Source organism: Bacillus sp. FSL K6-0073 (genome assembly GCF_038006085.1).
GTDB classification, from domain to species: domain Bacteria; phylum Bacillota; class Bacilli; order Bacillales; family Bacillaceae_G; genus Bacillus_A; species Bacillus_A cereus.
In genome coordinates this window covers 1491452-1722137 of the sequence record NZ_JBBOUN010000001.1, presented here as the reverse complement: position 1 = coordinate 1722137, position 230686 = coordinate 1491452, and the positions used below count along the sequence as shown (strand labels likewise).

Here is a 230686-nt window from a genome sequence, read left to right as displayed (position 1 = left end):
AACAATATTTATATTACATAAAAAAATCTGAGCAATTTGCCATTTTTACAGAAGATATTCTATCCATCGCAATTATTGATATTTTAAAAGCTTACTATTACAACACAATTACTAATGAATATACAATCGCATTAAAACATCTAGAACAATTTCGAGAAAAACTAAAAGATGAGCCAATTTTTCAAGACGATGGACTGTACTATCTTGAAAAAGGAAAGGCTTTGTACGGATTAAAACGTTACGAAGAAGCTTTACAAGCATTGCAACGTGGTATTATACCGGATTATATGAACCATCCACTGGATCAAGCGTGGCTTACAACAGCAGGTGCATATCGTGCACTTTGTTACGTCAAACTAAATGATAAAACAAGAGCTCTTGAAGAAGCAACAAAAGCAAATGAAATGATACAATCTTATCCAGATTCTATTTTCTCTGCATTTATTAAAGAAACATTACAAATAATACAAAAACTTTAAGAATGTCTCTAAATGGTATATTATTCCTCTTTTTTAGCAAAGATAATAATGATGGGAGGAATATAAATGAATATACAACGTGCAATAGAGCTTTCTATGTCAGCAGAACAAGCCAATGTCAATTTTCAAGGCATGCCTGTTATGATTCAACACGTCGATGAAAGCAATGAAACCGCCCGCATATATGAAGTAAAAAACCCAGGACGCGAATTAACTGTTCCAGTTAATAGCTTAGAGGAAATATAAGAAATGCCACTTCTCTTTTGAAGTGGCATTTTTCTTCTTTCAGATTACTTATTATAAATTTCTTCTATCCTTTATTTTACATGAGCTGAAAAAATAAGAATTTTCTACTTCTTTTCTTTTTGTGACCTGCTAAAATACAAACTATGGATTAATTATTCGTACTATACATTAAGGGGGAAAAATAATGGCATCTAATTTAGAAAAAAACAAGCCTTATTATGCAGTTATATTCACTTCTAATTTATCAAATGATACAACTGACTATAATACCGTTGCCGAAGAAATGGAAAAACTCGCAAAGCAACAACCTGGATTTTTAGGTGTAGAAAGTGCACGAGGTAATTCTGGGCTCGGAATAACAATTTCTTATTGGGAATCACTTGATGCAATTGAAAATTGGAAAAAGAACACCTTACATAAAGAAGCGAAAAAAAGAGGTCGTGAGCACTGGTATGAAAACTTCCACCTGCGTATTTGCCTTGTTGAGAAAGAATTTAAGTTTCATAGAGGCGATTTATAACTATGAAGAAAAAAGTAGCTCTCGTTATTGTTCATGAAATATATGGTGTGAACGACCATATGCATCACGTTACCCAGCACTTTACTTCATCTCATATAGACGTATTCTGTCCTAATCTTCTACAATTACAACATGCATTTCATTATAGTGATGAAGAAAAAGCATATGAACATTTTGTAAATCATATTGGATTTGATTATGGAAAAAAGCAAATTGAAGAATTCATTTCTCATCTTTCTAGTAGTTATACACATATTGGACTTATCGGCTTTAGTGTTGGAGCTACCATCTCCTGGCTATGTAGTAACAATCCGAAAATTGATTTTATTATCGGATGTTACGGTTCTCGTATACGTGACTATATTCATATAAAACCAACATGTGCTACCTTACTTATTTTCCCTGAAAAAGAATCTAGTTTTTCAGTATCCTCTTTAATTCACACATTGCAGCAACAAAAGAATCCTTTATTAGAAATAAAACAACTACACGGTGAACATGGATTTCTAAATCCGTACACTGAAAAATATAACGAGCACTCTACAAAACAAGCATACAATTTAATAGATTCATTTCTTGTAAAGTGAAACTTCAATCAGTGGGGTGGGTTAATACTCCACTGATTATTCCCCCTCACCAATCGGGCTGTTAATGCGTGATAAAAACAATCTTATAAAGGAGATTTTTCAACCGCCTCTACTTACAATCTATTATCGTTTGCATTTTATTTTTTACTAATTGGATCTTATATGTAACAACTTTTTATTCGCTACTCCCCGCAAAAGTTAGTGAGTTCCTATTCCTACCCATTTGGTTTTTCCTTTGTATTTTAGGTTTTATAACTTTCTGGCGCGAATGGGGAATAATCGTGTATTCTCAATATGTATCGGTTTTCTTTCCTTGACTAGTTTTTTATTTGGGTTATTGTTGTTAGTTCTTTCGGGGATGTAATAGAAGAAGGAAGAAAAGCCAACTTTCAACTTTTCTTCCTTCTATGTTTACCTTTAGTTTTCACTGTCACTGATTCACAAGGTGTATAATATATTTGAGGTGTCGCCTTATCAACAAACATCATAAACGTAATAAAGCCGATAATAAAGAAAATAAATAACGTTAACAAAATTGCTCCTATCGTTAAAAGTATCATAACACCACCCCGATATTTTTCATGTTATTACACTTTTCGCTATGATATGAGCGTAATCCTTTTTAGAAAAGGAAACGTAACAAAATAATCACAATCACTCCCGTTAATACTGTACCTAATAAACTACGAGTATATATCGCTACAAGAAATGTTGGAATTGCTGCAATAAGATAATCCCACTGCATCGTTTCATGCATAAATAAAACTTGTGCTAAAAGCGCTGCTAATATCGCAATTGGTATGTAATTTAACCATTTTAAACCCCAGTCAGGAATTTGTAGTTTGCTAAATACAAGTAGAGGTAAAATACGTGGCACGAGTGTAACAGCTCCTGCTGCTAGTAAAAGTAATAATACATCTAATCTCATTTCCATTTTTCAATCAACACTCCAATCGTCGCAGCTAGTAAGGTTGCGATAATAACCGCTATACTATTTGGCATAAATAGGTGTGAAACGTATGCGATAATAATCGCTACAATTGCAACACTTAAATGAATTGCTAGTTTCGGTTTACTACTTATGAGCTGAAGAACAAATAATCCGATAAACATCGCTGGTAATGCATAATCCATGCCGTATGTATGTGGATCTGGTATCCACTCACCAAATAGCCCGCCAATGATAGTAGCAAGAATCCAATTTAAATACGCTGTTACATTAAGCCCTATCATCCATCTTTCACCTAAATATCCTTTTTGCGCAGCATGCTGCACTGCAACGCCGAAAGTTTCATCTGTAATTTGCGAACCGATGATTAAGTTTTTAAATAGAGGAATTTTCGTAAAGTACGGTGCAAGTGCAGCACTCATAAGAAGGTGGCGCAAGTTAACAAAAAATACAGTAAAAATAATTGCGGAAGCAGGAGCACCCGCTGCATACATACCAGCTAATATAAATTGGGCAGAACCTGCATAAATTAAAGTGGACATAAACGCAATTTCAATGATGGAGAAACCAGCTGTTTTTGCAATTACACCAGCTGCTATACCGATGCTCAAGTAACCAAATACAGTTGGTAAACAATCTTTTACTCCTTGCTGAAATGTATCGTCACTCTGCAAAGCTACATGTGCCTGAGCTTTACTCATCTCTATCATCCTCCATTCCTTCTAAAGTTCGTTTTCCTGTTACGACATGAACTAAATCTATATTTTCACGCCATAACGTATCTAACTTATCAGCTCCAAATTCCTTTGTGATTTCTTCAACCATAATATCGTGCCGCACATACTCTGTAGCAACGAGAACTAGCGCTGGGTCATACGTTGTAACGGCCCATGAAGTGCTATCATTTGAGAAGTTCGCAATTAATACTTCCTCTCCATCACGAGCAATAACAGTTAAATGACCACCCATTCTCTTTTCAACAACGTGGGGCGTCATATAATTATGATGAAACGTCGCTCCTATTTTTGTTTCTGGAGCTCCAAATAAGATTGAAAATATATGTACGCCTTCCTCTTCCTTTTGATGAATGTATGGTTCAATTTCATGCACTTGTTCTTCCCATACAGAAACCCATAACTCTTCCTTAGCTCTACTAATTATATTGCATATTTCTTTCAAAACACGATCATTTGAACGAATATGCGAAATTACATCTATTTGTCGCTCTTGTTCTAAACAATTTAATTTCTCATCTAAAAATTCAAAGGACTTTTCAAAGTCTTTTCGCATTCGATTCATTAATTCGGTAGCTGGTACTGGTACATATTTAACTGGTTCAGAAGGTACAATATGCACTGCTCCTTTATCCATTAACTTACCGAGTACCTCGTAAATCATAGAACGAGGTACTCCTGTTTGTTTACTCACTTCATAGCCCGTTACTGGGGAATGTTTTAGTAGTCCAATATACGCTTTACATTCATACTGAGAAAATCCTAACTTTTTTAATTCCTTTATAATTTCATCCATCGGTAACCCCTCACAATCTAAATCGCCCTTACTTCAAAACGACGATTTTGCTTCCCTTTACTTTTTACTTTATCAATAACAAGTGTTCCTATTTCACTCGTATTTTTCACATGTGTGCCTCCACAAGCTTGTTCGTCTAAATTTTCAATTGTAACAATGCGGATTTCTTGGATAGTAGTTGGCAGGAGATTTATTGCTGTTTTAATCATTCCTACAGCATTTTCTGCTTCTTCGCGGCTCATATAACGAGTGGAAATTTCTTTATTTTGCTTAATAAGTTTATTCACTTCCTCAACAATTTCTTCTACTTCCACGCTCGATAACTCTTGTAACTCATTAAAATCGATACGTGCTTTATCAGGATAAATTTGATTTCCGGTGCATAGAGCTCCATACTTTTCATAAACAACAGCTCCGATAAGATGCAGTAAAGAGTGATGACGCATTAAATTATGACGTCTTTCCCAATTTATCTCTAATTTAACTGGACCTAACTTTACTTGTGCTTCGTCTTTTATATAGTGAACTATTTCTCCTTGCTCCTTCTTTACTTTTTCAACTTCAAATACAGACCCATCTTGTACAATGACACCCGTATCACATTCCTGTCCTCCACCAGTTGGATAAAAAATTGTTTCTTTTACAAATACTTTATTCCCTTCTACTCTTATCACTTCTGTTTCGCAACTCGTTTTGTATGCATCTTCTAAATATAATGCCGTTGTCATACTCTCACCTCTTTAGTAGTTATAGTTATACCTACTAATATAAAAAAGAAGCTCTACAAAGTCAATTGATAATTCTGAAATTTAAAATTAATAAAAGACTCCTTTATTAGGAGTCCACTATCTCAATATTTCATTCGCTTCTTTTTCATAAATTTTATCAAATGACGTCATAACGCGCTGTGATGCTTGAATCATCTTTTGATCTGTCATAAGATCTGCCATCTCTTTCGTCATATCAACATTTGAATTTTCTAGCATATGATTTTTTACTATTCCTGTTCCGTTCGGTAAATTAGCAATGTTTCCTTCTGCTAGTGTAAAGCTTTTGTTTTCACGTTGCACGAGACGTGCATTCGTTTCTGCATCTACTGTTTTTGTTTGTAACTGTGCAATTACTATTCTCTTAATATCTGGTTTTTGCAAAGTTCCATCGTTAACTTCTCTATAAATTTCTCCATTATTAGATACGAAGAATTCAACATTTTCTGGAATACGAATACGCTCATTATTAACATCCATCACATAAGCACCTGAAGATGTTTGTAAATAACGATCACTATTTAATGTGAAACTACCATCTCTCGTTAAAAACGTTTCATCATTTTTAGAAGTAACGAAAAATGATGTTGTGCCGGCCGCGCCGTCATCTAAAAAGAAATCTGTAGCGCTATTTGTTATTTGTATATTTCCTTGTACTAAATTCACATGCGTTGCAGCTGGTACTACAGCGTAATCGACCGAACCGATATTTGTTACCGCCCCATCTCCGCGGCGATATGTGTCTTGTACATCAAATACTTTAGACGTCATATTTTCTGCTTTAAATCCTGTCGTTTGAGCATTTGCAACGTTATTCGAATGAACATTAATGCGCTGCATGTAATTCATCATGCCCATAGAACCTATATAAAGACCGTTCATATTCGTTTGAATAAGGCAAGCGCCTTATTCTTCACCTCTTTTCTACGATGTTTGTAACATTTGTTTCGCTAAATGTTCAGCTGTAGCGATATGTATATTTTTCTTTATGTCTTGGCCATCTGTCATTAATACAATAGGAGCTGATGATACTGCTGGAATTTTCAACAATTCGCCACTACTTGCTGTTTCATCAAATTTCGTAAACACAATACCATCTATATGAATATCTTTAAAGTTTGTAATAATTTCAATCATATCTTTACTTTTCATTGAAGCTGATAACGTTAAACAAATATAATCTGGTTCTACTTGTCCCATCGTTTCAATCATTTCTTCCACTGTTTCTGACGTACGATAATTTTTCCCTGCTGTATCAATTAAAATATAATCGACGCGTGCTTCTTCTTTAAAATACGTAAGCGCTCTTGTCATTGCAGCTTCATCACGCACAGCAATTACTTCAGATCCAATTGTCTTTACGTTATCTTGCAATTGCTGCACTGTCCCTATGCGCGAATGATCGGTCGTTATAAAACCAACTGTTTTTTTCTTACCGTGAAATTGCCATGCCATTTTCGCAAGTGTCGTCGTTTTACCAACGCCAGTTGGACCTATTAATGCAATTGTTTGTACTTCTTTTTCAAAGACGTTTTCCGTATTAAAATGAGATTTCATATCTTCCAATATGTACCTGATAACTTCTTCTTCCGTAATCATCGTTGCATTTTCAAACTTTATTTTTAACTTTTCAGCATATGCATGAATGAAATATTGTTCCACATCGTTTTGTTCTAGCATCCGAATTACTTTTTGAATAATAAACGGTACAGATTCTTGATTTTCTTTCTTTGGAACTACTTCTTCTTTCTTTACCGGAACGACTTGTTTCACAACTTTTTTCTTTTTCGGTACTTCCGTTTCTTTCGTCTGTTTCACAACGACAATTCCTTTTTCAAACAGCTTTAATAGTTTTTCTTTTTTTCTTGCCCATTCTTCACTATTTCCTGTTTGCATTGCTGCGTATGACATAGGAGTCGTTACGCTTTCTAAATTGTGCAGTACTGATTGAATTCCATTTGCCTTCACAATTTGTTCTGAAGGATCATTCACAACATCCATTAATTGTTCATGAAATTGAGCTGTACCTTCATTCACTTCTTCCTGTTTTTCTTCTGGAAATGCAACTAACATTTCATAATCCTTTTTCCAAAAAAACGGTATATTTCGTTTTACACTTTCATCGACAACGTAATAATAATCTGTACCATATTGGTCAAATAACTTTCGATACAATTCATTTTTCGAAGCTGCTTTTATTCGCATTAACGCTTCTTTCTTTTCTGTACTTTCCATTACTTCACCCCCTACTATTCAATATAGGCAATTTGATCCACAACAATTTCTGGTGCTAATTCACTAATACAAAGTACTTGTGCTTCCACTTGATAACGTTCTAGCAGTCTTACAATCGCAAATCTAAAATCTTTTCTACGTGTTAATAACACTGGTTCTCTTCCCATTAAACGTGCTTGCTTAAAGACGCGCTGCACTTGCTCAACGACACGTGTTTCTAAATCTAAATCCCAGTTTAATAAGTAACCTTGATATGAATTATTCACAACATCCGCATCTAACTCGATTGAATCAGAGAAGAGCGCTGCATATATTTTTCCGTCCGGATTTTTCGCATTTTCACAAATAACTTTTGAAATACATTCACGAACAAATGATGTTACACCATCCACGTGGTTTTGATAAATTTCTTTGCCGTCAATAATACCTTCAATAATTGTTGGTAAATCACGAATAGAAATACCTTCTTTTAGAAGTTGTTTAATAACATTTTGAACGAGTGATAAATCAATTTCTTTTTTCTTAATCTCTTCTAATAGAACGCCATTATCATTTTCAAGCGAGTTAATTAAGTCTTTTACATGTTGGCGCTGAATTAATTCATGAAGATTACGTCTAACGACAACATCTAAATGTGTAATTAATATGCTAAGTGGCTCTAACACTTGATAGCCTTTCATTTGTGCATCTTGCACCATATGTTCTAAAATCCAATATCCATCTTCACCAAAAATTGGATCTTTCGCTGGCTCTGCATCTAAATCAGCCATTACGTTTGGTGTTTTCAGTGCTAATAAATAACCTGATTTTAAAACACCTTCAGCCGCCTTCGCACCTTTAATTCGAATAATGTAACGTCCGCGTGGCCTAAAGCTCGTATTATCTTTAAAGTTAATTCCAGGAACGTTAATACCAAGGTCAGTAATAATTGACTTCCTCATAAGAACAACTTTATCACGAGCTGTTTCCCCGTTAATTTTCTGCTTTACAAGTGCTGCTAAATCTAAACCGAGTTCTACTATAATTGGATATTTATCCGTAAATACTCCAAATGAATCTTCTACTTGTTGCAGTTGCTCATCTTCGCCTTGGATCATTTCTATTTCTTTTTGAAGCTCGTCTTCTTTTTCTTTCTTTATTCGATTTTTATTACGAATTCCTAAGAAGATAATTGTTCCGCCAACGAGTGCGAATGGTAGAAACGGTAGCGGAGTAAAAATACCCATTGCGATAAATAAACCACCGAGCGCATATACAACGACTTCATGCGCTAATAACTCTTTAAAGATACCTTCTGTTACTGTATCCGGTGAACCGTCAAATACACGAGTTACGATAATACCAGTTGAAATCGCAAGCATAAGCGATCCAATTTGGTTTACGATTCCGTCACCGACAGTTAACTGTGTATAATGAAGAGCCGCATCTGCAAAGCTCATCCCTTGCTGCATCATTCCGACAATTAAACCGAAAATAATGTTTACGAATAAAATGACAATCCCGAAAATAACGTCCCCTTTAATGAACTTTCCGGCACCATCCATCGCCCCGTAAAACTCTGTTTCCATATTTAATTTTTTTCGTTTTGCTTGTGCATCTTTTTCTGAAATAATACGCTGGTTTAAATCAGCATCGATAGACATTTGTTTCCCTGGTAAAGAATCAAGTGTAAAACGAGCTGCAACTTCAGCTGTACGAGACGCACCGTTTGCAACGATAAACTGGAATATGATTAATACTGTAAAAATAACGATACCAATTAATAAGTTTCCGCCAATTACGAACTGGCCGAACTCTTCAATAACATGACCTGCATTTCCATCTGTCAAAATCGCTCGCGTCGTCGAAACGTTAATCGATACGCGGAAAATCCCGATTAATAACAGCATCGTTGGAAATGACTTTAATTCATCCCACTCGTTAATACTTGTCGCTCGCATATAAATAAGCACTGACATACTTAGTAGAAAAACGATAATGATATCAAGTATAAATGGTGGAAGTGGAATTAAGAGCGCCACTACGAATGACGCTGCTAAAAAGATAGAAAAATAGGTTCTTGCAGACTCTATCTTAAACAAAGAGATCTCCTCCAAACGCGCTATTATACTTCAAGTTCGTTCGTCTGAATTAAATAGCGCATAACTTCAATTACAGCTACGTATAAATCTTCTGGAATCGTCTCATCTTCCTCGACTTGATAATATAAAGAACGAGCAAGCGGACGGTTTTCCACCATTGGTATTTCTTGTTCACGGGCAAGCGTTCGTATATATAATGCGAGCTCATCTTCCCCTTTTGCAACGACAATTGGTGCTGCATCAACGTGTTTATTGTAACGAAGTACGACCGAAATATGAGTCGGGTTGTTTACAATAAATGTTGCGCCATCCATCTTCTTCGCAATTGTTCCTTGCAAGATTGCATGCATAAAGTTTTTTCGTTTCCCTTTTACTTGCGGGTCCCCTTCATTATCTTTATGCTCTTGTTTCACTTCTTCTTTTTTCATCTTAATATCTTGCTCGTACTCCCATTTTTGATAAATGAAATCAATAATAGAAAGAACGATTAAAATAATTAAAATTGCTAAGAAAATAAATTTAATTTGCCTAATAATTTCAGTAAGTGACGCAGTCCAGTTAAATCCAATCATGCTCACGATTTTCTCTAAATTCTTTTTAAAAAGAACGTAAGCGACGTAACCGATTAATCCCATATAAAACAGTGATTTCAAAATATCTACTAAACTTTTACGACTAAACAGTCTCGTGAAATAGTTTTTCGGATTAATACGTGATGCTTTCGGTTTAATGACTTTAGAAGAAAATAGGAACCCGACTTGAATCATATAATTGAATAAATGAAAAGCGTATACGAGTATTAATATCGGAGCCGATACTTTCAGTAATAAAATCCCCATTAAATAAAAATACTCGGTTGAATCTGTATTTTTTCCAATTTGATCAAACAGCACCGCTACGGAATTCGCAATCTCATACCCGAGCCAATCTCCGAAGAAATAAACGACAACTGCTAATACGAGAATGGAAAATAAATTATTTAAATCTTTACTCCGGGCAATATTCCCTTCTTCACGCGATTTTTTACGCTTCTGCGGGGTGGCCTTTTCTGTTTTATTATCCTTTGCCATGCGCGTCCCCCTACTTCGTTAAGAAAAAGTTAAATAGTTTCGTATACTCTTCAAGTAATACATCCGTCATATTTTTAAACACATAACCGAGCATCGGTACACTCATCGCAATAAACAAAATACCGCACGTAATTTTAATTACGTATGCATTCATAAAAACGTTTAATTGCGGAGCGTTTTTTGCAATTAAAATAAGAACAAAGTTAATAATGAATAAACTTCCCATGAGCGGAAGAGCAATTTCAACCGCTGATGTGATCGCAAATAATAGCGTTGCGAGTAGACTATCTAAAAAACTAGTCGTCAGCAATTTTGAAATCGCCTCTGTATATTGAAACGACTTTAAAATCGTGGCAACGAAATAATTAATGCCGCCAAGTGAAATAAAAATAATGAGAAAAAATATATCAAAAATGGTTGATAGTAAAGTAGACTGTGAGCCCGCATTTACATCAAACAAACTTGCTTGTGATAAACCGATATCAAAGTCTAAAATATGCCCGGCCATTTTTGGAATGTTCCACAGCATTTCTACGATTTTTGAAAGTGATAATCCAATTACAATTTGCGTTCCTGCATAAGCTGCAACGTCCCAAACTGTCTTGATGTGAGAGACATCCACTTGATCAGCCACTGTAATTGAAAGAGCAAGTCCAACTGTAACCTTCGCCATTGCCGGAATAGATCGTCCTGAGAAAAACGGTAAAAAATATAAAAATGAAGTAATGCGGCAAAACGCAAAAAACGTTGCCGCCCATAATTCCATATTCATTTCAGTTCACCTATCTTAGTACGAACGCAATAGCGATGGGATTTTATCAAATAAATCTAAAATAAGCGTCGTTAACTCTTGAAACATCCACGGACCTAAAATGATAATAACGAGGACAATACTCGCCATTTTCGGTAAAAACGTCAGCGTTTGCTCTTGAATTTGCATCATCGCCATAATGACAGCGATGATAATAACGACAATCATACTTACGCCGGCAACCGGCATTAAAATCATAACCCCTTTATAAAAAAAGGTTTGAAAAATATCTATAATTGGTGACGTATTCATTTATATGACTCCTATCACATAGCATCAAGCGCTTCAGGCGACCGTCTTAAACATAATATCGACGATTTTTGTATATCCACCTAAATATACGAAAACGAGTATTTTAAACGGTAAACTTAAAATCATCGGCGGTACCATCATCATCCCGAGGTACATTAAAAGTGTACTAATAATCAAATCTATAAATACAAACGCTAAATAAATGAACATCCCTGTTAGTAAACCTTTTTGAATTTGCGTTAACGTAAAGGATGGTACGAGCGTAAATAGTGAAAGATCTTTCAAATCTTTCGGCAACTCTTCTCCGCGTACTTTCAGCATCATTTTTAAATCATGCTTATACGTATGCTTTGACATATATTCTTTCATAATAGGAGCTGTCGTTTCAGCAGCTTGACTTACTGTTATTTTCTCTTTCGTCATCGGATCCCACACATCGCTCTTCAGTTGCCCGAGTACAGGCTGCATCGTAAAGAGTGATAAAAATAATGCAAGTCCAACAAGCACTTGGTTTGGTGGTAAATTCATTACCCCAAGTCCTTGACGTGTAATCCCAAGAACGATCATAAAATAAGTAAAATGTGTAAATAATAGAACGATAGAAGAAGATAATGATAAAAGGGTAACGAGCGCAAATAGTTGTACACTTGAATTACTCGTAAACTCTTTTCCATTTTCGAAATTAATAAAACCGTTCGGGGCCGCATACGCTGGATTTACAAAAATAATTGAAAAAACGATAGAAAATACGAAAATAACGGCTAATAATGATAACTGTTTCTTTATTCTCATGATGGATCCTCTACTTTTTTCGTTTCAGTCTTTACCGCGTCTTCTAGTGCTTGTTGAAACTGATTTCCTGTTCCGGTTAATTGCACAGACTGCACACCGTTATTACTAATAACAGTGAACACTTGCTTTCCGTCCACTTCAAATAAAAAGGCACTCGTTTGATGATTTAAATACACGCCGTCTTTTACTTGAATATGTCCATTTTCACCCTGCTTAAAAAACTGCTGTTTGCGCGTCTTTTTCGTCATATAATATGCACCGTAACCGAGCGCACCAAACAGTAAAACGACTTGAAATAAGGTCGTCATATACGACATATGACTCCTCCTCTACTCTTTATCTTGCATTTGACTTTGCGCTTTCATAAGCGCCGCTTGTTTTTTATCAGCTTCAATTTCAGAAATGATAATACCGAATTTCTCGTCCATTACGATTGCTTCACCGATGCCGACTTTCATATTACTTAAATACACATCTACTTTATGTCCTAAGTTTTTCTCTACTTCAAGAACATCGCCAACTTTTAACTGCTTTACATCACCAAGTGTAATAGATGACTTTCCAAGCTTTACACCAAGTTCAATCGAAATATCTGAAACAGTATCAATATGTGCTTTACCTGCTTCATTTCGCTTTCCTGCAAAATCTTCTAATCCCATTAATGACACGGGAGATACTTCATGCTTCATATGGATCCTCCTACTCTACAAAACTTTTAAATAGGAGCGCCTTACGCGTTCCATCTTTTCCAATAAAACAATTAAATTTATGCTTTCCATCTACATAACCAAGTAATTCATCCGAAACTTTCGTATGAAGCGGAATAATATCGCCTTCTTCAATTTGTTCAATCTCACTCATTGTCATTTTCTGCTCACCAATTGCAACGTGAACAGGTTTGTACACTTGATTTACTTTCATTTCCACTTCAGACGTATACTTTTTACGCTTGTCTGAAGAATGTTCGACAATATTTTCAGACGTTAACTTATCCATAATTTCTTCAACAGATAAGAATGGAATCCCGATACGCACCGTCGTATTCCAAAAATCTGTTTTCATATTTACGTTAAGTAATGAAATGATATCGCTCGCTGTCGTAATCTTTAATGCATTCGGATCTGTTTCCGTCGTTACAAATTTCGGTTCAATCGCAACAACACTTTCAAATGATTGCTCTAAATTTTTACAAAGAAGCAAGAATATATTATCAAGCGTTAAAAACTCAAATGCTGTTAACGGTCTGCGCATCGTAAAGTTACGCTTACTATCTCCGCCAAGCCAACATTCATGAATATAAATAACGAATGCTAAATCAATCTCAATAACAATTTCTCCAAGCTCTGGTAAACCGAGATCAATTACGCAATATAAATAATAATCTTTCGGCATTTTCTCCACATATTCACTCGTAAATGGAACTTGCTCAACTGTTGAAGGTTCTAGTTCAATTGGAATACGCATACGCGCTGATAACGTCTGTGACGTCTGCTTTCCAAACGTAGAAGCAATCGCTTGCAAACTACGTAAATGCTCAACACCGAACTTCTCTGGTCTATTAAAATCATACTCTTGAAATTTCTCTTGCTTTCCTGCTTCTTGTGCGAAAGCTGGCATTTCCTCGCCTTCATTTACCGCCTTCAGCAGGGCATCAATTTGCTCTTGGCTTAATTTTTCGCCACTCATGACAATCCCCTTCCCTACCTTTTCAATTCAACGATTTCAACGTACATCTTTCCATTCTTCGTCAAAATCTTTCCGGTTCCAATCTCTTCATTCTCAAGCATAAGACGCACCGTATTTTTCGTTGAATTTTCAAGACGATACAATGTACCTTTCGTAATATGAAGCAGATCTTCAATTTTCTTTTTCGTATTTCCGATTTCAAAATAAATTGTTAACGGAATATCATCTTGTAATTTCAAATCTAGCCAACTCCCATATCATGTTCACGAAAATTTCATGTTCTCTCTATATATGAAACTTCTTATTTTGAAACGTCGATATTTAATATTTTTTTAATATATCCTTGCGTTTCTTTAAATGGCGGTACGCCTCCGTACTTTCTCACATTACCAGGACCAGCATTATAAGAAGCAAGCGCCAATACTAAGTCGCCGTTATTTTTCTTTAAATAACCGCTTAACTCTTTCACGCCACCTTCAATACTTTCAGCTGGTGAAAAGGGATTCTTCACACCCATCTCCTTCACATTCGCTGGCATAAGCTGCATAAGTCCCATCGCACCGGCATGTGACACCGTTTTTGGATTAAAATTAGACTCTACCTCAATCATTTTTTGAATTAACGTTTTCGGAATTCCATATGTACGACTTACACGATCAATAATATCCTCATACTTCCCTTCATTGGAAGAACGTATTTTTTGAATATTATACTTCTTCGTTAATCCCCACGTATCAGCAGCCTCATTTTTCGTTTCTGGGAAACGTCGTTCAAACTCTTTTTGTGCAACTTGCACTTCATCTGCTTTCTTCGTTTCAGCCTTTTCTTCAGGCTTATTCGCTTCCTCTACTTTATTAATAGTTTCTACCGGCTTATTAACAACCGCTTCTATTTTCGTAGATTGTACCGGCTGACTCATATCTTCTATGTTTGCCGGCTGCGTAGTAGCCTTCGTCTCCTTCGCAGGTTCACTCTGCAACTTCTCTTGAAAACGACTACTAACGAATGCTTGTGGACTACTTAGCTTTTGCTGAATTTGCCCTTTCTTATATGCAAGCACTTCTTTTACTATATTTCCAACTATCATAATATCACCTTTTCGGTAAACAAAGATAATCTAATATTAGAGTTTTTTTTTAAAGTTTGCAATAATCCTTTTAATAATTATGTAATAAAAAAATGAATATATTGTTAAAATGTTATTTTTTTATATTTATTAATTCGAATTTTTAGTTGACACCCGTTGTGGCAAGGATTACAATAAATCTCGAAATTGATTTTTTCGCATATTACCGTTTTTCAATTTGCAGAAAAGTCAATATAAAAAAATGGGGGTTTCTTAACATGAGAATTAATACAAACATTAACAGCATGCGTACTCAAGAGTACATGCGCCAAAACCAAGCTAAAATGAGCAACGCTATGGACCGTTTATCAAGCGGTAAACGTATCAACAACGCTTCTGACGATGCAGCAGGTCTTGCAATCGCAACTCGTATGCGTGCTCGTGAAAGCGGATTAAGTGTTGCTGCTAATAATACACAAGACGGTATGGCACTAATCCGTACTGCAGATTCAGCAATGAATTCAGTATCTAACATCTTACTTCGTATGCGTGATATTGCTAACCAATCTGCAAATGAAACAAACACAGATGCGAATAAAATTGCTTTAAACAAAGAGTTTTCTCAATTAAAAGAGCAAATCACTTATATCGCAGAAAACACACAATTTAATGATAAAGATTTACTAAAAGGCGATAACGTTATTAAAATTCAAACACTTGATTCTGATCAAGCCAGCAAACAAATTGATATTAACTTAAGTGCTGTTACCCTGAATAAACTAGGTCTTAATGACGTAAACATTGGTTCTGATAAACTAGAACAAAAAGATTTAGATATTGTTAAAGAAGCAATGTTACGAGTTAAAACTCCAAATGCAAATGCTACAGTTAGGGATAAAGACGTTCAAGATGCTAAAGAAGCATTTGATAAGGTCAAAGGATTTATCACAGACAAAACTCAGGTTACAGCAGTTGAAAATGCATTTGCAGCTTATGCTACGGCAGATACTACAAAAAAAGATGATGCTGCTAAACTTATTGAAACTGCATTTGCTGCTGCCACTTTACCTGCAGCAGGCGCAGCAACTAGTGCAGACGCACTAACTGCTGTTAAACAAATTGATGATGCGTTAACAATGGTTGCTTCTAACCGAGCAACTCTAGGTGCTACATTAAACCGTCTTGACTTTAATGTAAACAACCTTAAGAGCCAATCTTCTGCTATGGCTTCAGCTGCTTCTCAAATCGAAGACGCTGACATGGCGAAAGAAATGTCTGAAATGACTAAGTTCAAAATCTTGAACGAAGCTGGAATCAGCATGCTTTCTCAAGCAAACCAAACTCCACAAATGGTTTCTAAATTATTACAATAAGCCATTTGATTTAGTTTCTTGAATAAACCTCTCTGCTTGCGGAGAGGTTTATTTTTTCTATATAGATAGATTATTTATAAAAGCTTTCTTTTTTATGTGGAAGAGAGTATCCGCGGTGCGTAGAAGCGGTCAGCGCTTATCTTGATCCTCTCTTATGTTAAAACACAAACAGCAAATGAGCATAAGCCTTTTTATCTATCCATAGCCGTTTATTAGCTTTAGAACACTAACTATATCAATCTATAAGGAGTGTCTATTATGCGTATTGGTACGAATGTTTTAAGTATGAATGCTAGGCAGTCGTTGTATGAGAATGAGAAGCGTATGAATGTTGCAATAGAGCATTTGGTGACTGGTAAGAAGTTAAATACTGCTTCTGATAATCCAGCGAATGTTGCGATTGTGACTCGTATGTATGCGAGAGCAAGTGGTATGCGCGTGGCGATTCGTAATAATGAGGATGCGATATCAATGCTTCGCACGGCAGAAGCTGCCCTTCAAACTGTGACGAATATTTTGCAGCGTATGCGTGATTTAGCTGTTCAATCCTCAAACGGTACAAATTCAAATAAAAACCGTCATTCACTAAATAAAGAGTTTCAATCTTTAACAGAACAAATTGGCTATATTGGCGAAACGACCGAGTTTAATGATTTATCCGTATTTGACGGTCAAAACCGCCCTGTTACATTAGACGATATCGGTCATACGGTACATATGACGAAACATATTCCCCCTTCCCCTACACAACATGACATCAAGATTTCAACAGAACAAGAAGCAAGAGCAGCGATTCTTAAAATTGAAGATGCTTTACAAAGTGTGTCACTTCATCGTGCCGACCTTGGTGCTATGATAAATCGTTTACAATTTAATATTGAAAATTTAAATAGTCAAAGTATGGCGTTAACAGATGCTGCATCTCGAATTGAAGATGCAGACATGGCGCAGGAGATGAGTGATTTTTTAAAGTTCAAATTATTGACTGAAGTTGCACTTAGTATGGTTTCACAAGCGAACCAAATTCCGAAAATGGTCTCTAAACTACTACAATTATAAAAATGAATCTTCCTTCTTTGGAACGATTCCATACAAAACAAAAGGGAAATACATATAAACTATGTATCTCCCTTTTATTTTGTACCCAAATTTTATTACTGTGTTACCGTCATAACTTGTCCGCTACGGTCAACCATTATTTTCATTTTTCCGTCTTGTGCATTATATAGCCCGAGTTTATGTAATTCCATTTTACAATCTTGTACGAAAGTTGGTAATTTACGAATTTGATCGATATCAGAACTTGTAATGAAATGAATTAAAAGCTGCGTCATACCTTTAATATCTTGTACAAGCTCTTCTTTCTCTCGTTTTAGCCTTTCATTTTCTAGTTGTAACGACTGCAATTCGCCTTCTAGACTACGTGTATTCTTTGCTTCTCTAGAACGCCCTGCTGCCATGCTAGAAAGCTTATAAATACCTTCCATAAACTGATGTAGTTCGTCTTCTTTCCTTTTACTACATTGATTAATTGTTTCAAAGTTATCAACGATACCAGATATAACTGTTACAAGATTTTTTTCATCCTCTTTATGCTGGATTTCTTCTTTTAATTCGTACTCGTTTTCTTGTTTTCTTGCAACGATTGTCTCTTTTACTGGTATATATTTTCGCTTTCGTCCCGGTTTTTGTTTTTCAATATTTTCAAATGGTATTTCACGTTTTTTCAATTTATAATACGTATTTTGCAATTGACTTTCTGTTTTTTGAAAAAGATTTAGTTCATTTTTACTTACGTATTTTGAAATATTTAAAATGTTTAAACCGTGACGTTGACAAAATTGATACACTTCATACAGTAGCTCTAGTTCAGACTTCAGCCATGTAATTGCTGATTTTTCATATGCTCGCATCCCGCCATTTTTTTCTATATCTATTTGAAATAATACCATTCTATTATGTAAATCAACTAACTCTTCATACTTTATTTGGAATTCTTTTTCTATTTTTTTTAATTCCGCTTCTAGTTGCATATCGTTCATTTTATTATTTGACATGTTTTGTAAAAGACCTAATACATTAATTGCTGTGTGGTGATACATAATCTGTGCCACTCCCCCTCATCCTTTCACAATTCTCATCTGACTCCCATGTCTTTTAAGAAAATAGCAATTTTTACATATCCATATTATAACAGTTCGAAATTATCTGTCAAATAATAAACATACAAAAATGTATAGAAAGTATAAAAATTTGGAAAATGTTTTTTATTAATATGTAAAATTGCATATTAATTACATTTAATTATATTATATGGTATTTTGAATGTTTTTTCACCGAAAAAATTTGCGTTACCACGAAATGTTACTAAAGTAATCAAAAAATACGTTCACTTATATTTTTAAATTAAAAATCTCTAAATAAAGATTATTCACACATACAGCGACAAACACCCAAGAAACCTTTCATTTTTCTACCAGTTTAGAGTATAGAATACTAAAAAGGAATTAGCCATATGTAGCATTGGCTAATTCCTTCCTCTCTCTAACAGAATAGAGTTATAAACCCAGTCTTCAAATCCTCAATCAAAGTCTCACTTCTTCTTACCTAAAACTACTTCATACCTCTGAACTCACATCGCATGAGACTCTATTAAGCACTGAAAACTTCCTTACATAAGTAGTTCCTCTATTCCTACTAAATAGAAAAATGTTATACGCCAGCTCTTCTACTTACCTATAACCACTCCATATCTCTGGTCTCAACATCGCATAGGGCTCTATTAAGCACTGACCGCTCAACACTTAGCTAGAGCTTCTATTCCGGCTAAATAGAAGCTTTTAAAGCACTAACTTATCAACTAAACCAATTAGCTCTTGAATATCTGGCTTACTTACTTGAGCATTTGCTCCTACAGCTTCACCTTTATGGAATAATTCATTTGTAATTAATGAAGAGAAAATAATGACTGGTAAACGATTCATTACTTCACTATCCTTAACCACTTTCGTTAAATGATGTCCATCCATTTTTGGCATTTCAATATCCGTAATTAGCAAGTGAATATGCTCAAACATTTTTTCGCCTTGCTCTTTCGCTAATTTTTCAATTTGCGCTAACGCTTCTGCACCATTGCTAAAGAAGTTCATTTTTGTATATCCAGCTGATGATAATGTTTCTTCTAATATTTGGCGAAGCATCGCTGAATCTTCTGCAATGTAAATTACTTTTTCAGCTCGATCTGTTTTTTGTTCTAATCCTGCAATTGATTTATTGTCATAACCAGTGCCGCTAATTTCACATACAATTTTTTCATAATCTAATAGTAAGATGATTTTTCCATCTAGTTTTACAATACCAGATGTCGTTTCTTCTAGTCCCATAGATAATGAAGCTGGTTCATCAATTTGTTCCCATGAAATACGTTGAATACGATGCACTTCATCAACGCGGAAAATAACTTTCATTTGGTTTAATTCTGAGATGATAAATTTCGTTTGATCAAGTGGCTTTGTTGACTTTAAATTAAGAGCCATCGCTAAGTTAATAACAGGTAAAATTTCACCACGTACTTGAACAACACCTTCAACTGCATGATGAGATTCTGGCACAGTTGTAACAGGGAATGGATTAATGATTTCACGTACTTTCATTACATTAATACTAAATAGGTTTTCACCAACAGTGTACGTAACAATCTCTAATTCATTTGTTCCGCTTTCTAATAAAATACTTTGTGCTTGTGACATAAAGGTGTCGCTCCCCTTCCATTAATTCCGTATATTTAATTATTAAGCTTTATAAAAGAGAAAAAGTCAACTACCTATATAAAAAATATAGATAGTCGAACGATTCATTTTATAAAAAAACAATTAATCTTGTATAAACGAAGCAAGTGCCTCTAATAAAACTTCTTGTGCACCTACAATTTCCGTCGGCATTGCTTCCCATTTTTTCGAAAGCTCTGTCTCTACTCTTATTCTCAGTTCAGAATTCATTTCTGCTAACACATATTCTTTCGTTGCTATATCAACATCAAGTAGCGCGAGTGCATATAATTCCGGGTCATTTATTTTTTCGAATAATCGCTTTAATACTACCGGTGCTATATGTTTTAATTTTTCAATATGAATTTCCTTATCCGAAAATAGTAACTCATATTGAATAAACGTAACATTTTCTTTAATCACTTTAAAATAACAATTATTTTTTTTATCATTCACAAAATAACCGTTTGGATCTGCAATAATACTCTCTACTTTACGAATTAAATCTGGCAAACTATTCGCCGCCATTACAGTCCGCTGCTCAACCTCACTCGGCGAAATGAATGTAACGCGATACTTATTTTGCGCCATCCTCCTCACCTCTCCTTTTATAAAAATCTATCGTCACATTCTATCCAGAAGGCACTGTCCTACTATAAAATGATTATCTCATCTCCAACTATCTCAGTACGCCTTCATAGCTCTATTCTTACAACTAGGAGCTCTTCTGGACCATAACTGTTTATCCACACTAAACTTTGCTTACCTCTTTTTATACTACCCTAGTAACTCTCCATACCTTTGTCCTTACACACCAGTCGAGGCCCTATTAGGCACTAACCGCTCAAAAACAACGCTGGGTCCTCTCGTCAACCCTAAAAAGAGCTTTTTAGATCTTTTTAAGAACTTTTCAATAACTCTATGTTATTAAACCAAAACGCTATCTGCTGATCCGTAATATTTGGCAACATTACAAAAAACTCACGACACTTCATCTCATCCTTAAACAATTGATACTTCCAAACGCTATCGCTACTACCAACACTTATGAAATAAAACTCATGGATACGGCCAATGATTGCTTGTTTTTCGCCAAATGAATACGGTGGCACTTGCTTAATTTCAAATTGATCTGGTAAATATACATGCTCTTCTCGTTCTATTTTTAATACTTGCTCGGCAAGTTCACGTTTATTTTCGAAAAAAGGCAATTGTAAAATTCGCTCTTGTCTTGTCATACGAATAAAAAACCCTTTCTACTCCATTACATTTTTTCCATGCGATATATTATCGAATTAAGTTTACAACTTCATTTAATACTTCATCTGAAACTTTAATTACTTTCGCATTTCCTTGGAATCCGCGTTGGTATAACATTAAGTCAACGAATTCTACAGATAAATCTACGTTAGCACCTTCTTGTGCACCACCGCGTACTTTACCTGCACCGTTTTGACCAGATGTACCAAGAGCTAAAATACCTGTTGTATTCGTTGCTGTATAGTTACCATTACCTGTTTTCATTAGTCCGCCTTCGTTCGGGAACATCGCAACAGCTAATTGACCTGCAGATTTCATACTTCCATCAGAATATTTTACCATTACGTATCCACCGTCAGCAATGAAGCAATCTTTAACCGTCGCTGCTGCTCTACCATCTACGTCTGTTACTGATAATGTTTTATCTGTTGGATGATTTGTTAAATGGCTTAAGTCTAATTTTATAGAACCGCCATCAAATGGAATATTGGCTCCTTGCTCTTTCGGATTTGGATTTCCAACAGCATCAAATGTCATATTACCACCTGCACCTGGAACATCTTTAAACTCTGTTTCTTTTTTCGAGTCATTGCGCATTTGTACTTTATATGTATAGTTATGTTCACTCGTTTGTTTAAACTCTACACGCATTGTCCATGTATTCCCCGCATTATCATATACAGGTAAATCTTGTGTAATTTGTTTTTCACCAGTTGGAATATTCCCTTTAATTGTCCCTTTCGATGTTCGAATACCACCAATTGCTGTTCCCATTGGAATTTGCAACGGTCCTGGAATTCCAGATAAATCAACTTCACCAGTTGCCTCATTTGCAGGGTAGGCAAATACGTATTGACCTTCAGTATTCGTAATATAGTAATCTGAAGATATCCCAAACGTACCTTTACGAGTAAATTCCATATTTCCGCCTTTTGAATCACCTACAACGAAGAAACCATTCCCTTCCATTGCTGCTTGTGTTTTGCCACCTGTTAACGTAATTGTACCATCACTATAATCCGTAACCGTACCACTCATTTTCACACCGTTACCAATACTTTTCGGATTCGTTCCTGCGTATTTACCGTCACCTTTTGCACCAATCGAATTGTTATATAGTAAATCATCAAACATTGCTTTTTGTTTTTTATAACCTACTGTTTGTGCATTGGCAATATTATTTGAAGTTACACTTAATGCATTTTGTGTTGCATTCATCCCTGTAATACTTGTATATAACGCTTTAATCATAACGTATGGACACTCCTTATGAATTTGTAGTTTTTACTTCTTCAGTTACTTTTTGATCGTCTTTCTTTGCGTCTTCTGGATTCGTTTCCCCAATCGGTTTATCAGACACTCTCTCAACGAAACGAAGAGAGACAACTTTATTATTAATAACGAGCTGTACATCGTTATTTTCCGCAAGACGAACCGTTTCTACTTGACCGGTTACTTTGTTTCCGTCACCGTCAACACCTCTTACGTATTTCCCTAAAAACTTCATTCCACCATCAAGTGCTGTTGAATACATCGTTGATTGCAGCTTATCTACTGCTTTCGTCATATTCTGTACTTGTTCCATAAGAGATAACTGCGCTGTCTGATTCATCATTTGATTCATATCCATCGCATTAAATGGATCTTGATGTTGGAAACTTGATAAAAACAATTTTAAGAAATCATCTTTCCCCATTACCCCAGGAGTCTTTTGCGCTCCTGCTGAAACTCCATTACTTTGTTGCACTGGCGATTGTACACCATTAACAGGTACATTACTTTTTTGCGCTCCTGCTTGTAACGGAATATGATTTGTACTCGTTGTATTTAATCCAACTGTTGGCACGCTTTATTCCTCCAATAATCCCGCAAATTCTGTTGATTGTTGTTTTTCATGATTTGTATTTGCTAATTTCTGTTTTTGCCTTTGCTCTTGTTCTCGCTGTTCTTTGCGATTTTCATCTTTATCTGAATAGCTAATTTGAATATTGATTTCTTTTTCTTTTAACTTTAATCTCAATTCATCAAAAATGATTTCAACACGTTTTTTCGCATCGTGTTTTTCCATTTCTACGTGAACGTCAATTTGATCTCCGTGTTTTTTCATAAACACTGTTAATGTACCAAGTTTTTCTGGATTTAACTGGAATAAAACACGTTCTTGTTTCACTACAAATTTTTGCAGCGCTTCTACTTGCGCTTCCATTTTCTTTCCTAAGTCAGGTAATGAAACTTTCTCAGCACCACTATTTGATTTCCCTATTTGTTCGGTACTCGTCGTTTTATTTAATAATTCTGCACCTGCAGAGCTCGAATCGTTTAATGCATCAACTTCTGGCAACTCTACCTTTGCATCATCGCTCTCAAGTTTCGGAAGATCTACCTCTTTAAACTCTTCTTGTTCCTTTGCAATATTACAAGTTTCTGTTTCTACAACCTTCAATGCTTGCATCGTTTGCTCTGGCATCTTCATTTTGTCTAATACCATTTGCATTGTATCTTCTAAACATATAGCATTTTTGATATTCATATTTGAAAGAAGTTCTTGTAATTGTTGTAATTCAGCTGCAGGTAATTCATTAAGTTTAATATTGCCATATTCTTTATATAGCTCTTGTATTTTTTGTATGTATTGATATAACAATTCCGGCTGCACATGTAATTGCTCAATTGCAACCATTTGCTCAGATACAGCTAATAACAACTGTTCTGTCTCTTTTTTTTCTTCTTTCTTTACAATAGGTTCTTCTTCCGTTACCGATTTTTTAGAAAGAATATAATCTTTTCTCTCTTCTTTTGGTGCTTCTTCTCGTTTCGTTTTCTCCGTTTGCGGCTGTTTTTTATTTTCCATTCTCATCGTACGATCGAATGAAGAATCTTCATTTTTTGATTGTACTTCTAGCCCTTTTTCTTTTTGCGGAGGTAAACTTTGTTGCACCGGTAATACAGACTGTATCACTACATTCACCTCATCCATTCATACACATTTTCAAATCCAGAAGCATTTTTTCTTCCAGCTTTTCTTGTGCTTTCGCAAGCTTTTTGCAATCTTCTTGATACATCTCATCAATGACACGTTCTTTTTCTTTTACTTGCTCTAAAAGGCTTTCATTTTTTTGAATAAAACCTTCCGTTTTTTTAATTTTTCGATTCCATTCTTCTATTCTTTCAGGTGAAAACGTATGTGAAGAAAGCATGCCAGCCATAATACGTTGCCCAGTTTGTACGACTTTACTACGCGATTTCACAACATATAAATCATATTCTTTTTTTTGTTCTATTTTTCTTTTTTCAGCTGTTAATTCATACACTTCTTTTAAAATATGTTCTTTTTCTTGGTTTATTTGCAATTTTATTGTGTCGTACTGCTGTTTATCCACCTGTTTTCATAACTCCTTTCTATTATAACGTTCTCTTTTTCTATTATATAGTTTTTTCCCAAAAAAATCTGTGAAATATTAAAAAACAAGAAAATAAGACCTCTTGGGCAGAGGCCTTATACTATATGCTGTATCGCTTCAACGATATCATCAAATTGGAAACTATCCGATCGACCTTGCTTTAAAAATGTATTTATGCCTTCTACTTTATTTTTACATTCAAAAATATAAGCATTTTCTTCATTTTCTTGAATCGTTCCTAGCTTAAAATACAATTCATTTTCTTTATAAATTGATAAAATCTTTCTCATTTCATTTGCAAGTTGCCAATGATGTGGCGAAACAATTTCTTCCATAATCCTACTTACTGAATCTAATACTGAAATTGCAGGGTAATGACTAAGCGTTGCAAGCTCACGCTTTAATACGATATGTCCATCTAAAATACCACGTGCTAAATCTGGTACAGGACCATTTAAATCATCCCCATCAACAAGCACCGTATAAATACCTGTTATAGATCCCTTTTGTGTTTTTCCGGACCGCTCTAACAACTTCTTCATATAACTTTCCATTAACAGTGTTTTACCACCAATCGGTAACTCTTTAACAGCAATATCAACACTTCTTCGTGCATCGGCAAAACGAGTAACAGAGTCCATCATAAGTAATACGTTATTACCTTGATCACGGAAGTATTCAGCAATAGACGTTGCGAGTTTCGCTGCACGAAGTTGCATAAGATGACTTTCATCTGACGTCGCTACAACAACGACGCTTTTTCGCATACCTTCCTCGCCTAACTCTTTTCGAATAAAGTCTTTTACTTCCCGGCCACGTTCCCCTACTAAACTAATAACGTTTATATCAGCTTTTGCATTTTTTGCTATCATTCCAAGTAAAGTTGATTTACCAACACCTGACCCAGCAAAAATACCAATCTTTTGACCGATACCAATTGTTAGCATAGAATCAATTGATTTTATTCCTGTTTCAAATACATCGGTAATCTCTTCACGTTCAAATGCATGTATAGGTGGTGCATCTAGTTTTATTTTCTGTAATGGAATGTTTTCAGCTTCCTCATTTAACACTTCACCATTTGCACTTAACACTTTTCCGAGCAAGTGATTACCACGTGGTACAACAACATCTTCTGAAACTAGTGTCACTGAATCTCCATAACATACTTTTTCTGTCTGTTCAAATGGAAGTAGCATATTATTTTCTTTTTCAATGGCAATCACTTCACATAAGACGTTATGTTCTCCAACGAAGCAAACATCTCCAATCTTCGCTTTCGGCCCTTTTGCTACGAAAAACTGTTCTTGTACACTATGAACTTTGCCTACTTTCGTATACAGCGGTGTTTCAATGAACTTATTCCATTTTTCGTTCTCATTCATTAACAGGCGGCTCATACATTTTGCTCCTCAAATAACTTCTCTTCTTCCCATTTCTGACGAAGTTTCGCAAATATAGGTGCAAATTTAAATTCAAAGAACTCTTTCTCTTCTTCCAGAACAAATTCACCAAACTGCAGGGAGAAATCATATTTCCATTCTACTAATTGTAGTAACCAATATTCTTTCGTATTCTCCTTCTCTTCTTGAATACGTTCAAACGTTTCTGGATGTACTGTAATGATTAATTTTTCAAACGAAGTTGGCAATGTTTGCACGATGCCAGTTAAAATAGGTAACACATCAAGCAATCGTGAATCTACCGCTTGATTCACGATTTTTTCTGCTAAATGAAATGACTGATCCCATAATAACTCTGTCCATTCATATGCTATTTCTTGTTGTTCTTTTTGAAACTGCACACGCGCTGCTTCCATCTGTTCCATTTGCTTATGAATATGCATTTGAAATTGTTCTTTATCTTGTAATAACTGCTGACGCTCTCGTTCTAGCATTTGCTGCTCTTGCCTTAGCTGATGCATTTCCATATGTAATGATTCTTGCTGGGCGCGGAGTTCTGCATGATCAGCTTGTAATTCTTCCTCTTCTATTTGAACTGAAGCTGGTTTTGGAAATTGTAATTCATACGTTTCTTCAGAAAAAGAAACAGAATTCTTCGGAATTCTGTTTTTAAATAAGGACATCCTCTTCACCTCTTTGAACGATAATTCTTCCTTCTTTCTCTAGCTTTTTCACTGTACCAGTGATCGTTTGCTGCGCTTTTTCAGCATCCGTCATCTTAAGCGGTCCTAAGCCATCTAATTCTTCTAGAATCATCTCTTTACGGTTTGAAGACATACATGTAAATAATTTCTCTTTAATTTCTTCTTTTGCAATTTTAAGTGCTTTCGCAAGAACACCGTTATCTGTAATTTCTTCTAATACACGGCGAAGCGCAAGATCTTCAAGACCAAGTAAGTCTTCAAAGACAAACATATTTTCTTTAATTTTCTCAGATAACTCATAATCGACTTCATCCAGCTTTTGAAAGACTGTTTTTTCAACACCTCGTGAAACATTATTTAAAATATTTACGATTGTTTTCAAGCCATCAGTTTTATTAATTGCACTAAATGCCATATTATTTAATTTCGATTTTAACAACTCACCAATTTGATTAATTAATTCACCATCAACTTGTTCTAGTTTCGCTATACCCATTACCGTTTCAACGCGCTTATGATCTGGCAATCTCTCAATTAATTGAGACGCAAGTTGCGGTTTAATATAAGAAGCGATAATTGCAATTGTTTGTGGTGACTCATCATTAAGCACTGTAAGAAGTGGCTCTAAATCTGTAAGTGAATTTAAGAACTCAAACGGATTATCTTTGTTATACCAAAGATCTTCCAATAATTTTTCCAGTTCGTCTTCTGGCATGTTTTTAAATATGCGACGAATGTATTCTTTATCTGGAGTGACTAAGTTCAATTCTTTTACATTTAGTTCATATAAGAACTCTCCTAGTACATTTTCTAACGTTTCTGGTTTGTATACACGAAACTTTGCGATTTCACGAAGTAATACTTCTTTTTCCTCAGCTGTCATATATTCAATGACTTTTGCTGCCACCCCTTCTTCTAATGTACGAATAAGGATGGCAGCTTTTTCTTTGGAGGAGATTTCATCTAACATCGTTGTTCCTCCCTTACTGTCCGTTTAACCATTTTTTAATTACTTTTGCAGTTCCTTCTACATGTTCTTTCGTAGCATCCTGCACTTGTTCATCTAACGTTGGTTCTTTCGGTTCTTCTGGTTCAGGTTTTGGCTCTGGCACTATTTTTTCTTCAGGAATTTCCAAGATACTTTCATTACTTGCAGCAATTTCCTCTTCTGCTAAGTATTCTTCATATTCCTCTTCTTCTTTCTTTCTCTTACGTCTTGCTAATAAGAACCACACTAGGCCACCAATCGCTAATAAGCCAGCTGTAATTCCACCGAATAACCACCAGTTCATACCACTTTTTTCTGGCTCTTTCTCTTTTTCGGCTTTCGGCTGATCGAACTGAACAGTTACAACGTTAACTTGACCATTTATAAAGTTACCGTTCGGATCAGCTTGAAGTCCTGCCGCTGTTCCGATTGCTTCTTTAAAAGTTGTCATATCAATTCTACGTTTTACTAGCGTATCATTATCTACCCATACAACAACATTTGTTTTCGTTAATTCTGGGTGTTTCTTAATTGTTTCAACCGTTTTATCTATTTCATAGTTTTCAATTTTGTTACCATTTTTATTATCATAGACAACTTTACCATTTTGATTATTGTTCGTACCGTAGTTTGGCACTTCACCGTTTGCTGTAATACCAGCACCTTGCTTCGGATCTGCCCCTTCTTGCGCAGTAGAGCTTTCCTCTTGCTCTTGTTTACTACGAAGTACACCTTTATCACCATACTTTTCTGACTGACGTGTAACTTCATCGTAGTTTACAGACACTTTCGTATTCACTTTATATTCATTCGGCTTAAACATCGTCATTAACGTTGCATCAATGTCTTGCTTTAATTTACCTTCAAGTTGGTGCTGCATCTCTACTTCTTTCTCGTAAGAAGAGGAACTACTAGAATGTGCTTCATCTGTCCCTTTTGAGATAACACCTTTTTTACTATCAATAACACTTACTTCTTCTGCCTTCACACCAGGAACTGCTGCACTAATCATTTGCTGTATACCTGCAACTTGATCAGCTGTTAACAATTGGCCACGCTTTACTCCAACCGTAATCGCCGCTGTTCCTTTTGCTTTTTCTTCATCAAAAATTGTCTCTTTTTCAGGCAATGTAATTTGAACATTTGCCGTTTCAACTGTTGCAAAGTTTCTTACAATATCTTGCTCCAATTGCTTCTTCGTACCGACAATTTGCTTCATTTTTTTATCTTGCTCACTTGAACCGAGCGAGCTTTCTAATAAAATTTCCTCACCGCTTTTAGAATTAAACGGTAAGCCCATCCCATTCATTTCTTTTCGAACCCATGGAGCATCATTCTTTTGCACACGAATCGAACCATCGGCCGCTAATTGATAATCGACACCTAACTTCGATAATTCTGCTGTAATCTCTTGTTTATCTGCATCATTTAAATTTTGATATACAACAACATATTTATCTGGCAAGGTGAAGTATAAAAGTGCTCCTGTTACAATCGCTAAAAGCGCAGCACCAATTACTAACTTATGCCACGTTTTTAATGATTGGATAACATTTTTCATCTTTTCCATTTAAACACACCCGTCCACTTTCCTAAATTTGCATATTAATTAGTGACTTATAATTTTCAATAAGATTATCACGTACGAGAGCAGCCGTTTTCATTTGAGACTCAGCTTTCTTTTGCTGAATTAAAACGTCATGTGTTTCTCCTACCCCTTTAGTTAGTAAATCATATACTGCTGTTTGTGCATTGTTTTGCGTTTGATTCATATCTTCCAATAAATCAATAAACTTTTTCTCCGGAGCTACAGATGTTTGAGAAGTTTTCGGTGCACCAATTGACTGAATTGCTCCAAATGGTTGTGTATGTAACATTGGTTGGATTTTCATATTACTATCTTCCCCCTTATCCTCGGCCGATTTCTAAATCTTTATCAAGCATTTTTTTATTTGCATTTAATACACTCGTATTCGCTTCATACATTTTTTGAGCAACCATTACATTCGTCATTTCAGCAGTTACATCAATATTTGGATAACGTACATATCCTTCTTCATTTGCGTGCGGATGCGTCGGATCATACACTAAATTTTCCGTTTTGTCTGCTTCAATACTTTTTATTTTCACTCCGTTAGTAGGAGACCCATCTAACATACTTGCAAAACTATTGTTTGATTCTAGCACCACACTACGACGCTCATATAAATCTGTCCCCGGAGCCGCCGTTGTATTTGCATTTACAATATTGTTAGAAGTAACTTCCATCCACTTTCTCGCTGTCGTTAGCCCTGAGCCACTTGCATTAATTGCCTGAAACATTCGTTGTCTCTCCTTCTACTTTTAACGTCCGCGTGCCGCTTGGTTAATTGCATATTGTGTATTAATTGCGTTAATTGAAATACCGTATAACTGATTTGTTTTCATTAAATCTAGCATTTCTGTCGTTACATCCACACTATTTCCGTCTTTATTCGTTTGCATTGATTTTGTTTGAATCTTTGCATATGTATTTTTCGTATTTACTGTCGGCAAGTGCATTTCATTCGTTTGATATAAATCTGGATTGCTCTTTAAATCAGCCGCATTGTTTTTATATAATGCACTACTTTTTTTCATCTGCTCAGCAAATGTTACATCTTGTGCTTTATAGCCAGGTGTATTTGCATTTGCAATATTACTAGAAACAGTATTTCGTTTCGTCACTAAATAATTCATATAATGGCTTACATCACTCACTAAATCTGGCATATTCCACACCCTTCCTTTTCTAACGTAATGATCCACTGATAGAAGTTTCACTTCATTATTTATTTTCTTATATGCATTTATTAAAATATTTACTATTATGTACCCTTACATATTTTATTCCATTTTTTCATTGTTGTCTTTAGAAAAATACAAAAATATAAAAAAGAATACAAAAAAACTGTATACACATAGTAATCTATAGAACATTTCAATATATAAACTACAAACTAAAGTCCATTTTTCTATTATTTAGATTACTATGATTTTTTCATCACAGTCATAAAATGAAACCTCAATCAGCGGAGTTCTTTATGTAAACGAAGGAATAGACCCCCTTTTAAAAGGGGAATCTGTTTCCAAACGTTATTATTAATATTTACCGTAAAATGAATTAGCCTTCATTCGCCCATCATTTGTCATAATCATTTCTTCCAAAATCTTTTGCTTATCCCGAATATGCTGAGCGGCCTTAATAATGAACGGGCTTACTTCTGCCGCAACTTGCGCACGCGTTTCTTCATCCAATGTCATCATCCAGCGATTTAACATCTCACTCTTCTCAGCAAACTCTCTGTCTGACACTTGCAATTCACCGATTTCATTAAAACAGCTGACAAACGTCCGATAAATATCATTGTTCATTTTCAAGTGCTCCGCGGTAACCGTCTATTAAATCTTGTAACACTTTCACAATTGCATCAATCTCTTTCGCTTCACGCGTTACTTTCATCGTTTGAATTTGAATGCTAATCCAATCATATAAACCATAGAGACTATCATATAAATCTTTCGTAATTTCAGGATTTAATTGAAGCTTTAGTTCTTCAAAAATACGTTCTAATTTTTCAAGAAGTGCGTCCCCTTCTTGTAGTTTAAAAGTATGTAAAAGTTCTTCTAAATTACGAAACTCTACAATACATCTTTCATAAATATAAATTGTATTTTTAATCGGATTACTCGTCATAATATCATTTTGCATATAACGTTGCCATGCTTGCATACGATCACTTCCTCAACTTTCATTAATCATCACTTTTTTGTTTTGTCATTGCTTTAATTGTTTTTAGTTGGCTATCAAGCGCTGCTAATGTACTCTCTAGCTTTTGATACTTCTTCACAATTTCATCTTGCTTTTGCAAGTTTTGCGTTTCAATATCTTTAATCTTTTTATCTAAATCACTTACACGTGAATCAATATTTTTTACACGTTCTCCAACTACACCTTTATCACCGAATATTTTATCAAGTGGTTCTTCCATCATTTTTCCTAAACCGTTAGAACTAAAGAAAAATTGCTTCGCTGCATCAGGTTTTTCTTTTAATGCTTGTGTTAATTTTTCATCATTAACTTCCATCGTTCCATCTTGCTTTAATTGAATACCGAATGTGAATAAATAATTACCATCTTGAGAAAATGTTGCAACATTGTTCATCGCTTGACGTACGCTTTGCATAATTACCTGCCCTTGGAAAACTCCATCTTTCCCAGCAAAAAGGTCAACTGTAGAAACTGCTTTATTATACTCTGCTACCATCTTTTTAATAATATTGGCTGTGTCTGTTACATTAGAATCACTTACCGTAAATTTTAATTCTACACCTTTTGTTTTTGGATCTGTTGTTGTACCGGCATCTGGTGTCCCTTCTACTTTCGGCTCAGTTACTTTTAACAATTCAATTTTCACACCCGGAAGAGCCTCAATTGTATTAGTAAAACTTTCAGCTTCAATACCATTAATACTATATTTAGCATTTTGTGCTTCATTGATTGTATTAAGCGCTGTGCCATCCGCATTAGCTAAACCAATATCTTGAAATAGTGTAGATGTGTTCCCCTCAAACTTAATTACTCCATCTGTTCCTTCTTTTTTCGAGGTCATGAAAATTTTATTTCCAAGTGTATAAGCTGATACGCCATAATCTCCATCATTAATCTTATTAATTAAATCTTTATATGTCATATCAGTTGTTACTTTTAGTTCTTTACCGCCTAGTTTTAATGTTTCATCTTTAGGAAGCTTCGCATTTATATCTTTAATGTCATTTGAAGCTATTTGATGACGCTGCGCAAGCTGTGTAATAGTCATATTAAAAGTTCCTGCAATCGCCCCACCATCAGCTTTCACATTAATGTAGCCGTCTTGTGTTGTTGTTACTTTTTTCTCATTCCCTTTAAAAGCTGCTAAATCTTTAAACACTTGAGTAAAAGGAGTAAATTGTGTCTTTAAACTTGCATATACTTGTTTATCTTGCGTAAGTTTTTGCTTCTCAGTAGTATACGGTGTTTTTCTCATATCTAACGCTTGCATCTCTAATTCTACTAGGTTAGAAGTATCGATCATATTATTTCCGAGGTTCCAAATTTGTTGTCTACCACCAATACCTGTCATCGTTGTTCCTGCCATTTTTCTCACTCCTTATAGATTACATGTAGTCTAAAATACTCGTTTTACTCATCGTACTAACCGCTTTAAGCGTCGCTTCATACGTTGCATTTATATATGCCAAGTCAGAAATCGCGACCGCTAAATCGACATCCTCAATTTCTTTACGGTTTTCTTGAAGCGCTAAGTTTTGCTCGCTTAAAATTGTTTTAAACGTCTCCATCGTGTTCATTGTTGAACCAACTTCAGTTGTACGGTTAATGATGCCATCTAAGTTTTTCTTATTTTCTCCTAATAACGGTTGTAACGCTTTTTGGTCACCATTTTGCATCGCTTCGCTCATCTGTTTTAATGTTTTTATAACCGGTGATAATAACGCTTCTCCGTTACGGAACGCTTTGAATTCATAACCGTCATTTAGCTGCCAGTTCACATCATTTTTTCCGCCCTGGTATGTACCATCTTCTGTAAATGGTGGCTTCTCTGCACTATCACCACCGAAAATATAACGGCCTTGCTCTTTCGTATTCGCTAAATATACAACTTGTTTTAAAATTTGATCAATCTCTGCACCGATTGCTTTCAATTCTTTTTCACCATTTTGCTCACTTAATGCTTGTACTGTTAATTGATCTGCTCTCGTTAAAGATTTCAAAACACCTTGTAAAGTATTTTCAGTTTGTGTTAATACATTTTTCGAATCCGCTATATCTTTTTGCATTTGCTCCATATTTGCCAATGAATGTTGAATCGCAAATGATTTACTCGCTGCAAGTGGGTCTTCACTCATAAGAAGATTTTTCTTCCCTGAAGTTACTTGGTTTCTATGGTATTGTTGTTGCACATTCAAATCCATTAACTGATTCTTTGCCCAGTTTGCATTTTGAAATGTAGATACTCTCATTTCTATCTCCTCCTTATATATTTCCAATTAATTACTATCACTTATCGAATAATCGAAAATAGACTATCAAACACTTCATTCATCGTAGTAATAGCTTTAGAATTTGCGACGAAGTATTTTTGGAAGGCCATTAAATTTACCATTTCCTCTTCCATATTTACACCTTCAACGCTCATTTTTTCTTGCTGAATACCTTCTAATAAGTCGCCATGAATTTTTTGATAACCATTTACTGCACTTTTATCAGATGCAACACGAACTATAAATTGGTCTATTGCTTGTTTATAAGAAAGACCTTCCTTATAATCTCCATCTGTAACTGCTGCTAGTTTATTTGCTGTTTCAGCAGACATTTTCATTTTCGAAACATCTTTTTGGAATTCTGGATTTAACTTCATATCTTTTGCATAATCTCCAACGAAGAAATCTTTTCCCATCACTGTATTCACTTGATTTTTCACTGAACTCATTAAGTCTTCGAGATTTTTTTTATAATCAACAATCTTTGCTTTCGTATCAATCGCTGATTTTATCGCTCCGCTAGTTACAGAGATTTCTGAACCGTAAATCTCAACTGACATTGGGTCTTTTTCTTTATTTAATTGAAGTGGATATGTATCTTGTCCATTTACTGTTAAAATACCATTCATTCTAACACTCGCGATATTAGGATTCATAGATTCATAAGATACTTCGATGTTTGCATACTTAGACATCTCTGTAACGATGCGATCTCGTTCGTCTAAAAGTTGATTCGGCACTTGTGTACCCGCTTGTCCAATTTTATGATTCGCTTCTGCTAAACTAGCAGCAAGACGATTAAATTCATTAACATGCGCTTCAATATCTTCTGCTGTCTGTGCTTCCACTGTATCTAAGTTTTTCGCAAGACGATTCACTTGACTTGTGAACTTCCCAGTTTCAGAAATTAATGTATCGTAGTAGTTTGGTTGCTCTGGATTTTTTGCTACTTCACGAAAGGCATTAAAGAAACCGTCCATTAAACTAGATAATGAATTCTTCCCTGTCGTTCCAACCATAGACTCTACACGTGATAAAGTTGAATTCATGTAGTTATAGTAAGAGAGCTGAGATAATTGATCATTAAACTGCTTCGTCTTTACCTCATCAGTAATACGATCAACACCTAGCGTTTGTACACCGTAACCAATTCTCTGTTCTGGCGTATGACCATTGCTTGCTCCAACAGATCCGTAATTCACCATTTGACGAACATAACCCGGTGTATGAATGTTAGACAAGTTTTGTTTCGTTGTTTGTAACCCCATTTGAGCCGCTAACATGCCCGATAGCGGTGTATTATAATCAGATAATCTCATAAAGTTTCACTTCTCCTTTACAATAGTTCGTTCATAAAGATTTGCGAATTATTGTTTCGCTCTAAATTATATTCAGAAACAGAATCCACAATACTTTCTGTAGTTTTTAATAGTACGTTTAAGTAATATTGATTTTTCAAAAGAATCATTTTTACATTCTCTTCTAATTCAGTTACGTTTTTTTGTAATTCTTCCATTTTTTCAATTTCTTCTTGTGAAAAATACGAAAATAATGCACTTACACGAAATGATTCAACTCCTTGTTCTTTACAGAACTGAACAACCATTTCTTCAAATGAGATTGATAACCCTTTTAAACCATCAATGTACTGCAATTGCTCTACTTGCAATTTTTGAACTGCATTTACATTTTTATTTTTTAAATTCTCATATATTTGCTCTCCAAGCGCTTGAATATTTTCATACGCTTTTTGAATAATAACGAGTTTTTCATATAATTGTATGTACATATAGCTTCCTTCCTTTTACAAGACTAAATTCACAATTAAACCATGGATTTCTCCAATTTGATTTAACATTTCTAAATGTCCTGTTTTCGTATTAATTAAATTCATAACATCTTCTAATTCATTCAATCCCATTTCTGCCTGTTTCACAATCGTCATTTTCTGTGAATATCCGTAACGCGGGTGACGAGACATGACATCTTTATACTGCAATACATTATCCACGTAAAAATTCAAAAATGATTTTACTGTATTTTTGTATTCCATTACATTATCAAGCGTTAATTCCATTTCAATTTTCTCTTTAATTTCTCCAATATTATCGACAAACGCTTCCATTTGTTCTAGTAATTTATCTTTTTTCGGATCTGCATGCAAATTATCCGAAAATGCAAGTCCTGTCCTGACATTTGCTTCTTTCGGCATTTGAGTAGCAGGCGGTATATGCGATAAAATTGGATTATGCGAGATAGAACGTAGCATATATATCACCTATTTATTTTTTTATTTCTTCCTAAACTTAATCGTAAAATCCAGTTATTTATAATTATACTCTGAACAGTAATATTTTGCAGTTATTTTTTATAAAAGATATGTTACAATTTAGCATGAGGTGGCACAATTCTATGAATATTTTCCTTTGTGGTTCAAATCAATTAACAGCATTAGATCAAGAAGAAATTAAAAAATTTTTAACTGACTATGCTCACAAACATAAAATTTACATATTATGTTATAAATCTATTGAAAATGAGGTTCTTCGTTTTTTCGTTGAGAATGAAAGACTCGCTCAAAATTTATGCCTTTACACGCTGCAACCATTGCAAGCAATTACAGATGAATTTCAAGAAGTCGTTGATTACTTAAAAAAACACGGAGCCGAATATGTTGCTTTTGATCATCCTTCTGACTCCATTTACCGATCAGATTATATGTTTTTTGTTAAACAAATTATTGAAGACACTGATTTAGTTCTCTGTTTTTATAATGGGGACAAACATACATCTGTCATCCCTGTCGATGTTGCAAAAGAAGCAGGTATTGATGCTGTCATTTATGATTTACCAGGATTACATGAAAAGCAAATGAAAAAAAGCTTTGAACAAAAAATTCGTATGATGTAAAGGGGGAGGCACAATATCATTATTGTGCCCATTGTAAATATGATAATTGAACAAGATTACGATCATTTTATCGCGAGTTTTAAACAACAATTCAATATGGACATCGCTTCATATAAACAAGATAGAATGCGCCGTAGAATCGATGCTTTCATTTCGAGAAAAGGCTTCGAAAACTACACTAATTTTTTAAACAAATTACGCGCTGATCAAAATTTATTTTTAAATTTTATTGACTATATTACAATTAACGTTTCAGAGTTTTTTAGAAATAAAGAACGATGGCAAACTTTAGAGTCGAAAGCACTACCAAAATTACTCGAACAAAATAGCGGAAAATTAAAGGTATGGAGTGCCGCTTGCGCTGCTGGTGAAGAACCATATACACTCTCTTTAATTTTATCAAAGCATCTAGCTCCATTTCGTTTTGAAATTCAAGCAACAGATCTTGATTTTCATATTTTAGAAACCGCAAAACGCGCTCAATATACAGAACGTTCGTTAAAGGAATTACCTACTGATTTGAAAGAACGTCATTTCACAAAAGAGAATGATCTATATTCATTGCATCAAAACATTAAACAAAACGTCTCGTTTAAACAACACGACCTTTTAATGCAGTCATTCGATACAAATTATGATTTGATTATTTGTCGTAATGTAATGATATATTTCACAGAAGAAGCAAGAGTAAAACTTTACGAAAAATTTAGTCGTTCTTTACGAAAAGGCGGTGTACTATTTGTTGGTAGTACGGAACAAATTTTAACACCCGAACGTTACAATCTTCAGCGATTTGATACATTCTTCTACGAAAAAATATAAAAGAGGTCGTCACAATGGAGTGACGACCTTTTTACATAACTCGAATTAAAATAATACCGACAATCCATATGAAGAGAAAAAGAAACGTCATAGACCATTTATGTTCTTGCATCGTTTGTTTCAATGCCTGTGATAATTGTGTCATGTTCATTTCCGCAAGCGCTCTCCATACACTTACATCCCGATCTTTAGCAATACGGTCTGTAACGCTAATTAAAATCGTTTCGTTAGACAATTTCGTTATATAAGCAGTAATAACCGTTACCATCAAATTTATATTTCCTTCTGAAGAATCACTTTCCACTCTAGAGATAAGTGCACTTACATCTAGTAAAGGAATATGTACTTTTCTACCAAATGATAGTTGTACTTCAGCGAAATCATATGTTCCATCTAACAAAGGAAGTTCTTTTATATGCGCCTGCTTAATAAGTCCTTGCAGGCTTCTAATTACTTGTTCAAATACTTTTTCTGATTGCTTTCCTTCTTGAGATAATGTATGTAACTTTTTAAAAAGTTGTAACACTGTATCCATCTCTTTAGAAAGCATTTCCTTCATAATCTTTCCATCACTTAAACTTGCAAGTAAAATACCTATTTCATTATTTTTCGAAATAATTTTAGACTGTCCAGTAAACACTAAATTGCTACGCTTTCGTTCTTTCTGGATTTCATGTTCCGAAATAGCTGCAGGCTGTTTTAATGGTTGTAGCGTCTTATCTTCAATTGTCGTACGTTTAATCTCCATTTAAGCGCCTCCACTACTATGAAATAATTAGCCCCATTCTTTATTACTCTTTAAAACTAAAAACAGTACGAACAAACCTGACATGATAGTAAATACATCCGAAGCTTGTACTCCCTGTTCACCTTTTTCTTCTTCCTTGTCTTTCGTTTCTTCTTTTTGTTCTTTCTTTTTAGAGACAACCTGTTTGTTATTTTTCTCTTTTTGGTCCTTCGCCTTATGTACTTCCTTGTTGTCTTCGAACGGCTCTTTTATAACGTAAGTAAATTCCTCTTTCTCTTTCAACGGTTCTTTTATAAACTTATTTACTTTCTCATCTTGCTTCGGAATTTGAACAACTGGCAATTTTTCTTCTGGAAGCGGGTTTTTGATTTTCAAATCTTTTTGCTTCTCATTTTCTTTCTTATCTTCTAATTCATTTTCTAGTTTATTATCTAATTTATCTTCTTTCTCTTTCTCTTCTTTCTCTTTCTCTTCTATCTTTTTATCATCTTCGTTTTTTGGCGCCAAAACAGAAATGGTATATTCACTTTCTTCAACAAGTTTATTACCTGCTGCATCTATTATCTCTACAAGTAATTCGTATGGCCCAGCCGGCAATGCTTCTGTTATTTCAAATACTTTTTGCCAATCCATATCATGCTTGTTGTAGTCTAATAAAAACGAAAGCTCTTTATTTTCTTTCCCTTTTAATGTAACGCGCACTTCTTTTACAACCGATTCTATATCTGACGCTTTTACTCGTATATGTATAGAATCTCCCTGTTTTCGTTCAACTAAGTTCTCTTTTACTTCATCAATAGTAACTTTCTGTAACTTTGGCAATTCTTTATCTATAGTTGGCGTTTCATTTTTAATACGAATGAGCGGGACTTTCACTTCATTTTTTACGATCTCTTCTTTCTCATTCTCTTTGTAACTTTGAACGAGCTGAAGATTCCAATCACCTTGCAAATCAAAATCCCCTGCTTTATAGTTAGCAACCCAGCTCTTCGTTTCTTCATCATACTCAAAAGATAGTATTCTTTCTTGCGCATATTGCTCGCCATTTTTTTGTAACTGCAATATACCTTTCATGCTTTGAATGTTTTTCCCATTTGGTTCTACAGCAATTCGCACTTCTTCGCCAACTTTAAGCTCCGGCTTATTTACTGTAATAATTCCCTGTTCTGTTTCTATCTTTCTTTCATTCAATTGTTTATTTACTACTTCTTGTTGTTCTACTTCTTGTTCTGCTTGTTCTGCTTCTTTTTGTTTCTCTTCATCTTGTTTCGTTTCCACTTGCTCTGAAGATTTTTGAGATTCCTTATTTTCTTCTTGTACATTCACTTCATTTATTTTTTGATCTGGCTCACTTTGTTCCTCAGCCTGACTTTGCAAGGGGAAGAACAAGCACACATGTATGCATAGCCAACTCATTAGAAAAAACTTTACGTTTTTCATCTACTAGTTCAAACTCCTATTTCAATGCCTTATAGTGATTTCGTCACTTTTACTCCGAAAAATCCATCTACATTTACAAGTTCACCATACGCCACTAATACATCATTTACATAAATACGAATCGGTTCATCAATATCCTCATCTAGTACAACTGCTTCATTTTCTTGTAAACTTAATATATCTTGAATCGTTTTCACTGTACTTCCAAATACAAATTTCACGTTCATTTCTACATTTTGTAGAATGGACGTGTCCATATATACTGGTTCCATTTGTTTTACTTCTTTAAATTCAATAGGTTGCACAACTGGTTCTACAATTTTTTCTTCTTCAATTTCTTCTGTGGCAATCTCTTCTTCTTCCACCATCGGATACAGAAGTCGCCTTACCATTTCTTTCGCTTCGGAAATTGGCAAAATTTGATACATCTTCGATTGAAGCAAATCGCCAATTTCAAGATTGAACGTAATTTGAACGAGTTCGTCCACTTCCATTGACTCTCCCAAATATTCCATTTCTTCTTTTAACGTTACAAATTTAACATTTGGCGGCGTCATGTCCATTTTTTCTTGAAACATTTCTGACATCGCCGTAGCAGCATGACCCATCATTTGGTTCATAATTTCTTTAATACCGCTCAGTTCTAATTCAGTAAGCTCTTTTTCTGGGTCAACTTCCCCTGTTCCCATCATCATTAAATCTACCATTGTTAAGGCGACATCTTTCGTAAATACGAATACATTCTCATTCTTTAGCCCTTCAACAAAGTCGACATTTAAAATAACAAATGGTACTGGTACTCCATCATAATGACGAACATTGATTGCTTCCACATTTGGTGTACTAATTGTAACTGGCTGATTTAAAAGCGTTGATAATACTGTTGAAGCGGAACCAATTGAAATATTTGCAATTTCACCAAGAACATCTTTCTCTTCTTGTGTTAAATGCTCTTTTTCAACTTCTTCTACAATCTCAGTTTCCACTACTTCTGCTGGTTCGTCTGTTTCTTCTACTCCACCAGATAATTGCATTAATTTATTTACCATTTGTTTCGCATGCTCAACTGAAACAATTTGTACAAGTTTAGAGTTTACAAGATTATCTATCTTTAAATCAAACGATACTTTAACAATCGTATGATTCCCATCGATTTCAGAGATTTTCTCCATTTCTTCTGATAACTTTACAACTTTAATCGTCGGCGGAGACATATCTACTGTATCTTGGAAGAATTCCGACATAGATGTAGCTGCGAATCCCATCATTTGATTCATCGCTTCTTGTACAGCACTTAGCTCTAATTCACCAAGTTCTTTTCCGTCCTCCACTTCACCTGTTCCCATCATCATTAAATCAGCAATGGACAATGCAACATCTTGCTTAAGGACAAGAAGGTTTTCCATATCTAATCCTTTTGTAAAATGAATGTTTAATACAACATGTGGAACTTCGACATCTCTTGAATCATATAAATCTACCAACTCTATACGAGGAGCAGTAATGCTTACTTGCCTATTTAAAATTGTTGATAATACAGTCGAAGCTGAACCAAATGATATATTTGCAATTTCGCCAAGAATATCGCATTCTTGGGGCGTTAAATGCTCATTTTCTTTTTCTAGCACAATCGTGCTCGTATCCCCTTTTGTGTGTTGCTCAGGCATTTTCCCTGCCTCCTCATTTCTGTTTTTCTATCAAATAATATAAACTCTTATTTTATTTTAGCAAACTCATTAGTATAAAACGTTACTATGTATGTATCCCATTATTAGATTCGTAACGATTAGCCAAAAAGCTCCCCAATTGTATACAAGTGGGGAGCTTTCCTTCATTCCTATTATAAACCTTCTGGGTTTAAAATGAGGACCACTCGTCCATCACCGAGAATCGTCGCACCAGAGAAATAGTTAGAACTCTCTGCAAAGAAGTCACCTAATGACTTTAAGACTATTTCTCTTTGACCGATAATTGTGTTTACAATAAGTCCATAGCTGCGATGTGTGTTACGAACAATTAACACAGGAACCATTTGACCATCATATGACGCAAACGCCTCATCTACTGTTTTTTCACCAAATACAGTACTTAAATGTTTCACTTCAATAATTTGATTACGATAATTTAATACATCTTTTCCTTGTAAGGATTGGATGTCTTCTCTCTTAATTCGAATTGCTTCAACGATATTTCCAAGAGGTAAAGCATAACGCTTATCATTCGTTTGAACAAGCATAGATTGAATAATAGATAACGTTAATGGAAGTTCAATTCTAAATGTACTCCCCTTTCCTTCCTCAGAATCAATAATTAAATGTCCACCTAAACTATGAATCGTATGTTTTACAACATCTAATCCGACACCGCGTCCAGAAAGATCTGATACAACTTCAGCTGTACTAAATCCCGGTTGGAAAATAAGATCAAACACTTCACGATCTGTTAATCTATTCGCATCCGCTTCAGTTACAACGCCATTTTTAATCGCTTTTTCTAATACTTTTCCTTTATTAATACCGTTTCCATCATCCGTAATTTGAATAACGACATGATTTCCACTATGAAAGGCTTCTAATTTAATCGTACCTGTCTCATTTTTACCTGCATCACGTCGTTTTTCAACAGTTTCAACACCGTGATCGATTGCATTTCGAATTAAATGAACGAGCGGATCGCCGATTTCATCAATAACAATTTTATCTACTTCAGTATCTTCACCTGTAATTTGTAAATCGATTTTTTTCCCTAAATCTTTCGCTAACATACGTACCATACGCGGGAAACGATTGAACACAGTTTCAATCGGCACCATACGCATATTTAATAGTACATTTTGAATATCTTTTGAAATATCGCCTAATCGATTTAAATGTTCAATTAGCTCCTTGTTTTGAATCGTTTGAGCCAATTCATCAATGCGCCCACGTTCAATTACACTTTCTTCAAACATATTCATTAATCTTTCGATTTTCTCTAATTGAACACGAATTGAACGATTCTCCACTTTAGCATTTTTCGTTTTTGTAGTACTTTTAGCTGGCATAGTACTTGAAGGTTGATTCGTTGCCTCTATCGGTGAGTTTACTTGCGTAACCACAGCAGGTTGTAGCTTTTCTTCTACTTGCACAACTTCTTGTGTAACGACCTTTTTAGAAACTACTTCCTTCGATATCGGTTCTCCTTGCTTTACTTCCACTTTCTCAATTTCAGAAACATGAAGTACTACTTGTTTCAACTCTTCTATACTACAATCCGTATCCATAAATACTGTAAATTCAAATCCGAAAGCATCTGCTTCAATTTCTTCAATACTCGGAGCTGTTTTTTGTATATTCCCTACATTTTGCAATGCTTCAATACACATAATGGCACGTACTGCTTTTAAAATTGCTTGCTGTTCAACTGTTATATGCACTTCATGCGAAACTGCATCATCGGTGTCTATATGATTTTGCTCTATATGTTCCGTAGGAGTTTCTACATTGCCGTTCAATAATGCTTCTAATTTCTGTTTAGTTGAGGCTACATCAATATTGCCCATTCCACCTTGTTGCACATCTGCAACCATCTTCTCCAAATTATCAATGCACTCAAAAATCACATCAATAATATCCGCATTTACAACTATATTTCCATGACGAATTTCATCTAACACATTTTCCATCTTATGCGTTAAATCAGCCATTTCCGTAAATTCCATGCTCGCAGACATACCTTTGAATGTATGGGCGGATCGGAATATTTCTCCTACAACATCCATATCAGCAGGATTTTGTTCTAACACTAGCACATTTTCATTTAGCGACTGTAAATGTTCTTCTGACTCTTCGAAAAATATATTTAATAGATCTGTTTGCATTTTTATCCCCTACCTGTCTAACAAACATTTCATTTATGTATAACAATTTAGTGTTTTACAATGAGAAAAAAGGGGGCCACACGTCGATCCGCTATCACTGTTTTGATTCCTTGTGGCACCCCTTCTATATTAACTATTTGCTACTTTTGTTAAAGCTTCAATTACACGATCCGCTTGGAATGGCTTTACAATAAAGTCTTTTGCCCCGCCCTTAATTGCATCTAATACCATACCTTGTTGTCCCATTGCAGAACAAATAACAACCTTTGCACTTGAATCAATTTTAATAATTTCTTTTAATGCTTCAAGCCCGTCCATTTCTGGCATAGTAATATCTAATGTTACAATATCAGGTTGAAGTTCTTTATACTTTTGAATTGCTTCTACCCCATTCTCTGCTTCGCCAATAACTTCAAATTCAGCATTACTTTTTAATAAGTTTTTAATCATCGTTCGCATAAACATCGCATCGTCTACTACTAAAATTTTATGTGCCATTCTTTTTAATTCTCTCCTTCTATGTATAAATATATCTTAATATTTCACCTTATCATTCTCACTCATTATACAAAATAAAATGATAAAATTTAATATTTTTTTAAAAGAATTTTCGTGTTTTTATTATTTTATTATTAAAATAATAAAATACTACTCTTTTATATAAATAACAACGCGACGGTTTTTTTCCCAGTTTTGCGGTGAATCATTTGGTACAATTGGCTTTGTGTCTGCATATCCTACCGCAGCTAGCCTTTTATCGTCCACATTATACACTTCAATTAAATGGTGAATCATATTTGCCGCTCGTGCTGAAGATAACTCCCAATTAGAAGGGAATTTCTCGTTATGAATAGGTCTACTATCTGTATGTCCCTCTACAACAATTGGGTTAGGTACGGATTGAAAAAATCCAACTAATTGACTTATTATCCCTTTCGCTTCGGGCTTAACGTTCGCATCGCCTGTATCAAATATTAAATTATCTACTATAACGACGCTTACCCCTGTATCCTCTCGATATACATTCACTTGACTAATACCATTATTATCTACATATGCTTTTAACTTTTTATATAATTCATCCATTCTCTTTTTTGAAATCATTTTTTCATCATTTTTTTCATGTGAAATATCCGGTATTGTATTTTCCATTACTTTTGCATCTACTTGCCCCGTATCACTAAACTTTTCAAGCATCTTTGACAATTTTACTGCATCTTGCTTTGATGTAGCAACTAGTAATACAAAGAAAGTTAATAATAACATCGTTAAATCTGTAAAAGTCGTCATCCAACGAGGCGATCCCTTTTGCGGTCCTTTACTCATCATACCACTCCTTGAAATATTAGGCTGCTCCTTTTACCTTTTTTACCTTTGTTTCGTATACGTATGTATCCAGTTTCAACTTTAATTTAGAAGGGATTTGTCCACGATACAATTCTGAAATTGCTTCTATTACAAACTTCTTCTCTGTATATAAATCTTCAATACCACGATATACTTTTTCCGCAAGAGGGATTGCAATCATATTCGCAAGTACAGACCCATATAATGTCGTTAACATCGCAACTGCCATTCCTGTACCAATTTGCGATGTATCTTGTAAGTTTTGGAGCATAATGATAAGACCGATTAACGTACCAATCATTCCCCAAGCTGGAGCAAAATCACCAATTTTATCTAATAATGCTGCTCCTTTTCTTAACTCATACACTTCCGTGTCAATATCTTTCAATAACACTTCTTTTAATTCATCTTCATCGTAACCGCTTAACATTAATCGAATTCCTTTTTGAATAAAAGGATTGTCTACTTGCTCTCCATCTACCTCTAAAGAAAGCAAGCCGTGCTTTTTAGACTTTTTCGAAAAATCGACAAACAAATCCGTTAACTGTTCTAAATCTTCTTCTCTTCTATGTAAAACAGTAAAAATGCTTTTCGTATATTTTTTTATTTCTCCAAATCGATATGCCACAACAATTGTCGCTGTTGTTCCCCCTATGACAATTAAAATAGATGAAACATCTAAAAAGTTTTTGAAAGCTTTTATTCCACCGCCGCCAAGCATAATTGCCGCTATCACTATAATGAAACCTACTATAATGCCCACTGGGCTAGAAATATCAAACTTCCTTTTTCTTCTTTGTGGTCTAGCTAATACTTGATTTTTCTCTCCCATATTTCTGCCCTTTCCTTTCCATTTTTATATAACATTTTTTTATTTTAATAATACGTTTTCACATATAACATGTATTATACGCTTATCATCTGTTTATCGCAATATACTCATAAAATTGACACATTTCATTTCTATATTAGAATTATGGTATGAATAAATGAGGAGGATCACGATGGAACACAACATTTTACAAGTCATTGCATTAGCAGAAAAACTAAAATATGAAATGCGACATAGCTGGCTTTCCAACGGACGTCAAGAAAGTGTTGCCGAACATACATGGCGTATGTCTCTAATGGCCATTTTAGTTGAACCTTATTTGGATCAAAAAGTAAATATTGAGAAATTACTTAAAATGGTTATTATTCACGACCTAGTCGAAGCCGAAGCTGGTGATATCCCTGCATTTGATACAATGAATAGTCACGAATTACAGCTACAAAAACAAAAAACTGAACTAGAAGCTATTTTAAATATTAAACAAACATTAACAGGTTCTCTCGGTGAGGAATTATATGACTTATGGATGGAGTTTGAAGCGAAAGAAACGTACGAAGCAAAAGTTGCTAATGCACTCGATAAACTTGAGGTGAAAATCCAACATAACGAAGCTGATATTGATACGTGGCTACCAATTGAACATAAAATGACATTCCAAGTAGCAAAGCATACAAACTTTGATTCTTTCCTATCTAAATTACAAAAAATTATTGAACAAGATGGAGAAAAGAAGTTAATTGCTGCCGGCATTGATGTTGAGGCATGCAAGCAATAATGAAATAAGACACTCAACAAGAGTGTCTTATTTCATTATTGTTGATATAGCCTGCTTATAAATAAGCTGTTGTTTTCCATCCACTAAGATTAAAACTGTAAATTTATCCACTCCAACAACTTCTCCTACTATTCTAACGCCACTCTTTAAGAAAATTGTAACTGTACCTTTTTCTTCTTTTATTTGTTTATACAATTCTTCCTGTAAATGTTCCAATTACTGTCCTCTCCTTTCCGTGAAACATCTTAATATAAAAAACTATAAATTTTTTATTTATGCACTTTGTCTTTTATGTTCATAAACTTATTAATAAGTATATCTAAATCACGACTAAATAACAAAACTTTATCATGATCCAATCCGTGTCTCGCAACAAGTTGAATTAACTCTTTCTTTTTGTTTTCTATTTTATTTTTTAATTGTCCCATCTCCATCTCTATACTAAAACTCCCTTTTCCCATAATATTACTTGTAAAATTATAGTACATATTCTCTCATAAAAAAATAAGAAAATGGTTTTTTTTACAATTTTTTATTTTTTATGCCTAAATTATGAATTACGTAAAGGTTTATTTACAAATCACTAACATGCAATCCTAATGAATCTACAGGCATTTGTCTAATTATAAATGAGACTGGCTCGTTTTCTATACAAAAAACATACTGTATATAGTAGTCCATGAACCATATAGATTAACTTACTAAAAAGGAGGAAAACATATGAGTTATGGTGGAAGTTGCGCTGGTTTCGGCGGTGGATTTGCTTTGCTTATCGTACTATTCATCCTTCTAATCATCATCGGATGTAGCTGTTGGGGTGGCGGCGGATACGGATATTAATATATCCTATCCTTGAAAAATGAACTAAAAACTATAGAAAAACAGCTCAAATATGAGCTGTTTTTTTTCATACTTTCGTATGAATTTATATCCCTCTTATTTGCGATTTCAACTAGCAACATATTGTTTACTATGGAATAAGAAACATTTTTACTAAGGGGGATTACAATGATTAGAGGTCTTTACGAAGCACATTTACCTGTCCGCAACTTAAAAGTATCAATACCTTTTTATGAATCACTAGGGCTAAAATTATATAAAAGAGGAGATAATATTGCTTTCTTTTGGATTAAAGAAAATGAGAGTTGGCTCGGCCTTTGGGAAGGCACAGAATACAAAGTGAATTATCACCCCTCTTTACGACATATCGCCTTTCAAGTAAGTTTACATGATTTAGAAAATGCGATTCATTGGCTAAATCAAAAAGGAATTTCAGCACGAAAAGACTTTGGAATGGAACCAATTGAACCGATTGTTTTTCCGGAATTAGCACATGCAGCCGTATACTTTAACGACCCTGATGGAAATAGTTTAGAATTGATTGCACAATTACCTGTTGGACTTCCCACAGCGGAAAAAGTGTATTTAAGTGAGTGGAAAGAACAAATTCAAACATCGTCATTACATAAGGATTAATCTATTTATGTCAGTTTCTTATTCCACACTTCTTAAAACAAATAAAAACTTCAATAAACTATTTTATGGGCAAACATTAAGTGTACTTGGGGATTGGTTCCATACGGTAGCTTTATTAACATTTGTCTACAGCATAACGGAATCGCCGTTTATGATCGCACTTACTTTTATAAGTAAAAGTTTACCACAGCTTCTTCTTAGTCCATTCATAGGCGGAATTGTAGATCGTTTCTCTAAAAAGAATATTATGATTTTTACCGATATTACACGGGGAATTCTAGTCCTTACATACTTACTCGCAGGCTATAAAATTGAGATTATTTTCATTGCTAATATATGTTTATCTGTACTTTCTTGTTTATTTGAACCGGCTAAACAAGCAACCCTAAAAAATATCGTACACCAAAATCATTTCGTAACTGCTAACTCTCTTTCTAGTACAATTAATGGTTTTATGTCTATTATGGGGGCTTCTTTGGGCGGAGTAATTGCACAATCTTTACATATTGAGTTCGCTTTTTTAGTAAATAGCCTATCATACTTTATTTCAGCCTATTTTATTTATAACATGAGTATTCCTGCTCATGATACTTGTAACAAGAAGAAAGCATTTTTCACTGATATAAAAGGTGGTTATACATACATATTACAAACAAAAATCATTTTAACATTAATTCTTGTCGGCATTTCATGGGGGATTATTGGAGGTGCTTATCAACTACTTCTAACGATCTATGCCGAAAAAATTTTCCATACGAACATTGGGATTTTATATACGGTTCAAGGGGCTGGGCTTATGATAGGAAGCCTTCTCGTTAATCTTTATATATCCCATAATAAAGAAAAAATGAAAAAAGTATTCGGTTGGGCCTACTTATTACAAGGAATTTTCTTTCTCGGATTCATTCTATCCGATCAACTTATTATCGGTATCATTACTTTATTCTGTATGCGCATAGCAGGAGGAATCATCGTTCCACTTGATACGACATTACTTCAAACTTACACACACGAAAATATGATAGGTAAAGTTTTTTCATTCCATTATTCCATTTACGGATCTCTTATTCAGTTATCGATGTTTTTTACAGGAGGGCTGTTAGAAATTCTTTCTCCTCAAATGATTGGCTGTTTATTAGCTACATGCTGTATTTTTGTAAGTTTTATATGGCTGTTCTTGTTTTATCGCGGGGATCTCAGTGAATAATTTAATGATAATCAATACATTTTGATCCCATTCATTATTTGTTTCCCCATAATAAAATTGTTTAAAAATACAAGTCAGATTTTTTAGTTAAAGAGCCTTATATGGCAACACTATTTGAGAAAAAACTAGATATTTATGTTAAAATACAAATAAGTTTGTGAAACATTGCACTTAAATAATAGACTTTAACTAGTTAAACTTGATTAAATAGGAGGGCTGTTTTGGGTATCACATTCTTTTTCATATGTATTATATTAGTGGCTTCTATTCTGCAAGCAAGTACAGGTTTTGGCTTTTCCATAATGGCAACCCCTTTCTTACTTATGTTATTTCTACCACAAGAAGCTATACAAATAAACATTATTTTATCTTTAATTATCTCCATTTCACTCATTTGGAAAATAAGAATGGACGTTGATTTTGTTCTACTGAAAAGGTTTATTTTTGGAAGTATAGTTGGTGTTCCTTTTGGCATTTTGATTTTTATTTCCGTTAACATAAACACTTTTAAATTAGCAGTTAGCATCCTACTCTTACTATTAACATTGTTGCTAATATGCAACGTTAAGGTTAGATCAACACAATCTAGAGATTTCATAGTTGGCGGATTATCTGGTCTTTTAACGACAAGTATCGGTATGCCAGGTCCACCCCTGTTACTTTATTTTACAGGAACTAATACTGAAAAAGAGAAGTTAAGAGCAACTACATTAGCTTTTTATCTGTTTATATATTTCATTAGTCTAGTAACTCAAATACTCTTTACTGGCACAAACAAAACCATTTGGGAATCAAGTTTTTATGCCATTCCAATTGTATTTTTAGGTTTGTTTATAGGTCAAATTATTTTTAAATGGCTTAATCAACGGATTTTTAAAATATTTACGTACATTCTTTTAAGTTGTACAGGGGGTTATCTTCTTATTGAAAGTTGGAACTTGTTATAGAAGATGCTTTAGATCGTGCAATAACAGATATGTTCAAACGAAATTATTGCTGTATTTTCCGGCGGGGTATTCCATATCAAAACTTAAATAACTTTATTGACAGTTTACAATTAGCAATAATCTTTCTTTCATAAGGAAAATATTTCAAATTAATTACTAAATAAAACGATAAAAAGCGGCTATTATGCCGCTTTTACTTACTATTGGCATTTCATTCTCATTTTCTATCACTTTTGTAAAAAATCATTAATTTTTATTTCTATGTACATGATAACAAACAAAATACCTAAGTTCAGAAAGAATAAACAACTTTCTAGCCTTAGGTATTTCTCCTTCTCAAAAAGGCAAACCTGCATCACAGGTTTGCCTCTTTACTCACTTCACTTCTTATTTAATCCTTTTTCACTTAAAAACTCTTTCATATGCATTCTTTTTTCTTTAGACATAAACGAACTCATTGATTCCGTCCATGTTACGTTTTTCTTGTTTGATGATCTTTCTTTATAATACGCGTTCATCGTTTCATCATATTCGTTTAGTAATTCATCATATTTTTGTTCATCATATCCATTTTCATGAAGAACTGCTGCTACTGGTAAACGTGGTTTAACTCCATGTTCTTCATCTGGTACACCGACTGTCATTCCGAATACAGGATATACTTTATCCGGTAAATGAAGCAGTTCACTCACTTCTCTCGGATTATTACGAATACCACCAATATAACAAATACCGTATCCTAACGATTCTGCTGCTAGTGCTAAGTTTTGCGCAAAAAGTGAAGCATCTACCGTCGCAACGATAAAGTCTTCTACTCCCTCATGCTTTATCTCTGTACTATGTTTTTCACATGCAATTTCAAGTCGTTTTAAATCTGCACAACAAACAAAAAATGCTGCACAGTCCTTCACATGGCGATTTCCGGATAGCTCTGCTAGTTTAGCCTTTAATTCCTGATCTGTTACATATATAACAGAATACGCCTGTACAAAATGTGATGAAGCTGCATGTTGCGCAGCATGCACCATCTTTTCTACTACATCTTTCGGAATTAATTCTTCTTTATATTTACGAACTGAAACATGTTGCTCCATCTTATGTATGATCTCATTCATGAAAATCACTCCTTTTTTCTCTTCATAATGAAAAATTAACATATCTTTTTCAATTTTCACAACTTATAAGCACAAAAAGAGCAATTCTTTTTGAATTGCCCTTTTTTAAAACATTTATCGATACGGTAAATGAAATTATACTTATCTTATTACGCCGTTTTCAAAACTGTAATACCTTTTACGATATTCCAAATGAAGTAGTAAATTCCTACAAGAATGAACACTGCATATGTGATAGCCATTCCAATTCCAGCACCGTCAGATTGATTGAAACCTAAACCGTACATGCCTGATACTGCTAGTCCTCCAAATAAGATTGCGTATGGGAAAACATGTGACCAAAATGCTTTTTTCGCGTGATACTTCACTTCATCTTCTGCAACAAAGTACACGATAATTGGTAGTAAAAATGGTGCAAAAAAGATACTAAAGTAACATAACGAAGATAAAATATTATTTCCTTTCATCCGATTCACCTCTAAATAGTTTTTGTTACCTTCATTATGTCAGGAAATCATTCTAGAAACTATCGCTTTACCTTTCACGAACGTGACATATTTGTAAGATTTTCCTCAAACTAAATCCCGCCTAGAATTTCAGACGGGATCACTTTCACTATATTCGATTCATAAACCAATACTGTGTAATTGCTAAATATTCTCGTACATTCGATGGAATGATGATTGGTTTCGGTGTTTTTGCCGGAAGACCTTCTAATTGTAAACCTTGTTTGGCCGCTATTTTTTTCGCTCTAAACATGTGAAAATCGTTTGTTACGATCATACCTTTTTTCATATCGGCTGGAATTAACGGTTTTGAGAATGTAATATTCTCATCTGTACTCGTAGATTTGTCCTCCATTATAATGCGGTCTTCTACGATATTTTGTTTTATTAGTCCTTGTTTCATTGCTAATGCTTCTGAAATGTCTTCACCTTTTCCTTGTCCTCCAGATACGATAGCGATTGTTTTCTCATGTGATTTTAAATATTCAGCTGCTTTATCAATACGATATTGCAATGAATAAGATGGTTTCGTCCCATTTACTTTCGATCCTAGTACAATTATGTAATCAGCATCGTAGGTTGCATTCATATGCCCATGCTTATAAATGTGATATTGTAAAAACCCCGCATACACGGCGCAAATCATTATAACAACTAAAATGCCCTTCATTATTTTCTTCTTTCTCATATTCATATACTCCTATTTTCTTTTACTTCCTTCATGATAATATCCATTTATTTGTTTGTATACAGACAAATTCCAATAAACCCTAATTTATCCTCTGAAAGGTAATATTTATATTACTTTCGGGAATAGTAAGTACAACTTTACACGAAGGAGTGTCTCTATTGCTTCTCTTTTTATGTAACGTGTCGTTCTTTTTCATCTTATTTTTACTATCGCTTAAGTTACTCGGTAAATCCGCGTTAGCGCAACTAACTCCTCATGATTTTGGGGCTATAATTTTTTTATCTTATTTAGCTTTCCAGGCCATACCCGTCTCTGGTGCTTTACAAGCATTTCTCGGTATGGTTGTTATCACATGTTTACATTTACTCCTTACAAAATTAAGCCTATTCAACAAACTAAATCGTTTTATTCTCGGACACCCTATCATTTTAATTAAACATGGTGATATTATTTTTGAGAACTTACAAAAAAGTAGATACCCCATTGCAGAACTGCTTTCTAATCTTCGCGTTGCAGGATATCCAAGTGTTCATGAAATTGAATACGCTATTTTAGAAGCGAACGGCGCTATTAGTATTTTACCAAAAAGAGAACTTGTACCATTAACTCCAAAAGATTTAAACATAGAAGTTAAGTATGCTGGATTACCAATTGCACTTATCGTCGATTCACAAATTCAATATGATAACTTAAAGTTAATACATAAAGATGAAAAATGGTTATATAAAGAATTAAAAGAAAAAGGAATTACAAATATTAAAAACGTTGCCTTTGCTTCTGTTCAAGAAACGGATGGATCTTTTGCGATTAGTTTAAAGGAATAAAAAAATCCCCTTAATTGCTTAAGGGGATTTTTTATCATATCGCTTCTTTCTCTCCTGCCATATTTAATGGAACAGGATGTTTCATACGATTCATCGTAAATACGATAATCGCTGTCATTACTTCTGCAACTGGCATAACGAGCCAAATTCCATTTATACCAAATAATTTCGGCATAATCCATAACAATGGAATAATAAATAGTAATCCTCGGCTCATTATAATAAGTACTGATTTCTTCGTTTGTCGCACTGATTGGAAGTACTCTCCATACACAATGTTATAACCTAAAAATACGTATTGGATAAAGAATAAACTAATACCTGTTAAGGTTAACTCCAATAATTCTGGAGATTGAACATCAAATAAACCAATGATATATTTCCCGAAGAATAATCCGACAATTATCGCAACGCCTCCGAGGACAACAGCAATTTTCACAGCAAACTTCAATCCTTCACGAAGTCTCTCTGATAAATTTGCCCCGTAATGGAAACTAGCAATTGGCTGTAATGCTGCTCCAACACCAAAGAATAATAGTAATGTCATTGCATGAATACTATTCACCATCGCATAGGAAGCTACTCCTACTTCTCCTGCATATTGGACAAATGCGATATTAAAACCAATCGTTACGATTGCAACCGTACTTTCTGCTGTAAAACTTGGGAAACCAATCACCATAATTTGTTTGACAGTATCCCATTCAAAATGAAATTTCGTCCACTTTAAAATACTACTTTTTCTAAAGAAATGAGTTAATAATACAAGGAAACCAATCGCTGCCGAAAGAATAGTCGCTGAGGCAGCACCTGTTACGCCCCATCCAAAGATAAAAATAAAGATATAGTCAAACACTATATTTAATACAGCCGTTACAACAAGACCAGCCATTGCTAAATTAGGATTTCCATCATTTCGTATAAATGTACTTAAAATATTTTCTAAAACGTATATCATTCCAAATGTTAATAATACGTGTAAATAGTCTAACGCATATGGTAAAATCGCTTCATTTGCACCAAATAAGTATGCTAAATCTTCTATTCTCCATAAGCAAATCGCTGCTAAAATCCCTACGATAACAACTGCTACCGTCATTGATTGAGTAAAAATAGACCTTGCTCTCTCTCGTTTATTTTCACCTAATGCAATGGAATATAACGTTGCCCCGCCCATTCCAATCCATAATGAAATAGAGAAGAAAATCGAAAAGGCTGGAATAGCCACGTTCACTCCTGCTAAACCGTTCGCCCCAACTCCTCTACTAATCATAACCGCATCAATTACAATATTCACTGACATTAATACCATTCCGAGGACGGCTGGTATTAAATAAGAAATAAATAAACTTTTAATTGGTTTTTCTCTTAATTTTTCTGTTGCTTCCATACTCTAACATGCTCCTTTTTTTCAACTCTCTTTTCTTAGTTTAAACCTTCAAGTAACTTTAAGGTCAATAGAGAATTAAAAATAGGTGACTTAATTATCGCGTTTGATGCTCATTTGTAATTATACGAGTCCTATAACTTATTGCTTTGTTTTTTCATTATAGGAATTTGAATTTCTGTTACTTGCTCCTCAGGATCTTCTGTTACAGACCAATCAATCAATCCAATCTCAATCGAATCTCCATGTACTTCGTAACCTTCTTTATCAATGTATGTAAGTAACTCCTTGTACGTTGCATCTGTTTCTTCATACGGTCCATGATGATAAGAACAAGCATATAAACCTTCTTTAATTTCATCTGAAGTATGCACTTCATACGGCATATAATCCAAAAGAATAAATACACTGCTATATGCTTGAAACTCATTTTGCATTAACCCTTTTTTCGCAACAGTTACACCAATATCTCCAGAAAATAAACTATCATCCATTTGCCTCATATTTTTTTGCAACGAATGGATGTAGTACTCAAACATATCATCCGTCGTATTTGGAGCAACCGCAATTGCTGTAATTTTTCGCGGCGGGATCTCTTTAATTACCATTTGTTCAGCTTTTGCTTTTGTTGCTTCCTTAATTAAATGAATTCTATGCTCCATTTTCGCCAGAGCATACTCAATTTCTCTTTGTTTCTTCAGCATCATCTCTTGTTGTTTTTCCAGTAAATTGAGTGCGTATGCTGGATTTCTTTCATCAATATATTTTTTAATTTCCTTTAATGGAATGTTTAATTGGCGTAAAAACTTAATCGTATCTAATAGTGAAAATTGATCGATTGTGTAATAACGATAATTTGTTTGCGGGTCCACAGTGGACGGATGAAAAATTCCCTTCTCATCATAATAGCGTAAAGTTGATTCCGCTATATTATGCATTTTTGCCATTTCTCCAATTGTAAAGCGTTTGTTTAATAACATCTTTTATTTCCTTCCATTTCTATTTACTTCATTATATGTTCATTTTGTCTTTAAAACAAAAAAAGAATTCCCATACGAGAATTCTTTTTTTACTATTAAACCTCTATTATTATAGGAAGAATCATCGGCTTTCGTTTTGTATTTGTATATATATACTTCCCTAACGCTTCTCTTACCTCCCTTTTCAAAATACCCCAGCTATTCACATTCTCTTTCTTTAAATTATTAATTGTAATAACAGCTAATTTATTTAATTCTCTTAAAAATTCTTCTGAATCACGAACATAGACAAATCCACGAGAAATAATATCAGGACCTGAAATTATTTCTCCATCGACTTTATTAAAAGTAATAACTATAACGAGCATTCCATCTTCTGAAAGTTGTTTACGATCACGTAATAAGGCATTTCCAACATCTCCAATTCCTAATCCATCTACATATATATTTCCTGCCTGTATTCTTCTAGATTGAATTGCCACTTCATTACTTATATCTACAACATCTCCATTACGTACGATAAAGATATTTTCCTTTTCAATACCAATTGATTCTGCTAACAAACTATGGTGATGTAGCATTCTAAACTCTCCATGAATTGGAATAAAATATTTTGGCTTCATTAATGTAAGCATTAACTTCAACTCTTCTTGATATGCATGACCGGATACATGCACTCCAGTAGAACTGCCTGATCCGTAAATCACCTTTGCTCCTAATGCAAATAAATTATCGATAATTCGAGAAACGTTACGTTCATTTCCTGGGATAGGGGTCGCGGCTATAATAACCGTATCTTCTGGTAAAATATCCACTTGTCTATAGTTTCCACTAGCTAAACGCGCTAAAGCTGCCATTGGTTCTCCTTGACTTCCTGTACAAAGTATTGCAACCTGCTTTGGATCTAAACGATTTACCTCATTTGCTTCAATTAACATACCTTCTGGAATATGTAAATAACCTTTCTCTAGAGCAACCTCTACTACATTTACCATACTTCTCCCTAGCAAAGCTAGTTTTCGATTTGTCTTTATACATGCTTCAACTATTTGCTGAACACGATTCACATTAGAAGCAAACGTAGAAATAATTACTTTTCTATTTGCTTTCATAAATATTTCCTCTATCCGTTCTCCTACTGACCTTTCTGATGGAGTAAAACCTGGGCGTTCTGCATTTGTGCTTTCAGATAATAAAGCTAGTACACCTTCACTTCCTATTTTAGCCATTTTATGAATATCAGGATGTTGATTATTTACTGGTGTTAAATCAAATTTAAAATCACCTGTATGTACTACAGTACCTTCTGGTGTATGAAAAACAATACCGAGACAATCCGGGATACTGTGGTTCGTTTTAAAAAAGGTTGCCTTAATAGAACCACAATCAATTTCTGATTCTGAATGAATAACGATTAATTCCGTATCATTTTGAAGATTGTGTTCCTTTAATTTAATTTCAATTAAACCTAACGTTAACTTTGTTGCATAGATTGGTACATTTAGTTGTTTTAAAAAATATGGTATTCCGCCAATATGGTCCTCATGCCCGTGCGTTACTACTAAACCGCGAATTTTTTCTTTATTTTCTTGCAAATATGTGACGTCTGGAATTATTAAATCAATCCCTAATAAACTTTCATCTGGAAATTTAGACCCACAATCAATGACGACAATATCATTTTCATATTGGATAGCATACATATTTTTTCCTATTTCATTTACTCCACCTAAAGCAACAATAGACAAGTTATTTTTTAATGAATTCAAATGATAAAACCTCCTTTTCACATTTATAATTCGTGAAATAGCATTTAGGCTTTATTATTTGTAATGAAAAAGGACTTCATACTATTTTATACATATAAAATTCACACGCTACTCTTACACCTATATCTCAATAAGACAGCTTCTTCCTCAAAAAGCTCCCATTTTTTCATTGATTTTTTATAAAATCTATTATATATTAATTACAGGTTCAAATTACGAGTTCAAAAGAACTTGTAATCAGACCCTTTTGTTTAATGGGTTTTACATATTTTCATTAGGCAAATTCCGAGAAATCGTATGATAAAACTAAAAATGATGAGGAGAGGATCAGATGGAATTCGAATTTTTCTTTCAAATTGCACTTATTTTATTAAGTACAAAGCTTGCTGGTGATCTTAGTGTTAGATTAGGTCAACCTTCTGTACTAGGTAAATTAATTGTCGGTATCGTTATCGGTCCAGCTTTATTAGGTTGGATTGAAAATTCAGAGCTTCTAACTCAATTAAGTAATGTCGGGGTTATTCTTCTAATGTTTATGGCTGGACTTGAAACAGACTTAGAAGAATTAAACGCCAATCGTAATTCTTCTTTAGCAGTTGCACTCGGAGGTATTATTCTTCCATTCGTAGGTGGTTACGTTTCTGGCCTTGTTATGGGAATGGAACAAGGAAACGCTGTATTCTTAGGATTACTTCTATGTGCGACAAGTGTTAGTATTTCCGTACAAACACTTCGTGATTTAGGTAAAATGAAAACACGTGAAAGTACGACGATGCTTGGAGCCGCTGTATTTGATGACATTCTTGTTGTTATTTTATTAGCATTCGCAATGAGCTTCTTAGGCACTGATGATGTTAACTTAACAATGATTATCTTGAAGAAAGTAGTATTCTTCGCTTCTATTATTTTAATCGGATGGAAAGGTGTTCCAGCAATTATGCGTTGGTTATCACCACTGCGCGTATCTGAGTCTATCGTGAGCGCAGCTCTTATCATCTGTTTCTCATTCGCATATTTCGGCGAACTATTAGGAATTGCTGGTATTATCGGTGCTTTCGCTGCTGGTATTGCAATTTCTCAAACAAACTACAAACATGAAGTAGAAAAGAAAGTAGAACCAATTGCTTACGCTATGTTCGTTCCAGTATTCTTCGTTAGTATCGGTATGAATATTACATTTGACGGTATTGGCAATCAAATTTGGTTCATCTTAGCATTAACAGTAATCGCTGTATTAACGAAACTAATTGGTTGTGGTGTTGGTGCACGCATGACTGGATTTGATGCTAAGTCTTCTGCAATTATCGGTTCTGGTATGGTTTCTCGTGGTGAAGTTGCACTTATCATCGCAGGAACAGGTCTTTCTTCTGGGCTATTGGCACAAGATTACTTTACAGCAATCGTTATTGTCGTTATTTTAACTACAATGATTACACCACCAATGTTAAAATACACGTTTGGTGCAAAAGATAAAGCAATGAAAGCAAGTAAATAAGTTTACTATAATAAAAGGAGATTGCTATTTTATAAGATAGCAATCTCCTTTTTGTTTTATCTTTAAACAATCTCGTTCTTTTTTAACCATTTTCAAAAATAGTTCGTGCTTCTTCATCATCCATATCATTACTAAATGAATACACCATAATGCCGTAATTATCTATATATTCACCTAGCTTCATTTCCTCCACTTTCTTATAAAAATCGTCCACCTCATAGTGCGGAATATAAGCATCCCAAACCGGCTCATTTATTCTCTTATACGCCGTCACTTCTAAATCATATCCTTCTTCATAATATCCGATGTGATAATGTTTGTTCGAATCATATTTATCCATTAAAAGCCCCCTCTACTAAACAAAAGCGAGCCTTATATTAAAGCTCGCTCCTCTCTCTACTTATTAAATACGTTCCATCGCCGTCTTCAACGTTCCAACAACAAAGGCAATTTCTTCACTTGAAATAATAAGCGGCGGTGCTAATGTTAAGACGTTATTATATCCTGCTGTCGTCATACCGTTTCGTCCTATAATAAGCCCTTTTTCTTTACAAGCATTTACGACACTTGCGATTTTGTCGTTATCAATTGGCTCTTTCGTCTCTTTATCATTTACTAATTCAATTCCAACTAATAGACCTTTTCCTCTAATATCCCCAACAAGCGGATGTTCCCCAATTTCATCTTTTAGTTGCTCTAATAAAAGGGAACCCATTTGCGCAGATCGCTCAATTAAATTTTCATTTTCCATAATCTCTAAGTTTTTAAGGGCTAATGCACAAGCTGCTGGATTTCCACCAAATGTATTAATATGTCGGAAGAATTCATACTCTCCCTTCCCTTTAAATGCTTCATATATTTCTTTTTTCACAGCTGTTGCAGATAATGGTAAATATGCGCTCGTAATCCCTTTTGCCATCGTAATAATATCTGGCTTCACATCATAATTCATAAATCCAAATGCTTTTCCTGTACGACCGAAGCCACAAATCACTTCATCACTAATAAGTAGCGCGCCGTGTTTTTGACACGTTTCATGAACAGCTTTCATATAGTCTTGTGGTGGCATTAATATGCCCCCACCTGTAATAATTGGTTCCATAATAAAAGCGGCAATTGTTTCACTTAATTCCCACGTCATAACACGATCGACTTCTTTCACACATTCTACATCATAAATATGCTGCCCTTCAATTTCAGGCATACGGTAACAATCCGGTGGTGTTACGTGTAAAAAGCCTGAAGCAAACGGTTCATATTGATATCTACGCTGCGCTTGTCCCGTCGCTGCCATTGTCGCCATTGTATTCCCGTGATACCCACGATAACGTGACATAAATTTATAACGATATGGTTCACCTTTTTGCGCATAGTATTGTCTTGCTATTTTAAAAGCTGTTTCGTTCGCTTCTGAACCACTATTTGAGAAGAAAATAACATACTCTCCCCCAAGCCACTCATTTAATTTTTCAGCAAGCTTTATAGCTGGTTCATGAGATTGTGACATTGGAAAGTATGATAATGTTTGTAATTGCTTATAAGCCGCTTCTGCGAGCTCCTTTCTTCCATATCCACTATTCACACACCAAAGACCACTCATACCATCTAAATATCTTTTTCCTTGTATATCTTCAACCCAGCACCCTTCAGCTTTTGCCCCTACCATTGTACTATTTGGACTAAAGGGACGCATTCCGTGCCAAACATATTGCTCATCTTTTGCTAATAATTCATCAGTTTGCTTCGTTTTCATCATTACTTCCACCTTCCATAACAACTTATTTTTCACAAAAGCTGCGCTGGTGCCATGATGACTTAAATTTCTCCCTGCTATTTTCATTCCACAAAATTAAGACAAATCCTACTTACAAATCAGTAATATTTACAAGAAAATGACAAAAGAAAAAAGAGCTTTTCTTATCTATCGAAAAGCTCCTCTTTTATTTAATGTGAAGACGCATCGCTAATACCGTGACCAGTATTAGATTTCACGAGAATTTCATCAAATTTCGCTGCATCTTCTTTCTTACTAGATAAAACAGTTCCTAAATACGCTGCAAGAAATCCAAGCGGAATTGAAATAATTCCTGGTGTCGTATATGGGAATATCGCTTCCCCAACAAAAATAGCTTTTCCAGCTACAGGGTTCCAAACATTCGGACTCAACGCTACGAGAACAATAGCTGATACGAGACCTACAATCATACCGGAAATAGCACCCGTTGTATTAAAACGCTTCCAATATATTGTAAATAAAATCACTGGTAGATTTGCACTCGCTGCAACTGCAAATGCTAATGATACTAAAAATGCTACGTTTAATGTTTGGGCAAATAATGCAAGTATGATAGATAGTATCGCTACCCCAATAGATGCATAACGAGCCATAGATACTTGCTCTTTTTCCGTTGATTTCCCTTTGCGAATGATCTCATTATAAAAATCATGAGCGAATGCTGATGCTGCCGTTAATACGAGACCTGCCACTACAGCCAAAATTGTTGCAAAAGCAATTGCTGATACGAAAGCAAATAAGAAGTCTCCACCTAACGCTTTGGCTAATAAAGGTGCTGCCATATTACCCGCTGGGTTCGCTTTAATAATCGCTTCATTTCCTACAAACGCTGCCGCACCAAATCCTAAGAAAATCGTCATAATATAAAATGCACCAATTAACCATGTCGCATATACGACAGATTGACGTGCAGTTTTTGCATCACGTACTGTAAAAAAGCGGACAAGTATATGTGGTAATCCAGCTGTACCAAGTACTAGTCCTAAATTTAAAGAAAGTGTATCAAGGCCATCCTTATACTTTACACCTGGATTTAAAAATGAATCTTTTAATGGTGTAGCTGTTTTCATTTGGGCAAACATTTCAGTCACGCTGAAGTTGAATTTTGCGAAAACGATAACAGAAATAATAAACGTACCGGCCATAAGTAATACAGCCTTTACAATTTGTACCCAGCTCGTTGCTGTCATACCACCAAAAATAACATACACCGTCATAAGTGTTCCAACGATTAATACAGATGTCGTATATTCAATCCCTAATAATAATTTAATAAGTGCACCCGCGCCAACTAATTGTGCAATCATATAAAAGATAGAAATCGTCATCGTATTAAGAGCTGCAACTCCGCGAACTTTTTTCGCGTCAAAGCGTGCTGCAATCATATCCGCCAAAGTGTACTTTCCTAAATTTCTAAGCGGTTCTGCAACAAGATATAGTACAACTAAATAAGCAACTAAAAAACCGATACTATAAAAGAATCCATCAAACCCAGTTAATGCGATTGCTCCAGCTATACCGAGAAATGAAGCAGCAGACATATAATCTCCAGCAATGGCCAGACCATTTTGCCAACCAGTTAATCCCCCTCCAGCCGTATAAAATTCACTCGCATTTTTCGTTTTTTTCGATGCAAAATAGGTTATGACGAGCGTACCAAGAACAATAATTAAAAATAGTGCAAATGCAGTAGTATTCAAGTTCAGCCCCTCCCTTTTTGCATATCTTGCAAAATTTTTCGGGAGATTTCATCAAATGATTCTGCTTTTTTGCTATAAATCATACATAGTGCCCATGTCATAATAAATTGGGAAAAAGCAAATACCCACGCCCATGTAACGTCTCCAAATGCAGGTGTATTAAGCACCTTTGAATACGATGTTAAAATAGGTAATGCGATAAAAAAACTAAAAAAGAAAATACTCATTGGAATGATAAACTTCTTTTTCGTATTTAATAACAATTGAAATTCTTCCGACTGAACGACCTCTGTATAATTTACCTCATTTTGCAACTTACGTGCTGACGTATCGTCTCGTTTCATTAACCGATCCCCTCTCTTACTTAAAATACACTTCCCCCTTGCATACCTAAAGACTAAATTTTATAAATATTCAGAAACTTATATTCATTTTAGACAATCCATGCATTCATGCAAAGATTTTTTGATAGACATTTTTCGGCAATTTCCCCTAAATTTTTAATATACTTTTTCAAAATAAAGTGACACCTTACTTATTTATCCTCATTAAGACAAAAGCAGTGCTTAACGCACTACTTTTGTCTTTTTTTCCTTTTCTAAATTACGAGCCGTTTCGCTTAACTCAACATCTTTTCCGTCTTTAAGTGTTCCAAATATAAAATCGAATACTGGATTTGAAACACCAAACCAAAACTTTTCGTTTTTATAATGGTGTAATATATGTTGTTTTTTTAGCCATCTTCCAAACTTAGTGACGGGACGAATCGGTCTATGAGCAATATAATGTTTCCATTCGTAAACGAGCAGCATAATAATCATTCCGATTCCAAATGAAAGTGCAATAGTAACACTTTTTGTAATACCATATGCTATAAGTAAATATATAGTAAAACTAGGTATACTAAACCATACAGGTAAAAACAAAAGTTTTAAATCATCTGGATATACGTGGTGATCATAATGCAATCTTCTTAACATTTTTAATAGAAATGTGTTTTTAGGTGGCTTTATATGGAATAAAAAACGATGTGTCATATATTCATTAAGTGTATAGAAAACAATCCCAAACATACATGCTAACATGCCAAACCACGTAAAAAATTGCATTTTTAAAATAATAATGAAAATAAATAGAATGCTATACATAATAACAATATCATGTTGTAAAAAGAACTCTTTCCCCACTTTCTTCATCTTGTTTCCCCCTTTTCCAAAAAAACAGCCGCAACATATCGTTACGACTATTTCTTTTCTATTCTTATTCTATTCACTTTACAAATTTGCCTGCTGTTCTATTGCCGAGAAAAAATTGTTTGATCCAAATATATTTTGCTTCGGAATAATATGTTCCACTGCAAACACTGTTACTTCTCCTCTTTGTACTTCTCCAATAATGAGCCCAAATATTTCATGATTTACTGCAAACGTCGGTTGCTTTGTTTGTAACAATCTTGCAGCATTATGAAATACCGCTTCATATAGTGGATTTCTATCAGTAATTTCTTTTCGGATTTTTGGCGCTAACGTAATTATAATTTCTTTTCCGTCAATAGTGGTTCGATACATAAAAATCTCCCCTTCAATCTTATGTGAACAACTGTAAAGCTTTGTATGCAAAATGTATAGAGTAACCTACTAAAATAATACCTGCTCCGGCTGTTATGTAGCCAAGCGCTTTTGGTTTTAATAAAGTTCTTCCAAAATGTACAGAAAAAGCAATATTTAAATTCCATAAAATAATACCAACAATAATGCAAAGACTGTACAAAAAAGCTTCTTGTTTCGTTACCTTCGTAAGTAATGAGCTAAGTGTACTTCCGTATATACCAAACCAAAAAACAAGATTTAATGGATTGGATATCGCAATTAAAAATCCTGCCATAAACGATTGCTTAAGGCCACCTACCTCTTCTTTTTTATATTCCATATTCGATTCGAAAATTCCTTGTTTTACACTTTGAAATCCTAAATAAAATAACAAGAAAAAACCCGTGCAATACATGAAGGCTTGTACATATGTATACATAAACACAGAAGATAAACCGAAATAAATGAGAAGCATAAATAAAACATCTGCAGTCATTCCACCAATTCCAACAACCCAAGCGTGCCAAAAACCACGTTCAATTCCTCGTTTTAACATTTCAATATTAATCGGCCCTACTGGCGCAGCTAATGATATACCTAATACGATTTGCTGTATAATTGCTCCAATCATCGCTCTATCCTTTCTACTCTCTTTACTACTAGTTAATGATGTAATTTTAAAAAATAGACTAGCTTTCATAATAAAATACCCTTTTTTATCCAAAATATACAAAAGAGCCATCTAGATGATAGCTCTTACTTTTCTATCCTATGAAGAAAAGGACATTTCCCTTTTATTGGCTCTACATCGTCTCCTATGAAATATTGTTTCCATTCACGATGCTCTGGGTCACCATAATGACTAATGTTAGGATGTTTCGGCAATTGATCCCACTTTTCAACTCGCTCACGGACCATTTGTCTTGAATATGCTCCTTTAGGACGATCTCCCTCTAATCCATCAAAAATAGTGCGTGGCTGAAACCCAATAACGAGAGAATTCCCTAAATGTCTAGTTTTTCGTTGTTTATAAGCTGGCGCATTTCCAAATGCGAATATTGGCTCACCACCAAATGAAAATTCCCATAAATAATGGTCTGGGTCTTCAGGAATTTGCTTTGGCCATGCTTCATTATCGTTTTCATGTAAATACTGTAACACTTTCCAAAAAGAATCACGGTAATATTCGAGTGATTGTTCTTCACATTCCGGTTCTACAAAAAGGAAAAAGCCCCTTCTTACAATCGGTCTCTCTTTCATTAACTCTAAAAAAGATAACATTGTATGCGGCAAATGACTCCAATCATTATGAGAAAGAAATGAATAACGAAGTTCATTCTTTTTCAAAGCTGTTAAACCGAAATAGCATGGAAAAGTTGGTTCTAACACGACACTTGAAAAAATCTCAAATTCTTTTGCAACCCAATCCGGTATGTCGGTTCTCGTTCTCATTCCTTCATTATCTAATAAGTAAGACTTATTCATTCTTTCACCTCATTATGTATAGCATTCAATTAAGAATATTACATACTCGGCCTGTCCTATACCTATTTAAAAATTTGACTGAAAAATTATTTAAAAATACAAAAAAATAAAATCGCTTACTTGACTAAATTCTCCCAATTCGTGTATATTTAAATTAATCATTTAGCAGAATATTCAAGAATATAGCGTTTTTAGTTTATATTATTTTTTAAATGAATTTCACTAAATGAAAATAGTAAACGCTTTTAGGAGGAATTGTAACATGCAAGGAAAAGTAAAATGGTTTAACAACGAAAAAGGTTTTGGATTTATCGAAATGGAAGGCGCTGACGATGTATTCGTACATTTCTCTGCTATTCAAGGAGACGGCTACAAAGCTTTAGAAGAAGGTCAAGAAGTATCTTTCGACATTACTGAAGGTAACCGCGGACCTCAAGCTGCTAACGTAGTAAAACTTTAATCCAACATATAACAGGAGGTTGCCTTACTTGGTAACCTCCTTTGTTATTCCTTTGTATATTTCCGTTTTACAGAGCAAAAACTATGTGAAATGCGCACTATACAAAGGAGGAATTATTAATGGGATCAGAAGTAAATGATTTTGAAGAAGTGAAATTCCGTGTAGAAACAGCACAAAAAATGGTAGGATCAGCAACAATTTCAATGGATCCAGATACATTAGAACATGCTACTACTGCTGTAGAAGCAGCTCGCTCTCAGCTTGAAATTATGAAATCTGTTGCAACTGATTTAGATGAACCATTTTTAATGAATGAGGAAAAGAAATTAAATAAATGTGAGCATCAACTAAACGAAGCAAGACACTAAAAAACATCCAGAGAATTTTCTCTGGATGTTTTTTCATGACAACTGTTCTCCATATTTTTTCAATGTTTCTCCAACTGTACATTGGCGTATACAAAATGAATGGGCATAATATTTACTATTTGTCTTTCGATTATGTTCTCGCAAAAAACAGCCTTCACAATACGTTTCTAATAAGTCATTTACCTCTGTAATGAGTTGCTTTTTATCCACCTTTGCACCTCTCTATTCAGTTATTTCTTTATGACTATCAATAACTGTTCCTTCCAATGCTTGCGTAGCTAATTGATGTGCTTCTTTATTTTGTTTTCTAGATATCGGCTCACATATAAGTTTTAATTTCATTTGCTTCGCCTTTTGTTCAATTTGATCTAAATAATGATTTAAATGTTCATCATAACAAGGCCATTCTCCAGCCAATTGCTGTAGTACCACTTGTGAGTCTCCGCGAAGTGTAATCGCTTCATACTTAATCCCTAATTCCTCGAGTATATTCATACCGTATAATAATGATGCATATTCCGCTTCATTATTATCATATATACCTTCTATATATGCATTGCGGCGAATCCGGTAGTTTGTATTTCCTTTTTTATAATACACACATATACCAACGCCAGCCTCTTTCGTCTGCACATCATACCCCCCATCAAAATAAACGAGTATTTCTTGGGGCTCTTCCTCTACTTGCTTACTTAACTTTTTCATCTCTTTTAATGACCATTCCGCGTCCATTTCATCATAAAATGAAAATTCTTTTACTCTTCCTGTTTTCTCAAAATCCTCTGCAAATTGAAGTACTTCTTCTATGTTCATATACTCTGTCGTTAATTCCGTCTGCAATCCGCGCTTTGTTTTATACAACCAATGAATTTTATATTTCATACTTCATTCCCCTTATATAAGACTTCTTATTTATCCGGCTAATTGAAGCCTCACTTTATTTTATTATATTTTATCAAGAGTCAAAGAATTATATTCAATATTATCACATACAAAAAGAGCCATCCTATATAAGGAATGGCTCTTTCATCTATTACATAAATCTTTCAAATTGTACTCGCTTATTAATCCAGTACATTACAGGCATACCAATGGCCATTACTACGAATTCACCTGCTGCACATGTTAACCAAGTCCACATAAATGGTAGATCAAATGCAAGATGAAGTTCAATTGCAATCATAAACATTGTAATCGTAAAGATAACTGTATTAAAAATCATACGAGCCCAAACACCTTTAATAAATCGCATAGAAATAATCGTTGCAACTAATGCAAGAATAGATTGACCTACTCCAAATACTAAATCATAAGCGATCATAGGTGAGAAAAAGAGATTCGTTAAAAATACACCTAATACAATTCCGTAAATTGCTTTCTTGTTAAATACAACGAGATGATTAAACATCTCTGAAATACGAAACTGTACATTCGTAAAGCCAAATGGCTGAATAAGCATAGAAACAGCAATATATAATGCCGCTAAAATACCATTACCGACTAATGTTCTAATATTCATGACAAAATCTCCTTAGTTTTTTTACGTGGGATGGTTTCGAACCACGTTATTCGTTTTTTAAGCAACAAGATTATATTTTACGTGGTAGCCCCTCTTTCGTCAATAGATTCCTATCGTGAACTACCTTTTTTCTTTTAGACAACGTATAATGAAACATATGAAAGATTTAGGAGGTTTCACTTCATGACAGCAACAATTCAAAATGAAAAAGTGATCGTTTCCATTTCTGACAAAGGTGCAGAATTACAGAGCGTTCGCTTAAAAGAAGACAACATAGAATATTTATGGCAAGGTGATTCTACTTATTGGGGACGCCGTGCACCAATTTTGTTCCCAATTGTCGGTCGATTAGTAGATAATACATACTACGTAGACGGTAAACCATATTCATTAACACAACACGGTTTCGCTCGTGATCTTACTTTCTCTGTGAAAGAACAAAGCGAAACAAAGATCACTTATATCGTTACTAGTAATGAAGAAACATTAAAAAAATACCCATACGAATTCGAATTACTCGTTTCTTATGAGCTAGATGGACAAAGTGTTCATGTAACATATGAAGTAAACAATCCTACTTCTAAAGAAATGTTCTTCTCAATCGGAGCACATCCTGGATTCAACTTCCCTTTATTGGACGGTGAATCATTTACAGATTATCACTTATCGTTTAATGGTTCGGAACGCTTAGAAACAAGCGTATTAGAAGGACCTTATCTTTCAAACAAAAAGCAATTAATCGCTGAAAATACGACTGAATTGCCACTTACATACGATTTATTCAAAAATGATGCACTTATTTTTGAACATATGAATACGAATGAAATTTCGATTCGTTCTCATAAACATAATAAATTTGTAAAAGTAGAATTTGATGGATTTCCATTTGTCGGCGTATGGACACCAGGGGATAACGCACCTTTCTTATGTATTGAACCTTGGTATGGAATCGCTGATGAAGTAAATCCAGCAAAAGATTTCAAGGACAAAAAGGGAATTCAATCTTTACAAGCGAATGAAACATTTACATGTCGTTACAGCATCACAATCGGATAACTACTCTATCCCCTACTTCAAAAAAACATTTAAGTAGGGGATAATCTTATAATTTGGAGGTTTCTCATTTTGATTGAAGTATATATTGATGGTGCATCAAAAGGAAATCCTGGTCCTTCTGGTGCAGGAGTGTTTATTAAAGGCATTCAGCCGCCTGTACAATTATCAGTACCACTTGGAACAATGTCCAATCATGAAGCAGAATACCGCGCTTTACTTCTAGCATTAAAATATTGCATTGAGCATAATTATAGCACTGTCTCTTTTCGTACAGATTCGCAGCTTGTTGAGCGGGCTGTTGAAAAGGAATACGCAAAAAATAAAATATTTGCACCTCTTTTAGATGAAGCACTACAGTACATAAAAAACTTCGATCTCTTTTTTATTAAGTGGATTCCAAGTAGTCAAAATAAAGTAGCTGATGAATTAGCTAGAAAAGCTATCTTACAAAATTAACGGGGGTATGAGTGTGAAAAAAGAGTGGATTGCTCCTCTTGCTTTATTATTTGTCTCTTTTATTTGGGGAGCTACGTTTGTTGTCGTTCAAAACGCTATGTCTTTCGTTGGTCCATTTACGTTTAATGGTATTCGTTTTTTATTCGCTGGAATTATTTTATTATTCGTTCAAATTATTTTCTCACAGAAAACTTCAAAACAAGAATTAAAACATAGTAGTTTAGCTGGATTAATAGTTGGGTTCTTCTTATTTGTCGGCTATTTATTACAAACATTTGGCTTACTCTATACAACTTCTTCAAAAGCAGGTTTCTTAACTGGGCTAAGCATTGTTATGGTCCCAATCTTATCCTTTATCTTTTTAAAACAAAAAGCCACCATTTTCATCGTACTTGGTATTGCTGTAGCTACAACAGGTTTGTACTTATTAACAGCTGCTGATTCTTTCCAATTAAATATAGGAGATATACTTGTTCTTGGTTGTGCAGTCGCTTTCGCTGCCCATATTCTTATTAACGGCTTCTTTTCTAAAAAAATATCACCTTTATTATTAAGCACATCTCAAGTATTAGCTGTTGGTATATTTTCTTCTATTTGCGCTTTCTTGTTTGAAGATTGGGAAAAGTTATTTTCAGTATCACTATGGACGAATCAATCCTTTTTATTCGCACTCTTTCTAACTGCCCTGTTTGCAACATCTATTGCTTTTTTCATTCAAACATCGGCACAAAAACACACTTCTCCAACGAGAGTAGCAATTATTTTCGCAATGGAGCCCGTTTTTGCTGCATTAACAGGCGTTCTCGTTGCAAATGAACAACTTTCTATTTCTGCTATTATCGGATGTCTATGTATTTTTCTAGGCATGATTTTTGTTGAATTACCTTCCAAAACAAAAAAAGAAGCGCAGGCTGCGTGAAGTTACGCTTGTAACTTCCGCATAAAAGCCTTAGCGCTTTTTTTATCTGTAATTTCTTCCTCTTTCAATCGTTCTAATAACGCAACGAAATAACTACCATCAAACTGCAATTGATGTTTAATTGTCGCTTCTATTGCTGCGTTCACAATCCCATCAGACGCACCAGTATATCCTTGTCCAAACATAATAAACCCTTGTGCTTCCTCTGATAATTTAAATCCTTTCGTATGTAAGAATGAAAGATAATCTTCTACTGTTTGCATGTTATTCCCACCTACTCAAAAATTCTCCATCTCCTATCATACATGTTTTTACACGCTATGAGAATGAAATTTCTTTGACAACTTTGTAAATCAATCTTCTACTTCTCTTACAATAGAGGATTTCCTAACAATCTGAAGGAATATGTACAGTGAAACTTATTTCATATTAAAGGGGAGACACGATGAAACAAGCACTATTAATTATCGACGCTCAGCAAGAATTAATTGATGGCAATGAGCAAGAAAATGAAGTTTTTCGTAAAACCGAGCTATTATCTACACTAAATATAGCCCTGCAGAAAGCAATAGATTCAAATGCTCTTATTGTTTTTGTAAGAGATATCGATGTTGCTTCTGGTAGTGGCGAAGGATTTGAAGTACATAATCAAATTCAAGTACCCCAGTCTGCAATCTTTATTAATAAAGCAGCAACCAATTCATTCTACGGCACTTCTTTACTTGAACTTTTAAAAGAAGAAAACATTAATCATATTGTTATAGGCGGATGTAAAACAGAACATTGCATTGACACTGCCGTTAAGACAGCAACTGTACAAGGATTTGACGTTACATTAATTAAAAACGGTCATTCAACAACTGATTCTAACGTATTGTCTGCAGAGCAAATTATCTCTCACCATAATAAAATTCTCCATGGTCATTATAATGTTGATCATTTTTCAGTTGTTAGAGGTGTCGAGGAAGATCTTTTTCAACCTATTCACGACCAATATCGTGATTAAATTGGCTCAAAAAAGAATCCTTCATTTAAAAGGATTCTTTTTTATCCAAAAATTTGCGCTGCAATACTATATAGTTCACTATTTCTTTTTAATAACCGATTACTATTTTTTATCATAATTGGTGGTGTATTCACTTTTTTAAAACCAGCAATCTCTAATTCTTTCATGAAATCGTTCTTTCCTTCTGGTACATCCATTCTTAATTTTCCATTATGCCCTCTTGCTAAATCATGTACTATTCTCATTGCCATCGCATTATTTTTAGCAACGACTGGTCCTATTATTTTATTTTCTGGCGTTTGTATACTTATACCGTATCCTACTACATTTTCTTTCGTATCCTTTACAACGACACACTGCTCACTTTGCATAATTCTTTGTTTTAAAAACTCGTTTCGGCTTGTCCCAAATGCTCCTTTATCTATTTTTATTATTTCTTCTAAATCACTCTCTTTATAAACCATCATATATTCTTCATTTTCTGCGCATTTATGATTTGCATTGTACGAGTTACAAATATATTTAGAAACATAACTTACTGCCCTAAATCCTAACTTTTCATATAAAGGTTTCCCTTCATCCGTAGCAATCAGCATAATTGGAGTATGAGCTGATACGCTTTTAACGCACGCTTCCGTTATTATCTTTCCAATCCCTCTCCCCTTATAATCTGGATGTACAATCACCATTCCGATAGACGCTAATTTCTCCCCATATAATATTATTGCCGCGCTAGCAATTAGTTCCTCTCTCTCATTCCAAACACCGTATACAATCCCTACGTTAAAAATAGTCTCAATTTCTTCTCTGTTATAATCCCACCCAATATAAGAAGATAATGATACAATATTCCCAGTTTTTTCTTCCCTAAGACGCTCCACCCTAATTTCCAATTCAATCATACTCCATCCCCTTATCTAGACATCTAAATCATTATTATCAAATCAACTTGTACATGTTTCCATTTATTTATCACACACATATCCTATTTTGACCAAGACTATATTGGAAATGAGGTGACAACATGCCCATTACGAATAGATTTTCTACCACCACTAACGGCGCACTCGCTATTACAGGTAATACTTTAGGCTTAAGTAAAATTAGTAATCAAAACCGTGCTGGTACAATCGGGGCAATTGGTGCGTTTATAACTACGAATACCGCTTTACAAGTACCTACTTTTCCCGCAGGTACAACGTTAACCTATACACAAAATAGTTCTACCGCTATTTTAAATATCCCTGCTGGTAGCACTATTCTTTACGCAGAACTCGTTTGGGGAGGAAACTATTTATCTCGTGATCAAAACATTACGAGTGTTCTAGGTAATCCCGTTTCATTTACAACACCCGTTTCAACATACTCAATTACTCCTTCAGCTGTTACAGCTTCAAATCAAACGTTCGTTTCAAACTCTATTACATTTGGCTTTTATACTCGTTCAGCAGACGTAACAACTCTTATTCAAGCTGGAGGTTCTGGTTCTTATACTACAGGAGCTGTCCCTGGACTTGTTGATCCTTTAGATGCTTCAAATGGATCCATTAACTCGGCCGGATGGACACTCATTGTCGCTTATCAAAACGGGACATTACCTGCAAGAAATTTAACTATTTACGTAGCTGGTAACCGTGTTTCTGCAGAAACTGGTAGTGCCGATGTATCTGTTTCTGGATTTTTAACACCTTCAGGAGGACCAGTAAGCGGGAGATTATTTTTAAGTTCTACCGAAGGAGATGCAGATTTAACCGGGGATCAGGCTTTATTTGGACCAAATTTCAGTTCATTAAATGCTTTATCTGGACCAAACAATGCTATAAATAATTTCTTCGGTTCTCAAGTGAATAATGCTGCAGGAAACTTAGATACAACAGGGACATTTGGAACGCGAAATCAAAGTGCTTCTACAAGTACAAACATCTCCGCAGGAAGACAGGGCTGGGACATTACTTCCATTGATATTTCTCCTTATTTAACAAACTCACAAGTATCCGCCGCAATCCGTTTAACTACTAACGGAGACGCATATATGTTAAATACAGTCGGCTTACAAATTAATATAAACTCACCAAATATACAAGCGACGAAAAGCGTGAATAAAAGTGTTGCTGCAATTGGAGATATTCTCACTTATACAGTTACTATCCCTAACACCGGGCTTCTTCCTGCCAATAACGCTATTTTTATAGATAGTCTCCCTAACGGTACTTCTTTTATACCCGGCACTGTAACAGTAGATAACGTACCACAAACAAATGCTAATCCTGCGGCTGGTATATCTCTTGGAACAATTAATAATGGTGCTTCTCGTACAGTAACTTTCCAAGCTACCGTCGTTTCTCTTCCAAATCAAAACCCTATCTCTAACACTGCTAATATTACATTTCAATATACACCAATCGCTGGAGGAACAACCTTTAACGGCCTTGCAACAAGCAATTCTGCTGGAACACAAATTAACCTCGCAGATATTAATGGAACAAAATCAGTTAACAAACTTTTTACCGATATTGGTGAAACATTAACTTACAGTATTGCCTTAGCTAATATAGGAAATATCGCTGCAACGAACGTTATATATACGGATCCGATTCCTAGCGGAACTACTTTCATTCCAGGGAGTGTAACTGTTAACGGAGTTACTCAAGCTGGAGCAAATCCCGCTAATGGTATACCAATTGGTTCGATTGCAGCAAATTCCACTACTACTGTTTCATTCCAAGTGCTCGTTCCTTCTATCCCTCAAACAAACCCAATATTAAATAGTGGAACAACAACATATCAATACATTCCTGTACCTAATCAACCAGCAGTAAGTGGGACTGATACGACAAATATTGTCTCCACTCAAGTGAATAATGCTACTGTAACAATGACGAAAGCAGTAGATAAAAATTTTGCAGATATTGGTGACACACTAACGTACACCGTTTCCTTTACAGGTACAGGTAATACAAATGCGAACAATGTTATTTTTACAGATGTCATCCCTACTGGAACAACTTTCGTTCTAAACAGTTTAACAATAGATGGCACGACACAAGTGGGCGCAAATCCCGCTAACGGCGTGAATATTGGATCCATCCCAACAGGCACAACAAAAAATATTACATTTCAAGTAGTAATAAATACAATACCCGCGTCAAATGTCGTATCTAACGGATCAAGCGCTTCTTATCAATATACCGTCAATCCTAGCCAATCACCTGTTACGAAAAACATTTCTTCTAATCTCGTTTCCACTCAAATTAACAATGCGAATGTAACATTAACAAAATCAACTAATAAACAATTTGCTACAATTGGCGAAACGATAAGTTATACAATCCTTATTACAAACAGCGGAAATACAGCCGCTAATAACGTACAACTAACAGATCCACTTCCAAATGGAACGATATTAAATCCTGGTACTGTAACACTAAACGGAGTTTTGCAAAATGTAGATTCTCTCGTTGCATTACCTATCGGCACAATTCCTGGCGGGGCTACTTTTACCCTCTCTTTCCAAGTAACAGTCATCAATATTACCGCCCAAAACCCTATCATTAATAATGCCTTTGCTTCTTATCTATATACTGTAAATCCAAGTCTGCCACCGACTTCAAAAACAGCAAATTCTAATTCTGTTACATCAACAATTAGACTAGCAAATCTCCACGTTAATAAATCTGTAGATAAAACGTTTGCGGAAGTTGGTGATGTATTAACTTACACCTTTTCTCTCACTAATGATGGAAATGTTGCAGCGAACAATGTATTACTATCTGATTCAATTGCGAATGGAACCGCCTTTGTACCAAATAGCGTTATAGTTAACGGTGTTACTCAACCAGGCGTTACACCAACTAGCATCAATATTGGTAACATCAATGCTAATACTACAATTACAGCTTCATTCCAAGTAGTAATAACTAGCATTCCAAATCCAAACCCTATTTCAAATAGCGCTTCCATCTCCTATAACTTTATCGTTGATCCAAACACTTCACCTGTAAGTAAGAACACTACTTCAACCACTACATTTACTCAAGTAAACGATGCAAATGTCATTTCAGCCAAAACAGTGAATCGAGCGTTCGCTACCGTAGGGGATATATTAACTTATACCGTTACTTTGACGAATGCAGGAAGTGTTTCTGCTGATAGTCCTACTTTCGTAGATACAAATCCAGACGGTACTGCCTTTATTCCAAATACTTTTCTTATTAATGGTGTACTCCAAAATAACGCAGATCCAAATATAGGTGTTCCGTTACCTTCCATTGCTGCTAACGGCTCACTTACCGTCTCTTATCAAGTAACCGTCACCTCTTTACCAACACAAAACCCAACATTAAATTCATCTAGTACACAGTATAGCTTTATTCTAAATCCGGGCGATCCACCAACTATAGAAACATCTGTAAGTAACACTGTAAGTACACAAATTAATTTAGCAAATGTAGTTATTGTCAAAGAAGTAGATTTAACCATAGCCGATGTCGGGCAACCAATCACATATACAATTTCTTTAGCTAATCTTGGAAATACTACAGCAAATAATGTTATTGTTACCGATATAATCCCTAATGGCTCCACTATCGTACCAAATAGTATTTTTATAGGTGGTACTTTACAACAAGGTGCAGACCCTAGTACCGGTCTTCAAGTCGGCTCCATTCCTTCAGGTGGTTTTACAACGATTGTTTTTCAAATAAGTGCAAATGGGCTACCTTCACCAAACCCAATTCAAAACAGCGCTTCACTTCAATATAGCTTTATCACTGATCCAAACTTACCTGCTCTTGTTAGAAACGCCGCTAGCAATATAGTAACTACACAAATTAATACTGCTAATATCGTTGCTACAAAACTAACGAGTACAAACTTCGCTGATATTGGTGATGTCATACTATATGCGACTATTTTAACAAATAACGGGAATATCCCTGCTGCTAATGTAACATTTACAGATATCATTCCAACGGGTACTCTCTTCATTCCTAATACTGTAACGATTAATAATGTCCCTGTAGCTAACGCAAATCCTGCTACCGGCATTTCAATTGGTACGATAGGAGCGAATTCATCACGCACCGTTGCATTCCAAGTTTTTGTACCAACTATCCCTGCTGTAAACCCAATTACAAATCAATCAGGCACAACATTCCAATATACGTATGATCCATCCAAACCAGCTGTGATGCAGATGGTTGCTTCTAACACTGTACAGACAACTATTAATAACGCCTCAATTGCCGCTACGAAATCGGCAGATAAACAGTTTGCTAACGTAAATGATATTATTACGTACACGACTACTTTAACGAATAACGGGAACACACTTGCATCAAATGTAATATTTACAGATGTAATTCCAAATGGGACATCGTTTATTCCTAATAGTGTTACTGTAAACGGGAATACACTCCCTAATGTCAATCCAGCGAGCGGAATTGCAATCGATTCAATAAATCCGAATGCAAATACGAACATCTCGTTCCAAGTGCAAGTAAATTCTATCCCGAATCCAAATCCAATCCCGAACCAAAGCAATACAACGTACCAGTACATCGTAGATCCTAACTTACCTCCAGCATCGGCTAATGCGCTGAGTAACGTAATAACAACTCAAATTAATAACGCTAAGATTATCGCTACAAAATCAGTGAACACACCAAATGCTGCAATTGGAGATATCGTTACTTATACGATTGCAGTAACAAATACAGGTAATATCCCTGCTAGTGCAACTGTTTTAACAGATGGGCTTGGCGCAGGAGCTTCATTTATCCAAAACTCCGTAACGATCAATAATGTTCCACAACCAGGATTAGATCCATCACTTGGTGTTCACTTGGCAGATATTTCACCAGGAGATACTGTATTCATTACTTTTCAAGCACAAATTTTAGCGATACCACCTAGTGGCACATTAACAAATAATGCTCTTGTAAATTATGAATATACCGTGAATCCAAACCAATCTCCTGCTGTTGGTAGCACCGTAACAAATACAACAGTTACACCAATTATTGACGCTACTTTAGTAATAAATAAAAGCGCTAGTACAACTTTCGCTACAATTGGTGATACAATTACATTCACTTCAGCTGTTACAAACACCGGAAATACTACTGCGAACAACATTATTTTTACTGATACAATTCCAAACGGTACTACCTTTATCCCAAATAGCTTTAAGATAAATGGTGTAACCGTTCCGAATGCAAATCCACAAAACGGTATCAATATTGGTAACTTGAATTCAAATGCATCTGCTACACTCAGTTTTCAAGTAAACATTACAACACTTCCAAACCCTAATCCAATCCCGAACAAATCATCGCTTCAATATAGCTTTATTGTAGATATAAATGAACCGCCAGTTTCACGAACAGTTCAATCTAATAAAACTTTTACACAAGTAAATACTGCTTCTGTTATCGCAACAAAAACTGCAAGCAGTGCTTTTGCTGCTGTTGGAGATACAATTACGTATACAACTACCCTCACCAATAGCGGAAATACTTCCGCAAACACACCTGTTTTTATCGATATATTACCACCTGAACTTTCATTCGTTCCTGATAGTGTACAAATTAATACCATCCCACAACTTGGGTTTAGACCAGATAGCGGGATCTCTTTAGACGCAATTCCAGTTGGAGGAACGACAACAATTAGCTTTCAAGCTATCGTTGGCTCAATACCTGCTACAAACCCAACTTTGAATCAGTCTAGCACAACATACTCGATCATTGTTGATCCTACCCAGCCGCCGGTGACAGAAACAGCTACAAGTAATCCAACTTTAGTTCAAATTAACGAAGCAATTATTCAAGCAACGAAAAGTGTGGATCGACTATTTTCTGACATAGCACCTGGAAATTCATTTTTAACGTATACTGTTTTATTGGATAATATAGGAAACACAACTGCTACTAATATCATTTTTACAGATCTGATTCCAAATAACGCAGTATTTATAGAAGATAGCGTTCGAGTAGGCGGAGTTTTATTACCTGGAGTAAATCCAGCAAATGGGATACCGATTGGGGATATTATTGCTGGAGATTTTATAAACGTTACCTTCCGTGTGCAAGTAGTTAGCATTCCAAATCCAATTTTCACAATTGGACCAGGCGGACCAAACTCACCAGTTGTAAACGGCGCTTCCATTAATTATCAATTTATGACAGGTCGAAACTTCCCACTCGTTTCAAGAAGTACGACATCCAATTCGGTTTCGACACAAATAAATTCTGGGGAAATTGTGGCAATCAAATCTGTAGATAAAACTTTCGCAACAATTGGCGATACAATTTCTTATACGATTACATTAAGTAACCCTGGAAATGTCACTTCACAAAATATAATTTTTACCGATACTTTACCTGATGGAACGACATTCATATCTGGCACTCTTACAAACGATTCTGGTACACAGCAAATCGGAAATCCAGCTAACGGGATTCAGATTGGAAATATAAACCCAAATAGAACGGCCGTGATTACTCTCAACGTACTTGTTACAAACATTCCAAGTATAAATCCAATTTCTAATTCTAGCTCTGTACAATTTGCACATGTGGTCGATCCTAGCCAACCTGCCGTATCGCAAACGAATGTATCTAATACGGTTTCGACAACTATTAATAGTGCAATTTTAACAACAAAAAAGAGTGCTGATAAATCTATAGTTTCAGTTGGAGATACGATTACTTATACAACTACTATTAGAAATACCGGAAATACAGCTGCAACTAATATTACTTTCACAAGCGCTATTCCAGCTAACACTACTTTTATACCAAATTCAGTCACAATAAATGGCGTTCAGCAGTCTGGTGCGCAACCAGCACTTGGAGTAAATATACCAAATATCGCTCCTGGTGAAACGGTAACTGTTACTTTCCAAGTAAATGTTATTTCTGTTTCTCCTTCCAGTTCAATTATGGGTAATGACACAATTTTATATTCTTATACTGTTGATCCAAACAGCGCTCCTGCTACTACCTCTACTTCAACGAATATTGCTACAACCCCTGTATTAGATGCTATAATAACGATGGTAAAATCGGTCGATCAAACCCTTGTAACACTAGGCGATACTATTACCTATACGACAATTTTAACGAATAACGGTAATACAAATGCAACGAATGTTACTTTCACTGATCTTATACCAAATGGTACAACATTTATTACTGATAGCGTTACAATAAATGGACTCACACAAATTGGATTGAATCCTAATACAGGCATAACGATTGGATCAATTGCTCCTAACAGCTCAATAGCAATAGCATTTCAAGTTATCGCTACTTCTACTCCTGTTCAAAATCCTATTGCGAATTCGGCTAGTGCTTCTTACACATTTATCACTGACCCTAATGCCCCTATTGTTTCAAGGAATGTTACTTCAAACACAGTGTTCACTACAATTAACACAGCTATCATTCTTTCATTAAAACAAGTCGATAAATCCTTTAGTCGTATTGGAGACACACTCACCTATACTGTTACTTTAACAAACAATGGAAACTCATCTGCACAAAATGTTATTTTCTCAGATACAATGCCGAGCGGAACTACATTTATTGCAAACTCATTTTCTATTAACGGGGTTTCTCAAAGTGGTTCGGATCCATCGAACGGAGTAAATATTGGGCCTATAACAGCTGGGTCTACAGTAACTGTTTCATTCCAAGTAAACGTGGCGTCATTACCAACCGAGAACCAAATTGTAAATTTCTCATCAACATCGTATCAATTAGTCTCACCGCCTGATCCAGAAACTTCAATTAGTAATCCCGTTTCAACGCAAATTAAAGAAGCTATATTATCTATGACGAAAAATGAAAGTGTCTCCTTTGCAGATATCGGGCAAACTGCTTTTTATACTACGTCTATTTCGAATATAGGAAATACGGATGCCACTAATATTGTATTTACAGATGCATTACCAAGTGGACTCACATTTGTTCCTAACACATTAACAGTCGATGGCGTTTTACAACCAAATGCGAATCCAAATACAGGTGTAGTACTTGCAACACTTCCACCAAATGAAATATATAGTATCGTATTTCAAGTTACGGTTAACAGCATCCCACCTATTAATCCTGCACCAAATACAGCAGCAACGACGTATGAGTTTACTGTTGATCCAGGGAATCCGCCAGCATCGAGTGCAGCTACTTCCAACACTACACTTCTTCAAATAAACAACGCAACTATTATTAGCACAAAAACAGCAGATCTTACTTTCGCGGATGTTGGTAATACAATAACATTTACACTTAACCTCCCTAATACCGGAAATGTGGCTGCAACTGATGTAACTATTATTGATATTCTTAATAGCAATTTAAGCTTCGTTCCAAATAGTTTCACAGTTAATGGGCAAACCATTCTAAACGCTGATTTATCAACGGGGATAAATATTGGTTCCATTAATGGTGGTAATACGGCAATCGTTACATTCCAAGCAACTGTTATTACACTTCCAACACTTAATCCTATTTCTAATTCTGCTTCTACCACATATCATTATGTCGTTGACCCTAGCCAGCCACCTATTACAACTTCCAATCAATCTAATACAACGACAACACAAATTAATAGCGCTATCCTTACTGCACAAAAAAATTCAAATGTATCAACGGTAGATATCGGGCAGGATATTACCTACACCGTTACAATTACAAATGGCGGAAATGTTAGTGCAACGAATGTTATTTTTACCGATCTTATTCCAGACGGAACTTCCTTTGAACCGAATAGCTTTACATTGAACGGAACTACCATTCCAAATGCAAATATTATTACAGGTGTTCCAATTGGTGATATTGCGCCAAACGAATCTGTCATTGTGGCATTTCATATTATTTCCAATGAAATTCCAGCTATAAATCCAATTACTAATCAAGCTAGCGTTAGCTTTCAACATATTGTTAATCCAGCTAATCCTCCAGTTTCAAAAAATATTACTTCTAGCACCATTGCAACAAAAATTGAAAGTGCGATTTTAAATACGATTAAAATAGGAGATAAAACTTTTGCAACGATTGGTGATACGATTACGTATACAACGACTATTACGAACACAGGCAATATTCCTGCTAACAATGCTATATTCTCAGACCCCTTACCATCATGGGCACAATTTGTTGCAGGATCAGTTATTGTTGATGGCACTCCATTACCATCTGCTTCTATCATTGATGGTGTTGGCATAAATACAATAACTCCAAATCAAACGGTAACAATTATATTCCAAGTACAAATTGTAAATAATCCTACAACGTTCACACCTGAACTCCAAAATTTAGGATTTGTTAACTTCCAATATAACGTAGGCAATGCATTACAAGCTCAGCCTGGCAATGTGGAAACGAACGTCTTCGTTACTTCTATTAATACAGCAATACTTTCAGCTGTAAAAACTGCTAATACAGCCTTTGCAAATATTGGAGATACGATCACTTATACAGTTTCGATTCAAAATAGCGGCAATACAAACGCTACGAATGTAAATTTCTCAGACCCAGTTCCAACTGGAACGACCTTTGTTGAAAATAGTTTTGCTGTAAATGGAAGTACCATTCCAGGCGCAAATCCAAATAACGGAGTGAATATCGGAACAGTTAGCGCAGGTAGTTCCTTAACCGTTACTTTCCAAGTCATAGTTACATCTACTCCACCTTCAAATCCGATTACAAACGTAGCATCTATTCAATACGCATTTATCGTTGATCCGGCCTCTCCTCCTGTTACAGGCACGATAAATTCTAATAGCGCTTCAACACAAATTAATAACGCGACTGTTACAACTGTTTTACAAGCAAATCGTTCAATTGTATCTATCGGGGATGTAATTACGTATACAGCAACATTAACGAATACTGGAAACTTCCCTGCAAACTCTGTATTACTCATTAACGGAGTTCCTGAAGGAGCATTATTTGTTCCAAATAGTGTTACGCTCAACGGGATTTCACTTCCAGATGCAAGTCCAACTCTCGGTATTCCAGTTGGTATTATCGCACCAGGTGATTCCGCTACTATTACGTTCCAATTTCTTGCAAGTTCTATTCCACCGCAAGGAGCGATTATAAATCAAGCACTTACAAGTTACACGTATATTGTCGATCCAAGTCAACCTCCTGTTACAGCAACATCCTCGTCTAATACGGTTAATACAGCTGTTGTTGATGCATCGTTATCCGTAATTAAAAGTACAGATTCTCTCGTACAATCTACTGACGGTACAATCACTTACACAGTAGTCGTTCAAAATAACGGAAATACTACTGCAAATACAGTTACTTTAACAGATTTGGTCCCAGAAGGAACTGCATTTATTCCGAATAGCGTTACCATTAATGGTGTTTCTGTTCCAGGTGCCGATCCTAACGTAGGAATACCATTAAACTCCATCACACCGTCAGAAATCGTCACTGTAACATTCCAGGTTATCGTTCAATCTATACCAAGCGTGAACCCAATTTCTAATACAGCCCGTATTGACTATACTTTTATCGCCGATCCAACTGCTCCTATCATCTCTCGAACAATTACGTCTAATCCTGCTTTCACACAAATTTCGGATGCGACTATCCTTTCTTTAAAAGCAGTCAATGCACCTCAAGCAACAACAGGTGATATTTTGACTTACACAATAACACTAGAAAATACCGGAAATATTCCAGCTACGAATCTCATATTTTCAGATACTATTCCAGAAAGTACTACATTCGTAGAAAATAGTTTTACACTTAATGGAACAGCTATACTTGGTGCCAATCCAAATGTAGGTGTTACTTTACCTACCTTAGCAGCAAACGCTACTCACCTTATTTCGTTCCAAATTCTTATTAACGATTCATTCTCGCGAGAATCGATTACAAATCAATCCAACACAACTTATACAATTCAGCCAGACCCAGGGCAACCGCCTATTACTGAAACATCTACTAGTAATATCGTCATTACAAATTTCGTGCAAGCACAATTGATAATTACAAAAACATCCAATCCAACAACTGTAGATATTGGCGGAACTATACTTTATATTTCTGAAGTGAAAAATATCGGTAATATTGACGCAATAAATATTGTTTTCACAGACTCTATTCCAGCTGGGACTACATTTGTTCCCGATAGTGTCACAATTAACGGCGTCCTGCAGCCAGGTGTAAATCCTGAAAATGGAATACCGATTGGAACCATTCCTGCTAACAATTCCAAAACGATACTATTTCAAGTGCAAACAAATAATCCACCTACTGAAACCGAAATTGTAAATCAATCTTCAGCAACTTACCAATATGTAAGTATCCCTACAGCCCCACCAGTGAATCGCTCTGCAAATTCTAACATTGTTACAACATCACTTCAAAACGCAAATATTATTTCTGTTAAAAGCGCGGATGTAACTTTCGCATCAATCGGGCAAATGATTACCTACACAAATACACTACAAAATATAGGAACCGTTCCAGCTAACAATACCGTGTTCATTGATAACATTCCAGAAGGTACTATATTTATTGAAGATAGCTTAGCAATAAATAATGTAATTCAGCCTGGCGCTAATCCTGAAAACGGAGTAACTCTCGGCACGATACAACCAAATGAAACAGTCACTATTTCATTCCAAGTACAACTTACAAATATACCAGTTGGCAATGCAGTCATTAATATTTCAGACACCTCGTACGAATACCAAATTGACCCTAGTTCTCAAATTATTCAGCGTAGATCGTTATCAAATGCAGTAAATACTGAAGTGCGGACGGCAAATGTTAGTGCAATTAAATCCGCTAACAGATCCATTACACGTATCGGTCAAATCATGACATATACAGTCGCAGTTACAAACGCTGGTACAATACCTATTACAAATACTCTCCTACTTGACGCAATTGCTGCTGGCACCACATTCGTTCCAAATAGCATTCTGGTAGATGGCGTACCAAGACTTAACGAAAATCCAATTACCGGTATCAATCTTGATATAATTCTTCCAAATAATACGATTATTGTTACGTTCCAAGTAAGCGTAGTCTCTATACCGCCACAAAATAACATTAATAATATCGCCGTCATTCACTATGAGTATCGACCAGACCCAACCACACCACCAATTTCAGAAACGACCTCTTCCAATGCTACAAACATACAATTCATTGATGCTATTCTTATTGCTACAAAGTCCACTAATACTGTATTAGCTAACATTGATGAAACCATTGAATATACAGTATTCATTCAAAATAATGGATCGACTACAACTAACTCCATCTTTTTTACAGATACTATAGCGGATGGAGCAGTATTTATTCCAGGAAGTGTAATAGTTAATAATACTGTACTTCCTGCAGCAGATCCAAATATCGGCTTTTCCATTCCTAATGTCGCAGCAGGTCAAATGGCTACAATAACATTCCAAGTTTCCGTTACGAATTTACCTGCTGTAAATCCAACACCTAATACTGCAAACATCGTCTACGACTTTCTTTTCAATCCTGACTTTGCACCAATTCAAAAATCTACTACTTCCAATACTACTTTCGTTCAAATTAATGATGCTGATATCGTTTCACTTAAAACTGTTGATTTGACCTCTGTAACGATTGGTGACATTTTAACTTATACAACAACTTTAACGAATACGGGGAATACGGATGCAACTGCTGTTGTATTTACAGACAATATACCTGATGGAACAACCTTTATTGACGGTAGCGTTTTAGTAAATAACATTCCTCAGCTTAATGCCAATCCAAGTGCTGGTATACTTGTAGGAACGATTGCTCCTAACACTTCTATCCCAGTCACATTTTCTGTTACCGTCGTAGCTCTTCCAGCCAGCGGTCGTGTTCAAAATCAATCAACTTCTCGTTATACAATAAACGTGGAAGAACAAATATCGACTAGCAATATTACCTTCACTGAAGTTATTTCCGCTAATGTAATTGCGACAAAAACAACACCTATCCAATATGCTGACCTACAAACAATCATCCCTTATACAATTTCCATCATAAATAACGGAAATATACAAATAGAAAACATTATTGTTACAGATATCATCCCAGCAAATACGAACTTTATAGAGAATAGTGTTATTGTGAACGGAAACGCTCGTCCAAATGACAATCCACTTAACGGTATACAAATTGATAACATTCCACCTAATACGACAGCAACTGTTCTATTCCAAGTACGGGTTACTTCGATTCCGCAAACAAATCCTATCTCTAACACGAGTACAATTGAATATGAATACACGTTACCAGATCGACCACCTATTACCGAAACTATTATTTCATCAGCTGCAGCAACAGAAATTAATCACGCGAATTTGAATAGTAATAAAACTGTTGACCTTGCATTTGCAACGGTTGGTGATACGTTAACGTATACGATTACACTAAATCAAACCGGTAATGTTGCAGTAAATGATGTAATCATTCAAGATATTATTCCTCAAGGTACTACATTTATAGAAAATAGCGTCATTGTAAACGGAGAAACTCTTCCAGGGGTGAATCCACATCGCTATCAAGCTAAGCTTATACAAAGTCAATTTTAGGCGAGATTGTTCCTTTTTCTAAAGGGCAAGTGTAGGTGATTGAAAGATTTGCATACGAAATAAACCCTAACGGGTTTCACTTTTTTGAATTAAGCGGCTTGATTGTCCGACATAGTACAATTATAAACGACACCTAATATATCAAAAACTGTTTTCTTCTCATACCTATGGAATTTTCGCCCGTTTTGCTGTAGGAGATTGAACAGGCGAAGTAATACCTTTGATAGCTCTTGGGTGTTTTTTTGTATAGTTTGGAATAGAAGAAGGAAATAGTCTTTAATCATATATATGGCCTTATATTCACTCAGTTCTCGTTTCTTTTTCATAAGAAGTAATTGCCGCATTTGAAACATGGTAGAAGAACAAAGTAGAATGGCAATCAGTTGCCCATACAAATGGCATTCCAATCGTTCTCGTTTTATCTTTTTACAATGATGAATATGAAAGAATGATTTCCATGTTTTAAATAAAATCTCGATTTGCCAACGTAAAGAATACCAATCATGTACTTGTCCCATTGGGACAATATCTATAGGGGTATTTGTCATATATACATTGATACCGCTAAGTCGTTTACTACGAGCAGAATACTTCATTCCTTTCTTTTTTTCTCTTACCGTTTGATCGTGTAATCGTTTTTGTTGTTGTTCTTTTGTTAGTCGATGAACAATCACACGAGTTGGTACTTTATCAGTCATTCCTACATAAGCGTTGGATATTTCATATGTTTGTCCTGGCTGAAGAGAGTTCATTAAAACCTCCATATCTATTTGGATATACTCTGTACCCTTCTTAATTCTGCCATCTTGAAAATAATCAGGGTTTGGATTTTTTTGATAAATACGTGTATTCGATTTAATACGTGAGATATAATAGGCCTTTTTATCTTGTATATGTTGAAGATCTTTCAAATGAAAATAACCTAAATCTCGGATACATAAATCATTCGCTGTTACAGTTGGGGCACACAGGGAACCGTAGGTTCGATCATGTTGTTTACCTGGACCTGTATGAATATGAAGGAATTGTCCACTTAATAAATCATACTCAAGCTGTATCTTTACTCCCGCTGTATGGCTGCATCCTCCCGCACCAGGATAAACCGATGAAAATATATCCGGGAGTTGAAATGCAGTTGAATCTAAAATACGAATACGCTTGAAAACAGAAGTGTATGGAGAAGAAATCGGCATAGATGCGGCCAATTTTTTGCTTAGTAGTTCGGCTAGTAGGTGTTGTAAAAGTTGGACGGCCGCCTTATTAAACCGTTGATTCAGTCCCTCAGGACTGATGAGTACTTCTGTTGATGCTTCTAAACAGCTAGATAACTGAGTTAAAGAAGTCATAGCTACATTTTGGCTCACCCATACACATAAAGCTACTAAATCTTTTGCTTGGTACTTACTGGTTCGTTGTACAAAGCCAACATCTCTAGCAATATCTCGTAAGGCATTTGGAGATAGGGCACTTTGAATCTCTTGAGCAAATAGTTGTAATTCGTTAGACACAGAAACAGACATAAAAAACGCCATCCTTTCCTATGATTCTACAGAAAGAATAGCGTATTTTTTCATTTTAGGGGGCATTTCTTTTTATTAGCTTGATAGCGATGGGGTGAATCCAGTAAGCGGTATACCAATTGGTACTATAACTATTGGTGGAGACGCTATCGTTTCATTCCAAGTAACTGTAACTTCTATTCCAACACCAAACGAACTAAACAACAACGCAATTACTACTTTTAACTATATAGTCAATCCAAATAACGTACCTGTTACAAATACGACTACAACAAATACCGTAACAACTACTGTCCAAAATGATAACGTCATTGCTTTTAAGTCTGCTGATGTAACAAACGCCTTGCCTGGTCAAACTTTAACGTATACAATTACGATTACGAATAGCGGTAATGTAACGATTGACGACCTTCTTGCCATAGACACTGTACCAATAGATACGACTTTTGTTGCTGGTAGTGTTACGATTAACGGGATCAATCAGCCTAATGAGAACCCTGAAAATGGTATTACGTTAGGAAATCTTGCGCCTAATGAATTTGTTATTATTACGTTCCAAGTGACAATATCTTCTTCTACTCTTCAACCTACAATTAGTAACGATGCTTCTGTTTCCTATACCGTTATCATTGATCCAACAAAACCACCTATTACGATTACAAAGCAAACAAATATCGTTACAACGACAGTAGTTGATCCGTTGATTCGCATTGAAAAAACAGCTGACAAATCTATTATCGTTATAGGAGATATCATTACATTCACATTAGCGGTATTTAATCACTCCCCAATTCCCACAATTAGTACTTCTGTTATAGACACAATTCCAGCTGGTACAACATTTATAGAAAATAGCGTAACAATTAACGGTTCTACCGTTCAAAACGTTCGTCCAGACACTGGTATTAATATTGGTTCTTTACCTGCAGATACAGTAGCAACTATAACATTTCAAGTTCTCGTAACTTCTATTCCTTCAAACAGTACAATTATAAATTCTGCAACAGTTACCGCTGCCTTTCAATTGACACCACAGGATCCAATTATTACTTTCATTGTTAATTCAAACATCGTTCGTATACCAGTTCAATTTATAACTACAACAGTCACGAAAAATGCTTCCGTCAGCTCAGCTTATTTAAATCAATATTTTGATTACACGGTGCGTATTACAAATACTGCCGAAATTTCACTCTCAAATATTTCTTTACAAGATACCATTCCAGCAGGTTTACAATTTATAAACGGCACTGTCTTTATTAACGGTGAACGCTCTCCACTAGCAAATCCGAATATCGGTTTCCAAGTTACCACTAATTTAGAACCAAACGAAACAATTATCGTGTTATTCACAGTACAAGTAATAAGTCCACCTGTTAATAATCCATTTAAAAATACGGCCAATATTTCGTTACAACTTCAAGTCTCGCCTACCGACCCACCAATTACAGTAACCGTTACAAGTAACGAAAACATCGTCACCTTTGTTCCAGAAAATCCAGATGAAACACTTCCAAATTTAAATTGCTTCTTTGACGGTGAACGCTTCATTCGCATTACTCCTCGAAATGTACGAAATTACCTTTGGACTTGGATTTGGTGGAAATAATTGAAACAAAAAAGAGATTGTAGTTTGGTTGAAACCAAATTACAATCTCTTTTTCATTACCTATATTCCACTACGTTGTAACTCGTCCAAGGATATACGATTAAACACCACCTCAAGTTATTTTAGTCGTAATAAGTTGGCCAGCTTCATTAATAGTAACTTTCCATTTCACTCCACTAGCAGTCTTCATGATTATACCTTTACTTGCCTCTATTTCAATATCTCCAAACATCCTTCCGCCAGTTGTCGCTAACCAAGCACTCCCATTTTCCATAGAAGATCTTGCAAAAATGCGATTAATTCGAAAACGTTTATGATCTTGAGAATAACCACTTAATGTAATTCTAACTTTATATAACTGACTGGCCTTCATATTCGAGATAATTGTATCCCCAACATTTAATGGAACATCCAACGCGATAACCCAATTTCCAGTTGCACTTAATGCATATTCAATTTTAATTTTCTTTGGGCTCTCTCCCCATCCAAAATACATTCCAAAACAATTTAACATTTGTATTGGTTTTTTCGTAAAATCAAGTTCAATGACAACTGGGTTACTATCTGGAACGTCAATATAGTTTACACTTTGTTCATCTATTAAATTAAAGCAATTTGTGAGATTCCCTCCGTACGGCACTTTTCCACTTACTTGCTTAACGTTATATTTCTGCTGAGCATTTACTAAAATATCATCTTGATTCCCTATTAAATGAGGTCTATTTAAAGTCAACGGTAACTGAATTCGTAGGGATTCTTCATAAGTAGACTTACAAACATTATATTGACCTTTATCTACAATAGTTGTTGAAAGCAGATTTGAAAAAAGGTAGTTACGATGAGAATTAGAAGAAAATTCAATGACAATTTGTTCACTACTCATCCGGTACGTATCCCAAATCATACAATCAAATGTATTATACGCACCTGAACAACGAATTACTTTTTTCGTTTGTTGTCTACATTGCACTTGAATATCATGAAACGTATTTCCTGAACTTTCATTTGGCAAATCACTATTTCCATCTACTTCAATCCCATACCCACATCCATCAATAAATATAGATTGAAATACATTAGCGTTAATCCAGCAAGGTGTATTGATATCATCTATATACTCTGTTTTCAAATATATTGCAGTTTGAAAGTTTTTAATTTGAATAAATTTAACTTGAAAGAAACTAATGTAATCCCATGCCTTTTGACAATAAAAATGTATAGCTTTTCCTTTATACGATGGAGTTGTATTTATTATATTTATATTTGATATAACAGATTGATTAGGTACTTCGATTTGTTGTGAACCAGAAACATAAATAACAGCAGATTGAAACAATGGATTTATAACTTGAATAGTACCACCAACTATCGAAGCGTTACTTTGTAGCGCAAATGCATTAAAATCCCCATCAATTTGCAGCGTTACGGTTGGATCTAACTCTAATCTTACGTTTGATTTAATAACAATCGGCTTTACAATTTTGTACGTATTTACCCCTGTAATTCTAACCGTCGAAATTCGATTCGCTACACAATAATCAATAGCTTGCTGAATTGCTAATGAACTATCATTTCCTGAGTTCGGAACTGCCCCAAAACAATCAATGTGAACGCTACTTTCTGGCGCACAATCTTCTTGGGAAGAAATATATTCTGACAAAATAAATTCACTCCTCATATTACCTTTTTCATATAATATGTGAGTTGTCTCTTAAAAGTTTCTATAATAAAAAAAACAAACGACCTACTCGGTCATTTGTTTAATTCATATATATTTTTCGTTTCTTCTATCATTTTAGTTAACGAGAAATATCTCATTGCTTTCTCTCGTGCTTTCAATCTAATAGCAGTTACCTTTTCTTCATTCCCTTGTAGTTCCTCAAGCGCACTTGCGAATTCGGATTCGCAATATTCAGATATCAAAACACCTGACTCTCCATCTATTACCGCTTCATGTATTCCACCAACATCTATTGAAACAATTGGTGTCCCTGTAGCCATCGCTTCAATTACTACCATTGGAAACACTTCACGAAAAGATAATAAAAGTAAGGCGTCCATATTCCCTATAAACTCATGCGGCTCTGAAATATTCCCTAGCATCTTCACCCTTTGCTGCAATCCATATTTTTCTATTTCTTTCATAATCGATTCTTTCTCTGGTCCATCACCAGCAATATAAAACATAAAATCATTTCTCTTTTTCAACACATTTGCAATTTTGACAAATAGTTGATGGTTTTTCTCTTTGGATAATCTAGCTAATATCCCTATTTTATATGTAGATTCTTTCTTTTTCTGCTGGAATAAAAACTTTTCAATATCGACACCGTTATAAATTGTATTTATTTTTTCTTCTGCTACATGAATTGAAATTAAATTGTTCTTTTCAAACTCACTTACTGTAATAATATTGTTCACATATTTATTCATGAAATACCGAAAAAGCGTTGGCATTTTCTTTTCTAATATCGTTACATTGTGTTTCGTATAAACAATTTTCATCTTTTTTTTAATAAACTTTTGAAGTAGAAAAGCATATAATACCATTCGCAAACTATTTGCATGAATAAGTTCTATCTTTCGTTTACAAATTTCGTTTCGTAAATAATAAATATTTCTCAAATGATTCCATCGACTAAGTAATATAAAATTTTCTTTTCTAGTAAGGGATTCATATAGTTCTCCATCACCTGCAGCTGTATAAATCTTAAAATCCTCATAATGCAAATTATTTTCTAATTTACAGAAATAATTTTCGGCTCCGCCAGTTATCAATTTATCTGTCATCAACAGTATGTTCATAATTGCGTCTTCCCAACTACATTGATTTTATTTTTTTTATAAGCATGATAAGCATACTTACTAAAATAGTAAAAGCTTTGCACTGCATTAAGACTTTTTTGGTCCCTTAATAATTTCCAATACCGAAAAGCTGCTCTAACTTTATTTCTCGAAACAGAATTTGCTACAATTCGATACTTCGCTAATACTTGCTGTATCCCTTTTGCTTCATGCCCTTCATGTAATAAGTTCAGCCATAACGCTGTATCTTCCGGCTGTACACTAGGCATTTCGACATACGGAATTTTTTCACGATCAATCATCACCGTTAAACACCCGATAATTGTATTTCCTACTAAATAATGATAATCAACAGATTTTGGTACACTCACTTCGCGATTTAATTCATTACCATTTTCATCAATTAAACTATACGACGCATATGAAAAAGCAATATTCATTTCTTCCATAAATAACAATTGTGTCTTCAATTTATGCGGCAACCATATATCATCACTATCTAAAAAGGCAATGTACCTTCCTCTCGCCTCTCGAATCGCTAAATTCCGAGCTTTAGCAGCACCAACATTTTCTTTTAATGATAATAACCTAATCCGTGAGTCTCCTTCTATTATCTCTTTAATTTTTGCGGCAGATTGGTCGGTTGAACAGTCATCAACGATAATCATTTCCCAGTTTTCATACGATTGATTCTGTACAGATAAAATTGTCTCACCTATAAATCGTCTACTATTATAAGAAGGTGTTATTACAGAAACATGAGGCGCCTTATTATGTGCTGATAGACATTTTACCATCTATCTTTCCCCTTCCTTCATATATTGAAATATACTTCACAACAACTGCTAAAAATAAAAAGAACGCTTCGTTAATAATGAGTGACAATGACATCATCTGAAATAAAAATGCAATCATAGTCAATAGAAGGTATGGTTTTTCACGAAACAAAGTATGCTGCGCTAACTTGAACATTAATATGAATAAAAACGCGCTATATAGAAGAAAACCAATTGTACCCGATTCAGACAAAATTTCTAAAAATGTATTGTGTACATATAATTTTTCATTAAATTGATACTCATAATAATTCGAAAAGTTAAAAGCACCGATTCCGATATATGGATTGGATAAATAGTATTTAAAAGCAGCTTCCCATAATGTAAATCTACCACTTCCATTATCATGGGAAAAATCAGAAATTCGTTTATTTAATATGTCATCTAATTGGCCCCCCATTACACTATTCGATAAACTAAAAATAACTACACTAAACAATACTAAACTCATAATTATTTTTATTTTTTTAGCGAAACTAGACATACATATATATACAAAAACAACAAGCACAAGCGCTAATATCCCCCCCCTTGAAAAGGTTAATAGACTCGTCGTAACACATAAAATTAACCCTAGGATGTTAGTGATATTTTGTAAATTCGTCATATAGTACATAAAAAATATTGTATTATAAAAAATAAAAATGTTAGGATCATCTAGCAATCCAATTAACCGTGGATATCCTCTATCAACTAATAATCCAGCAAAAATTTCTCTCTCTTCTCCACCGTATAAACTAAAGTATTGTAAACCGATTATATAGAGTAGTAGACTTACAACATTAAATACTATTCCTACATAAGCAATAGATGATTCAAGTACCACTATTTCAGTATTCCCCAATAAATTTCTCATTATAAAATAGCATCCTAAAACGAGTAGCACGCCAAAAATCATACGAATACTAGCATTTAAATACATAGAAAGAATTCCGCTTAAACAATAAATGAAATAAAACAGTAAAAATATAACTTCATGAAAATATAACTTTTGAATATGAAAGTCTTTAATTGTTAAACAAAAATATATGACTAAAAAAATCATATATATCTTCAATGAAAATCCAATATATAAATTGTATTTACTTAACATAACAAATAATATTAGAAGAATAATCCATCCCATCGATACTTTCATATTATTTTCCATAGGCTATATCCCCTGTTTCGTAATATAATCCTTTTTGCGTATTTTTCTTATAAAAGAAAGAAGAAGTTTTTTTAGCTCATAATCATATAGGAATATGGCAGCTACTACAATTAGTATATTAAGAACAAGCGCAATTAAATGATATGTATGCAATATATATTGCACTCCAATAAAGGTTACACCAAAATAAATTGTATACGGTATTACAATTTGGAATACAATTTTTTTCTTCACTACACTTACCGCTATATATCCCACTAAAGCGACTATTTCAAATAAAACCATAGCGTATGCCGCTCCTATCACTCCACCAAGACTACTAAAGCTATAAAGCATAACCCCACCTATCACCAATGCTACACACTGCACAACAGTTCTCTTATTTTGACATCCACTCGTCGTTAAACCGTCAGCAATGGCAATATTTAAACTTTGTAGCACAATAAGAAATGATAATATTTGGAGTGGTTCTACTGCATTGCTCCATTCTTCATGAAAAAATATAGAAATAAAGTATGGTGCTAAATGATATAAACCGATCGTCATACATATTCCTACAATCGCCATTGATTTAATTTGAAGTAAATTTAATTTCGTATGCTCTTCTATATTATTCTGGTTATAATGCTTAAAGAGCACCGGAAAAAATGCACCTGCAATTACCCCTGGTACTTGATATAAAGCTGCCGGCATCCGGTACGCCACTGCAAAAACACCTACCATACTTAATGGCAATGTATAGTTAAGCAAGATAGGCGCTAATTGTGGCGTACTCATTATTAAAAAACCGCTAATAATAAAGGGAGTTAATTGCCAAAATAACGCTTTATGAATTATGACTTTCATATTCATTTTCGTCTTTCTTCTCATGATATATATACTGAATAAACCACCGATCATATACCCAAAAGCATATAAGCGAGCTGTTACATACACCGGTAACTCTCCGAAAATACAAAAACATGTAATTATAATGACAACTGATGCTGATACAACTTTTATGAGCGCTATATACTTCATACGTTCCGTCAGTTGAAAATAGGCAATCCCTATGTTTTGCCAAGTTAATCCTATTAACATGAAAAACATTACGTTTATCATCATATAAATTAAATTTTTATCCTCATACATATAATGAATAGCAATATAACCGATGATAGAAATAAAAATAAGTAGAATCATCCTTATTTTTATATAAGATGATAAAATCTGCTCTAAATCTGCTCCATCCTTTGCCCCTTCTCGAAGAAACGTATTACTAAGTCCTAAGTCTGTAAAGAATAACATAACAAACGTCACTGCTATGGCAACACTAAACATCCCATAATGTTGTGCGTTAAAAAAGTTTGCTAAAACAATTAAACTGACGGCCTGAAGAAGGTTAGCTAAAATCGTACTATAAAATAGATGGATAATATTGTTTAGAATAGATCTACCCATACAAGTTCTCCTTTGCAAGTAACCTACTTACATATGTTGTTTGTTTACATATATATTTATCTTGCACCATTGCCGTTCAATACAATTAAAACGGTTTTACATAAAATACGGATGTCCATCCGAAACGTTTTCATTTCAATATACTCCATGTCCAGCCTCAACTTTTCCTTTGGATCAAGATTATACCCTCCATTTATTTGTGCCCATCCTGTTAAGCCTGGTTTTACCATTAAACGATCCTTAAATTCTGGAATATACGCATCAAACTCATTATAAAAAAACTCTCTCTCTGGTCTAGGGCCTACAAAAGACATATCTCCTCTTAAAATATTTAAAAGTTGCGGTAATTCATCAATTCTCGTTTTCCTTATAAACAATCCAACTTTTGTAATTCTTTGATCATCTTCTTTTGCCCATTGTGGTCCGTTCATTTCAGCATCCTTTACCATCGACCTTAATTTAAATACATTAAACTTCTTCCCGTTTATACCTAAACGTTCTTGAAAGTATATTGGAGCCCCTGATGTTTCTAAAGTAATCATAATACAAAAGAACAACATAATTGGTATTGTTAATAGTAACAATATGATTGAAAATATAATATCAAACAAGCGTTTTACACTTCGATTCAATATGCTAGGCTTTTCTTGAGCCGGAATCGTATACAACTTGGCTTGATTTGTTTCACGAATCATGGATCGTTACCCCCACATTCAAGAATATAAAATTATACCTATTAATTCACATTCTTTCCTATTTATATCCGCTATTACTTTTTGCACTGTACGTAATGAATCTTTTCGCTTTTTAACTGCTAAAACCACTCCATCGCATTTCCCTGCAATAATGTGCGTAGCAGGAAGTTCAAATACTTCAGAAGAATAAACGAAAATGTAATCAAAATCTTCTTTCCACTTAGCAATCGCATTATCAAATTCATCCATAGCAACTAAGGGCGTCCCTGTATGTACTGTTTTTTTTGCAGGAATACAATATAAGTATTTAGACAAATTACTAGAAAAAGATTCATAATTGCGGGAGGAAGAGCTTATTATATCGTTTACTGTTATCATGTGATCACTTTGTAATACTACATGTAGTTTAGGGTCAGAAAAATTCACATCAATAAGTAACACCTTTTTTTTCATTTCCGCAAACACTACACCCATATTTACTATAAGCGAGGCAACAACACCTCTGTCCTTCGTTGAACTAACTGTGAACAGTTGTTTTCCGGATTTTTTCAGCTCGTGATACACCGTATAAAACTGCTCTTTCATCAGATCATCATGCAAATTGAATGGCAGCTGCTTCTTTGTCCTAAACATCGACATGTTCACCTCGATATGTAGATGATTTTTTATCAACCTCTGTAGGTTTCTTTTTTCTATTTTGTTTCATATTTATGTGACCAATAACAGAGACTGTTGTTATTTTCTCTAAATCCTGTTCCGTGTATATACGTTCATCAAAATAATCTCGAAATACAGCTAAACCTATTCCAACAAAAAAACTAACAATTAAAGAAATAGGAATGATCAGTTGAAATTTCGGAAACAATTTTTCAGCCTGTTCCTGTAACTCAGGATCCGTTAATACTTTCACCCCTTGTACATTTGTGTACTGTTGAAAGCTTTTTTGTGATTGCTCTGCCAATGTCTTTACAATGTCTTTCACGATTTTCGGATTGGAATCTTTTACTGTAACAGTTACAATTTGTGAGTTGTCCGTATTCACAACCGAGATTTTTTGTGCTAATTCATGACTTGATTGCTCTAATTTCAAAGTTTTTTTGACTGTTGAAATAATTAATGGGCTTTTTAAAATATCAACATACGATGTTACTAGTTGCTTATTCTCTTGTGTTTTATTTGTTGAATTTTCCTTATTAAATTCATCTAAATTCCCAACAAGAATTTGCGTTGAATATTGATATGACGGCTTTAAAACATACATAGAGATAAGAACTAAAGAAGCGGTTAAACAACACATCGTTAAAATAATCGTTACGAATCTTCTTTTCAATAATTGTTGAAAATCTTTTATACTCATTTCTTGCTTCAATTATTTCACCGCCCTTTTCTGAATAACATCCTGCAATTCACTCTTTACAGATAACCCTTTCTCTCTTCTATCCACTTGTTTTGTTACATACTTTCCAACTCCGAATGCAAACTTTTCTACATATACATACGAAAGCATTGCAAGTATAAACGACAAAACAAGTGAAAAAATTAAAATAATTGGCAACGGTAATATTTCATGGAGCATGTATATAAGGGAAAACAACGATATAATATGGTATAAATAAAGACTGTAAGAAATCTTCCCCAAATATAACAAATATTTATTACGTAGCAAGGACGACAAAGTTGATATTGACAAACTTAATATGACAAATAGACATGCACTTATCGCCACTACATAGTCTCGAAATATAAAATTATTGAGCACTTTAATTTCTCCTATAAGCCCTTCATACATAAAAAGTAAAATCGCAAATAAAAACCATGTAATTTTTGTGTTTTTAGTACAATTACTATAAAAAACTATTAAATTATTTTTATACTTCGCAACTAGTGCTCCGAGTAAAAACAACACCGTGTAATGCAATGTTAATGCATAGCTTGTTAATGTTAAGCCCGAGCGAAACAAAAATAATATTACGACAGAACATATACTAAAACTAAACAATAATAGTAATGAACACCTCAACGTTTTTCGTAAGCAAATCATCAAAATTAACGGGAAAATTATTGATATTCGCATTTCATGGACAAGTGACCAAATTACACCGTTATATGCATCTGTATTATATTTCCCAACCAATAAAATATGTTGCGCTATTAAGCTTGAAGAACTTTCAATCGTCCATGAGCGATTAAACCATTCACTTAAATAAGAAATACCATATTCACTAATTGTAATCTGGCATACAATAGCTATAATTATTGCCACAATATAAGGAATATATATTCTGCATATACGTTTTAAAAGGTATGATCCATAGCTACTATAGTTTTTTTGAATAGATTCATACAAAACAAATCCGCTCAAAACAAAAAAGATAATAACTGATTCGTTACCACTACTAAAAATTAGACGAGCAGGCGTTTCTTTTAATAGGTACACAACAAATGGCTTATTATCTTCATAACTGTAATTTTGAAATGCTGAAAAAATCATTAAATGATGACCGATCATTACTACTAATGAAGAAATCCCTCTTATAGAGTCCAATTCTTCGTATCTCTTCATCTTTTTACATCAACTCCTAATGAAATGATAATAATCATTTCAAAGCGACATCTTTATTCATATTCCCCTCCTTTCTTTTCATTCCAATTTTTCATATTAAAATGATTTTATAGTATAAATTTGAGTGTATTGTAACATTTTTTGTAATATTATGAATAGAAAATCTCAAAAATTGGTATATACCAATTTCAACCTCGAAAAATGAGTAATATTGATAGAAAAACGCTATAAAAATATCTTGCATATTTACAAAATTAAAGAGCTGATTAGCATTTTTTCAATATAAAATAAAAAAATAGCCTATATAGGCTATCTTTTTTATTTTATTTAATTACTGGCACCACTATATGCTACATGTCGTTTCTCAATTCTCTCCTCGATTTCTTTCATATTTTCTTTATTATTTAATAGTGATTGTTTATTTTCAATTAATAATTGTTTAAAAGATTTTCTCACTTTTTTTCTCATTTTCATTGTCCTCCTTGGGGGATGATTTATATAAAAGATAAAGAATTATCTGTGGTTCTTATAATAATTGATTGCTGTGAATTCTATTTGAACTTCATATGAAAATTCCGTTTATTTTCTGACAACTTTGTGAACACGAAAAAAGTGATTATCTAAAACTATGTTGAAATTAATTCACTTCATTATAAAAGTTACTATTTCCATCAACTTTTATCATTATATCTTGTCAAAACATTTATATATTTAAAATTGAGTTCGACATAATTTTATTTACTATAATACTGTTTACAAAAACAAAAAGAAGGTGTCACCAAGTCAAAGTTCGACTTATGCAACATCCCTCTTTCCAAACTATTTATAGCATATTTATTAATATTTCAGGTCTTCCCCAATTCATTTCTTCACAAACAAATCTAAGTTTTTCTTCATCCATTGTGTGTAACCCTTCTTCTAGTGAACATGAAATTGGAACTTCACAGTGAATTTGGGCTAATTGTAACGAAATATTTAAGTTCTCTAAATCACTTTCAATCTTCGTACGCTGCGCTTTTGTTAATGATCCTACATTTTCTAGTACAGCGGATACTGTTCCGTGCTCTTGAATAAGCTTATACGCTGTTTTTTCACCGATACCTTTTACACCTGGATAATTATCACTTGTATCTCCCATGAAAGCTTTTGCATGGACGATTTGCCACGGCTCTACACCTTTTTCTTCCATGATTTTCTCCGGTGTGTAATATTCGTAATTTCCAATTCCTTTACGCAGAAGCATGACTGTAACGCTCTTATCAACAAGTTGAAGTAAATCCGTATCACCTGTTAAAATATAAACTTCAGCTTCATTGCAATATTGTTTTGCAAGCGTACCGATACAATCATCGGCTTCGTAGCCTTTCATACCGATAACTGGAATGGATAATTTTGCAGTCATTTCTTGCACTAAATCAAATTGAGGAATTAATTCTTCTGGTGGCGCTGCACGATTTGCTTTATAATTCGAGAACGATTCTGTTCTAAATGTCGTACTTCCCATATCCCAGCATGTAACGATATGTGTTGGTTCGATCGCTTGCGTAGCTGTTAATAAGTGTTTCATATAACCATGAATCCCGTTCGTAGGGGTTCCATCTTGTCGTTTCATAAATTGTCCGTAGACACTTGTTGCGTAAAAAGCACGAAATAATAGTGCCATACCATCAACTAATAATACTTTTTTCATAATTCCTCTCCTATTAAAAAAATAATAACCTTACGTTATCACGTAAGGTTATATAAATAGATTACCATTCTACGTTTTTGCTCAACTTTGTCTATTATACATTGTTTTTGTATATTTAGCACCATTAACACATTAAGACGTTCTACTACAACAAGTATGCAAGATGCCTGAATACGTATTTTTTCCAGTAGAAACAACGATAGCTTTTGCATTTCCACTAACGATATGCGAACCTTTAAAACATACATTTTCAAGCTCAAGTGGATTATAATCTTTCATCCGTTTTAATGGAATAAATCGTTTACGTTCAAGGTGATAGCAGCTCTCAAACTTCTCTATATTCGCTTCGTTTCCCGTTAACACAGACTCATTCACTAATAAATCATCTGCATAAATAATACGTACATCAGCTGGCACAGCATCTCCAGCCGAAAGAAAAATCATATCTCCAGGTACAAGTTCTTGCACAGGTATCTCCATCATTTTCAGTTCACTATTTAACCCTGTACTACTAGAACATTCTACTCTAGATACAGTAATCGTTTCACGTTGTAATTCATCACACACACGTTGTTTTGAAAAACCTGGAATCATGCCACCTAGCTTCATCATTACTTCTGCAAGAAGTGCTCTTTTTGAAGTTAGTTCATTTCGGCCATATACTTGAATACGTTTTTGTGCCTCTTTCATTGATAGTCCGTCTCTTGTTGTTTTAAAATATGCAAATACAGATTTTACATCTCTTGTTGCAATTTCAATTAATAAATCTTTATTTTTTTGGAGCATTGTTTGTTCTTTTATTGATTTTTTACTTAGTTTATATGACGTGTTACCCACAGTTTTGTTTGCATATAACATATTATCGTCTCCTCCTTTACAACATAGGAAGAAACGCTTTGTTTCTCAATTTATCCACTTTACTATGAAAGTGTCTCGCGCTTTATAAACGCTACATTGTGATAAATATAGAGGGAGGAACAAATCGTTTCCTGCCTACATCATATATTTTTGATTTGAAGTATATGGGTAACGGAACCGAGTCAGAATTTGACATGCTCCTCACCTCCTCGTTTAATTTTATAGTTTATAATATGAAATTACTCATAGCTTGGTAACAAAAAAGACCCCTACCCTTAAGAGAGTAGCGGCCATTACATACACAAATAAACGATTTCTAATATAATTAGAAATCTACGGACCTCTCCCTCACCGAGTTTTAGCACTGTATAGCATAGGTACATTACCAGCTACGTTAAGAAAAACCTTAATTCGATCATTCCTGTTGACCCATTGGCGTCTCTCGACATTTTTGGGCAGTAGCATTTCTCTATACAGGAGCCTCACCTAACAGAGACTTATTTTCATTACATTGAAAATGTTACTCTTATTTAAAATAGATGTCAACCGTAGCCTACAATTTTTTCAAATGGTATGGCAAACTAACGTATATAAAGTGAAACTTTAATCAGTGGGGGTTTTGTTCATCCGCCACTGATTATTAGCCCTCACCAATCGGGCTGCCCGGCAAATAGCGGTATAAAATAAAAAACTTTACGTTTAAACGTAAAGTTTTTAATAAGTTATACAACCAGCGATTACAATCCCAATTGAAAGCGATAAAAACATAAGAAAAAGACCGACTGCTTGATTATCTTCTTCAAGACTTTTGTTTATATTAAAGCGTGGTGTAAGCCACTCAGCTAAATAAAAGACGATAATTTGAGCCAAAATCCCAACTGCTCCCCACGAAATCATATCAAGAAGTGAAATTGAATTAGCTGCTGTCGAATATAAAACGATAGCTAACCCAAGTAATCGCCCTCCAAGCACATAGCTTACCGCCTTATTCCCTTGAGCCATTAACTTAAATTCCTTAACTTTCGTTGTCACTTCCATCAAGAACAGACCAATACATAAAAGTCCAAGTGTTACTGCTAAATATAATAAAAAATTAATCATTTTTCCCCCTCCTTTTTATACCTACCGGTAAATAGTACGATTCATTTCCTGTAATCTTTTCTCCCGCGCGAATACCGATACTACTCGCTTTTCCAGCAATTAAAAAAGAACCAAACACATACGACAGTTTCTCCATCCCTTTTTCTGTTTCCAAGGATACGACTGGAAGTTCTGTATACTTTTGAAATATTGGCAGTGACTTTTTATATGTTTGATGTGCATTTTGAAGCATAATATTTTCGTCCTTATCACGAATCGTAATTGTATCTCCTTCTCTACCAAATGAAGGTTTTTGAACGAAAGAACCTTTTCCTAAAAATAAATCTGGTTCTAAATATGTAGGTAACATATATTCTTTAATCCACTGTTGTTCCTCATTTGTATAAAAGGCCTCTTCTTCTGCTAACCCCCAAATAAGACACTGAATTGATTTTGGCTGAAGTAAAAATGCTGACAAAGGATTTATTATAAAAAGCTTTCCGGCCTTTACAAGTTGCAACAATTCCACACCTACCAAATCTCCTGTTTCAGGATCTTGATCCTCAATTAAATCTTCTATCGGATATGTTTGGCGATATAAAACGTCAATCTTCGCCCCATCTTTATCGATTAGAGCATCTTTTGTAATTCTAAGTTCTGACATTGGCACTACTTTATTTTCCACATGGCATAACTGACTCAAATACATAGTCGTATTCCAATCCTCAATATGTTCATGATGTGCTGTAAAAACAACATTTGGATTGTCTAATCCCTTTGTCGCTTCCATTACGGCTTTCGTAACACCAGAAGATAGCAATCGTTCTTGATCCGAGTTTGGATCATCATAACCTAGATTTTCACATACTTTCCCATTCATTTGAAAGCATTCCACAATAAAAGTTGGTGTATCACTATTAAACTCAAGCATTTTGATTTGGTTATCCTCTGTTACAGCAAAATCAAATCGCGAAATTACAGATTCAGGATAAAGCCCTTTCATTCTAATGAATGATAAACTCGCGGATGGAAAACCAAGCTCAAGAAGCTGTTCGTCACTTAAATTACGCAGCAGTCTAGCAGTCTTAAAAAATATTTTTCCCATTCGTTCAGTCGCTAATTGTAATTGCTTCATAGTCTGATTTGTTATAGAAAAAACATGAAACAAACTATACTCACATTCATATAAATTCGACCAAAAATTTGGATATTTCAAATAAAACTCTTTTCGATCCCTTATGTATTGCGACATATTTTATCCCCCAAATCCTCCCTTTGAACCGCTTCCAATTCCACCTTTAAATTCAGCAGACGATTGATACGATTTAAACGCCGATGAATTTTTAAAAGTGGATTTATTTTGATAGTATCGCCCACCATAGAAATAATGCCCACGATAACCTGAACTACTATCATCACACTGCCATACCCCAAGTTCATCATCCCAATCCCAATCAGAACAACTATTATCATTCGGTTTTGGGGGAAGATCTTGTGCGCAACCAAATAAAGTGCCAGTCATTAAAGACGTTACGACACCACCTACTAGCCATTTCGTTTTTGTCACCTTCGCACTCCCCTTTTTAATTTCTATTCCTATTATATAGGATGGCATGATAAAGTAGAAGAAAAAGGAAGAAGAGGTATAAAAATGCGCTTAGAATATCGACTTAATGATGAAACGAAAGGGTATCCTGCTTTATGGAACTACGTCAATATTTCTAATTCTGAAATTATCGCACGCATGACTTGTGAATATTTTATTAAAGAGAAAAATACTTATGTTGTTACTGCAACTTCGGTTGATCCAGACGGAACAGTAGTTATTTATATTCAAAAAGAAGTTTTCGCCAATGACCCTTCAGACCCTACATACTCCCACATCGGTTTTGAAATTAGAGAACTAAGTGAAACGAGTTCAAGCTTAGTAGATAGTCAAGATGTATGGAACTACGAAGAAATTTTACCATCTCTTCATTCAGATATTATATATATTCAGCGAGACGGCATGTCTATGGAATTCTCCTTAGATTCAAGAGAGATTGATGAAGACAGAAAGTGCTACATTTATTACGGAAACTTCACAGGTGAATCAAGATAATATTAATATATCTATGCAACAAAAAAACCTTACGTATAAAACGTAAGGTTTTTATATAGCCCCACATATGCCGTTCTCTCTAGATGTCCATAAACCTGCTCTCACAGGTGGATGCTCTCACAAATGTTTGTAACTTCCTTCTTAAAAAGATGGCATGTTAGCTACATTTAAATATTGAGCTTCCATATTAAACTTATTGGTTTAAGACATGCATAAGCTACGTACACCGTAGGAATTTTATATAAGGTTAGTTGAAATAAGACCCCCGCACGTGCCGCTCCTCGTAAATGTCCAAAAACCCGCTACTCGCAGGTGGATGCCCTCACAGTTACCGTACATCTTCCTCCACAAGGAAGGCTTGATGATGGTCGCTAAATATTGAGCTTCCGTATAACTAACATCGGTTTTAGACATAAATAAGTTACGCACACCGCAGGATGTATTATTTACTTGTCGTTATATTATCACATTGTTTCCAATGTGTAAAATACAAAGTTTTTCGAGCAATCTCTTGCTTGTGACCTTATTTTAATACAAATTATTTTTGCATGCAAGTGATTAATCTTCTTCTTTTGCAATTTGATTTTCTGGATAAGAAATCCAATCACTCCAGCTACCTGCATACAATTTAACATTTTGGAATCCAGCCAATTTTAATGCAACGATATTTGGACATGCCGTAACACCAGAACCACAATATACAATGGTTTCCTTATCTTTCGACAGATTTTGGAATCGTTCTTGTTGCCCAGCTTTATTCTTAAATTGTCCTGATTGCAACATTCCATCCTTCCAAAAATGGTTTACCGCTGTTGGAATATGTCCTGCTTTATGATCGACAAGTTCCTCTACACCAGCATAACGTTTCGGCTCTCTTGAATCAATTAATGTAACATCCGCACCTGCACGGATATTCTCTCTGACCGTTTCCATCGTTACAAGCATATGATCTTGTATATTAGCTTTGAATGTTTTTCGTATAGCAACAGGAATTTCCGCTGTTGTCGGTAGTCCATTCTCTTTCCAAGCAGGGAAACCACCATCTAATATATATACTTTCTCATGTCCTACATAGTTACATAACCACCATAAACGAGCAGCATTTGCACCAGCTTGACTGTCATACGCAATTACTGTCGTATGTTCATCAATACCAGCCTTCGAAAGCTTGTCTGCAAACTCCTCAATATTTGGTAAAGGATGGCGGCCACCATGTTCTGCTATAGGACTTGATAAATCTAAATTCAAATCAAAATATAACGCATGAGGAATATGTCCTTCTTCATACTTTTCTCTACCCCAATTAGGATTCGCTAAATCAAAACGACAATCGATTATACGGACATTCTCATCTTCTATATGCTCACGTAACCATTCGACTGTAACTATCATCTTTAACGACCTTCTTTCTCTTTCAAACGACTTACATACTCCATAACCATTTCTTCTGTAACATATTTACGCTGCAAGGTAACACCATTTTTTGCAAGATCATTAATTTGCTTCGTTACAAAATTAATGACATCAACCGAAAATTCTTTCCCATTTGACGCAAGAGATACGGCAGCTTCAATAGCTGCTTCACGCTGTGCATCTAATTGTAAACATGCTTTTACGCTTTCATTTTGTTTACGAGAATGTGCTGTAATTGCTTTATGTACTTCCATCTTCTCTTCCCCCTAAATAGTTATACGTTTTTATTCAATTCCATTGCAAGCCGGATCATATCACGACATACAATCCCATTTTCAATAATCTCTTCTTCATAATGCTTCGAAAAGTAATCAAAATCAATAGAAAAAATACGAAATCCACATTTTTGATATAAAGCAAGTTGTGAAACACTAGAATTGCCTGTACCAACTTCAAGTTTTGACATACCATATCCTTTAGCAGTTTCTACAGCATGCCTTAATAGCTTCTTCCCAATCCCTGTTCCTTGTAAATGTTCTACAACCGCAATATTCATGATTTCCATCGTCTTTGGCCTTGTTTCCAAAAGAACATATACACCGATAACGCTCCCCCCCTGCTTAGCTACGTATGTTAATCCTCTTTGTACATATGTAGCTATTTGCCGTTCACTTGGATCAGCAAGTAACAATAAAGCCTTCGGTATAGCCTCTTTTGGAATACGTTCTATTACAACAGACATAAAAAATTCCCCCTTCTCTATTGTTCTAAACCCTCCTTGTCTACCATAAGTAATAGAAAGGAGGGATTCACCATGGACAACAATGAGAAAAAATGCAACGTCATCTCTATTGATGGAAAGAAGAAGAAAAGCGACACGTATTCCTATCCAAAATTAGTAGTTGAAAACAAAACATATGAATTTTCTTCATTCGTCTTATGCGGTGAAACACCAGATGGCAGACGACTCGTTCTTACTCATATGATTTCTACCGATGAATTTGCTGGATTTGTAAAATCTTTAGATACTGTACTTCAAAAGAAAATTGAACGAATCTTTTTCTCATAACGACTATATAACATAAATTTCTTTTTCAATCTCTACTAACTGCTTTTGCAATTGTTCTTTACTTTGTTCATATAGAGATACATCGATCGTTTCAGCCAATGCAAACAATATACTTTCATAATAGTTCATCACATCTTGCTGCATCACTTTTTGGAATAAATTCCACTTCATATCCCACTCTTGCTTATAATGATGAACAAATAAATGTTTTTCATCAGCTACATAGTTTGATACGAGCGGTTCTAATACAGATTTAGCGTCTTCTTGCATAAAAGCTTTGTCATTCTTTTCAAAAAAGCTTTTCTCATTTTTAAAATGTGCCAATGCTTTTTTGAAATCTTTTATTTCAACTGAAGGGAAGGGTTCTTTATGTGTAATATCTTTATATTCATACTCCACTGTTCCATTCATAGAAATTGATTCATTTTCTACTTTACAGTTCACTACAATTTCGTCTTTTGCACGCTTCATCGCTTCGTCTATCCATTTTTCAAGGCGTAATGATGTCGCACGCATTTCTTGCAATAAATCATGCTGAATAAATGCTACTAATTCCATAACACACTGCTGCAATTGTGTTTTCACATTTCCATCGGTTCGAAGTGACGCCGGATTAATAAATTCAGTAAACACATCGTTATAGCGTAGGAATAGACGCTGTTGCACGTAATAAAGCAACTCTTTCACTTCATTTTGCATCGCCTGTTCTTCAGCAAGTACACTATATGAAGAAATGATATGAAGTAGTTGATCACGCTCTGCTTCATATTTTTTCGTTTGCTTCTCTTTCTCTTCATTCCCCTGCTTTGCACCCTTTATCATGTTTACTAAAAGCTGATCTGCCCCTTGCAACGCACCATATAGAGCATGCACAGAAACAAGCATTAAATCTCTCATCATAAAGGACGTAAATGATTCCTCAAACTTAGTAATCCCAGAGTTTTGTAAAATACCATACTTCTCTTTTTCAACATTCTTTCCTTGTTTCTCTTCAAGCGCACATAAACTTGAAATTGCAAATAAACGCGGATTTCTAATACCGTATTGCAGTAGCTGATCTGCGATATAATCTTTTACCATTTCAAGTTCTTCTTCAGACTCTGCTAAATCCGCAGCATTAATTAAGAAGAACATTTTATCAAGGGAAAAAGTATCCTTTACACGACCAAGCTGAATTAAAAATTCACGGTCAGCACGAGAGAATACATGGTTATAATATGTTACAAATAAAATAGCATCTGCGTTTTTAATATACTGGAATGCAACATCCGTATGGCGAGCATTGATAGAATCCGCTCCAGGTGTGTCTACAAGCGCTACTCCCTGCCTTGTTAAAGCACAATCATAATAAAGTTCCATATACTCAACGAAGCATGATTTCTCTTCATTCGCTACATAATCAGAGAACTCTTCTAATGTAACTTGTACTTGTTCTCCTAAATAAGTAGAAACTGCATCATACCCTTTTTGTACCGCTCGTAAAAAGCTAAATGTTGTTTTTTGCTTCCCAGTTGGTGAAGGATATTTCATAACTTTATCAATTTGTGCTAACGCTTCATCTAACGTAGCAATCTCATAATGAAACAGCTTATAAACAGCTTTCATATCTTCTAATAACGCTTGCTTTGATTTAAACTGAACAATTACTGTTCCATGTGGTTTTTCCTCTGTAACCGGCAAAATTTGATTAATCGTTGCCGTCGTCGGGTTTGGTGATACAGGAAGTACTTTCTCACCGAGTAAGGCATTGGCAAATGATGATTTTCCAGCACTAAATGCCCCGAATAACGCTACTGTAAATTGTTTTGTTTCTACACGTCTTCTTTTCTCTATTACCTCTTGCTGTACATGTTTCAGCGCTGGCAATGGCTCTAAGATCGTTTCAGCTTTTTTCACTTTCTCTAATATCCGCTGAATATTTAAAGCCGCCGTTCCTTTCAGCTCTTCTTCATGAATCGCTACGTTATCGTTTACGATTTCCTTCTCTTGTAGTGTAAATTTCTCACTAACAATTTGCTTTTCCCTTTGCAATATCTCATCTATTTGCAAACCTTCAGGCGTAGCAACATGATCGTGCCAAACATTTCGTAAATAGTCTTCATATGTCGCCAAATTGTTATTGTATTGTAATTGTGTTTCTTTCGCCGTTTGCAACATCGTATATGTTTCAATCTCTTCTTCAATACGAGCAACTGCTTCCCTCACCTTTTGCTTTAAAACGACCGCACTTTTATCAAAAATTTGCTGTGCTTTTATAAAATAACGCTTCTTTAATTCATTCGCTACATCCGCTGTATAAAGAAGTAAGTAATCACCTGTGAAACCTGCGCCTTGTTTAATTACCTCAGCCAACATTTCTGGTCCGAAAGCAATTTCTAACCCATATATGTCTTTCCCAATTTCCTCCGTGAACAATCCTTCTTCTTTTAAGAAGGCTACAATAAATTCCTTCACATGAAAATCAAGCTGCGTTTCAACAGTCTTTTGAAGGGCAGAATAAAACGCCTCTACACGCCTTTGTTTTTCTTGCTCCGTCTTTCCTTTCGCAAATAGCAAACCGACTTTAAACTTTGTTAATTTCGTTTCTAAGTACGCATTTGCCAATTCTCTCATTTCAAATGGCATTAAATACGCGTTATCTAATATAGCTTGTAGGCCTTTTATAAATTCATTTCTCACATGAGACTCTTTACTTGCCTCACGATTTTTCGCTTCCGTTAACTCTTCCTTCTTTTCAACTACCTCTGAAATAGAAAGTGGTGATGCTAACTCTTCCTCATATTTCAAAAGAGCTTTTTCATTTTCAGAAACAATAAACGAGAAATGTTCCCCCATTAAATATTCTGTTTCTCGCTCCATTCCATTCCTTACATACTGCTCTTTTTCTTTCATAATAGAAGTAATTAACGTTTCTAAGCTTCCAATTTCATTATGTGGATGGTTCATCATTCGTAATGACGTATAATATACTCCATCTACTTCAATATCCCAGTTAGAGAACGATTGCTTTACACTATCTTTATAATTCTCAAACGACAATTCATTTTCTTTATGTTTATCTATTTGATTGACAACGAGATAAACCGTTTTATTACGTTGTTTCAATTCTTTAACAAATTGCAAATTCACTTCCGATTGGACGTGATTATAATCCATCATATAAAAAATTACGTCTGCTAGATGTAGCGTTGATTCTGTCGCTAATTGATGGGCATCATCTGTTGAGTCAATCCCTGGTGTATCTACTAACATAACACCTTCAGGAATTGGCGCATCATTCCGATAAATGTGAACACCAATTACCTCATCACCATCTTTACAAATTTGTTTTAATTCTTCAGCTGAATATGCACCGTCATACTCGTACTGTTCTCCAGATTTAACCGTTACAACAACACGATCCATTCCTTTTTCAATTTTGACAACGTTAGCGCTTGTCGGAATTGGACTTGTTGGTAACAACTGCGCTTTATATAGATGATTCATCATCGTTGATTTCCCTGCAGAGAAGTGACCACAGAACGCTATCATAAGCTGTTCTTGTTTATATTTTTGAATCACCTCAAACAACTTTAAACTATTCTCTGCATCGCCGTGTTTTTGCCACTCTTCATAAAAACAAACAAGTTTTTTCATACCGTTTGTCTGTACTATGTTTGTCATCCCCTTGTTCCCCTTTATCCAAGATGTATATACTTTTCCCCGCTATTTGCGAGCTCATAACCAGTGAGAGTTACACCTACCCATTGATTACAGTTTCACTTTACTATCATACTAAATTTTCAGCATATTCTCATTAAAAATAAAAAATCCCTTTCATTCTTTTTACAAATGAAAGGGATTTTATGTCATATCACTCATTTTGCTGTTCCTACTCCATTTAAAACATACTTCGCAATAACTGCATATACAGCGACTGTACCTGCTACTAATGCATATACCATACTTACACACCAACCTTTTTGATAATGATTATCAATTTTAAATATATTTTATCATTAAAGAGAATCATTATCAACACTTTTCATAAAGAAAGCTCCTTATAAGAAGGAGCTTTACTGCCTGTTTTGAAAAAGGTTAAAACTTGTTGTGCCCTCTTATTATATCGCATCTTACATAACTTAATAGTTAAAAAAAATGGAAATCCACCCTATACCCTCCATCTTACATTTTGTATAATAAAAGGGAATTACTTAACAGGGAGGAAAATAATGACACAAAATATTTCACAAGGCGAGAGGATACACTCCATCGATATTATTAGAGGAATAGCTGTACTAGGTATTTTTCTTGTGAACTGGCCTGTTATCGCTGGGATTGACTCACGTGATATTTCAGGAGTTTATGAAGGGCTAGATAGCTATATCCGTCTATTTTACGATATGTTTATTCAAACAAAGTTTTATACTATCTTTTCGTTTTTATTTGGCCTAGGCTTTTACATTTTTATGAGTCGTGCTGAAGCAAAAACAGATCATCCGAAAATTTTATTTGTTCGCCGCTTACTTATTTTATTATTATTCGGTTTCTTACATTACGTTCTTTTATGGGACGGAGACATTTTACATACTTATGCGATTGCTGGATTTTTCTTATTTTTATTTTATAAGAGAGAACCTCGTACTATTTTAATATGGGCTATCGTTTTATTGAGTATTTTTCAATTCATTATGCTAATGGCTGGTATTACAGTTGCATTGGTACCAAAGGAAGAGCTAGGTTTTTCCTTACCTATCATGCCATTAGAAGATTGGCTGTCACAAATACAAAATCGTTTCCATGCATTTTACGCTGATGGAATTGGATTAAATTTACTTATGCTTCCAGAAACAGTTGGGCTATTTTTGCTTGGTTTATACGCCGGCAAAAAGGATATTTTCCGCCGCACGAAAGAGTTAGATCTAAAACTTAAAAAATGGCAAATTATTATGTTCCTTTTAACATTACCAATGTGGTTCTTCATGGTCCGTTACTTCTTATCAAAACCATTTTATGAACCAATTTATATGCAGGTCTTTACAATGTTTAGCGGAAAAACGTTATTCATATTCTACATTTTCACGCTAATGCGTTTATTACAAAAAGAAAAATGGCAAACGTTATTACGTCCATTCCAATACGTTGGACGAATGGCATTAACAAATTACATCTCGCATACAATTGTTACATTACTTGTATTTGGTCTATTCCTTAAAAATTATTATCCTGCTCCATTATGGGTTGGACCAATATTCTGCATTAGTTTCTACACGTTACAAATCTTTATTAGCCGCTGGTGGCTTTCACATTATCAATACGGGCCACTTGAGTACATTTGGCGTCTTGGTACGTACGGAAAAATGATGCCACTTAAAAAGAAAAGCAAGGTCTCATAATGAGACCTTGCTTTTTTACGCTTCTCTTACCTCACTTTGCATAGACACCGGCTCTTCTTTTATTTTCACTTTACGCTGCGGCACCATATTAAATACGATATTTAAAAGTACTGCTGACGCACTTCCAAGTACAATTCCGTTATCTGTTAAAATACGAATATTTTCAGGAAGTTGTGAGAATAAAGTAGGAACGACTGTAACTCCAAGTCCGATTCCGACAGAACATGCAACGATTAATAAATTTTCTTGTTTACCAAAATCAACGCTACTTAACATTTTAATACCATATGCCATTACCATACCGAACATTGCTAACATCGCACCGCCCAGTACTGATTTCGGAATGATCGTTGTAATAGCTGCGATTTTTGGAATGAATCCAAGAACGATTAACATACCACCACAAGTATAAATAATAACGCGATTTCTTACTCCAGTTAATTGAACAAGCCCTACGTTTTGAGAATATGTTGTATATGGGAACGCGTTGAAAATACCACCTAACACCATCGCTAATCCTTCTGCTCGATAGCCTTTTGTTAATTCTTTTTCACCAATCTTTTTATTGCAAATATCAGATAATGCAAAGTATACACCTGTTGCTTCTACAATCCCTACGCAAGCAACTAAAATCATCGTAATAATTGGCGTCAATTCAAATGTTGGTGTACCGAAGTAAAATGGCTGAATACCATGGAACCAATCTGCTTCTCCAACTGCTTGCAAGCTTACTTTCCCCATAAATGCTGCAACGATTGTACCGAACAATAAACCTAGCAAAATAGAGATTGAACGAATAAATCCGTCGAAGAAACGATACATAATGATGATAAATAGTAACACACCAAATGCTAACGCTAAGTTTTCAAGACTTCCGAAATCTTTGCTTCCTACTCCGCCAGCCATATCATTAATAGCAGCTGGAACAAGTGTAACTCCAATTACTGTAACGACAGATCCTGTTACAACAGGGGGAAACAGTTTTACAAGCTTTCCAAATAATTTTGCAAAAATAACAACGAATAACCCGGCAGCAATAATTGCTCCATAAATAGAAGACACGCCGTATTGTTTCCCGATTGCAATCATCGGTCCAACCGCTGTAAATGTACAACCAAGCACAACTGGAAGCCCAATACCGAAAAAGCGATTTGATAATGCTTGTAAAATTGTCGCAACGCCGCACATTAATAAATCAATTGAGACTAAATATGTTAACTCTTTTTGATTCAAACCAAGTCCACCGCCCACAATAAGCGGAACGATAATTGCTCCAGCATACATTGCAAGCATATGCTGCATACCAAGCGATGCAATTTTAAATGGATGCTGCTTCATCGTTTATTTCACCTCCGCAGTTTCTTGCTGTACAAATGTAACTGTGCCGTTATCAAGTGATGCAATTTCTGCTAGTGATTCAACACGAACGCCTTGTTCACGAAGCTTCTTTCCTCCATCTTGAAATGCTTTTTCAATAACAATTCCAATTCCTGCAATACTCGCTCCAGCTTGCTCTACTAAACTCATTAAACCTAAAGCAGCCTGACCGTTTGCTAAAAAGTCATCGATGATTAATACACGATCATTTTCATCGATATGATTTCGAGATAATGAAATTTCATTTGTTTCTTGTTTTGTAAATGAATATACGTTTGCAACGTACATATTATCTTGTAACGTTAACGATTTACGTTTTCGTGCAAAAATTACTTTTACACCAAGCTCTAATGCAGCCATAACCGCTGGTGCAATGCCTGAAGATTCAATCGTCACGATTTTTGTAATGTTCTCTTCTTTAAAACGTTTAGCAAATTCTTTTCCGATTTCTTGCATAAGTACTGGATCAATTTGATGATTTAAAAAAGCATCTACCTTTAATACGTCACCAGATAAAACCTTTCCTTCGTTCAAAATCTTTTCTTGTAATACTTTCATGTTTGTTCCCCCTCTTATGCAATAAAAAAACTCCAAAAGCCGCCACCACTCGTTACAAGTGAGAGACGCGCTTTTGGAGTTTCGCAAAAAAAGAATGCTAAACAAGCAATTATATTCGTCCTCACTCATAGTCAAAGTATTTACGGTACTTCGGTAGAAACTTGCAGGCCATATCCCCGCGATTATATGAGTGTAGCTAACTATTTATTTTATAGAAGGATTATAACGTACTTTTTATGCTTTGAAAAGCATTTATCAAAAAAACACGTACAAATTTTTAAAAACCACTATTTTTGTTCGAGTTTTGCAAACTCTTTCATTCCCAATTACAACTTCGTTAAAATGATTGGCCCATCTTTTGTAATCGCAATTGTATGCTCATATTGAGCTGATAATTTCCCGTCCATCGTTCGTACAGTCCACCCATTTAAATCTACTTTAGAATATCGCATACCTATATTTACAATCGGTTCAATTGTAATTACCATTCCTTCTTGTAACTGAGGTCCTTGTCCTTGTTTCCCAAAATGAAAAATTGCTGGTTCTTCATGAATCTCTTTACCAATCCCATGTCCCGTAAAGTCTCTTGCGACAGAAAAACCTTCATTTGTTACATAACTTTCAATTGCATAGCCAATGTCTCCTACATGATTACCAATTACCGCCTGATCAATCCCTTTATACAAAGCATTCTCAGCTACTAACAACAACTTTTCTGCTTCATCAGAAACTTTTCCAACTCTATACGTCCAAGCAGAATCTGAAAGACCCCCATTTAAGTTTACTACCGTGTCAATTGTTACAATATTACCCTCAGTTAAAGGAACATCGGCTGGAAACGCATGACACATTTCATCGTTTACAGATGCACATATCGCATATGGATACCCGTTGTAACCTTTCTGTTCAGATGTGGCACCATGCTTTTTTAAATACATTTCAACAAACGTATCAATCTCTTGTGTCGTTATACCTGGCTTTATCATTTTCGCAATTTCTTTATGACATGAAGCAAGTAATTTTCCAGATTCATGCATCAAATCTATTTCATTTTTCGTTTTAATTGTAATCATACTACCTCTACCTTTCCTTGCTAAACCTACTATTTGCTACTAAACTTCTATCATACACACCCTCTACCGAAATTTCAAAACTCTCAATTACAACAAGTAAACAATATGTATCATATATTTCTAAATCAAAATAAAAAAACAGAAGATCCTCTGTTTTTTAATCACGTTTACATATATAGTTCATTTTCAAGAACTCAAAACAACCACCATTTGTTTTCTGTATAAACGTTCCAACCGCTTCAAACCCCACCCTTTTATACACTTTTATCGCTCTCTCATTAAATGTCGCTACTGATAGTGTTATATATTTGCATCCGTATTTTTCTTTGCTAAAAGCTAGTCCAGCATTCACGAACTGTAAACCAAATCCATTTCCAGTTATATCAGGCCTCATTCCAAGTCCAATCTCAACCGTTCTATCATTCATTTTACAAACAGTAAAAAAACCAATGAGAATGCCATTTTCCTTCACAGAAAATGTATGATTCCCTCTACTCTCATCATGTAAAAACTCATCTAAATCTTCTTCATCTGCCTCTATATCGTAAAAGGAATATTCCCCTTTATAATGCCAGTTATATGCAATCTCTTCCGCCTCTTCTTGCGTCATTACTGTATATGTATAAACCATCTTCTATCCCCCTATAAAAAAAGCTGCAAGTAAGCAGCTCTTTTTTATAACTCATAAATTCCTTTATACTTCACTTCTAAATAATCCGCTAAGTAATTTGCATTTAACCCTTCGCCTGTTACATCTTCTAAAATTTCAAGTGGCTTTTTCGTTTTACCATACTGGTGAATATGTTCTGTTAACCATTCACGAATTGGTGTTACGTTTCCTTCTTCTAACAATGCATCAAAGTTCGGAATGTCTTTTAACATTCTTTGCTTAAATTGTGCTGCATACATGTAACCAAGCGCATAAGATGGGAAGTATCCAAATGAGCCACCAGCCCAGTGAACATCTTGCAATACACCTTGCGCATCATTTTCCGGACGAATTCCTAAATATGCTTCCATCTTATCATTCCAAGCTGCTGGTAAGTCCTTCACTTGTAATGTACCATCAAATAATTCTTTCTCTAATTCATAACGCACCATAACATGAAGCGGGTATGTAAGCTCATCTGCTTCTATACGAATGAATGACGGCTTCGATTCGTTAATTGCATCATAAAATTCATCGACTGACATATCATCAAATTGACCATTGCTATACTCTTTTAATAAATCATAATTTTTCTTCCAGAATGATTTATTACGGCCGATAAAGTTCTCAAAGAATAACGATTGTGACTCATGAATACCCATAGATGTTCCACTACATAACGGTGTACCTTCAAATTTCTCTGCAATATTTTGTTCATATACAGCATGACCACATTCATGAATTGTTCCAAACACAGCCATGCGGAAATCCTTTTCGTCATAGCGTGTCGTAATACGAACATCCCCTCTATTTAAAGTAATCTCGAATGGATGTACTGTTTCATCAAGACGGCCTGCCTCAAAGTCATAATTCAATTGCTTTAATAGTTCTAATGTAAAGTTCTTTTGTTTTTCTTTTGAAAATTTTTCCGATAAAGCACTTGTTTTTAATCCTTTTTTAGACTCAGAGATTTCTTTTACAAGCGGTACGATGCGCTCACGAAGTTGACCAAATACGTGATCTAAAACTTCTACTGTAATACCTGGCTCATACATGTCTAATAATGTATTGTATTTATATGTTTCGTAACCCCAATATGTAATAAATTTCTTTTTAAATTCAACAATTTTTTCTAAGTACGGGCGGAACATTTCGAAATCAGATTTTTCACGAGCTTCTTCCCACACACTCTCTGCTTTCGCTTCTAATTTCACATACGCTTCGTATTCCGCTTGTGGAATTTTCTTATTTCTATCATATTCTTTACGACACTCTTCAACCATTTTCTTCGTCGTTTCAGAAAGTTTATCTTCACGTATTAAAGCTTCAAGCTCTGTTAAATAGTTCCCCATCTCATCTGAAGTCGACATGGCAAATACTTCTGATGAAAGCATGCCAATTACTTCTGAACGCTGGTCTACACCTTTTTTAGGCGCCCCTGTTCTCAAGTCCCAAAACATTAAGCTTAATGCTTCTCCGTAATTTTGTATCTTCTTCACGTATGTTAAAAATTGCTTTTCTACTTCATATGTAGCTACTGTCATTGTATAAAAACCTCCTTTTTCTACCTCAAACTTAATTCGACATGAAAATCTAATTTCCTTTTATAATAGAAAAAAAGCTTGGCAAGCGCCAAGCTTTCTCCTTATAATTCTTTACCTTCTACTGGTAGTACGTTTTTCACCGCTTCTATCACTTTCTCATCTTCTGTATCAGATAAGAAGATTGATATAGCACCTTTATCGTCGCTCGTACGAATTAAACGGCCAATCCCTTGACGAAGACGTAAAATCATATACGGTACATCTACATCCCAGAATGGATCATTTACATGTTTACGCTTCGCCTCAAACACAGGATCGTTTGGAGGGAATGGTAATGACCAAATGATAACATGTGATAATGATGAACCAGGAATGTCTAAACCTTCCCATAAATGAACGGCACAAAGTACAGTCTCTTCTTCATTTTGGAAACGAGAAACGAGCTGACTAATTTCTTGATCCCCTTCATATAAGAACGGAACTGACATTTGTTCTTTACTTACATATTCTTTAAACGCTGCAAGTTCTTGTGTTGTACGGAATAATACAAGTGTACGTCCATTTGTTTTCTGTATATTTTCAAGTGTATATTGGCACTTTCTTTCCCATTCATTTTCTTTCGTATGCGATAGTAAGTTTACTGCCATTTGCTCCTCATAATCAAACGGTGAGGCAACTGAGAATGATAAGTAATCTTTTACCCCTAGGCTATTTGCTGTAAATGCGAATGAATCGTTATTAGATAATGTAGCAGACGAGAAAATATACGGAATTTTCTTCGAGAATACTTTCTCTTGTAATACTTCTTCTACTGCACGTGGCATAATCACTAACGTGAAGGCTCCATCACCTTCTTCACCCCATGTAATTACATTTTTCTCATGCATGAACAGACGAAGTGAATGCTCTAATACATCTAAATGTTCATCAACGATATTTAAGTCATACGTGTTTACTGTATGCATTTCACTTTCAAATACTAATGCATCACCGACTTCACCAATTTTCGCATAAAGTCGTTTCGCTTCAGCTGTTACTTTTTCTGTCACAGTAATTTCTAAACGATCAGAACCGGCAATTTCTTTTTTGTTTTCTTGTAACACATCAAAGAATCGCTCTGTTTGCCAAATTGTTTCTTCTACTAAATGTGCAAACTCTTCACGAATATCGTTTTGTAATAATCTCGTTAAAAGTTGCTCCATCATCGTTTGCTTTAAACGATATGTTAAAGCTTTTTGAGCTGCATATTCTACAAGATGTCCTTCATCGAATACAACACAACTACTTTCTGGTAATAATGGAATTTGTCCTTCGCGCTTTCGAGCATCGTACGTCCAAATATGATCCATATAAAAATCTTGAGAACAAATAATTAAATCTGCTGCTTTACGATAATGTTCACGTGAAAGAGTTTGACCGCAACGATGACGAGAATCACAAGTGAAGCAATCTTGGAAGTAATCCCAATTTACTTTTGACCATTCTTCGTCATTTAATAGTGGAAATTCTTTTCGGTCACCATAGTGAGTAAAGTTTTGCATCGTACCATGATCAAATACGAATTGTGGTAATTCATAATATACGTCTTCAATTACTTCTGGAGCTCGTCCACTCATAACATCTTCAAGCTTACGTAAACATAAATAATTATCCATTGATTTCGCAAGTCGTACATCTACAGATAAGCCTAACGCTTCAGATAATTTCGCAATGTCTCCTTCTTCTTTCACAAGCTGCTCAATTAACGTTTCATCTGCACAAGCAATAATAGCTGGTTTTCCAGTATAACGCGCATAGCAAATTGCATATAGAAGATATACAATAGTTTTCCCTGTTCCTACACCCGCTTCTGCGAACATGACTTTCTTTTCTTGGAAAGCACGCTCTAATTGAAACGCCATAAAAATTTGTTCATCACGCTCTTCAAAACCTTTTTCCGGAAGGATGTCGTAAAACACATCTCCAATCCACTCATTCAACTTATCATAAAAATTGTCTTGTTTTCCTACTTCAAATGGTAATCTCTTCTCAGTAAACATCCTTAGCCTCCAACCAAAAAGTTTTTCTATAAAAAGATATAGTAACCGCTACTCATATGTGTGCAGCTACTTTCCCCTGTTGCCATACATATAAATACACGAAAAAAAATTTTCCTTTCGAAAAAGGAAAATTTTCTTCTATATTAATGACTTTAAATACCTTTTATCAATCGCTGTTTCATGTGAAAGAGCTGACAAATATTCTTCTTGTGCTTTTTGTATTTCATCTACAATCGCATCTTGACTATCCACTTCTTTTCCGAGCTCATCATACGTACGGTGAATAGCTTTTTGAATCATTGATAATTGGAAATTATCCATATCACTTCCTCCTTTACGCATTACATAATAGCCAGTATATGCGCGCTGGAGGAGTTTTATACTATGAATTACGCGGTGGACGTTTTCCGAAGTATTGGTAGTAATCTGTACGAGTTCTAATCTAAACAGCCCTTGGCTTTTTAGGCTTTTCCCCAATTCTTTTTTCCGTACAACTTTTCAGTTACATCAATAATAATACGGCCTGCCTCTAAATACAACCTTTTTATACTAACATTTCTTTAAGTTTCCATCAATAAAAATACTTATCAAAAATTCATATATATATATAACTTTCTCAAGTTCATTCCTTTTCCCAAATGCTATAATTTCCAGTATAAACCAAGAGGAGGTTATTCGAATGATTGTGGAAACTGTTGGGGAGCTTAACTGCAAACTCTTTGCAGAAACTTTTATGGAGATAGTTCGGAGGGAAATACGTAACGGTGAGATTGACCTCAATAAATATAAAGAAATCTCAAAAGCTGAAGACCTAAGAGATAAAAAGGAGTGATAAGGTGATTGTCGAATCTGTAGGAACTCTAGATTGTGAGACCTTTGCGAAGGTGCTCATAAGTATAGTTAGAGAAAGCGCAATAAAAGATAGTGAAGAAGAGGCTGAAGCTCCTAAAGATAAAGAGGAGTGACGACAAGTCGCTCCTCTCTCTCATCCAGATCATATGTTACTTAGTAGCATCTCTAAACAGGCATCAACTTTGATAGCTCTTATAATTTGCATGTAAGTACTGAATTTCCTTCAGAGTAAAGCCTTTTGCAGTTTTAATCAATTGATCCTTACAATTCTCCAAATCCCTATAGAAATCCGATAACCTACTCGTGATAATCTCCTTTTGAAGCTCATCTTCTTCAATGTCATCTCCTGAAACAAAAGATAATTCGTTGTATGCGGCTTCAAACTCATAGATTTCGTCCTTCAAGTTATCTATCGAATTAAGTAATGTCATATAAAGTTTCCCTTGATTGTTCATCTCATTAAGCTTATTCATTCCGTTAAAAGTATCGTTTCCTACTAATTTCATTTTAAATTCCTCCATTAAGTTATTATATTCTTTCTTCAATAAAGTCTCGAGACTTTTTAAGTAAAAATTTGAAGCCCTTTTACCTATTGGGCTCCTTATTTGTATCATCTTCTAGTTTCTCTCTGGGCTTTCTAGGAGTTAATGGTTTACCATTCTCCACTAGCTCGAGTACTTGCTCTACCAGCTCCCTACGCCTAGGAGACTCGATACCCTTCAGACATGAATGCAGACGTGCTAACTGATCTCCATCAGACTCAGAAACTTGAAACAGGCTAGCAATATATTCTCTGCGGCTTTGCTTCTTTCGTTTAATTACATCACTCATGTTGTTTCACCACCTCGGTGATTAAAGATTAACACAAAGTCTCGAGACTTTTCAAGTGCAAATTTGAAATTATTTTTAAGGTTTTTCCTTTCTATAGATTTCACACCAAAAAAGACAGCACTCATTTAGAGCACTGTCCCCGTTTCACTAGAGTAATTGCCTCGCTAGTCTGTCTATCATATTGCCTTTTAAGATATCCCGATCTTCCTCCGAGATTTCAAAATTTAAGCCTCTCTCCTCCCTAAAGATAACTGGAGAGTGAAAGAGATCTTCCGAGATACACCAAATAAAGTGATCGCTTTCTTGCAATGTCTTAATAGGTTTGTAACCTCGTTTAAGTTGTCTCTTCATTGATTTTCGTTCACATAAGATTAACTTTCTATAGAAGAGTAGATCATCGAAGGAATGCTCAGAAGGTTTAACCCAAGGAGACAAATTGCGGAGCTCATAAGTTGAAACAATGAAGGAAAACCCCTTTGAGGTTTTCACCTCATGGAGTGAGTCATTCATAGTTTTATCGTTGAGGATCGTCATCAGTAGATTTCCTTCTCGATAGATTCGATTTCTTTTTGAAGATCCCTTATTTCTTGGGCCATTCCACGGACATTCTCTTCGGAGTATAAACTCACAGTTTGCTTTAAATGAATACTATCGCCCTTCTCGTAATCAGAAAGGTTCTCATAATGCCCCATCCAATCTTCTGCATATCTAGGACTTGTCGGGTCTTTGCTTGGACGAACGATATAAGCGTCAAAAACCTCGACTGGGCAGTTTTCCGAGTAGATTTCTGACTCGTAGTAAGCATCTGTTTTTGGAATGTCTTTTAAGTCGTTAGCTCTCAGTCGTCGATAAGTTAGTGGATCTGCTTCCTTAATCTGCTGAGCTAGGACTGAATCGACCTCTCCAAAGCCCTTCAGAGGCGAAATTTTAGTGATTCTGCTTGAGTCATCCGTTTCAATTACTGACGGAACACCCTCAATGACGCGATAGAGTTGTGTGCTTCTAAGCTGATTAGCTCCAAAAAGTAATTCTCGATAAACGAGGTCTTTCTTCTCAAGAGTCTCCTTCTTCTCAGCATGTTCCACTTTAAGACCAGCTATGTATTTTTCAGATTCGGCTTGTAGTTTTCTTCCGGCTGGTGTTCTCATGAACGCTTCAAAATTAATAGAGTTTGTCATACTTTTATCATCCTTTTCTGTTGTATTCTTTAGTGATGGATACTTTAAAGTTTTTATTCTTTAAAGTCGATAATGTTAGACTCTGGAGTCACATCCTTAAGTTCAGGCTCTTGAAAGTCCTCCTCTAATCCCTCGATGTCTACTACAATAGTCTGATCGCTGAAATGTAAGTTTGGGTTCGTTGGACCATCAAATAAGACCTTATGCCACTTAGCAAGTATCTGCATAGCTTGGACGCGAACGTTTGACGGAGTCCTAACTTCTGTGACCTTGTCAGTCTTGGCATTTACAAAGTCGTCAGTGGAATTTCCTCTTCCGATTGCTGACAATTCAGCTAAGAGCTCATTATGAGTCATAATTTCAATTGCAGACCTTTGGTTGCGTAATGCTGAAAGATAAGCCCTCGCGTTTGGCATCTGGGTAATTTTTCTCCCGTAGCTTTCGGAGATTCCAGTCATTTCAGCCGCTCTGGAAATATTCATTTTCGTTTCGATTAAGTTGTGAAGGAAATCTTGTTGCTTTAGATTGAGAGATGCTGATAACTCGATAGGAATACTCATGTGGAATTGTAAATCGTTATCATAGCTTGAGGGTGATAACGTAATTGAGGTATCTAACTCTCTCCAGTCTCGCAAGGTTCTACTATTGGAGATATCTTTTACTTTTTGGGAGTTTTTCGTTTTAGGGGTTGTTTTAGGAGTCTTCTCGCTTTGTTTACTCATGAGAGTCACCGCCTTGGAGTTTTTCACTCTCTTGAATCTTGTCGAATTGTTTGAGCTTCTCAGCGATGTCATCAAGTAGTTGTAAACTTTCCTGAATCATCTCTTCCGTGACATCCCAAGGCAATGAAGCGACTAGGCGTTGACCTACCGATGTCTGTGAGCGATATGAAGATTCTCCTTTAATTGCTCTCTTGAACTGTTGGTAATGAAGCTGGGATTTATTGCAAAGGTCCACTATTGAGACATTGTGGAATTTGTGACAGAAGATGATATAGCGGAGATGGTTTCTAGCTCTGAGATCAGTCTCAGGCAATGTAATATCCAGTTTCAAAAATAAATCATTCCTTTCGAGGTGTGTCTCGTTAAAAGTTTAACTAAATAGGTGAAAAAAAAATCTCGAGTCCGCTCTTAAGTGATCCTCTTAAGTTCGGACAACGAATACAATACCAATCGTAATAAGGAAGCTTGGGAATCTAAACTTTCCATATGAATTTTTATTGACTCTCTTAAGAGTCGACTCGAGATTCTTGTGTCTTTAAAGGGAAAAGTTGCGGCTTGAACTGGGTAACCAAGCAACCCTCCAAGTTTTCCAAGCTTGAGAGGGTGTTTGCTTGTTACAAAAAGGAGAAAGGAGAAAGGATGAAACTAAGAAAGGAAAGAACTTAAATGCGTTGCAATCGAAAGCAACATTCTAAAAGTAGATCTAATAGAGAGAAGAGGGCATTTCTGGAGTGTAAAGAAAGGTGTTCCACAGAGATTGTATCTAAGAAGGCTAAACCTAAACTCAATCTCTATATACTCATAGTATATCAAAAATAGTATAATTAGTCAACTTATTAACATTTCATTTTATAACCAAATATAGCAATCCGTCAAGTTTTTTCCTAAACTTATTAGAGAAAATCTCCTGAGCTCTCACTCTGAAGTAATTAGACATATAATAGAGATTGGTTCCCACCAGCCCCGCCGCTTTTCTTTGAGTGCCCCCACGTCGCCAACCCTTGTTCGATTTTCTTCCGATCCATTCGTCAAAGATTAAATCACAGGAGAATTATAAGCTTGTAAGTTCTCCTCTCTCTCGACTTGCTTTCGCTTCTTCTCTCTCGTGTCGCTCTTTTTTCTATTTCCTGATCGCTTATCAATTCCTTTGTTGTTGTTCCCTCTCTGTTGCCTTCTCTTCATAGCATCCTCTGTTGCATCCATTGTGGAACGCTCTGTGGGCACTCTCCTGTGCCTCTCTCTGTGGTTGTGGCTCCTGCTGTATTACCTCTGTGTTTATCGGCTCTTGTGCGCTCTCTCGCGTTCTCTCATCGTATGCTGTGTGGTATCGACATCACAACATAGTTACTATGTAAGCTTAGCTATATAGCATAACTTCTAGCTGCAGTATCTAGATAGTGTATATATATGAGCTTTACAATCTGAGGACATTCACTGTTTACTAGGCAGGCTTTTACTCTGATAAGATCAGCCCTTACTAGCCAACGTCTGGCGGAGTATAGCTGTAGGGGCAACTACGATAAATACTTACTATAAATAACTAACTACCATAAAGTACTGGTTATAAGATTTATTATGTTAACTAAGTGGATAATATTGAGAATACCCTCTAAAGATGTAATCGTTTAGTAAGTCCAGTAATATCAATGCTTTAGCGAGTATCTTTATAGATTCATTGGGATGGTACTTTAAAGTGCATAAATCACTAGAATTTCAATCTGGCGAGAATGATGTATATAGATGAATGTTTATTCTTATAAGATTCCGTCTTTATAAGATTTTTCGCATAAAAGTTATCAATTCTATGCAGTTTTCTTCTTAGGAAGTGACTTCATGTAGGAATTACTCTAGATAGTACCCTCTAGGGTATTTAAATTTCTTTAAGAGGTGACTATTTTAGCTGCAGAAGGGCTTTTAGCTAAAAAGTATAGATACATTTGTTTTATACGTCGGTACTCACTAGAGACTTCACTTCAGAGAAGTTCTTTCCAGTTTTTCGCACTACAGAGTAAATTTTTTACATTTTTATACTTTCAAATGAGGAAAGCTGCCGAGTATATCTTGCATGAGATTCATGCGTGATTCATCTTGTAGCATCGTGCTACGCACGTGTTCGCTGACGCTCTCACCCCCCCGCTCATCATTAAACTATATAAGAGTATATCATTGTAAGATTGACGGTGATAATGAGCTTGCGAATGGCACAGAGTAAGTGTGCGAACTCTCATACTTTAAGGCTTCACTCTGATAAAGTTATCCATACTAGTTATACATTGACGGATATCTCTCTAGAAAACCTATAAGATACTAAGAAACGAGAATTAACCAAAACATGCATGAGACTTAGAGCCTCAAGAGATAGAGCTGTTTCAAAAGTGGACAAAATCGTGCATTAAAATACTAAAAAGTGGACAAAATCGTGCGTTGCATTTAGTGGCACTATTAGTTATCATATTAGCAGAAACAAAAAAGCCCCGCCTAATCTGTAGGAGGAGGAAGGCGAGACTTTTCGGTTATAGCTTTATAAATAAGATTTTCTTGTGAGGTTGTCTGCTACTGAGCGGGCAACCTTTTCTATTTGCTCTAAGGTCACCTTATCAGACTGACGGCTCACAATGTTTGGACTTAGATAGATTACATCAATCTTTCCAGACAATTCCAAAATAACATCATTATCTTTTAACTTTCTAAATGTACTTGTCACAACATTTCGGTTATACCCTAGCTTTTCAATAATATCTTTACGTCTCCATACTTTCATACCTTCAGTACCGTTCCACGTAGGATTCTCACATAGTATATGGCTTTCCCAATGGAAGTGAGGCAATAGATCTGATAAGAATCCCAGTTCCTTTAATGACAACATCGACCCAAGTTTCCTTACCGCTAATTTGAACACTTTCGCATACTTCTTATTATCACCTTCCAAGTTACCACATGTGTAAATCATATCTGTAAATGTGATAATCCTCTCTTTTCCTTCCCTTTGAGTTGTGACAGCTCCAATATTTTCACATTCGTCCACAATCCGATCAGCTTGCTTCTTTGACCTACCTATGAGATCGGCTAACTTGTTTACTGTCAAATGATTCCCTTTAGTATCATAAAGTTCTCCCTGACCGTTATTCTTTAAGAATGTACTCATAAGAAGTAGTGAGCCTTTCTGTATATCATTGAGTTGGTACTTGATTGCCACTTGATTTACCGAGTTTTGCCAGCTAAAGTGTCGCTTATCCTGTCGATCTTTCTTTTCGTAATACTCTAAGTCTCTCTCTTTCTGTCTATCGGTCTTAAACCCTGTAATACCATGCTTTTCGGATAGTTCCCACATAAGTTCCTCTTTTGTCATATTACTCATATCTAGCCTTCTTTCTTGGTATATTTTACCTTGGCTCTCTAAGGTCTTGATATGATATCACGAGTGACATTTTCATACAATGTTCTGATTAGCGATTTATCTTTTAAAGGTTATATGCTTTAACACCTTACAATTTAAAGGTATTTATTCTCAAGGAGTTACACTTGCTTTTTTGAAACATTCGACAGCTAACTTTATGATAAAATCACTTTAAATAATTTATCAGAACAACAAAAAAAACAGCTAAGCAGAATCTACTTAGCCATTACTTTTCTTACGATATCCTTTTGATTTCTTCCCCGAAGCATTACGTGTTCTCTTTTTACTTTGCGCTATTTCTTTTTGCCGTTTAATCTCTAACTTACTTTCTTCAATATCCTTATAAGCAGCATTCAATTTATCAAAAAGATAATCAAAAATTAGAATGCCTTTTAAAGAATTAATCTTTGTCCCATAGCTCACATCTTCACCATGTAAGATAGCATGACGGCTTAAATCAGACTCAACTTCTTTCCCTCTATCAAAATTCGCCAATACAGTGTTTAAGTAAAACTCCTCAATCTGCTCATCAAAAGAAAACGAACCCTTATCTCCCAATAAAAATTGTCCTAGGAAACTCTTTTGATGCTCATATTGAATTCGCTCGTCAGGAGCTACCGCCTCAAGCTTGAGTATCCCCTCTACTAAAACCCCTTCAATTTGAGCAAGCATAGCGGGGACAGTCAACCTATAATAACCATTCAAATGTCCTTCAATAACTGTATTTATAATGGAAGATCGCTTCTCTAGCCACTCTGCCCGTTGCCAAGAGTTACACATCTCAATTAACGTCTCTTTATCATAAACAAACATACACATATAACGCTCAAGAAATCTCTTTGTGTATTCGATGCCTTTTTCCTCATACAATTGAATAACACGTTGCCTACTATACATTGGCATAAAATTATGAGGGGGAAATCCTAATTCTACAACAATAGTTTTAAAACTCAGCGTTGTTTCCTCAGCTTCTTTAGCCCATTCTCGTAAACTAATCAGCCGTTCTTTAAAATCAAAGGAGTCTAGTGTTTCTTGTATTCTTTGACCAATTGCACCAATAGACTCAAAGAAGCTACTCATCGCCAGTATCTGTTTTGACAGCGCTTGTGCTACAGGTGAGATCGCTTGTATTGCAGGTAAGATCGCTTGTATTGCACGTTCTCTTACCGCTGCAATTTGTTTCAAAGATTCTACTAACTCATCCGGAATTGTAACAGACCTAATCATAGCTTCTGTTCCATTACTCATCTTCTCTTGTCCAGCATCTTCTTTATTTCCTTCTAGCTCATCTAAAACTTCGTGCTTTCTCGCTTCCTTCATTTCAATTTCTTCTAGCTGTTCTTCATCTCTAGCAGTCAATTCACGTCTCTCTTTTTCCTCCATGCTCCCAAAACCTCCTTAGTAAAATCCCCTGAATTTAATCATTTAATTTTAACACAATTTTGCATTTAAGGTGTTGACTTTAGGTCTCCCCTTTACTGAGCATGGCTTAGATTGCTTAAGCAACGGCTTGGACAGAAAATATCTACCTTACATCGTAAAAACAAAGGTTAAAACGACATAAAGTAGATGTCTTAATACTGAGCTAGGATGAGTTGTTGAAGTATCCGTATTGTATCACCTTGTTTAAACACAGGGATTTCTCCCTCAACGGACTTTCTACTCACAAAGCTTGTCCCATGAGCTTATATCTATCCGTTGCCACCTGCCCCGTAGGACACCAAGCAGCCACCGAACCTTTAATGGTCGTTCGCACCTAGACTACACCCAGTGTAAACAAGGAAACACTTTAAAGGGTGTACGCTTAACTTTCTGACGTTGGGTCAGCTACCCGGTTCAAGTTTTTTGCGTGGTGTTAGGTCATTCCCACGTTCGGAAATCCCGTAGCTCAGTAGCTAAAAAAGGCAATACTTAAGAAGCCTTGCATCCCTCGAATTTTTTCGATAGAATAAAGGTACTGAATGTACGGATTGTCCGTTATTTAGTTGGGAACAGTGGAGTTTTCTCCCCTGTTGGTGTTACTCAGAGTCGTTTTCTTGGCGGGAGCGACTCTTTTTATTTTGTTTAAATATCAATAAAATTCAACGGATTGTACTTATCATTCACTCCATGTAAGGCGTGACCGTAGAGCTTAACATATCGATCAGTCATTTGTAGAGTTTCATGTCTCATAAGTCTCTGTAAGTTCAGGGAGTCCATCCCCATTTTTAAACACTTAGAAGCGAAATATCTTCTAAATGCATGACAAGTAAGTCCATCCATCTTCAGATCCTTTTTAAGCCTCTTAAATAGAGTAGAAATCGCCTCCGTAGAAAGCTGACGGTTTGTCTTATCAGGAAATACGTAAATTATCTCTTCTTCCTCTTCAAAGTAAAATCCTAAAAAGGTTTTATACTCAGCTAATTCTTTCTGTAACTTCCTTGTATACGGAATAGTCGCTATACTTCTTTTCTTTCCATAAGTCATAATCGTCCTATTCTTCATATCGACATCTGACCACTTTAAATTGACTAGTTCCTCACGTCTAAGCCCCGTAGATATCAAAAGGACTATCACCATCCGATTACGCATTAGGGCAAAGTTAGAACCCTTAAAATATCCTCTATCAAAATAATCCAAGACTTTCTTTACTTGCTGATCCGTTAACACATCCATCACAAGGTCTTCTTTACTAAATTTAATCTTCTTAAACGGGTTCTCTTCAGCTATTTCCTCTTCTTCCAAATATCTAAAGAAAATTTTAAGTGTCCTTGTCTTCGCATTAATGGTTGACACTGAGTTCTTCAATTCATACTTACAGTGAACAAGAAACTCTTTAGCTATCTTTGTAGTGATCTTATGAGTATCAAATAACCCTTTATCAACACAGAAAGATTCAAATTGCCTAAGAATACCCTTGTAAGACTTAACCGTGTGAAAACTTAAATTCCTAAGCTCTCTGTCATCTAAAAATTCCTTAATCGCAAATTTAAGCAACAAAAAAATCCCCACCCTTTCTTCTATTCAGAAAAAAGAATGAGGATCTACCTAGGGCAGATATTTAATAATGAGTTCTAAGTGAACCAATTATTTATAAGTCACTTAAAAGCCTGATTAGTCTCGATTACGCGGTGGACGTTTTCCGAAGTATTGGTAGTAATCTGTACGGATAAATCCGTTAAACAGTTTACGCTTCTTCGACGCATCTTTTCCGTAACACTTCTCAAATGCTTCATAGCTTGTTAATACATACGCTGACCATGTATCTAATGGGCGGAATACTTGTCCCATTTCTTTATACAGTTGTTCAACGAGTGCTTTTTCACTTAAACGTTCTCCGTATGGAGGATTCGTTACAACGTAGCCATAATCCTCTTTTGTTGTGAAATCTTTTACTTGCATTTGTTTAAATGTAATTAAATCACCTAAGCCTACTTCTTCTGCGTTATCTTGAGCAACTCGAATCATACGATGATCAATATCCGATCCAATGATTTGTAATCGTTGATCATAGTTCGCTAAATCTTCAGCTTCTTGACGAGCTTCACGCCAGTTTTGTTTACCTACCCAGCCCCACTCGTCAGATGCGAAACCACGGTTAAATCCTGGTGCAATGTTTTGTCCAATTAATGCTGCTTCAATCGGAATTGTACCTGATCCACAGAATGGATCAACAAATGGACGATCTGGCTTCCAGTTTGTTAATTTAATTAAAGAGGCAGCTAATGTTTCTTTTAACGGAGCTTCCCCTTGATCCATACGGTATCCACGTTTATGAAGTCCAACACCGCTCGCATCAATTGTTAATGTTGCAATATCCTTGAGCATTGCAATCTCGATACGGAATAACGGACCATCTTCTTCAAACCAAGTTGTACGTTTATATGTTGTTTTTAATTTTTCAACGACAGCTTTTTTAACGATACGTTGGCAATCCGAAACACTGAATAATTCAGATTTTAAAGATTTACCGATAACAGGGAATTCGCCATTCTCTGGAATATAATCTCCCCAGTTTAATGCTTTCGTTTTTTCAAATAGCTCATCAAATGTTGTTGCTTTAAATTCGCCAACTTTAATTTTTACACGGTCCGCAGTACGTAACCATAAATTCGTGCGACAAATCGCCTTTTCATCTGCTTCAAATGTTACTTTGCTGTTTTCTACTTGACATTCATAACCAAGATCGCGAACTTCTCGGGCAACTAACGCTTCAATACCCATTGCCGCTGTTGCAATTAAAGTAACTTTTCCCATTTGCATTCACCTCTTATGTATATTCAAACAATAATTAATAGCAATTGGTCCTATTAATCATTACATTTTACGAAAAATTTTCTCATTAACCATTTTAACTCATACTTTATAACTTCATACAAATAAAAAGCCCTCCTCTAACAAAGGAGAGCTGAGTTATTTCATAGTTGGTTCATAACGTTCTGTAAGCCATGTTCTGTTCCTTTGTACTACAAACGGCCCACGCCTCGTACTCCGGTGGCAATCATCTATCTACAGGTTATAAAACCTGTCCTTTCCCGTCGTTCATTTCCTTGGAAAAGATTCCCCTACCATTATTTGGGTTTCTCGCTCGTGGGGTTTACCTCGTTCCACTCCTATCATTTCTTCAAGGACTTCGTCACTGTGGCACTTTAAAGGTAGTCAAACCATATCCGAAAGGACTTAGGTTTTTTCCCTGCCGTTAAACCAGCCTTACAGCCAGAATACCCTAGCTTATGAATTGGCTAGGCACGAACACTACAGCCATCTCAGGCCGTGCGAGCATGGACTTTCCTCTACAACGTTGGCGTTGCAGCGATTACCCAAACGTTATGACATCCATTAGTATAGTGGAAACAAAAAGATTTTGCAACGTTTTTTTCTATGTAAAATGCTTAAACCTTTTCCCACCTTACATCATTCGTATAACTTACTTCCAAATACAGCTTTTTCTAAGTTAGATAAGCGTTTTAAAATATCCGTATTCGTGTTGTTATAAACTGGTTGTGCAACTGGTGTTTGTACAGGTTGTTGTGGAACTTGCGTTACTGCTAGTTTTTGTTCCTCTAATTCACGCTTTAAACGAGCATTTTGTTGCTTTAATTGCTCAAACTCTTTGTGGAAAGCTTCATAGTCTTTAATGATCATATCAAGAAACTTGTCTACTTCTTCTTGCTGATAACCTCTCATACCTGTTTTAAATTCTTTTTCTAAAATATCTTTCGCTGTTAATTTAATTTTATCCGAAATCATTTTCTTCACCTCAAATTTTTACCAAAACTTTCATTAACTAAATTTTTTCAGAAACAATGCTTTTTGTCAATCATATATACGAGTACTATATTACATATTTACTCTGCATTATTCCACTGTTCCTCTTCTATTATATCTTGTAAATCAGAAAAAAGAATGAAATAACTGTGATAATTTTCTATTTCTCCTTTTTTCTTTGCTGCTTCTACAATATATTTGGGACTTCCTGGTTTTTCTTCATCGTATACCGCTAAAAGCGCATCACTTTTTTCAATAAAAAATTGATTTTTTAATTTAAATTGCTCTGGACTTTCATACTTCCGTTTCGTGATACTATCAACATGGTCTGCTTGAGAAAGGATAAATTCGTAATATTCACGATTATCTTCTTTCCAATTTTCTTCTTGTTCTAAAAACGGAGTGAATACCGCTAATTTTAAATCTGGATATTCTACTTGAATTTCAAAAACAACTTCAGCAGCCCATAATTCTACACCTAATTGGCCGCTTATTATAACCCACTCTAAACCATCTTCTACAAAATTGGTTAATTTACGGTGTAACGCTTTCTTTATACACTCCACCCCTGGATGATCATTTTTAAATATTCCAAGTTCAAATGGCTTATATCCTGTTACTGCAATAACTTTCATATCAACACTCCAATTACAAAAAAAGAACTAGCATTTCGCTAGTTCTAACATATCATTTACTTTTTAAACATTCCACCAACGTTTGGTCCGATATTTGGACCGAATGGTGATACGTTTGGTCCAATATTCGGTCCGAATGGTGATACGTTTGGTCCAAACGGAGATACATTTGGTCCTGGACCAAATGGTGATACGTGATGTCCATGATGTCCATGATGTCCATGACCACACGGTCCACATCCGCCACCGAATCCTGGGTCGATTGGGTCCACAACATTTACATTTGAATTTGTTTGTGGGAAGAAGTTTTGGTTTTTAATTTGTTGATGATGTACATGTGTTGTATGTGTTGGGAAAATGTGTGGCACCACCGTTGTTGAAAAAGAGTGTGTTACGCATTGTTTCGTCGGATGAATGACAGGAGCAGTCGTACAAATAGGTCCTGTAGGCTTATGCCCTCCAAAGCAAGGATGACAATGATGCATAGTTTTTTCTCTCCTCTCTCGTTAAAAAAATCTGATTACACTTTACAGTATGAGAAAAGAGAGAAAGCCGTTTGTTATATATACCCATTTATTACAAGGAAATTTGTCTAGTCCTTTATTTCATTTACATTGTTTTTATAGACAATCCTTCAACATCACTTACCAAAAAAGCCTCCAACTTGCTTTACAATACCTGTCACTTGATTCATCGCATTCATCATTTGTCCAGCTGTATTCATCATTTTATTTACATCATAGTTACCATCTGATGTTTTAAATTGAGAAACAAAACTAGAAAACTGGCTTGGCTGTTGTTGCTTTTGCTTACCCTGCGTCGGGTACGGTTGTTTTGGTGGATAAAACATCGCTTGTTGATTAGCATACGGCGATGGTGGTGGCATATAATATTGCGAATTCATATAAGGCTGCTGCTGTGGTTGATTCATGTATGATTGCTGAGCTTGTGATTGTTGAGCTTGATTCACATAAGGTTGCTGCTGTTGTGGTTGTTGAGCTTGATTCATAAAGGACACTTCAAACGGTTGATAATAATTTTGATTTCCATAATAAGGCTCGAAAGGATACATATTATACCGTAAATATGTATCCGTATTATATTGGTACATATTTTGCTGTGCATATGGATTCGTTTGCTGATATACGTTAGGTTGTTGAAACATGCATTCTCTCCTCCTTCACATAAGTTTCTACATATATAATATGTACCTATAAAATAATATGTGTGATGGAATATATGTCTATTTTTGTCGGAAGTTTAAATTTTTAAAAAATTAAAAAAGAAAACCCTTCCATGCTATGATAATTAAGAAGAAGATTCTCATGGGGGAGGAATCAACATGGTATTAGGGGATTTAAAACAAGCGTTTTCTCAAAAAAAGGGGTATTGCACAGAGAATGCAAATGAATTATTAGACTTTGCGAGACATTGGTATCTCGAAGGAAAAATATGCATATCAGATTATCGAACATTAATAAAAGAATTAGAAATAAACGGCGCAACAAAACCTACAACAATGACAGAAGCATAAAAATAACAAGAGGGCTCTCCCTCTTGTTATTTACATTGCTCAACTATATTTTGCAAAGTATACGAAATGGCTTGGTGTGTTTCAAAGAATCGTTTACCTTTACCTTTATTTACAAAGCATTGCAACACATTCGTTTGTAAATTATCGTATACTTGATCAATTTGCTGTACATGTATATACTTTGGCTTTTCTTCTTTAATCCACGTATAAGCTAATTCTTTCCACTTCTTTAATTCCTCATCTACCATATCTACAAACGGTTTCATATCCTTATAAAAGTCGTATTCAGTTAGTTCTCTTTTTTTTACATTCGCTTCATTATTATACTGCATGAGTTTTTCTGAAGACTGTATTAATGCTTCATTCTTCATTTCTTTCCCACCTTATTATGCACTCACTACGACGTTTTGAAATGTCTTTACCCAATTCCCTTTCTCTTCGTGATGCACTAATTTATTTTCCATATGTTCAATATGCATTTCTGTTATTTCTATTTTATTGCATATTTTTTCACTCGCATCCTTTAATGCATGATTCATTCTAATCCCTATATTCATTTCCAGCAAATCGAGAGAACTTAACATTTGATCCATTTTTTTCATTACATCTTCCTTCTGAACCATCGCCATATACAAAACGCCTCCTTCTTTGCTTTTCCTTTGTCATGTAATTTCGCCGAATGATTCACCACTCCTGCCCACATGACAAAACTAGTTGTTATTCGTCAAAGAAATCATTTCGTATGTCATTTATAGAAATGGTAACAATACAAAAAGGAGGTGTATTACAATGGCAAAGAACAAAAATGAAAAAAAGAAAAACCAAAACAAACAACAAAATAAACCCGAGACTGGCAATCCAAAGCTAGATGGTCCAAACTTCCCTGCTACATAAAGCGAGACTTTATTACGAACATTTAAATTTCAAATCATCCTTAATCTCCTACTAGCATTACGTTTTGAAATTAAAGTTGTAGCACGCATAGCAGGATTTTTTCAAATTAAAGTTGTAGCACGCATAGCAGGATTTTTTCAAATTAAGAAGTCCCGTCTTCAAAATGGAAGACGGGACTTCTTTTTTATTATATCATGAACTCATCGATCCTTTTAGCAAAACGGTTTACGATAGATAGCCTATAGATTTGTTCTCTCTTTCTTCTATACCATTCTGTTATATTAACTTCCCCTTTAGGTTCTTCAAGTACAAATAGCACATTCATTTTCATATTTGCACAAAACCAATCTCTCATTTTTATTTCTTCATGTAAAATAACAGGATAAATATCTCTAAGTGTTGGCGTATAAGACTTTCGAGTTTCCTTTGCGTAAACTTCATAATCTTCTCTAGACCCAGTATGTGTAGTTTGCAGTGCAAACTTATAAAACGAACCATTATAAATTGGATGAAACAATAACCATGCTAATTTTTTTCCTAGTTCTATACGCTTTTGTAACGTTTCAAATTGATAAACCGAAAACCCATACATTCTCCCTTCAATTGTTGGGAAGATAACTGCACTAATATGAAGTCTTTCTTGTACTTTAAAAAGTGCAGTATGGAATACATGTTTTTTAAAATATGTGTTCTCAATGACTGGTTTTTGAATTTTATTTTGTTCATTTATAATAAGCGCTGTCATAAGTCTATTCATATCTCTTCTTTCCCAGAAAAGTAACCATTCTTTTTCCATAAAAATTGATACATTGAAGTATTGCAACAAATGAAAGAGAGGTGCATGTCTCTTCTTACTTTCCTCATACAATAATAGCTGAGGAAATGCATCTAAAAAAATAATCCAATTAGCCTGTTCGTACAGAAGAAATAAATGTTTTTTTACCGTTCTAGGTAAAACAGTATCATAATATCTCCCTTCTAAATCAGTCATATTCCAGCCCGCATTTCTCGAAACCATACTCGCTAAAAAGGCCCACCTGATTTCACTATTTCTTAAATAATATTCTTGATAAGATTGTGTCCGAGAAATATTGTCCACATTAGCTATTTCTGTTTTCTTTTTAATATTGTGAATGATTGCTTTTTCTTCCTCTGTACAAAAATTTTTTTCTCGATTTTGTTTAATTTTCATATAATCATTCCATGTAAACATAAATAAGTCATCATACCTTTCATCAAAAAGGTCACATCTTTTTTCATTTTTTGATATAATCACCTTTGTAAGTAATTCTTAGCAAGTTGGGGGTGGACACACTATGACCATTCGTTACCCAAATGGAAAAAGGTATAATCAAGCTTCACAACCTCAAAAAACACCTATAAAAACACATACTTATAGTAATAGAGGTATGTCCCTTGAAGAGGAATTGAATGAAACAAATCAATATTACTTAACCCATAATATTGCATGTGTACATAAAAAGCCTACACCTCTTCAAATTGTAAAAGTAGATTACCCCGCTCGAAGTGCTGCAGTGGTAAAAGAAGCGTATTTTAAACAACCTTCTACAACAGATTACAACGGTGTATACAAAGGGAAATACATCGATTTTGAAGCAAAGGAAACCAAAAATAAAACTAGTTTCCCACTTCAAAACTTCCACCTTCATCAAATTGAACATATGAAGCAAGTGGTTGCTCATAATGGAATTGCATTTGTTATTATTAAATTTACACTTTTTGATGAATTTTATTTACTAGATGCAAAACATATTATTGCATTTTGGAATCGTCAAAATACTGGTGGACGCAAGTCGATTACGAAAGAAGAAATAGAAGAGCATGGATCCTTATTATCATGCGGTTATCACCCTCGGATTGACTATATCCGTGTACTAGACATGGTTTATTTTTCGTGATAGAGTCATCACTAAGGCTCTTTTTTCGACTTTTGGGGGAGAGAATGAAAGGTAGGAGAAAGTATAATGTCAGATAATTATCGTTCTCGTACAGAACGAAATCATGTGAAAAATCAAGAGAAAAAAACACATAAAGAAGAAAAACCAAAGAAAAAAGGCTCCTTTTTCAAGAAATTCCTTATAGGTTGTCTACTTCTTGGTATCGTTGGTCTTGTAGCCGGCGTTTCCGCTTTCTTTGTTATGGTAAAGGACGCTCCAAAATTAGACAAATCCAAACTTGTTAATCCTTTATCAACAAAGTTTCTCGATAAAAACGGAAATTTCTTCTATGAATACGGTGCTGAAAAACGAACACATGTTACTTATGATCAAATTCCAAAAGTAGTTGAAAATGCATTTCTTGCAACTGAGGATTCGCGTTTCTATGATCATAATGGAATTGATTTTAAACGAACTACAAAAGCAGTTATGGAAAATGTCACTGGTGGTTTCGGTTCCCAAGGTGGTAGTACGATTACACAGCAAGTCGTTAAAAACTACTTTCTAACAATGGACAAAACTGCTAAAAGAAAAGTGCAAGAATGGTACTTATCTTACAAATTAGAGCAACAATACTCTAAACATGAGATTTTAGAAATGTACTTAAATAAGATTAATTTAGGTAACCGTTCATACGGTATTGCGACAGCAGCGCAAAAATATTATGGTAAAGATTTAAAAGACTTGCAATTACATGAAGCTGCTATGCTCGCTGGTTTACCCCAAGGTCCAAACATTTATGATCCAACAAAAAAGGAAAATGTTGAACGAGCAACAAATCGTCGTAATGTCGTATTATCATTAATGAATCGACATGGTTATATAACAAAAGAAGAAATGAATAACGCCGTTAAGATTCCAGTAACTGAGGGCCTTCAACCGTCTTCAGAAGTAACTGAGATGAAGTATCAAGCATTTTTAGATGCGGTTGTAAAAGAAGTTGAAAAAGAATATCCTGATGTAAATATCGGTTCAGATGGTTTAACGATTCATACAACACTTGATCAAGATGCTCAAGATTACGCCGACAAAATTATGGATGGCAATCTTATTAAGTATCCGGACGATCAATTCCAAGGGTCATTCGTATTTATGGATACACAGTCTGGAGAAGTTCGAGCAATTGGTGCTGGACGTAAAGAAAGTAAGTCTACTTTCAAAGGTCATAATATGGCAACTGATTTAAAACGCCAAGTTGGTTCAACAATGAAACCAATTTTCGACTACGGTCCGGCAATTGAAAATTTACAATGGTCTACATACCATCAATTAAACGACTCAGAATATACGTATTCCAATGGTAAGAAAATACAAAATGCAACAAAAAGTTACAAAGGTGACGTTTCACTACGTGAAGCTTTGAAAAAGTCATTAAACATTCCAGCTTTAAAGACAGCACAAACAGTTGGTCTTAATAAGTCAAAAGAATTTGCTGAAGGTTTAGGCATGACCTTTAAAGAAGGAAAAGTCTACGAATCAACAGCAATCGGTAGTAACGATAGTTCTCCATTAGAAGTAGCAGGTGCATATGCAACCTTTGGTAATAGTGGTAACTATAATAAACCACACTTCGTAAAAGAAGTAACCTTCCCGGACGGGAAAAAGAAAAGCTTTAAACCGAAAGAACATCGCGCAATGCAAGACTATACAGCTTATATGGTTACTGACGTTCTTCGTGACGTAGTAAAACCTGGTTCTGGTGGTACAGGTCCAACAGCATACGTTTCAGGTGTTGACGTAGCAGGTAAAACAGGAACACAAAACTTTGATGAATCAGTTCTTCAAAAATATGACATCCCAGCTGATGCAAACAGAGATAGCTGGTTTGCTGGATATACGCCACAATACACAATGGCTGTTTGGACCGGTTACGAAAAAGATGGTCCAAAAAATTATGTTAGCGATCGCTCCACTAGAATTGCACAGCAAATGTTCCAAGTAATGATGAGCAAATTCGCTACAGATAAATCACGCTTTGAACGTCCTTCTTCTGTACAAGAAATAAACGGAGAGTTATACGTAAAAGGTGCGAAAAAAGATGCAATTAAACAAATTAAAGTAGATGCTCCTAGTGGTCTGAATGTCACTTTTGATGGCGCTAGCACAGTTACACTAAACTGGTCTGGACCAGCAGAAGTTGATGCATATGCAGCCAGCTATAAAGCAACTGACGGTTCAAGTGGTAGCCTATCAATAAGTGGTACGACAGCTACTCTTGGTGGTATTAAACCAGGTGTTACTTACAGCTTCTCTGTAGTAGCGAAAAAAGGCACTGGAACAAGCCCAGCAGTTGGTGCATCTTTCACTGCGCCTGGCGGAACTCCAGATGCGAAAAAAGCTGAAGAAGAGGCTAAGAAAAAGGCCGATGAAGAAGCTAAGAAAAAAGCTGATGAGGAAGCCCAGAAAAAAGCTAATGAAGATAAAGTAAAACAAGAAGAAGCTAAGAAAAAAGCTGATGAAGAAGCTAAGAAACAACAAGAACAACAGCAGCAACAACAAGAACAACAACGCAAACAGCAAGAAGAAGCTCAAAAGAAAGCTGATGAAGAAGCTAGAAGAAAAGCTGATGAAGAAGCTAAGAAAAAAGCTGATGAAGAAGCTAAGAAGAAAGCTGAAGAAGAGGCCAAGAAAAAAGCTGAAGAAGAGGCCAAGAAACAACAAGAACAGCAACACCAAAATACCGGAGGAGATACACCTCACGCAGACGGTACTGTTGTTACAACAGAGTCCTAATATACAAAAAAGAAGTCCGTTTCTCTTAACGAGAAGCGGACTTCTTTTTTGTTATCATTCTCTTTACATACAGCTTTTCTATTTCGATATACAACTGCGCTAATTGAATATAAGAATGATAATTACTCGGTTTCTTTATAATGAATGAATATCTTTCCATAAAATTAACAGGTTGCACTTTTAATTTATTCGTATTTATTTGCATTTCATTCAAACTATGAACAGGTTGTTCATTTAGCCAATAGACAACCGATAACAAGTGAGCTGCAAAAAGAATCATTGGTCCCTCAGCCTCTTGCTTATTTCTATTTCGAAACAGTATAGCAATGTCTTCATGCTTATTTTTCCATACATTCAACATCACTGGAATGCTGTTTTCAATTTCCTTCCATGGCTCATACTGTCTTTCAATATCAAATATAAAGTAAGTATTTTGTATTATCTCTTCAAAAGAATTGTCTGTATGATACTTAATTAAATTTATACTTTCTTCAAAAAATGGTAAACAGTGAAATTCTTTCGGTATTTCTATAACTCGCTCCATCCTTTATTTCACCTTCATTCGCTTCTTTCCTTCACGACATACTTCTAACAGTCTGCACTCCTCACATTGCGGTCGTTGTGCTTTACAGTGATAACGTCCAAAGAAAATCATACGATGATGTGTAACTCCCCACTCATCCATCGGTACTTTCTTCATTAATGTTTTTTCTACTTCTAACACAGAGTCTTTCCATCTACACATAGCTAATCGTTTACTCACTCGCTCCACATGTGTATCAACAGCAATTGCCGGAATTCCAAACGCTACGGAAACTACAACATTTGCTGTTTTTCTCCCTACTCCTGGTAATTTCGTCAACTCGTCACGGTCTTCTGGAACTTTTCCATTGTAATCATCCAGCAACATCTGACATAATTTTTGAATGTTTTTTGCTTTATTTCTATACAACCCAATAGAACGTATATCTTGTTGTAACTCTTCTAAAGATACACTTAAATAATCTTCTGGTGTTTTATATTTTTGAAATAAATTTTTCGTCACTTTATTTACAAGTGCATCTGTACATTGTGCAGATAGTGCTACCGCGATTACTAATTCAAAAGGATTCTCATGAATTAATTCACAATGTGCTTCTGGATACATATCCGCCATTGTGTCTAAACAATAGCGAATTTGTGTTTTATTTAACATATACTTCCTCCTATATTACTGCTCCAACCAATTATAAAAAGGCACTTTTCCAGTAAATTTCGTCTCTTGTTTTGTCATTTGTTGTGCCCTTTGTTGATTCGCTCTAAATTTTTGACCTTGATTTTGAGCCTGATCTACCGTTTTAATTCCATTCTTTTTCCACTCAAATAAAATACGATCAATATATCGGAAATTTAGTTTTCCACTCATTACAGCTTCTCTAAGAGCCGCTTGAATTAAATTTGGATGATGTTGATCTTGGTCCTCCCACATCCCTAACGTTTCACATTCGAACGGCGAAAGTGGTCTTCCAAATTCTTTTTCAAATACTGTATATAAATTTACTTGTAGCTGTTTTTTTTCTTTTTGCTCTTCCTCTATTGATTCATCCATTAAGAAATGTAATATTTTTTCCCATAACGGTTGTAAAGAATAACTTTCGCACATCATCGCTTCTGATCTTTGTCCACCTTCTAGTGATAAAAAACCTTTTTGAATCAACGTCTGAATTACTTCCATACATTTCATTTCCGTTATCGTCATCCGTTCAGAAATCTCTGAAGGAGTCGGAAACGAATTACCTGATTCTAAAAATGTGTGTACATGAAGTACAACCATAAATTCCGTCTCATTTAAACCTAATTTTTTATAATGCATCATAAGCAATTTTGGAATTGCAATGCTTCCCTGCTCAAACCACTGTAACATCATTTTCTTTTTCATCACCAAACACCTCGCTCTCTAGTATAACACACCTTTAGCTATTTCTTTTTGCCACAATCCGTCAAAAAAACCTCCCCATTAATAGGGAGGTTTTTTATATTACATGAATGAAATATAAAATTAAGCTTGCACTTTACTTTTCATAAATGTATGGATGCGCTCTAATGCTTTCTCTACTTGTTCAAGAGATGTCGCATATGATAAACGAACATTATTTGGAGCACCAAATCCTGTACCTGGTACAAGAGCCACTTTTTCCTCTTCTAATAGAGCTTTTGCCCAATCATCAACTGTTGCATATCCTGATAAAGCTACAGCTTCTTTTACGTTAGGGAATAAGTAAAATGCACCTTGCGGTTTAATACAAGTAAAGCCAGGGATTTGAATTAATTTATCATAAATGATGTTTAATCTCTCTTCAAAGGCTTGACGCATTGTTTCCACAGGTTCTTGTGAGCCTGCGTATGCCGCAATTGCGCCGTATTGAGCGATTGAAGTAGGGTTTGACGTACTATGACTCGCTAAGTTCGTCATCGCTTTAATAAGCTGCTTATTTCCTGCAGCATATCCAATACGCCATCCTGTCATAGAATGAGATTTAGATACACCATTAATAATAAGTGTTTGTTCTTTTAATGCATTAGAAAGCTGGGCAATTGAAGTATATTCTACGCCACCATAAATTAATTTTTCATAAATTTCATCAGAAACGATTAAAATATCATGTTCTAAACATACTTCTCCAAGCTGTTGTAATTCTTCTTTGCTATAAATCATTCCTGTTGGATTGCTCGGTGAATTAATAATAACTGCTTTCGTTTTCTCTGTAATTGCCTCACGCAGCTGCTTTGCTGTAATTTTGTACTCATTGTCTTCTAAACCTTCTACATAAACCGGCTTACCGCCAGCAAGCTTTACTTGCTCTGGATAGCTTACCCAGTAAGGAGTTGGGATGATAACTTCATCTCCCTCATCAAGTAATACTTGGAATAATGTATATAATGCATGCTTTGCACCATTACATACAATAATTTCAGATGGATCATACGCAATACCTTGATCGCGAGTAAATTTCTTCACAATTTCTTGTTTTAACGATTGTAATCCACCTGTTGGTGTATACTTCGTATGCCCTTCTAACATCGCTTTATGTGCAGCATCCATAATATGCTCTGGTGTATTAAAGTCAGGTTCCCCTGCCCCTAATGCAATTACATCATGACCCTCTGCTTTTAATGCTTGTGCCTTTGCTGTAATTTCTAAAGTTGAAGACGGTGTTAAAGCAGCTACTCGCTTTGCTAATTTCATTTGTAGTTCCCCCTACATCTATTTTTCAATGCTATATCGTCTTAAAAATTTTCCATCTTTAAATTCAAGATAGTAATAACTATAACGATTGTCATCATCAATATATGTAACTTCCCATAGTGGTACATCATTTTCAAAGCCTAATTTCACTTTCATAATCTCTTTCGGCTTACTTTTTGATTCCTTACTTTCATTGCCGACTTGCTCTATTGTTCTTTGTATAGCCTCTTTTTCAGAAATACCTTCGCTCTTTTTCCTTACTACAGTATCCCCTTTTTTCTCAGGCACCCAAACGATAAGTTGTTCTCCCTTTTCATCTGTACCTTGCACGACTATATATGCAGATTTTCCGTTGTAATAATCAACAGATTTCACCTTTGTAAGCTTTGCTTTTTCTTTAGCAATTTCTACAAATTTCGACTCTTTTGGAATTTTCTTTCCCATCGCTTTATTATAAACATACGCCCCATATATTCCGCTAGCAACGATAACAATAATGATTGCAAAGATCCACTTTTTCATTGTATCACTACGTTCTGTAAATCGTAAATACAGCTGTTTCTTTATCTTTTTCGTCTAATGCTAGTCCGAACATGAGGTCCTGCTCTTTTAACGTACGATTTAAACTATCAACAATTTTATACAAATCCGACGAATATTTAATACGCGTCGTTGATAGTACTTCGATTTTCTTATCCATGAAAAAACTCCTCCGTTACACAAAAATTTCTAATTATAGAAGAACGCAATGCGGTTACAATAAGAGTACATTCTTTACAACCCCTGCTTCATCACCCATCTATTATAGCAGGACATGTACAGCAAAAAAAGGTTTCAAGTCGAAAACCAACACATTTTGTATACAAGAAGTAAGAAAAATAAAATTCCTCCTACCCACATTTTTTACGCCTGAAGTTTATAAGTACTTCAGGCGTATTTTTCTTCTATTTTTATTCATTTGGTGGTTCTTCTAATTGTACTAACAATTCTTCTAATGGCCCTTCATAAAGAGGTACGTTAGGAATCGATTGTAGAAATCGTTTTCCATAGGAAGAACTCGTCAAACGACGATCTAACACTACTACCGTTCCTGTATCTGTATTCGTTCGAATTAAGCGGCCGAATCCTTGTTTGAAACGTAATATTGCTTGTGGGAGCGCTAATTTAGTGAATACATCTTCACCTTGATTTTTTAGCCACTCACCTTTCGCTTCCATCATCGGCTGATGAGGAGGTGTAAATGGTAGACGGACTATAACAAGACAACTTAAGGCATCTCCAGGAATATCTATTCCTTCCCAGAAACTGCTCGTCCCTAGTAAAATTGATTTGTCGAACTCTTGAAACTTTCGAATTAAGCGGCTTCGACTTCTATTATTCACACTTTGGGTCAGTAATAAATACCCCTCTAATTCATCATTATTTTTTAAATTCGCATACGCTTCTTTTAACATTTCATACGAAGTGAATAAAACGAGCATTCTGCCTTTTGTGGCTTTCGCTATCTTTGCAATATGTTCCGATACAGATTCAATATATCGCTCATTACTTACTTGCTTAATAAAAGGTACATCCGTTGACACCATTAATTTCATCTGTTCATCATAACGAAATGGCGACGGAACCTTTAAAGTATTTGGAGCGAAATCATGTAAACCAAGTTCCTCTTTTATATAATCAAACGTATCGTTAACTGTTAGTGTTGCGGATGTAAAAATAACACTCTTTTTTTCTGTTAAAAATTCATCAGCAAATCTTTCACCAATATGAACAGGCTGTGCATATAGAACTGTTGAATGAATCGTCCCTTTCGTTTCAGTCTCCATCCAAGTTACATACGAATTCTTTTCTAATACGAGTAACTGTAATGATTCTGCCATCTTTCTCAGCAACTCAATTAAATGCATAAATTCACCTGTTACAACATGCATCTCCCATTCTAACTTACTTTGCAATATATCCACTTGCTTCTCAAGAGCAGTTACTACCCTTCTTAATTCATATATAAAACGATTTGTTAATTCGACGATACTATCCCACAACTTACCTTTTTCTAGTTCTGCGTTATACCTATAGATGAGCGGCATATTATTCGTTCCTTGCTCTTGCTTTGTTTGTTTAAATATAAAAGTACGTAACATTTGGAAGAGTTCATCCGCATCAAACTTAAGTTCCTTCAAACTATAACTTATCATACGGAAAGTTGAACGAGATGCTTGCTCTGATTTTTTCATCATTTTATATACTTTGGAGAGTACATCTTCTGTTTCTAGCGTCCCAAGACGAGATATAACCAATTGAAAATACATACAAGAGAACTGTTCACCCAATGTTCTACTCGCAGCTTCTTCAATATGGTGAGCTTCATCAAAAATAATATGTTCGCATGAAGCAAACAACGGTTCTTCACTTGAAAAATCTTGAAATAATAACGCATGATTTGTAATAACGATATCTGCAAATAAAGCTTTATTCTTCGCTCGCTGGTAAAAACAACGACTAAACCAATTACTTTGCATACCGCCTGGACTATACGCATCGCTACAAATACGATTCCAAAGTAACTTTCCGCCCTCAGGAATATTTAATTCGTCTCGATCACCTGTTTCAGTTTGCAATAGCCAAACTAAAATCTTCGCCTTCGTAAGTGCCATATCATAATTTTTTTCTTCCTCTTGCAAAGCATACTCAAATTTATGTAAGCATAAATAATGCTTTCTTCCTTTTAGAAGAGCTGCCTCAAATGAAAATGGCATTATTTTTTGTAATAACGGAATTTCTTTTTCTAATATTTGTTGTTGGAGTTGTACCGTTTGTGTACTTATAATGACAGGTTCTTCTTTTCTCTTTGCAAAATAAAGACTAGGAAGCAAATAAGCGAGAGTCTTTCCTGTTCCTGTACCGGCTTCAATTAGTGAAAAACGAGAATCTCTTAAAGCCGTATATATCTCTTTCATCATCAGTTGTTGACTTTCTCTTCTTTCAAACTTTGGCATATGTGATTCCAATTTATCCATCGTTTTATTCAAGAAAGCATCAAACTTTGATGAACACGTTTCTCCAAGGTTTAAGGAATAGTTCCGCTTTTTCAGCGCAATATTTCGATGTATTTCATACTCCGTTATATCTTCTTTACCGTGCATTACTTTCTTTAAAATATTTTCAGAAAGCACATCAGCTATATCGCTTTGGAACACATCACTTAATTCATAAAGCGATTGCAACGTGACAAGTGGTAACTTTTCAATTTCATTTAAAAATTGTAAAAATAATTCCGCTGTTGCAAGAGCATCACTATCCGCACGATGTGGTTGATTGTGCTCTAGTTCATGCTTCTTAGCTAAATCACGTAATTTATAACTATCGGCTGTCGGCAAAAGAATTTGAGCCAATTCAACCGTGTCGATTTTCGGACAATGTATTTCTGTATATCCAGCTTGCCTTAATTCTTCATTTAAAAAATTCCAATCAAAGTGAACATTATGCGCAACGAAAGCCGCACCTTGTAATAGCTCAACAATCATCGGGGCTACATCTTGAAATAACGGGGCTTGTTTTACAAGACTTTCATCAATCCCTGTTAATTCTGTAATAAATGGTGGGATCTCTCTCTTTGGGTTAACAAAAGACGAAAAAATCTCCAATATCTCTCCATCTTCTACTACAACAGCTGCAATTTGGGTAATTTTATCCTTCCCATCTTTCCAGGAGTTCCCTGTCGTCTCTAAATCAACAACGACATAACGCTTACTCATATATGTAACACCTCAATTTCTTACCTTTCAAACAACAATAATTTATATAATGTTACTATACCACGTTTTATCTCATCTTAATGAAAAGATGCACAAAAAAGCTATCTCCGCAATAGAGATAGCCTTTCTACTTATAATATCGTACTCGCTTTTTCAGCACCTAACATTTCAATAATTTGATTATTATCGTCTAATACTGCAATTTTTGGTTCTTGTTTATGAATCTCTTCTTCCGTAACTAGCCCATAACAAATAATAATTACTTTGTCCCCTGGTTGTACAAGCCTTGCCGCAGCACCGTTTAAACAAACAACACCACTACCGCGTTCCCCTTTAATAACGTATGTCTCTAAGCGAGCACCATTATTATTATTTACAATTTGGACTTTTTCGTTTTCTACAATATTTACTGCATCCATTAAGTCTTCATCAATTGTAATACTACCTACATAATTTAAATTTGCCTCCGTTACAGTTGCACGATGTAACTTTGCTCTCATCATTGTGCGAAACATAGATGCTCCCCCTTATTTAACCGTTAATGTTATATTGTCAATTAATCTTACATTTTCAAACTTAACTGCAATAGCTAAAATGATTCTTCCTTCGACTTTCTCTACCATTGTTAATGACGGATATGCATATAAATCTGCATAATCTACAGTGCCTTTCGTATGCGTCTCAATATACTCTTTCACAAGATTTGTAATGATTTCCGGATTACGTTCACCTGCCTCAATTCTTTCTTTCGCCATACATAGGCTGCGGTATAAATGAAGAGCTTCTTCACGTTCATCTTGTGATAGGTACACGTTACGAGAACTTTTCGCTAAACCATCTTCTTCCCTTACAATATCAACTGGTACGATTGTAACTGGAATATTGAAATCAGTTACAAATCCTTCAATTACTGCAACTTGTTGAGCATCTTTCATACCGAAATAAGCACGCTTTGGCAGCGTAATATTAAATAGTTTCATTAGTACAGTTGCAACACCAGCAAAATGACCAGGTCTTTGTTGACCGCATAATACGTCCGTGCGCTTCACAACTTCTACCGTTGTTGTTTGTTCTGCTGGATACATTTCTTCTACACTCGGATAAAATAAATAATCTACACCGTTTTCTTTTGCTACATTTTCATCTCTATCAATATCACGAGGATATCGATCTAAATCTTCATTTGGGCCAAATTGTAGTGGGTTTACAAATACACTTAAAACTACAATTTCATTTTCTTCTCTTGCCTTACGTAATAAAGTAGCATGGCCTTCATGTAAATAACCCATTGTTGGAACAAAACCAATACTCTTTCCACTTGCACGAAGTTCGCTCGTAATTTGCTGCATCTCTTGCACTGTAGTTACGATTTTCATTATTGTTTTCCTCCGTATAACGCTAAACATTCTTCCTCTTTCATTGTGAACGAATGTTTTTCTTCAGGAAATTGTCTTGTCTTTACTTCAGTAACATATTGTGAAATCCCACGCACAATTTCCTCTTGAACAGACGTATATTGCTTCACAAATTTCGGAACACGATTTACGCCGTATGAGATAAGATCATGATAAACAAGCACTTGCCCATCTACTTTTTGTCCTGCACCAATCCCAATTGTCGGTATTGTTAGTTGCTCTGAAATAAGTTCTGCTAACTGCATTGGTACACATTCTAACACAAGCGCTATTGCACCAGCTTCTTCACATTTCTTTGCATCTTCTATTAATTTTTTTGCACTCTCCGCATCTTTTCCTTGCACTTTATATCCACCCAACACTCCTACAGATTGAGGGGTTAGACCTAAATGCGCTACAACAGGAATTCCTGCGTTCGTCAAATATTGAATCGTCGATATAACTTCTCCAGCACCTTCTACCTTCAGTGCGTGTGCCCCGCTCTCTTGAACGATGCGGCGTGCATTCACCATCGTTTCTTGTAATGATACGTGATACGACATAAATGGCATATCAGTTACAATAAACGTCTCTTTCGCTCCGCGGCGTACAGCTTTCGTATGATGAATCATATCCTCTACTGTTACAGGTACTGTTGAATCGTATCCGAGTACAACCATTCCAAGAGAATCTCCAACTAGAATCATATCAACTTCAGCTTCTTCTGCTAATTTAGCAGATGGATAATCATACGCCGTTAGCATTGTAATCGGCTCACCTTGCTCTTTCATCTTCAAAAAATCTGTTTTTGTTTTCAAAAACTACTCCTCCTTTATGCAGGAGAGAGGAGATGGCCGAAATCATATAAAAAAACCCCTCTGGCCATAAAAGGGCAGAAGGGTTGTGTGTTAGTCGGCATTATTCATCCCTCTGTCCCAGTCCGTTATTGGATCAAGGCAGAATCCAAGTTATTATTTTTCGTATGACTTCGAATCATGGTGCAGTTCGCTCTGATACTGCCCACATTCGAACTAATTATAGCAAACTACAAAAAGGAATTACTACATTTTTTTGAAAAAATAATTTTTTATTCTTATTACGGTATATGAAATTTAACACGAGAGTATATATGCTATACAGTTTTTATGGATAATTCAATCCTGAAAAGATACATGTTTTTTCAACGCATGTTAAAAAAGTCCAAGTTAATTTTTTCTGTAATCAATTTAACTATATAGTATAACTCTTAAACTAATGATGCAGGTTAATTGAGGAAAGTACTTAACAAAGGAGAATTGCAGATGTCTATGAACAGGTGGTTATTTCGATTCAGCAGTTTGCTTGTAATGATTGTATGGTGGATGTCTTTAGGATCCTCCCATGTATTTGCCTCAGTTCATGTCGTAACACAACCCACCGATTTAACGAAAGTGATTGAGGTTGAACTAAATGATGATTACTTTAATCCAAATGTCATCACGATTCCGCTTGAAGGATCAACAACATTACTATTGAAAAATAAAGGTAAAAACGAGCACACCTTTACAGTGAAAAAACTCGGTATTGACGTCGTAGTCCAGTCAGGAAAAGAAAAGAATATTACCGTGAAACCTAAAAATACTGGTACATATGAATTAATATGTCGATACCATCTTCTTAAAGGAATGGCAGGCAAAGTAATCGTCAAATAACATGCCAGGCCAACTCGACGGAAGCTATTTTGAAATGAACTTTAAATACGAAAAGAATTTATTATCATGTTACAAATTCAACTCAAAACTATTGAAATAAAAAGAAGTTCCAAAAGAGGAACTTCTTTTACTTAATTTCGATATCTGCAGAATGAATATGATGTACTTTTCCTTCATGGTCTTCTAGAAGCAATACACCATCCTCTGTAATTCCTTTTGCTACACCCGTAATCGTCTCTCTCATTGTTCGAGCGGTAATTTCTTTCCCGATGCTCACAGCGTAACTTTCCCAAAGAATTTTAATGACAGAGAAACCATTTTTTAAATATTCTTCATATAATTTTTCTAGTTGTAAATAGATTTGTTGCATAAGTTCTGCACGAACAATCGGCTTACCTGATTCAATCGCTAATGAAGTAGCGATGTGCTGAATTTCTTCATCAAAATGTTCTTGCTTTTGATTCGCATTAATACCGATGCCCATAATGACAGCATTAATTTTATCAGGATCCGCTTGCATTTCTGTTAATATACCTACAGCCTTTTTACCTTGAATTAAAATATCATTTGGCCATTTTATTCCTACGTTTACACCTGTACATTTTTCAATTGCCTGTGCAACACTAACAGCCGCTAACAAAGTAAGTTGCGGTGCATGATGAACTGGGATTGATGGGCGTAAAATAATACTCATCCAAATCCCTGTTCCTTTTGGTGAATGCCATTTTCTGCTTAAACGACCTCTTCCCGCTGTTTGTTCTTCTGCTACAACGACAGTTCCTTCTTCTGCACCTTCATAAGCAAGTTTTGCTGCAATGTGCTGCGTTGATTCAACAGTTTCTTCAAAATACACTGTTCTACCAATCCGCTTCGTTTGTAGCCCTAACTGAATTTCATTAGCAGTCACTTTGTCTGGCTTACTTGCAATTCGGTAACCTAATCGGCGCACAGCTTCAAGTTCATATCCCTCACTCCGCAGATCCTCCATATGTTTCCACACAGCAGTTCTTGAACAACCAAGTTTATCACTAATTGTTTGGCCGGATACAAACTCGCCATCCGCTTCAGAAAAAACTTGCAATAACTGCTTTCTTATAGTAGATTGCATCCTTGCAGCCACTCCCTTATACGCTCTTTCTCATTAACTACGTTTCCTTGTACGATTGCTTCTTCGATTTTCTGAAGCATTTCAGCAACCCACGGACCAGGCTTTTTGTTTGCCCAGTTTAATAAATCATTACCAGTCACATTCATTTCTTGACGCTCCTGGATTGGCAATGCATGAAACATTGATTGTACTCGTTCAATAGATGTAGGATTATAGCTTTCAATCATCGCTTCATATACTCTCTCTGCCATTTCAGCGATATGAATTCCCGTTTTATAAAGAAGGACTGTATCCCAATCCTTCTCCTTTCTAGTACGAATTGCCAATAAAACTGCAACAATATCTTTTATTTTTTTATTCGAAAACTTCCATTGACGTAAAAAGACAGATGGATGTTCTTCTCCGATACAATATAAGAAAAATGCCCACGCCTCAATATCCGTTTCGAAAGAATCCCATTTATACTGCGTAGCTTTTAACAGTCTCTCTTCTGACATTTGTAAATATGGCAAATGAGAAAATAGCTTCGTCTCTACTAATTCTTTGAGACCTTTCACACAATATGTACCAGTTAACAGTTTCTCAAACTCTACTGTAATACGCTCAATTGCTATATGTTCTAGCAAATGCCCATACGTTTCAATCGCTTGCTTCGTTTTCATTTCTAATGAAAAACCTAACGTGCTTACAAACCGAATACCACGCATCATTCGCAGGGCATCTTCTTGAAAACGATCCGCAGCATTTCCAACTGTCACAATTTCTCTCTGTTGAATGGCTTCCTGTCCAGCAAATAAATCAACCATTTTGCCTTCTTCTGTCATAGCAATTGCATTCATCGTGAAATCACGACGTTTTAAATCCTCTTCTAATGAACGAACAAATTGAACACTACTAGGTCTTCGAAAATCTTCATATTCGCTTTCTGTTCGAAAAGTAGTTACCTCATAAGGCTCACCATTTTCTACAACAATTACAGTTCCATGCTCAAGACCAACAGGAACATTTCTTGGGAATATAGCCATCACTTCTTCTGGTAGAGCAGATGTCGCAATATCAATATCTCCAATCGGCCTATCGATAATAAGATCTCGTACGCTCCCACCAACAAAGTAAGCCTCATGTCCTTGTTGCTTTAATGTCTCAATAATAGAACTAGCTTTTTTAAATCTTTCCATTTTTGTCATCCCTTAGTACGTCATAGTAAATCGTTTCATATTGTGAAACAATTTTTTCTGAGCGAAATTGCTCATAAACACTTTCTCTTGCTCGTTCTCCCATATTACGGTGAAGTTCCTCGTCCTTTAATAGCTGAATAGCTTGATTTGCCACTCCTGTTGTATCGCCAACTTCACATAAATATCCTGTTTCCCCGTGTTGAATAACCTCTGGAATACCTCCAACCCGCGTTCCGATACAAGGTACACCACACGCCATTGCTTCTAATAAAACAAGACCAAAACTTTCCTTCTCTGATAGAAGCAACATTAAATCACTCATCGCAAGTAGTTCTGCAACATTATCTTGCTTCCCTAGGAATAAAACGCGATCTTCAATATGTAAATTCTTCACTATCTGTAAAATCGTACAGAATTCTGGTCCGTCTCCAACAAGAAGCAACTTCGCATCTACTTCTTTAACAATTTTAGCAAATGCCTGAACAACATCCTGCACACGTTTCACTTTACGGAAATTCGAAATATGAATAAGTACTTTTTCACTCTCACTTATACCATATTCTTTCTTTAATTGAGACATATTACGCTTGAAATATACACGTTCGTCTATAAAGTTATATACCGTTTGAATTTCTTTACTTGGTTTTACAAGCTCATGTGTTTCGTTAATTAATGAATGCGAGACAGCAGTAACAACATCCGATTGCTCAATACCAAAACGAATTAAATTATTTAACGAAGGGTCGGAACCTAACACAGTAATATCTGTTCCATGCAAGGTTGTGACAATTTTAATACGCTCTCCGATCATTTGTTTTGCTAAATATGCACAAATTGCATGTGGTATTGCGTAATGCACATGTAAAATGTCTAGGTTTTCTCTTTGTGCAACCTCGGCCATTTTACTTGCTAACGCTAAATCGTATGGTGGATATTGAAATACAGAGTATTGATTTACCGTCACTTCATGAAAATAAATGTTTGGATATACTTTATTTAATCGGAATGGTAAACCCGATGTAATAAAGTGAATTTCATGCCCACGTTCCGCCAATTGCTTTCCTAATTCTGTTCCAACAACTCCAGAACCACCTACAGAAGGATAACATGTAATACCTATTTTTAATTTCATTTACATCCCCCTAATAAATCAGCATGTAATAAAACCGGTTTCTTACTCATAAATCCCTCGGCATACAAGACTCCAACTTCTTTTCCAAACATCTTCTCACGAGCGATCACAGTTTCAACGTAACCTTCTGTTAACGGTGTCTTAACACCATCGCTCCCTGTTGAAAACTGACTTTCATACGCTTCTAATGCTTCTACCTTTATAGAGAGGTACTCACTTATATCTATACAAAAATTCGGTTTATGAAAACCATTAATCATATAATTATAAAAAGACTCCACACGATGTGGTGAAAGTTCCGGCATATATTTACGGATTCCTGCTGAAAAAATAGCCTCTTCCACAAGCTTTGCACAATTTGCATGATCTGGATGGCGATCTTCATAGTACGGCGCAAAAACTAGTTTTGGTTTATATGTACGGATCACCTTGACAATTTCACGTATATACTCTTCTTTCATATACAAACCACGGTCTGGCATCGCTAAATTCAGCCTCGTTTTTACTCCCATTATACGAGCTGCGACCTTCGCTTCTTCTTTTCTCAACTCTATCGTTCCATTTGAAGAAAGATCAGCTTCTGTTAAATCACAAATACCTACTTCATACCCTTGCTTTGTATATTTAGCGATGGTACCAGCCATGCCGATTTCAACATCATCGGCATGAGCACCAAACGCTAATATATGTAATCCACTCATAATTGTTCCCCTCATTTTCTTAACTTACGATAATCTAAATCTCCTCGCTCTAATGCGTGCATTAACATTTCAGCACTTGCCATATTCGTTGCAAGTGGAATCGCATATACATCACATAAACGAAGCAATGCATTCACATCCGGTTCATGCGGCTGTGCTGTTAATGGATCGCGGAAGAAAATCACCATATCTAAATCGTTCTTTGCAATCATTGCACCAATTTCTTGATCTCCACCAAGAGGGCCAGATTGATATCTTGTTACAACTAATCCAGTCGCTTCCATAATACGAAGCCCTGTCGTTCCTGTTGCAAATAATTCATGTTGTTCAAAAATTGGTTTATATGCGTATGCAAACGAAACCATATCATTTTTCTTTTTGTCATGTGCGATTAAGGCAATTTTCATCCGTTGTCTCCCCTTTAGTCGATAATATTTTCTAAACCGTACACAAGATGATCAAGGTTCATTACTGTCTCAATTGATAGTTTTACACCTGACATAAATGATGCACGATTGAATGAATCATGACGAACTGTTAACATTTGTCCATCTCCACCGAACATTACTTCTTGGTGTGCAATAAGCCCTGGCAAACGTACACTATGAATGTGAATACCGTCTACATTTGCACCACGTGCACCTGCTAGTTGCTCTACTTCATTTGGATGACCTTGCTGCTTTGATTCACGATTTTGACGAATTAACTCTACCGTTTTTACAGCTGTACCAGATGGTGCGTCTAATTTTTGATCATGATGTAATTCAATTACCTCAACATCTTGGAAATATTTCGCTGCCATTTGTGAGAATTTCATCATAAGAACTGCACCAATTGCAAAGTTTGGAGCAATAATTGTTCCTACTGCTTTTTCTTTTGCATTCTCTGTTAAACGTGCCAATTCTTCTTCTGTAAATCCAGTTGTACCAATAACCGAACGAAGTCCACGCTCAACTGCAAGTGTAACGTGTTGTTTCCCCACTTCTGGTGTTGTTAAATCTAACAACACATCTGCTTCTACTTCATCTAAACAAGTATGTAAATCAGCGTAAATCGGTGCATGTAATGCTGGCATGCCAGGTAAATCAGAAATCTTCTCACCACCATGCTTATAATCCACTGCTGCTACTAAATTAAAATGTTCCGTTCTTTCCATAAGAAGAACTGCTTCATGTCCCATACGTCCTCTTGGTCCGGCGATAATTACTTTAATTTCTTTCATTATTCTTTCTCTCCCTCATCAATACGTGTCCAGCGATCTTTATCACGTGTATTAAATTTATTCATTACAATGTTATGTGCTGTCTCTAAATCAATATTTAAACTATTTGCCATACAAATCATAACAAATAATACATCTCCAAGCTCTTCTTCAATACTTCTTTCTTTTTCAGTTGTTTTCTTCGGTTTCTCACCATAATAATGATTTACCTCTCTTGCAAGCTCTCCCATTTCTTCCGTTAAACGAGCCATCATTGCAAGCGGACTGAAATAACCTTCTTTAAACTGACCAATATATGCATCTACTTCTTTCTGCATATCTTTCATCGTTTTTGCTTCCATACTATTCACCTCTAATCCTTCCTCTTTCATGTTAGCCAATTCATCGCGATTTGACAAATATTATTCCCCGCCAAACACCTATTTGCGACCCATTTTTGGATAGACTATAATAAAGCGAAACTTCTTTTGCGTTTTTTTGCAAAAGATTAGTTGAACTAATCGGGTTCCTACGGCTGGTTCGCCTTTCTTCAGAGCTTTATCTCCTACCAGCCGTTGGTACGGGGTAAAGTGAAACTTCTTTTGCGCTTTTTTGCAAAAGATTAGTTGAACTAATCGGGTTCCTACGGCTGGTTTGCCTTTCTTCAGAGCTTTATCTCCTACCAGCCGTTGGTACGGGGTAAAGTGAAACTTCTTTTGCGCTTTTTGCAAAAGATTAGTTGAACTAATCGGGTTCCTACGGCTGGTTTGCCCCTCTTCTTTGCTTCATCTCCTACCAGCCGTTAGAGCGGGATAAAGTGAAACCTTCTTTTGTGCTTTTCGCAAAAGATCAGCCCACACCAATCAAATTCTTACTATTTTCACTAGCAACTAGAAATTACTTATTATTATGTTTTACTGTTTCAGCGGAGCAATGCAATCATTACATAATTAGGGGGATTTCTATATGACATCAAAATTGAAGATGCGAAATATTATTTTTATTTTAATCGGTTCCGCTATATTTTCTTTCGGTATTGTGAATATCAATATTGAAAACCACCTTGCAGAGGGTGGATTTACTGGTATTACACTATTATTGTATTTTTTATTTAAGTTTGATCCTTCCTACTCAAACTTAATTTTAAATATCCCTATATTTTTTATTGGTTGGAGGTTACTTGGCAGAACGACATTTTTATATACATTAATTGGCACCTTTAGCGTATCTTTATTTCTATGGATTTTCCAGCGTTACGAAGTACTCAACTTACATTTAAACTTGCAAAATGATATGACACTCGCAGCTTTATTCGCCGGGGCATTTATCGGTATCGGCCTTGGAATAATATTTAAATATGGCGGGACTACTGGCGGTGTAGATATTATCGCACGACTAGCTCACAAATATGTTGGCTGGAGTATGGGGAAAACAATGTTTATGTTTGATGCTGTCGTTATCGTAGTCTCTATTCTTACCTATTTATCATACCGCGAGGGCATGTATACGCTAGTTGCTGTTTTTATCGGTGCTAAAGTCATTGATTTTATGCAAGAAGGAGCTTATGCTGCCAAAGGAGCGACTATTATCTCAGAGAAAAACGATGAAATTGCTGCCAAAATTTTATCTGAAATGGAGCGCGGAGCAACCTTTTTAAAAGCTGTTGGATCGTATACAAAAGTGGAACGTAACGTATTGTATTGCGTTGTTGCTAAAAATGAAATCGTGAAATTAAAGAATATCATTACTTCTGTAGATCCTCATGCTTTTGTCGCTGTAAGTGATGTACATGATGTAGTTGGTGAAGGATTTACGTTAGATGAAAATAAAAACCCTTTACATAATTAAATGTAACTAGAAAAGCGCCTTAGCTTTTCTAGTTTTTTATTACAAGTCTTTTAAGCTTCTCAAAATCCTCATGAATAAGCTCCAATAAACTCCGATTATAAAAAATGGAAGCTGGATGAAAAGTCGGAAAAACATGATATTCTTTCTCTGACCATGTAAACTCTGCACTTTGCATATCCTTTAATTTTTGAATGGGCTGTTTTAATAATTGCCCGTGTATATCTGTGATTTTTTTATTTTTTCCTGTTAAACGTTGAAGACCGATATTTCCAAGCGTGACGATAAGCTTCGGATGTATTTTCTCTAATTCATAATCTAACAAAGGCGCATGGGCAACTATTTCTCCCTGATTTGGCGTTCTATTATACTTTTTTTGTATGATTTCACCATTTCGTTCTTTTTTCTCTCGCCATTTATAAGGTCTACTTCGAACAGCGCTCGTAATATATACTTCTTCCCTTGTAACATCAATACGCTCTAAAAAATCCATTAATTGTTTTCCCGCCCTCCCGCTAAACGGAATCCCATTATGAATTTCTGTTTCACCAGGCGCTTCTCCTAACAACATAAATTTGGGATTTTCAGGACCTTGTCCACTTAAAAAACCTTCTAGTTGATAAGGAGCACTGCGCTCTTGCACTTGTTTTACTAAATGGTCTGGATATTTCATTTCCCCCCACCGCCTTTCCGCATTACTTCTATTATTTCTATTTGCAATACATTATATAATTCAATCTATACAATAAAAAAAGACTATCAAAATTGATAGTCTTTAGTCGTCGCTACGCTGCATACCAGTATACATTAATACGAGACGTAATAATTCAAATACCGCTACAGCTGCAGCTGCTACATATGTTAATGCTGCCGCATTTAATACTTTACGAGCTTGCCCATATTCATCTGTTGATACAATACCTAACGCTTCAATTTGTTGCATTGCGCGCTTTGACGCATCAAACTCAACTGGCAATGTAACGAGCTGGAACACAACACCTGCTGCCATTAAAATGATACCTAATAACAACAAACCAGACATTTGTGCAAATATACCGATTAGGACGAAAATCCAAGACATATTCGAACCAAAGTTTGCAACTGGCACTAACGAATGACGAACGCGCATAAATTTATAATCTTTTGCATCTTGAATTGCGTGTCCTACTTCGTGTGCTGCAACTGCTGTACCAGCAACTGAATGTCCATAATAGTTATCTGTTGATAATCGAACCGTCTTAGCGGTTGGATCATAATGGTCTGATAAATGACCTGGTGTTTCTTCTACAGCTACGTTGTATAATCCATTTTCATCTAAAATTTTTCGAGCCACTTCCGCTCCTGTCATACCTGATGTTGAATAAACTTGTGAATACTTGCTATAGGCACTACGTACTCTTGACTGTGCATACAACGGTATGATCATTATGATCGCGAAGTAAATTAAATAAAACATCATGAACCTCCATTGAAGTTTTAATTATAGTACTTCTCATTCTATTTTCTTCTGCCACTATTGTCAATGAATAAACCTTACAATCCATATCTTTATTTATTGCATTATCTATTTTTAGAATGTACATTACTTTTTCTTTTTTCTCTCTCTCCTTTATACTTTCTCCATCCAACATAAGTTAATGTGAATAAAATAAGTCCCCCAGTAATTGTCATAAACCAAATGAGAGAGGGTGCAATTTCATCTTTTTTTACTGTGTGAAATATCTTTTGCAAATCCCCTTTAATAATCCCTAATTGCATTTGGCCGCCTTTCGTTTTTAACATAACGTTACGAAATTCATCTAAATAAGATAAATGAACATTTACACGCTGAACCTCGTTTTCTGGCAAAGCAATCATTAAGCTTGGATAAATAATATTGAATTCATTTAAAAACGTATTTAACGTTTGTTGAAACTGCCCAGCATCTTCTTTTTCCATCGCTTTTTCCATTTGAGAAAAGGCATCCATTACTTTCCTTTCTCTTTCCATCCAAAGTGGTTGATATTTCGATACTTGTGCATCAACAGCAAGTTGTAATGCCAGCACATTATCAATTTTAGCTTGCTTACCTAAACCTTCTTCAGAGAGCGATTGTTGCGCCTTATCGTAAGCTAAAGAAATAACTCTAACTTGATCTGGTGTTACTTCCTGCTTCTTTTCATTCCCCTTTATTAAAAATTGCTCCGAGAAATGTTGTAATACTTGTACCGCTTTTTCATCTTCATTACGCTTCACTAACTGTAACGAGTCGTCTAACAACCCTGTTAGCTCATTCCACTCTTCAGCATATATACGTAACGGAAACATTATAATTAGAAATGCTATCAATCCAATTAATGTTCTCTTCATCCCGGTCCCCCCTATAACTACTAGTACAAAATATGTTAATTTGGACAAGAATAGAACAGAACTAGACCGAAAAATATATTATCATTTTACAAAGAAAAAAATTCTCTTTAAGCAGAGAATTTTTTCTGTGACATCCTTTTCTTTTTTACGAAATATCGATATAAACTGTAACAAAGTATACTACCACCTAAAATGAATAATAAAATAGCACACGCAGCATGCATAAAGAACTCTTCTGGTAACATTAATATAATTGGATCTTTTTCAGGATCAAAAACCCAATAATCATTACTAAATAAAAGTTTATGGAATAATACAAAACTCTTTTCAAAATTAATAGCAATTGGTAACATAAGCGCTATCGGAAAAATGATTGTTAAAATCGATCCATGCAGTAAAAACTTTTCATTTTTCTTTTTTAATAAATAAATTCCGCCTATCACTGCAATCATAATTGTCGCATACATCACATATTGAATCTTTACTAAAATATTTTTAACATCTACAAAATGAATACGGCCATTTGTGGACATATCTAATGTTGGCAAATGTAATGCTCCGTCATAAAACGGGGATAAATATGTAATAAGCACATCGTAATTTCTTTTAATTTCATCCTTCGTCATATCCGCTAAATCAGGAATATTTAAAAAATCAATTTCAAAATAATACAGCCATTTTCCATACACAACTGCCGTTGTTGCGAGTGCAAAAATAGAAAATGCTATGCTATATGAAACAACTAAAGTAATCAATCGATCCAATATTTTTGTACCACTCTTATTTTTCTCCATGTTCTCCCCCTAAATGTTCTAACCATCATAAAGAAAATTGTTTCCTTTGCTCACGTAAGCAACAATAATATGTAATACATAGTACAGCAATACTTAACCAAAACGTAAAATAACCAATTTCCTCTACAAACAAATGCATAATTCCATATCGCGGCATTTGCCAAAATAAATAATCAATTGCATCGTTATGCAACGTCCACACAGCTGCTACTATAAAATGCCATTTTTTTATACGATAGAATGGAGCATATAAAAATCCTTGTACTGCCATCGCAAAGTGCGAAAGCATTAACATGTAGCCCATAAGGCCAATAGGCCCTTTTACGTAAATCATAATCCCGTTTACAACAACAGCCCAAATACCATATTTTATTAAAGTTACAATCGCTAACGCTTCTATTAATCCCCAGTTTCTCTTTGCCAAAAAAGCAATTAAAACAAAGACAAAAAAGAGACTCGCCATAGGACTATCTGGTACAAACGGCCAAAATATAGGTGACGTTTCTTTCAATTGATTTCCGTACCATATAAATCCGTAAATTGTACCTAATATGTTAACAATTAATAAAAATAATAATACCGAGCGTTGTCTTAACATTGCATACAAGTACACCAATCCGTATGTCCAACACCTTTCAAGCAAAGTAATTCATTCATTAAATCCTACTCTATTATAACAAACTTCATCCAACTAAATAGAAAAGCTGACTACAAATTTTGTAGTCAGCTTTTTATTATTTTTTATTATACTTTGCAACGAATTCCGAAAGCTTCTTCAGTTCCTCATCCGTACCTTTAAATACACCTTTAGGCATTGAACCTTTTCCCTCTTTCGCAATTTTAGCAATTTCTTCTGGCTTTAAAGTTAAGTTTTGCAGTGCCGGTGCTGCTGCCCCGCCCTGTAAATTGTCACCATGACATGTTAAACAAGTATTTTTTTGCATTAATTTATAGCCATCATCATTTTTATCAACTGGCGCTGTTTTTACAATTGCTCCTTGTTTTTTTGCAGCTTCCCAGTCGTGGTGTGCTACAGATTCCCAAGTTAAAAAAATAATCGATGCAATTGCTAAAAGCATAAATCCAGTTGCCACAGGACGCTTCAATGGACGTCTTTCTGGACCTCGATCAAGAAATGGAGCTAACAGTAATGCTCCAAACGCAATCCCTGGCATAATAAATGCTCCAATTACAGTAAATGAACCGGAAGCATAAGAATACTTTAATAACTGATACAAGAATAAGAAATACCAATCTGGAAGTGGTATATATCCAGCATCAGTTGGGTCCGCCATTCTCTCAAGCGGCGACGGATGCGCCACTGTTAAACATAAATAACCGATTAAAAAAACTGCACCAACCATCCATTCTTTTAACAAGAAGTTCGGCCAAAATGCTTCTGTTTTCCCTGGGTATTCAGAATAGTCTTTTGGAATATTTGGTTTCCGAGCTACTGGTACCCGAGAATCTCCTACAAACTTCATCCCTTTGCCGCGATGCATAATCTCCCTCCTTTTGTTCTTTCCCCTTTAATTTAGCAATCTCTTATAGTGGACCGGAAATACCTTGTTTGCGAATCATGATGAAGTGGAAGGCCATTAAACCTAGAAGTGCTGCTGGTAAGAAGAAGACGTGAATAGCAAAGAAGCGAGTTAATGTTTGAGCGCCAACAATTTCGGAATGACCAGCGAGTAATGTTTTAATATAAGGACCAATGAGCGGTGTTTGCTCTGCAATTTGAATCCCTACTTTTGTAGCAAATAAAGCTTTCATATCCCACGGCAATAAATATCCGGTAAAACCAAGACCTAACATAACAAAGAAAATAAGAACACCAACAATCCAGTTTAACTCACGGGGCTTTTTATACGCACCTTGGAAGAAAACTCTGAGTGTATGTAAAAACATCATTACAATTACGAGACTAGCACCCCAGTGGTGCATACCACGAACAATTTGCCCATAAGCAACTTCATTTTGTAAATAGTAAACTGATTCCCAAGCATTTTTAATATCAGGCACATAATACATCGTCAAAAACATTCCAGATAAAATTTGAATTACAGTAACGAAAAAGGTAAGTCCTCCAAAGCAATAGACGAATGCAGAGAAGTGATGTGCCGGGTTTACATGTTCAGGTACTTCATGATCAGCGATATCACGCCATATTGGTGTAATATCCAATCTTTCATCCACCCAATCATAAATTTTATTTAACATCTACTTTGCACCCCCTCTTGGCTTCGCTTTTCCTAGATACAGCGTTCCATCTTTCACTTTAGACTCGTACACATCAAGCGGAGCAAGGGGTGGCGTACCTTTAATGTTAATCCCATCTTTTGTATAACGCCCCCCGTGACATGGGCAAAAGAATTGATTCGGATGTGCTTTGTCCGAATTCCAGTTAACTGTACATCCTAAATGTTTACATACTGGAGAGAACGCAACAATGTCTCCGCTTTCATCTTTATGAACCCAAGCCGATTTTGGTTCTTCAGACTTGTACCAACCATCAACCTGCTTCACTTTAAAATCGAAACGCTTCGGCTCTGTTGTAATATCCTTTACTTGCGCAACAGCAACCATATCTGTTCCCGCTTCTTTTCTTAACACCGGATCAAGCGCAAATCGCGTCATCGGCATTAAAATACCGGCAGCCATAAAGCCTCCTACCCCTGTGAGTGTGTAATTTAAAAATTGTCTTCTTGACACGCGATGTTCTTTGTCGCTCACGAAAATTTCCCCCCTCTATCAGAAATTGTCCCCTCGTGATAAATTATATAAAAAATAAAAACTAGGACACTATCATGATATAATACGCTCATGCACAGGTCAATATCATACTACTCATAATAATAAGAACTTTCTGTTTATTGCGAGTTTCCCCATTTCTCTTCCAACATCACCATTATATTTTTTATATGCGCATGAATAACTTCTCTTTTTGCTTGATCACTAAATTGTTCTAACGCTAATGAAGGAAACCAAAATAAATCTCCCTGTAACTCTTGCATATCCTCTTTCCATGAAAAATCACTTGTAACATAAGCAATATGCTTAAAACCTTCACTTCGTAAATGATTTGTCCATTCTTGCAAACGACCTTTTTCATTCTTTTGACTTTCTACCAAATACGTAAACGCAGGCAGTAAAAGCACTCTTCCTTTATACTCTCTTTCCAATTCCGTGCTCAACAATTCGATAAATTCGCCTTGTTCTACAACCATTTTCATTTCTTTTGCTGCCGAAATTGATAACAGCGGTATTACTCCTGTATCAACATACTCTCTTGCTTGCTCAAACTGTTCTACATCTTTTACAATCCACTTCAAATCCCTTCCCTCCTTCACTTACAAATGACAGAACTTTCACTTTATATATATTAAACCACACTAAAAGAGGTAAAAAAAGAAAAACTACCCAATATAGGTAGTTTTTCTTGATAAAAGTCTGAAATTTGTAAAAATTAATTAATCCAAATAAATTCTATAAAGTCTTTAACTCTGCCGTTAATCTATGAAACGCTTCCTTATCTTGCTTATCTAACGCTTCATCAATTTGTTTCAAAAGGCGTTCTCTCCTAAACGAAAATACACTTTCTTCCAAAAACCTTTCTGCAAGTAAACGATCTTTTTCATTTACTTCAATATGCTTTGGTAGATATGGGTTTTCTTCTAATACAGCTACATAATTCGCATTTTGAAACGATGATTTAAAGTTGAGTTGAATATAAATATCCTCATCTCGATTTAAACGAATATCATGAAACGATTTTTCAGCATCTGTTGTCATAACATTTTGTTTAAAAAAGTGAAACGGTGTGTCTTTCACACAATTCGCTGACATCACTAAGCCACGCGGACAATATTTTGCATGCTCTACGAAGTGGACTTTATGCATCAATTGGTCGTGACTCATTAAATAATTCAGAATCCATACACATTCACGCTGTTTCAGTTGGTAATTATTCAAAAACCATTTTACAAAATCCTTCTTCTCGTTTACAGAAACAGGGGTATTCATAGCAATTAAGTCCCTCCTCTGTCTTTCTCTTTTCTTTTTAGATTCAAGAAGCGGCATTCAGTTTCCTTCCAACTTATGAAAAATCCTCTAAATTATATAACAACTCTTCAATATGAATTTGTGTCGGGTCTAGTTGTAATAACTGGGTAAATACTTCTTTCGCCTCTTTTCGTTTTCCTTCTTCCAATAAGAAATAACCGTACTCTTCTAAGAAGTCTGGATGATTCTTAAAAGAAGTATATGCACTTTCATAGTGTTTTAATGCATCCGAATACATTTCTAATTGTTTTTTTGCATACGCAAGATCCCAAAGTAGTTGTGTATCTGGTTCTCCACTATCAATAGCACGCTCTACAATTGCAATTAACTCTTCGTACTTTTCTTGTTCTTTTAAGATATATGCATATTTTAATGTTGCACCTAAATGCCCTGGATCTAACTCAAGCGCTTTTTGAAGAACTTCCTCTGCTTCTACTATTTTTCCTAATTTCGCCGCAATGTTCGCTAACTCTACATAAAATGGAACTGAAAGCTCATCTACTTTAATTCCTTCATGAAGCGTTTCATAGCTTTCTTGAAGCATTCCTTCTTTTTCATAGCTTTTCGCTAAATACATGTACAGTGATGCGTACTCAGGGTCTAATTCTTTTAGTTCTTGCCAAGCACCAATTGCTCTCTGATATTCTTCACCTTGGTATAATGTAAAGGCATATCCAAATAATGAGTGAATATCTTTTTGTTCCTCTAGGCCTGCTTCATAATAAGAAATCGCTTCTTCCCAGTTTCCGATCGCGCTTAACGTTTCTGCGAGGCGAAGTGCGATCACAACACCACCCATTACTTTATGTTCCGCTAATAGCGATTCATAATAAGTAATTGCCTTTTGTTCTTCACCTTTACTACTATATAATTCTGCTAACCCAAACGTAATAACAGGTTCATCAGGCATCATTTCTTTCGCCTTTAATAGTTTTTGCTCTGCTACATCATCAAAACCTTGCATTTGGAATAAATCTGCAACAAGTAATAACGATTGAACATATAAATCGTCATTTTCTGGAATATCATGAAGCACTTCAATCGCTTCATCTTCTTTATCTAGATCAATATATAATTCTGCTAAAAATACAGTGAATTCACTTTCTTCTGGATACAGTAAACGTAAGTCTTCAGTAATTGCTAATGCCTCATCTGTAAATCCAAGCGTATGATAGTAACGAGCGATATCATACTTCTCTTCATCATTCGCAATTTTTAATTGTTCTTTTAATAATTGTAATCCTTTTTCCGCTTCACCATTTTCAATATATGAAACAGCTTGTTCAAACTTTTGCATAAACGTCTCCTTTAATTCTAAAAAATATTCTCTTCTGTTCATTTATCATAAGCAACTCACTGTTAGAACGCAACCTTTAGAATGAGCATGCTTCTTCTTATACTTCTTCTTATAGAGTAGTTAATTGTTCAAAAGGTTCGGATATGACACCGATACCTTACCATCATATTCTATTGTACCGCTTTCTTTTATGACCGTGCAAATAACTTCTCTCACTAATTATCGAGCCATACAAACCGTGGTTTACAGAATAACTTAATTAGCAGTCTTCAACCTTTATTTTGAATGCGATAAAAAAGGCTCCTATACTAGGAGCCTTCACAATCTCTTAAGAATATGTTTCTTCTTTCTGTACTTGCTCATTTACAAGCTCTTTCAGCAACTCTATAATTTCATCATTTTCTTCCTTCAAACCGACAGTAATACGAATACCATCATCGATACCAAATGCAGCACCAGAACGAACGATATATCCTTTTTTCATTAATCGTTCGAAAGCTTCATTACCTGGTATACCGAGTTTTAAGAAAATGAAATTTGTTTGAGATGGATAATAGAATACGTTATATTCTTTACAAAATGCATAATACTGATTTAAACCTTCAGCATTCTTTTGCACACAATCTTGTAAAAAGGCTTGATCTTCTAATGCAGCGAGTGCTACAGATTGGGCTACAGTTGATGTATTAAATGGTAACCTAGCTACTTCTAACTGTCCGATTAACTTCGCATCCCCAATCGCATATCCGATACGAAAAGCAGCTAAACCATATGCTTTTGAAAACGTGCGTAAAACCATAAGATTTTCATACTTTTCAAGAAGTGGTAATGTTTGCGGATAGTCTTCTGCTTCCGCGTATTCATAATATGCTTCGTCCATAATAACGAGAGCCGACTTAGGAACTGATTCTAAAAATGAAAGTAATTTTTGTTTCTCAACATATGTACCTGTTGGATTATTCGGATTACAAATCCATACAATTTTCGTTTTCTCATCTACTTGCTCTAGCATTGCATCTAAATCGTGAATACCATCTTTAAGTGATACTTCACGAACTTCTGCTCCTTCAATAACAGCATGGTGATGATATTGTGAAAACGTAGGATTCGCCATTACAACGTTTGTTCCTTCATGTAGTAACGCTCGGCTAATCATTTGAATGACTTCATCTAATCCACTACCAAATAGTAGTTGTTCTGCTTTTACACCTAAATGTTCCGCTACTTTTGTCCGAAGTTCAAAGGCATATCCATCTGGATAAAGGGCATATTGGCTCGCTAAAGAAGTTAATGCTTCTGTCACACGTGCTGAACAACCGAATGGATTTTCGTTGGATGCTAATTTCACAATTTTTGATAAACCATATTCTCTTTTTACTTCTTCAATGTTTTTCCCAGGCACATACGCTCTCAAAGTTAACAATTGCTCTTTCACTCTCATTTTTCTTCCCCCAGTCATTTCATTCAATTTGATTACAATACGGTTATAGCCCCTTACTGTAATCTTTTGTCATAACCGTCACTATTACGAGAATACCTCTAAATGAGCACTTCACAGCACTTCGCTATCATTTTAAACCATATCTTTTTGAAATGCCTCTAACGCAATATGAACAGTCTCATCTGAAATAGATACGACATTCACTACCCCATATTCCTGCATAAGCACCATATGAATTGCTCCTGCATTTGCTTTCTTATCTTGTTTCATCAATTGAACGAGGCGCTCTACATTCAAATCTCTTGGCATTTTTGGATAGCCGTATTTCAAGAACCACTGCTTCATATCTTCATAAGCAAGATCAACCTTGTACACTTGCTCACTTAAAAATATGGCGAATAACATTCCAACCGCTACACCGTCACCGTGAGTAATATTTCCATACCCTAGCTCTTTTTCAAGAGCATGTCCTAACGTATGTCCAAAGTTCAAATGAGCACGTACACCCTTCTCTGTTTCATCTTGTGACACAACATTTGCCTTTACAGGAATCGCCTTCGTTAATATATGGATTAACTTCTCATCATGAAGATCCGCTAATGTTTGCACTTCTTCTTTTAACCAATGGTATAGCTCCACATCACCGATAAGAGCATGCTTTATCACCTCTGCATAACCTGAACGCCACTCTTTTTCAGGAAGAGACTTTAAAAACGGTGTATGATATACAACTGCTTCTGGCTGATGGAATGCACCAATCATATTTTTACCTAACGGATGGTTAATCGCGACTTTCCCACCCACTGCGCTATCGTGCGCTAATAAAGTTGTCGGAACCTGCACAAAGCGAATACCACGCATAAACGATGCAGCAACAAAACCAGCTAAATCTCCAATCATTCCGCCTCCAAGTGCAAGAATTAAAGAATTTCTATCTAATTTATTTTCAAGAGCTGACGTATGAGCCGCATAGAAATTTTCGAAAGACTTCTCCTTTTCGCCACTTGGTACAACAAACGAAAACACGTGCTGCTCTACTTGTAATGCATCGATAACTGTCTGTAAATGTAGTGATGCAACAGCTTCATCTGAAATGATCATTACGTTAGATACCGCTGGCTGCATATTTTGAACGATCGTTGTTAAGTTTGACAACGCTTCTTTACCAACATGTACATCATATTCTTTTGATTTCGTTTGAATATGTATGTTTCCCATTAAAATCCCCTCGCATATTCATTATGTTTCTCAATATTTTCACGAATTAGTTCCATACGATCTAATCCGAATTGTTCTATTAAAGCTGTCGCTAATTCCCAAGCCACAACCGCTTCTGCAACGACACTAGCTGCTGGCACTGCACAACTATCTGAACGTTCAATGCTCGCTGTAAAAGGCTCTTTCGTATCAATATCTACACTTTGAAGAGGTTTATAAAGTGTAGGTATCGGTTTCATCACACCGCGCACAACAATTGGCATTCCAGTCGTCATACCGCCTTCTAGTCCACCTGCATTATTTGTTCTTCGTGTATATCCATGCTCCTCATCCCACAGAATTTCATCATGAACTTCACTTCCTGGTCTATGCGCTGCTTCAAAACCAATTCCAATCTCGACACCTTTAAAAGCATTAATACTCATAATTGCAGCTGCTAATTTCGCATCCAGTTTTCGATCATAATGCACGTAGCTACCTACTCCAATTGGCATCCCTTCCACAATTACTTCAACGATTCCACCGATTGAATCACCATTTGCTTTCGCATCATCAATTGCTTTCATCATTTGGTTACCAGCTTCTTCATCTAAGCAACGTACAGGAGATGCTTCTGTAATACTCTTTAATTCTTCAATTGAACTATACGTAATCTCCTTAGCTTGTACACCGCCAATTTCAATTACATGGCCCGCCACTTTAATACCAAGTTCTGCTAACACCTTTTTAGCAACCGCACCAGCAGCAACACGCACCGTCGTTTCGCGCGCTGACGAGCGTTCCAGTACATTCCTCATATCTCTATGACCATATTTAATCGCACCATTTAAATCAGCATGCCCAGGCCTTGGTTTTGTCACTTTCCTTTTCATCTCTTTTTCTTCTTGCTCAGTTAAAGGCTCCGCCCCCATAATTTTTGTCCAGTGTGCAAAATCACGATTTTCAACAACAAGTGCAATAGGGGAACCTAATGTTTCTCCATGTCTAACACCACTTAAAATTTGCACTTGATCCGTTTCAATTTGCATGCGTCTACCGCGCCCATATCCCTTTTGCCTTCTAGCTAACTCTTCGTTTATATCATCTGCTACTAAAGACAATCCTGCCGGAACACCTTCTATAATCGTTGTAAGTTGTGGACCATGAGATTCACCAGCTGTAATATATCGCATACGTTATTCCTCTTTTCGTATATGTATTTATCTCACTATATTAACTTTTATCATTCTAAAAATATTAAAGAAATTATATCATAAATCGACCATTTTCTTATTCTATATTTCCGATAGGCCTAATTTAAATATCAACATATCATAACAGCTCAAACTTCGTAACTAACTGAAAATAAAAAAAGTGCAAGAAGAATACCCCTATTCTCCTTGCACTTTTTACTATTATCACAGTGATTAAAGCGTTTACAAATTATTTCAAAATAATTAGTAAATCCATTCATTCATTAATTTTGAGTAGTCAACTAATTCTTCTTCTTTAAAGAAAATAGCAATCTCGCGCTCTGCGCTTTCTAAAGAATCAGAACCATGGATAATGTTTTTCGCAACAGTTACACCGAAATCTCCACGAATTGTTCCAGGAGCTGCTTCATGTGGTCTTGTTTTCCCCATCATGTTACGCGCTGTATCTACTACACCTTCACCTTGCCATACCATTGCGAACACAGGTCCAGATGTAATAAAGTCTACTAACTCACCAAAGAAAGGTTTTTCCTTATGCTCAGCGTAGTGTTGTCCAGCAATTTCCGGAGTGACTTGCATTAATTTTGCACCAACTAATTGAAAGCCTTTTTTCTCAAAACGAGCTACAATTTCCCCAATGAAGGCACGTTGTACACCGTCTGGTTTTACCATTAGAAATGTTTTTTCCATAAAAAATCTCTCCACTTCTGAATTATGTATGTAATTGTATATCCCCACACACATATTATCACCCTTATCACAATTGTGCAATAGTTTTGAAATAGAGAGATTATTTTATTTTTTAGAATAAACATTAAAATTTTCGTTTTCCAATATACTTTGCAACATTTTGTAATGCGTACTTTGCTTTTCCACGTGGAAGTGGTTTTATTATTTCTAAAGCTTTATGTAAATAACGTTCACTAAACGCAAATGCTTGATCAATTGCTGTACTATTTTTTACAGCATCAATAATTTCTTGCATTTCACTTGCTGTTGAATTTTCATGTACAGATGTGATTTTCTGACGAAGTACTGGATCTTCCATCGCATATAAAGCAGGAAGTGTAATATTCCCTTGTAGTAAATCTCCGCCAGCAGGTTTTCCAAGTTTCTCTTCTGTGGAAACGAAGTCTAAAATGTCATCAATAATTTGATAAGACATCCCTACAAAATACCCATACCAAAATAGACGATTTACCGTATCACGATTAGCACCAGCAGCAATCGCTCCCAATTGACAACTCGCGGCAATTAATAATGCTGTTTTTCGCTTTATTCTTCTTAAATACGTTCTTAAATTTTGGTCATAATTGTATTTATCTTTAATTTGTTCAATTTCACCTTTACAGACTTCTAAAATAGTATGTGATAACGCTTGATGCGCCTCTGGAATTTCGATATTTGTTATACATTCAAGAGACTTAGCGAACAGATAGTCCCCTGTATACATCGCAATACGATCTCCCCATTTCGCATTCACAGTCGCACTGCCGCGTCGTAAAAATGCAGCATCAATAACATCATCGTGAACAAGAGAAGCCATATGAATAAGTTCTAACGCAACAGCAACATGCTTAATCGCATCTAACTTATAATCTCCAAATTTCCCTGCAAGCAACACAAATACAGGACGAATTCGTTTCCCACCAGCTTCAATAAGCTGTAATGCTGCCTCTTCTACTAATGGCTGTTCAGAAGCGACTGTCTTTTTTAATTCTTTTTCTATCACATTAATATCCGATCGTAAAAAAGAGTACATAAGTTGTAACTTCATATTGTTCACCTTAACCTAAAACTTCTTTTTTCTATTTTGATTCTGGTTTAATACCTAAATGCATCGCTGCTACCCCGAAAGTAAATGGTTTCACTTGCACACGTTCAAGTCCAGCTTGCTCAAACATTTGAGCCAATTCTTTCATCCCTGGGAACGTACTAGCAGATTCTTGAAGCCATGAATATTCTTTATAACTTTTCGCAAACATCTTTCCAAATAACGGCATGATATATTTAAAGTATAAAATATACCCTTGTCGAAAACCAATCATTGTTGGTTGAGATGTTTCTAAACAGATTACTTTTCCACCTGGTTTTACTACACGTGTCATTTCTTTTAATACGTGCATATAATCCGGTACGTTACGTAAACCAAACCCAATCGTCACATAATCAAACGTATTATCTTCAAACGGAAGTTCCATTGCATTCCCATGTAGAAGTTCTACTTGTTTTAATTGTAACGCCTCTACCTTTTGCTTACCGACAGATAACATATTTTCACTGAAATCTAAGCCAACAACCTTTCCTTGTTCACCTACGGCTCCAGCTAGCGCAATTGTCCAATCTGCGGTTCCACAGCATACATCAAGCGCTTGACTACCTGGTTGTACATCCATAATTCGCATCGTTTCTTTACGCCACGCTTTATGTCTTTGAAAACTAATTACAGAATTCATCACATCGTATTTATCAGAAATCTTTTCAAATACGTCATGTACTCTTTCTTCTTTTGATTGTTGCATGCTCGTACCTTCTTCCAATGTAAAATTGCTTATGTCTTCTATTTATTCCTTAACACAGAATTTATTTCATTTATGTCTGTGTGATTTTCTAAAAATTGTTTTTCTTTCTTTCTCAATTCCTTCATCCAACCATTAATCACTACTTCTGCTTTATCCCCTAAAGCATCTTGCATAGCTTGAAAAACAGGTGAATGTTGCTTATCAGCATACAATTGAATTTCTTTTTGAAGGCGATTTCCACCTAATACGTATGTAATAAATGGCTTCCAATGTGATAAATGAAAATGATCACATGTTTTTTGAAGGAGCGCAGACTCAATCGCTACTACGCTTTTCATTATGTCATCCGTCGTTTCATGCGCTTTTTGGTATAACATAATTTTGTGTTCATTTATCTCTTTAATTCCTTCAGCAAGTGCACGAATTAAAACAATATCACGATTCATAGACAATAAATAATAATATAGTCCACTATAGTAATCGCCTGCAAGTACTGTTAATTGACGACATTTATGGAATTCAATCTCTTCCTCGCCTGCTTTATTTGATACCCTTTCATGCGTATCAAGCGCAATTTGTACAAGCATAATTGTTACTACGTAATGCTCAATTTGTTCTATATGTAAGTTTGCACTCTTTAAAGCACCATATAACAATGCTATCTTTTCTTCATCAATAAATGGTTCTTCAATATAGTTTATAAAGTAAGGATGGCGTAATTTCTCCATCAATTTTTCTTTTATACCCGCATACCCTCCGTAGATGTCACACACAAAAAATCACCCTTGTTTTCTAATTCATAAAACTTATTATAACACATACACTCTATTTTCTATAACCAAAACTTGGCTACACCTACCATTCATGTAAGCAATCTTTCTAATCTCACTCTGTCTAGTTAAAACTATATCATTTATTTACTAAAAAAAAAAAGAAAAGCAGTTTCCCGCTTTTCTTTACTTCGTTTTAATAAACGATAAAATTTCACTGCGCGCTGCAGCATCATTTTCAAGCACACCACGCACTGCTGTCGTTACTGTTTTCGCACCTGGTTTTTTTACACCACGCATCGTCATACACATATGTTCTGCTTCTACTACTACCATTACACCATGAGGCTCTAGTACTTCCATAATAGAGTTCGCTACTGTTGATGTAATACGTTCTTGCAGTTGTGGGCGACGTGCAATTGTATCTACGGTACGAGCTAATTTACTTAACCCTGTCACCTTTCCACCTTGCGGAATATATGCAACGTGAGCAACTCCATAGAATGGAACTAAATGATGCTCACACATCGAATAAAATGGTATATCTTTTACTAGTACAAGCTCTTCGTGATCTTCTCCGAATACTTTATGCAAATGCTCTTTCGGATCTTCATGCATACCTGAGAACACTTCTGCGTACATTTTTGCAACACGCTTTGGTGTATCAAGTACTCCCTCACGATTTGGGTCATCCCCAATCGCCTCTAAAATAAGGCGTACTGCATGTTCAATTTGTTCTAAATTAACTTTTGCCATCCGCTAGCCCTCCCGAAAACCTAAAAGTGATACGAACACATTCTAGCATATTTATGTTTTTAAAAGCAAAAAGAAGAGTTCCCAAAAAGGAAACTCTTCTTCCCTGTTAATATGTAAGGATTATTTAACCGCATCTTTTAACGCTTTACCAGGTTTGAATGCAGGTACTTTACTTGCAGCGATTTCAATCTCCTCACCTGTTTGTGGGTTACGACCTTTACGAGCCGCACGCTCACGAACTTCGAAGTTACCGAATCCGATCAGTTGTACTTTATCACCTTGTTTTAAAGCTTCTAAGATAGAATCAAAAACAGCGTCTACTGCTTTTGTTGCGTCCTTTTTAGAAAGGGAACTTGCTTCTGCAACAGCATTGATTAAATCTGTCTTGTTCATGCCATTCACCTCCTCCCAAAGATAAGACTGTATAATGATCATAAAATGAGTCTTACTTTCATTTGTAGGCAATTTTTGCAAATTCTATACTACAAAGATGTAGATAAATCATTATCAACGCCTATATTATACGATTCTCCTTTATAATTCAATATTTTTAAGGAAATTGTTACTCTGAAAATGTGAAAATCTGATGAAACTTGACAATTTACAACAATGTATTAGATAATGACTGTTTATTTTTCTATTTTATAATCAAAAAAACAAAAAATCCCTCTACAGCGAGAGGGATTTTTTCTTATAGTATAATCGCAATTAATCCGCCAGATCCTTCATTAATAATTCTTTCTAGCGTTTCTTTTAATTTATATCTAGCATTTTCTGGCATTAAAGATAATTTCGCCTGAATTCCTTCTCGAACAATCGAGCTAAGTGAACGTCCAAATATATCAGAATTCCAAATTGATAACGGGTCATCTTCAAAATCTTGCATTAAATAACGAACTAATTCTTCACTTTGCTTTTCAGTACCAATAATCGGCTCAAACGTTGACTCTACATCTACTTTAATCATATGAATAGATGGCGCTACCGCTTTTAACTTCACACCAAACCTTGAACCGTGACGAATAATTTCTGGCTCATCTAAGCTCATATCCGCTAATGCAGGCGCTGCTACACCATATCCTGTTTGCTTAACCATACGCAGTGCATCCGCCACTTGATCGTACTCTATTTTCGCATGAGATAAATCGAGCATAAGCTTTAATAAATGATCTTTCCCTCGAATTTCTACTCCTACTACTTCTTTTAAAATCTGATCATATAATTCATCTGGCGCATATAAATCAATCTCCGCCACACCTTGCCCCATATCAATGCCAGCTAGGCTCGCTCGATCAATAAATTCATATTGACTAAACTGCCAAACAACGCGATCCACATCACGAAGACGTTTTATATCCTTCACAGTTTCTTGAACTGCTTCTTGATAACTTTGACGCAACCAATGCCCTTCATTTAGCACCATTACCCAGCTCGGAAGGTTCACATTCACTTCTAATACAGGGAATTCAAATAGCGCTTCACGAAGTACATTATATACATCTGTTTCTCTTAAACTCTCCACACTCATTGCAATAACCGGGATATCATATTCTTCTGATAAACTTTGGCGTAATTGCTCTGTATCTGGATGATACGGCTGTACCGTATTAATTATCATAATGAAAGGTTTTCCTACTTCTTTCAACTCATTTACAACGCGTTCTTCTGCCTCTATATAATCTCTTCTTGGAATTTCACCAATTGTTCCATCTGTTGTAATTACAACACCAATTGTTGAATGTTCTTGAATTACTTTACGCGTGCCGATTTCTGCAGCTTCATGGAATGGAATAGGTTCTTCATACCAAGGGGTATTAATCATGCGCGGGCCATTCTCATCTTCATAGCCCTTCGCTCCAGGAACCGTATATCCAACACAATCTACTAATCGAATATTCACTTCAAGTCCTTCATCTACTTCGATAGAAACCGCTTGGTTTGGAACAAACTTCGGTTCCGTCGTCATAATTGTACGACCAGCAGCACTTTGAGGCAATTCATCCTGCGCTCTTTGACGGTCAGACTCATTCTCAATATTTGGAATAACTACAAGTTCCATAAATTTTTTAATGAATGTTGATTTCCCTGTTCGAACAGCTCCTACAACTCCAAAATAAATATCACCGCCTGTTCGTTCTGCAATATCTTTAAAAATATCTACCTTTTCCAAGTGATTCCCTCCCTCAAAATTTTTGGGAATAATTCCGCGTTTATAGTCAACTAATACCTTCTCTAACGTTGCCTATAATATCTGATATAATATAATGGTATTCTAGAAGTTCGGACAATATATCATATAATTTTGTCCAATTTCATATGACTATTAAAAAATATCTTTTGTTTGCATCGTAAGTTGTATAACATAAAAAACCTTTCTTCTAGAACTTATTCACTAAAAGAAAGGTTCATGACTTATCATTTTAAAAAAATTGGTTCTCCGTCCTTTACTGTGTACGGTAAAGAATAAGCTGGTACAAACGGGGAACCTTTCGAAAGTATATTTCGAATATCTTCTCCCTCCGCAAACTGCCCTTCATTTCTTTTCAAAGCGTCATATAAGTCGATTCTATAATCAACAAAAACTTCTCCTTTTTCATTAATTACAAAAGGAAGTCCTTTACCAGAATATGGACTTGTCACTTGTGGCACATCTTTATATCCTAGTTTTTTGAAATCCAATTCATATACACCATCTGAAATTACTTTTTTAAAAGGTGGATATTGATGTTCATCACGATACATCCTAAGCTTTAAAGATAGTTCCTGAATTTGTTCAGCTATCCTAACATCAATTAACTTTACTGTTGGATTTGTTTCAACGTCTATTAATACATATTGGTATACTCCTCCACTTTCATACGCATTCCCTGGCGCTTCTTGTATGTAACGCGGGGCAATCTGTTGAAAATCGATTGGATACTTTTGATAAATAGGTGTACTCATATCCCTCGTCTTAATTGGCAATATCCCATCATTTTGCTCCTTAAATGTCACAACAGCTTTTTGAACAACCTGTAGCTGATCTTCATAAGGAACCGCATTTTGCTTCATATTTTCTTTCGGATACAGACACCCCGTTAAAAGGCTCATACAACAAAATATTAAAATAATATGGAATTTTTTCACTACCATCACCTTTTCATACTAATCTAACTTGCTCCGTATGTAGTATTTTCGAGACCATTCCATTTACTGCTGTACAGGTCCACTAAATACAACAAGAAAAATAACAATTCCTGACACAATCATAAGGGTGTACGCTACTAACGCTGTAATCCCTTTCAAAAATTTATTCTTTATTTTATGTCTACTTAATAAAATAAAACTTACTGCAAAAAACATAAATCCAATTGCCCCTAAAGCTAACCACATTTTCATAAGCCCTTCTGACATATACACACCCCTTTTTATTAATCTATTTTTATACTATTTTAACAAATTAAAATCTTTAAACAAATACAAAAAGAACTTTTTACTACAAATTGCGAATATGTAACTTTAATCAATAGGTTTTCCAGCATTTCTCACCAATCTAGACAAAAATAAAACCGAAGCGATTGTATCTCTCGCTTCGGTTGACCAAATATGCCCAAAAACAGCTCTATTCCCATTCTTTCATGGCTATCATATGCAATCTACAAACTCTTTGTTTCTCATAATTTATTTTTTAAACATTTTGCTTAACGAGCCAAAATCTGTTGGCATATTATTATTAATAATCGCTTTTACAATTTGATCCTCTTGCTCTTTCGGCACTTCACGTCCCGCCATAAGAGCCACTTGATGAATTAATTGACGAAGTACAGTTTCATCACGTAAATTCGCATTTTGCACGGATGATGCTAATTTAAAAATATCCTCTTTATTTACTTTCGCTTCCTTCTCAATATTATTAAAAATGTTATTATCCATTCTTTTCACCCTCTCCTCAAGTTACTCTTCATCCTATGCAAAAATGAAAAAATGGTGAAAAGACCCAAAAAATAAAAAAAGCGATAGAAGTACAAATGTACTTCTGTCGCTTTTCTTTACAGTAAATCAGGTATAGCTTCCACTTCATGTTTTCGAACACGCCCCATCAATGAGCCTACCGCAGCTTTTACGTTATTCCCATTGAACAGCACGTCATATAAAGCAGCTGTAATCGGCATTTCAACTTCCATTTTCTCTGCCAATTCATGAGCAGCTTTCGTTGTTCTTACACCTTCCACAACCATACCCATACTTTCTAACACTTCTTCTAAAGAGTGTCCTTTTCCAAGCATATTTCCAGCGCGCCAATTTCGGCTATGAACACTTGTACACGTTACAATTAAGTCTCCCATACCAGTTAGACCAGCAAACGTTAACGGATTCCCGCCCATTTTTCTTCCTAAACGAGCAATCTCTGTTAAACCACGTGTCATCAATGCCGCCTTTGCATTATCACCTAATCCAAGACCATCAGTTATACCAGCAGCTAATGCGATAATATTTTTTAACGCACCACCAAGTTCAACTCCAACGATATCTGGATTTGTGTATACACGGAAATAACTATTCATAAATAAATCTTGTACTTCCTCAGCCGCTTCCATACGCTTTGCTGCAGACGTAACTGTTGTCGCTTGTCGTAAACCGACTTCTTCAGCATGACTCGGTCCAGACAGTACAACAACATCTTTAATTAAATGCTCTGGAATTTCTTCCTCAATCACTTCCGAAATACGTTTTGACGTACCAGGTTCAATTCCTTTGCTCGCATGAATCCAAGTAATTGGTTCAGTAACAATTTCTTTCATCTCTTGTAATACATCTCTGTACGCTTTCGTTGGTACTACTAGCAGTACTGTATTTACATCTACTAATGCTTCTTCTAAAGAAGAGTAGGCTACGATTGTGCTTGGCAATGTAATGCCTGGGAGATATCGACTATTCTCATGTTTCGTATTAATTTCATCCATAAGTTCTGGGCGATTTCCCCAAATACGTACATCATGTCCATTGTCAGCTAATACCATCGCTAACGCTGTTCCCCAGCTACCTGCTCCTACTACTGTGATTTTTGTCATAAAATCACATCCTCTCCATTAGTCTCTTGCTCTAGCGATAATGTGAATCGGTGTTCCTACGAAGCCAAATGATTCACGTAAGCGATTCTTTAAGAAACGCTCATATGAGAAGTGCAATAATTCTGGATCGTTTACAAACACAACAAATGTCGGTGGTTTTACCGCAACTTGTGTTGCATAGAAAATTTTCAGACGGCTACCATTATGAGTTGGCGTCGGATTCATCGCTACCGCATCCATAATTACATCGTTTAATACGTTCGTTTGAATACGGATACTATGACTTTCATTTACCTCATCGATAACCGGTATTAATGTTTGTGTACGTTTTCTTGTTTTTGCAGATAAGAAAACAATTGGTGCGTATTCTAAGAATTGGAAATGAGCACGGATATTTTCTTCAAATGCTTTCATTGTTTTCTCGTCTTTTTTCACTGCATCCCATTTATTTACAACGATAACAACAGCTCGCCCTGAATCATGAGCATATCCAGCGATTTTTTTATCTTGCTCAATAATTCCTTCTTCACCATCTAAAACGACTAAAACAACGTCAGAACGTTCAATCGCTCTTAGCGCACGAAGTACACTATATTTTTCTGTACTTTCATACACTTTTCCTTTTTTACGCATACCAGCTGTATCAATAATTACATAATCTTTTCCATCTTTACTATATGGTGTATCGACAGCATCACGAGTTGTTCCTGCTACATTACTAACAATTACACGCTCTTGACCAAGAAGAGCATTTACAAGTGATGATTTCCCTACGTTTGGACGTCCAATTAAAGAGAAACGAATTGTGTCTTCATCATATCCGTCTTCTTCAATCTTTGGAAAATGTTGTGCAGCTTCGTCTAGTAAGTCACCTAATCCTAATCCGTGTGTACCTGAAATTGGGAATGGTTCGCCAAATCCTAATGCATAAAAGTCATAAATGTCACTGCGCATTTCCGGATTGTCCACTTTATTTACTGCAAGTACAACCGGTTTATTTGAACGATATAAAATTTTTGCAACTTCTTCATCAGCTGCTGTTACACCGTCACGACCGTTTGTCATAAAAATGATAACATCCGCTTCATCAATTGCTACTTCAGCTTGTTGACGAATTTGTGTCAAAAACGGCTCGTCTCCAATATCAATTCCGCCCGTATCAATAATGTTAAATTCATGATTTAACCATTCTCCAGCGCTATAAATACGATCGCGCGTTACACCTGGAATATCTTCTACGATTGAAACTCTTTCTCCAACAATTCTATTGAAAATAGTAGATTTCCCTACGTTCGGGCGACCTACTATCGCTATTACTGGTTTCGGCATATACTTTCATCCTTTCAACTTGCTTCTGTTTATTATGTAAAAAACCCTTCTTTGTGCAAGAAGGGATTTGCATTCCAGAATATTTCTCAACGTATCAAAACACCTCACATTATAACACACGTTGCTAATGTTTCACAATAATATATACATTCTCTTGTAAGCGATGTGCAATACCATCTAAAATTGCCTCTAAATTATTTGCAATAAATTCTAGTTCCTCTGTCGATTCGCAAACGAATAAAGGAGCACCACCTGCAAATTTTTCTGGAGTCGTTGTTATAACTGCCAGAATAACACTTTCTAACATCATCTCTTATCTCCCCTTCCTTTCGGGGCTTCCGATGACATATGGACAGCACTTTCTAACGTTGGTACATTTCCTATGACACCTATCGCTTTCTCTGCATCTTGATCTTGCGGCAGTACAAAAATCCCAACCCTGCCATCCTCTAAATCACGCTTTGCTAACGGTACAAGCGCTGGTGTACCAGAATCTCTATAAATCCCTAACGCTACTGAAACATCGTGTAAAATAGCTTGTCGTTGCCCTAAATTTGAGATTGTAACCATCGCATCAATTGATTTCGGCTTTAAAATAAAACCCATACCATATTTCATAATTTCTTCTTGTCTTGCTGGCAATCCAATATTCATAATGTAAATATTGTCAATATAAAGCCCTGCTCCTTCAAAACGAAGCGGAACGTGCTCAATTTCAACAAGATCATGCAGCCTTTTACCAGACATTAATTTTTTCGCGATAAAAAATGCGATTATAGCCATAATTACTCCTGCAATCCATGAACGGAATCCTATATACGCAAACGTCGTTGCAAACGACGTTAACATTGCCAAATAGTTGCGACTTTCAAAAACCAATGCAATTCCTTCAATGTATGTATTTCCACGCGGTACGAGCTCATACCCATCTAATTGTTGAAGCGTATTTCTTTCCATATTACGTACATCACGAAATTGTGTCGCTGCTAACGTAAGAAATGTAATGGCAGAAAAATCTTTTTTCAAAATAGACGGGATTGCAATCGCTCCTAAAGCAGCTGCAATTAACCCCATTGCAATATGAATAATTTTCCCATGCAGCCTCGTCGGATATTGCCGCGTATCCGTCCGAAGCATTAGCACCCTTGTAACTGTCCCCGCTATTACGCCGCATAAAATGGCTGGTGTATATTCAGTCATGTATTACCCTCGCCTTTCTTTTACGTGTTTTTCTCTTAAACCGTTCCATGTATACTGATGCTTTTGCACTCCAAAACAATACTGCCATGAATAATGTAGAAACGGCGACGATATCAAAAAATGCTAAACTACCGTAATCATATGGGAAATTCAATTTCCTAAAAATAAATGTCACTAGCAGCTCTCCTTGTAACATCCCTACATATAGAGAACATAATCGTAATATGCGATCCCCATGCAATAACACCGATGCATACACAAGAGCACTACTTAGCAGAAACACTCTATCCACCACAATCCAAATCGGATCATATATTTCTAACAGATGAAAACTTGTATATAACATTGCAATAATAAGTGCCGAAAGTAAGCTATATAATTTTTTCCAGACAGAATATAGCGTGATCCCTATAAAAGAAATAATACAAAGTAAAAGAGCATTTACTGATACCACGAATGAGGCAATCGTTACATGTAACGGAGAGCAAATTATAAAAATCAGTATACAAGCGCCTAACTTCCACCGAATAAGGTCCTTTTTCATAAAAAAGGTTACAATGATCCACCCTATCCAAGCTACAAAATAAAAAGTACTTCCATCCATCAACTTCACCTCCTATGTTTTCCATTATGGGAACTTTTTATGAAAGTTAATCCACTTTATTTACGCATAGTTTTTTCTTATAACAGCAACACTTTTAACAAGGAGGTGTTATTCATTATGGGTAAAGATCGCCAAGAACGAAAACTACGAGAATCACGCCGCGTTGAATCCGATCGTGATCAATCACTACAATATCCAGGTGCAACTGGACTTGATACACCAGAACAGGCTCGAAAACAAAACCAGCACTAATTAATACAAAAAGACGGTTTCGATATTGTACGAAACCGTCTTTTACATAATCAGTTTAATGTTTTCTATTTATATTGAAATAATATTTTGCGCACTATATCCTCCCATTACTTCTTTTTACCTTCACCTATTCCCGTTAAAAATTAAGTTCTATCCAGTAATTCGACAACACACCATCTACATTTTTTAGTCTTTTTCAATTGCAATTTTTACGAAATGATATTTTTATATAATACTAGTCCCATTCTCCACTTTATATTACGAAAAAGAATAGAACAAAAAAAATCAACCGAACGGTTGATTTTTTATCTCCTACTATAATGCGCAGTATCAATACCACGCTGCATTAACCAATGATATGTTTCACCCTTTACAACAAGAGGTACAGATTGCAACTCTTCTATCGTCTTCGCACCAAGAGCTGTCATTATAAATTTCAAATCTGTATGTAGAAGCTCAATTTCATCCACTAACTTCTCGATACCATCTTGCATTAAAATACGTAAAAAGTAACCAGCAAACGCAGTTGTATTCGCCCCTAATGCGATCGCTTTCGCTACGTCAAGCGCTGTTTGTATACCCCCAGATGCAATAAAAGAGAGGTTATTATTTGTAGAGGTTGCTTCAATAATCGAGGTTGCTGTTTGTATGCCCCAGTTATTAAAATAAGAAAGCATTCGCTGTCTTCTTTCATTTTCAACAGCAGCAAAATTTGTACCACCTTGCCCACCAATATCAATTGCTGTTACACCTACGTTCACTAACTGTTGCATTGTTTCCTTACTCATCCCAAATCCAACTTCTTTTACAATGATAGGAACTTTACTATTTAAAACAATTTTCTCAATACGCTGAAGTACTCCAGTAAAATCACGGTCTCCTTCTGGCATCGTTAACTCTTGTATGACATTTAAATGAATTTGTAATGCATTCGCTTCAATCATATCAACGGCGCGCTCTGCCTGCTCGATAGTTGCCTCACTACCTAAATTAGCAAAGAAAATACCATTTGGGTTTACCTTTCTAATCACCTTATAAGAAGCAGCTTCACTTTCATCTTTTAACGCCGCCATTTGCGAACCTACAGCCATAGCAAGGTTATGATGTTTCGCTACATATGCTAATTGCTCATTAATATGTAACGTTTTCTCTCCTCCACCACCAGTCATCGCATTGATAAAAATCGGCGAACTTAGTGAAAGTTCGCCGATTTTTGTTTCACATGTTATTGTGTCATAATTTGAATTTGGCAAGCTTTGATGCACAAAATCAATATCATGAAAGCCATGCGTACGAGACTGACCAGTAGAAAGAGCGTATTCAATATGATCTAATTTACGTTTTGCCCTTACCACTTGTACCCCTCATTATTTCTTTAATTTTTTCAGTTGTTCACCAATAATATCACTTAATTGGAAAGTAGCAGAATCAGCATTTGGCTCATACTGACTATAATCTTCAGTTACATTATTTTCCTCAAGCGCTTCTTTTATACTTAAAGAAATACGTTTCTCTGCTACGTGAACTTCAAGTACTTTCACTTTTACTTCTTGTCCCATTTCCAATACTTCATTCGGATTTTTCACGTGACGATTTGCAATTTGAGATACGTGTACAAGTCCTTCAACGCCCGGTAAAACCTCAACGAATGCACCAAATGTAACAAGGCGTTTTACTACTCCCTCACGAATATCTCCAGCTTTTATTTCGCCAGCAACGTTTTCCCAAGGTCCTGGTTGAGCTGCTTTAATTGATAAAGAAATACGTTGTGTATCAGCATCAACAGATAACACCTTTACCTTAACCTTTTGACCTTGCTCTAACACTTCAGAAGGTTGCTCTACACGTTCGTGTGAAATTTGTGAAATGTGAACTAAACCGTCCACTCCACCAACATTAACGAATGCGCCAAAGTCAGTTAATCGTTGTACTGTTCCTTCAACAACGTCCCCTTCTTTTAATGAAGAAATTGCTTCTTTTTTCTTAGAATCTAGTTCTAATTCTACTACCGCTTTATGCGAAAGGATTACACGATTTTTTTCACGGTCTAATTCAACAATTTTCACCGCTAATGTTTTACCTTTATAGTCAGTAAAGTCTTCTACATAATGCACTTCTACAAGTGAAGCTGGAATAAAACCGCGAACACCAAGGTCCACAACTAATCCGCCATTCACAATATCTTTTACAGTAACATCAAATACATGACCAGAAGTAAATTTCTCTTGTAGTTCTACCCATGCTTTTTCTGCATCAACAGCACGTTTAGATAAGACAAGATCATCTTCTTCTAATTTAATAATTTTTAACTCTAGTGTTTGATCTAATTCTACAACATCGCTTGCTTTTTCAATATGAACGTTAGCTAATTCACTAATTGGAATTACGCCATCTGTTTTGTATCCAACATTTACAAGCACTTGTTTCTCTTCAACCTTCGTTACAGAACCTGTAACAACGTCACCAACTTGTAATTCTTTTGAATCCATAACTTCTTCATTCATTTTCTCTACCATGGAAATACCTCCCTACAGAATTGACAAAGCATTTTTTATGTATATACGAAATGAAAACAAAGTTTTCATTTGCATGTTTAAGAATTTCTCATCACATACTCTTTTTCAATAACATTCACAAGAAAATATATTAAACCTATATAAATAGTATACAGCAAAACCAGCTTGAAAAAAGTATGTTTTGAAATATAATAGCGAATATATTCTGACAGTTTTATTCCTCTTTAACTAACTTCTTACAAATCAGCTCATTTGTCAAGGAAAGAGACTCACAATTCACGTATCCTTTACATTTCTATTTAAACAAAAAAAGAAAGAGGATTATCCCCTTTCTTTATTTCGCAAACACCCCAGAAACAATGCTCATAATTTTTTGGACAACTTCTTCAATTGATAAAGAAGTCGTATCTAATTCCAATGCATCATCAGCCTTTTTTAGTGGAGAAACTTCGCGTTCTGAATCTAATTTATCACGCTGAGCAATTTCTTCTTTTAGCTGCTCTAAATTAGAATCGAAACCTTTATTTAAATTTTCTAAATGCCTTCTTTCCGCTCTTTCTTCAACAGAAGCAAGCATAAAGATTTTCACTTCAGCATCCGGTAATACATGTGTACCAATATCACGGCCGTCCATTACAACGCCACCTTTTTTCGCTAACTCTTGCTGACGACGTACCATTTCTTCACGAACAAGGCGATGTTTGGCTACAATAGATACTCGATTCGTCACATCAGGTGTACGAATTACTTCAGAAACATCTTGTCCATTTAAAAATACAAGCTGTGTATTTTCTCCTTGCTGAAACTCAATATTTACATTCTTTACAACTTCCATTAACTGCTCTTCATTTTCAATGTCTACTTTTTGTTCAAGGGCTGCATATGTAAGCGTACGGTACATTGCGCCTGTATCAATATAAACATAAGAAAGTTCCTTCGCAACAACTTTTGCCACTGTACTTTTCCCTGCAGCTGCTGGACCATCTATAGCAATCGAAATTCGTTTATCCATTGTAACACCTCATTTTTTCACTTTTAAAACAAAACGAAAAGCAGGTGTTCACCCTGCTTCTTCTCATTTGCTTCGCGTCATTAAATCCTCAATTATTGTAGCATAATCCTTCATAGAAGAAAATGAAAACTACCGATTCACCTGCAAGATTTCCACTTTGTTTTTTACCATAACACCCTCATAATAAACAATTTTAGATAAATATTTCACTGATGACTTATGTATAAATAACAATTGTACAACAGAAAGACAAATGAATTGTATTATTAATATACGAATAAAAATTCTCTCCATCTTTTTCACCGTAATTTCTCCCTCCTATACTATATTTGCACATTTCGTTTCGTAATTTTATACATCGTACATATAGCAGTTAATTTTATTGTCATTTTCGAGGCATACTTTTATACATTTCCATTGTCGAATTTACTCAAAACATGTTATGTTCTAAATGTATTTTTTTACTTGAAAGGGGTATAAGCATTGAAAAGAATCCTAGTTTTACACACAGGTGGAACAATTGCAATGGAGGAAGATAAAGAAACTGGGGTCGTACAACCAGGTAAAAAAAATCCTCTTTTAAAATTCATTCCTGATTTAGAAGGCGATGTTGATTTAATCGTTGAAGATGTGTTCCATCTACCATCTCCTCATATGACACCGAGCGAAATGTTACAATTACAAGTCATCATTGATGAAAGAGTAAAACAAGACAACATTCATGGCGTAGTTATTACGCATGGTACGGATACATTAGAAGAAACAGCTTATTTCTTAGATTTAACAGTACAAGCAACTATTCCGATCGTAGTGACAGGTGCAATGCGCTCTAGCAATGAGTTAGGTGCTGATGGTCTATATAACTTCTTATCAGCTGTAAAAGTTGCTAGTTGTGATGAAGCTGCAGAAAAAGGTGTTTTAGTCGTATTAAACGACGAAATTCATTGCGCTACAAATGTAACGAAAACACATACAAGTAATGTCGCAACATTCCAAAGTCCACAATACGGACCAATTGGAATGGTAACAAAACGCGGCGTTGTCTTCCATCACGCTTTAGTACATCGCGAATCATATACGATAAACAAAGTGTCTAAAAATGTAGTTGTTCTAAAAGCATATGCTGGCATGGATGATACATTATTAGCAGCAATCGAAAATCTTCCTGTAGACGGCATTGTTATCGAAGCTCTTGGACAAGGTAATCTCCCTCCAAGAACACTACCTAGCCTAGAAAGATTATTAAATAAAGGTATTCCTGTCGTATTAGTTTCTCGCTGTTTCAACGGTATCGTTCAAGACGTATATTCGTATGAAGGTGGCGGTAAACACTTAAAAGATATGGGCATTGTATTCACATACGGCTTAAATGCACAAAAAGCACGCATTAAATTACTTGTTGCATTAGAGAATACAAATTCCCATGAATCCATTCAAAATATGTTTATGCACGAATAAAAAGGAGCTGTCGAGATTTTCCCGACAGCTCCTTTTTATTTTTCTCTTGATGCAATGGTTTGCGCAATCGCATCTCCATGAAATCTACCGTTCTCGATAAATATTTCATTTGCATTATTTCCAGCAGCAATGACACCTGCAATGAAAATATTTTCAGCATTCGTTTCCATTCTATCCTCTGTATAAATTGGACGTCCTGTTTCTTCATCAATCTGAACACCCATCTTCGTTAAGAAGCTATGATCAGGATGATAACCAGTCATCGCAAATACAAAATCGTTTTGGATTGTAAAAGCTTCACCATCAACTGTAAACGCTAATGTATGCTCAGCAATCTCTTTCACATGAGCTCCAAAATGCATTTGAATTGTACCGTTTCGTACTAACGCCTCAAATTCCGGCAAAATCCAAGGCTTTATGCTTGGTGAATACTCACTTCCACGATACAGTACCGTTACACGTGCACCAGATTTAACAAGTTCTAACGCGGCATCTACACTCGAGTTTTTCCCACCTATAACTACTACATCTCGATCAAAATAAGGATGCCCCTCTTTAAAATAGTGAGCTACTTTCTTCAATTCCTCACCTGGAACATTCATATAATTTGGATTATCATAATATCCAGTTGCTACAACAATATATTTCGCTATATACATTTCCTTACTTCCGTCACGCTTTGTCGTCTCAACCTGAAAAACTTCTCCATCTTTTTGAACTTTCTCCACTCGCTCAAAAGCATTTACACGTACAGATTTACGTTTTACTACTTCACGATAATACGCAAGCGCTTGATTTCGAACTGGCTTACGATTTTCTGTAATAAAAGCTACATCACCAATTTCTAATTTTTCACTAGAAGAGAAAAATGTTTGATGAGTTGGATAATTATAAATGGCATTTACAATGTTTCCTTTTTCAATTACTAACGGATTTATCCCTACCTTTTGCAACGAAATTGCAGCCGCTAATCCGCACGGACCGCCTCCGATTATAATAACTGTTTCTTTCTGCATACTCGTCCACTCCTAGTCTTCTACCAATGCACTATTTATAAAAACAAGAAAAAACCTACTTACAGCAGTAGGCACCTATCTTTATTGTATTCATTTTTCATATATTTGTCATCTAAACGAAACGTACATCCGATAGACATCTGCTAAAAACTGCTGAAATTTAATACCTTGTTTCCCTAATACATTCTCAGGATCAATCTTTCTAGCTGGATCAAGCGTTTTATGTGACACGATATCTTTTTTCGGATTTAAGCCAAAGTTTTGGCATAAATACGCATGATACCATGTAAAACGATTATACGCTTCCCAAAAGTTAACATCGCCACCATAACAAAGTTCCACTCCAATGGCCGCCTTATTTGCGTCATAGCCATATAAGTCATTATCCGTCGGCACACCATATCGAACATGATACGCAACTTCATTTATAGGAATAATCTCCAATATTGTTTTATCATCTATAAATGTATGCGCCGAAGCTTTCGGTTGTAATTCATTAAAGTAATCTCGATTCCCTATCGCATTGCTTCCAGGATTCCCTGTATCATGGCTTACGATAAATCTCACTTTAGTCAGAGGAATCCCCGGTCGTGAACTTCCATATCCAATATAATTGCGCTCTATAGGAAACATCGCCATTGCTACCAACTCCCGCTCTAGAAGATTACCTTACTTCCTTATATATGTATTCGGTAGCAATGTCCTTATCGCATATTTCTTACGCGAAGAGAAAATCGAAAATATTTGAAGTGAACACCATAAACAACAAGATACTTACAGCCACTCCATAAAAACCGTAAAACCAAACACAATCTTCTTTCGTATCTAAACCGAAAAATTTATTTACCGATTGTAATAATGTGCCACGCTTGCTTTGTTTGTTTCGTAATACTTCCACTCGCTCTACAACATCTGCTGGCATCATAAATCTTTGGTCTACTGTCATTTTCATCATTTATCTCTCCTTAAAATCATTTCCGTTTTGTTTATCTAAGGAGAGTATAGCACGTTTGTTCGTATAGAACAAGCGTTCTTTTTTATTTTTATTTTATTTTTCAGCAAGCCAAGTAAAAATTGAGATTACAACGGCAATAATCGGCCCTACTACAACCACACCAAATATCAGAAACAGTAGCCCTTCCCCGAACATCCGAATGGTACTTATTTTTCGAGCTTTCATCGTTCTTGCGAGTTCTCCCTCTAACCTCTTAACCTTTTCTTCTAATTGTTCTACTCGCTCCAGCATTTTATTCTCCATATACAACACCTCATTTAATACTTCAACAAAAAAACGTGATTCCCTCGAAAGGAAATCACGTTTTCTCAAGATATAATATTTTATACCCAACCTCTGAAGCGGCTTGCTTCAGCCATTTTACGAACACCAACCATGTACGCCGCTAAGCGCATGTTCACTTTACGAACTTGTGCTGTTTCATAAATAGAATCAAATGATCTTACCATTACTTTTTCTAAACGTTGTTCTACTTCTTCTTCAGTCCAGTAGTAACCTTGGTTATTTTGTACCCACTCAAAGTAAGATACTGTTACACCACCAGCACTTGCTAACACGTCTGGAACAAGTAAAATTCCGCGATCTGTTAAAATTTTAGTCGCTTCTAATGTTGTTGGACCATTTGCAGCTTCAACAACGATTTTCGCTTTAATATCATTAGCATTTTCTTCTGTAATTTGGTTCTCAATTGCAGCTGGAACTAAAATATCGCAATCAAGTTCTAACAATTCTTTGTTTGAAATTGTATTGTTAAATAGCTTTGTTACTGTACCGAAGCTATCACGACGGTCTAATAAATAATCAATATCTAATCCATTTGGATCATGTAACGCGCCGTAAGCATCTGAGATTGCAATAACTTTCGCACCTGCATCATGCATAAATTTAGCTAAGAAGCTACCAGCATTACCGAATCCTTGAACAACAACGCGTGCACCCTTAATATCAATGCCACGTTTTTTCGCAGCTTCGCGAATACAAATTGTTACACCTTTCGCTGTTGCTGTTTCACGTCCATGTGATCCACCTAATACAAGCGGTTTACCTGTAATAAATCCTGGTGAATTAAATTCATCAATACGGCTATACTCATCCATCATCCATGCCATAATTTGAGAGTTTGTGAATACATCTGGAGCTGGAATATCTTTCGTCGGTCCTACGATTTGGCTAATTGCTCGTACATAACCGCGGCTTAATCTTTCTAACTCACGGAATGACATTTCACGTGGATCACAAATAATTCCACCCTTACCTCCACCATATGGTAAATCAACAATACCACATTTTAAACTCATCCAGATTGAAAGTGCTTTCACTTCATTTTCTGTTACATTCGGATGGAAGCGAATCCCACCTTTCGTTGGACCAACAGCATCATTATGTTGTGCACGATATCCTGTAAATATTTTAACAGTCCCGTCATCCATACGAACTGGTATTTTCACTGTCATCATACGAATTGGTTCTTTTAATAATTCATATACTTCGTTTGGATAACCCAATTTTTCTAACGCTTCACTAATAACAATTTGTGTTGAATTCAATAGTTCAAAATGTTGTTCCCTTTGTTGTTGTGTTTTTGTTTGAGTTCCCTTTTCGGCTACCATAGTAAGTAAACCCCCTGTAATTTCACTTGTTTAGTAAACCTTCATTGCCTAGTATACACCCTTAAATTTGGAATGCAATAGAAAACGCTAACAAATATATACAAACTATTTTCTGTTGCAAGCGTTTTCACTATTATTATAGTCCTTTTATTACTTTTAGAAAAGTAAAATACTTAAATATTTAAATGTTTTTTATTTTCATCAACCACACTCCTATAAAACTGCATATTTTATTTTCAAAAAGTATGTTCGAGTATTTACAATCATCCCTTCCCTTCTCCAAATAAAAACAAAACCTCAGCTATGTTGTATTAGCTGAGGTTTTGTTTTTTCACAAAGTAATTGTGTATTTGCTCTATCGCGTTAACATCCATTAATTCTTTACCGTACTCCATGATGCGATAAATGGTTGCTGTAGACGGATTACCGTATTCCGCTAAAATAGCTATAAAATCCGCCTTTAACAATTGAATTTGTTCCTCTTCTTCCACCCAAAGATAGAAGCGCTCATCCCACGTATATAGCTTTCCGCCAGTTACACCAAGGTTATATAAGCGATTCGACAGGTTAATTACGTCATCTAGCGTAGCAAACTCATATAATATATGCTCACTTTCATCTAGAGTCACTTGCATTTCAATAAACTCGTCACGGAACTCATCATCTGTATCCATTTCTTGATTTTCTTTCGTTACAATTACAACCATTCCTTGTGCTTGTAGAGAAAACACTTCAACTGCAATCGGACCATCTGCTTCAAACCCTAATTCCTTATTTGCTTCTTGCATCATATCACGAAATAATTGCTGTACTTTCGGTGCATTTCTCCATAAATCTTCTTTCGTTAATCCTCGTTCAGATAAATCATCAAATGTTAGAAAAATTTTTATCTTATTGTAATTTAATCGTTCCAGCCTCATCTCATACCCTCCCTACGTAACCAATGCATCTAATTTTTATTATATGAAATAGAAAATAGATGGTTCTTTTCGAACAACTATTCCGACATTTTTAACCATCCATCCCATTCTTCTTTCGTATCACCAATTAAGATTGTTTCAATGTCCAACTGGTTTAGAACGCCTAGCTTTCCGATAAATCCAACTGAAAGAGATTCCCTTTTTTCTTGTAATAAATTTATAAAGTTCATCGTCTTTTTCATTTCTTGTTCGTCAGCAAAAGATACAAATACATATTTCGGCTGTATTTCCTCTACCGCTGATAACATACCATCTTCAGCTAAGCTTGTCCTAATATATATCGCCTCATATCCTTTTAAGCGTAAATAAGTTGAAAAAATAAATCCTTTCAATGCATCCTTTTCTAACACAATAACTTTGTGTAAAGAGGAAAACATTGAGGCATTGTGATACACCATCCCTAGACGCGTTTGTAAAAATGATAGTGCATATTGAAATTGCACCATTGAAATCTCATTATTATTTTTTGACGTTAATAATTTGTCTGTCACTCGAAGAACAATACTGGCAACAACCTTCTCTGTTGAATATATACTAAAAGCTTCGTTTAATAATGCAGCAATTGTAATTTCATCAAATTTTAACAAAGCTTGTAGCAAATCGTCCACTAAAACAACTTCTTTATCGAAATGTATCTCTTTTTGAACTGTACTCTGCAAACGATTCTCTTCTAATAATTGAACTGCTTGTCCAATCATCATACCGGAAGAAACTTTTTCCATTAACCATTTTAAAATTTGAATATGCTCTTCTGTATATAAACGATGCCCAGCTTGATTCCGCTTTGGGGCAATAATTTGATATCGTCTTTCCCATGCACGAAGCGTACTCGGCTGAACTCCAATTATATTCGAAACGGCTTTTATATTGTATTTCCCATTAAGAGTTGGCATCATTTCCCTCCGCACAATGTAATGATGTGTGTTTGAGCAGGTGCTCGGAAACGAAGTGGTATCAATGTTGTTCCATACCCATTACTAACAAAGAGAATCGTATTTAAATGGTTATATACGCCACCTTTTAAATATTTTTTAGATGGGAATAATCGGATTTGCCCTCCATGCGTATGTCCACTTAAGACAAGTGAAATCTGTTCATTTCCAGACATTTTTTTTATTATATCAGGGTTGTGACTAACTAGGATACGAAAACCATCTTCTTTACAATCCGCCAATGCCAAATCTAGACGATCACGGTGCAATCCAACATCATCTATACCGAGCAAACAAATTTTCTCGCCTAATTCAGACTCAAATACCACTCTTGTATTATCTAAAACTTTTACGTTATTTTCTAATAATAACGCATCTAATTCATGATATTCTATCTCATAATCATTGTTTCCCCACACAAAATATACAGGAGCTATCTCTCTTAACTTTTGAATATTCGCAGAGATTTTTGATAAAGAGACACCTTTCTCCGCTAAATCTCCTCCGATAATTACGAGATCTACTTTTCCTTTTACTTGTTCAATTAACAAATTCGAAATGACTCTTCTATGAATATCAGAAATAAAAAACACATTTACTTTTTGAAAACTTTTCGGAAATTCTTTAAATACTAAAGTATGTTCCAACACCGTATTACGCATCGCTTCTTTATACATCACAAGAAGCAATAAAATCCCCATGCCTATGAGAGTACTGAATAATATAATCCATATCATATTTTTGACTCCCCTCCTCATAAAGATAATCCTAGGCTTTTATAACAAACTGTGATCGCTTAACTCACTAGCTTTCTTGCTTTGTGGACTTATCTTTTATCGGAATTTTTAATTCTTGACCTGCACTCACTTCATCTTCTTGCAAGTTATTATACTTTTTAATTACTTCAATTCCATTTCCATCTGAAAAATATTGCTTCGCTATACTTTCTAAAGTTTCTCCCTCTTTCACAGTATGCGTTATTACTTTTTCAGAATGTTTCTGTGACTCAGATTTAGCTGAATCAAAGAAGATTACTTCAAACGCACTTTTTCCGGCATTATTACTATCACCCTTCACCTGAATATATTTATCCGTATACCACAAAATACTAATTGGCAGCAGAATGAATAGAAATGTTAAAACCCGGACGAAAATGTGATTTATTTTAAACTTTTGTTTTTTTTCTTTATTTCTATGAATTTCACTACGCGGCGGTAAACTTTCTTTTTCTTCCACTCGCTCAACTTCTAATTCCTCTTCAAAATCAGGAATTCGTTTCCTCATGTTGTTCACCACCACCTTCCATTTATTTTCTTAATTGGAGTCCCATTATAAAATCAACAAGAAAGTGTGCAAAGATTGTTATAAACAAATTTCCTGTCCATTCAAATACATAACCAAAGACAAAACTAATGAAACAGACGAAACAAAACAAAAATGGCTTTGTTATATAACGAATATGTAACACTGCAAATACGAAGCTCGCAATTACAATTCCAAAATGAGTCTGTACTACACCTCTAAATAAAAATTCTTCTGCAAAACCAATTAAGAACGTAATAACGAGTAAATGCAGAACGGACATTCCTCGAAACATCTTATCGTTAATACCACCATCATCAAACCAAGACTCCGGAAACACTCGCATTGCAACATAATCTAATAACACAATACCAATCGCTAACAAACCACCTATAATAAGTATAGATACTGGTTCCCACTTCCATAAATTAAAGACTTCTTTTACATCTTGAAATAATATATATGCCAGTAAACAGCCAATACCGATAATAATTAACTGTGTTATATATAGATTCAGCCTTATTTCCTGCGGACTCATATCTTCAACATTATGCCTTTGAATGTTCATCATTCCTCCATCTTTTCTAGGCCGAAAAGCTTTTGTAACTCTGTTTCCCAATTATAGTCGAAATCCGATTGTTGCGCTCGTCTTTTTTTATAATCTTCTTTTGTAATACCGCAATAATCGCAGCAATTAATTAACTCTTGCTCTTTCCTATAACCGAACTGTTGCAGCACATATTCACGTCTACATCCTTTAACTTGTATCCATGACTTCATATTTTCTAGCTCACTATATTTATTACGCAACCTTAGTTCTACTTCAGCTATTAATCGGTTCATGATTTCATCTGACAAACCTTCTAATAATAATCTTCGTTGTTGTATAATTCCAACCTGTTCGAGATGATAACGAACGAAACGCCAATATTGCTCATTAAATCTTGCTGCATTATAACAAATTTCTTCTACATCTTCTATTGGTAATTCTTTCGTTTGAAACATTCTTTCTTGTAGTAAAGAAAATAAAAATTGTATTTGTGACTTACTTGGCAATTCATCCTCAATGATTGAAATTGGTAAATCATGATCCAACGGACTACATAATAAAATAGCTATACTCGGTTCGCCATCTCTTCCAGCTCTTCCGATTTCTTGTAAGTAAGAAGCTATATTAGTTGGATAATGAAAATGAATAATATATCGCGTATTCGCCTTATTTACCCCCATACCAAATGCACTTGTGCATATTACAAGTTGCAGTTGATCGTTCATAAACTGCTGTTGAATTAACATACGCTCTTCATGTTCCATACCACCATGATAAAAAGCTACACCAGTAACACCTTTTCCTCTCAAGTATTCCGTTAACCTTTCTGTCCACGCTCTACTTGAGCAATATACAATCCCCGGCCCTTGTAAATACATCACCTGCTCTAAAAGCGCCTCTTTCTTTTCTTCTATCGTCTCTACAAATTGCACATCCATTGCAATATTAGGACGGTCAATAGAGTATACATGTTCCGCGGCACCCTTTAAATTTAAACTATTTGCGATATCCTGCAGTACCCCTTTTGTCGCTGTGGCTGTCAATGCTAATACTGTAGGAGAACCAATATTTTCAATAACTACATTTAGTTTTTTATAGTCCGGTCTAAAATCATAACCCCATTGAGAAATACAATGAGCCTCATCAACAACAAATAATGAAATATGAATTTTCTTCAATTCCCTAATTAATAACTCCGACTGTAACATCTCTGGTGAAACAAAAATAAATTTATATGAAGATAATTTTTTCATCGCTTCTCTTTTTTCATTTAATGTCCGAAAACTATTAAATGCTATTACTCGGTTTTTCACAACATACTTTAATTGTGTCACTTGATCTTCCATTAAAGATAATAACGGTGATACAACAAGCACTGTTCCTTCTCGCATAAGCCCCGGAAACTGATAGCACATAGATTTCCCTCTTCCAGTCGGAAGCATTGCTATCACATCTTTTCCTTCTAATAAATCTGTAATAACTCCTTTTTGACCTGGACGAAATTCAGAATATCCAAACCACTTATATAAATATTCTTCAAGTTTCATTTACACCCTCCATCCGCGCTAATACAAGACGAACTTCAAAATAAGAGATATCTTCTCCAACCGCTTGTTTCAAAACACGTAACTTCCGCGTTTGCAATGCTTCAATTACTTTTATTACTTTGTCTATCTTTTCTTTTTCCATAAACATTTCAATAGAAAAATCTTTTTCTCGCAAAGCAATTTCAACAAAATGATCTTCTATCGTTGCAACCTTTAAATTCCGAATCGTCGCTATTTCTTCTAAAGAACGTCCTTGTCTCCAAAAATTATATGTTTTTTTCGTCGATAAACTAAATAATTCGGCTCTCTCATTTGGATAAGATATAATTTCAGCTAATAGTGGAAATTCATTTTCTTTATCACGAACTTCTTGTATAAAGAAATGCATTGTACCCCAAAATAAAAAATACACTCTGAATATATCTTGTTTCGTAATTTCTGCTAATTGTTGCAATGTACAACCAATACGTTCATAACCCGTTAGTCGATATGTTACAATCGTCGCTTCTATCGTATTGCTCTTTTCTAAAAGATTATGTACTTCCGTCCATAGTTTTCTCGCCAACTCACTTCTCTTATATGGTATTCCTGTTAGAAAACGTTTCACCCACATCATTATTTCTGTATCTTGCTGAATTGGGATAAACTTCGTATTATTCTGTTGTAAATTTGATATAGTTTGAATAATTAATGATAATCTTTTCCAAAATGTTTCACCTAATTCACCATAATGTAAACCATGCAAATGCGCCGGAAAAGCATAGACTTCCTCCCATTTATGTAACTGCATTTTACCCGTAGGTGTTAACACATATGTATTTTCATGTATTTCTTGAATAAAATTCGCTTGCAACAACTTTGCAACTTCACCATCATAGTCATTTCTATTCAATGATTTGTATATTCCGAACAAAAAAGAAATTCGGAACATATTTCCATCTTGTAAAGTTTGCGAAGAACGTTTGCCCTTTAGTAAATAATAAATAGAAGAAACGGTTCTTTCACCATTCAATTGTTTTAAACAATGCAACAAAGTATATTGTATTTGCATGACCGCTTCCACCTTCCAATCTTAACTTCATTCTTTTCAGTACAATTACACTATCTACTTTCGCTCATTAAACTTATCATATAAGAACTATATACTTGTATATATTCTATTGTATCAAACGAAATCATATTTACGTATTTTGAAAATCTTATGACATAATTCAAAAATAAGTTGACACTCTAATTGATAAGCATTATCATTATAATTTTATGTTGAAAAGTTTTACAAACCGTTTTACAATAAGGTTATAATTTTTATGGCGAGCTTTTCACATACATATTATCAGGAGGGAAAAAAGATGGCAAAATATACAATCGTTGATAAAGATACTTGTATTGCATGTGGTGCTTGTGGCGCTGCTGCACCAGACATTTATGACTATGATGATGAAGGTATTGCATTTGTAACATTAGATGATAACCAAGGTATCGTTGAAATTCCAGATGTATTAATTGAAGATATGATGGATGCATTCGAAGGCTGTCCAACTGACTCAATTAAAGTTGCTGACGAATCATTCGACGGAGACGCTTTAAAATTCGAATAGTCTTTTATTAACTTCAAAAAATGCCCCTCATATTGATGAGGGGCATTTTTTGTATCTAAATTTTATTTTCCTTAATAAAAAACCATTAGTAGTTTCACACTACTAATGGTTTTAATATATATTATGCATTTTTCATTTTTGCAAACACCCATACTTTCAGGCGTGAGAATAATGCTACAAATACAATTGTTACAACAATCCCTTTAATTAAATTAAATGGTAAGATTGCCGTTACAACCGTTGTTCTTATAGCTTCGCTAGACATAGCCGGTGAATTTAAAAACCAAGTGTAAGCCGGGAATATGATGATGTAGTTTAATACACTCATAATAAGTGCCATTGTAATTGTCCCTAGCATTAATCCTGTAGTTAAACTCTTCACAGTACGATACTTTCTAAATAAGAAAGCTGCTGGTCCAATAAATAAACATCCTGCAATAAAGTTTGCAATTTCTCCAACTGGTACTCCCGTTAAACTTCCTTGAATCCCGTAATGTAAAATGTTCTTTATCGCCTCTACAATCACTCCTGCTACTGGTCCAAAGATAATTGCTGCAATTAGAGCTGGTACATCACTAAAATCAATTTTCAAAAATGGCGGAAGCCCTGGGAACGGGAAGTCTAACATCATTAGTAAATATGCAATACTACTTAGCATCGCTACACTCACCATCTGCACTACACTGTTTTTTTGTTTCATCTTTCTCTCTCCTTTTCCATCGATCATCTCATGGAAAGTGGAAAGGTTCTGCTATGCCTATTTTTTCATAGAACGAAAAAACCCTTTGTGTTTTACACAAAGGGAGAATTTAAGGCACATCAAACAGACGTTCAAATCCATATCTTTTTTGAACGCTTGAACCTCCATCTTCTCCCATCCAGACTATACTGTCGGCTTTGGAATCACACCAAATCCTGCCTTAACGGCTCGCGGGCTTAGAACAAAATCATAAATAGTTCATCACCGCCGGTCGGGATTTTCACCCTGCCCCGAAGATAGACCGATATTCTATTTTCCCCTTCATTATACAACAACCTCATAACATTGTGAACTAAAAAATTGTAACTTATTTAAAATTAGTTATTTATTTTTCGTAACAAAAAATAAATTGCGAGATATTTTACAATACAATCCATATTTTTTATTATTCGGCATTTCTCTTTTGAATTACCTAGTCATATATAATTAAAAGTGATAAGATATTGAATTGTTAAGATAAGAACATTTTCTGAGTTATGGAGGAAATGTCATGAAAAAAGACAAGAGACATTCTATTCGAGAAGCAATGAAAAAAAACTTAAGAAAAGAATACTTTTACTTAAAAAAAGAATTACTTTTCTATTGCCCAATTGATTTAGGCACATTCTCAAACGAGACATACTATGCTACTTTCGATGAAGATGGCATCAGTATTTATCAGTATGATAAAAAAACAGAAAGTAAATTAAAATTGTGTGAGCGTCATCCGTGGAAGAGTTGGAATAAAGTGAAGATTGATCACTATTTGACAACTTCTCAATTTATTTTTCAGGGTGAGCGAAATTGGATCTTATCTCTTTTTCAAAAAGGAAAAGAAGCTCAAAAAATTATTGAAGAGCATACATCTTTACAAACAGAAGTTGTTTCCCGCTCTTTCTTAAAAAAACTTCCTGGTTTTCGTTCTAATACACCACTGAATAAATACATCGGTAGTATTTGTTACACTGCACTTATTGCATTTTCATTAAAATGGATGATTCCATTTCAAGCACCACAAATCGCCCTGTATTCTATTTCGATTGGTTGTATGCTTCTTGGCCTACTTTGTTTGACAATCGGTTTAATTGAACCGACTATCGTACTGTTTCGAACAAAAGAGAAAACAAGAACAAAAGTTTTTTACTTATATAGCTATTTAGCTATTTCTGGATTTATATGTGTCTTTATTTTTTGGTAAAAGAAGCCGTCCCAAAATAAATTTTGGGACGGTTTTCTTTTAGATATAGATGCTCTGATTCACTCAATAGTTCTAGCAAAAGCGCCCATATAATTTCATTTACATTGAACCTTATTTAAGAAGAACATAAATTTGTTCAAAGTTTAATTTTTGAGATGTTTCCTTCACTTAACATATAATTGTTGATTAGGATAAATTAGCTCTTGCTGCAATCCATTTTTTTCTTTAATTTCCTTAAGTGTCATACTAAATTTCCGTGCAATACTAACTAAAGTATCCCCTTTTTGTACGACATATAATGATGAAGAAACAACTTCATTTCTTTGTTCATTTAAAACAAGCAATGGGTTCATCGCATTCTTTTTCGCCATCGTCCATCTTCCTTGATGAAGTTCTAGATGTAAGTGTGCACCTCGCGATTCTCCCGTGTTCCCTACTTCTCCAATTTTTTCTCCTTTGGAAATATAATCTCCTTGCCCCACATATCTCTTATTTAAATGTGCATATACAGCCTCATATTCTCCGTGTTTAATAAATACAACATTTCCATAACTACTTGAATAATAAGACTTCGTTACCCTACCATCTTGAATAGCTGCCACAGGCGTTCCAATCGGCGCAGCTACATCAATACCATAGTGTTTTCCATGCCTTGTCCCAAAATAATCACTTATCTGACCTTCAACAGGCCATGTCCATCGATTTTCTTCTGCATAAACATGTAATTGAGATACAAACAGTATACTCAATAACATGACGCCGCATTTTAAAACTTTCATATACATCCTCCGTTTTCTAATTACCACCATACCTTCTCTATTTTGGTATATTACAGAAAAAAGTATACAAAAAAAGAAAGTGAATTACTCCACTTCCTTCTCTTTCTTATCACGAAAAACTAATGCACTACGGTTATACTCCACATCTTTCACTTGTAATCGGGCATTTATTACTCGAGCTATCGCAAACAAATAATCAGATAATCTATTTACATACTTTAAGACAACTTCATTTATTTTCACTTCTTTTTGCAATGATACTATAGAGCGTTCTGCTCTCCTTACAACAGTACGTGCAATATGAATAGTAGCCGCCGCCTCGCTACCACCTGGCAAAATAAAGCGTTCTAATGGCGGGGCTTCTTCTATATATAAATCAATCTTTCTTTCTAAACTTTCAACCATCTCAATTGTCACTTTATAAGGAATTTTTTGTTCCACTATTGCCAAGTCTCCTCCGCAATCAAATAGTTCATGTTGAATATTTTCGAGCTCATTGTAAATATCTCTAAAAGCCCCGCCTTGAACCTTAGTCATTGCATATCCAATATGAGAATTTGCCTCGTCTATTGTTCCATACGCTTCCACACGGATATCATCTTTATCAACCCTGCTACCTATTACACTTGTCGTTCCTTTATCTCCTGTTTTTGTATATAATTTCATTTCTTCACAGCACCCTCTCTTGTTATTCTTGATTCGATCAAGATAGAAAAAAGTTCTACCATTCTTTATTTAATTGAGTTTACAAAAAAATAAAAAACAGCAGAACTTTATTCATTATCAACTTTAAAAACACATATCTAAATTATACGATTCGGTAAATATACAGAGAATGTAGTTCCTTCTCCAACAACACTTGATACAGAAATTTTACCGTCATGGCCTTGAACAATATTTTTCGCAATCGCAAGCCCAAGTCCTGTTCCACCCTTTTTCCCACGTGTTCTTGCTTTATCAGCTTTATAGAAACGATCAAATAAAAATGGAATATCCTCTTCTGGAATGCCTGCACCCGAATCTTGTACTTCAAAAATGAGGCCATTATTTTTTGTATCAATTACAAGCGTTACATGTCCACCCGCATTCGTATGACGAATTGCGTTATCAATCAAGTTCGTCAACACTTGTTCCATCCGATCTGCATCAAACGCATATTCTTCAATCTGATTCCGGAAATCAACTGTTAGTTCAACTTCTTTATCCTTTGCAATCCCTTGGAATTTACGACCAATTTTTTCCACAAATGGATGTATGTCGACTTCACCAATATGTAACTCTACGTGACCGCTTTCCATACGAGCTAAATCTAACAATTCATTTACAAGTTTACCTAAACGAACGGATTCATCATAAATGATTTGAACAAACTCATCTATTTCCTCTTTCGTTTGCACAATATCATCTAAAATCGCTTCACTATACCCTTGCAGCATGACCATCGGTGTACGAAGTTCATGTGATACATTCGCAATAAAGTCTTGACGCATTTTCTCAAGACGACGTTCTTCCGTCATATCTCGCAGTACCGCTACAGCCCCACGAATTTTCGTTTGATTGTAAAGTGGTGTCATAAGAACTACATAGTTCCCTTTTTGTAAATTAATTTCAACAACTTGTTGTTGCTCGCTTTCTACAACGAGATGGAATAGTTCCACAAGTTCAGAAGGTAATTTTTTTCTTAACTCTATCTCTTTTTCTTCTTGCCAAACTTGTAAGAAATGTTCAGCCGGTGGATTAATAACTACGACTTCACCTTCTTGATTTAACGTAATAACTCCATCTGCCATACTACTCAAAATACTGGCTAACTGTTCTTTTTCTTGCTGCAAAGCATTCATATTAAACTTCAACTGTTTACCCATTTGATTTAAGGCCGTTGCCAGCTCACCAATTTCGTCCTGAGATACCATAGGAGCCTTTGCATCAAATTTCCCACGTGACACTTCAAAAGCAACCTCACGCATTTTACGAAGCGGTGCTGTAATCCGAGTAGATAAGAAGAACGCAAAGAAAGTTGTTAATATAATCGCAATCCCAGCGGCTAAGAAAATGAAATCAGTCGTTCTCTCCATATCTTTTATTGGCACTTGTAAAGATTCATATACGAACACTGCGCTTTGATTTTTTGATTGCACTGGTTTCCCAACGATCACAATATCATTTTCAGTGCTTTTATTCTTTCTACTATCAGAAGCTTTTCTAATGTTGTTCTTAATTTCTTTTTTGTCCGTAAAAACAGCGGCTAATTCTTTATCTTCTTTTAAATCATCCATTGTAAGAGTGACTAACCCTTCTTGTTTCGGTGAAGAAGAGATTTCCTTGCCATCTTCTACAATAATAATCCTTGAAAGTGGATCAGAGAATTTGTACGCGATGTTCTCAATCGTTTTTACATCGGCACCTTCTTCAATTAATTCCGTAACACTTGTTGCGACTTTTTGAAGTCTATTTTCACTCATATCAACATAATACGTTCTAAAAAATTGTGAAAGTAAAATCGCAACAAATCCAAGAACAAACGAAACGAGAAGTAATATGGTCATCCATAACTTCCCTACTACACTTCTCCAAAGCATCAGTCGTTCACAACCTCAAATTTGTAACCTACACCCCAAACAGTAACAATCATTTTCGCTGCATCTGGTGATTTTTTGCTTAACTTCTCACGTAAACGCTTTACATGTGTATCAACTGTACGTAAATCTCCGAAGAATTCATATTGCCATACTTCTTTTAACAGCTGCTCACGATCGAATACTTTATCAGGAGCTTTCGCTAAAAATAATAGTAACTCATATTCTTTCGGCGTTAAGTTTACTTCATTGCCATCTGCAGTAACACGGTGTGCATCGTTATCAATTGTTAAGTGAGGGAATACAGTAACATCTTTTGTCGTTGTATCTTGTGTAAAGAATGTTGTTGGTACAGCACGACGTAATACCGCTTTCACACGTAGCACGACCTCACGTGGACTAAACGGCTTTACAATATAATCATCTGTTCCAACTTCAAATCCTTGTACTCTATTTACTTCTTCACCTTTTGCTGTCAGCATAATAATTGGTGTCGCTTTCTTCTCACGAACCCCTTTACATACTTCAATGCCATCTTTACCAGGCATCATAAGATCTAATAAGATTAAATCGTAATCATTTTGCAACGCCATTTCTAAAGCTGTATCACCATTATCTGCTTCTTCAATCGTATATTGTTCTCTTTCTAAGTACATTTTCAATAAACGACGAATACGATCCTCATCATCTACAATTAAAATTCTTGATTCATTTGCCATCTCTACCCGCTGCGTACTCTCACCTCAGCGGTTCACACCTACCCTTCTTTAACTATTATGTTGCGCTATTCTCGTTTATTTAAGCAATCTTCTAAATGTTTCACTTCCCATATTATGCTTCACAAGAATAATAAATTTTGTTCAATTTTTTTCCAAAACTATGTATTTTTTTTGAACTGTATATAATGTCCTCGACATCATTTTACAAAATCAACCGCTACTTTGTCATGTTTTTCTCAAAAAAGAAGAAAAGTTGACAAAAATAAAATAGGAAAGTGACATACACTCTCCTATTTTATTTCTCTATGCATATGAATGTAAACCGGCAATAATTAAGTTTACTACAATAAAGTTAAACATAATGATTGCAAAACCAATTACTGCAAGCCAAGCTGATTTCTCTCCATGCCACCCTTTAGATAATCGTAAATGTAGTACTGCAGCATAAAAGAGCCACGTTATAAGTGCCCAAACCTCTTTCGGATCCCAGCCCCAAAAGCGCGTCCACGCTATTTGAGCCCAAATCATCGCAAAAATTAATGCACCTAATGTGAAAACTGGGAATCCAATTGCAATAGATCGATATCCGATTTCATCTAGTAGATCACTATTCGTATTCTTTACTAACGGCTGAAGTGCCGCCGATACTCGCTTCCGTAAAACGAGTCTTAATACAATATACAGTAATGTTCCAACTAACACTGACCAAATAACAGTATTTAATTTTTTTGCATTTACAATTGCTGGAACTTCAACTGCCGGTTCTAATTTATTTTCTGTCAGTAACTTCCCTTCATGCGGTCCAACTAAAGCCGGAAGATTGTACTTCATTTCCAGTTGTTGTTCATTTTTATCAATCCATTGAAACTTCGCTTCATATTTCATACTAGAAAATACCGTTGTTACTCCAATAAATCCAACTGTACAAACAAGTGTAAATACTACCGTCTCTAGCCAAAATGTACGTTTACTTCTCGTCGATTGATCTACATTTTTCAATAAATACATAACGCCTGTAATAAAACTAATCGCTAAAATGGCTTGTCCTGCTGCTGCAGTCGTCACGTGAATATGTAACCAATTACTTTTTAAAGATGGAATAAGCGGAGATATTTCCCTCGGAAACATACTTGCATAGGCAATTAATAAAAGCGCAACTGGTAATGCAAATAGTCCGATTATGCTTACACGGTACATAAAATACATGACAATAAATGCTCCTACAAGCATCATGCCGAAAAATGTACCGAATTCAAAAAAGTTACTAACTGGCGCATGCCCTGATGCAATCCACCTTGTAACAAAATATACTGTTTGTGCTATAAACCCTAAAATTGTAATCGTTATTCCTACATTTGCCCATTTATGACCCTTTTCTTTAATGGCTCCCCCAAAAAATAGAGTCGCAATTAAATATAAAATAAATGCGGTAAAGAGAAAGTTACTACTTATTTGCACCATATCGTTTCCCCACCTTAACTAATTTTTTTATCAATTACTTTATCATTTGGCTGTGGAATTGCTGTACCTTCTATTACTCTTTCAATATCTTTCTTTAAACCGAACCAATTTTTATTTGTATGCCCTGCAATCCACCATTCATCATTAACACGTTGTATCCAAATACGGCGATGATTCCAATACATACCTTGAATGACACCAACCATAAATATAAATCCTCCAATACCGAGAATCCAAAGCGTTAAATCTTTTCTTACAGTAAGTGCTGTTGCATTTTGCATTTCAACACCTGCAAACGACATTTTATATTTGTTGTTTCCATCTGGTTCTATATTTTGCTGAATACCAACAAAACTCACTTCACCATCTGGTGTTTCAGGTGTAAACATTTTAAATACAAATGCAGGATTGTTTGGTAATTTCGTTTTTGTATTTGGTTTTCCATTCTCATCAAAATAAAAATCAGGAAAATAGCTTAATAGTTCTAGAGAATAACCAGTTCCTAAATCATATTTTTCCTTAGGATTCGTTAAATCTACTTTAATCGGTCCCCACTTTTGATTATTTTCTTTATTTTGCAAGTTAAAGGACATACTTTTAAATTCACTTTCTTTATAATCCACTTGATACACTGCAAATTGATCAAATTTCAGTGGTTCATTCACTCGAATTTCCGCTTCTTTTACTTTTTCTAATTTCGGTTTTTGTCCTGCTATATTTTCTCCTACTGCTTTATATAATACGGCATTCGTTTGGAAGTTTTTCGCAATCATTTTATCGCCTACACGATCAATCGCTTCCTCAAAAACTTCTTTGTCCTTACTTTTATCATAAACTTCTTTTATAAATTTCTCGTTTTTTAAGTAGTACTGTCCATCCGTCCCTGGTATTTCTTTCGTTTCACCATCACGTAACCAAAGTGCTTCGTCTACGTACATACTCGGTAAAAAACGAAGCATCGCACCGAATAAAAAGATAATAAGGCCGATATGATTTACATATGGACCCCAACGCGAGAAGCGTCCCTTTTCTGCTAAAACGTTTCCGTCTTCCACTTTCACGTTATAGTTTCTTTTCTTTAAATTCTTTTGCACTCTTTCCAGGTCACCATCTTGCGGTGTACCAGTCCCATATAATCTCTGTCTCTTTAAAAAGCTAGGATGTCTTTTTACACCTTGCTTTTTTAAAGCTTTATAAAGTGGAATAACGCGGTCTAAACTACATATCACAAGTGAAATACCGATAGAAGCAATCAAAATCATATACCACCATGAACCGTATAAATTATTAAATCCTAATTGATAGTATAATTGTCCTAAAAATCCGTATTCTTGTTTATAATATTCAGCTGGTGCAATCCCTGGAGTTATGTACATTTCTTGCGGAAAAATAGTTCCTATCGCTGATGCAGCTAAAGTTATTACGATTAGCCATACACCCACTTTTACAGAAGAGAAAAAGCTCCAAATTTTATCGACTATCGTTTTTGTCTGCGTGAGAGATCTCCGTGCACTCCCCTCATAGCGCATATCCAATAGTTTTGCATTTTCATTGCTTTCAAATGGTTTCCCGCAAGCTTCACAAAAAACGGTTCCTATCGGATTAACATGTCCACATTCACATTTAATTTCTTTCAACACTCTCACCGCCCCTGTATCTATATGTACTATTGTATATTCTAACCTCAAGTTACCACAATACTCAGAATTTTTAAACCAGAGGCACTATAGACACGCACCCCTTATGTAAAGGCTTTCTTTATTACGGAGTAATTTTCTTTAAATACCCTTCTAACTGTTCTTTCGTTTGTTCACCTATAATTTGCTCCACTACTTTTCCATCTTTATCAATCAAAAAGCTTGTCGGTAATGGACCTACTCCATATGTTCCTATAATCTTTTGTCCTTTATCAATGGCAACTGGGAATTTCAAACCATACTGGTTCACAAAGTTCTTTACTGCAATATCCGTTTCATCTGCATCTAACGCTATGATTTCAACACCTTTTTCTTTATACTTTGGATATAATTCATTCATATAAGGCATTTCTTTTTCACAAGGTTTACACCACGTGCCCCAAAAGTTTAAAAATACACCTTTTCCCTTTAAATCTTTTAGTTCAATTTTCTTCCCTTCTAAATCCGTCACAACAAAGTTAGGTGCTTCTTTTCCGATTTGCATTTTCTCTTTATTAGCAAAGAATCCTTGATAAAGGGTAAATCCTACAGCACCACATAAAATGAGTAGAATAATAACGCGAAATAATAAGCGATTTTTCTTCATATTACCTCTCCTCTCCTCGATAAATGTTATGTATTATCTTCTGTAAATGTTGTATTGAATAAATCACCAGCAGAGCACTCCACTGGTGAATTTTTAACTCTATAGCTTATCTTGGCTTTGTAGAAGCAAGTGCGCGTAATTGTTTCACCTCATGTGGTGTCAATTCTCTCGCATCACCAGGTCGCAGGCTTCCTACTTCTAAGAAAGCATAACGTTCACGTTTTAATTTCACTACTTTACAGTCTAACGCTTCAAACATACGACGTACTTGACGATTACGTCCTTCATGAATTGTTAACTGTACAATAGCCATCTCTTTACGCTTGTCCCAAGAAATAATTTTCACACGCGCTGGCGCTGTTTTACCGTCTTCTAACGTAACACCGCGTTCTAACATGCGAATTTTCTCACCTGTTAATGGACCTTTTATTTTTGCAACATATGTTTTTTCAACTTTATATCTAGGATGCATTAATACGTTTGCGAAGTCCCCATCGTTTGTCATTAATAATACGCCAGACGTATCATAATCTAAGCGTCCGATTGGGAATAAACGTTGTGTAATTTCCGGGAAAAAGTCCGTTACAACACTTCTTCCTTTATCGTCTGATACACTTGAAATTACGCCAGTTGGTTTATATAGTAAAAAATAAACAGGTTCTTCTTTTTCAAGAGGGATGTTATTTACTTCTACTTTATCTTGAGGAGTTACTTTTGTCCCTAACTCCTTCACTATTTTTCCATTAACTTTCACTTTTCCTTGCTGAATTAATTCCTCAGCCTTTCTTCTCGATGCAATACCTGCTTGCGCAATCACTTTTTGTAATCGTTCCATTTCTTTTTTCACCTCGAATTTATCTTACCTTACATTAGAAAGACTTGGCAACCGCATACGCTTTACGGCTATTCGCTTCATCTTACTTAAACAACATAGCGATGATAATAAACATATAAAGGTCAAATCATGTTTTTACCTTTTATTATTGTCCATATTTTTCATATTTCTCACAATAAAAGTTCATCATTTTGTCAAAAATACCACATAAAAAAACCACTATTAAGCTACACCTTAATAGTGGTCGTATACGTATTATAAGCGAAATAGCGTAAAAAATGAATAGTATTACTGAAACAATAAAGAAACGAACACAATTGAGCATATAATCCCTATTAAATCTGCAAAAAGTCCTACTTTTAGTGCATCACCCATTTTTCTAATCCCGACCGCGCCAAAATATACAGTTAAAATGTAGAAAGTCGTATCTGTGCTTCCCTGCATCGTAGAAGCCAATCTCCCAATAAACGAATCTGGCCCATATGTGGCAATTAAATCGGTCGTAATACTTAAACCAGCAGAGCCTGAAATAGGGCGTATAAGTGCTAGTGGAACAATTTCTGCTGGAACATGGATCAAATCTAACATTGGCTTCATTACCGATATCATTGCATCTAACGCACCTGAAGACCGGAATATAGAAATAGACACAAGCATTCCAACCATAAACGGTAAGATGGAAATTGCAATTTGAATCCCTTCTTTTCCTCCCTCAACGAACGATTCATACGTCGGTACTTTCTTTATTGTGCCATATAAAAGGATAAAACCAATTACACAAGGAATTACCCATAAAGAAATTGTATTTACAATACTCATTTTTTCCGCCCCTTTCTACTCCTTCTTCGGTAAAAATAGCGGTCAATCCAAATTGCTCCAATCATAGAAAGTACTTGTGCAATAAATGTTACCCCAACAATTTCAGTAGGATTCGCTGATTCATACGTCATTCGAATGGAAATGACTGTCGTAGGAATTAATGTAATGGCTGATGTATTTAATGCTAGAAACGTCACCATAGAACGGCTCGCCGAATCCTTTCCTCCATTTAACTCTTTCAGTTGTTCCATCGCTTTAATACCAAGAGGGGTTGCTGCATTACCTAGACCAAAAAAGTTTGCCATCATATTTGATAGAATAAATCCCATGGACGGATGATCCTTTGGTATTTCTGGAAACAACCTTTTTACTATCGGCATAAAAAGTGTAACTAATTTTTTTAACAATCCGGCTTCCTCTGCAATTTTCATTAAACCGAGCCAAAATACTAAAACACTAATAAGTCCTATACAAATCGTTACCGCATCTTTTGCTCCGTCAAATACAGCTTTATTCACTTCTTCCATCGTGCCATTTATCATGGCGTATACAATCCCAATGACAGCCATCGCTACCCATACGAGATTAACCATCGTTCCCAACACCTATCATGTAAGAAAAAATTTCTTTCACATTATTCCAGTAAAGTCCCGTTGTAGCTACTAACTTCCGTTTACTATAAAATAAATTCCGTTCTCCAACTTTTTCATTACCAACATAAATGTCTGTCTTCCCAACCTTTACTCCATCCGTAAGTTTTGTACTTTTATGGAGTTCAACTTTTAATACTACGTTCTTTTTTTCTTCTTCAGTTAACGGTACCGAAAAACTATTTTTCGTATAAACATGGTTGGCATACTTCTTTTCATTTATTTCAGCAATTGCTCCTTGTCCTAAAACTTTCGTTTGTTTGAAACGTTCAAAACCTTTATCAAACAAATTCATATGATCATCCCAATCACTAGAGGCACTCAAAGTTACGACAATTAAATCTAGTCCATCTTTTGATGCCGTTGTCACAAGCGTTCGCCCAGCTTTCTTCGTAAAGCCTGTTTTTCCTCCTGTTGCAAATTCATAATAAGACGTTACCAGCTTATGTTTATTTTTCCACGGGTAATCCCAAGAATCTGATTTATATGTTTTGGTTCCAAAGATTTTCTTAAATGTCTCGTTTCCCATTGCATATTTCGTTAATAATGCCATATCGTAAGCCGACGAATAATGTGATCCATCTCCATCTAAGCCATGAGGGTTTGAGAAGTGCGTATCTTTCATTCCAATTTCTTTCGCTTTTTGATTCATTAAATATACGAATCCATCTATACTCCCACCCACACTTTCAGCAATTACTTGCGCTGCGTCATTACCAGATCTAAGCATGAGTCCGTATACTAAATCTTCTAACTTCACTTTTTGTCCGGGCTTTAAATAGATTGCCGATCCTTCCACCCTCACCGCTTCATTACTAACTGATACCATTTCTTTCATCTTCCCTGATTCAGCAGCTAATAAGGCGGTCATAATTTTTGTTATACTAGCAATTTTTTGAGGCTCATGTTCTGCTTTTCCGTATAATACACGACCAGACTGTTGCTCCATTAATACAGCATTTCGAGCACTGACATTGCTGTTCATCTTTGCATATGTAGGAATCGGCATAACGCTTGCATACATCATAAGAAGCGTAATGATTACACAAATTCGTCTCATATTTCCCCCCACGTCCTTTTGGCACTTTTTGTACAAGTGTATGCTTGGCCTTTTAAAATATGAACGAAATCTTCCTTCTACTTCCATTAAAAAAGACGCAGAGAATTTGCGTCTAATATGGTGTCCATTCAATTTGTTTCGCAGTTTCAAACCTTTTTTCTACATCAGGCCAATTTACAACATTCCACCAGTTTTTAATATATTCATCTTTTCGATTTTGGTATTGTAAATAATACGCATGTTCCCAGACATCTAGTACAAGGAGCGGTATCGTATCCCATTGTGTAAATAATTGATGAAGTGTACTTTGCAAAATTTCTAACCTTCCAGACCGGGGTACCCAAACGAGAATTGCCCAGCCTGAACCTTCTACTTTAGAGGCCGCTTCTGTAAAATGTTTTTGGAAACGTAAAAAGCTCCCAAAATCTTGTTCAATTTGTTGTGAAAAAGCTCCTCTTGGACTTCCACCACCGTCTTTTTTCATGTTATTCCAAAATATCGTGTGTAAGTAATGACCTGACCCATGAAAAGCCGCTTCCCTTTCCCAATGCTTAATTAAATCAAATTTATTTGTTTTTCTCGCTTCTTCCATCATCTTCTCTGCTTTATTTAACCCTTCCACGTAACTCCGATGATGTTTATCATGATGTAACATCATAATTTCTTTAGAAATATACGGTTCTAATGCATTATACGGATAAGGTAATGGCGGGAGTGTATGTCCTCCAATTGGGACAGCTCGTTCACTATCCCCTCTTTCATATAATTCATATTCCTCTTCTTCTTGCATAAATACTTCCTGCAAGTGATGCTGAATATGTTCTACATCATCGCTTATTTCATACATAAACTCTGCATCTGTTTCATACTCATGCTCTTTCATACGCTCTAATAACGTCTGAATTTTATAAGCAAGCATATGGACATCATACACTTCCATTGCGCGGCTATCTAATACGTGAAGAACACTTTCACACCAATTTTCTACTTCATGAAAGTAATCTGTAAATACACCTTGCTGATTCATGTTGCACCTCCCTAATGCTATCCACTTAACTATATTCAATGAAAATCCCTTATATAACTGTACAAAAGGAAAAGAAGCTAAGTCACCTTAGCTTCTTTTCCTCAATCAATATTTGTGTAACATCTTTGTCTGATAATCCGTCTCATAATATTCTAGTTCTTCACGCATCAATTGAAATTTACCTTCTAAACTCTTCATCACTTGCTCCAAAGATGCAGGTGGTGTTTGTTGAAAAACGATAGAATTTTTCCCTGTATATGCAGACCGACTATTTTCATACCAATGATCACTCTTCGGTGAAAAAAACTCTGCAATTACTTGATGGTAAATCTTATATAAAATTTTTTCAGCTGCTGTTTTTCGAAATGGCTGGCTATTCAACAAAACAAAACATGCATCCTGTCCTTCTTCGCAAAAAACGAGAAGTCGTCTCATTGATGCTAATACCCCTTTATAATATTGCTCATTCCCTGCTGGTGTTTCCTCTAATAAAGAAGGTAACGTATGATAATTTACATAATTAGTTATCAAATTAATAGCATCTTCTAAAAATATAGAAACTTGTTCTGTTTGATTTTCAACCATCAAATTAGACATTTTTCTCTCTCCTTTGCCATTTCACGCTATTTCTACTCTTTTATTTTTATGTAATTCAGCCAATATTTCTTGTACTTTCGACACCGTTCCCTCATCAAAATATTGTTGAAATTCTTCCATATTATTTAAATACAAACGTTTTTGCGCACGAAGCTCCTTATCTTTCACTAAACAACATATCGCTACAATATCACGCAAATATATGTTTTGTTCTTCTACTTTATACACTGGATTTCCTTCAAAAGGAGTAATTTCTTGTAAAACTTCTTCAAAATATCGAACGTATACAACCGAAAAAGTTTTCTCTTTACCATTTAATATATATGTCACTTCAGATCTGTTAAAAAAATCTTCTGATGTATTAGGTTTCGCTTTTTCTAACTCATATCCTACGTAACCTTTTATAATCATATACTCCCCTCCCCCTCTTTCATCTTATTCTAACTTAATTTTCTGATAAACAAAATATTCTTTTAAATATACCTATATAAAAAATAGCTCGCCTATACAGGAATTTACCTTTTTATTTTTCTTGAAGTTTGTCATAATAATATTATTGTCTCAGTTTTCTTATACAAGGAGAGTTGTATTTATGTCGTTTTCATGGAAACGTTTCTTACAAATCGGGAAAATTGTCTTCCCATTTGTTGTATTAACAATTGTATTCTTTCAAGCAAAAAAAGAATTAGCGGGCATTTCTTTTTTAGAAGCGATTGATACAATTAAAAACATTCCAACTGGAGGAGTCTTTTTAGCAATTACACTTGGTGCATTCGCTGTATCAACAATGTTCTTTTATGACTATGTTATGCTTCGTTACTTAAAAGCTGATATCCCTGTCCAAAAGATTTTCCGTATCTCGTGGATTGCTAATACTTTAAATGGATTTATCGGGTTTGGTGGTCTTGTTGGAGCCGGCGTACGCACAATGCTTTATCGTCCATATATAAAAGAAAATGGAAAACTTATTAAAAGTATCGCTTGGATGACAACTGCCTTTATTAATGGATTAGCCATTCTTTCATTTCTTGGTCTCATCGGAATATTAGACACGAGATTTATTTTGCATGAAAAACCATGGCTATGGCCTGTTCTTATCTTCTTCGCTCTTTTCGTCCCTATATATATCGGATTTTCTAAATTAAAAAATAGAAAAGCGACGCAAACAGAGGAACAAGAAGAAGAGGAGAAAAACCCAACTGTTTTATACTCATTAGTTTCATTAGTCGAGTGGGTATCCGCTGGTATTGTTATGTACGTCATATTACTATTATTTGGCATTGAAATCGAATTCCAAAAGTTTTTAGGCGTATATGTTATTGCTGCTTTAGCTGGTGTCGTTAGTCTTGTTCCTGGTGGCCTTGGATCATTTGATCTTGTCTTCTTAACTGGGCTTGGGCAATACGGCATCGATACAGGTGTTTTACTCCCTGCTATGTTATTATATCGTCTCGTCTATTACATCTTGCCCTTCTGCCTTGGTCTCATTTTTGCAGCTTTTGAAATGACAGGAGTAGCCATTAAAAAGTTTGAAGATAAACCTTTTATTGCGCCTGCATTAGAGACAACTGGTGTTATATGGACTTTGCAGCGTGACTTTCTAGGAAAGTTAGGTTCTTGGGCATCTGCTGCTTTAACAGTATTTGCTGGCTTAATGGTTATTTTATCAACCATTCTACCGACAAGTATAAATCGGGCACACGCCTTACATATTCTAGCTCCAAAACATCTTATTCAATTTTCTTTTAGCTTATCGCTAACATTCGGTATTCTCCTCCTCATTCTTTCGCGGGGGATATATTACGGAACAAAACGTTCTTATTATATGACGATTGTTTCTTTAATTGGAGCGGCTATTTTTAACACACTAAAAGGAATTGATGTTGAAGAAACTTTTATTTTATTAATCGTACTCGCTGTATTGTATATGCTTCGTAAAAGGTTTGTACGTGAGAAAATGGAAGTCTCACTTTCCGATATCGTAAAAGTTTTTATATTCCTACTTGTAACGTTATATTTATATAAAAACTTAGGTATTTTATTTGCAGGTGCAAAAGAAGCTTTCAAACCTGATTTTGTCGTTCGTAATATTACACAAGTGAAACGAAGTGCATTAGCAGCTGCCTTTTTTGTTCCTACTTTTTTACTAATTGGTTCACTCATTGCAAATCGTTATCGAAATGAATTTCCCGGGCAACCAGCTAATGATAAACGATTACAAAACTTCTTAGATGAACATGGTGGAAATGTACTTAGTCATTTAGGTTTTTTAGGAGATAAACAGTTCTTTTTCAGTAGTGATGGAAAAGCACTCATTCTCTTCTCAATAACTGGAAAACGACTTATTGTACTAGGTGATCCAATTGGGGACCCTTCCTCCTATCGTACTGTATTGCAAGAGTTTTTAGCTGAGGCTGATCGATTTGGATACATTTGTGTATTCTATCAAATTGAAAGTAAATGGATGAGTTTATACCACGATTTTGGTTATAACTTCTTTAAGCTTGGTGAAGAAGCTGTTGTTGATTTAAATACCTTTACAATAACAGGAAAGAAACGCGCTGGCATGCGAGCTACTTTCAACCGTTTTGAAAGAGAAGGCTATACATTCTCTATTCATGAGCCACCTTTCTCCGACGAATTATATGAAGAGTTAAGAAAAGTTTCAGATGCATGGCTTGGTGGAAAAAAAGAGAAAGGTTTTTCACTCGGATACTTCGATCGTGAATATATTAGTCGCGCTCCTATCGCAACATTATCTGATTCGGATGGAAAAATTATTGCATTCACAACATTCATGCCTGTATATCAAAACGGATCATTATCTGTCGATTTAATGCGATATTATCCAGATGCGCCTAGCGGCATTATGGACGCAATTTTCATCCACTTATTCCAGTGGGCAAAAGAAAATGAATACCACTCCTTTAATATCGGTATGGCACCACTTTCAAATGTTGGTTTATCCACACAGTCTTTCTGGTCTGAACGAGTGGCTGCTGCAATCTTTAATAACGTTCGTTATACGTATAGTTTCAGCGGATTACGACATTTTAAAGAAAAATATAAACCAGCATGGAGCGGTAAATATTTAGCATTTAGAAAGAATCATTCTTTACCAATTACAATGCTCTCTGTAACAAAATTAATAGGAAAAAGAAAAAACAGCTAAATTCTTAGCTGTTTTTTCTTTTTTGAACTTGTACAATAAATTCTTTTTCATACTTCTTACCATTTATATAGAAATTCCCCCACATTTTATACGTGCCCTCGGCAGGAAATGTAATTCGGTATTGTAATTGTTCATCCGTATCTACAGGCATAGCGTATAAAAAATTCTCCTTCGTTTCATCCACTATATAGAGTGACTCTACTTCTCCTCTCTCTGAATGCAATTTCAATTTTTCACCCTTTTTCGCTTGAAACTGAAATGTTAACGTAACTGGTTCATTCGGATGTAATGCGCCAAATAAAAGAGAAACTTCATACTCTCCTATTTTTTTTGTAAGTACACTGTCGATTGGAAATTTCACTTTTTTCTTATTGTTCTCCTCTTTCGTTCTACCAAAATTCTTCCTAGCGAATGACTCTACGGACTTATTTTTGTCTTCGTATAAAAATATTGTATATTCTTCGTCTTTCGCTATTTTGGAAGATAACTTATATGACCCGTTCCCTGCAAATGTGGGTTTAATTTGTTGTATGTTTTTTAACTGTCCATCTACAATCACTGCCCGCATTTGATCATTTACACCACGAATTTCATTATTCTTGTTGTTTAACAACTGAAATACAATATCTACTTTCTCATTTCCCTTTCCATTTGAAACATCCCACTTTACTTCCTGAACATCTCCTACAGTCTCTTCGTTTTCTTGATATTTTTTTATGTAAAATCCTCCTGCCACAATAAGTACTAACGCAATAAGCCCAATGACAAGATTTTTCAAAACATCACCTACCATTTTTATTGTCTCTATTCATACAAAACTTCTTAAGATATATATTCTAGATTATGATTTATGAAATCCTCCTATTTTGCACATATTACAAATAATAAAAAGATTTTAATTGAAAGGATTCGTAGTGTATAATGCAAATGATATTGATTTCTATCAATACATTATAAGGAGGACTTTTTTATGAGTGTACATATCGAAGCAAAACAAGGCGAAATCGCTGAATCTATTCTATTACCTGGTGATCCATTACGTGCAAAATATATCGCTGAAACATTTCTAGAGGACGTTACTTGCTATAATAATGTGCGTGGTATGTTAGGTTTCACTGGAACTTATAAAGGAAAACGTGTATCTGTTCAAGGTACAGGTATGGGTGTTCCTTCTATTTCTATTTATGTAAACGAATTAATCCAAAGCTACGGAGTTAAAAATTTAATTCGCGTTGGAACTTGCGGTGCAATTCAAAAAGATGTAAAAGTTCGTGATGTTATTATCGCAATGACGGCTTGTACTGATTCTAATATGAACCGTTTAACATTCCCAGGATTTGATTTTGCACCAGCTGCAAACTTTGACCTTTTAAAGAAAGCTTATGATGCTGGAACTGAAAAAGGATTACACGTTCGTGTCGGTAACGTTTTAACAGCAGATGTGTTTTATCGTGAAAGCATGGACATGGTTAAAAAACTTGGAGATTACGGTGTATTAGCAGTAGAAATGGAAACAACTGCTCTTTACACATTAGCAGCGAAATACGGTGTAAATGCATTATCAGTATTAACAGTTAGCGATCACATCTTCACTGGCGAAGAAACAACATCTGAAGAGCGTCAAACTACATTTAACGAAATGATTGAAATCGCTTTAGATGCAGCAATTCAACAATAGTACACTAAAGAACTTGTCATACGTCTGGCGAGTTCTTTTTATGTGACTTTTTATAAATAACTACTTTATAAAGAGACAGATTTCTCCCCTCTACTTTCTTGTAACGTTTGTTATAATAAAGTGAAACTTTAATCAGTGGGGGTTTTTTCCATCCCCCACTGATTATTAGTTGAACCAATCGGATTTTACGGGCAATTGATCTCCCATTTAACTCCCTTGTATTCGCCGAATTTTGAAGTGGGAGTCTTATTGCCCGTTAAAGCGGGATAAAGAAATCATTTACAGTATTTCTCATAAGAGGTGACGCAGTGAAAAACAGAAGTATCGTCTTTAAACTATTTTTATTAACATCCACTTTATTTACAATCATATTCCTACTTTTTTTCCTAGGACAATCTCTATTTTTAGAGAAATTTTATATTAATAAGAAAGTAAAAACAGTCCAAACTGCTTTTGAAAAATTCGTAGATAATTATGATAAAAGTGATAAAAGTTATGAGCAGGTTAGAAAACTAAAACAAGAATTTCATGATAAAACAAATGCCGATATGCAGTTTTTAGATTCTAACGGTATTATTAAAAGTGATAACAATTACTATATCGATGTATTTAATCCCAACAATAATAAACAGTATTCCATTCCACTCAATAATCTTTTAACACCAGAAGAATATAATAAATTCGAAAATTTAGGTTTAAAAAAAGATGTAATAATCAATGTTGATGGAGTCGTGCAAGAGAATAATATAATCACACCACAAAAATTAGGAACGAATTATAATCAATGGCAAAACGAACATTTCTATTCGGATTTTCAATCAATTAATGGAAATCCTTCTAAGAATAGACTTGCAAGCCGATACAAATCTACAACTCGAATCGTCTTTACAGGTGTTATAACTAAGTTACAGCTTCCATCAAAAGCTGAGGTTCGCCTTGCAAATGATATTGAAACATTACAAGCCGTTCAATATTTTGCTGATATGATTAGAGAGGGCACTTCTAACTCGAACCAATTAAGTACTTTCATATTAGATGGTGGAGAAAATATAAAAAATAGTATCTTTGTAAAACCGATTATAGAAAATGGAAGGATTACAGAATATGCTTTTGCGATAGCATCTTTGCAGCCTGTTAATGAAGCGATGCTCGTTTTAAAAGATTATTATGTCTATGCCTTAATCATCGTGTTTCTCGTAATTATTTTGTTATCCTTCTACTACTCAAAAATTATTGTAAAGCCACTAATTAAAATAAATCGTGTTACAAAAAAAATGGCTAATTTTGATTTCAGCGAGAAATTACCTGTTACAGCTGACGATGAAATTGGCGGGCTTTCTGGCAGTATCAATACATTATCTGTAAATTTAAAAGATCGAATCGATCGATTAAATGTTGCTAATACAAAGTTACAACAAGATATTGAACGTGAACGTCAATTAGAAAAAACAAGAAAAGAATTCATTTCTGGCGTATCACACGAATTAAAAACACCGCTAAGTGTAATTAGAAGTTTTGCAGAAGGAATTAAAGATGGTGTTAGTAAGGATACTTCGTATTATACTGATGTTATTTTAGAAGAAACAGAAAATATGAACAGGCTGATTGTTGAGATGTTAGAATTAGCAAAGTTGGAATCTGGTACTTACAAACTAGATATGACGACGTTCTCAATCGGTGAATTAACGCAACAAGTCTACACAAAATTATTATTTAGCATGGAAGAAAAACATTTACAAGTGAACATCGATGCAGACCCTTCTATACTTGTTACAGCAAATCGCAGTCGCATTGAACAAGTAGTTGTGAACTTACTAAGTAATGCAATCCGTTATACGCCAGAGGGAGAAAAAATACAAGTCTCCATTATAGAAGCAAAAGATACCGTAAAAGTCGAAATCGAAAATACAGGAAACCCTATCCCTGAAGAAAGCCTTGAAAAAATTTGGGATCGCTTCTATCGTCTAGATGCATCACGTAGCCGTCACACCGGAGGTACCGGTCTCGGATTATCTATTGTAAAAAACATTTTAGACCTCCATCATGCCGAGTATGGTGTGTATAATACGACTAACAGTGTTGTATTCTATTTCAATTTACAAAAAGTAAAAGAAGTCAAATAATTTGTCTTAATTTCACTAGGAGTTCACATGAAATTCACACTCTCCCTTTATAGTAAGAAACAAGTTAATCCTTTCCTTTACACATATAAAAGAGGAGAGTGCGTGAAATGAAACAAGCAGGACAACCTATTCAAAATGAAAAACAATTAGAAACTATCAAAAATATACTTTTACAATCTTCGAAACGTGATGGCTTATTATTCGTATTAGCTGTAAATTCTGGCTTAAAAGTAAGTGAAATCTTACAATTAAAAGTTAGTGATGTAATCGATGAAAATGAAAATGTTCGCCATTCCATTTTATTTTACAATGAAAAAGTGAAGAAACATAAATGGTTTGCTGTAAATGAAGACTTACAGCACGCAATCGAAGACTACATGAAAGAACGTAAAACTTGGAAACGTAATGAACCATTGTTAAAATCTCAAAAAGGAACAAAATCTATTACGAGACAACATGCATGGTACATTTTAAACAAAGCTGCAAAAGAAGTTGGATTAGAAGGGATTAGCTCACATACACTTCGAAAAACTTGGGGTTATTGTGCATACAAATCAGGTGTTGATATTGCGTTTTTACAACACTTCTTTGATCACAGTACTCCATCAAAAACTTTAAAGTATATCGGTATTGCTTAATAACTCTTATACATAAAAAAGGTTACCATTTTAAAATTTGGTAACCTTTTTTATATTTCGTATTCTCTTTTCTTGTCTCTCCTATACTGTAGTGGTACTCTAATAATAAGGGGGAGAAATTATGAACACACTTACAATTGAATTACCAAAAGAAACGGCTGAAAAACTTGATTTATTAAAACAAGCTTATGAAAAGAAAACAGGTGCTTCTATCTCTGAGAGCACTCTCGTTCAAACACTTATCTCAAAAGAATTTATCCAAGCGATAACTCCTTTTGATTTACAACAATTCGTCAATGGAAAAGAACAGCATTAATCGCTGTTCTTTTTTTATCTCTATTTAAAATATACAAAGTTTTTTATATATTTTTAGAAAAACCATTGACAATGATAATGATAACCATTATCATTTATTATGAAGCCAACAATTAATGAATCAACCAAACGCTCAGTAACATTGTTACCCCTCTTTTTCATATAGAAAGGCACTGTACATTCCCCCTGTTTGTACAGTGCCTTTCTTGTTTATTATCATTCAAAAAAATTTAATTGCTCCGGCTTCGGCTCACCATATGTAATGTTCATCATTTTCATAAGCTGTTTCGCATTATCTGCTGCATCCCCACCTGAATTGTTGTTAAACAGTACGTATATATCCTTTGTTTTCTTTTTTAATTGCTCTAGTCGTTCAACCCATTCTTCCAGTTCTTTATTGTTGTAGCGATATAAACAGCGAACCGCTCTCCAATTTTCCCCTTTATCAAGCCAACCATGAACATTTCGACCGTGAAAACGTATTAATGCCATGTCTAAATTCGTAACCTCTAACACAAGTGGCACAGAACCTATCCCAGCCTGGGGTTCATCACAAATTGTATGAATCCATTTCTCCTGTTCTAGAAACTGTAACGTCTTATCTCTCATTTCTGGATAAAACCATGTTTGATTTCGAAATTCTATTGCACATGGTAAACCTTCCATTTTTTCTTTCGTATATCGAAGAAAATCTACATTTTTCTTTTTGCAATCAAACCATGGTGGATATTGAAATAAAATTGTTTTTAATTTATCAGCTTCTATTAAAGGAAGAATAGACTGTTTATACACATCAAACATCTCATCGAACGTAGAAAAAGGAATTTCACCTTTCATATGTCCTGTCATTCCTTGATACGCTTTTACGACAAAAGAAAAATCTTTCGGCGTTTCCATTGCCCATTTTATATAATTTCGTGCAGGTTGCATTGCGTAAAATGAACTATCCACTTCCACAATAGGAAAATACTCGCTGTATGTTCGTAATTTATTTCTATTTTCATAGGGATTTATGTATAAAGAATCATGATCTCCCCATCCTGTCACTCCAATAAACAGCACATATACCCCTCCCTTTTTAACTTCATCTTCTATTCACTTTGCATCATGTAGCCTTTTCTTTAAGGGTATCCTTATAAAAATATGATATACTATATGGAAGAATTTTTAAAATGAGGGGTTATTTATTTATGCTTCCAAACGATGCTACTGTATCTCATGAAAAACGAATTGAAGAACTAGAAAATAAAGTACGTTTTTATGAAGAACTTGTGAATCAATTACCACATCATTTCACATACAAAAATCCACATATTGGTTTACGAATAAAGAAAACTAGAACGACTCATTCCATTCAAGAAATACCAAAAGAGAATAAAGAGGCTCATTTTCAACTTACTTGTGATTCATTATTTTTATTTGAACAACTTGAAAAACACTTTGTACATATTTTTGATGCCTTTTCACATCATGTAACCTTTATCGATAGTAAAGGGAATATTACTTTATGTAATCAAGTTGCTGCAGATGATTTCGGTATAATACGAAATGATATTATCGGAAAACCGATTCAACAATTACTAAACTTGCCGGAAGAAAAAATTAAAGCGATTGAAACATTAAAAACGGGAACAGAAATATATAATGAAGAAGTTTTAGACAAAAACTATGGCATTATAAATAACCGAATTATTCGCGATTATAACGGGGAGATTTTTAGAGTTATTAGTGTCTTTCATTATTTAAATACAGAACGTGATGCAGAGAAGTTTTCGTTAGCAGGGCGAATCGCAGCTGGAATTGCACACGAAGTACGAAATCCTCTTACAACAGTACGAGGATACTTACAATTTTTACAAGAAAGCGTTTCTCCATCAAATAAAGAGTTATTTAAAAACTTGCTTATCCCTGAATTAGATCGTGCAAATAATATTATTACAAAATTTTTAGCCATTTCAAAAACACGGGAATTTACAAGAGAACCGTTTCCCATCAATACATTTTTACGTGACTATATTCAACAGTTACTAGCTAGTGAAGTTTCCTTGCATAATATTTCAATTGATTATAACTTCTCTAATGAATTAGATGATATTTTAGTCAATATTGATCGACATGAACTTGTTCAAGTGTTTTTAAATCTATTTCAAAATGCCGTCGATGCTCAAGGCGACAAACCTCTTTCTATTCAAATTACTAGTTATCGCCTTAATAACTTCATTCGGATTACTTTCACAGATAATGGAATTGGTATTCCTCCAGCTATTCAAGAATATATCTTTGACCCATTCTTCTCAACGAAGGATTCGGGAACAGGACTAGGCTTGTCAGTAACAAAAAAAATCATCCAAAATCATAACGGCACATTAAAAATGACTAGTAATGAAGATGGTACAACTTTCACTATTTCAATTCCAATCTTACCTAAAACAACCCTTGAAAAATTAAATCAATGTAAATAGAGGACTAATCCACGAACTACATGCCAATTGTTAAACACTCCCAACAATTAGCATGTAGTTTTTTATGTTGCACTTTTCTTCTTTACATTATATAAACCTTTCTCTATATCTTACTTATTTCTTTCGTAGGTGGGCCAATTTCTTATTTTTTTAGAAATGGTAGTTTGTCCATCACGAATTTAGTATAAATTTCATTTTAATATATAGTAATGACTAATGATTCTATGAAAGAAAAGAATGAAAAGATGAACAATAAAAATAAAGGAAAAGTATTTTATGGTAATGATTGTTGCGAAGTAAGAGCATGTAGCCATATTAACATCCCTAAGTCAGAACTTACAGAATTTGTTAGACTTCTTCAAGCTCTTGGTCAAGCTATTCTAGTTCAATATGGATCTGGTTGCCTAGGGGGAGGAACTACGGGGACTACTGGTGCTCAAGGGCCTCAAGGCGCTCAAGGACCTGCGGGCGATACAACTGCGACACTATCTGTCATCCGAATTTACTAACCACAATTTCCGAAAATATTTTGGGAGGACTAAGCACATTTATAAGTAATAGATGTGATTTTGATTGTCTATTAAATCTCTCTTTTAATAAAAAGGAGCACTTATTTGGGAGGATAAGTGCTCCTTCTTTACGTTTCTTTACCTCAAATTTACTCTATCTTAATCCTCATTTTGTATGATAAATAGTGAAGTCAAAGATATGAAAGAGGGATGAAAATGAGAGTTATGTCACTAATACGCATTTGGATTGCTCTTATGGTATGCATTATTTTATGTGTAGGATTTTTTTTAACTCTAAAATATTCCACTATTTCAAAAGCAGATAGAAAAACTGTTCCATACAAAATTTTGTATACGAAACAAAGCAACATCCCTTATTCCAATGCAACAAAAAATGAAAAGAAAGTTATAACGGGAATGCTTATTACGAAAGCTTCTAGTTCCGAAGCGTTACTTCAAATTGCTGAAACGATTAAAGATCAGTATACAAATAAAAAAATCGATGAAATTACACTTTCTATCCACAATGAAAATAATGGTAATTACGAAGAAGAATTACCTTACGAACCTATTAGTAAAGGAAAAATAATTGTCACATACGATTCTCAATCCTTTGGCAATACGAACATTATACTTAACGAGTAGTAACTAGTACGGAGAAGGGATAATTTCAATCGTTTAAAATTTCATTTTGTTTTTCATACAAAAAAGAGGCGAATTTCATTATTCGCCTCTTTCTTTTACCAAAATGAAGGAATCCATTCTTTCACTTTATCAATCCACTCTTGTTGCTCTTTTTTTCTTTGTTGTTCCTCTTCTTTCCTTCTCTTCTCTTCTTCTTTTCTTCGTTTTTCCTCTTCTATTGTAGTCAATTGTTTTTTATAATCAGCCTCAGATATGAGCGATAACTGAAATGCTTTTTGAGCTGGATTTGCGTTCGCTTTTTTCATAATATCCCGGAACATTGTCGTCGTAATTTGACTACCACCCGGAACATAATGATCGCTATCTGTTTTATCATATCCTACCCAAATCGCACCTACCAAATCTGGTGTGTATCCAACAAACCATGAATCCTTTGCGCCGGTGCTTGGGCCATTTACAATTTGAGTAGTTCCTGTCTTACCGGCCGTATCAACATTATTAACTTTCGCCTTTTCGCCCGTTCCCTTTTCGACAACGCCTTTTAATAAATATGTCATCTTTTGAGAAATTTTCTCGCTTGTCACTCGTGTCTCTTTCTTATACCACTTTCCAATCGTTTCACCTTCCGCATTTTGTATCTCTCTAATCGCATGAGCTTCCACTTGAACACCATCATTTGCAAATGTACTATACGCTTGAGCCATTACAAATGGGGATGTTCCTACATGCATACCGCCTAAAGCGATTGGATACGTACGATCTTCTGGCACTAATGGAATACCAAATCGCTCTAAAGATTTCAATCCTTTATCTAATCCAATCTGTTCCAATAGCCAAACAGCCGAAACATTGTACGACTTTGCCACAGCTTCATACATTGTCACATCACCGTGAAAAGTATGATCGCTATTTTGTGGTTTATATTCTTTAATATTAAATGGTTCATCTTTCAATATATCGTATACTTCATACCCTTGCTCTAACGCGGGTACATATACAGCTAAAGGCTTTAACGTTGAGCCAGGTTGTCTTTTTAATTGGGTTGCATGATTAAACTGTAAAAACTGGTACGGTCCTCTCCCTCCAACTAAAGCTGGTACACCACCTGTTTTTGGATTCATAAGAACTACACCCGTTTGCATCAGTTGGTCTGAGCCATTATCTTTGAAATAACTATCATTATTCACAACGTCTTCTACAGCCTGTTGTTTTTTCGGGTCAAGCTCTGTATAAATACGATAACCACCCGCTAAAATTTCATTTTGTGTCAATTCGTATTTGTCCATCGCTTCTCTAACAATATAGTCTACATATTGAGAATATTTTCCCTTGTATTTATCATCCACACCACGTTTTAATACAAGACCACTCTCTTTTTCTTTATTATACTGTTCGTCAGAAATATACCCTTGCTCTTTCATTAAGCTTAATACGACATTACGTCTTTCAATTGACTTGTTAAAGTTTTTATAAGGTGAATATGCAGATGGTGCTTTAATCAAGCCTGCAATCGTTGCAGCTTCTGAAATTGATAAATCTTTTACATCTTTATCAAAATAAGATTTTGCTGCCCTTTTTATACCCCAAGCACCTTCCCCAAAATAAATTTGATTCATATACATTTCAATAATTTCATCTTTTGTATAAGTACGTTCTATTTTTTTTGTTAAAAAGTATTCCTTTATTTTACGAGAAAATGTACGATCTTGTGTCAGAAATACATTCTTCGCAAGCTGCTGTGTAATTGTACTTCCCCCTGCTACAACTTCTCCTGCTGTAATATTTTTAAAAACCGCACTTATAATTCCACTATAATAAATACCATGATGGTTAAAAAATTCCTTATCTTCTACTGCAACAATTGCCTGAACCATAATATCAGGAATATCTTTTCTTTTAACGCCTTCTGTTTTCGAAGAAGCTAATTTAGTTGCGACCTCATTATTTGCATCATAAATTAAAGTCGGTTGTGGAACAGCTTGTTTTAATTCAGATATGTCTTGAATGGAAATTATTATATTTACAGCAATAAATAGAGTAACGAGTACACTTCCCAATACAATTAATGAATTACGAAGTTTCTTCCTCTTATTGAACCACTCAAGCATTTTTTTAAAATGAGTGTTCTTCAATTTCATTCGTTCACTTCCTTCATTTATTTACACTCTTCTTTTTAAAAGGAAGAATACACCGCCTTTTAAATTTATTATAATAACGTAGTCATTCCTATAGTGTAAAGCTTTTCTTTTGCATTCATACTTTTTGCAAGAAAAGGACATTCTATAAGTAAGATATTCACTATTGGATATTAATATTATTAATAGAACAACGAGAGTTATGTTAAGTTTTTGTAAACTTTTCGATAAAATGTTTTAAAAAACGACAGTTTTTTGTTAGAATTGATTAGCCAATATATTTTACATATATTACTTTTGTGGGGGTAACAATAATGGTCTTTAAATCAAAAAAAGATAAATTTTCTGAAATGTTAATGAATGTTTCCGAAAATTTAAAAGAAGGCGCGCAGTTTTTCGTGGAGTATAAAATTAAAAATGCTAGCGATTTAAAAGAGTTTTCTATGCGCATGAAAGAGTATGAGTCAAAAGGTGACTCATTTATTCACGAAATCATTATGGAGTTAAACAAAGCGTTTATCACTCCGATTGAGCGTGAGGACATCCTACAACTTGCAATGAGTATGGATGATGTATTAGACGGATTAGATCACAGTGCAGGTCTGTTCGAAATGTATTCTATTACAGAAGCTGATGAATACATGATTAAATTCGTAGAAGCAATTAATCAATGTGCGATTGAGATTGCAAACTCTGTTGAATTAATGTCTAACAAAAAATTAGTCGACATTCGTACAAATGCGATTAAGATTAAGGATTATGAATCACAGTGTGATGATATTCGCCGTCATGCGATTAAGCACTTATTCTCTCGTGAAAAAGATCCGATTAAGATTATTCAATTTAAAGAGATTTACGAAGAGCTTGAAGAAGTAGCTGATAGCTGTCAAAGCGTTGCAAACGTATTAGAAACAATTATTATGAAGAACGCGTAAGGAGTTTGATCATGGATACACTCTTGATACTGACCGTTTTAGTAGTCATTTGCGCTTTAGCTTTTGACTTTATCAATGGATTTCACGATACAGCAAACGCTATTGCAACGGCTGTTTCAACGAAAGCTCTAAAGCCTAGACATGCCATTATTATGGCGGCTATTATGAACTTTTTGGGCGCAATGACATTTACAGGTGTAGCAAAAACGATTACAAAAGATATCGTTGATCCATTCGCCTTACAAAATGGTTCTCTTGTAATTTTAGCTGCTTTGCTTGCGGCAATAGCTTGGAACTTAATTACTTGGTACTACGGTATTCCAAGTAGTTCTTCGCATGCAATTATCGGCGCAATCGCAGGTGCTGCAATTGCGGCCGCTGGGATTAGCTCGCTAAATCTTAAAGGATTCATTAAAATTATTGAAGCTTTAATCATTTCACCGATTATCGCTTTTGTTATTGGTTATATCGTATACAGTATTTTTAAAGTAGTATTTAAAAACTTTAACTTAACGAAAACGAATAAGAACTTCCGTATATTCCAGATTTTCACTGCAGCATTACAAGCCTACACACACGGTACGAATGATGCACAAAAAGCGATGGGGATCATTACGATGGCACTTATGGCTAATAACTATCATACTTCTAGCGATATCCCGTTCTGGGTACAATTATCTTGTGCTGTCGCAATGGGGCTTGGTACTTCTGTCGGTGGATGGAAAATTATTAAAACTGTCGGTGGACAAATTATGAAAATTCGTCCTGTAAATGGTGTAGCTGCCGATTTATCATCATCACTTGTTATTTTCGGTGCAACATTCATTCACTTACCGGTTAGTACGACGCACGTTATCTCTTCTTCTATTTTAGGGGTTGGTGCTTCTCACCGTGTGAAAGGGGTAAAATGGGGAACTGCAAAACGTATGTTAATTACATGGGTTATTACACTTCCTATTTCAGCTTCTTTAGCTGCTCTGTTTTACTACCTATTACATTTTGTTTTCTAATCAAAAGTCGTCTTCCTTATTTTTCTAGGAAGACGACTTTTTTGTGAACAAGCCTATTTCTCATTAAAAAGCGTGTATAATAATTGATGGATAAGTTATTTAGAGGAGTTGGCAATTTTGGAATACATCATGTTACTTTTCATCGGACTAATCGCCGGAACAGTCGGCAGCCTAGTTGGGCTTGGAGGCGGAATTATTATTGTTCCGTTATTAATTGGATTACACAGTTTATCACCACAACTTGCAGTAGGGACTTCTATGGTAACAGTCGTTTTCACAGGACTATCTTCCACCCTTACTTACATGAAGCATAAGCGAGTAGATTATAAAAGTGGACTTATTTTATTTATCGGAAGCGGCCCTGGTGGTATTATCGGATCATGGGCAAATAAATTTTTAAACCAAGACACATTTTCTTTATACTTTGGGATTTTCCTTATATTCGTCTCAATTCTACTTATGCTTCGAGACAAATTAAAACCTCTTTCCCTCTCAAATACGTCTGTAATTAAGCGTTCTTTTACAGATAATGATGGAAATACTGTACACTACCAATTCCCACCGTTTCTTGCTATCTTTATCGCCTTTATAGTTGGGTTTATATCTGGATTATTTGGAATTGGTGGCGGTGCCTTACTTGTTCCAGCAATGATGCTTCTTTTTGCATTCCCAGCACATATTGCAGTAGCAACTTCAATGTTCATCGTATTTCTATCAGCAATTGTAAGTTCTGCAACTCACATCTCACTTGGAAATGTCAGCTGGATTTATGCATTAATCCTGATTCCGGGTGCATGGATTGGCGGAAAAATCGGGGCTTACATTAATACAAAACTAAGTGGTAACGCCGTAATTAATTTATTACGTATTACGTTGATTATTCTTGGAACTAGATTAATCATTATTTCCCTTTTATAACGTATTCTTTTTAGAATGCGTTTTTCTTATACACATGAATATAAAAATCCTCCGAGGAGAACAAATAAAATTAAACAAACACATAATAACATATAATTTGAAATATGTACTTTCTTCAAGTTGACCACTCCTATAACTGCGACTGTTATCTTTATGATAGCGAAAAAATAGTTCACTTGCAGTTACAGAGTGCTAACAATGCAAAATCAATTATTACAAATTTTATCCTTATATTTCATTTCTTTGTATATTCTATCGATTTAATAAAAAAAGATGTCATATTGACATCTTTTTTAATGAAGAAGTGACCACCCCATGAAGTCTTCATGTACTTGGCACGCCCTCTTATCGTTTCGATCATATAATTCAGCATAGCTATCTGTTTCTTCATCATAAGCCATCGTATAAATAATTTGGCCGTCTACTTCAACGGATAAAACGACTCCACCTTTCATCTCTTCTACATGAATGATAGCATTCGCCGGAATTCTCATATCCGTCATTCTCATCGCATCTAACAATATACTAAACCCCCTACAGCGTATTCATTGCTAGTACTATTACACACTAAATAGTATACTACTGTAATAGCATACATTTCGTCAATGAAATTGCTGTTGAAATAGCATATTGTCTATATACATATACGCTAAAATAGAAGAAATAGAAACATATTAATGGGGGGCTAACATTGATTCTACACAAAGGAGATGTACTATTCCGTCAAGGCGAGGACGGTCCTTTATACTTTATAAAAACAGGCTTATTAAAAGTAGTTCGGCTAGAAGAAGACGGAACACCATTTTTATTCAACATTATCGTTCCAGGTGAAACGATACCTCATCATTCTTTAATTTCACCGAAAGAATATCACGGTACAGCTATCGCTTTAATAAAAACAGAAGTGGAACCGATCACTAGTAGTGAATGGTACGAGAGACTTCAAGCAAATCCCGAATCGTATGCTAACATCGCTATGCAATTACAATCTAAATTAAGAATGATGCAACAACGAATTGATCAATTGACAACCGTCTCTCCGAAAGAACGTCTTCATCGTTTACAAGAATGGTTCACCCTATATTTAGGTGACATTCCTATATATGAAATATTAACACAAACCGAAATTGGTCAACTGATAGGTATACGCCGTGAAACAGTAAACCGTTTATTACGAGAACAAATAAAAAACGAGGTAAAATAAATACCTCGTTTTTTTGCTTATTGTAAGCTTGTTGCTGGGCCGAAAAATTCATAATGAATATGCTCTTGTTTCACACCTAAATCAGTTAGTGCAGCATTTATATGCTTCATAAATGCTACTGGACCACAGAAATAAAACTCTGCTTCAGTTGTCGGAATAATAGTTTTTAACCATTCACTTTCAATGAAACCTTCTTTATCAAAGTTCTTCATTTCTAAATCTTTTTCAGTCGGTGCAGAATAACAAGTATATGCTTTAACTTGTTCATATTCATTTTCTACTGCCTTAACGTCTTCTTTCATTGCATGTGTATTACTATTTATTGCTGCATGAACAAAATATACATTACGTTTTGAATCTTGTTCAATTAACGTATTTAACATACTCATCATCGGTGTAATCCCTACTCCACCACTAATTAGTACAACTGGTAATGTTGAATCCATATTTAACACGAAATCTCCCGCTGGTGCACTTACTGGTAAAACATCTCCTTCTTTTACATGTTCATGTAAGTAATTAGACACTTTACCGTCTGGTGTATCTACACCTTTTTCTTTTTTTACACTAATACGATAATATTCTTTCCCAGGAGCATCGGATAAACTGTATTGACGATTATGTGTATATGTCTCACCTTCAATATTGATTTGAACCGTTACATATTGACCTGGGATGAATGAAGAAACTTTCCCTCCATCTTCAGGTTTCAAATAAAATGACGTAATAACATCGCTTTCCTTCACTTTTTTAACAATCACAAAGTTGCGGAAGTCTTTCCATCCACCTTCTTTATGTGCAGCTTCTTCATACATCTCTGCTTCAATGCTAATGAATGCATCAGCAATGACACCATATGCTTCTCCCCATGCGTTTAAAACTTCATCAGGTGCACCTGCGACCTCTTTAATGGCACGCAGTAAACATGTACCTACAATCGGGTAATGCTCTGCTTTAATACCTAAACTTCTATGCTTATGACCAATTTGTTTTACAACTGGAATAATAGCTTCTAAATTATCAATGTACGTTGCAGCTGCATAAACAGCATTCGCTAACGCTTGTTGTT

General features: G+C 35.2%; 240 protein-coding genes, 3 other RNA genes, 4 pseudogenes and 4 riboswitches (2 of these 251 cut by a window edge). Of the genes and pseudogenes, 51 read left to right on the top strand and 196 right to left on the bottom strand.

Annotated elements, in window-relative coordinates; genetic code table 11:
* From MHB52_RS09105 to MHB52_RS09085, 5 genes and pseudogenes are all read left to right on the top strand, one after another.
* Nucleotides 1-479 carry the 3' portion of a helix-turn-helix domain-containing protein gene (locus tag MHB52_RS09105; RefSeq protein WP_061663679.1) on the top strand. Its footprint begins 736 nt before the window's first position, so the window shows 479 of its 1215 coding nt (coding positions 737-1215); the start codon falls outside the window, past its left edge; the stop codon is at nt 477-479.
* Between the two features lie 66 nt (nt 480-545).
* Nucleotides 546-725: an H-type small acid-soluble spore protein gene (locus tag MHB52_RS09100; protein WP_001025731.1), complete on the top strand. Its 180-nt coding sequence runs from the start codon at nt 546-548 to the stop codon at nt 723-725.
* A 184-nt stretch (nt 726-909) separates the two neighbouring features.
* Nucleotides 910-1245, top strand: a complete 336-nt coding sequence (locus MHB52_RS09095) for an antibiotic biosynthesis monooxygenase family protein (RefSeq protein ID WP_000157878.1) — start codon at nt 910-912, stop codon at nt 1243-1245.
* Between the two features lie 2 nt (nt 1246-1247).
* Entirely contained in the window at nt 1248-1832 is a 585-nt protein-coding gene (locus MHB52_RS09090; RefSeq protein ID WP_000730923.1) for a dienelactone hydrolase family protein, read from the top strand.
* A 95-nt stretch (nt 1833-1927) separates the two neighbouring features.
* Nucleotides 1928-2196 (top strand): annotated as a pseudogene (locus tag MHB52_RS09085) (hypothetical protein); the annotation flags it as partial.
* A gap of 25 nt (nt 2197-2221) precedes the next feature.
* Here the strand turns inward: MHB52_RS09085 and MHB52_RS09080 are convergent.
* The 17 genes from MHB52_RS09080 to MHB52_RS09000 all read right to left on the bottom strand — a co-directional run bounded on the left by MHB52_RS09080 (nt 2222) and on the right by MHB52_RS09000 (nt 15092).
* Nucleotides 2222-2392, bottom strand: coding sequence for a DUF3951 domain-containing protein (locus tag MHB52_RS09080; protein WP_000602236.1), 171 nt, complete (start codon nt 2390-2392; stop codon nt 2222-2224).
* Between the two features lie 62 nt (nt 2393-2454).
* Nucleotides 2455-2766 (bottom strand): AzlD domain-containing protein, encoded by a 312-nt coding sequence (locus MHB52_RS09075; RefSeq protein ID WP_000425943.1) that lies wholly within the window; start codon nt 2764-2766, stop codon nt 2455-2457.
* Nucleotides 2757-3482: an AzlC family ABC transporter permease gene (locus tag MHB52_RS09070; protein ID WP_000030481.1), complete on the bottom strand. Its 726-nt coding sequence runs from the start codon at nt 3480-3482 to the stop codon at nt 2757-2759. The genes MHB52_RS09075 and MHB52_RS09070 overlap by 10 nt, the downstream gene beginning before the upstream one ends.
* Nucleotides 3475-4311, bottom strand: coding sequence for a TrmB family transcriptional regulator (locus MHB52_RS09065; protein ID WP_061663680.1), 837 nt, complete (start codon nt 4309-4311; stop codon nt 3475-3477). The genes MHB52_RS09070 and MHB52_RS09065 overlap by 8 nt, the downstream gene beginning before the upstream one ends.
* Nucleotides 4312-4328: 17 nt before the next feature.
* Nucleotides 4329-5039, bottom strand: coding sequence for an alanyl-tRNA editing protein (locus MHB52_RS09060; RefSeq protein WP_000205394.1), 711 nt, complete (start codon nt 5037-5039; stop codon nt 4329-4331).
* A 117-nt stretch (nt 5040-5156) separates the two neighbouring features.
* The gene (locus MHB52_RS09055) at nt 5157-5960 is read right to left on the bottom strand and encodes a flagellar basal-body rod protein FlgG (protein WP_080451611.1); all 804 of its coding nucleotides are present in this window, start codon (nt 5958-5960) and stop codon (nt 5157-5159) included.
* A 42-nt stretch (nt 5961-6002) separates the two neighbouring features.
* Complete coding sequence (gene flhF / locus MHB52_RS09050; RefSeq protein ID WP_061663681.1) at nt 6003-7313, bottom strand: flagellar biosynthesis protein FlhF; 1311 nt, start codon at nt 7311-7313, stop codon at nt 6003-6005.
* Nucleotides 7314-7327: 14 nt separating this feature from the next.
* Entirely contained in the window at nt 7328-9394 is a 2067-nt protein-coding gene (gene flhA / locus MHB52_RS09045; RefSeq protein ID WP_000472585.1) for a flagellar biosynthesis protein FlhA, read from the bottom strand.
* A 23-nt stretch (nt 9395-9417) separates the two neighbouring features.
* Entirely contained in the window at nt 9418-10464 is a 1047-nt protein-coding gene (flhB, locus tag MHB52_RS09040; protein WP_001040114.1) for a flagellar type III secretion system protein FlhB, read from the bottom strand.
* Between the two features lie 10 nt (nt 10465-10474).
* The gene (locus MHB52_RS09035) at nt 10475-11236 is read right to left on the bottom strand and encodes a flagellar biosynthetic protein FliR (RefSeq protein ID WP_001055718.1); all 762 of its coding nucleotides are present in this window, start codon (nt 11234-11236) and stop codon (nt 10475-10477) included.
* A gap of 15 nt (nt 11237-11251) precedes the next feature.
* Entirely contained in the window at nt 11252-11527 is a 276-nt protein-coding gene (locus MHB52_RS09030; protein WP_001098085.1) for a flagellar biosynthetic protein FliQ, read from the bottom strand.
* Nucleotides 11528-11560: 33 nt separating this feature from the next.
* On the bottom strand, nt 11561-12319 hold the full coding sequence (locus MHB52_RS09025) for a flagellar type III secretion system pore protein FliP (protein WP_001220582.1): 759 nt from the start codon (nt 12317-12319) through the stop codon (nt 11561-11563).
* On the bottom strand, nt 12316-12636 hold the full coding sequence (locus tag MHB52_RS09020; protein WP_000121178.1) for a hypothetical protein: 321 nt from the start codon (nt 12634-12636) through the stop codon (nt 12316-12318). Before MHB52_RS09020 ends, MHB52_RS09025 begins: the two co-directional genes overlap by 4 nt.
* Before the next feature lie 12 nt (nt 12637-12648).
* The gene (gene fliN / locus MHB52_RS09015; RefSeq protein ID WP_000680010.1) at nt 12649-13008 is read right to left on the bottom strand and encodes a flagellar motor switch protein FliN; all 360 of its coding nucleotides are present in this window, start codon (nt 13006-13008) and stop codon (nt 12649-12651) included.
* Between the two features lie 10 nt (nt 13009-13018).
* Entirely contained in the window at nt 13019-14005 is a 987-nt protein-coding gene (gene fliM, locus MHB52_RS09010) for a flagellar motor switch protein FliM (protein WP_000012356.1), read from the bottom strand.
* A gap of 14 nt (nt 14006-14019) precedes the next feature.
* Nucleotides 14020-14244 (bottom strand): flagellar motor switch protein FliN, encoded by a 225-nt coding sequence (locus MHB52_RS09005; protein WP_000775712.1) that lies wholly within the window; start codon nt 14242-14244, stop codon nt 14020-14022.
* A 62-nt stretch (nt 14245-14306) separates the two neighbouring features.
* A complete protein-coding gene (locus MHB52_RS09000; protein ID WP_061663682.1) occupies nt 14307-15092 on the bottom strand; it encodes a lytic transglycosylase domain-containing protein in 786 nt (261 codons plus the stop codon).
* A 257-nt stretch (nt 15093-15349) separates the two neighbouring features.
* On the opposite strand from MHB52_RS09000, the gene MHB52_RS08995 reads away from it, so the two are divergent.
* Together MHB52_RS08995 and MHB52_RS08990 are read left to right on the top strand one after the other, a co-directional pair.
* Complete coding sequence (locus tag MHB52_RS08995) at nt 15350-16444, top strand: flagellin N-terminal helical domain-containing protein (RefSeq protein ID WP_061663683.1); 1095 nt, start codon at nt 15350-15352, stop codon at nt 16442-16444.
* Between the two features lie 258 nt (nt 16445-16702).
* The gene (locus MHB52_RS08990; RefSeq protein ID WP_061663684.1) at nt 16703-17503 is read left to right on the top strand and encodes a flagellin N-terminal helical domain-containing protein; all 801 of its coding nucleotides are present in this window, start codon (nt 16703-16705) and stop codon (nt 17501-17503) included.
* 95 nt (nt 17504-17598) lie between these two features.
* Here the strand turns inward: MHB52_RS08990 and MHB52_RS08985 are convergent, their stop codons facing one another.
* The 22 genes from MHB52_RS08985 to MHB52_RS08880 all read right to left on the bottom strand — a co-directional run bounded on the left by MHB52_RS08985 (nt 17599) and on the right by MHB52_RS08880 (nt 36296).
* Nucleotides 17599-18546 (bottom strand): DNA-binding domain-containing protein, encoded by a 948-nt coding sequence (locus MHB52_RS08985; RefSeq protein ID WP_061663685.1) that lies wholly within the window; start codon nt 18544-18546, stop codon nt 17599-17601.
* 738 nt (nt 18547-19284) lie between these two features.
* Nucleotides 19285-20193 (bottom strand): chemotaxis protein, encoded by a 909-nt coding sequence (locus tag MHB52_RS08980; protein ID WP_000075943.1) that lies wholly within the window; start codon nt 20191-20193, stop codon nt 19285-19287.
* Nucleotides 20194-20316: 123 nt separating this feature from the next.
* The gene (locus tag MHB52_RS08975; RefSeq protein ID WP_000068301.1) at nt 20317-20802 is read right to left on the bottom strand and encodes a hypothetical protein; all 486 of its coding nucleotides are present in this window, start codon (nt 20800-20802) and stop codon (nt 20317-20319) included.
* 308 nt (nt 20803-21110) lie between these two features.
* The gene (locus MHB52_RS08970; RefSeq protein WP_000198172.1) at nt 21111-21449 is read right to left on the bottom strand and encodes a DUF3964 family protein; all 339 of its coding nucleotides are present in this window, start codon (nt 21447-21449) and stop codon (nt 21111-21113) included.
* Nucleotides 21450-21498: 49 nt separating this feature from the next.
* Nucleotides 21499-22722, bottom strand: a complete 1224-nt coding sequence (locus MHB52_RS08965; protein WP_000588321.1) for a flagellar hook protein FlgE — start codon at nt 22720-22722, stop codon at nt 21499-21501.
* A gap of 16 nt (nt 22723-22738) precedes the next feature.
* A complete protein-coding gene (locus tag MHB52_RS08960; protein ID WP_001143462.1) occupies nt 22739-23317 on the bottom strand; it encodes a flagellar hook assembly protein FlgD in 579 nt (192 codons plus the stop codon).
* Between the two features lie 3 nt (nt 23318-23320).
* The gene (locus MHB52_RS08955; protein WP_016117521.1) at nt 23321-24430 is read right to left on the bottom strand and encodes a flagellar hook-length control protein FliK; all 1110 of its coding nucleotides are present in this window, start codon (nt 24428-24430) and stop codon (nt 23321-23323) included.
* Between the two features lie 10 nt (nt 24431-24440).
* A complete protein-coding gene (locus MHB52_RS08950; protein ID WP_000360855.1) occupies nt 24441-24851 on the bottom strand; it encodes a hypothetical protein in 411 nt (136 codons plus the stop codon).
* 116 nt (nt 24852-24967) lie between these two features.
* A complete protein-coding gene (gene fliI, locus MHB52_RS08945; protein ID WP_000088693.1) occupies nt 24968-26272 on the bottom strand; it encodes a flagellar protein export ATPase FliI in 1305 nt (434 codons plus the stop codon).
* Nucleotides 26269-26958 carry a FliH/SctL family protein gene (locus MHB52_RS08940; RefSeq protein ID WP_061663686.1) on the bottom strand — a complete coding sequence of 230 codons (690 nt, stop codon included), beginning with the start codon at nt 26956-26958 and terminating at the stop codon, nt 26269-26271. Before MHB52_RS08940 ends, fliI begins: the two co-directional genes overlap by 4 nt.
* Nucleotides 26945-27949 (bottom strand): flagellar motor switch protein FliG, encoded by a 1005-nt coding sequence (gene fliG / locus MHB52_RS08935; protein WP_000883364.1) that lies wholly within the window; start codon nt 27947-27949, stop codon nt 26945-26947. Before fliG ends, MHB52_RS08940 begins: the two co-directional genes overlap by 14 nt.
* A gap of 13 nt (nt 27950-27962) precedes the next feature.
* A complete protein-coding gene (locus MHB52_RS08930; RefSeq protein WP_061663687.1) occupies nt 27963-29537 on the bottom strand; it encodes a flagellar M-ring protein FliF C-terminal domain-containing protein in 1575 nt (524 codons plus the stop codon).
* 22 nt (nt 29538-29559) lie between these two features.
* Nucleotides 29560-29859, bottom strand: a complete 300-nt coding sequence (gene fliE, locus MHB52_RS08925; RefSeq protein ID WP_000701670.1) for a flagellar hook-basal body complex protein FliE — start codon at nt 29857-29859, stop codon at nt 29560-29562.
* 16 nt (nt 29860-29875) lie between these two features.
* Nucleotides 29876-30289 (bottom strand): flagellar basal body rod protein FlgC, encoded by a 414-nt coding sequence (flgC, locus tag MHB52_RS08920; RefSeq protein WP_000484686.1) that lies wholly within the window; start codon nt 30287-30289, stop codon nt 29876-29878.
* A 21-nt stretch (nt 30290-30310) separates the two neighbouring features.
* Nucleotides 30311-30769: a flagellar basal body rod protein FlgB gene (gene flgB, locus MHB52_RS08915; protein WP_370940957.1), complete on the bottom strand. Its 459-nt coding sequence runs from the start codon at nt 30767-30769 to the stop codon at nt 30311-30313.
* A 318-nt stretch (nt 30770-31087) separates the two neighbouring features.
* On the bottom strand, nt 31088-31360 hold the full coding sequence (locus tag MHB52_RS08910; RefSeq protein WP_001058088.1) for a hypothetical protein: 273 nt from the start codon (nt 31358-31360) through the stop codon (nt 31088-31090).
* Nucleotides 31350-31718: a flagellar export chaperone FliS gene (locus MHB52_RS08905; protein WP_061663688.1), complete on the bottom strand. Its 369-nt coding sequence runs from the start codon at nt 31716-31718 to the stop codon at nt 31350-31352. Before MHB52_RS08905 ends, MHB52_RS08910 begins: the two co-directional genes overlap by 11 nt.
* Before the next feature lie 22 nt (nt 31719-31740).
* Nucleotides 31741-33123, bottom strand: a complete 1383-nt coding sequence (locus MHB52_RS08900) for a flagellar hook-associated protein 2 (RefSeq protein WP_000929308.1) — start codon at nt 33121-33123, stop codon at nt 31741-31743.
* Nucleotides 33124-33142: 19 nt separating this feature from the next.
* Nucleotides 33143-34006, bottom strand: coding sequence for a flagellar hook-associated protein 3 (locus MHB52_RS08895; protein ID WP_030024826.1), 864 nt, complete (start codon nt 34004-34006; stop codon nt 33143-33145).
* A 41-nt stretch (nt 34007-34047) separates the two neighbouring features.
* On the bottom strand, nt 34048-35346 hold the full coding sequence (gene flgK / locus MHB52_RS08890; RefSeq protein ID WP_061663689.1) for a flagellar hook-associated protein FlgK: 1299 nt from the start codon (nt 35344-35346) through the stop codon (nt 34048-34050).
* A 17-nt stretch (nt 35347-35363) separates the two neighbouring features.
* Nucleotides 35364-35816 (bottom strand): hypothetical protein, encoded by a 453-nt coding sequence (locus MHB52_RS08885; RefSeq protein WP_061663690.1) that lies wholly within the window; start codon nt 35814-35816, stop codon nt 35364-35366.
* A 15-nt stretch (nt 35817-35831) separates the two neighbouring features.
* Entirely contained in the window at nt 35832-36296 is a 465-nt protein-coding gene (locus tag MHB52_RS08880; RefSeq protein WP_000946323.1) for a YaaR family protein, read from the bottom strand.
* A gap of 143 nt (nt 36297-36439) precedes the next feature.
* Between MHB52_RS08880 and MHB52_RS08875 the strand changes: the two genes are divergently transcribed.
* Nucleotides 36440-36937, top strand: a complete 498-nt coding sequence (locus MHB52_RS08875) for a flagellar motor switch protein FliG (protein ID WP_001020110.1) — start codon at nt 36440-36442, stop codon at nt 36935-36937.
* A 39-nt stretch (nt 36938-36976) separates the two neighbouring features.
* A complete protein-coding gene (locus MHB52_RS08870; protein WP_000582873.1) occupies nt 36977-37759 on the top strand; it encodes a CheR family methyltransferase in 783 nt (260 codons plus the stop codon).
* Nucleotides 37760-37790: 31 nt separating this feature from the next.
* On the opposite strand, the gene MHB52_RS08865 is transcribed toward MHB52_RS08870, so the two are convergent.
* The 7 genes from MHB52_RS08865 to MHB52_RS08835 all read right to left on the bottom strand — a co-directional run bounded on the left by MHB52_RS08865 (nt 37791) and on the right by MHB52_RS08835 (nt 45985).
* Entirely contained in the window at nt 37791-38507 is a 717-nt protein-coding gene (locus MHB52_RS08865; protein ID WP_000403967.1) for a hypothetical protein, read from the bottom strand.
* A gap of 27 nt (nt 38508-38534) precedes the next feature.
* Nucleotides 38535-39947: a hypothetical protein gene (locus tag MHB52_RS08860; RefSeq protein ID WP_061663691.1), complete on the bottom strand. Its 1413-nt coding sequence runs from the start codon at nt 39945-39947 to the stop codon at nt 38535-38537.
* 29 nt (nt 39948-39976) lie between these two features.
* Nucleotides 39977-41614, bottom strand: a complete 1638-nt coding sequence (locus MHB52_RS08855; RefSeq protein ID WP_001115014.1) for a flagellar motor switch protein — start codon at nt 41612-41614, stop codon at nt 39977-39979.
* 173 nt (nt 41615-41787) lie between these two features.
* Complete coding sequence (locus tag MHB52_RS08850) at nt 41788-43806, bottom strand: chemotaxis protein CheA (protein ID WP_001192614.1); 2019 nt, start codon at nt 43804-43806, stop codon at nt 41788-41790.
* 129 nt (nt 43807-43935) lie between these two features.
* On the bottom strand, nt 43936-44304 hold the full coding sequence (locus MHB52_RS08845) for a response regulator (RefSeq protein WP_000940568.1): 369 nt from the start codon (nt 44302-44304) through the stop codon (nt 43936-43938).
* A gap of 150 nt (nt 44305-44454) precedes the next feature.
* Nucleotides 44455-45132: an OmpA family protein gene (locus tag MHB52_RS08840; RefSeq protein WP_000033627.1), complete on the bottom strand. Its 678-nt coding sequence runs from the start codon at nt 45130-45132 to the stop codon at nt 44455-44457.
* A gap of 19 nt (nt 45133-45151) precedes the next feature.
* Nucleotides 45152-45985 (bottom strand): flagellar motor protein MotP, encoded by an 834-nt coding sequence (locus tag MHB52_RS08835; RefSeq protein ID WP_000504190.1) that lies wholly within the window; start codon nt 45983-45985, stop codon nt 45152-45154.
* 172 nt (nt 45986-46157) lie between these two features.
* Here MHB52_RS08835 and MHB52_RS08830 point away from each other — a divergent pair, with 172 nt between their 5' ends.
* Nucleotides 46158-46760 carry an HD domain-containing protein gene (locus tag MHB52_RS08830; protein ID WP_016117516.1) on the top strand — a complete coding sequence of 201 codons (603 nt, stop codon included), beginning with the start codon at nt 46158-46160 and terminating at the stop codon, nt 46758-46760.
* A 27-nt stretch (nt 46761-46787) separates the two neighbouring features.
* On the opposite strand, the gene hfq is transcribed toward MHB52_RS08830, so the two are convergent.
* Both hfq and MHB52_RS08820 read right to left on the bottom strand, forming a co-directional pair.
* Entirely contained in the window at nt 46788-46976 is a 189-nt protein-coding gene (gene hfq / locus MHB52_RS08825; protein WP_000400665.1) for an RNA chaperone Hfq, read from the bottom strand.
* A 53-nt stretch (nt 46977-47029) separates the two neighbouring features.
* A complete protein-coding gene (locus MHB52_RS08820) occupies nt 47030-47248 on the bottom strand; it encodes an aspartyl-phosphate phosphatase Spo0E family protein (RefSeq protein ID WP_000291688.1) in 219 nt (72 codons plus the stop codon).
* A 232-nt stretch (nt 47249-47480) separates the two neighbouring features.
* Between MHB52_RS08820 and MHB52_RS08815 the strand changes: the two genes are divergently transcribed.
* The 4 genes from MHB52_RS08815 (at nt 47481) to MHB52_RS08800 (ending at nt 50390) form a co-directional block, all read left to right on the top strand.
* Nucleotides 47481-47600 (top strand): YjcZ family sporulation protein, encoded by a 120-nt coding sequence (locus tag MHB52_RS08815; RefSeq protein WP_000120179.1) that lies wholly within the window; start codon nt 47481-47483, stop codon nt 47598-47600.
* Nucleotides 47601-47768: 168 nt separating this feature from the next.
* Nucleotides 47769-48236 (top strand): VOC family protein, encoded by a 468-nt coding sequence (locus tag MHB52_RS08810; RefSeq protein ID WP_000617953.1) that lies wholly within the window; start codon nt 47769-47771, stop codon nt 48234-48236.
* Between the two features lie 7 nt (nt 48237-48243).
* The gene (locus MHB52_RS08805; RefSeq protein WP_000117062.1) at nt 48244-49443 is read left to right on the top strand and encodes an MFS transporter; all 1200 of its coding nucleotides are present in this window, start codon (nt 48244-48246) and stop codon (nt 49441-49443) included.
* Nucleotides 49444-49664: 221 nt separating this feature from the next.
* Nucleotides 49665-50390, top strand: a complete 726-nt coding sequence (locus MHB52_RS08800; protein ID WP_016117515.1) for a sulfite exporter TauE/SafE family protein — start codon at nt 49665-49667, stop codon at nt 50388-50390.
* Nucleotides 50391-50770: 380 nt separating this feature from the next.
* Here the strand turns inward: MHB52_RS08800 and nfsA are convergent, their stop codons facing one another.
* From nfsA to MHB52_RS08785, 3 genes are all read right to left on the bottom strand, one after another.
* On the bottom strand, nt 50771-51505 hold the full coding sequence (gene nfsA, locus MHB52_RS08795) for an oxygen-insensitive NADPH nitroreductase (protein WP_016117513.1): 735 nt from the start codon (nt 51503-51505) through the stop codon (nt 50771-50773).
* 149 nt (nt 51506-51654) lie between these two features.
* Nucleotides 51655-51972 carry a DUF4870 domain-containing protein gene (locus MHB52_RS08790; RefSeq protein WP_061664215.1) on the bottom strand — a complete coding sequence of 106 codons (318 nt, stop codon included), beginning with the start codon at nt 51970-51972 and terminating at the stop codon, nt 51655-51657.
* Nucleotides 51973-52120: 148 nt separating this feature from the next.
* Nucleotides 52121-52699 carry a YdcF family protein gene (locus MHB52_RS08785; protein ID WP_001227678.1) on the bottom strand — a complete coding sequence of 193 codons (579 nt, stop codon included), beginning with the start codon at nt 52697-52699 and terminating at the stop codon, nt 52121-52123.
* Nucleotides 52700-52860: 161 nt separating this feature from the next.
* Here MHB52_RS08785 and MHB52_RS08780 point away from each other — a divergent pair, with 161 nt between their 5' ends.
* The gene (locus MHB52_RS08780; protein WP_000923924.1) at nt 52861-53526 is read left to right on the top strand and encodes a DUF421 domain-containing protein; all 666 of its coding nucleotides are present in this window, start codon (nt 52861-52863) and stop codon (nt 53524-53526) included.
* Nucleotides 53527-53560: 34 nt separating this feature from the next.
* Here MHB52_RS08780 and MHB52_RS08775 read toward each other — a convergent pair whose 3' ends face one another.
* The 3 genes from MHB52_RS08775 to MHB52_RS08765 all read right to left on the bottom strand — a co-directional run bounded on the left by MHB52_RS08775 (nt 53561) and on the right by MHB52_RS08765 (nt 57662).
* Nucleotides 53561-54916 carry an MATE family efflux transporter gene (locus MHB52_RS08775; protein ID WP_061664216.1) on the bottom strand — a complete coding sequence of 452 codons (1356 nt, stop codon included), beginning with the start codon at nt 54914-54916 and terminating at the stop codon, nt 53561-53563.
* Nucleotides 54917-55047: 131 nt separating this feature from the next.
* Nucleotides 55048-55893, bottom strand: a complete 846-nt coding sequence (locus tag MHB52_RS08770; RefSeq protein ID WP_000925945.1) for a MerR family transcriptional regulator — start codon at nt 55891-55893, stop codon at nt 55048-55050.
* 95 nt (nt 55894-55988) lie between these two features.
* Complete coding sequence (locus tag MHB52_RS08765; protein WP_016117512.1) at nt 55989-57662, bottom strand: ribonuclease J; 1674 nt, start codon at nt 57660-57662, stop codon at nt 55989-55991.
* A gap of 331 nt (nt 57663-57993) precedes the next feature.
* On the opposite strand from MHB52_RS08765, the gene MHB52_RS08760 reads away from it, so the two are divergent.
* Complete coding sequence (locus tag MHB52_RS08760; protein WP_000393878.1) at nt 57994-59157, top strand: cation:proton antiporter; 1164 nt, start codon at nt 57994-57996, stop codon at nt 59155-59157.
* 62 nt (nt 59158-59219) lie between these two features.
* Here MHB52_RS08760 and MHB52_RS08755 read toward each other — a convergent pair.
* The 8 genes and pseudogenes from MHB52_RS08755 to MHB52_RS08720 form a co-directional block, all read right to left on the bottom strand.
* Nucleotides 59220-59497: pseudogene (locus MHB52_RS08755) on the bottom strand (DUF3986 family protein).
* Between the two features lie 63 nt (nt 59498-59560).
* Nucleotides 59561-60910: an aspartate aminotransferase family protein gene (locus tag MHB52_RS08750; protein WP_137026240.1), complete on the bottom strand. Its 1350-nt coding sequence runs from the start codon at nt 60908-60910 to the stop codon at nt 59561-59563.
* A gap of 191 nt (nt 60911-61101) precedes the next feature.
* Entirely contained in the window at nt 61102-62652 is a 1551-nt protein-coding gene (locus tag MHB52_RS08745; protein ID WP_001098235.1) for a solute symporter family protein, read from the bottom strand.
* Nucleotides 62653-62654: 2 nt separating this feature from the next.
* Nucleotides 62655-62996, bottom strand: a complete 342-nt coding sequence (locus MHB52_RS08740; protein ID WP_000817366.1) for a DUF485 domain-containing protein — start codon at nt 62994-62996, stop codon at nt 62655-62657.
* A gap of 222 nt (nt 62997-63218) precedes the next feature.
* On the bottom strand, nt 63219-63848 hold the full coding sequence (locus MHB52_RS08735) for a sterol desaturase family protein (RefSeq protein ID WP_000755396.1): 630 nt from the start codon (nt 63846-63848) through the stop codon (nt 63219-63221).
* Nucleotides 63849-63926: 78 nt separating this feature from the next.
* On the bottom strand, nt 63927-64220 hold the full coding sequence (locus tag MHB52_RS08730; RefSeq protein WP_000286362.1) for a hypothetical protein: 294 nt from the start codon (nt 64218-64220) through the stop codon (nt 63927-63929).
* Between the two features lie 19 nt (nt 64221-64239).
* A complete protein-coding gene (locus MHB52_RS08725) occupies nt 64240-64983 on the bottom strand; it encodes a LysE family transporter (protein ID WP_001196839.1) in 744 nt (247 codons plus the stop codon).
* Nucleotides 64984-64997: 14 nt separating this feature from the next.
* A complete protein-coding gene (locus MHB52_RS08720; RefSeq protein WP_001043770.1) occupies nt 64998-65726 on the bottom strand; it encodes a YqcI/YcgG family protein in 729 nt (242 codons plus the stop codon).
* A gap of 262 nt (nt 65727-65988) precedes the next feature.
* Here MHB52_RS08720 and cspB point away from each other — a divergent pair, with 262 nt between their 5' ends.
* Nucleotides 65989-66186: a cold shock-like protein CspB gene (cspB, locus tag MHB52_RS08715; protein ID WP_001161731.1), complete on the top strand. Its 198-nt coding sequence runs from the start codon at nt 65989-65991 to the stop codon at nt 66184-66186.
* 119 nt (nt 66187-66305) lie between these two features.
* Nucleotides 66306-66554 carry a DUF2564 family protein gene (locus tag MHB52_RS08710; RefSeq protein WP_000534392.1) on the top strand — a complete coding sequence of 83 codons (249 nt, stop codon included), beginning with the start codon at nt 66306-66308 and terminating at the stop codon, nt 66552-66554.
* Between the two features lie 33 nt (nt 66555-66587).
* Here the strand turns inward: MHB52_RS08710 and MHB52_RS08705 are convergent, their stop codons facing one another.
* The 3 genes from MHB52_RS08705 to MHB52_RS08695 form a co-directional block, all read right to left on the bottom strand.
* Nucleotides 66588-66764, bottom strand: coding sequence for a zinc-finger domain-containing protein (locus tag MHB52_RS08705; RefSeq protein WP_000358801.1), 177 nt, complete (start codon nt 66762-66764; stop codon nt 66588-66590).
* A gap of 12 nt (nt 66765-66776) precedes the next feature.
* Complete coding sequence (locus MHB52_RS08700) at nt 66777-67436, bottom strand: ribonuclease H family protein (protein WP_061664218.1); 660 nt, start codon at nt 67434-67436, stop codon at nt 66777-66779.
* Between the two features lie 151 nt (nt 67437-67587).
* A complete protein-coding gene (locus MHB52_RS08695; protein WP_001026471.1) occupies nt 67588-68073 on the bottom strand; it encodes a QueT transporter family protein in 486 nt (161 codons plus the stop codon).
* 6 nt (nt 68074-68079) lie between these two features.
* Nucleotides 68080-68124, bottom strand: a riboswitch (PreQ1 riboswitch).
* 132 nt (nt 68125-68256) lie between these two features.
* On the opposite strand from MHB52_RS08695, the gene MHB52_RS08690 reads away from it, so the two are divergent.
* The 3 genes from MHB52_RS08690 (at nt 68257) to MHB52_RS08680 (ending at nt 70504) form a co-directional block, all read left to right on the top strand.
* Nucleotides 68257-69129 (top strand): aldose 1-epimerase family protein, encoded by an 873-nt coding sequence (locus MHB52_RS08690; protein WP_000127397.1) that lies wholly within the window; start codon nt 68257-68259, stop codon nt 69127-69129.
* Nucleotides 69130-69198: 69 nt separating this feature from the next.
* Entirely contained in the window at nt 69199-69585 is a 387-nt protein-coding gene (locus MHB52_RS08685) for a reverse transcriptase-like protein (protein ID WP_061664219.1), read from the top strand.
* Between the two features lie 13 nt (nt 69586-69598).
* Complete coding sequence (locus MHB52_RS08680; RefSeq protein ID WP_000712602.1) at nt 69599-70504, top strand: DMT family transporter; 906 nt, start codon at nt 69599-69601, stop codon at nt 70502-70504.
* A 2-nt stretch (nt 70505-70506) separates the two neighbouring features.
* On the opposite strand, the gene MHB52_RS08675 is transcribed toward MHB52_RS08680, so the two are convergent.
* Nucleotides 70507-70767 (bottom strand): DUF6123 family protein, encoded by a 261-nt coding sequence (locus MHB52_RS08675; RefSeq protein ID WP_001195212.1) that lies wholly within the window; start codon nt 70765-70767, stop codon nt 70507-70509.
* Nucleotides 70768-70949: 182 nt separating this feature from the next.
* Here MHB52_RS08675 and MHB52_RS08670 point away from each other — a divergent pair, with 182 nt between their 5' ends.
* Complete coding sequence (locus MHB52_RS08670) at nt 70950-71510, top strand: cysteine hydrolase family protein (protein WP_061664220.1); 561 nt, start codon at nt 70950-70952, stop codon at nt 71508-71510.
* A gap of 41 nt (nt 71511-71551) precedes the next feature.
* On the opposite strand, the gene MHB52_RS08665 is transcribed toward MHB52_RS08670, so the two are convergent.
* Entirely contained in the window at nt 71552-72412 is an 861-nt protein-coding gene (locus MHB52_RS08665; protein ID WP_061664221.1) for a GNAT family N-acetyltransferase, read from the bottom strand.
* 122 nt (nt 72413-72534) lie between these two features.
* Here MHB52_RS08665 and MHB52_RS08660 point away from each other — a divergent pair.
* A pseudogene (locus MHB52_RS08660) lies at nt 72535-86061 on the top strand (DUF7507 domain-containing protein); the annotation flags it as partial.
* A gap of 128 nt (nt 86062-86189) precedes the next feature.
* On the opposite strand, the gene MHB52_RS08655 reads toward MHB52_RS08660, so the two are convergent.
* A complete protein-coding gene (locus tag MHB52_RS08655; protein WP_061663672.1) occupies nt 86190-87620 on the bottom strand; it encodes an IS4 family transposase in 1431 nt (476 codons plus the stop codon).
* A gap of 91 nt (nt 87621-87711) precedes the next feature.
* On the opposite strand from MHB52_RS08655, the pseudogene MHB52_RS08650 reads away from it, so the two are divergent.
* A pseudogene (locus MHB52_RS08650) lies at nt 87712-89229 on the top strand (DUF7507 domain-containing protein); the annotation flags it as partial.
* 112 nt (nt 89230-89341) lie between these two features.
* On the opposite strand, the gene MHB52_RS08645 reads toward MHB52_RS08650, so the two are convergent.
* The 15 genes from MHB52_RS08645 to MHB52_RS08575 form a co-directional block, all read right to left on the bottom strand.
* Complete coding sequence (locus tag MHB52_RS08645; RefSeq protein WP_061663853.1) at nt 89342-90889, bottom strand: hypothetical protein; 1548 nt, start codon at nt 90887-90889, stop codon at nt 89342-89344.
* A 92-nt stretch (nt 90890-90981) separates the two neighbouring features.
* On the bottom strand, nt 90982-92034 hold the full coding sequence (locus MHB52_RS08640) for a glycosyltransferase family 4 protein (protein WP_001023684.1): 1053 nt from the start codon (nt 92032-92034) through the stop codon (nt 90982-90984).
* A complete protein-coding gene (locus MHB52_RS08635) occupies nt 92031-92831 on the bottom strand; it encodes a glycosyltransferase family 2 protein (RefSeq protein WP_000237694.1) in 801 nt (266 codons plus the stop codon). Before MHB52_RS08635 ends, MHB52_RS08640 begins: the two co-directional genes overlap by 4 nt.
* Nucleotides 92806-94020 (bottom strand): O-antigen ligase family protein, encoded by a 1215-nt coding sequence (locus tag MHB52_RS08630; protein ID WP_016117501.1) that lies wholly within the window; start codon nt 94018-94020, stop codon nt 92806-92808. The genes MHB52_RS08635 and MHB52_RS08630 overlap by 26 nt, the downstream gene beginning before the upstream one ends.
* A 3-nt stretch (nt 94021-94023) precedes the next feature.
* Entirely contained in the window at nt 94024-95460 is a 1437-nt protein-coding gene (locus tag MHB52_RS08625; protein ID WP_061663854.1) for an oligosaccharide flippase family protein, read from the bottom strand.
* 56 nt (nt 95461-95516) lie between these two features.
* Nucleotides 95517-96155, bottom strand: a complete 639-nt coding sequence (locus MHB52_RS08620; RefSeq protein ID WP_016117500.1) for a sugar transferase — start codon at nt 96153-96155, stop codon at nt 95517-95519.
* Nucleotides 96156-96173: 18 nt separating this feature from the next.
* Nucleotides 96174-96794: a CpsD/CapB family tyrosine-protein kinase gene (locus tag MHB52_RS08615; RefSeq protein WP_016117499.1), complete on the bottom strand. Its 621-nt coding sequence runs from the start codon at nt 96792-96794 to the stop codon at nt 96174-96176.
* Entirely contained in the window at nt 96781-97524 is a 744-nt protein-coding gene (locus MHB52_RS08610; RefSeq protein ID WP_000807050.1) for a YveK family protein, read from the bottom strand. Before MHB52_RS08610 ends, MHB52_RS08615 begins: the two co-directional genes overlap by 14 nt.
* Entirely contained in the window at nt 97525-98718 is a 1194-nt protein-coding gene (locus MHB52_RS08605; protein ID WP_061663855.1) for an acyltransferase family protein, read from the bottom strand. It abuts the gene before it with no gap.
* A 327-nt stretch (nt 98719-99045) separates the two neighbouring features.
* Complete coding sequence (locus MHB52_RS08600; protein WP_001228048.1) at nt 99046-99186, bottom strand: FbpB family small basic protein; 141 nt, start codon at nt 99184-99186, stop codon at nt 99046-99048.
* A 355-nt stretch (nt 99187-99541) separates the two neighbouring features.
* On the bottom strand, nt 99542-100408 hold the full coding sequence (locus tag MHB52_RS08595) for a 5'-3' exonuclease (RefSeq protein ID WP_000757076.1): 867 nt from the start codon (nt 100406-100408) through the stop codon (nt 99542-99544).
* 132 nt (nt 100409-100540) lie between these two features.
* Nucleotides 100541-101266 carry a P-type ATPase gene (locus MHB52_RS08590; protein WP_000964949.1) on the bottom strand — a complete coding sequence of 242 codons (726 nt, stop codon included), beginning with the start codon at nt 101264-101266 and terminating at the stop codon, nt 100541-100543.
* A 335-nt stretch (nt 101267-101601) separates the two neighbouring features.
* Nucleotides 101602-101767: riboswitch (M-box (ykoK) riboswitch) on the bottom strand.
* Nucleotides 101768-101980: 213 nt separating this feature from the next.
* Nucleotides 101981-102367 carry a DUF350 domain-containing protein gene (locus tag MHB52_RS08585; protein WP_000606857.1) on the bottom strand — a complete coding sequence of 129 codons (387 nt, stop codon included), beginning with the start codon at nt 102365-102367 and terminating at the stop codon, nt 101981-101983.
* Nucleotides 102360-103598 (bottom strand): glutathionylspermidine synthase family protein, encoded by a 1239-nt coding sequence (locus tag MHB52_RS08580; RefSeq protein WP_000084949.1) that lies wholly within the window; start codon nt 103596-103598, stop codon nt 102360-102362. Before MHB52_RS08580 ends, MHB52_RS08585 begins: the two co-directional genes overlap by 8 nt.
* A gap of 3 nt (nt 103599-103601) precedes the next feature.
* Entirely contained in the window at nt 103602-103913 is a 312-nt protein-coding gene (locus MHB52_RS08575; RefSeq protein ID WP_000169030.1) for a hypothetical protein, read from the bottom strand.
* 84 nt (nt 103914-103997) lie between these two features.
* Here MHB52_RS08575 and MHB52_RS08570 point away from each other — a divergent pair, with 84 nt between their 5' ends.
* Nucleotides 103998-104447 carry a hypothetical protein gene (locus MHB52_RS08570; RefSeq protein WP_001235533.1) on the top strand — a complete coding sequence of 150 codons (450 nt, stop codon included), beginning with the start codon at nt 103998-104000 and terminating at the stop codon, nt 104445-104447.
* A 54-nt stretch (nt 104448-104501) separates the two neighbouring features.
* Here the strand turns inward: MHB52_RS08570 and ssrS (MHB52_RS08565) are convergent.
* The 5 genes from ssrS (MHB52_RS08565) to MHB52_RS08545 form a co-directional block, all read right to left on the bottom strand.
* Nucleotides 104502-104685: non-coding RNA, 6S RNA (gene ssrS, locus MHB52_RS08565), on the bottom strand.
* Between the two features lie 21 nt (nt 104686-104706).
* A non-coding RNA gene (gene ssrS, locus MHB52_RS08560) (6S RNA) lies at nt 104707-104889 on the bottom strand.
* 116 nt (nt 104890-105005) lie between these two features.
* The gene (locus MHB52_RS08555; protein WP_000637562.1) at nt 105006-105839 is read right to left on the bottom strand and encodes a sulfurtransferase; all 834 of its coding nucleotides are present in this window, start codon (nt 105837-105839) and stop codon (nt 105006-105008) included.
* A gap of 2 nt (nt 105840-105841) precedes the next feature.
* Nucleotides 105842-106114: a YpbS family protein gene (locus tag MHB52_RS08550; RefSeq protein WP_000451810.1), complete on the bottom strand. Its 273-nt coding sequence runs from the start codon at nt 106112-106114 to the stop codon at nt 105842-105844.
* Nucleotides 106115-106134: 20 nt separating this feature from the next.
* Nucleotides 106135-106602: a GNAT family N-acetyltransferase gene (locus tag MHB52_RS08545; RefSeq protein ID WP_000117687.1), complete on the bottom strand. Its 468-nt coding sequence runs from the start codon at nt 106600-106602 to the stop codon at nt 106135-106137.
* A 72-nt stretch (nt 106603-106674) separates the two neighbouring features.
* Here MHB52_RS08545 and MHB52_RS08540 point away from each other — a divergent pair, with 72 nt between their 5' ends.
* The gene (locus MHB52_RS08540; RefSeq protein WP_000369740.1) at nt 106675-106929 is read left to right on the top strand and encodes a DUF3931 domain-containing protein; all 255 of its coding nucleotides are present in this window, start codon (nt 106675-106677) and stop codon (nt 106927-106929) included.
* A 3-nt stretch (nt 106930-106932) separates the two neighbouring features.
* Here MHB52_RS08540 and MHB52_RS08535 read toward each other — a convergent pair whose 3' ends face one another.
* The gene (locus MHB52_RS08535) at nt 106933-110592 is read right to left on the bottom strand and encodes a dynamin family protein (protein WP_000182127.1); all 3660 of its coding nucleotides are present in this window, start codon (nt 110590-110592) and stop codon (nt 106933-106935) included.
* Between the two features lie 548 nt (nt 110593-111140).
* Between MHB52_RS08535 and MHB52_RS08530 the strand changes: the two genes are divergently transcribed.
* Nucleotides 111141-112304: a DUF418 domain-containing protein gene (locus tag MHB52_RS08530; RefSeq protein ID WP_000193088.1), complete on the top strand. Its 1164-nt coding sequence runs from the start codon at nt 111141-111143 to the stop codon at nt 112302-112304.
* Nucleotides 112305-112319: 15 nt separating this feature from the next.
* On the opposite strand, the gene pbuX is transcribed toward MHB52_RS08530, so the two are convergent.
* From pbuX to MHB52_RS08495, 7 genes are all read right to left on the bottom strand, one after another.
* Nucleotides 112320-113642 carry a xanthine permease PbuX gene (pbuX, locus tag MHB52_RS08525; RefSeq protein ID WP_016117498.1) on the bottom strand — a complete coding sequence of 441 codons (1323 nt, stop codon included), beginning with the start codon at nt 113640-113642 and terminating at the stop codon, nt 112320-112322.
* 3 nt (nt 113643-113645) lie between these two features.
* Nucleotides 113646-114239 (bottom strand): xanthine phosphoribosyltransferase, encoded by a 594-nt coding sequence (locus MHB52_RS08520; RefSeq protein WP_000866483.1) that lies wholly within the window; start codon nt 114237-114239, stop codon nt 113646-113648.
* 108 nt (nt 114240-114347) lie between these two features.
* Nucleotides 114348-114449: riboswitch (purine riboswitch) on the bottom strand.
* Between the two features lie 116 nt (nt 114450-114565).
* A complete protein-coding gene (locus MHB52_RS08515; protein WP_000628415.1) occupies nt 114566-115312 on the bottom strand; it encodes a type I methionyl aminopeptidase in 747 nt (248 codons plus the stop codon).
* Between the two features lie 157 nt (nt 115313-115469).
* Nucleotides 115470-115943 carry a GNAT family N-acetyltransferase gene (locus MHB52_RS08510; RefSeq protein WP_000263214.1) on the bottom strand — a complete coding sequence of 158 codons (474 nt, stop codon included), beginning with the start codon at nt 115941-115943 and terminating at the stop codon, nt 115470-115472.
* Nucleotides 115944-115987: 44 nt separating this feature from the next.
* Complete coding sequence (gene ypwA / locus MHB52_RS08505) at nt 115988-117505, bottom strand: carboxypeptidase (protein ID WP_000215070.1); 1518 nt, start codon at nt 117503-117505, stop codon at nt 115988-115990.
* Between the two features lie 101 nt (nt 117506-117606).
* Nucleotides 117607-119544 (bottom strand): ATP-dependent DNA helicase, encoded by a 1938-nt coding sequence (locus tag MHB52_RS08500; RefSeq protein WP_000493698.1) that lies wholly within the window; start codon nt 119542-119544, stop codon nt 117607-117609.
* Between the two features lie 138 nt (nt 119545-119682).
* Nucleotides 119683-119865, bottom strand: coding sequence for a DUF3921 family protein (locus MHB52_RS08495; protein ID WP_000368569.1), 183 nt, complete (start codon nt 119863-119865; stop codon nt 119683-119685).
* 358 nt (nt 119866-120223) lie between these two features.
* On the opposite strand from MHB52_RS08495, the gene MHB52_RS08490 reads away from it, so the two are divergent.
* Both MHB52_RS08490 and MHB52_RS08485 read left to right on the top strand, forming a co-directional pair.
* A complete protein-coding gene (locus MHB52_RS08490; protein ID WP_172797028.1) occupies nt 120224-120376 on the top strand; it encodes a hypothetical protein in 153 nt (50 codons plus the stop codon).
* Nucleotides 120377-120380: 4 nt separating this feature from the next.
* Nucleotides 120381-120509 carry a hypothetical protein gene (locus tag MHB52_RS08485; RefSeq protein ID WP_277996113.1) on the top strand — a complete coding sequence of 43 codons (129 nt, stop codon included), beginning with the start codon at nt 120381-120383 and terminating at the stop codon, nt 120507-120509.
* A gap of 63 nt (nt 120510-120572) precedes the next feature.
* Here MHB52_RS08485 and MHB52_RS08480 read toward each other — a convergent pair whose 3' ends face one another.
* The 15 genes from MHB52_RS08480 to MHB52_RS08410 all read right to left on the bottom strand — a co-directional run bounded on the left by MHB52_RS08480 (nt 120573) and on the right by MHB52_RS08410 (nt 133571).
* The gene (locus tag MHB52_RS08480; protein WP_061663856.1) at nt 120573-120902 is read right to left on the bottom strand and encodes a hypothetical protein; all 330 of its coding nucleotides are present in this window, start codon (nt 120900-120902) and stop codon (nt 120573-120575) included.
* Between the two features lie 79 nt (nt 120903-120981).
* Nucleotides 120982-121227 (bottom strand): hypothetical protein, encoded by a 246-nt coding sequence (locus MHB52_RS08475; protein WP_016110942.1) that lies wholly within the window; start codon nt 121225-121227, stop codon nt 120982-120984.
* A 533-nt stretch (nt 121228-121760) separates the two neighbouring features.
* Nucleotides 121761-122405, bottom strand: a complete 645-nt coding sequence (locus MHB52_RS08470) for a hypothetical protein (protein ID WP_061663858.1) — start codon at nt 122403-122405, stop codon at nt 121761-121763.
* Between the two features lie 53 nt (nt 122406-122458).
* Nucleotides 122459-123127, bottom strand: coding sequence for a terminase small subunit (locus tag MHB52_RS08465; protein ID WP_061663859.1), 669 nt, complete (start codon nt 123125-123127; stop codon nt 122459-122461).
* The gene (locus MHB52_RS08460) at nt 123120-123458 is read right to left on the bottom strand and encodes a hypothetical protein (protein ID WP_061663860.1); all 339 of its coding nucleotides are present in this window, start codon (nt 123456-123458) and stop codon (nt 123120-123122) included. The genes MHB52_RS08465 and MHB52_RS08460 overlap by 8 nt, the downstream gene beginning before the upstream one ends.
* 704 nt (nt 123459-124162) lie before the next feature.
* The gene (locus MHB52_RS08455) at nt 124163-124351 is read right to left on the bottom strand and encodes a hypothetical protein (protein ID WP_137074417.1); all 189 of its coding nucleotides are present in this window, start codon (nt 124349-124351) and stop codon (nt 124163-124165) included.
* 1297 nt (nt 124352-125648) lie between these two features.
* On the bottom strand, nt 125649-126485 hold the full coding sequence (locus tag MHB52_RS08450) for a hypothetical protein (RefSeq protein WP_061663861.1): 837 nt from the start codon (nt 126483-126485) through the stop codon (nt 125649-125651).
* Between the two features lie 258 nt (nt 126486-126743).
* A complete protein-coding gene (locus MHB52_RS08445) occupies nt 126744-127907 on the bottom strand; it encodes a hypothetical protein (RefSeq protein WP_061663862.1) in 1164 nt (387 codons plus the stop codon).
* Between the two features lie 681 nt (nt 127908-128588).
* Nucleotides 128589-129503 (bottom strand): tyrosine-type recombinase/integrase, encoded by a 915-nt coding sequence (locus MHB52_RS08440; protein WP_061663863.1) that lies wholly within the window; start codon nt 129501-129503, stop codon nt 128589-128591.
* Nucleotides 129504-129617: 114 nt separating this feature from the next.
* Nucleotides 129618-130760, bottom strand: coding sequence for a THUMP domain-containing class I SAM-dependent RNA methyltransferase (locus MHB52_RS08435; RefSeq protein WP_061663864.1), 1143 nt, complete (start codon nt 130758-130760; stop codon nt 129618-129620).
* Between the two features lie 180 nt (nt 130761-130940).
* An RNA gene (gene rnpB, locus MHB52_RS08430) (RNase P RNA component class B) lies at nt 130941-131331 on the bottom strand.
* 86 nt (nt 131332-131417) lie between these two features.
* Complete coding sequence (gene gpsB / locus MHB52_RS08425) at nt 131418-131753, bottom strand: cell division regulator GpsB (RefSeq protein ID WP_000622431.1); 336 nt, start codon at nt 131751-131753, stop codon at nt 131418-131420.
* A 98-nt stretch (nt 131754-131851) separates the two neighbouring features.
* On the bottom strand, nt 131852-132406 hold the full coding sequence (locus MHB52_RS08420) for a DUF1273 domain-containing protein (RefSeq protein WP_000862912.1): 555 nt from the start codon (nt 132404-132406) through the stop codon (nt 131852-131854).
* 56 nt (nt 132407-132462) lie between these two features.
* Nucleotides 132463-132891: a CotD family spore coat protein gene (locus tag MHB52_RS08415; RefSeq protein WP_000546268.1), complete on the bottom strand. Its 429-nt coding sequence runs from the start codon at nt 132889-132891 to the stop codon at nt 132463-132465.
* A gap of 155 nt (nt 132892-133046) precedes the next feature.
* The gene (locus tag MHB52_RS08410) at nt 133047-133571 is read right to left on the bottom strand and encodes a YppG family protein (RefSeq protein WP_016117497.1); all 525 of its coding nucleotides are present in this window, start codon (nt 133569-133571) and stop codon (nt 133047-133049) included.
* A gap of 177 nt (nt 133572-133748) precedes the next feature.
* On the opposite strand from MHB52_RS08410, the gene MHB52_RS08405 reads away from it, so the two are divergent.
* Nucleotides 133749-133940 (top strand): YppF family protein, encoded by a 192-nt coding sequence (locus MHB52_RS08405; protein ID WP_000242652.1) that lies wholly within the window; start codon nt 133749-133751, stop codon nt 133938-133940.
* A 26-nt stretch (nt 133941-133966) separates the two neighbouring features.
* On the opposite strand, the gene MHB52_RS08400 is transcribed toward MHB52_RS08405, so the two are convergent.
* Both MHB52_RS08400 and MHB52_RS08395 read right to left on the bottom strand, forming a co-directional pair.
* A complete protein-coding gene (locus MHB52_RS08400; RefSeq protein WP_000786940.1) occupies nt 133967-134311 on the bottom strand; it encodes a YppE family protein in 345 nt (114 codons plus the stop codon).
* Between the two features lie 15 nt (nt 134312-134326).
* A complete protein-coding gene (locus tag MHB52_RS08395; protein WP_001252036.1) occupies nt 134327-134569 on the bottom strand; it encodes a hypothetical protein in 243 nt (80 codons plus the stop codon).
* 85 nt (nt 134570-134654) lie between these two features.
* Here MHB52_RS08395 and MHB52_RS08390 point away from each other — a divergent pair, with 85 nt between their 5' ends.
* Complete coding sequence (locus tag MHB52_RS08390) at nt 134655-134834, top strand: hypothetical protein (RefSeq protein ID WP_001987054.1); 180 nt, start codon at nt 134655-134657, stop codon at nt 134832-134834.
* A 187-nt stretch (nt 134835-135021) separates the two neighbouring features.
* Here MHB52_RS08390 and MHB52_RS08385 read toward each other — a convergent pair whose 3' ends face one another.
* Nucleotides 135022-136047, bottom strand: coding sequence for a DUF2515 domain-containing protein (locus MHB52_RS08385; RefSeq protein ID WP_033693828.1), 1026 nt, complete (start codon nt 136045-136047; stop codon nt 135022-135024).
* Nucleotides 136048-136150: 103 nt separating this feature from the next.
* On the opposite strand from MHB52_RS08385, the gene recU reads away from it, so the two are divergent.
* A complete protein-coding gene (recU, locus tag MHB52_RS08380; protein WP_000155598.1) occupies nt 136151-136753 on the top strand; it encodes a Holliday junction resolvase RecU in 603 nt (200 codons plus the stop codon).
* A gap of 66 nt (nt 136754-136819) precedes the next feature.
* A complete protein-coding gene (locus tag MHB52_RS08375; RefSeq protein WP_016117495.1) occupies nt 136820-139525 on the top strand; it encodes a PBP1A family penicillin-binding protein in 2706 nt (901 codons plus the stop codon).
* A gap of 25 nt (nt 139526-139550) precedes the next feature.
* On the opposite strand, the gene MHB52_RS08370 is transcribed toward MHB52_RS08375, so the two are convergent.
* The 10 genes from MHB52_RS08370 to panB all read right to left on the bottom strand — a co-directional run bounded on the left by MHB52_RS08370 (nt 139551) and on the right by panB (nt 148718).
* On the bottom strand, nt 139551-140069 hold the full coding sequence (locus MHB52_RS08370) for a YpoC family protein (protein ID WP_016117494.1): 519 nt from the start codon (nt 140067-140069) through the stop codon (nt 139551-139553).
* A gap of 3 nt (nt 140070-140072) precedes the next feature.
* Complete coding sequence (gene nth / locus MHB52_RS08365) at nt 140073-140720, bottom strand: endonuclease III (protein WP_016117493.1); 648 nt, start codon at nt 140718-140720, stop codon at nt 140073-140075.
* 15 nt (nt 140721-140735) lie between these two features.
* Nucleotides 140736-141443 carry a DNA replication protein DnaD gene (dnaD, locus tag MHB52_RS08360; protein WP_000728552.1) on the bottom strand — a complete coding sequence of 236 codons (708 nt, stop codon included), beginning with the start codon at nt 141441-141443 and terminating at the stop codon, nt 140736-140738.
* Between the two features lie 120 nt (nt 141444-141563).
* On the bottom strand, nt 141564-142751 hold the full coding sequence (gene aspB, locus MHB52_RS08355; protein ID WP_000761560.1) for an aspartate transaminase AspB: 1188 nt from the start codon (nt 142749-142751) through the stop codon (nt 141564-141566).
* An 18-nt stretch (nt 142752-142769) separates the two neighbouring features.
* Nucleotides 142770-143273: a cell wall elongation regulator TseB-like domain-containing protein gene (locus MHB52_RS08350; protein ID WP_000758739.1), complete on the bottom strand. Its 504-nt coding sequence runs from the start codon at nt 143271-143273 to the stop codon at nt 142770-142772.
* Nucleotides 143274-143280: 7 nt separating this feature from the next.
* Nucleotides 143281-143451, bottom strand: coding sequence for a YpmA family protein (locus MHB52_RS08345; protein WP_000358352.1), 171 nt, complete (start codon nt 143449-143451; stop codon nt 143281-143283).
* Nucleotides 143452-143701: 250 nt separating this feature from the next.
* Nucleotides 143702-146506, bottom strand: coding sequence for an ATP-dependent DNA helicase DinG (gene dinG / locus MHB52_RS08340; protein WP_016117492.1), 2805 nt, complete (start codon nt 146504-146506; stop codon nt 143702-143704).
* Nucleotides 146507-146637: 131 nt separating this feature from the next.
* Complete coding sequence (panD, locus tag MHB52_RS08335; protein ID WP_000490183.1) at nt 146638-147021, bottom strand: aspartate 1-decarboxylase; 384 nt, start codon at nt 147019-147021, stop codon at nt 146638-146640.
* A 12-nt stretch (nt 147022-147033) separates the two neighbouring features.
* Complete coding sequence (gene panC, locus MHB52_RS08330; protein WP_000707024.1) at nt 147034-147882, bottom strand: pantoate--beta-alanine ligase; 849 nt, start codon at nt 147880-147882, stop codon at nt 147034-147036.
* Nucleotides 147882-148718 (bottom strand): 3-methyl-2-oxobutanoate hydroxymethyltransferase, encoded by an 837-nt coding sequence (gene panB / locus MHB52_RS08325; RefSeq protein ID WP_000851108.1) that lies wholly within the window; start codon nt 148716-148718, stop codon nt 147882-147884. The genes panC and panB overlap by 1 nt, the downstream gene beginning before the upstream one ends.
* A gap of 483 nt (nt 148719-149201) precedes the next feature.
* On the opposite strand from panB, the gene MHB52_RS08320 reads away from it, so the two are divergent.
* Entirely contained in the window at nt 149202-149591 is a 390-nt protein-coding gene (locus tag MHB52_RS08320; protein WP_016117491.1) for a cupredoxin domain-containing protein, read from the top strand.
* 127 nt (nt 149592-149718) lie between these two features.
* Here the strand turns inward: MHB52_RS08320 and MHB52_RS08315 are convergent, their stop codons facing one another.
* The 7 genes from MHB52_RS08315 to MHB52_RS08285 are packed head-to-tail and all read right to left on the bottom strand — an operon-like array spanning nt 149719 to nt 155273.
* Nucleotides 149719-150699: a biotin--[acetyl-CoA-carboxylase] ligase gene (locus tag MHB52_RS08315; protein WP_016117490.1), complete on the bottom strand. Its 981-nt coding sequence runs from the start codon at nt 150697-150699 to the stop codon at nt 149719-149721.
* Nucleotides 150684-151877, bottom strand: a complete 1194-nt coding sequence (locus MHB52_RS08310; protein WP_016117489.1) for a CCA tRNA nucleotidyltransferase — start codon at nt 151875-151877, stop codon at nt 150684-150686. Before MHB52_RS08310 ends, MHB52_RS08315 begins: the two co-directional genes overlap by 16 nt.
* Complete coding sequence (bshA, locus tag MHB52_RS08305; RefSeq protein WP_000768305.1) at nt 151864-153009, bottom strand: N-acetyl-alpha-D-glucosaminyl L-malate synthase BshA; 1146 nt, start codon at nt 153007-153009, stop codon at nt 151864-151866. The genes MHB52_RS08310 and bshA overlap by 14 nt, the downstream gene beginning before the upstream one ends.
* On the bottom strand, nt 153006-153710 hold the full coding sequence (gene bshB1 / locus MHB52_RS08300; protein ID WP_000015673.1) for a bacillithiol biosynthesis deacetylase BshB1: 705 nt from the start codon (nt 153708-153710) through the stop codon (nt 153006-153008). Before bshB1 ends, bshA begins: the two co-directional genes overlap by 4 nt.
* 11 nt (nt 153711-153721) lie before the next feature.
* Entirely contained in the window at nt 153722-154117 is a 396-nt protein-coding gene (gene mgsA / locus MHB52_RS08295) for a methylglyoxal synthase (RefSeq protein ID WP_000684765.1), read from the bottom strand.
* A 14-nt stretch (nt 154118-154131) separates the two neighbouring features.
* On the bottom strand, nt 154132-154932 hold the full coding sequence (gene dapB / locus MHB52_RS08290; RefSeq protein WP_000658810.1) for a dihydrodipicolinate reductase: 801 nt from the start codon (nt 154930-154932) through the stop codon (nt 154132-154134).
* A complete protein-coding gene (locus MHB52_RS08285) occupies nt 154932-155273 on the bottom strand; it encodes a nucleotide pyrophosphohydrolase (RefSeq protein WP_002108639.1) in 342 nt (113 codons plus the stop codon). Before MHB52_RS08285 ends, dapB begins: the two co-directional genes overlap by 1 nt.
* A 604-nt stretch (nt 155274-155877) precedes the next feature.
* On the opposite strand from MHB52_RS08285, the gene MHB52_RS08280 reads away from it, so the two are divergent.
* A complete protein-coding gene (locus MHB52_RS08280; RefSeq protein ID WP_000202121.1) occupies nt 155878-156759 on the top strand; it encodes a YitT family protein in 882 nt (293 codons plus the stop codon).
* A gap of 28 nt (nt 156760-156787) precedes the next feature.
* Here MHB52_RS08280 and MHB52_RS08275 read toward each other — a convergent pair whose 3' ends face one another.
* The 29 genes from MHB52_RS08275 to MHB52_RS08135 all read right to left on the bottom strand — a co-directional run bounded on the left by MHB52_RS08275 (nt 156788) and on the right by MHB52_RS08135 (nt 181342).
* On the bottom strand, nt 156788-157429 hold the full coding sequence (locus MHB52_RS08275; RefSeq protein ID WP_016117488.1) for a uracil-DNA glycosylase: 642 nt from the start codon (nt 157427-157429) through the stop codon (nt 156788-156790).
* A 102-nt stretch (nt 157430-157531) separates the two neighbouring features.
* A complete protein-coding gene (locus MHB52_RS08270; RefSeq protein ID WP_058839490.1) occupies nt 157532-158215 on the bottom strand; it encodes a zinc metallopeptidase in 684 nt (227 codons plus the stop codon).
* Nucleotides 158216-158316: 101 nt separating this feature from the next.
* Nucleotides 158317-159105, bottom strand: a complete 789-nt coding sequence (gene ypjB / locus MHB52_RS08265; RefSeq protein ID WP_000831584.1) for a sporulation protein YpjB — start codon at nt 159103-159105, stop codon at nt 158317-158319.
* A gap of 107 nt (nt 159106-159212) precedes the next feature.
* Nucleotides 159213-159899 carry a lipoprotein intramolecular transacylase Lit gene (gene lit, locus MHB52_RS08260; RefSeq protein ID WP_000414377.1) on the bottom strand — a complete coding sequence of 229 codons (687 nt, stop codon included), beginning with the start codon at nt 159897-159899 and terminating at the stop codon, nt 159213-159215.
* Between the two features lie 25 nt (nt 159900-159924).
* Nucleotides 159925-160515: a DUF1405 domain-containing protein gene (locus MHB52_RS08255; RefSeq protein WP_025967075.1), complete on the bottom strand. Its 591-nt coding sequence runs from the start codon at nt 160513-160515 to the stop codon at nt 159925-159927.
* Between the two features lie 118 nt (nt 160516-160633).
* Nucleotides 160634-161401 (bottom strand): menaquinol-cytochrome c reductase cytochrome b/c subunit, encoded by a 768-nt coding sequence (gene qcrC / locus MHB52_RS08250; protein WP_000554603.1) that lies wholly within the window; start codon nt 161399-161401, stop codon nt 160634-160636.
* Nucleotides 161402-161444: 43 nt separating this feature from the next.
* Nucleotides 161445-162119 (bottom strand): menaquinol-cytochrome c reductase cytochrome b subunit, encoded by a 675-nt coding sequence (qcrB, locus tag MHB52_RS08245; RefSeq protein ID WP_000932700.1) that lies wholly within the window; start codon nt 162117-162119, stop codon nt 161445-161447.
* On the bottom strand, nt 162120-162632 hold the full coding sequence (gene qcrA, locus MHB52_RS08240; protein WP_001280593.1) for a menaquinol-cytochrome c reductase iron-sulfur subunit: 513 nt from the start codon (nt 162630-162632) through the stop codon (nt 162120-162122).
* A 137-nt stretch (nt 162633-162769) separates the two neighbouring features.
* Nucleotides 162770-163231: a YpiF family protein gene (locus tag MHB52_RS08235; protein WP_000871314.1), complete on the bottom strand. Its 462-nt coding sequence runs from the start codon at nt 163229-163231 to the stop codon at nt 162770-162772.
* 154 nt (nt 163232-163385) lie between these two features.
* On the bottom strand, nt 163386-163922 hold the full coding sequence (locus MHB52_RS08230; protein WP_001095925.1) for a ReoY family proteolytic degradation factor: 537 nt from the start codon (nt 163920-163922) through the stop codon (nt 163386-163388).
* Nucleotides 163923-163995: 73 nt separating this feature from the next.
* Nucleotides 163996-165258: a tetratricopeptide repeat protein gene (locus MHB52_RS08225; RefSeq protein WP_001168671.1), complete on the bottom strand. Its 1263-nt coding sequence runs from the start codon at nt 165256-165258 to the stop codon at nt 163996-163998.
* Nucleotides 165259-165586: 328 nt separating this feature from the next.
* Nucleotides 165587-166699 (bottom strand): histidinol-phosphate transaminase, encoded by a 1113-nt coding sequence (hisC, locus tag MHB52_RS08220; protein ID WP_001264023.1) that lies wholly within the window; start codon nt 166697-166699, stop codon nt 165587-165589.
* Nucleotides 166700-166831: 132 nt separating this feature from the next.
* A complete protein-coding gene (gene aroB, locus MHB52_RS08215) occupies nt 166832-167917 on the bottom strand; it encodes a 3-dehydroquinate synthase (RefSeq protein ID WP_061663865.1) in 1086 nt (361 codons plus the stop codon).
* On the bottom strand, nt 167917-169089 hold the full coding sequence (gene aroC, locus MHB52_RS08210; RefSeq protein ID WP_001269386.1) for a chorismate synthase: 1173 nt from the start codon (nt 169087-169089) through the stop codon (nt 167917-167919). The genes aroB and aroC overlap by 1 nt, the downstream gene beginning before the upstream one ends.
* Before the next feature lie 264 nt (nt 169090-169353).
* On the bottom strand, nt 169354-169800 hold the full coding sequence (gene ndk / locus MHB52_RS08205; RefSeq protein WP_000415883.1) for a nucleoside-diphosphate kinase: 447 nt from the start codon (nt 169798-169800) through the stop codon (nt 169354-169356).
* Between the two features lie 124 nt (nt 169801-169924).
* Nucleotides 169925-170887 carry a heptaprenyl diphosphate synthase component II gene (hepT, locus tag MHB52_RS08200; protein ID WP_000776077.1) on the bottom strand — a complete coding sequence of 321 codons (963 nt, stop codon included), beginning with the start codon at nt 170885-170887 and terminating at the stop codon, nt 169925-169927.
* Nucleotides 170888-170918: 31 nt separating this feature from the next.
* Nucleotides 170919-171632, bottom strand: a complete 714-nt coding sequence (gene menG / locus MHB52_RS08195) for a 2-heptaprenyl-1,4-naphthoquinone methyltransferase (RefSeq protein WP_001187674.1) — start codon at nt 171630-171632, stop codon at nt 170919-170921.
* A 38-nt stretch (nt 171633-171670) separates the two neighbouring features.
* Nucleotides 171671-172405 (bottom strand): heptaprenyl diphosphate synthase component 1, encoded by a 735-nt coding sequence (locus tag MHB52_RS08190; protein WP_000332850.1) that lies wholly within the window; start codon nt 172403-172405, stop codon nt 171671-171673.
* Nucleotides 172406-172588: 183 nt separating this feature from the next.
* Nucleotides 172589-173158, bottom strand: coding sequence for a GTP cyclohydrolase I FolE (folE, locus tag MHB52_RS08185; protein ID WP_001151482.1), 570 nt, complete (start codon nt 173156-173158; stop codon nt 172589-172591).
* Between the two features lie 120 nt (nt 173159-173278).
* Complete coding sequence (locus MHB52_RS08180) at nt 173279-173551, bottom strand: HU family DNA-binding protein (RefSeq protein ID WP_001043860.1); 273 nt, start codon at nt 173549-173551, stop codon at nt 173279-173281.
* A 298-nt stretch (nt 173552-173849) separates the two neighbouring features.
* Nucleotides 173850-175328: a stage IV sporulation protein A gene (gene spoIVA / locus MHB52_RS08175; protein ID WP_000416519.1), complete on the bottom strand. Its 1479-nt coding sequence runs from the start codon at nt 175326-175328 to the stop codon at nt 173850-173852.
* Between the two features lie 245 nt (nt 175329-175573).
* Entirely contained in the window at nt 175574-176284 is a 711-nt protein-coding gene (locus MHB52_RS08170) for a hypothetical protein (RefSeq protein ID WP_000713405.1), read from the bottom strand.
* 63 nt (nt 176285-176347) lie between these two features.
* Complete coding sequence (locus tag MHB52_RS08165; RefSeq protein WP_001289004.1) at nt 176348-176551, bottom strand: DUF2768 domain-containing protein; 204 nt, start codon at nt 176549-176551, stop codon at nt 176348-176350.
* 267 nt (nt 176552-176818) lie between these two features.
* Complete coding sequence (locus MHB52_RS08160) at nt 176819-177070, bottom strand: stage VI sporulation protein F (RefSeq protein WP_000369754.1); 252 nt, start codon at nt 177068-177070, stop codon at nt 176819-176821.
* 116 nt (nt 177071-177186) lie between these two features.
* Entirely contained in the window at nt 177187-178209 is a 1023-nt protein-coding gene (locus tag MHB52_RS08155; RefSeq protein WP_000161762.1) for an NAD(P)H-dependent glycerol-3-phosphate dehydrogenase, read from the bottom strand.
* Between the two features lie 18 nt (nt 178210-178227).
* On the bottom strand, nt 178228-179538 hold the full coding sequence (gene der, locus MHB52_RS08150) for a ribosome biogenesis GTPase Der (protein ID WP_001125893.1): 1311 nt from the start codon (nt 179536-179538) through the stop codon (nt 178228-178230).
* A gap of 124 nt (nt 179539-179662) precedes the next feature.
* The gene (locus tag MHB52_RS08145; RefSeq protein ID WP_000979058.1) at nt 179663-179848 is read right to left on the bottom strand and encodes a capping complex subunit for YIEGIA; all 186 of its coding nucleotides are present in this window, start codon (nt 179846-179848) and stop codon (nt 179663-179665) included.
* Nucleotides 179845-180738, bottom strand: coding sequence for a YIEGIA family protein (locus tag MHB52_RS08140; protein WP_000141596.1), 894 nt, complete (start codon nt 180736-180738; stop codon nt 179845-179847). Before MHB52_RS08140 ends, MHB52_RS08145 begins: the two co-directional genes overlap by 4 nt.
* Nucleotides 180731-181342, bottom strand: coding sequence for a YphA family membrane protein (locus tag MHB52_RS08135; protein WP_000349096.1), 612 nt, complete (start codon nt 181340-181342; stop codon nt 180731-180733). The genes MHB52_RS08140 and MHB52_RS08135 overlap by 8 nt, the downstream gene beginning before the upstream one ends.
* 117 nt (nt 181343-181459) lie before the next feature.
* Between MHB52_RS08135 and MHB52_RS08130 the strand changes: the two genes are divergently transcribed.
* Nucleotides 181460-181594, top strand: coding sequence for a YpzI family protein (locus MHB52_RS08130; RefSeq protein ID WP_000513900.1), 135 nt, complete (start codon nt 181460-181462; stop codon nt 181592-181594).
* Nucleotides 181595-181899: 305 nt separating this feature from the next.
* Here the strand turns inward: MHB52_RS08130 and MHB52_RS08125 are convergent, their stop codons facing one another.
* The 4 genes from MHB52_RS08125 to MHB52_RS08110 form a co-directional block, all read right to left on the bottom strand.
* The gene (locus tag MHB52_RS08125; protein WP_000251036.1) at nt 181900-182949 is read right to left on the bottom strand and encodes a type 2 isopentenyl-diphosphate Delta-isomerase; all 1050 of its coding nucleotides are present in this window, start codon (nt 182947-182949) and stop codon (nt 181900-181902) included.
* A 12-nt stretch (nt 182950-182961) separates the two neighbouring features.
* Nucleotides 182962-184110: a 30S ribosomal protein S1 gene (gene rpsA, locus MHB52_RS08120; RefSeq protein WP_000229561.1), complete on the bottom strand. Its 1149-nt coding sequence runs from the start codon at nt 184108-184110 to the stop codon at nt 182962-182964.
* Between the two features lie 334 nt (nt 184111-184444).
* Nucleotides 184445-185122 (bottom strand): (d)CMP kinase, encoded by a 678-nt coding sequence (gene cmk / locus MHB52_RS08115; RefSeq protein ID WP_000361252.1) that lies wholly within the window; start codon nt 185120-185122, stop codon nt 184445-184447.
* Between the two features lie 129 nt (nt 185123-185251).
* Entirely contained in the window at nt 185252-185425 is a 174-nt protein-coding gene (locus MHB52_RS08110; protein WP_000738057.1) for a YpfB family protein, read from the bottom strand.
* Nucleotides 185426-185605: 180 nt separating this feature from the next.
* Here MHB52_RS08110 and ansA point away from each other — a divergent pair, with 180 nt between their 5' ends.
* On the top strand, nt 185606-186580 hold the full coding sequence (gene ansA / locus MHB52_RS08105; protein ID WP_000822026.1) for an asparaginase: 975 nt from the start codon (nt 185606-185608) through the stop codon (nt 186578-186580).
* Nucleotides 186581-186615: 35 nt separating this feature from the next.
* On the opposite strand, the gene MHB52_RS08100 is transcribed toward ansA, so the two are convergent.
* From MHB52_RS08100 to MHB52_RS08045, 12 genes are all read right to left on the bottom strand, one after another.
* Entirely contained in the window at nt 186616-187596 is a 981-nt protein-coding gene (locus tag MHB52_RS08100) for a YpdA family putative bacillithiol disulfide reductase (RefSeq protein ID WP_061663866.1), read from the bottom strand.
* 108 nt (nt 187597-187704) lie between these two features.
* Nucleotides 187705-188235 (bottom strand): peptidoglycan recognition protein family protein, encoded by a 531-nt coding sequence (locus MHB52_RS08095; RefSeq protein WP_001240655.1) that lies wholly within the window; start codon nt 188233-188235, stop codon nt 187705-187707.
* Between the two features lie 79 nt (nt 188236-188314).
* Nucleotides 188315-188551 (bottom strand): DUF3961 domain-containing protein, encoded by a 237-nt coding sequence (locus MHB52_RS08090; RefSeq protein ID WP_001983018.1) that lies wholly within the window; start codon nt 188549-188551, stop codon nt 188315-188317.
* A gap of 93 nt (nt 188552-188644) precedes the next feature.
* Nucleotides 188645-188854, bottom strand: a complete 210-nt coding sequence (locus tag MHB52_RS08085) for a hypothetical protein (protein ID WP_000428473.1) — start codon at nt 188852-188854, stop codon at nt 188645-188647.
* A gap of 80 nt (nt 188855-188934) precedes the next feature.
* Complete coding sequence (gene gudB, locus MHB52_RS08080) at nt 188935-190221, bottom strand: NAD-specific glutamate dehydrogenase (protein WP_000225173.1); 1287 nt, start codon at nt 190219-190221, stop codon at nt 188935-188937.
* Nucleotides 190222-190532: 311 nt separating this feature from the next.
* Nucleotides 190533-191141, bottom strand: coding sequence for a genetic competence negative regulator (locus tag MHB52_RS08075; RefSeq protein ID WP_001235402.1), 609 nt, complete (start codon nt 191139-191141; stop codon nt 190533-190535).
* A gap of 77 nt (nt 191142-191218) precedes the next feature.
* The gene (locus MHB52_RS08070) at nt 191219-192094 is read right to left on the bottom strand and encodes a MerR family transcriptional regulator (RefSeq protein WP_001142651.1); all 876 of its coding nucleotides are present in this window, start codon (nt 192092-192094) and stop codon (nt 191219-191221) included.
* Complete coding sequence (locus tag MHB52_RS08065; protein WP_000637796.1) at nt 192094-192870, bottom strand: metallophosphoesterase; 777 nt, start codon at nt 192868-192870, stop codon at nt 192094-192096. Before MHB52_RS08065 ends, MHB52_RS08070 begins: the two co-directional genes overlap by 1 nt.
* A gap of 67 nt (nt 192871-192937) precedes the next feature.
* Entirely contained in the window at nt 192938-193417 is a 480-nt protein-coding gene (locus MHB52_RS08060) for a LysM peptidoglycan-binding domain-containing protein (protein WP_001231553.1), read from the bottom strand.
* 22 nt (nt 193418-193439) lie between these two features.
* Nucleotides 193440-194003 carry a CPBP family intramembrane glutamic endopeptidase gene (locus MHB52_RS08055; protein WP_001025780.1) on the bottom strand — a complete coding sequence of 188 codons (564 nt, stop codon included), beginning with the start codon at nt 194001-194003 and terminating at the stop codon, nt 193440-193442.
* Nucleotides 194003-195532, bottom strand: coding sequence for an ATP-dependent DNA helicase RecQ (gene recQ / locus MHB52_RS08050; protein ID WP_016117484.1), 1530 nt, complete (start codon nt 195530-195532; stop codon nt 194003-194005). Before recQ ends, MHB52_RS08055 begins: the two co-directional genes overlap by 1 nt.
* Entirely contained in the window at nt 195522-196583 is a 1062-nt protein-coding gene (locus MHB52_RS08045) for a helix-turn-helix domain-containing protein (RefSeq protein WP_001167008.1), read from the bottom strand. The genes recQ and MHB52_RS08045 overlap by 11 nt, the downstream gene beginning before the upstream one ends.
* 298 nt (nt 196584-196881) lie before the next feature.
* Here MHB52_RS08045 and MHB52_RS08040 point away from each other — a divergent pair, with 298 nt between their 5' ends.
* A complete protein-coding gene (locus tag MHB52_RS08040; RefSeq protein ID WP_001151993.1) occupies nt 196882-197130 on the top strand; it encodes a ferredoxin in 249 nt (82 codons plus the stop codon).
* Nucleotides 197131-197251: 121 nt separating this feature from the next.
* On the opposite strand, the gene MHB52_RS08035 is transcribed toward MHB52_RS08040, so the two are convergent.
* Complete coding sequence (locus MHB52_RS08035; RefSeq protein WP_000810856.1) at nt 197252-197830, bottom strand: ECF transporter S component; 579 nt, start codon at nt 197828-197830, stop codon at nt 197252-197254.
* A gap of 162 nt (nt 197831-197992) precedes the next feature.
* Nucleotides 197993-198132, bottom strand: a riboswitch (FMN riboswitch).
* Between the two features lie 248 nt (nt 198133-198380).
* Here MHB52_RS08035 and MHB52_RS08030 point away from each other — a divergent pair.
* A complete protein-coding gene (locus MHB52_RS08030; RefSeq protein ID WP_016117483.1) occupies nt 198381-199067 on the top strand; it encodes a hypothetical protein in 687 nt (228 codons plus the stop codon).
* A 164-nt stretch (nt 199068-199231) separates the two neighbouring features.
* Here the strand turns inward: MHB52_RS08030 and MHB52_RS08025 are convergent, their stop codons facing one another.
* The 14 genes from MHB52_RS08025 to MHB52_RS07960 form a co-directional block, all read right to left on the bottom strand.
* Nucleotides 199232-199846, bottom strand: coding sequence for a peptidoglycan DD-metalloendopeptidase family protein (locus tag MHB52_RS08025; protein WP_000866120.1), 615 nt, complete (start codon nt 199844-199846; stop codon nt 199232-199234).
* Between the two features lie 84 nt (nt 199847-199930).
* Nucleotides 199931-200512 (bottom strand): cob(I)yrinic acid a,c-diamide adenosyltransferase, encoded by a 582-nt coding sequence (locus MHB52_RS08020; RefSeq protein WP_016117482.1) that lies wholly within the window; start codon nt 200510-200512, stop codon nt 199931-199933.
* Between the two features lie 137 nt (nt 200513-200649).
* Nucleotides 200650-202425: a sensor histidine kinase ResE gene (gene resE, locus MHB52_RS08015; RefSeq protein WP_000964695.1), complete on the bottom strand. Its 1776-nt coding sequence runs from the start codon at nt 202423-202425 to the stop codon at nt 200650-200652.
* Nucleotides 202425-203141 carry a DNA-binding response regulator ResD gene (resD, locus tag MHB52_RS08010; RefSeq protein ID WP_001262938.1) on the bottom strand — a complete coding sequence of 239 codons (717 nt, stop codon included), beginning with the start codon at nt 203139-203141 and terminating at the stop codon, nt 202425-202427. The genes resE and resD overlap by 1 nt, the downstream gene beginning before the upstream one ends.
* A 303-nt stretch (nt 203142-203444) precedes the next feature.
* Nucleotides 203445-204602 (bottom strand): cytochrome c biogenesis protein ResC, encoded by a 1158-nt coding sequence (gene resC, locus MHB52_RS08005; RefSeq protein WP_000250081.1) that lies wholly within the window; start codon nt 204600-204602, stop codon nt 203445-203447.
* Nucleotides 204603-204616: 14 nt separating this feature from the next.
* On the bottom strand, nt 204617-206242 hold the full coding sequence (resB, locus tag MHB52_RS08000; protein WP_016117480.1) for a cytochrome c biogenesis protein ResB: 1626 nt from the start codon (nt 206240-206242) through the stop codon (nt 204617-204619).
* A gap of 121 nt (nt 206243-206363) precedes the next feature.
* Nucleotides 206364-206885, bottom strand: a complete 522-nt coding sequence (resA, locus tag MHB52_RS07995; protein WP_000742194.1) for a thiol-disulfide oxidoreductase ResA — start codon at nt 206883-206885, stop codon at nt 206364-206366.
* A 106-nt stretch (nt 206886-206991) separates the two neighbouring features.
* A complete protein-coding gene (rluB, locus tag MHB52_RS07990; RefSeq protein ID WP_372474244.1) occupies nt 206992-207732 on the bottom strand; it encodes a 23S rRNA pseudouridine(2605) synthase RluB in 741 nt (246 codons plus the stop codon).
* 276 nt (nt 207733-208008) lie between these two features.
* The gene (spmB, locus tag MHB52_RS07985) at nt 208009-208539 is read right to left on the bottom strand and encodes a spore maturation protein SpmB (RefSeq protein WP_000029514.1); all 531 of its coding nucleotides are present in this window, start codon (nt 208537-208539) and stop codon (nt 208009-208011) included.
* On the bottom strand, nt 208536-209132 hold the full coding sequence (gene spmA / locus MHB52_RS07980) for a spore maturation protein SpmA (RefSeq protein ID WP_000247811.1): 597 nt from the start codon (nt 209130-209132) through the stop codon (nt 208536-208538). Before spmA ends, spmB begins: the two co-directional genes overlap by 4 nt.
* The gene (locus tag MHB52_RS07975) at nt 209125-210249 is read right to left on the bottom strand and encodes a D-alanyl-D-alanine carboxypeptidase family protein (protein ID WP_001252637.1); all 1125 of its coding nucleotides are present in this window, start codon (nt 210247-210249) and stop codon (nt 209125-209127) included. Before MHB52_RS07975 ends, spmA begins: the two co-directional genes overlap by 8 nt.
* A gap of 112 nt (nt 210250-210361) precedes the next feature.
* Entirely contained in the window at nt 210362-211276 is a 915-nt protein-coding gene (locus MHB52_RS07970) for a superoxide dismutase (RefSeq protein ID WP_001075739.1), read from the bottom strand.
* Between the two features lie 105 nt (nt 211277-211381).
* Entirely contained in the window at nt 211382-211873 is a 492-nt protein-coding gene (locus tag MHB52_RS07965; RefSeq protein WP_000067556.1) for a YpuI family protein, read from the bottom strand.
* Between the two features lie 21 nt (nt 211874-211894).
* Nucleotides 211895-212284: a hypothetical protein gene (locus MHB52_RS07960; RefSeq protein ID WP_000584365.1), complete on the bottom strand. Its 390-nt coding sequence runs from the start codon at nt 212282-212284 to the stop codon at nt 211895-211897.
* A gap of 181 nt (nt 212285-212465) precedes the next feature.
* Between MHB52_RS07960 and mprF the strand changes: the two genes are divergently transcribed.
* Nucleotides 212466-215045 carry a bifunctional lysylphosphatidylglycerol flippase/synthetase MprF gene (gene mprF / locus MHB52_RS07955; protein WP_000010893.1) on the top strand — a complete coding sequence of 860 codons (2580 nt, stop codon included), beginning with the start codon at nt 212466-212468 and terminating at the stop codon, nt 215043-215045.
* Between the two features lie 4 nt (nt 215046-215049).
* Here mprF and MHB52_RS07950 read toward each other — a convergent pair whose 3' ends face one another.
* Entirely contained in the window at nt 215050-215838 is a 789-nt protein-coding gene (locus tag MHB52_RS07950) for a hypothetical protein (RefSeq protein ID WP_000232610.1), read from the bottom strand.
* A gap of 177 nt (nt 215839-216015) precedes the next feature.
* Between MHB52_RS07950 and deoD the strand changes: the two genes are divergently transcribed.
* The 4 genes from deoD (at nt 216016) to MHB52_RS07930 (ending at nt 219800) form a co-directional block, all read left to right on the top strand.
* Entirely contained in the window at nt 216016-216723 is a 708-nt protein-coding gene (deoD, locus tag MHB52_RS07945) for a purine-nucleoside phosphorylase (protein WP_000110707.1), read from the top strand.
* Between the two features lie 308 nt (nt 216724-217031).
* On the top strand, nt 217032-218846 hold the full coding sequence (locus MHB52_RS07940) for a sensor histidine kinase (protein ID WP_016117479.1): 1815 nt from the start codon (nt 217032-217034) through the stop codon (nt 218844-218846).
* A gap of 107 nt (nt 218847-218953) precedes the next feature.
* Complete coding sequence (locus tag MHB52_RS07935; protein ID WP_000806236.1) at nt 218954-219484, top strand: tyrosine-type recombinase/integrase; 531 nt, start codon at nt 218954-218956, stop codon at nt 219482-219484.
* A 121-nt stretch (nt 219485-219605) separates the two neighbouring features.
* Nucleotides 219606-219800, top strand: coding sequence for a DUF3924 domain-containing protein (locus tag MHB52_RS07930; protein ID WP_001094860.1), 195 nt, complete (start codon nt 219606-219608; stop codon nt 219798-219800).
* A gap of 215 nt (nt 219801-220015) precedes the next feature.
* On the opposite strand, the gene MHB52_RS07925 is transcribed toward MHB52_RS07930, so the two are convergent.
* A complete protein-coding gene (locus MHB52_RS07925) occupies nt 220016-220861 on the bottom strand; it encodes a DUF72 domain-containing protein (protein ID WP_016117478.1) in 846 nt (281 codons plus the stop codon).
* Between the two features lie 128 nt (nt 220862-220989).
* Between MHB52_RS07925 and MHB52_RS07920 the strand changes: the two genes are divergently transcribed.
* The 3 genes from MHB52_RS07920 (at nt 220990) to MHB52_RS07910 (ending at nt 223415) form a co-directional block, all read left to right on the top strand.
* Nucleotides 220990-222261: an ATP-binding protein gene (locus MHB52_RS07920; RefSeq protein ID WP_000937238.1), complete on the top strand. Its 1272-nt coding sequence runs from the start codon at nt 220990-220992 to the stop codon at nt 222259-222261.
* Between the two features lie 224 nt (nt 222262-222485).
* Nucleotides 222486-222770: a hypothetical protein gene (locus MHB52_RS07915; RefSeq protein ID WP_016117477.1), complete on the top strand. Its 285-nt coding sequence runs from the start codon at nt 222486-222488 to the stop codon at nt 222768-222770.
* A gap of 216 nt (nt 222771-222986) precedes the next feature.
* Nucleotides 222987-223415 carry a hypothetical protein gene (locus tag MHB52_RS07910; RefSeq protein WP_001265577.1) on the top strand — a complete coding sequence of 143 codons (429 nt, stop codon included), beginning with the start codon at nt 222987-222989 and terminating at the stop codon, nt 223413-223415.
* 95 nt (nt 223416-223510) lie between these two features.
* On the opposite strand, the gene MHB52_RS07905 is transcribed toward MHB52_RS07910, so the two are convergent.
* Complete coding sequence (locus MHB52_RS07905; RefSeq protein ID WP_016117476.1) at nt 223511-225553, bottom strand: transglycosylase domain-containing protein; 2043 nt, start codon at nt 225551-225553, stop codon at nt 223511-223513.
* A 311-nt stretch (nt 225554-225864) separates the two neighbouring features.
* Here MHB52_RS07905 and MHB52_RS07900 point away from each other — a divergent pair, with 311 nt between their 5' ends.
* The 3 genes from MHB52_RS07900 to MHB52_RS07890 all read left to right on the top strand — a co-directional run bounded on the left by MHB52_RS07900 (nt 225865) and on the right by MHB52_RS07890 (nt 228413).
* The gene (locus MHB52_RS07900) at nt 225865-226485 is read left to right on the top strand and encodes a DUF47 domain-containing protein (RefSeq protein ID WP_000231447.1); all 621 of its coding nucleotides are present in this window, start codon (nt 225865-225867) and stop codon (nt 226483-226485) included.
* Between the two features lie 11 nt (nt 226486-226496).
* Entirely contained in the window at nt 226497-227495 is a 999-nt protein-coding gene (locus MHB52_RS07895; protein ID WP_000380270.1) for an inorganic phosphate transporter, read from the top strand.
* Nucleotides 227496-227612: 117 nt separating this feature from the next.
* Nucleotides 227613-228413 (top strand): sulfite exporter TauE/SafE family protein, encoded by an 801-nt coding sequence (locus MHB52_RS07890; protein WP_000455762.1) that lies wholly within the window; start codon nt 227613-227615, stop codon nt 228411-228413.
* 293 nt (nt 228414-228706) lie between these two features.
* On the opposite strand, the gene MHB52_RS07885 is transcribed toward MHB52_RS07890, so the two are convergent.
* Complete coding sequence (locus tag MHB52_RS07885; RefSeq protein WP_000883009.1) at nt 228707-228934, bottom strand: hypothetical protein; 228 nt, start codon at nt 228932-228934, stop codon at nt 228707-228709.
* Between the two features lie 170 nt (nt 228935-229104).
* Here MHB52_RS07885 and MHB52_RS07880 point away from each other — a divergent pair, with 170 nt between their 5' ends.
* Entirely contained in the window at nt 229105-229617 is a 513-nt protein-coding gene (locus MHB52_RS07880) for a Crp/Fnr family transcriptional regulator (RefSeq protein ID WP_000600585.1), read from the top strand.
* Between the two features lie 17 nt (nt 229618-229634).
* Here MHB52_RS07880 and hmpA read toward each other — a convergent pair whose 3' ends face one another.
* A protein-coding gene (gene hmpA, locus MHB52_RS07875; protein ID WP_000947320.1) for an NO-inducible flavohemoprotein crosses the window boundary here: on the bottom strand, nt 229635-230686 show its 3' portion. It continues 157 nt past the right edge of the window; 1052 of the gene's 1209 nt are visible here — the last part of the coding sequence; its start codon lies off the right edge, out of view; the stop codon is at nt 229635-229637.

Coding starts and splice junctions, on each gene's coding strand:
- MHB52_RS08585 (WP_000606857.1), bottom strand. CDS start 102,367: ATGATTAATTTTTTATTATATTTAGCAGTAACACTTGGACTTTTATGT.
- MHB52_RS08900 (WP_000929308.1), bottom strand. CDS start 33,123: ATGGCAGGAACAACGATGACAGGTATTGGTGGTAGACAACAAATTTGG.
- MHB52_RS08620 (WP_016117500.1), bottom strand. CDS start 96,155: ATGATTCGTGAAACAAATCAAGCCAAGTTGTATACGATTCCGGCTCAA.
- panC (WP_000707024.1), bottom strand. CDS start 147,882: ATGAAAATCGTAACTACAGTGCAAGAGATGCAGCAAATTACGAGCGAA.
- MHB52_RS08690 (WP_000127397.1), top strand. CDS start 68,257: ATGACAGCAACAATTCAAAATGAAAAAGTGATCGTTTCCATTTCTGAC.
- MHB52_RS08805 (WP_000117062.1), top strand. CDS start 48,244: ATGTCAGTTTCTTATTCCACACTTCTTAAAACAAATAAAAACTTCAAT.
- MHB52_RS08840 (WP_000033627.1), bottom strand. CDS start 45,132: ATGAGTAAAGGACCGCAAAAGGGATCGCCTCGTTGGATGACGACTTTT.
- ypwA (WP_000215070.1), bottom strand. CDS start 117,505: ATGACAGTAGCTACATATGAAGTAGAAAAGCAATTTTTAACATACGTG.
- MHB52_RS08135 (WP_000349096.1), bottom strand. CDS start 181,342: ATGGATGGAAGTACTTTTTATTTTGTAGCTTGGATAGGGTGGATCATT.
- MHB52_RS08570 (WP_001235533.1), top strand. CDS start 103,998: ATGCGCTTAGAATATCGACTTAATGATGAAACGAAAGGGTATCCTGCT.
- gudB (WP_000225173.1), bottom strand. CDS start 190,221: ATGGTAGCCGAAAAGGGAACTCAAACAAAAACACAACAACAAAGGGAA.
- MHB52_RS07905 (WP_016117476.1), bottom strand. CDS start 225,553: ATGAAATTGAAGAACACTCATTTTAAAAAAATGCTTGAGTGGTTCAAT.
- MHB52_RS08865 (WP_000403967.1), bottom strand. CDS start 38,507: ATGGAGATTAAACGTACGACAATTGAAGATAAGACGCTACAACCATTA.
- MHB52_RS08450 (WP_061663861.1), bottom strand. CDS start 126,485: ATGAGTAATATGACAAAAGAGGAACTTATGTGGGAACTATCCGAAAAG.
- MHB52_RS09020 (WP_000121178.1), bottom strand. CDS start 12,636: ATGTCGTATATGACGACCTTATTTCAAGTCGTTTTACTGTTTGGTGCG.
- MHB52_RS08855 (WP_001115014.1), bottom strand. CDS start 41,614: ATGCCTGAGCAACACACAAAAGGGGATACGAGCACGATTGTGCTAGAA.
- fliI (WP_000088693.1), bottom strand. CDS start 26,272: ATGAGCCGCCTGTTAATGAATGAGAACGAAAAATGGAATAAGTTCATT.
- MHB52_RS08595 (WP_000757076.1), bottom strand. CDS start 100,408: ATGAAAAAAGTATTATTAGTTGATGGTATGGCACTATTATTTCGTGCT.
- dapB (WP_000658810.1), bottom strand. CDS start 154,932: ATGAAAGAAATTAAAGTAATTATCGCCGGACCAAGAGGACGTATGGGA.
- MHB52_RS08835 (WP_000504190.1), bottom strand. CDS start 45,985: ATGGGAGAGAAAAATCAAGTATTAGCTAGACCACAAAGAAGAAAAAGG.
- MHB52_RS08155 (WP_000161762.1), bottom strand. CDS start 178,209: ATGACAAAAATCACAGTAGTAGGAGCAGGTAGCTGGGGAACAGCGTTA.
- MHB52_RS07910 (WP_001265577.1), top strand. CDS start 222,987: ATGAGAGTTATGTCACTAATACGCATTTGGATTGCTCTTATGGTATGC.
- MHB52_RS08375 (WP_016117495.1), top strand. CDS start 136,820: ATGTCAGATAATTATCGTTCTCGTACAGAACGAAATCATGTGAAAAAT.
- MHB52_RS08730 (WP_000286362.1), bottom strand. CDS start 64,220: ATGTATCGAACCACTATTGACGGAAAAGAAATTATAATTACGTTAGCG.
- MHB52_RS08655 (WP_061663672.1), bottom strand. CDS start 87,620: ATGTCTGTTTCTGTGTCTAACGAATTACAACTATTTGCTCAAGAGATT.
- MHB52_RS08085 (WP_000428473.1), bottom strand. CDS start 188,854: ATGGAGAATAAAATGCTGGAGCGAGTAGAACAATTAGAAGAAAAGGTT.
- MHB52_RS08090 (WP_001983018.1), bottom strand. CDS start 188,551: ATGATGAAAATGACAGTAGACCAAAGATTTATGATGCCAGCAGATGTT.
- MHB52_RS08670 (WP_061664220.1), top strand. CDS start 70,950: ATGAAACAAGCACTATTAATTATCGACGCTCAGCAAGAATTAATTGAT.
- MHB52_RS08315 (WP_016117490.1), bottom strand. CDS start 150,699: ATGCAATCTACTATAAGAAAGCAGTTATTGCAAGTTTTTTCTGAAGCG.
- MHB52_RS08625 (WP_061663854.1), bottom strand. CDS start 95,460: ATGGGTAGATCTATTCTAAACAATATTATCCATCTATTTTATAGTACG.
- fliE (WP_000701670.1), bottom strand. CDS start 29,859: ATGAAAATCCAACCAATGTTACATACACAACCATTTGGAGCAATTCAG.
- resC (WP_000250081.1), bottom strand. CDS start 204,602: ATGGTGCAAATAAGTAGTAACTTTCTCTTTACCGCATTTATTTTATAT.
- lit (WP_000414377.1), bottom strand. CDS start 159,899: ATGGAGAAAAATAAGAGTGGTACAAAAATATTGGATCGATTGATTACT.
- MHB52_RS09055 (WP_080451611.1), bottom strand. CDS start 5,960: ATGAACGGTCTTTATATAGGTTCTATGGGCATGATGAATTACATGCAG.
- MHB52_RS09070 (WP_000030481.1), bottom strand. CDS start 3,482: ATGAGTAAAGCTCAGGCACATGTAGCTTTGCAGAGTGACGATACATTT.
- MHB52_RS08350 (WP_000758739.1), bottom strand. CDS start 143,273: ATGAAAAAGTGGATCTTTGCAATCATTATTGTTATCGTTGCTAGCGGA.
- flhF (WP_061663681.1), bottom strand. CDS start 7,313: ATGGAAAGTACAGAAAAGAAAGAAGCGTTAATGCGAATAAAAGCAGCT.
- der (WP_001125893.1), bottom strand. CDS start 179,538: ATGCCGAAACCAGTAATAGCGATAGTAGGTCGCCCGAACGTAGGGAAA.
- MHB52_RS08145 (WP_000979058.1), bottom strand. CDS start 179,848: ATGATGTTAGAAAGTGTTATTCTGGCAGTTATAACAACGACTCCAGAA.
- MHB52_RS09030 (WP_001098085.1), bottom strand. CDS start 11,527: ATGAATACGTCACCAATTATAGATATTTTTCAAACCTTTTTTTATAAA.
- folE (WP_001151482.1), bottom strand. CDS start 173,158: ATGGCAAAAGTTAATTTAGAACAAATTGAACATGCAGTACGCCTTATT.
- MHB52_RS08720 (WP_001043770.1), bottom strand. CDS start 65,726: ATGAATAAGTCTTACTTATTAGATAATGAAGGAATGAGAACGAGAACC.
- MHB52_RS08995 (WP_061663683.1), top strand. CDS start 15,350: ATGAGAATTAATACAAACATTAACAGCATGCGTACTCAAGAGTACATG.
- recQ (WP_016117484.1), bottom strand. CDS start 195,532: ATGAAACTTGAAGAATATTTATATAAGTGGTTTGGATATTCTGAATTT.
- MHB52_RS08180 (WP_001043860.1), bottom strand. CDS start 173,551: ATGAACAAGACAGATTTAATCAATGCTGTTGCAGAAGCAAGTTCCCTT.
- panD (WP_000490183.1), bottom strand. CDS start 147,021: ATGTTTCGCACAATGATGAGAGCAAAGTTACATCGTGCAACTGTAACG.
- MHB52_RS08320 (WP_016117491.1), top strand. CDS start 149,202: ATGTCTATGAACAGGTGGTTATTTCGATTCAGCAGTTTGCTTGTAATG.
- MHB52_RS08140 (WP_000141596.1), bottom strand. CDS start 180,738: ATGACTGAATATACACCAGCCATTTTATGCGGCGTAATAGCGGGGACA.
- resE (WP_000964695.1), bottom strand. CDS start 202,425: ATGCTTTGGAGAAGTGTAGTAGGGAAGTTATGGATGACCATATTACTT.
- MHB52_RS08615 (WP_016117499.1), bottom strand. CDS start 96,794: ATGTCGATGTTTAGGACAAAGAAGCAGCTGCCATTCAATTTGCATGAT.
- MHB52_RS08820 (WP_000291688.1), bottom strand. CDS start 47,248: ATGTACTATAATTTTACAAGTAATATTATGGGAAAAGGGAGTTTTAGT.
- MHB52_RS08740 (WP_000817366.1), bottom strand. CDS start 62,996: ATGAAACGAGACGATACGTCAGCACGTAAGTTGCAAAATGAGGTAAAT.
- MHB52_RS08545 (WP_000117687.1), bottom strand. CDS start 106,602: ATGTCTGTTGTAATAGAACGTATTCCAAAAGAGGCTATACCGAAGGCT.
- deoD (WP_000110707.1), top strand. CDS start 216,016: ATGAGTGTACATATCGAAGCAAAACAAGGCGAAATCGCTGAATCTATT.
- aroC (WP_001269386.1), bottom strand. CDS start 169,089: ATGCGATATATTACAGCTGGTGAATCTCATGGTCCACAACTTACAACG.
- MHB52_RS08225 (WP_001168671.1), bottom strand. CDS start 165,258: ATGCAAAAGTTTGAACAAGCTGTTTCATATATTGAAAATGGTGAAGCG.
- flgK (WP_061663689.1), bottom strand. CDS start 35,346: ATGAGATTATCTGATTATAATACACCGCTATCGGGCATGTTAGCGGCT.
- MHB52_RS09090 (WP_000730923.1), top strand. CDS start 1,248: ATGAAGAAAAAAGTAGCTCTCGTTATTGTTCATGAAATATATGGTGTG.
- MHB52_RS07970 (WP_001075739.1), bottom strand. CDS start 211,276: ATGAATCAGCAAGGTGTATTTACAGATTACTTTCATGAAGTAGAAAAT.
- MHB52_RS08870 (WP_000582873.1), top strand. CDS start 36,977: ATGATAATTGAACAAGATTACGATCATTTTATCGCGAGTTTTAAACAA.
- MHB52_RS07950 (WP_000232610.1), bottom strand. CDS start 215,838: ATGGTAGGTGATGTTTTGAAAAATCTTGTCATTGGGCTTATTGCGTTA.
- MHB52_RS08480 (WP_061663856.1), bottom strand. CDS start 120,902: ATGAAATTAGTAGGAAACGATACTTTTAACGGAATGAATAAGCTTAAT.
- fliN (WP_000680010.1), bottom strand. CDS start 13,008: ATGAAGCATGAAGTATCTCCCGTGTCATTAATGGGATTAGAAGATTTT.
- MHB52_RS08990 (WP_061663684.1), top strand. CDS start 16,703: ATGCGTATTGGTACGAATGTTTTAAGTATGAATGCTAGGCAGTCGTTG.
- MHB52_RS08410 (WP_016117497.1), bottom strand. CDS start 133,571: ATGTTTCAACAACCTAACGTATATCAGCAAACGAATCCATATGCACAG.
- MHB52_RS08475 (WP_016110942.1), bottom strand. CDS start 121,227: ATGAGTGATGTAATTAAACGAAAGAAGCAAAGCCGCAGAGAATATATT.
- bshA (WP_000768305.1), bottom strand. CDS start 153,009: ATGAAATTAAAAATAGGTATTACATGTTATCCTTCTGTAGGTGGTTCT.
- MHB52_RS07930 (WP_001094860.1), top strand. CDS start 219,606: ATGAACACACTTACAATTGAATTACCAAAAGAAACGGCTGAAAAACTT.
- MHB52_RS08045 (WP_001167008.1), bottom strand. CDS start 196,583: ATGCAAATACAATATACTTTGTTGCATTGTTTAAAACAATTGAATGGT.
- MHB52_RS09065 (WP_061663680.1), bottom strand. CDS start 4,311: ATGGATGAAATTATAAAGGAATTAAAAAAGTTAGGATTTTCTCAGTAT.
- qcrC (WP_000554603.1), bottom strand. CDS start 161,401: ATGCATCGCGGCAAAGGGATGAAGTTTGTAGGAGATTCTCGGGTACCA.
- MHB52_RS08345 (WP_000358352.1), bottom strand. CDS start 143,451: ATGGATAAGAAAATCGAAGTACTATCAACGACGCGTATTAAATATTCG.
- MHB52_RS08025 (WP_000866120.1), bottom strand. CDS start 199,846: ATGAAAGTTTTAAAATGCGGCGTCATGTTATTGAGTATACTGTTTGTA.
- MHB52_RS08640 (WP_001023684.1), bottom strand. CDS start 92,034: ATGAACATACTGTTGATGACAGATAAATTGATAACTGGCGGAGCCGAA.
- MHB52_RS09025 (WP_001220582.1), bottom strand. CDS start 12,319: ATGAGAATAAAGAAACAGTTATCATTATTAGCCGTTATTTTCGTATTT.
- MHB52_RS08910 (WP_001058088.1), bottom strand. CDS start 31,360: ATGAACAATGATATTTATCGGACGTTTGTCAGCTGTTTTAATGAAATC.
- MHB52_RS08465 (WP_061663859.1), bottom strand. CDS start 123,127: ATGAGTAAACAAAGCGAGAAGACTCCTAAAACAACCCCTAAAACGAAA.
- MHB52_RS08420 (WP_000862912.1), bottom strand. CDS start 132,406: ATGAAAGTTATTGCAGTAACAGGATATAAGCCATTTGAACTTGGAATA.
- mprF (WP_000010893.1), top strand. CDS start 212,466: ATGTCGTTTTCATGGAAACGTTTCTTACAAATCGGGAAAATTGTCTTC.
- MHB52_RS08635 (WP_000237694.1), bottom strand. CDS start 92,831: ATGGTAAAATGTCTATCAGCACATAATAAGGCGCCTCATGTTTCTGTA.
- dinG (WP_016117492.1), bottom strand. CDS start 146,506: ATGAGTAAGCGTTATGTCGTTGTTGATTTAGAGACGACAGGGAACTCC.
- MHB52_RS09060 (WP_000205394.1), bottom strand. CDS start 5,039: ATGACAACGGCATTATATTTAGAAGATGCATACAAAACGAGTTGCGAA.
- pbuX (WP_016117498.1), bottom strand. CDS start 113,642: ATGAAGCAGCATCCATTTAAAATTGCATCGCTTGGTATGCAGCATATG.
- MHB52_RS08395 (WP_001252036.1), bottom strand. CDS start 134,569: ATGGCGATGGTTCAGAAGGAAGATGTAATGAAAAAAATGGATCAAATG.
- MHB52_RS08965 (WP_000588321.1), bottom strand. CDS start 22,722: ATGATTAAAGCGTTATATACAAGTATTACAGGGATGAATGCAACACAA.
- MHB52_RS07900 (WP_000231447.1), top strand. CDS start 225,865: ATGGTCTTTAAATCAAAAAAAGATAAATTTTCTGAAATGTTAATGAAT.
- MHB52_RS08970 (WP_000198172.1), bottom strand. CDS start 21,449: ATGACAAGACAAGAGCGAATTTTACAATTGCCTTTTTTCGAAAATAAA.
- menG (WP_001187674.1), bottom strand. CDS start 171,632: ATGCAACAATCAAAAGAAGAAAGAGTACATGACGTATTTGAAAAGATT.
- MHB52_RS08520 (WP_000866483.1), bottom strand. CDS start 114,239: ATGAAAGTATTACAAGAAAAGATTTTGAACGAAGGAAAGGTTTTATCT.
- MHB52_RS08065 (WP_000637796.1), bottom strand. CDS start 192,870: ATGATATGGATTATATTATTCAGTACTCTCATAGGCATGGGGATTTTA.
- MHB52_RS08535 (WP_000182127.1), bottom strand. CDS start 110,592: ATGACAAACATAGTACAGACAAACGGTATGAAAAAACTTGTTTGTTTT.
- MHB52_RS09100 (WP_001025731.1), top strand. CDS start 546: ATGAATATACAACGTGCAATAGAGCTTTCTATGTCAGCAGAACAAGCC.
- MHB52_RS08285 (WP_002108639.1), bottom strand. CDS start 155,273: ATGGAAGCAAAAACGATGAAAGATATGCAGAAAGAAGTAGATGCATAT.
- nfsA (WP_016117513.1), bottom strand. CDS start 51,505: ATGAATGAGATCATACATAAGATGGAGCAACATGTTTCAGTTCGTAAA.
- MHB52_RS07895 (WP_000380270.1), top strand. CDS start 226,497: ATGGATACACTCTTGATACTGACCGTTTTAGTAGTCATTTGCGCTTTA.
- MHB52_RS08940 (WP_061663686.1), bottom strand. CDS start 26,958: ATGTCCTTATTTAAAAACAGAATTCCGAAGAATTCTGTTTCTTTTTCT.
- MHB52_RS08770 (WP_000925945.1), bottom strand. CDS start 55,893: ATGTTATTAAACAAACGCTTTACAATTGGAGAAATGGCAAAAATGCAT.
- MHB52_RS09080 (WP_000602236.1), bottom strand. CDS start 2,392: ATGATACTTTTAACGATAGGAGCAATTTTGTTAACGTTATTTATTTTC.
- nth (WP_016117493.1), bottom strand. CDS start 140,720: ATGTTAAATAAAACACAAATTCGCTATTGTTTAGACACAATGGCGGAT.
- MHB52_RS08750 (WP_137026240.1), bottom strand. CDS start 60,910: ATGAAAACGAAGCAAACTGATGAATTATTAGCAAAAGATGAGCAATAT.
- MHB52_RS08710 (WP_000534392.1), top strand. CDS start 66,306: ATGGGATCAGAAGTAAATGATTTTGAAGAAGTGAAATTCCGTGTAGAA.
- MHB52_RS08530 (WP_000193088.1), top strand. CDS start 111,141: ATGACACAAAATATTTCACAAGGCGAGAGGATACACTCCATCGATATT.
- MHB52_RS08580 (WP_000084949.1), bottom strand. CDS start 103,598: ATGTCGCAATACATAAGGGATCGAAAAGAGTTTTATTTGAAATATCCA.
- MHB52_RS08385 (WP_033693828.1), bottom strand. CDS start 136,047: ATGTTTACATGGAATGATTATATGAAAATTAAACAAAATCGAGAAAAA.
- MHB52_RS08400 (WP_000786940.1), bottom strand. CDS start 134,311: ATGAAGAATGAAGCATTAATACAGTCTTCAGAAAAACTCATGCAGTAT.
- MHB52_RS08695 (WP_001026471.1), bottom strand. CDS start 68,073: ATGAATATTAGAACATTAGTCGGTAATGGTATTTTAGCGGCATTATAT.
- MHB52_RS08495 (WP_000368569.1), bottom strand. CDS start 119,865: ATGGATAATTTCCAATTATCAATGATTCAAAAAGCTATTCACCGTACG.
- flgC (WP_000484686.1), bottom strand. CDS start 30,289: ATGTTTCAGGCAATTAATGCAAGTGGCTCAGGGCTAACGACAGCGAGA.
- MHB52_RS08100 (WP_061663866.1), bottom strand. CDS start 187,596: ATGCAGAAAGAAACAGTTATTATAATCGGAGGCGGTCCGTGCGGATTA.
- MHB52_RS08790 (WP_061664215.1), bottom strand. CDS start 51,972: ATGAAAGGAAATAATATTTTATCTTCGTTATGTTACTTTAGTATCTTT.
- MHB52_RS08035 (WP_000810856.1), bottom strand. CDS start 197,830: ATGAAACAAAAAAACAGTGTAGTGCAGATGGTGAGTGTAGCGATGCTA.
- MHB52_RS08930 (WP_061663687.1), bottom strand. CDS start 29,537: ATGGAAAAGATGAAAAATGTTATCCAATCATTAAAAACGTGGCATAAG.
- MHB52_RS08980 (WP_000075943.1), bottom strand. CDS start 20,193: ATGTCACAAGCACAAAGTATTTTATTAGAAAGCGGAACAAATGAATTA.
- MHB52_RS08470 (WP_061663858.1), bottom strand. CDS start 122,405: ATGACAAACTCTATTAATTTTGAAGCGTTCATGAGAACACCAGCCGGA.
- MHB52_RS08830 (WP_016117516.1), top strand. CDS start 46,158: ATGGAACACAACATTTTACAAGTCATTGCATTAGCAGAAAAACTAAAA.
- dnaD (WP_000728552.1), bottom strand. CDS start 141,443: ATGAAAAAGAAAATGATGTTACAGTGGTTTGAGCAGGGAAGCATTGCA.
- MHB52_RS08665 (WP_061664221.1), bottom strand. CDS start 72,412: ATGATTGAATTGGAAATTAGGGTGGAGCGTCTTAGGGAAGAAAAAACT.
- MHB52_RS08490 (WP_172797028.1), top strand. CDS start 120,224: ATGATTGTGGAAACTGTTGGGGAGCTTAACTGCAAACTCTTTGCAGAA.
- hepT (WP_000776077.1), bottom strand. CDS start 170,887: ATGAAGTTACAACTTATGTACTCTTTTTTACGATCGGATATTAATGTG.
- MHB52_RS08850 (WP_001192614.1), bottom strand. CDS start 43,806: ATGCAAACAGATCTATTAAATATATTTTTCGAAGAGTCAGAAGAACAT.
- MHB52_RS08675 (WP_001195212.1), bottom strand. CDS start 70,767: ATGCAAACAGTAGAAGATTATCTTTCATTCTTACATACGAAAGGATTT.
- MHB52_RS08605 (WP_061663855.1), bottom strand. CDS start 98,718: ATGAAGAGATACGAAGAATTGGACTCTATAAGAGGGATTTCTTCATTA.
- MHB52_RS08760 (WP_000393878.1), top strand. CDS start 57,994: ATGGAATTCGAATTTTTCTTTCAAATTGCACTTATTTTATTAAGTACA.
- MHB52_RS08280 (WP_000202121.1), top strand. CDS start 155,878: ATGACATCAAAATTGAAGATGCGAAATATTATTTTTATTTTAATCGGT.
- MHB52_RS08735 (WP_000755396.1), bottom strand. CDS start 63,848: ATGAAGAAAGTGGGGAAAGAGTTCTTTTTACAACATGATATTGTTATT.
- mgsA (WP_000684765.1), bottom strand. CDS start 154,117: ATGAAAATTGCCTTAATCGCACATGACAAAAAGAAAAATGATATGGTT.
- hisC (WP_001264023.1), bottom strand. CDS start 166,699: ATGAGAGTGAAAGAGCAATTGTTAACTTTGAGAGCGTATGTGCCTGGG.
- cmk (WP_000361252.1), bottom strand. CDS start 185,122: ATGGATAAACGAATTTCGATTGCTATAGATGGTCCAGCAGCTGCAGGG.
- MHB52_RS08160 (WP_000369754.1), bottom strand. CDS start 177,070: ATGGATAATAACATTTTTAATAATATTGAGAAGGAAGCGAAAGTAAAT.
- MHB52_RS08540 (WP_000369740.1), top strand. CDS start 106,675: ATGGACAACAATGAGAAAAAATGCAACGTCATCTCTATTGATGGAAAG.
- MHB52_RS08415 (WP_000546268.1), bottom strand. CDS start 132,891: ATGCATCATTGTCATCCTTGCTTTGGAGGGCATAAGCCTACAGGACCT.
- MHB52_RS08630 (WP_016117501.1), bottom strand. CDS start 94,020: ATGGAAAATAATATGAAAGTATCGATGGGATGGATTATTCTTCTAATA.
- MHB52_RS08555 (WP_000637562.1), bottom strand. CDS start 105,839: ATGATAGTTACAGTCGAATGGTTACGTGAGCATATAGAAGATGAGAAT.
- aspB (WP_000761560.1), bottom strand. CDS start 142,751: ATGAAATTAGCAAAGCGAGTAGCTGCTTTAACACCGTCTTCAACTTTA.
- MHB52_RS08030 (WP_016117483.1), top strand. CDS start 198,381: ATGAAAAAAGACAAGAGACATTCTATTCGAGAAGCAATGAAAAAAAAC.
- MHB52_RS08075 (WP_001235402.1), bottom strand. CDS start 191,141: ATGAGGCTGGAACGATTAAATTACAATAAGATAAAAATTTTTCTAACA.
- MHB52_RS08905 (WP_061663688.1), bottom strand. CDS start 31,718: ATGCAAGCATGGCAACGTTATATGCAAAATGATATTATGACGAGTAAT.
- MHB52_RS08700 (WP_061664218.1), bottom strand. CDS start 67,436: ATGAAATATAAAATTCATTGGTTGTATAAAACAAAGCGCGGATTGCAG.
- MHB52_RS08725 (WP_001196839.1), bottom strand. CDS start 64,983: ATGGCTCTTTTGTATATTTTGGATAAAAAAGGGTATTTTATTATGAAA.
- MHB52_RS08860 (WP_061663691.1), bottom strand. CDS start 39,947: ATGAAAAACGTAAAGTTTTTTCTAATGAGTTGGCTATGCATACATGTG.
- MHB52_RS08895 (WP_030024826.1), bottom strand. CDS start 34,006: ATGAGAGTATCTACATTTCAAAATGCAAACTGGGCAAAGAATCAGTTA.
- MHB52_RS08020 (WP_016117482.1), bottom strand. CDS start 200,512: ATGAAATTATATACAAAAACAGGAGATAAAGGAACGACAAGTGTAATA.
- fliM (WP_000012356.1), bottom strand. CDS start 14,005: ATGAGTGGCGAAAAATTAAGCCAAGAGCAAATTGATGCCCTGCTGAAG.
- MHB52_RS08785 (WP_001227678.1), bottom strand. CDS start 52,699: ATGAGAAAGAAGAAAATAATGAAGGGCATTTTAGTTGTTATAATGATT.
- MHB52_RS07920 (WP_000937238.1), top strand. CDS start 220,990: ATGCTTCCAAACGATGCTACTGTATCTCATGAAAAACGAATTGAAGAA.
- MHB52_RS08310 (WP_016117489.1), bottom strand. CDS start 151,877: ATGGAAAGATTTAAAAAAGCTAGTTCTATTATTGAGACATTAAAGCAA.
- ypjB (WP_000831584.1), bottom strand. CDS start 159,105: ATGAAGAGAACATTAATTGGATTGATAGCATTTCTAATTATAATGTTT.
- MHB52_RS08165 (WP_001289004.1), bottom strand. CDS start 176,551: ATGTCAGAAGGGCTTATGAAAATGTGGTTAGCTTTAGGGGCAATTGGA.
- MHB52_RS09035 (WP_001055718.1), bottom strand. CDS start 11,236: ATGAATATGGAATTATGGGCGGCAACGTTTTTTGCGTTTTGCCGCATT.
- MHB52_RS08880 (WP_000946323.1), bottom strand. CDS start 36,296: ATGCTACGTTCTATCTCGCATAATCCAATTTTATCGCATATACCGCCT.
- MHB52_RS09095 (WP_000157878.1), top strand. CDS start 910: ATGGCATCTAATTTAGAAAAAAACAAGCCTTATTATGCAGTTATATTC.
- spmA (WP_000247811.1), bottom strand. CDS start 209,132: ATGGTTAATCTCGTATGGGTAGCGATGGCTGTCATTGGGATTGTATAC.
- MHB52_RS08845 (WP_000940568.1), bottom strand. CDS start 44,304: ATGGCACATAAAATTTTAGTAGTAGACGATGCGATGTTTATGCGAACG.
- MHB52_RS08405 (WP_000242652.1), top strand. CDS start 133,749: ATGGTATTAGGGGATTTAAAACAAGCGTTTTCTCAAAAAAAGGGGTAT.
- cspB (WP_001161731.1), top strand. CDS start 65,989: ATGCAAGGAAAAGTAAAATGGTTTAACAACGAAAAAGGTTTTGGATTT.
- MHB52_RS08810 (WP_000617953.1), top strand. CDS start 47,769: ATGATTAGAGGTCTTTACGAAGCACATTTACCTGTCCGCAACTTAAAA.
- MHB52_RS08055 (WP_001025780.1), bottom strand. CDS start 194,003: ATGAACATTCAAAGGCATAATGTTGAAGATATGAGTCCGCAGGAAATA.
- MHB52_RS08515 (WP_000628415.1), bottom strand. CDS start 115,312: ATGATTACAATTAAAACGAAAAATGAAATAGATTTGATGCATGAATCT.
- MHB52_RS08500 (WP_000493698.1), bottom strand. CDS start 119,544: ATGTTTACTGAGAAGAGATTACCATTTGAAGTAGGAAAACAAGACAAT.
- MHB52_RS08775 (WP_061664216.1), bottom strand. CDS start 54,916: ATGGAAGCAACAGAAAAATTAAGAGAAAAACCAATTAAAAGTTTATTT.
- recU (WP_000155598.1), top strand. CDS start 136,151: ATGACCATTCGTTACCCAAATGGAAAAAGGTATAATCAAGCTTCACAA.
- MHB52_RS08510 (WP_000263214.1), bottom strand. CDS start 115,943: ATGGTTTATACATATACAGTAATGACGCAAGAAGAGGCGGAAGAGATT.
- MHB52_RS07975 (WP_001252637.1), bottom strand. CDS start 210,249: ATGAGACGAATTTGTGTAATCATTACGCTTCTTATGATGTATGCAAGC.
- MHB52_RS07960 (WP_000584365.1), bottom strand. CDS start 212,284: ATGATTATAAAAGGTTACGTAGGATATGAGTTAGAAAAAGCGAAACCT.
- bshB1 (WP_000015673.1), bottom strand. CDS start 153,710: ATGAGTGGATTACATATATTAGCGTTTGGTGCTCATGCCGATGATGTT.
- MHB52_RS08875 (WP_001020110.1), top strand. CDS start 36,440: ATGAATATTTTCCTTTGTGGTTCAAATCAATTAACAGCATTAGATCAA.
- resD (WP_001262938.1), bottom strand. CDS start 203,141: ATGGCAAATGAATCAAGAATTTTAATTGTAGATGATGAGGATCGTATT.
- MHB52_RS09000 (WP_061663682.1), bottom strand. CDS start 15,092: ATGATAGTTGGAAATATAGTAAAAGAAGTGCTTGCATATAAGAAAGGG.
- MHB52_RS08550 (WP_000451810.1), bottom strand. CDS start 106,114: ATGGAAGTACATAAAGCAATTACAGCACATTCTCGTAAACAAAATGAA.
- MHB52_RS08600 (WP_001228048.1), bottom strand. CDS start 99,186: ATGAGAAAAAAAGTGAGAAAATCTTTTAAACAATTATTAATTGAAAAT.
- MHB52_RS08270 (WP_058839490.1), bottom strand. CDS start 158,215: ATGATGTTTTATTTAATTTACTTCGCGATCATAATGATCATACCGTTG.
- MHB52_RS08040 (WP_001151993.1), top strand. CDS start 196,882: ATGGCAAAATATACAATCGTTGATAAAGATACTTGTATTGCATGTGGT.
- flhB (WP_001040114.1), bottom strand. CDS start 10,464: ATGGCAAAGGATAATAAAACAGAAAAGGCCACCCCGCAGAAGCGTAAA.
- MHB52_RS08130 (WP_000513900.1), top strand. CDS start 181,460: ATGGGTAAAGATCGCCAAGAACGAAAACTACGAGAATCACGCCGCGTT.
- fliG (WP_000883364.1), bottom strand. CDS start 27,949: ATGTTAGATGAAATCTCCTCCAAAGAAAAAGCTGCCATCCTTATTCGT.
- MHB52_RS09075 (WP_000425943.1), bottom strand. CDS start 2,766: ATGGAAATGAGATTAGATGTATTATTACTTTTACTAGCAGCAGGAGCT.
- MHB52_RS07915 (WP_016117477.1), top strand. CDS start 222,486: ATGAAAGAAAAGAATGAAAAGATGAACAATAAAAATAAAGGAAAAGTA.
- resA (WP_000742194.1), bottom strand. CDS start 206,885: ATGAAGAAAAATCGCTTATTATTTCGCGTTATTATTCTACTCATTTTA.
- MHB52_RS07935 (WP_000806236.1), top strand. CDS start 218,954: ATGAAACAAGCAGGACAACCTATTCAAAATGAAAAACAATTAGAAACT.
- MHB52_RS08275 (WP_016117488.1), bottom strand. CDS start 157,429: ATGAAATATCCAGACCATTTAGTAAAACAAGTGCAAGAGCGCAGTGCT.
- MHB52_RS08885 (WP_061663690.1), bottom strand. CDS start 35,816: ATGTACATACAATTATATGAAAAACTCGTTATTATTCAAAAAGCGTAT.
- MHB52_RS07965 (WP_000067556.1), bottom strand. CDS start 211,873: ATGTCTAATTTGATGGTTGAAAATCAAACAGAACAAGTTTCTATATTT.
- MHB52_RS08070 (WP_001142651.1), bottom strand. CDS start 192,094: ATGCCAACTCTTAATGGGAAATACAATATAAAAGCCGTTTCGAATATA.
- MHB52_RS08370 (WP_016117494.1), bottom strand. CDS start 140,069: ATGGAGCGAGTTATAGAAATACCGAAAGAATTTCACTGTTTACCATTT.
- aroB (WP_061663865.1), bottom strand. CDS start 167,917: ATGGGAAACATACATATTCAAACGAAATCAAAAGAATATGATGTACAT.
- MHB52_RS08060 (WP_001231553.1), bottom strand. CDS start 193,417: ATGAGGAAACGAATTCCTGATTTTGAAGAGGAATTAGAAGTTGAGCGA.
- MHB52_RS08590 (WP_000964949.1), bottom strand. CDS start 101,266: ATGTTATATGCAAACAAAACTGTGGGTAACACGTCATATAAACTAAGT.
- ndk (WP_000415883.1), bottom strand. CDS start 169,800: ATGGAAAAAACATTTCTAATGGTAAAACCAGACGGTGTACAACGTGCC.
- MHB52_RS08435 (WP_061663864.1), bottom strand. CDS start 130,760: ATGGGAAAAGTTACTTTAATTGCAACAGCGGCAATGGGTATTGAAGCG.
- MHB52_RS08975 (WP_000068301.1), bottom strand. CDS start 20,802: ATGGCGCAAAATAAGTATCGCGTTACATTCATTTCGCCGAGTGAGGTT.
- gpsB (WP_000622431.1), bottom strand. CDS start 131,753: ATGATTTCGGATAAAATTAAATTAACAGCGAAAGATATTTTAGAAAAA.
- MHB52_RS08445 (WP_061663862.1), bottom strand. CDS start 127,907: ATGGAGGAAAAAGAGAGACGTGAATTGACTGCTAGAGATGAAGAACAG.
- MHB52_RS08815 (WP_000120179.1), top strand. CDS start 47,481: ATGAGTTATGGTGGAAGTTGCGCTGGTTTCGGCGGTGGATTTGCTTTG.
- MHB52_RS08095 (WP_001240655.1), bottom strand. CDS start 188,235: ATGGCGATGTTTCCTATAGAGCGCAATTATATTGGATATGGAAGTTCA.
- spmB (WP_000029514.1), bottom strand. CDS start 208,539: ATGAGTATTGTAAATACAATTTCTTTATGGGTAATTCCTTGTGTAATT.
- MHB52_RS08230 (WP_001095925.1), bottom strand. CDS start 163,922: ATGAATACCCCTGTTTCTGTAAACGAGAAGAAGGATTTTGTAAAATGG.
- MHB52_RS08985 (WP_061663685.1), bottom strand. CDS start 18,546: ATGTATCACCACACAGCAATTAATGTATTAGGTCTTTTACAAAACATG.
- rpsA (WP_000229561.1), bottom strand. CDS start 184,110: ATGGTAGAGAAAATGAATGAAGAAGTTATGGATTCAAAAGAATTACAA.
- qcrB (WP_000932700.1), bottom strand. CDS start 162,119: ATGTTAAATAAAATTTATGATTGGGTGGATGAAAGATTGGATATTACA.